This is a genomic window from Candidatus Pelagibacter sp. PS_43, assembly GCF_059417795.1.
On record NZ_CM182066.1, the window covers coordinates 1,036,714 to 1,247,057 of the forward strand.

The 210,344-nt window shown below is 29.6% G+C and carries 224 protein-coding genes, 1 tRNA gene and 1 pseudogene (1 of these 226 running past the window's edge); 94 read left to right on the top strand and 132 right to left on the bottom strand.

All coding sequences use genetic code 11. The annotated features are described in order from the left end of the window. Positions 1 to 1,095, top strand: the 3' portion of a protein-coding gene (locus AC5SLL_RS05660) for an NCS2 family permease (RefSeq protein WP_494572973.1). The gene continues 216 nt to the left of window position 1, outside the view; 1,095 of the gene's 1,311 nt are visible here — the last part of the coding sequence; its start codon lies off the left edge, out of view; its stop codon occupies positions 1,093 to 1,095. A gap of 33 nt (positions 1,096 to 1,128) precedes the next feature. On the opposite strand, the gene AC5SLL_RS05665 is transcribed toward AC5SLL_RS05660, so the two are convergent. Continuing rightward, positions 1,129 to 1,665 (bottom strand): phosphoribosyltransferase, encoded by a 537-nt coding sequence (locus AC5SLL_RS05665; protein ID WP_494586412.1) that lies wholly within the window; start codon positions 1,663 to 1,665, stop codon positions 1,129 to 1,131. 29 nt (positions 1,666 to 1,694) lie between these two features. On the opposite strand from AC5SLL_RS05665, the gene AC5SLL_RS05670 reads away from it, so the two are divergent. Next, complete coding sequence (locus AC5SLL_RS05670; protein WP_494586413.1) at positions 1,695 to 2,585, top strand: glycosyltransferase family 17 protein; 891 nt, start codon at positions 1,695 to 1,697, stop codon at positions 2,583 to 2,585. 5 nt (positions 2,586 to 2,590) lie between these two features. Then, entirely contained in the window at positions 2,591 to 2,887 is a 297-nt protein-coding gene (locus AC5SLL_RS05675; protein ID WP_494587076.1) for a DUF1330 domain-containing protein, read from the top strand. On the opposite strand, the gene AC5SLL_RS05680 is transcribed toward AC5SLL_RS05675, so the two are convergent. Both AC5SLL_RS05680 and AC5SLL_RS05685 read right to left on the bottom strand, forming a co-directional pair. Further along, positions 2,874 to 3,509, bottom strand: coding sequence for a DNA-3-methyladenine glycosylase family protein (locus tag AC5SLL_RS05680; protein ID WP_494586414.1), 636 nt, complete (start codon positions 3,507 to 3,509; stop codon positions 2,874 to 2,876). The two genes, AC5SLL_RS05675 and AC5SLL_RS05680, sit on opposite strands and share 14 nt — an antisense overlap. Then, the gene (locus tag AC5SLL_RS05685) at positions 3,502 to 4,386 is read right to left on the bottom strand and encodes a DMT family transporter (protein ID WP_494586415.1); all 885 of its coding nucleotides are present in this window, start codon (positions 4,384 to 4,386) and stop codon (positions 3,502 to 3,504) included. Before AC5SLL_RS05685 ends, AC5SLL_RS05680 begins: the two co-directional genes overlap by 8 nt. 35 nt (positions 4,387 to 4,421) lie before the next feature. On the opposite strand from AC5SLL_RS05685, the gene msrA reads away from it, so the two are divergent. From msrA to AC5SLL_RS05705, 4 genes are read left to right on the top strand one after another with little or no spacing between them, the layout of a single operon-like run. After that, the gene (msrA, locus tag AC5SLL_RS05690; protein WP_494586416.1) at positions 4,422 to 4,865 is read left to right on the top strand and encodes a peptide-methionine (S)-S-oxide reductase MsrA; all 444 of its coding nucleotides are present in this window, start codon (positions 4,422 to 4,424) and stop codon (positions 4,863 to 4,865) included. Between the two features lies 1 nt (position 4,866). Beyond that, positions 4,867 to 5,679, top strand: coding sequence for a rhodanese-like domain-containing protein (locus AC5SLL_RS05695; RefSeq protein WP_494586417.1), 813 nt, complete (start codon positions 4,867 to 4,869; stop codon positions 5,677 to 5,679). Positions 5,680 to 5,682: 3 nt separating this feature from the next. Then, on the top strand, positions 5,683 to 6,552 hold the full coding sequence (locus AC5SLL_RS05700) for an efflux RND transporter periplasmic adaptor subunit (RefSeq protein ID WP_494586418.1): 870 nt from the start codon (positions 5,683 to 5,685) through the stop codon (positions 6,550 to 6,552). Continuing rightward, the gene (locus AC5SLL_RS05705; protein ID WP_494586419.1) at positions 6,552 to 9,674 is read left to right on the top strand and encodes an efflux RND transporter permease subunit; all 3,123 of its coding nucleotides are present in this window, start codon (positions 6,552 to 6,554) and stop codon (positions 9,672 to 9,674) included. The genes AC5SLL_RS05700 and AC5SLL_RS05705 overlap by 1 nt, the downstream gene beginning before the upstream one ends. Here the strand turns inward: AC5SLL_RS05705 and AC5SLL_RS05710 are convergent. Next, complete coding sequence (locus tag AC5SLL_RS05710) at positions 9,671 to 10,270, bottom strand: transglycosylase SLT domain-containing protein (protein WP_494586420.1); 600 nt, start codon at positions 10,268 to 10,270, stop codon at positions 9,671 to 9,673. The two genes, AC5SLL_RS05705 and AC5SLL_RS05710, sit on opposite strands and share 4 nt — an antisense overlap. Next, complete coding sequence (locus AC5SLL_RS05715) at positions 10,263 to 10,646, bottom strand: VanZ family protein (protein ID WP_494586421.1); 384 nt, start codon at positions 10,644 to 10,646, stop codon at positions 10,263 to 10,265. The genes AC5SLL_RS05710 and AC5SLL_RS05715 overlap by 8 nt, the downstream gene beginning before the upstream one ends. Positions 10,647 to 10,695: 49 nt before the next feature. Between AC5SLL_RS05715 and AC5SLL_RS05720 the strand changes: the two genes are divergently transcribed. Further along, entirely contained in the window at positions 10,696 to 11,412 is a 717-nt protein-coding gene (locus AC5SLL_RS05720; RefSeq protein WP_494572985.1) for a 2,3-bisphosphoglycerate-dependent phosphoglycerate mutase, read from the top strand. Here the strand turns inward: AC5SLL_RS05720 and AC5SLL_RS05725 are convergent. Genes AC5SLL_RS05725 through polA form a run of 7 tightly spaced genes read right to left on the bottom strand, consistent with a single transcriptional unit; the run spans position 11,401 to position 19,893 of the window. After that, complete coding sequence (locus AC5SLL_RS05725; protein ID WP_494572986.1) at positions 11,401 to 12,090, bottom strand: sugar phosphate nucleotidyltransferase; 690 nt, start codon at positions 12,088 to 12,090, stop codon at positions 11,401 to 11,403. The genes AC5SLL_RS05720 and AC5SLL_RS05725 overlap by 12 nt on opposite strands. Continuing rightward, the gene (locus tag AC5SLL_RS05730; RefSeq protein WP_494586422.1) at positions 12,090 to 13,052 is read right to left on the bottom strand and encodes an aminoglycoside phosphotransferase family protein; all 963 of its coding nucleotides are present in this window, start codon (positions 13,050 to 13,052) and stop codon (positions 12,090 to 12,092) included. Before AC5SLL_RS05730 ends, AC5SLL_RS05725 begins: the two co-directional genes overlap by 1 nt. Beyond that, on the bottom strand, positions 13,053 to 13,508 hold the full coding sequence (tsaE, locus tag AC5SLL_RS05735; protein WP_271516227.1) for a tRNA (adenosine(37)-N6)-threonylcarbamoyltransferase complex ATPase subunit type 1 TsaE: 456 nt from the start codon (positions 13,506 to 13,508) through the stop codon (positions 13,053 to 13,055). It abuts the gene before it with no gap. Next, on the bottom strand, positions 13,492 to 14,778 hold the full coding sequence (gene ahcY / locus AC5SLL_RS05740; RefSeq protein ID WP_494572989.1) for an adenosylhomocysteinase: 1,287 nt from the start codon (positions 14,776 to 14,778) through the stop codon (positions 13,492 to 13,494). The genes tsaE and ahcY overlap by 17 nt, the downstream gene beginning before the upstream one ends. 44 nt (positions 14,779 to 14,822) lie before the next feature. After that, a complete protein-coding gene (locus tag AC5SLL_RS05745; protein WP_494586423.1) occupies positions 14,823 to 16,361 on the bottom strand; it encodes a sensor histidine kinase in 1,539 nt (512 codons plus the stop codon). Continuing rightward, complete coding sequence (locus tag AC5SLL_RS05750) at positions 16,361 to 17,068, bottom strand: response regulator transcription factor (protein ID WP_494572991.1); 708 nt, start codon at positions 17,066 to 17,068, stop codon at positions 16,361 to 16,363. The genes AC5SLL_RS05745 and AC5SLL_RS05750 overlap by 1 nt, the downstream gene beginning before the upstream one ends. Before the next feature lie 50 nt (positions 17,069 to 17,118). Then, positions 17,119 to 19,893, bottom strand: a complete 2,775-nt coding sequence (polA, locus tag AC5SLL_RS05755) for a DNA polymerase I (RefSeq protein ID WP_494586424.1) — start codon at positions 19,891 to 19,893, stop codon at positions 17,119 to 17,121. Between the two features lie 51 nt (positions 19,894 to 19,944). On the opposite strand from polA, the gene AC5SLL_RS05760 reads away from it, so the two are divergent. Then, on the top strand, positions 19,945 to 20,874 hold the full coding sequence (locus tag AC5SLL_RS05760; protein WP_494586425.1) for an ABC transporter ATP-binding protein: 930 nt from the start codon (positions 19,945 to 19,947) through the stop codon (positions 20,872 to 20,874). A 32-nt stretch (positions 20,875 to 20,906) separates the two neighbouring features. Then, positions 20,907 to 21,458, top strand: coding sequence for a biotin transporter BioY (locus tag AC5SLL_RS05765; RefSeq protein ID WP_494586426.1), 552 nt, complete (start codon positions 20,907 to 20,909; stop codon positions 21,456 to 21,458). On the opposite strand, the gene AC5SLL_RS05770 is transcribed toward AC5SLL_RS05765, so the two are convergent. After that, positions 21,451 to 22,014 (bottom strand): ActR/PrrA/RegA family redox response regulator transcription factor, encoded by a 564-nt coding sequence (locus tag AC5SLL_RS05770; RefSeq protein WP_494586427.1) that lies wholly within the window; start codon positions 22,012 to 22,014, stop codon positions 21,451 to 21,453. The genes AC5SLL_RS05765 and AC5SLL_RS05770 overlap by 8 nt on opposite strands. A gap of 150 nt (positions 22,015 to 22,164) precedes the next feature. Here AC5SLL_RS05770 and AC5SLL_RS05775 point away from each other — a divergent pair, with 150 nt between their 5' ends. The 3 genes from AC5SLL_RS05775 to speB are packed head-to-tail and all read left to right on the top strand — an operon-like array spanning position 22,165 to position 25,264. Next, a complete protein-coding gene (locus tag AC5SLL_RS05775) occupies positions 22,165 to 23,343 on the top strand; it encodes a type III PLP-dependent enzyme (protein WP_494586428.1) in 1,179 nt (392 codons plus the stop codon). Then, positions 23,343 to 24,386: a 1,9-bis(guanidino)-5-aza-nonane synthase gene (locus AC5SLL_RS05780; RefSeq protein ID WP_494586429.1), complete on the top strand. Its 1,044-nt coding sequence runs from the start codon at positions 23,343 to 23,345 to the stop codon at positions 24,384 to 24,386. The genes AC5SLL_RS05775 and AC5SLL_RS05780 overlap by 1 nt, the downstream gene beginning before the upstream one ends. Positions 24,387 to 24,388: 2 nt before the next feature. Beyond that, positions 24,389 to 25,264 (top strand): agmatinase, encoded by an 876-nt coding sequence (gene speB, locus AC5SLL_RS05785; protein WP_494572998.1) that lies wholly within the window; start codon positions 24,389 to 24,391, stop codon positions 25,262 to 25,264. On the opposite strand, the gene AC5SLL_RS05790 is transcribed toward speB, so the two are convergent. Genes AC5SLL_RS05790 through AC5SLL_RS05805 form a run of 4 tightly spaced genes read right to left on the bottom strand, consistent with a single transcriptional unit; the run spans position 25,261 to position 28,821 of the window. Beyond that, entirely contained in the window at positions 25,261 to 25,815 is a 555-nt protein-coding gene (locus AC5SLL_RS05790) for a queuosine precursor transporter (protein WP_271516214.1), read from the bottom strand. The genes speB and AC5SLL_RS05790 overlap by 4 nt on opposite strands. Next, positions 25,815 to 26,138 (bottom strand): 50S ribosomal protein L28, encoded by a 324-nt coding sequence (gene rpmB / locus AC5SLL_RS05795; RefSeq protein WP_494586430.1) that lies wholly within the window; start codon positions 26,136 to 26,138, stop codon positions 25,815 to 25,817. The genes AC5SLL_RS05790 and rpmB overlap by 1 nt, the downstream gene beginning before the upstream one ends. A 53-nt stretch (positions 26,139 to 26,191) precedes the next feature. Next, the gene (locus AC5SLL_RS05800) at positions 26,192 to 27,244 is read right to left on the bottom strand and encodes a quinone-dependent dihydroorotate dehydrogenase (RefSeq protein ID WP_494586431.1); all 1,053 of its coding nucleotides are present in this window, start codon (positions 27,242 to 27,244) and stop codon (positions 26,192 to 26,194) included. Further along, positions 27,244 to 28,821: a lysine--tRNA ligase gene (locus AC5SLL_RS05805; protein WP_494586432.1), complete on the bottom strand. Its 1,578-nt coding sequence runs from the start codon at positions 28,819 to 28,821 to the stop codon at positions 27,244 to 27,246. Before AC5SLL_RS05805 ends, AC5SLL_RS05800 begins: the two co-directional genes overlap by 1 nt. Before the next feature lie 75 nt (positions 28,822 to 28,896). On the opposite strand from AC5SLL_RS05805, the gene AC5SLL_RS05810 reads away from it, so the two are divergent. From AC5SLL_RS05810 to AC5SLL_RS05820, 3 genes are read left to right on the top strand one after another with little or no spacing between them, the layout of a single operon-like run. Next, positions 28,897 to 30,342: a TrkH family potassium uptake protein gene (locus tag AC5SLL_RS05810; protein ID WP_494586433.1), complete on the top strand. Its 1,446-nt coding sequence runs from the start codon at positions 28,897 to 28,899 to the stop codon at positions 30,340 to 30,342. A gap of 2 nt (positions 30,343 to 30,344) precedes the next feature. Then, on the top strand, positions 30,345 to 31,721 hold the full coding sequence (locus tag AC5SLL_RS05815) for an AmpG family muropeptide MFS transporter (protein WP_494586434.1): 1,377 nt from the start codon (positions 30,345 to 30,347) through the stop codon (positions 31,719 to 31,721). Beyond that, on the top strand, positions 31,711 to 32,472 hold the full coding sequence (locus AC5SLL_RS05820; RefSeq protein ID WP_494586435.1) for a C40 family peptidase: 762 nt from the start codon (positions 31,711 to 31,713) through the stop codon (positions 32,470 to 32,472). The genes AC5SLL_RS05815 and AC5SLL_RS05820 overlap by 11 nt, the downstream gene beginning before the upstream one ends. Here AC5SLL_RS05820 and AC5SLL_RS05825 read toward each other — a convergent pair. Together AC5SLL_RS05825 and hisC are read right to left on the bottom strand one after the other, a co-directional pair. Further along, a complete protein-coding gene (locus tag AC5SLL_RS05825) occupies positions 32,469 to 33,365 on the bottom strand; it encodes a prephenate dehydrogenase (RefSeq protein ID WP_494586436.1) in 897 nt (298 codons plus the stop codon). The two genes, AC5SLL_RS05820 and AC5SLL_RS05825, sit on opposite strands and share 4 nt — an antisense overlap. A gap of 2 nt (positions 33,366 to 33,367) precedes the next feature. Beyond that, positions 33,368 to 34,450 carry a histidinol-phosphate transaminase gene (hisC, locus tag AC5SLL_RS05830; RefSeq protein WP_494586437.1) on the bottom strand — a complete coding sequence of 361 codons (1,083 nt, stop codon included), beginning with the start codon at positions 34,448 to 34,450 and terminating at the stop codon, positions 33,368 to 33,370. Between the two features lie 189 nt (positions 34,451 to 34,639). Between hisC and metX the strand changes: the two genes are divergently transcribed. The 12 genes from metX (at position 34,640) to AC5SLL_RS05890 (ending at position 43,672) form a co-directional block, all read left to right on the top strand. Then, positions 34,640 to 35,758, top strand: coding sequence for a homoserine O-acetyltransferase MetX (gene metX, locus AC5SLL_RS05835; protein ID WP_494586438.1), 1,119 nt, complete (start codon positions 34,640 to 34,642; stop codon positions 35,756 to 35,758). 2 nt (positions 35,759 to 35,760) lie between these two features. Then, the gene (gene metW / locus AC5SLL_RS05840) at positions 35,761 to 36,357 is read left to right on the top strand and encodes a methionine biosynthesis protein MetW (RefSeq protein ID WP_494586439.1); all 597 of its coding nucleotides are present in this window, start codon (positions 35,761 to 35,763) and stop codon (positions 36,355 to 36,357) included. Then, positions 36,358 to 37,077 carry a hydroxyacylglutathione hydrolase gene (gloB, locus tag AC5SLL_RS05845; RefSeq protein ID WP_494586440.1) on the top strand — a complete coding sequence of 240 codons (720 nt, stop codon included), beginning with the start codon at positions 36,358 to 36,360 and terminating at the stop codon, positions 37,075 to 37,077. Between the two features lie 64 nt (positions 37,078 to 37,141). After that, on the top strand, positions 37,142 to 37,546 hold the full coding sequence (rplU, locus tag AC5SLL_RS05850; RefSeq protein WP_494586441.1) for a 50S ribosomal protein L21: 405 nt from the start codon (positions 37,142 to 37,144) through the stop codon (positions 37,544 to 37,546). 12 nt (positions 37,547 to 37,558) lie between these two features. Further along, positions 37,559 to 37,813 (top strand): 50S ribosomal protein L27, encoded by a 255-nt coding sequence (rpmA, locus tag AC5SLL_RS05855; RefSeq protein ID WP_006997689.1) that lies wholly within the window; start codon positions 37,559 to 37,561, stop codon positions 37,811 to 37,813. A 29-nt stretch (positions 37,814 to 37,842) separates the two neighbouring features. Further along, a complete protein-coding gene (gene cgtA / locus AC5SLL_RS05860) occupies positions 37,843 to 38,826 on the top strand; it encodes an Obg family GTPase CgtA (RefSeq protein WP_494586442.1) in 984 nt (327 codons plus the stop codon). Beyond that, the gene (gene proB / locus AC5SLL_RS05865; protein WP_494586443.1) at positions 38,816 to 39,922 is read left to right on the top strand and encodes a glutamate 5-kinase; all 1,107 of its coding nucleotides are present in this window, start codon (positions 38,816 to 38,818) and stop codon (positions 39,920 to 39,922) included. Before cgtA ends, proB begins: the two co-directional genes overlap by 11 nt. A 1-nt stretch (position 39,923) precedes the next feature. Further along, positions 39,924 to 41,174 (top strand): glutamate-5-semialdehyde dehydrogenase, encoded by a 1,251-nt coding sequence (locus tag AC5SLL_RS05870; protein ID WP_494586444.1) that lies wholly within the window; start codon positions 39,924 to 39,926, stop codon positions 41,172 to 41,174. Further along, the gene (gene nadD / locus AC5SLL_RS05875) at positions 41,155 to 41,688 is read left to right on the top strand and encodes a nicotinate (nicotinamide) nucleotide adenylyltransferase (protein WP_494586445.1); all 534 of its coding nucleotides are present in this window, start codon (positions 41,155 to 41,157) and stop codon (positions 41,686 to 41,688) included. The genes AC5SLL_RS05870 and nadD overlap by 20 nt, the downstream gene beginning before the upstream one ends. Before the next feature lie 17 nt (positions 41,689 to 41,705). Then, the gene (rsfS, locus tag AC5SLL_RS05880; RefSeq protein WP_494586446.1) at positions 41,706 to 42,056 is read left to right on the top strand and encodes a ribosome silencing factor; all 351 of its coding nucleotides are present in this window, start codon (positions 41,706 to 41,708) and stop codon (positions 42,054 to 42,056) included. Next, positions 42,053 to 43,192: a S41 family peptidase gene (locus tag AC5SLL_RS05885; protein ID WP_494573016.1), complete on the top strand. Its 1,140-nt coding sequence runs from the start codon at positions 42,053 to 42,055 to the stop codon at positions 43,190 to 43,192. The genes rsfS and AC5SLL_RS05885 overlap by 4 nt, the downstream gene beginning before the upstream one ends. Continuing rightward, positions 43,193 to 43,672: an RNA pyrophosphohydrolase gene (locus tag AC5SLL_RS05890; protein ID WP_494586447.1), complete on the top strand. Its 480-nt coding sequence runs from the start codon at positions 43,193 to 43,195 to the stop codon at positions 43,670 to 43,672. On the opposite strand, the gene atpC is transcribed toward AC5SLL_RS05890, so the two are convergent. The 29 genes from atpC to ffh all read right to left on the bottom strand — a co-directional run bounded on the left by atpC (position 43,662) and on the right by ffh (position 76,510). Continuing rightward, positions 43,662 to 44,054, bottom strand: coding sequence for an ATP synthase F1 subunit epsilon (atpC, locus tag AC5SLL_RS05895; RefSeq protein ID WP_271516187.1), 393 nt, complete (start codon positions 44,052 to 44,054; stop codon positions 43,662 to 43,664). The genes AC5SLL_RS05890 and atpC overlap by 11 nt on opposite strands. Then, a complete protein-coding gene (gene atpD / locus AC5SLL_RS05900) occupies positions 44,054 to 45,472 on the bottom strand; it encodes a F0F1 ATP synthase subunit beta (RefSeq protein ID WP_271516186.1) in 1,419 nt (472 codons plus the stop codon). Before atpD ends, atpC begins: the two co-directional genes overlap by 1 nt. Before the next feature lie 2 nt (positions 45,473 to 45,474). Then, the gene (locus tag AC5SLL_RS05905; RefSeq protein WP_494586448.1) at positions 45,475 to 46,350 is read right to left on the bottom strand and encodes a F0F1 ATP synthase subunit gamma; all 876 of its coding nucleotides are present in this window, start codon (positions 46,348 to 46,350) and stop codon (positions 45,475 to 45,477) included. Between the two features lie 3 nt (positions 46,351 to 46,353). After that, the gene (gene atpA, locus AC5SLL_RS05910) at positions 46,354 to 47,889 is read right to left on the bottom strand and encodes a F0F1 ATP synthase subunit alpha (protein ID WP_271520261.1); all 1,536 of its coding nucleotides are present in this window, start codon (positions 47,887 to 47,889) and stop codon (positions 46,354 to 46,356) included. Beyond that, positions 47,890 to 48,447 carry an ATP synthase F1 subunit delta gene (atpH, locus tag AC5SLL_RS05915; protein WP_494586449.1) on the bottom strand — a complete coding sequence of 186 codons (558 nt, stop codon included), beginning with the start codon at positions 48,445 to 48,447 and terminating at the stop codon, positions 47,890 to 47,892. It abuts the gene before it with no gap. A 110-nt stretch (positions 48,448 to 48,557) separates the two neighbouring features. Then, the gene (gene priA, locus AC5SLL_RS05920) at positions 48,558 to 50,513 is read right to left on the bottom strand and encodes a replication restart helicase PriA (protein WP_494586450.1); all 1,956 of its coding nucleotides are present in this window, start codon (positions 50,511 to 50,513) and stop codon (positions 48,558 to 48,560) included. 22 nt (positions 50,514 to 50,535) lie between these two features. After that, on the bottom strand, positions 50,536 to 51,936 hold the full coding sequence (gene lpdA / locus AC5SLL_RS05925) for a dihydrolipoyl dehydrogenase (RefSeq protein WP_494586451.1): 1,401 nt from the start codon (positions 51,934 to 51,936) through the stop codon (positions 50,536 to 50,538). Then, positions 51,937 to 53,214 (bottom strand): 2-oxoglutarate dehydrogenase complex dihydrolipoyllysine-residue succinyltransferase, encoded by a 1,278-nt coding sequence (gene odhB, locus AC5SLL_RS05930; protein ID WP_494586452.1) that lies wholly within the window; start codon positions 53,212 to 53,214, stop codon positions 51,937 to 51,939. Positions 53,215 to 53,216: 2 nt separating this feature from the next. Next, positions 53,217 to 56,123 carry a 2-oxoglutarate dehydrogenase E1 component gene (locus AC5SLL_RS05935; protein ID WP_494586453.1) on the bottom strand — a complete coding sequence of 969 codons (2,907 nt, stop codon included), beginning with the start codon at positions 56,121 to 56,123 and terminating at the stop codon, positions 53,217 to 53,219. Positions 56,124 to 56,157: 34 nt separating this feature from the next. Then, on the bottom strand, positions 56,158 to 57,033 hold the full coding sequence (sucD, locus tag AC5SLL_RS05940) for a succinate--CoA ligase subunit alpha (RefSeq protein WP_494586454.1): 876 nt from the start codon (positions 57,031 to 57,033) through the stop codon (positions 56,158 to 56,160). Between the two features lies 1 nt (position 57,034). Then, positions 57,035 to 58,195 (bottom strand): ADP-forming succinate--CoA ligase subunit beta, encoded by a 1,161-nt coding sequence (gene sucC / locus AC5SLL_RS05945; protein ID WP_494586455.1) that lies wholly within the window; start codon positions 58,193 to 58,195, stop codon positions 57,035 to 57,037. Continuing rightward, the gene (mdh, locus tag AC5SLL_RS05950; RefSeq protein ID WP_494586456.1) at positions 58,195 to 59,157 is read right to left on the bottom strand and encodes a malate dehydrogenase; all 963 of its coding nucleotides are present in this window, start codon (positions 59,155 to 59,157) and stop codon (positions 58,195 to 58,197) included. The genes sucC and mdh overlap by 1 nt, the downstream gene beginning before the upstream one ends. 8 nt (positions 59,158 to 59,165) lie before the next feature. Beyond that, the gene (locus tag AC5SLL_RS05955) at positions 59,166 to 60,659 is read right to left on the bottom strand and encodes a CoA-acylating methylmalonate-semialdehyde dehydrogenase (protein WP_494586457.1); all 1,494 of its coding nucleotides are present in this window, start codon (positions 60,657 to 60,659) and stop codon (positions 59,166 to 59,168) included. A 24-nt stretch (positions 60,660 to 60,683) separates the two neighbouring features. Further along, on the bottom strand, positions 60,684 to 61,457 hold the full coding sequence (locus tag AC5SLL_RS05960; RefSeq protein WP_494586458.1) for a succinate dehydrogenase iron-sulfur subunit: 774 nt from the start codon (positions 61,455 to 61,457) through the stop codon (positions 60,684 to 60,686). Next, complete coding sequence (sdhA, locus tag AC5SLL_RS05965; protein ID WP_494586459.1) at positions 61,457 to 63,232, bottom strand: succinate dehydrogenase flavoprotein subunit; 1,776 nt, start codon at positions 63,230 to 63,232, stop codon at positions 61,457 to 61,459. Before sdhA ends, AC5SLL_RS05960 begins: the two co-directional genes overlap by 1 nt. Further along, a complete protein-coding gene (gene sdhD / locus AC5SLL_RS05970) occupies positions 63,229 to 63,558 on the bottom strand; it encodes a succinate dehydrogenase, hydrophobic membrane anchor protein (protein WP_494586460.1) in 330 nt (109 codons plus the stop codon). The genes sdhA and sdhD overlap by 4 nt, the downstream gene beginning before the upstream one ends. A 5-nt stretch (positions 63,559 to 63,563) precedes the next feature. Then, positions 63,564 to 63,938 (bottom strand): succinate dehydrogenase, cytochrome b556 subunit, encoded by a 375-nt coding sequence (sdhC, locus tag AC5SLL_RS05975; protein ID WP_494586461.1) that lies wholly within the window; start codon positions 63,936 to 63,938, stop codon positions 63,564 to 63,566. Next, a complete protein-coding gene (locus AC5SLL_RS05980; RefSeq protein WP_494586462.1) occupies positions 63,928 to 64,935 on the bottom strand; it encodes an aspartate-semialdehyde dehydrogenase in 1,008 nt (335 codons plus the stop codon). The genes sdhC and AC5SLL_RS05980 overlap by 11 nt, the downstream gene beginning before the upstream one ends. 19 nt (positions 64,936 to 64,954) lie before the next feature. Beyond that, complete coding sequence (locus tag AC5SLL_RS05985) at positions 64,955 to 66,064, bottom strand: dimethylsulfoniopropionate demethylase (protein WP_494586463.1); 1,110 nt, start codon at positions 66,062 to 66,064, stop codon at positions 64,955 to 64,957. Next, positions 66,061 to 66,837 (bottom strand): alpha/beta fold hydrolase, encoded by a 777-nt coding sequence (locus tag AC5SLL_RS05990; protein ID WP_494586464.1) that lies wholly within the window; start codon positions 66,835 to 66,837, stop codon positions 66,061 to 66,063. The genes AC5SLL_RS05985 and AC5SLL_RS05990 overlap by 4 nt, the downstream gene beginning before the upstream one ends. A gap of 8 nt (positions 66,838 to 66,845) precedes the next feature. Further along, positions 66,846 to 68,462: an acyl-CoA synthetase gene (locus AC5SLL_RS05995; RefSeq protein WP_494586465.1), complete on the bottom strand. Its 1,617-nt coding sequence runs from the start codon at positions 68,460 to 68,462 to the stop codon at positions 66,846 to 66,848. Between the two features lies 1 nt (position 68,463). Continuing rightward, complete coding sequence (locus AC5SLL_RS06000) at positions 68,464 to 70,227, bottom strand: acyl-CoA dehydrogenase family protein (RefSeq protein WP_494586466.1); 1,764 nt, start codon at positions 70,225 to 70,227, stop codon at positions 68,464 to 68,466. Positions 70,228 to 70,253: 26 nt separating this feature from the next. Further along, entirely contained in the window at positions 70,254 to 71,360 is a 1,107-nt protein-coding gene (leuB, locus tag AC5SLL_RS06005; RefSeq protein WP_494586467.1) for a 3-isopropylmalate dehydrogenase, read from the bottom strand. After that, positions 71,353 to 71,958, bottom strand: coding sequence for a 3-isopropylmalate dehydratase small subunit (gene leuD / locus AC5SLL_RS06010; RefSeq protein ID WP_490039840.1), 606 nt, complete (start codon positions 71,956 to 71,958; stop codon positions 71,353 to 71,355). The genes leuB and leuD overlap by 8 nt, the downstream gene beginning before the upstream one ends. Positions 71,959 to 71,960: 2 nt before the next feature. After that, entirely contained in the window at positions 71,961 to 73,364 is a 1,404-nt protein-coding gene (gene leuC, locus AC5SLL_RS06015) for a 3-isopropylmalate dehydratase large subunit (protein WP_490039841.1), read from the bottom strand. Positions 73,365 to 73,374: 10 nt separating this feature from the next. Next, positions 73,375 to 73,878: a 50S ribosomal protein L19 gene (gene rplS / locus AC5SLL_RS06020; RefSeq protein ID WP_494586468.1), complete on the bottom strand. Its 504-nt coding sequence runs from the start codon at positions 73,876 to 73,878 to the stop codon at positions 73,375 to 73,377. Positions 73,879 to 73,894: 16 nt separating this feature from the next. Further along, positions 73,895 to 74,581 carry a tRNA (guanosine(37)-N1)-methyltransferase TrmD gene (gene trmD / locus AC5SLL_RS06025; protein ID WP_494573046.1) on the bottom strand — a complete coding sequence of 229 codons (687 nt, stop codon included), beginning with the start codon at positions 74,579 to 74,581 and terminating at the stop codon, positions 73,895 to 73,897. An 8-nt stretch (positions 74,582 to 74,589) separates the two neighbouring features. Next, on the bottom strand, positions 74,590 to 75,138 hold the full coding sequence (gene rpsP / locus AC5SLL_RS06030) for a 30S ribosomal protein S16 (protein WP_494586469.1): 549 nt from the start codon (positions 75,136 to 75,138) through the stop codon (positions 74,590 to 74,592). Positions 75,139 to 75,151: 13 nt separating this feature from the next. Beyond that, positions 75,152 to 76,510 (bottom strand): signal recognition particle protein, encoded by a 1,359-nt coding sequence (gene ffh, locus AC5SLL_RS06035; protein WP_494573048.1) that lies wholly within the window; start codon positions 76,508 to 76,510, stop codon positions 75,152 to 75,154. A 160-nt stretch (positions 76,511 to 76,670) separates the two neighbouring features. Here ffh and dapF point away from each other — a divergent pair, with 160 nt between their 5' ends. Both dapF and ftsY read left to right on the top strand, forming a co-directional pair. Continuing rightward, positions 76,671 to 77,501: a diaminopimelate epimerase gene (gene dapF / locus AC5SLL_RS06040; protein WP_494586470.1), complete on the top strand. Its 831-nt coding sequence runs from the start codon at positions 76,671 to 76,673 to the stop codon at positions 77,499 to 77,501. Beyond that, on the top strand, positions 77,501 to 78,418 hold the full coding sequence (ftsY, locus tag AC5SLL_RS06045) for a signal recognition particle-docking protein FtsY (RefSeq protein WP_494586471.1): 918 nt from the start codon (positions 77,501 to 77,503) through the stop codon (positions 78,416 to 78,418). The genes dapF and ftsY overlap by 1 nt, the downstream gene beginning before the upstream one ends. On the opposite strand, the gene AC5SLL_RS06050 is transcribed toward ftsY, so the two are convergent. The 22 genes from AC5SLL_RS06050 to hspQ form a co-directional block, all read right to left on the bottom strand. After that, positions 78,411 to 78,869: a hypothetical protein gene (locus tag AC5SLL_RS06050; protein WP_494586472.1), complete on the bottom strand. Its 459-nt coding sequence runs from the start codon at positions 78,867 to 78,869 to the stop codon at positions 78,411 to 78,413. The genes ftsY and AC5SLL_RS06050 overlap by 8 nt on opposite strands. 154 nt (positions 78,870 to 79,023) lie before the next feature. After that, positions 79,024 to 79,842 (bottom strand): alpha/beta hydrolase, encoded by an 819-nt coding sequence (locus AC5SLL_RS06055; protein ID WP_494586473.1) that lies wholly within the window; start codon positions 79,840 to 79,842, stop codon positions 79,024 to 79,026. Next, positions 79,826 to 80,737, bottom strand: coding sequence for a DMT family transporter (locus tag AC5SLL_RS06060; protein ID WP_494586474.1), 912 nt, complete (start codon positions 80,735 to 80,737; stop codon positions 79,826 to 79,828). The genes AC5SLL_RS06055 and AC5SLL_RS06060 overlap by 17 nt, the downstream gene beginning before the upstream one ends. Before the next feature lie 12 nt (positions 80,738 to 80,749). Next, the gene (locus AC5SLL_RS06065; RefSeq protein ID WP_494586475.1) at positions 80,750 to 80,929 is read right to left on the bottom strand and encodes a hypothetical protein; all 180 of its coding nucleotides are present in this window, start codon (positions 80,927 to 80,929) and stop codon (positions 80,750 to 80,752) included. Then, positions 80,919 to 82,256, bottom strand: a complete 1,338-nt coding sequence (locus AC5SLL_RS06070) for an amidase (RefSeq protein WP_494586476.1) — start codon at positions 82,254 to 82,256, stop codon at positions 80,919 to 80,921. The genes AC5SLL_RS06065 and AC5SLL_RS06070 overlap by 11 nt, the downstream gene beginning before the upstream one ends. Before the next feature lie 9 nt (positions 82,257 to 82,265). Further along, a complete protein-coding gene (locus AC5SLL_RS06075; protein ID WP_494579684.1) occupies positions 82,266 to 83,627 on the bottom strand; it encodes a TRAP transporter large permease in 1,362 nt (453 codons plus the stop codon). Continuing rightward, entirely contained in the window at positions 83,617 to 84,201 is a 585-nt protein-coding gene (locus AC5SLL_RS06080; RefSeq protein WP_011281580.1) for a TRAP transporter small permease subunit, read from the bottom strand. The genes AC5SLL_RS06075 and AC5SLL_RS06080 overlap by 11 nt, the downstream gene beginning before the upstream one ends. A gap of 91 nt (positions 84,202 to 84,292) precedes the next feature. After that, a complete protein-coding gene (locus AC5SLL_RS06085; protein ID WP_494579688.1) occupies positions 84,293 to 85,450 on the bottom strand; it encodes a TRAP transporter substrate-binding protein in 1,158 nt (385 codons plus the stop codon). Positions 85,451 to 85,630: 180 nt separating this feature from the next. Further along, positions 85,631 to 86,584, bottom strand: coding sequence for a 2-hydroxyacid dehydrogenase (locus tag AC5SLL_RS06090; protein ID WP_494586477.1), 954 nt, complete (start codon positions 86,582 to 86,584; stop codon positions 85,631 to 85,633). A gap of 2 nt (positions 86,585 to 86,586) precedes the next feature. After that, a complete protein-coding gene (gene glcF / locus AC5SLL_RS06095; RefSeq protein WP_494586478.1) occupies positions 86,587 to 87,882 on the bottom strand; it encodes a glycolate oxidase subunit GlcF in 1,296 nt (431 codons plus the stop codon). After that, on the bottom strand, positions 87,882 to 89,150 hold the full coding sequence (locus AC5SLL_RS06100; RefSeq protein WP_494586479.1) for an FAD-binding protein: 1,269 nt from the start codon (positions 89,148 to 89,150) through the stop codon (positions 87,882 to 87,884). The genes glcF and AC5SLL_RS06100 overlap by 1 nt, the downstream gene beginning before the upstream one ends. After that, the gene (locus AC5SLL_RS06105) at positions 89,116 to 90,612 is read right to left on the bottom strand and encodes an FAD-linked oxidase C-terminal domain-containing protein (RefSeq protein ID WP_494573060.1); all 1,497 of its coding nucleotides are present in this window, start codon (positions 90,610 to 90,612) and stop codon (positions 89,116 to 89,118) included. Before AC5SLL_RS06105 ends, AC5SLL_RS06100 begins: the two co-directional genes overlap by 35 nt. A 5-nt stretch (positions 90,613 to 90,617) precedes the next feature. Then, complete coding sequence (locus tag AC5SLL_RS06110) at positions 90,618 to 91,781, bottom strand: pyridoxal phosphate-dependent aminotransferase (protein ID WP_494586480.1); 1,164 nt, start codon at positions 91,779 to 91,781, stop codon at positions 90,618 to 90,620. 78 nt (positions 91,782 to 91,859) lie between these two features. Further along, positions 91,860 to 93,011 (bottom strand): alpha-hydroxy acid oxidase, encoded by a 1,152-nt coding sequence (locus tag AC5SLL_RS06115; protein ID WP_494586481.1) that lies wholly within the window; start codon positions 93,009 to 93,011, stop codon positions 91,860 to 91,862. Between the two features lie 10 nt (positions 93,012 to 93,021). Next, positions 93,022 to 93,537: an acyloxyacyl hydrolase gene (locus AC5SLL_RS06120; RefSeq protein ID WP_494586482.1), complete on the bottom strand. Its 516-nt coding sequence runs from the start codon at positions 93,535 to 93,537 to the stop codon at positions 93,022 to 93,024. Further along, positions 93,530 to 93,901: a cytochrome c-type biogenesis protein gene (locus AC5SLL_RS06125; RefSeq protein ID WP_494586483.1), complete on the bottom strand. Its 372-nt coding sequence runs from the start codon at positions 93,899 to 93,901 to the stop codon at positions 93,530 to 93,532. Before AC5SLL_RS06125 ends, AC5SLL_RS06120 begins: the two co-directional genes overlap by 8 nt. Beyond that, complete coding sequence (locus AC5SLL_RS06130) at positions 93,898 to 94,419, bottom strand: DsbE family thiol:disulfide interchange protein (protein WP_494586484.1); 522 nt, start codon at positions 94,417 to 94,419, stop codon at positions 93,898 to 93,900. The genes AC5SLL_RS06125 and AC5SLL_RS06130 overlap by 4 nt, the downstream gene beginning before the upstream one ends. After that, positions 94,416 to 96,293: a heme lyase CcmF/NrfE family subunit gene (locus AC5SLL_RS06135; protein WP_494586485.1), complete on the bottom strand. Its 1,878-nt coding sequence runs from the start codon at positions 96,291 to 96,293 to the stop codon at positions 94,416 to 94,418. Before AC5SLL_RS06135 ends, AC5SLL_RS06130 begins: the two co-directional genes overlap by 4 nt. 1 nt (position 96,294) lies before the next feature. Then, the gene (ccmE, locus tag AC5SLL_RS06140) at positions 96,295 to 96,714 is read right to left on the bottom strand and encodes a cytochrome c maturation protein CcmE (RefSeq protein ID WP_271516476.1); all 420 of its coding nucleotides are present in this window, start codon (positions 96,712 to 96,714) and stop codon (positions 96,295 to 96,297) included. Positions 96,715 to 96,724: 10 nt separating this feature from the next. After that, the gene (locus tag AC5SLL_RS06145) at positions 96,725 to 96,952 is read right to left on the bottom strand and encodes a hypothetical protein (RefSeq protein WP_271516472.1); all 228 of its coding nucleotides are present in this window, start codon (positions 96,950 to 96,952) and stop codon (positions 96,725 to 96,727) included. Continuing rightward, positions 96,949 to 97,659: a heme ABC transporter permease CcmC gene (gene ccmC / locus AC5SLL_RS06150; RefSeq protein WP_271516470.1), complete on the bottom strand. Its 711-nt coding sequence runs from the start codon at positions 97,657 to 97,659 to the stop codon at positions 96,949 to 96,951. The genes AC5SLL_RS06145 and ccmC overlap by 4 nt, the downstream gene beginning before the upstream one ends. Before the next feature lie 182 nt (positions 97,660 to 97,841). Further along, complete coding sequence (hspQ, locus tag AC5SLL_RS06155) at positions 97,842 to 98,162, bottom strand: heat shock protein HspQ (RefSeq protein ID WP_271516469.1); 321 nt, start codon at positions 98,160 to 98,162, stop codon at positions 97,842 to 97,844. A 79-nt stretch (positions 98,163 to 98,241) separates the two neighbouring features. Here hspQ and AC5SLL_RS06160 point away from each other — a divergent pair, with 79 nt between their 5' ends. Together AC5SLL_RS06160 and AC5SLL_RS06165 are read left to right on the top strand one after the other, a co-directional pair. Further along, a complete protein-coding gene (locus AC5SLL_RS06160) occupies positions 98,242 to 98,793 on the top strand; it encodes a septation protein A (protein WP_494586486.1) in 552 nt (183 codons plus the stop codon). Beyond that, on the top strand, positions 98,786 to 99,130 hold the full coding sequence (locus AC5SLL_RS06165; protein ID WP_494586487.1) for a DUF2794 domain-containing protein: 345 nt from the start codon (positions 98,786 to 98,788) through the stop codon (positions 99,128 to 99,130). Before AC5SLL_RS06160 ends, AC5SLL_RS06165 begins: the two co-directional genes overlap by 8 nt. Positions 99,131 to 99,133: 3 nt before the next feature. On the opposite strand, the gene AC5SLL_RS06170 is transcribed toward AC5SLL_RS06165, so the two are convergent. After that, the gene (locus AC5SLL_RS06170) at positions 99,134 to 99,895 is read right to left on the bottom strand and encodes a Bax inhibitor-1/YccA family protein (protein WP_271516464.1); all 762 of its coding nucleotides are present in this window, start codon (positions 99,893 to 99,895) and stop codon (positions 99,134 to 99,136) included. Positions 99,896 to 99,955: 60 nt separating this feature from the next. Between AC5SLL_RS06170 and AC5SLL_RS06175 the strand changes: the two genes are divergently transcribed. Genes AC5SLL_RS06175 through AC5SLL_RS06205 form a run of 7 tightly spaced genes read left to right on the top strand, consistent with a single transcriptional unit; the run spans position 99,956 to position 105,353 of the window. Continuing rightward, entirely contained in the window at positions 99,956 to 100,993 is a 1,038-nt protein-coding gene (locus AC5SLL_RS06175) for an aldo/keto reductase (RefSeq protein ID WP_494586488.1), read from the top strand. After that, complete coding sequence (locus AC5SLL_RS06180) at positions 100,984 to 101,496, top strand: invasion associated locus B family protein (RefSeq protein WP_494586489.1); 513 nt, start codon at positions 100,984 to 100,986, stop codon at positions 101,494 to 101,496. The genes AC5SLL_RS06175 and AC5SLL_RS06180 overlap by 10 nt, the downstream gene beginning before the upstream one ends. A gap of 21 nt (positions 101,497 to 101,517) precedes the next feature. After that, positions 101,518 to 102,687, top strand: coding sequence for an argininosuccinate synthase (locus AC5SLL_RS06185; RefSeq protein ID WP_494587077.1), 1,170 nt, complete (start codon positions 101,518 to 101,520; stop codon positions 102,685 to 102,687). A gap of 4 nt (positions 102,688 to 102,691) precedes the next feature. After that, positions 102,692 to 103,309: a DsbA family oxidoreductase gene (locus AC5SLL_RS06190; protein ID WP_494586490.1), complete on the top strand. Its 618-nt coding sequence runs from the start codon at positions 102,692 to 102,694 to the stop codon at positions 103,307 to 103,309. A 56-nt stretch (positions 103,310 to 103,365) separates the two neighbouring features. Further along, positions 103,366 to 103,824: a hypothetical protein gene (locus AC5SLL_RS06195; RefSeq protein WP_271516453.1), complete on the top strand. Its 459-nt coding sequence runs from the start codon at positions 103,366 to 103,368 to the stop codon at positions 103,822 to 103,824. Next, on the top strand, positions 103,824 to 104,204 hold the full coding sequence (locus AC5SLL_RS06200; RefSeq protein WP_494579718.1) for a phosphate-starvation-inducible PsiE family protein: 381 nt from the start codon (positions 103,824 to 103,826) through the stop codon (positions 104,202 to 104,204). The genes AC5SLL_RS06195 and AC5SLL_RS06200 overlap by 1 nt, the downstream gene beginning before the upstream one ends. A 6-nt stretch (positions 104,205 to 104,210) precedes the next feature. Next, positions 104,211 to 105,353 (top strand): FAD-binding domain-containing protein, encoded by a 1,143-nt coding sequence (locus tag AC5SLL_RS06205; protein WP_494586491.1) that lies wholly within the window; start codon positions 104,211 to 104,213, stop codon positions 105,351 to 105,353. Here the strand turns inward: AC5SLL_RS06205 and AC5SLL_RS06210 are convergent. From AC5SLL_RS06210 to AC5SLL_RS06235, 6 genes are read right to left on the bottom strand one after another with little or no spacing between them, the layout of a single operon-like run. Beyond that, complete coding sequence (locus tag AC5SLL_RS06210; protein ID WP_494586492.1) at positions 105,350 to 105,958, bottom strand: MarC family protein; 609 nt, start codon at positions 105,956 to 105,958, stop codon at positions 105,350 to 105,352. The genes AC5SLL_RS06205 and AC5SLL_RS06210 overlap by 4 nt on opposite strands. A gap of 40 nt (positions 105,959 to 105,998) precedes the next feature. Then, on the bottom strand, positions 105,999 to 106,220 hold the full coding sequence (locus AC5SLL_RS06215) for a hypothetical protein (RefSeq protein ID WP_006997612.1): 222 nt from the start codon (positions 106,218 to 106,220) through the stop codon (positions 105,999 to 106,001). A 5-nt stretch (positions 106,221 to 106,225) separates the two neighbouring features. After that, positions 106,226 to 106,945 carry a type 1 glutamine amidotransferase gene (locus AC5SLL_RS06220; protein ID WP_494586493.1) on the bottom strand — a complete coding sequence of 240 codons (720 nt, stop codon included), beginning with the start codon at positions 106,943 to 106,945 and terminating at the stop codon, positions 106,226 to 106,228. A gap of 3 nt (positions 106,946 to 106,948) precedes the next feature. Next, on the bottom strand, positions 106,949 to 107,365 hold the full coding sequence (locus tag AC5SLL_RS06225) for a YqaA family protein (protein ID WP_494586494.1): 417 nt from the start codon (positions 107,363 to 107,365) through the stop codon (positions 106,949 to 106,951). Beyond that, positions 107,362 to 107,484, bottom strand: a complete 123-nt coding sequence (locus AC5SLL_RS06230) for a DUF2256 domain-containing protein (protein ID WP_494586495.1) — start codon at positions 107,482 to 107,484, stop codon at positions 107,362 to 107,364. Before AC5SLL_RS06230 ends, AC5SLL_RS06225 begins: the two co-directional genes overlap by 4 nt. After that, positions 107,484 to 108,974, bottom strand: a complete 1,491-nt coding sequence (locus AC5SLL_RS06235) for a cryptochrome/photolyase family protein (protein WP_494586496.1) — start codon at positions 108,972 to 108,974, stop codon at positions 107,484 to 107,486. Before AC5SLL_RS06235 ends, AC5SLL_RS06230 begins: the two co-directional genes overlap by 1 nt. Before the next feature lie 27 nt (positions 108,975 to 109,001). Between AC5SLL_RS06235 and AC5SLL_RS06240 the strand changes: the two genes are divergently transcribed. Together AC5SLL_RS06240 and AC5SLL_RS06245 are read left to right on the top strand one after the other, a co-directional pair. Next, complete coding sequence (locus AC5SLL_RS06240) at positions 109,002 to 109,712, top strand: SDR family NAD(P)-dependent oxidoreductase (protein ID WP_494586497.1); 711 nt, start codon at positions 109,002 to 109,004, stop codon at positions 109,710 to 109,712. Continuing rightward, the gene (locus AC5SLL_RS06245; RefSeq protein ID WP_494586498.1) at positions 109,687 to 110,796 is read left to right on the top strand and encodes a PQQ-dependent sugar dehydrogenase; all 1,110 of its coding nucleotides are present in this window, start codon (positions 109,687 to 109,689) and stop codon (positions 110,794 to 110,796) included. Before AC5SLL_RS06240 ends, AC5SLL_RS06245 begins: the two co-directional genes overlap by 26 nt. A 52-nt stretch (positions 110,797 to 110,848) precedes the next feature. On the opposite strand, the gene AC5SLL_RS06250 is transcribed toward AC5SLL_RS06245, so the two are convergent. Genes AC5SLL_RS06250 through hemC form a run of 8 tightly spaced genes read right to left on the bottom strand, consistent with a single transcriptional unit; the run spans position 110,849 to position 118,157 of the window. After that, the gene (locus AC5SLL_RS06250) at positions 110,849 to 112,513 is read right to left on the bottom strand and encodes a tetratricopeptide repeat protein (protein WP_494577984.1); all 1,665 of its coding nucleotides are present in this window, start codon (positions 112,511 to 112,513) and stop codon (positions 110,849 to 110,851) included. Between the two features lie 44 nt (positions 112,514 to 112,557). Further along, on the bottom strand, positions 112,558 to 113,613 hold the full coding sequence (locus AC5SLL_RS06255) for an MBL fold metallo-hydrolase (RefSeq protein WP_494586499.1): 1,056 nt from the start codon (positions 113,611 to 113,613) through the stop codon (positions 112,558 to 112,560). 10 nt (positions 113,614 to 113,623) lie between these two features. Beyond that, the gene (locus tag AC5SLL_RS06260; protein WP_494586500.1) at positions 113,624 to 114,304 is read right to left on the bottom strand and encodes an FkbM family methyltransferase; all 681 of its coding nucleotides are present in this window, start codon (positions 114,302 to 114,304) and stop codon (positions 113,624 to 113,626) included. Next, positions 114,305 to 115,150, bottom strand: a complete 846-nt coding sequence (locus tag AC5SLL_RS06265) for a bifunctional 5,10-methylenetetrahydrofolate dehydrogenase/5,10-methenyltetrahydrofolate cyclohydrolase (RefSeq protein WP_494586501.1) — start codon at positions 115,148 to 115,150, stop codon at positions 114,305 to 114,307. It lies immediately after the preceding gene. Between the two features lie 8 nt (positions 115,151 to 115,158). After that, the gene (locus tag AC5SLL_RS06270) at positions 115,159 to 115,449 is read right to left on the bottom strand and encodes a YggT family protein (protein ID WP_494586502.1); all 291 of its coding nucleotides are present in this window, start codon (positions 115,447 to 115,449) and stop codon (positions 115,159 to 115,161) included. Next, complete coding sequence (locus AC5SLL_RS06275; RefSeq protein ID WP_494586503.1) at positions 115,446 to 116,531, bottom strand: mechanosensitive ion channel family protein; 1,086 nt, start codon at positions 116,529 to 116,531, stop codon at positions 115,446 to 115,448. Before AC5SLL_RS06275 ends, AC5SLL_RS06270 begins: the two co-directional genes overlap by 4 nt. Before the next feature lie 2 nt (positions 116,532 to 116,533). Continuing rightward, positions 116,534 to 117,232, bottom strand: coding sequence for a uroporphyrinogen-III synthase (locus AC5SLL_RS06280; protein ID WP_494586504.1), 699 nt, complete (start codon positions 117,230 to 117,232; stop codon positions 116,534 to 116,536). 1 nt (position 117,233) lies between these two features. Beyond that, entirely contained in the window at positions 117,234 to 118,157 is a 924-nt protein-coding gene (hemC, locus tag AC5SLL_RS06285; RefSeq protein WP_494586505.1) for a hydroxymethylbilane synthase, read from the bottom strand. Between the two features lie 59 nt (positions 118,158 to 118,216). Between hemC and tsaD the strand changes: the two genes are divergently transcribed. The 4 genes from tsaD (at position 118,217) to acs (ending at position 121,800) form a co-directional block, all read left to right on the top strand. Beyond that, positions 118,217 to 119,290 carry a tRNA (adenosine(37)-N6)-threonylcarbamoyltransferase complex transferase subunit TsaD gene (tsaD, locus tag AC5SLL_RS06290; protein WP_494586506.1) on the top strand — a complete coding sequence of 358 codons (1,074 nt, stop codon included), beginning with the start codon at positions 118,217 to 118,219 and terminating at the stop codon, positions 119,288 to 119,290. Continuing rightward, positions 119,290 to 119,703, top strand: coding sequence for an EVE domain-containing protein (locus AC5SLL_RS06295; protein WP_494586507.1), 414 nt, complete (start codon positions 119,290 to 119,292; stop codon positions 119,701 to 119,703). The genes tsaD and AC5SLL_RS06295 overlap by 1 nt, the downstream gene beginning before the upstream one ends. A gap of 10 nt (positions 119,704 to 119,713) precedes the next feature. Further along, positions 119,714 to 119,851, top strand: a complete 138-nt coding sequence (locus AC5SLL_RS06300) for a hypothetical protein (protein ID WP_494586508.1) — start codon at positions 119,714 to 119,716, stop codon at positions 119,849 to 119,851. Between the two features lie 62 nt (positions 119,852 to 119,913). Further along, a complete protein-coding gene (gene acs / locus AC5SLL_RS06305; protein ID WP_494587078.1) occupies positions 119,914 to 121,800 on the top strand; it encodes an acetate--CoA ligase in 1,887 nt (628 codons plus the stop codon). Here the strand turns inward: acs and AC5SLL_RS06310 are convergent. Continuing rightward, positions 121,797 to 122,420 carry an esterase gene (locus AC5SLL_RS06310; RefSeq protein WP_494586509.1) on the bottom strand — a complete coding sequence of 208 codons (624 nt, stop codon included), beginning with the start codon at positions 122,418 to 122,420 and terminating at the stop codon, positions 121,797 to 121,799. The genes acs and AC5SLL_RS06310 overlap by 4 nt on opposite strands. Positions 122,421 to 122,554: 134 nt before the next feature. On the opposite strand from AC5SLL_RS06310, the gene AC5SLL_RS06315 reads away from it, so the two are divergent. The 6 genes from AC5SLL_RS06315 (at position 122,555) to purH (ending at position 128,894) form a co-directional block, all read left to right on the top strand. Next, complete coding sequence (locus AC5SLL_RS06315) at positions 122,555 to 122,815, top strand: DUF4212 domain-containing protein (protein ID WP_018413666.1); 261 nt, start codon at positions 122,555 to 122,557, stop codon at positions 122,813 to 122,815. Further along, complete coding sequence (locus tag AC5SLL_RS06320; RefSeq protein WP_494586510.1) at positions 122,815 to 124,623, top strand: sodium:solute symporter family protein; 1,809 nt, start codon at positions 122,815 to 122,817, stop codon at positions 124,621 to 124,623. The genes AC5SLL_RS06315 and AC5SLL_RS06320 overlap by 1 nt, the downstream gene beginning before the upstream one ends. A gap of 78 nt (positions 124,624 to 124,701) precedes the next feature. Continuing rightward, positions 124,702 to 125,058 (top strand): hypothetical protein, encoded by a 357-nt coding sequence (locus AC5SLL_RS06325; RefSeq protein ID WP_494586511.1) that lies wholly within the window; start codon positions 124,702 to 124,704, stop codon positions 125,056 to 125,058. A 28-nt stretch (positions 125,059 to 125,086) separates the two neighbouring features. After that, on the top strand, positions 125,087 to 125,746 hold the full coding sequence (gene rpe / locus AC5SLL_RS06330; RefSeq protein WP_494579764.1) for a ribulose-phosphate 3-epimerase: 660 nt from the start codon (positions 125,087 to 125,089) through the stop codon (positions 125,744 to 125,746). Positions 125,747 to 126,012: 266 nt separating this feature from the next. After that, positions 126,013 to 127,359: a heparinase II/III family protein gene (locus AC5SLL_RS06335; RefSeq protein ID WP_494586512.1), complete on the top strand. Its 1,347-nt coding sequence runs from the start codon at positions 126,013 to 126,015 to the stop codon at positions 127,357 to 127,359. After that, the gene (gene purH, locus AC5SLL_RS06340) at positions 127,359 to 128,894 is read left to right on the top strand and encodes a bifunctional phosphoribosylaminoimidazolecarboxamide formyltransferase/IMP cyclohydrolase (RefSeq protein WP_494586513.1); all 1,536 of its coding nucleotides are present in this window, start codon (positions 127,359 to 127,361) and stop codon (positions 128,892 to 128,894) included. The genes AC5SLL_RS06335 and purH overlap by 1 nt, the downstream gene beginning before the upstream one ends. Here purH and AC5SLL_RS06345 read toward each other — a convergent pair. The 3 genes from AC5SLL_RS06345 to AC5SLL_RS06355 all read right to left on the bottom strand — a co-directional run bounded on the left by AC5SLL_RS06345 (position 128,884) and on the right by AC5SLL_RS06355 (position 130,220). Then, positions 128,884 to 129,228, bottom strand: coding sequence for a 4a-hydroxytetrahydrobiopterin dehydratase (locus tag AC5SLL_RS06345; RefSeq protein ID WP_494586514.1), 345 nt, complete (start codon positions 129,226 to 129,228; stop codon positions 128,884 to 128,886). The two genes, purH and AC5SLL_RS06345, sit on opposite strands and share 11 nt — an antisense overlap. Next, the gene (locus AC5SLL_RS06350; RefSeq protein WP_494586515.1) at positions 129,209 to 130,135 is read right to left on the bottom strand and encodes an FkbM family methyltransferase; all 927 of its coding nucleotides are present in this window, start codon (positions 130,133 to 130,135) and stop codon (positions 129,209 to 129,211) included. Before AC5SLL_RS06350 ends, AC5SLL_RS06345 begins: the two co-directional genes overlap by 20 nt. A 10-nt stretch (positions 130,136 to 130,145) precedes the next feature. Beyond that, positions 130,146 to 130,220 (bottom strand) — tRNA-Gly (locus AC5SLL_RS06355). 94 nt (positions 130,221 to 130,314) lie between these two features. Here AC5SLL_RS06355 and AC5SLL_RS06360 point away from each other — a divergent pair. Then, the gene (locus AC5SLL_RS06360) at positions 130,315 to 130,953 is read left to right on the top strand and encodes an LON peptidase substrate-binding domain-containing protein (RefSeq protein ID WP_494586516.1); all 639 of its coding nucleotides are present in this window, start codon (positions 130,315 to 130,317) and stop codon (positions 130,951 to 130,953) included. A gap of 1 nt (position 130,954) precedes the next feature. On the opposite strand, the gene AC5SLL_RS06365 is transcribed toward AC5SLL_RS06360, so the two are convergent. Continuing rightward, positions 130,955 to 132,049, bottom strand: a complete 1,095-nt coding sequence (locus AC5SLL_RS06365) for an FAD-dependent monooxygenase (protein WP_494586517.1) — start codon at positions 132,047 to 132,049, stop codon at positions 130,955 to 130,957. A 65-nt stretch (positions 132,050 to 132,114) separates the two neighbouring features. On the opposite strand from AC5SLL_RS06365, the gene AC5SLL_RS06370 reads away from it, so the two are divergent. Beyond that, on the top strand, positions 132,115 to 134,205 hold the full coding sequence (locus tag AC5SLL_RS06370; RefSeq protein ID WP_494586518.1) for a DNA translocase FtsK: 2,091 nt from the start codon (positions 132,115 to 132,117) through the stop codon (positions 134,203 to 134,205). Then, the gene (locus AC5SLL_RS06375; RefSeq protein WP_494586519.1) at positions 134,205 to 134,759 is read left to right on the top strand and encodes a LolA family protein; all 555 of its coding nucleotides are present in this window, start codon (positions 134,205 to 134,207) and stop codon (positions 134,757 to 134,759) included. The genes AC5SLL_RS06370 and AC5SLL_RS06375 overlap by 1 nt, the downstream gene beginning before the upstream one ends. A 4-nt stretch (positions 134,760 to 134,763) precedes the next feature. On the opposite strand, the gene AC5SLL_RS06380 is transcribed toward AC5SLL_RS06375, so the two are convergent. The 8 genes from AC5SLL_RS06380 to hisB are packed head-to-tail and all read right to left on the bottom strand — an operon-like array spanning position 134,764 to position 138,819. After that, the gene (locus AC5SLL_RS06380) at positions 134,764 to 135,267 is read right to left on the bottom strand and encodes a GNAT family N-acetyltransferase (RefSeq protein WP_271516994.1); all 504 of its coding nucleotides are present in this window, start codon (positions 135,265 to 135,267) and stop codon (positions 134,764 to 134,766) included. Then, entirely contained in the window at positions 135,264 to 135,629 is a 366-nt protein-coding gene (locus AC5SLL_RS06385) for an HIT domain-containing protein (RefSeq protein WP_494573104.1), read from the bottom strand. The genes AC5SLL_RS06380 and AC5SLL_RS06385 overlap by 4 nt, the downstream gene beginning before the upstream one ends. Next, a complete protein-coding gene (gene hisE, locus AC5SLL_RS06390) occupies positions 135,626 to 135,934 on the bottom strand; it encodes a phosphoribosyl-ATP diphosphatase (RefSeq protein WP_494586520.1) in 309 nt (102 codons plus the stop codon). The genes AC5SLL_RS06385 and hisE overlap by 4 nt, the downstream gene beginning before the upstream one ends. A 2-nt stretch (positions 135,935 to 135,936) precedes the next feature. Beyond that, entirely contained in the window at positions 135,937 to 136,692 is a 756-nt protein-coding gene (gene hisF, locus AC5SLL_RS06395; RefSeq protein WP_494586521.1) for an imidazole glycerol phosphate synthase subunit HisF, read from the bottom strand. Further along, positions 136,685 to 137,404, bottom strand: coding sequence for a 1-(5-phosphoribosyl)-5-[(5-phosphoribosylamino)methylideneamino]imidazole-4-carboxamide isomerase (gene hisA / locus AC5SLL_RS06400; protein ID WP_494586522.1), 720 nt, complete (start codon positions 137,402 to 137,404; stop codon positions 136,685 to 136,687). The genes hisF and hisA overlap by 8 nt, the downstream gene beginning before the upstream one ends. Further along, on the bottom strand, positions 137,401 to 137,595 hold the full coding sequence (locus tag AC5SLL_RS06405; protein ID WP_494586523.1) for a hypothetical protein: 195 nt from the start codon (positions 137,593 to 137,595) through the stop codon (positions 137,401 to 137,403). Before AC5SLL_RS06405 ends, hisA begins: the two co-directional genes overlap by 4 nt. A gap of 1 nt (position 137,596) precedes the next feature. Beyond that, positions 137,597 to 138,223 carry an imidazole glycerol phosphate synthase subunit HisH gene (gene hisH / locus AC5SLL_RS06410; RefSeq protein ID WP_494586524.1) on the bottom strand — a complete coding sequence of 209 codons (627 nt, stop codon included), beginning with the start codon at positions 138,221 to 138,223 and terminating at the stop codon, positions 137,597 to 137,599. A 5-nt stretch (positions 138,224 to 138,228) separates the two neighbouring features. Further along, on the bottom strand, positions 138,229 to 138,819 hold the full coding sequence (gene hisB, locus AC5SLL_RS06415) for an imidazoleglycerol-phosphate dehydratase HisB (RefSeq protein ID WP_271516978.1): 591 nt from the start codon (positions 138,817 to 138,819) through the stop codon (positions 138,229 to 138,231). 91 nt (positions 138,820 to 138,910) lie between these two features. Here hisB and hslV point away from each other — a divergent pair, with 91 nt between their 5' ends. Beyond that, the gene (gene hslV / locus AC5SLL_RS06420) at positions 138,911 to 139,426 is read left to right on the top strand and encodes an ATP-dependent protease subunit HslV (RefSeq protein WP_494573109.1); all 516 of its coding nucleotides are present in this window, start codon (positions 138,911 to 138,913) and stop codon (positions 139,424 to 139,426) included. Beyond that, positions 139,426 to 140,793 (top strand): ATP-dependent protease ATPase subunit HslU, encoded by a 1,368-nt coding sequence (hslU, locus tag AC5SLL_RS06425; protein WP_494586525.1) that lies wholly within the window; start codon positions 139,426 to 139,428, stop codon positions 140,791 to 140,793. Before hslV ends, hslU begins: the two co-directional genes overlap by 1 nt. A 3-nt stretch (positions 140,794 to 140,796) precedes the next feature. Here hslU and AC5SLL_RS06430 read toward each other — a convergent pair whose 3' ends face one another. Together AC5SLL_RS06430 and AC5SLL_RS06435 are read right to left on the bottom strand one after the other, a co-directional pair. Continuing rightward, entirely contained in the window at positions 140,797 to 141,222 is a 426-nt protein-coding gene (locus AC5SLL_RS06430; protein WP_494586526.1) for a Smr/MutS family protein, read from the bottom strand. Further along, positions 141,223 to 141,816: a Tim44/TimA family putative adaptor protein gene (locus AC5SLL_RS06435; protein WP_494586527.1), complete on the bottom strand. Its 594-nt coding sequence runs from the start codon at positions 141,814 to 141,816 to the stop codon at positions 141,223 to 141,225. A 58-nt stretch (positions 141,817 to 141,874) separates the two neighbouring features. Here AC5SLL_RS06435 and AC5SLL_RS06440 point away from each other — a divergent pair, with 58 nt between their 5' ends. Both AC5SLL_RS06440 and AC5SLL_RS06445 read left to right on the top strand, forming a co-directional pair. Next, the gene (locus tag AC5SLL_RS06440) at positions 141,875 to 142,297 is read left to right on the top strand and encodes an FxsA family protein (protein WP_494586528.1); all 423 of its coding nucleotides are present in this window, start codon (positions 141,875 to 141,877) and stop codon (positions 142,295 to 142,297) included. Further along, entirely contained in the window at positions 142,281 to 142,703 is a 423-nt protein-coding gene (locus AC5SLL_RS06445) for a protein-export chaperone SecB (RefSeq protein WP_494586529.1), read from the top strand. Before AC5SLL_RS06440 ends, AC5SLL_RS06445 begins: the two co-directional genes overlap by 17 nt. Here the strand turns inward: AC5SLL_RS06445 and dnaQ are convergent. The 5 genes from dnaQ to AC5SLL_RS06470 are packed head-to-tail and all read right to left on the bottom strand — an operon-like array spanning position 142,700 to position 146,134. Then, the gene (gene dnaQ, locus AC5SLL_RS06450) at positions 142,700 to 143,368 is read right to left on the bottom strand and encodes a DNA polymerase III subunit epsilon (protein ID WP_494586530.1); all 669 of its coding nucleotides are present in this window, start codon (positions 143,366 to 143,368) and stop codon (positions 142,700 to 142,702) included. The genes AC5SLL_RS06445 and dnaQ overlap by 4 nt on opposite strands. 1 nt (position 143,369) lies before the next feature. Then, positions 143,370 to 143,939, bottom strand: coding sequence for a dephospho-CoA kinase (gene coaE / locus AC5SLL_RS06455; RefSeq protein ID WP_494586531.1), 570 nt, complete (start codon positions 143,937 to 143,939; stop codon positions 143,370 to 143,372). Beyond that, positions 143,936 to 144,733, bottom strand: a complete 798-nt coding sequence (gene aroE / locus AC5SLL_RS06460) for a shikimate dehydrogenase (protein ID WP_494586532.1) — start codon at positions 144,731 to 144,733, stop codon at positions 143,936 to 143,938. The genes coaE and aroE overlap by 4 nt, the downstream gene beginning before the upstream one ends. Then, on the bottom strand, positions 144,733 to 145,317 hold the full coding sequence (locus AC5SLL_RS06465) for a Maf family protein (protein WP_494586533.1): 585 nt from the start codon (positions 145,315 to 145,317) through the stop codon (positions 144,733 to 144,735). Before AC5SLL_RS06465 ends, aroE begins: the two co-directional genes overlap by 1 nt. Continuing rightward, on the bottom strand, positions 145,307 to 146,134 hold the full coding sequence (locus tag AC5SLL_RS06470) for a pyruvate, water dikinase regulatory protein (protein ID WP_494586534.1): 828 nt from the start codon (positions 146,132 to 146,134) through the stop codon (positions 145,307 to 145,309). The genes AC5SLL_RS06465 and AC5SLL_RS06470 overlap by 11 nt, the downstream gene beginning before the upstream one ends. A 285-nt stretch (positions 146,135 to 146,419) precedes the next feature. Here AC5SLL_RS06470 and hemE point away from each other — a divergent pair, with 285 nt between their 5' ends. From hemE to rho, 4 genes are all read left to right on the top strand, one after another. Further along, positions 146,420 to 147,421: a uroporphyrinogen decarboxylase gene (gene hemE, locus AC5SLL_RS06475; protein ID WP_494586535.1), complete on the top strand. Its 1,002-nt coding sequence runs from the start codon at positions 146,420 to 146,422 to the stop codon at positions 147,419 to 147,421. Beyond that, positions 147,422 to 148,456 carry a ferrochelatase gene (hemH, locus tag AC5SLL_RS06480; protein WP_494586536.1) on the top strand — a complete coding sequence of 345 codons (1,035 nt, stop codon included), beginning with the start codon at positions 147,422 to 147,424 and terminating at the stop codon, positions 148,454 to 148,456. It begins immediately after the preceding gene. Then, positions 148,449 to 148,883: a protoporphyrinogen oxidase HemJ gene (gene hemJ, locus AC5SLL_RS06485; RefSeq protein WP_494586537.1), complete on the top strand. Its 435-nt coding sequence runs from the start codon at positions 148,449 to 148,451 to the stop codon at positions 148,881 to 148,883. The genes hemH and hemJ overlap by 8 nt, the downstream gene beginning before the upstream one ends. Positions 148,884 to 148,950: 67 nt before the next feature. After that, on the top strand, positions 148,951 to 150,219 hold the full coding sequence (gene rho / locus AC5SLL_RS06490) for a transcription termination factor Rho (RefSeq protein ID WP_494573123.1): 1,269 nt from the start codon (positions 148,951 to 148,953) through the stop codon (positions 150,217 to 150,219). Between the two features lie 4 nt (positions 150,220 to 150,223). Here rho and AC5SLL_RS06495 read toward each other — a convergent pair whose 3' ends face one another. After that, positions 150,224 to 151,057: a sulfotransferase domain-containing protein gene (locus AC5SLL_RS06495; protein WP_494586538.1), complete on the bottom strand. Its 834-nt coding sequence runs from the start codon at positions 151,055 to 151,057 to the stop codon at positions 150,224 to 150,226. Positions 151,058 to 151,147: 90 nt separating this feature from the next. Here AC5SLL_RS06495 and mnmE point away from each other — a divergent pair, with 90 nt between their 5' ends. The 5 genes and pseudogenes from mnmE (at position 151,148) to AC5SLL_RS06520 (ending at position 156,797) form a co-directional block, all read left to right on the top strand. Further along, positions 151,148 to 152,479, top strand: a complete 1,332-nt coding sequence (mnmE, locus tag AC5SLL_RS06500) for a tRNA uridine-5-carboxymethylaminomethyl(34) synthesis GTPase MnmE (RefSeq protein WP_494586539.1) — start codon at positions 151,148 to 151,150, stop codon at positions 152,477 to 152,479. 166 nt (positions 152,480 to 152,645) lie between these two features. Continuing rightward, a complete protein-coding gene (gene mnmG, locus AC5SLL_RS06505; protein ID WP_494586540.1) occupies positions 152,646 to 154,517 on the top strand; it encodes a tRNA uridine-5-carboxymethylaminomethyl(34) synthesis enzyme MnmG in 1,872 nt (623 codons plus the stop codon). Then, positions 154,517 to 155,154 (top strand): annotated as a pseudogene (locus tag AC5SLL_RS06510) (16S rRNA (guanine(527)-N(7))-methyltransferase RsmG). The gene mnmG and the pseudogene AC5SLL_RS06510 overlap by 1 nt, the downstream one beginning before the upstream one ends. Then, positions 155,155 to 155,949, top strand: a complete 795-nt coding sequence (locus tag AC5SLL_RS06515; RefSeq protein WP_494586541.1) for a ParA family protein — start codon at positions 155,155 to 155,157, stop codon at positions 155,947 to 155,949. After that, on the top strand, positions 155,949 to 156,797 hold the full coding sequence (locus AC5SLL_RS06520) for a ParB/RepB/Spo0J family partition protein (protein ID WP_494586542.1): 849 nt from the start codon (positions 155,949 to 155,951) through the stop codon (positions 156,795 to 156,797). The genes AC5SLL_RS06515 and AC5SLL_RS06520 overlap by 1 nt, the downstream gene beginning before the upstream one ends. On the opposite strand, the gene holA is transcribed toward AC5SLL_RS06520, so the two are convergent. From holA to AC5SLL_RS06540, 4 genes are read right to left on the bottom strand one after another with little or no spacing between them, the layout of a single operon-like run. Next, the gene (gene holA / locus AC5SLL_RS06525) at positions 156,787 to 157,782 is read right to left on the bottom strand and encodes a DNA polymerase III subunit delta (RefSeq protein WP_494586543.1); all 996 of its coding nucleotides are present in this window, start codon (positions 157,780 to 157,782) and stop codon (positions 156,787 to 156,789) included. The two genes, AC5SLL_RS06520 and holA, sit on opposite strands and share 11 nt — an antisense overlap. Positions 157,783 to 157,785: 3 nt before the next feature. Beyond that, on the bottom strand, positions 157,786 to 158,238 hold the full coding sequence (locus tag AC5SLL_RS06530; protein ID WP_494586544.1) for a hypothetical protein: 453 nt from the start codon (positions 158,236 to 158,238) through the stop codon (positions 157,786 to 157,788). Then, positions 158,238 to 160,784, bottom strand: a complete 2,547-nt coding sequence (gene leuS / locus AC5SLL_RS06535; protein ID WP_494586545.1) for a leucine--tRNA ligase — start codon at positions 160,782 to 160,784, stop codon at positions 158,238 to 158,240. The genes AC5SLL_RS06530 and leuS overlap by 1 nt, the downstream gene beginning before the upstream one ends. A 45-nt stretch (positions 160,785 to 160,829) precedes the next feature. Next, entirely contained in the window at positions 160,830 to 161,369 is a 540-nt protein-coding gene (locus AC5SLL_RS06540; protein ID WP_494586546.1) for a DUF3576 domain-containing protein, read from the bottom strand. A gap of 230 nt (positions 161,370 to 161,599) precedes the next feature. Between AC5SLL_RS06540 and AC5SLL_RS06545 the strand changes: the two genes are divergently transcribed. Next, positions 161,600 to 162,583 carry a porin gene (locus tag AC5SLL_RS06545; RefSeq protein ID WP_494586547.1) on the top strand — a complete coding sequence of 328 codons (984 nt, stop codon included), beginning with the start codon at positions 161,600 to 161,602 and terminating at the stop codon, positions 162,581 to 162,583. A gap of 52 nt (positions 162,584 to 162,635) precedes the next feature. Here AC5SLL_RS06545 and AC5SLL_RS06550 read toward each other — a convergent pair whose 3' ends face one another. Both AC5SLL_RS06550 and AC5SLL_RS06555 read right to left on the bottom strand, forming a co-directional pair. Further along, positions 162,636 to 164,210, bottom strand: coding sequence for a tetratricopeptide repeat-containing sulfotransferase family protein (locus AC5SLL_RS06550; protein ID WP_494586548.1), 1,575 nt, complete (start codon positions 164,208 to 164,210; stop codon positions 162,636 to 162,638). Continuing rightward, positions 164,207 to 164,755 carry a thiamine phosphate synthase gene (locus AC5SLL_RS06555; protein ID WP_494586549.1) on the bottom strand — a complete coding sequence of 183 codons (549 nt, stop codon included), beginning with the start codon at positions 164,753 to 164,755 and terminating at the stop codon, positions 164,207 to 164,209. Before AC5SLL_RS06555 ends, AC5SLL_RS06550 begins: the two co-directional genes overlap by 4 nt. Here AC5SLL_RS06555 and AC5SLL_RS06560 point away from each other — a divergent pair. Beyond that, positions 164,747 to 165,412, top strand: a complete 666-nt coding sequence (locus AC5SLL_RS06560; protein ID WP_494586550.1) for a YggS family pyridoxal phosphate-dependent enzyme — start codon at positions 164,747 to 164,749, stop codon at positions 165,410 to 165,412. The genes AC5SLL_RS06555 and AC5SLL_RS06560 overlap by 9 nt on opposite strands. On the opposite strand, the gene AC5SLL_RS06565 is transcribed toward AC5SLL_RS06560, so the two are convergent. Continuing rightward, entirely contained in the window at positions 165,409 to 165,897 is a 489-nt protein-coding gene (locus AC5SLL_RS06565) for a L,D-transpeptidase family protein (RefSeq protein ID WP_494586551.1), read from the bottom strand. The two genes, AC5SLL_RS06560 and AC5SLL_RS06565, sit on opposite strands and share 4 nt — an antisense overlap. Positions 165,898 to 165,917: 20 nt before the next feature. On the opposite strand from AC5SLL_RS06565, the gene AC5SLL_RS06570 reads away from it, so the two are divergent. Beyond that, positions 165,918 to 166,499, top strand: a complete 582-nt coding sequence (locus AC5SLL_RS06570; protein WP_494586552.1) for a winged helix-turn-helix domain-containing protein — start codon at positions 165,918 to 165,920, stop codon at positions 166,497 to 166,499. On the opposite strand, the gene AC5SLL_RS06575 is transcribed toward AC5SLL_RS06570, so the two are convergent. The 6 genes from AC5SLL_RS06575 to grpE all read right to left on the bottom strand — a co-directional run bounded on the left by AC5SLL_RS06575 (position 166,492) and on the right by grpE (position 172,715). Next, the gene (locus AC5SLL_RS06575; protein ID WP_494586553.1) at positions 166,492 to 167,433 is read right to left on the bottom strand and encodes an adenosine kinase; all 942 of its coding nucleotides are present in this window, start codon (positions 167,431 to 167,433) and stop codon (positions 166,492 to 166,494) included. The two genes, AC5SLL_RS06570 and AC5SLL_RS06575, sit on opposite strands and share 8 nt — an antisense overlap. A gap of 1 nt (position 167,434) precedes the next feature. Then, entirely contained in the window at positions 167,435 to 168,088 is a 654-nt protein-coding gene (nth, locus tag AC5SLL_RS06580; RefSeq protein ID WP_494586554.1) for an endonuclease III, read from the bottom strand. Next, positions 168,088 to 168,864 carry a 4-hydroxy-tetrahydrodipicolinate reductase gene (dapB, locus tag AC5SLL_RS06585; protein ID WP_494586555.1) on the bottom strand — a complete coding sequence of 259 codons (777 nt, stop codon included), beginning with the start codon at positions 168,862 to 168,864 and terminating at the stop codon, positions 168,088 to 168,090. The genes nth and dapB overlap by 1 nt, the downstream gene beginning before the upstream one ends. Positions 168,865 to 168,901: 37 nt before the next feature. Beyond that, entirely contained in the window at positions 168,902 to 170,032 is a 1,131-nt protein-coding gene (dnaJ, locus tag AC5SLL_RS06590; RefSeq protein ID WP_494586556.1) for a molecular chaperone DnaJ, read from the bottom strand. 32 nt (positions 170,033 to 170,064) lie between these two features. Further along, positions 170,065 to 172,005: a molecular chaperone DnaK gene (dnaK, locus tag AC5SLL_RS06595; RefSeq protein ID WP_494586557.1), complete on the bottom strand. Its 1,941-nt coding sequence runs from the start codon at positions 172,003 to 172,005 to the stop codon at positions 170,065 to 170,067. Positions 172,006 to 172,067: 62 nt separating this feature from the next. Next, positions 172,068 to 172,715, bottom strand: a complete 648-nt coding sequence (gene grpE, locus AC5SLL_RS06600; protein WP_494586558.1) for a nucleotide exchange factor GrpE — start codon at positions 172,713 to 172,715, stop codon at positions 172,068 to 172,070. A 36-nt stretch (positions 172,716 to 172,751) separates the two neighbouring features. Between grpE and rdgB the strand changes: the two genes are divergently transcribed. Beyond that, positions 172,752 to 173,354 carry an RdgB/HAM1 family non-canonical purine NTP pyrophosphatase gene (gene rdgB / locus AC5SLL_RS06605; RefSeq protein WP_494586559.1) on the top strand — a complete coding sequence of 201 codons (603 nt, stop codon included), beginning with the start codon at positions 172,752 to 172,754 and terminating at the stop codon, positions 173,352 to 173,354. On the opposite strand, the gene AC5SLL_RS06610 is transcribed toward rdgB, so the two are convergent. Next, positions 173,338 to 174,489, bottom strand: a complete 1,152-nt coding sequence (locus tag AC5SLL_RS06610) for an ABC transporter substrate-binding protein (protein WP_494586560.1) — start codon at positions 174,487 to 174,489, stop codon at positions 173,338 to 173,340. The two genes, rdgB and AC5SLL_RS06610, sit on opposite strands and share 17 nt — an antisense overlap. A gap of 32 nt (positions 174,490 to 174,521) precedes the next feature. On the opposite strand from AC5SLL_RS06610, the gene rsmI reads away from it, so the two are divergent. Together rsmI and AC5SLL_RS06620 are read left to right on the top strand one after the other, a co-directional pair. Beyond that, a complete protein-coding gene (gene rsmI, locus AC5SLL_RS06615; protein WP_494586561.1) occupies positions 174,522 to 175,385 on the top strand; it encodes a 16S rRNA (cytidine(1402)-2'-O)-methyltransferase in 864 nt (287 codons plus the stop codon). Further along, entirely contained in the window at positions 175,375 to 175,968 is a 594-nt protein-coding gene (locus tag AC5SLL_RS06620) for a BON domain-containing protein (RefSeq protein WP_494586562.1), read from the top strand. The genes rsmI and AC5SLL_RS06620 overlap by 11 nt, the downstream gene beginning before the upstream one ends. Here the strand turns inward: AC5SLL_RS06620 and AC5SLL_RS06625 are convergent. Continuing rightward, positions 175,965 to 178,253: an NADP-dependent malic enzyme gene (locus tag AC5SLL_RS06625; protein ID WP_494586563.1), complete on the bottom strand. Its 2,289-nt coding sequence runs from the start codon at positions 178,251 to 178,253 to the stop codon at positions 175,965 to 175,967. The two genes, AC5SLL_RS06620 and AC5SLL_RS06625, sit on opposite strands and share 4 nt — an antisense overlap. A gap of 50 nt (positions 178,254 to 178,303) precedes the next feature. On the opposite strand from AC5SLL_RS06625, the gene murJ reads away from it, so the two are divergent. From murJ to AC5SLL_RS06645, 4 genes are read left to right on the top strand one after another with little or no spacing between them, the layout of a single operon-like run. Beyond that, positions 178,304 to 179,830 carry a murein biosynthesis integral membrane protein MurJ gene (murJ, locus tag AC5SLL_RS06630; protein ID WP_494586564.1) on the top strand — a complete coding sequence of 509 codons (1,527 nt, stop codon included), beginning with the start codon at positions 178,304 to 178,306 and terminating at the stop codon, positions 179,828 to 179,830. A gap of 1 nt (position 179,831) precedes the next feature. After that, on the top strand, positions 179,832 to 180,833 hold the full coding sequence (gene trpS / locus AC5SLL_RS06635; protein ID WP_494586565.1) for a tryptophan--tRNA ligase: 1,002 nt from the start codon (positions 179,832 to 179,834) through the stop codon (positions 180,831 to 180,833). A gap of 52 nt (positions 180,834 to 180,885) precedes the next feature. Next, positions 180,886 to 181,428, top strand: a complete 543-nt coding sequence (locus AC5SLL_RS06640) for a NifU family protein (protein WP_271516760.1) — start codon at positions 180,886 to 180,888, stop codon at positions 181,426 to 181,428. 2 nt (positions 181,429 to 181,430) lie between these two features. Beyond that, positions 181,431 to 182,552 carry a glucosaminidase domain-containing protein gene (locus AC5SLL_RS06645; protein WP_494586566.1) on the top strand — a complete coding sequence of 374 codons (1,122 nt, stop codon included), beginning with the start codon at positions 181,431 to 181,433 and terminating at the stop codon, positions 182,550 to 182,552. Here the strand turns inward: AC5SLL_RS06645 and AC5SLL_RS06650 are convergent. Beyond that, positions 182,549 to 183,538 (bottom strand): polysaccharide deacetylase family protein, encoded by a 990-nt coding sequence (locus tag AC5SLL_RS06650; protein ID WP_494586567.1) that lies wholly within the window; start codon positions 183,536 to 183,538, stop codon positions 182,549 to 182,551. The two genes, AC5SLL_RS06645 and AC5SLL_RS06650, sit on opposite strands and share 4 nt — an antisense overlap. A 16-nt stretch (positions 183,539 to 183,554) precedes the next feature. Here AC5SLL_RS06650 and AC5SLL_RS06655 point away from each other — a divergent pair, with 16 nt between their 5' ends. From AC5SLL_RS06655 to pnp, 12 genes are all read left to right on the top strand, one after another. After that, positions 183,555 to 183,941, top strand: a complete 387-nt coding sequence (locus AC5SLL_RS06655; protein WP_271516754.1) for a peptidase M22 — start codon at positions 183,555 to 183,557, stop codon at positions 183,939 to 183,941. An 8-nt stretch (positions 183,942 to 183,949) separates the two neighbouring features. Then, a complete protein-coding gene (locus tag AC5SLL_RS06660; RefSeq protein WP_494586568.1) occupies positions 183,950 to 184,360 on the top strand; it encodes a Fur family transcriptional regulator in 411 nt (136 codons plus the stop codon). Positions 184,361 to 184,364: 4 nt separating this feature from the next. Beyond that, entirely contained in the window at positions 184,365 to 185,705 is a 1,341-nt protein-coding gene (miaB, locus tag AC5SLL_RS06665) for a tRNA (N6-isopentenyl adenosine(37)-C2)-methylthiotransferase MiaB (RefSeq protein ID WP_494586569.1), read from the top strand. Between the two features lie 2 nt (positions 185,706 to 185,707). Next, positions 185,708 to 186,709: a PhoH family protein gene (locus AC5SLL_RS06670; protein ID WP_494586570.1), complete on the top strand. Its 1,002-nt coding sequence runs from the start codon at positions 185,708 to 185,710 to the stop codon at positions 186,707 to 186,709. After that, positions 186,702 to 187,172, top strand: coding sequence for an rRNA maturation RNase YbeY (ybeY, locus tag AC5SLL_RS06675; protein ID WP_494573157.1), 471 nt, complete (start codon positions 186,702 to 186,704; stop codon positions 187,170 to 187,172). The genes AC5SLL_RS06670 and ybeY overlap by 8 nt, the downstream gene beginning before the upstream one ends. After that, on the top strand, positions 187,156 to 188,709 hold the full coding sequence (gene lnt, locus AC5SLL_RS06680; protein ID WP_494586571.1) for an apolipoprotein N-acyltransferase: 1,554 nt from the start codon (positions 187,156 to 187,158) through the stop codon (positions 188,707 to 188,709). Before ybeY ends, lnt begins: the two co-directional genes overlap by 17 nt. After that, a complete protein-coding gene (gene metK / locus AC5SLL_RS06685) occupies positions 188,702 to 189,871 on the top strand; it encodes a methionine adenosyltransferase (RefSeq protein WP_494586572.1) in 1,170 nt (389 codons plus the stop codon). Before lnt ends, metK begins: the two co-directional genes overlap by 8 nt. 97 nt (positions 189,872 to 189,968) lie before the next feature. Further along, positions 189,969 to 191,522 carry a transcription termination factor NusA gene (gene nusA / locus AC5SLL_RS06690; protein WP_494573160.1) on the top strand — a complete coding sequence of 518 codons (1,554 nt, stop codon included), beginning with the start codon at positions 189,969 to 189,971 and terminating at the stop codon, positions 191,520 to 191,522. A gap of 10 nt (positions 191,523 to 191,532) precedes the next feature. After that, positions 191,533 to 193,746 carry a translation initiation factor IF-2 gene (infB, locus tag AC5SLL_RS06695; protein ID WP_494586573.1) on the top strand — a complete coding sequence of 738 codons (2,214 nt, stop codon included), beginning with the start codon at positions 191,533 to 191,535 and terminating at the stop codon, positions 193,744 to 193,746. Then, positions 193,746 to 194,114, top strand: a complete 369-nt coding sequence (gene rbfA, locus AC5SLL_RS06700) for a 30S ribosome-binding factor RbfA (RefSeq protein WP_494573162.1) — start codon at positions 193,746 to 193,748, stop codon at positions 194,112 to 194,114. The genes infB and rbfA overlap by 1 nt, the downstream gene beginning before the upstream one ends. A gap of 13 nt (positions 194,115 to 194,127) precedes the next feature. After that, entirely contained in the window at positions 194,128 to 194,376 is a 249-nt protein-coding gene (rpsO, locus tag AC5SLL_RS06705; RefSeq protein WP_494573163.1) for a 30S ribosomal protein S15, read from the top strand. A gap of 18 nt (positions 194,377 to 194,394) precedes the next feature. Beyond that, positions 194,395 to 196,467, top strand: a complete 2,073-nt coding sequence (gene pnp / locus AC5SLL_RS06710; protein WP_494586574.1) for a polyribonucleotide nucleotidyltransferase — start codon at positions 194,395 to 194,397, stop codon at positions 196,465 to 196,467. Between the two features lie 159 nt (positions 196,468 to 196,626). Here the strand turns inward: pnp and AC5SLL_RS06715 are convergent, their stop codons facing one another. The 4 genes from AC5SLL_RS06715 to fabA all read right to left on the bottom strand — a co-directional run bounded on the left by AC5SLL_RS06715 (position 196,627) and on the right by fabA (position 200,226). Next, positions 196,627 to 197,559 (bottom strand): SHOCT domain-containing protein, encoded by a 933-nt coding sequence (locus AC5SLL_RS06715; RefSeq protein ID WP_494586575.1) that lies wholly within the window; start codon positions 197,557 to 197,559, stop codon positions 196,627 to 196,629. A 167-nt stretch (positions 197,560 to 197,726) separates the two neighbouring features. Continuing rightward, on the bottom strand, positions 197,727 to 198,512 hold the full coding sequence (locus tag AC5SLL_RS06720) for an SDR family oxidoreductase (RefSeq protein ID WP_271517036.1): 786 nt from the start codon (positions 198,510 to 198,512) through the stop codon (positions 197,727 to 197,729). 2 nt (positions 198,513 to 198,514) lie between these two features. Further along, positions 198,515 to 199,726 (bottom strand): beta-ketoacyl-ACP synthase I, encoded by a 1,212-nt coding sequence (gene fabB / locus AC5SLL_RS06725; RefSeq protein WP_271517033.1) that lies wholly within the window; start codon positions 199,724 to 199,726, stop codon positions 198,515 to 198,517. Next, on the bottom strand, positions 199,726 to 200,226 hold the full coding sequence (gene fabA / locus AC5SLL_RS06730; RefSeq protein ID WP_494586576.1) for a bifunctional 3-hydroxydecanoyl-ACP dehydratase/trans-2-decenoyl-ACP isomerase: 501 nt from the start codon (positions 200,224 to 200,226) through the stop codon (positions 199,726 to 199,728). The genes fabB and fabA overlap by 1 nt, the downstream gene beginning before the upstream one ends. 74 nt (positions 200,227 to 200,300) lie before the next feature. Here fabA and AC5SLL_RS06735 point away from each other — a divergent pair, with 74 nt between their 5' ends. The 3 genes from AC5SLL_RS06735 (at position 200,301) to AC5SLL_RS06745 (ending at position 203,613) form a co-directional block, all read left to right on the top strand. Further along, a complete protein-coding gene (locus tag AC5SLL_RS06735) occupies positions 200,301 to 200,708 on the top strand; it encodes a transcriptional repressor (RefSeq protein WP_271517027.1) in 408 nt (135 codons plus the stop codon). Positions 200,709 to 200,823: 115 nt separating this feature from the next. Beyond that, a complete protein-coding gene (gene katG / locus AC5SLL_RS06740; RefSeq protein ID WP_494586577.1) occupies positions 200,824 to 203,010 on the top strand; it encodes a catalase/peroxidase HPI in 2,187 nt (728 codons plus the stop codon). Positions 203,011 to 203,019: 9 nt separating this feature from the next. Beyond that, the gene (locus AC5SLL_RS06745) at positions 203,020 to 203,613 is read left to right on the top strand and encodes an aspartyl/asparaginyl beta-hydroxylase domain-containing protein (protein WP_494586578.1); all 594 of its coding nucleotides are present in this window, start codon (positions 203,020 to 203,022) and stop codon (positions 203,611 to 203,613) included. Here the strand turns inward: AC5SLL_RS06745 and AC5SLL_RS06750 are convergent. From AC5SLL_RS06750 to AC5SLL_RS06775, 6 genes are read right to left on the bottom strand one after another with little or no spacing between them, the layout of a single operon-like run. Continuing rightward, positions 203,606 to 204,055, bottom strand: a complete 450-nt coding sequence (locus AC5SLL_RS06750) for an SH3 domain-containing protein (protein WP_494573175.1) — start codon at positions 204,053 to 204,055, stop codon at positions 203,606 to 203,608. The two genes, AC5SLL_RS06745 and AC5SLL_RS06750, sit on opposite strands and share 8 nt — an antisense overlap. Beyond that, complete coding sequence (locus tag AC5SLL_RS06755) at positions 203,988 to 204,806, bottom strand: HesA/MoeB/ThiF family protein (RefSeq protein ID WP_494586579.1); 819 nt, start codon at positions 204,804 to 204,806, stop codon at positions 203,988 to 203,990. The genes AC5SLL_RS06750 and AC5SLL_RS06755 overlap by 68 nt, the downstream gene beginning before the upstream one ends. Then, complete coding sequence (gene dut / locus AC5SLL_RS06760) at positions 204,803 to 205,240, bottom strand: dUTP diphosphatase (RefSeq protein WP_494586580.1); 438 nt, start codon at positions 205,238 to 205,240, stop codon at positions 204,803 to 204,805. The genes AC5SLL_RS06755 and dut overlap by 4 nt, the downstream gene beginning before the upstream one ends. Before the next feature lie 6 nt (positions 205,241 to 205,246). Beyond that, positions 205,247 to 206,452 (bottom strand): bifunctional phosphopantothenoylcysteine decarboxylase/phosphopantothenate--cysteine ligase CoaBC, encoded by a 1,206-nt coding sequence (gene coaBC / locus AC5SLL_RS06765; RefSeq protein ID WP_494586581.1) that lies wholly within the window; start codon positions 206,450 to 206,452, stop codon positions 205,247 to 205,249. A gap of 7 nt (positions 206,453 to 206,459) precedes the next feature. Continuing rightward, a complete protein-coding gene (gene ubiB, locus AC5SLL_RS06770; RefSeq protein WP_494586582.1) occupies positions 206,460 to 208,028 on the bottom strand; it encodes a 2-polyprenylphenol 6-hydroxylase in 1,569 nt (522 codons plus the stop codon). Next, a complete protein-coding gene (locus AC5SLL_RS06775; protein ID WP_494586583.1) occupies positions 208,028 to 208,732 on the bottom strand; it encodes a class I SAM-dependent methyltransferase in 705 nt (234 codons plus the stop codon). The genes ubiB and AC5SLL_RS06775 overlap by 1 nt, the downstream gene beginning before the upstream one ends. 35 nt (positions 208,733 to 208,767) lie before the next feature. On the opposite strand from AC5SLL_RS06775, the gene mutM reads away from it, so the two are divergent. Together mutM and rpsT are read left to right on the top strand one after the other, a co-directional pair. After that, a complete protein-coding gene (gene mutM, locus AC5SLL_RS06780; RefSeq protein WP_494586584.1) occupies positions 208,768 to 209,631 on the top strand; it encodes a bifunctional DNA-formamidopyrimidine glycosylase/DNA-(apurinic or apyrimidinic site) lyase in 864 nt (287 codons plus the stop codon). Positions 209,632 to 209,681: 50 nt separating this feature from the next. Continuing rightward, on the top strand, positions 209,682 to 209,942 hold the full coding sequence (gene rpsT, locus AC5SLL_RS06785) for a 30S ribosomal protein S20 (protein ID WP_271517227.1): 261 nt from the start codon (positions 209,682 to 209,684) through the stop codon (positions 209,940 to 209,942). The last annotated feature ends 402 nt before the right edge of the window (positions 209,943 to 210,344 follow it).

The window sequence follows — 210,344 nt, forward strand, 5'->3', positions numbered from 1 at the left end:
GCATTTTATGGAAAAACATGGCCAATAGGTTTAGCACCTGGCATGGGAATCAATGCGTTTGTTGCATTTGGTGTTTGTGCTGGAATGGGCTATACGCCTCAAGAAGCTTTGGGTGCTGTGTTAGTTGCTGGAGTTTTATTCTTAATCATTTCGTTAACACCTATCAGAGCTTGGTTAATTAACTCAATTCCAAGAAGTTTAAAATTAGGAATTGGTGCTGGTATAGGACTATTTCTTGCTATAATTGGTCTTCAAATAATGGAAGTTGTTGTTGATAACCCAGTCACCTTAGTTCAGCTAGGTGACTTAGGTGATCCACTTGTTCTATTAGGTTGTGCTGCGTTTATCTTAATGGTTGTTCTTGAAAAAATGAAAGTTAAAGGAAACATTATAATTGGAATTTTATTATTCAGTATAATTGCATGGGCTACTGGACTTGCTAAATTTAATGGGATTGCAAGCTCACCACCTCCAATGACCTACCTATTTGATTTTGATTTATCAGCTGCATTAACAGCAGGTATGACAACTGTTGTATTTACTTTATTATTTGTTGATTTTTTTGATACCGCCGGAACATTGACTTCTGTAGCTAACGTTGCTGGTAAGGTTGATAAAAATGGAAAAGTTCAAGACATAGAAAAAGCAATGATGGCTGACAGTGTTGGAACCGTTGCTGGTGCAATGATGGGAACAACAACTGTTACAAGTTATGTTGAATCTGGAGCTGGTGTGAAAGCTGGTGGAAAAACAGGAATGACCTCTTTAGTAATTGGTCTATTATTTTTAGCCTGCATATTCTTTGCTCCTTTAGCAACAAGTTTGCCTAAGCAAATTGATGGTGCAGCTTTATTATTTGTTTCTGTTCTTTTTGTTAGAAACATAACTGATATTGAATGGGACGATATTGGTGAAGCAGCCCCTGCTATTCTTGCAATGATAGCTATGCCACTAACATATAGTATTAGCAATGGTATTGCTTTGGCTTTTGTATCTTATGCATTAATCAGATTATTTACTGGTAAGTTTTCTTCAACTTCTCCAGCAATATGGGTTATTGCAATACTAAGTTTTATTAGCTTTGTAGTTGCTTAAAATATAATTTTTAGGGCTGGATTAATTCCAGCCCTATTTATTTCTCTTAATTATTTCTTCCATAGATAATTCTTCGTAATGTTCAGTTGGCTGAACAATCCATGGATCTGAATCTAATTTAACTGAACAAAAATCAGGCTCAAATGTAGAAGATTTTTTCTTCCACAAGCAGGCGGTTTTAACTTCATTAATATAATTTTTTGTTGGCTCATATTTTTTCAACCATTCAATACTTTTGTTCAAGGTTAATCCAGTATCTGAAAGATCATCAACTAATAATACTTTATCAAAATCTTTATTCTCAGCCAAGGAACTGATCTCTCTTGCAAACATTAATTGACCTTGTTTATCCTCCATTCCTTTTCCTGAATAGCTTTGGATAACAATATAAGCGATTGGTAATTTTAAAATTCTAGAGAGAATGTCTAGTATGGGTGCTGCACCTCTCATAATACCAACTAATACTGTTGGCTTGTAATTGTTATGGATTTCTATTGCTAATTTTTCTACAATTTTTGTATACTGCTCAAAATTGATAATTAATTTATCTGCCATAAAATTTTTTATCATATAAATATAAATAGAAAAGAATAAAAAATATGAAAATTTATGATTGCTTTATGTATTTTGATGAAGATATAGTTTTAGATGTTAGGCTAAATGTTTTAGACAAATATGTAGATAAATTTGTAATCATTGAGTCAGAATTTAATCACAAAGGTGAAAAGAGGACCCCTTTATTTAATATAAATAAGTTTATAAAATTTAAGGATAAAATTGAATATATTCTAGTAGGAACTATGCCAAATGAAATTGAGATTATTAACGAAAAAGATAGTAAAAATGAAATATATAGAAAATCTATTTTTAATGCTTGGAAAAGAGAAAATTATCAAAGAAATCAAATAAAAAAAGGATTGGTTGGTGCCAGTAATGATGATTGGGTAATAATCTCTGACTTAGATGAAATACCAAACTTGGAAAAAATAAACATTAAAGAAATAAAAGAAGATCTAATATTTTTTAAGCAAGACATGATGTATTATAAATTTAACTTAAAATTAAAAGATTATGAGTGGGTTGGAAGCAAAGCATGTAAATTGAAAAATTTGATTTCACCACAATGGATTAGAGATATAAAAGGTAAAAAATATAACTGGTGGAGAATTGACACTTTTTTTTCAAAAAGAAAATATAAAAATATTTTTTTTGTAAAAGATGGTGGTTGGCATTTTTCTTATTTAAAGAATCCAAAAAATATTGAAAAAAAACTGAAGTCATATCTACACCATATTGACTATGATCTAAATCCTGTTGGTGAAAAAGGTATCAAGGAAATGATTTATAATAAAAGAGCAATTTATAATATAAAAACTGATCAAAAAAACATTAAATTTGGTGGAGAAAATATTTTATCTAAAATTGATATTAACTTACTTCCAAAATATATTTCAGATAATAAAGATAAACTTAAAAATTGGATAGAATAATAATTATGAAGGCTTACTGGATTGCTTTATATAAAAGTATAGATAACTTAGAAAATCTTAAAAAATATGCTGAAAAAGTTACTGCGATTTTAAAAAGTTATGGTGCAAAACCCATTGTAAGAGGTGGAAAATTTCAAACTTTAGAAGGTGAAAAATACCCAAGAACAGTAATTTGGGAATTTCCAAGCTATGAGCAGGCTATCAAATGCCATGACTCTAAAGAATATCAGGCAGGTTGGGCTTTAGCTAAAGACACAACTAAGAGAAATTTACAAATTGTAGAAGGCTTTAGTACTGAATAGGTTCTGGATCAATACTTCTCCACAAATACCAAGTTGCAACAGAGCAATAAGGTGTAAATCTTTTATTTAATAATTTTACATAAGATTCTGGTGGAAAGTATTTTTTCTTATAATTTTTTGAAATTGCTCTTAGAAGTCCAATATCTTGGATTGGCCAAATATTTGAACGATTATAAGTAAATAATAAAATCATTTCTGCTGACCATCTGCCTATTTGTCTTAAATTAGACAAGTAGATAATAGCTTCCTCATCAGACATTTTTGGAACTAATTTTGGATTAAATGATTTATCAAGAGTTTCTTTTGCTAAACTTTTAATTCCTTTAGCTTTTAATCTGCTCAACCCACAACTTTTGAGCTGTGCAATTGATAACTTGGAAATTGTTTTTGCATTAATCTTGTTCTTACATTTTTTTTTGAATTTTAAAAAAACTGAGTTTGCCGCCATAACACTTATCTGTTGTCCAATAATACTTTTACATAATGAAAAAAAAATATCTTTTCTGGAAGTGAGTATAGTTTCAGATGGGGAATTATATTTGGTTATTAACTTTCTCATAATTTTATCTTTTTTAGATAAATATTTTTTAGCGGTATTCCAATATATTGGTGTTTTAGTCATGTCTAATGTTTGAAGGTATTTTTTGTTTATAGTAAATTTCCCTTCTAAAAATCACAAGGGAAGATATTATCACTAGTGATGCACCAATTAATGTTTTAAAAGTTGGTATCTCATTCCAAATCATATAACCAAAAAATACAGCAAAAACTAATGACAAATATTTTAATGGAGCAACCAAAGATACTTCAGAAAGCTTGTAGGATTGGGTTAATAATAAATTTGCAGCACCTCCAGTAACTCCAATTAAAGCTAAAAGAATAAAATCTTTAAAATTAGGCATTATCCAACCTAAAGGAATTGTTGCTAAGCCTGCAATAGATATTGTAATTGTAAAAAAAATAGAAATAAGCCAAATTGGTTCTGTTGTAGATAATTTTCGAATTGTGATAGTTACAAATGCCATTCCAATGCAAAAAATTATTGGTAAAAAATAAAGAAAATTCATTTCTACAAATCCAGGTTCAGAAATTACAATCACTCCAATAAAACCTACAATAACTGCTGCCCATCTAAAAATACCAACTTTTTCACTTAATAAAAAAATTGATAAAATAGTGATAAAAAGTGGAGCCGCGTAAGAAAGGCTTACCACCACAGCAAGAGGCAGTTCTCTCAAAGCTATTACTATTGCAATTAGTGCAATTAAACCCATAACACATCTAAAAATATGTTCAGTAGGTCTTTTGGTTTTATAAAAAGTTCTTAATTGATCCTTTGGGATTAAAAAATAAGTTGGCAGAAGACCAAAAAAACCTCTAAAGAAAAGAACTTGTCCTGTAGGGTAATCCCCTGACCATTTTACAAGCAAATCCATTATAGAAAAAGTACAAACAGACAAAAACATGTACAATAAACCTAATTGATTTTTAGTTAACATAGGAATAATTTGTAGATTAAATTAAAGGATAATCAATGGAAATAGCTGTCTTAGGATTAGGATGTTTTTGGGGACCTGAAATAAAATTTAGTAAACTTGAAGGTGTTATAAAAACTGAAGTTGGTTATTGTGGCGGTGACATAAAGGAAACAAATTATAAAGAAGTTTGTGAAGGAACTACCAATCATGCTGAAGTTGTTAAATTAGATTTTAATCCAACCATTATTTCTTATAAAAAAATTTTAGAATATTTTTTTGAAATACATGATCCAACAACATTAAACTCACAAGGGCCTGATTTTGGTACTCAGTATAGAAGTGAAATCTTTTACCTTAATGATAAGCAAAAAGAAATTGCTAAACAGATGATTGATAAAGAAAATTCAAGGTTATCTGGAAAAGTAGTAACAAAGATTTCTTTAGTGAAAAATTATTGCCCAGCTGAAGAATATCATCAACGATATTTAGAAAAAAGATAAGATGTCATTAGTAAGTACTGATTGGTTGATGACAAATCTTAATAAAGTAAAAATTATTGATTGTTCATGGCACATGCCTCAAACCAAAAGAAATGGTTTTGAAGAATATAATAAACAACATATAAAAAATGCAATTTTTTTTGATTTAGATAAAAATTCAAAAAAAGATACTGACCTTCCCCATATGCTGATTGATAATAAATCATGGGAAAATATTGTTTCAAATATGGGCATTACAAATGATGATCGGATTATTGTTTATGATAACTCAGATGTTATTAGCTCATGTAGATGTTGGTATAATTTCATTTATTTTGGACACAATCCAAATTTGATAAAAGTATTAGATGGTGGTTTAAATAAATGGGTTAGTGAAAAAAAACCCACTACAAACGATATAGTAAATATTGAACCTTCTCATTATTCTGCTAATGAAAAAATAGAATTAGTAAAAAATAAAGCCCAAATTAATGAAAATATTTTAACAAAAGAATTTTTAGTTATTGATGCAAGAAGTAAAGAGAGATTTGAAGGTGTGGTGCCTGAGCCAAGAAAAGGCTTAAGAAGTGGTTCTATAAATAATTCTTATTGCCTTCCATTTTCTGAACTTATAAATGCTGATCATACTTTTATTGATAAAGAGAAAATTTTTCAAAAGTTTAGCTTAATAAAAAGTAGCCTAGACAAAAATATTGTGTTTACATGCGGATCTGGTGTTACTGCTGCAGTTTTGGCACTTGCTTATTCTTTAATAGATAATAAATATAATCCAGTAATCTATGATGGTTCATGGAGTGAATATGGAAAAAGCTAAAATATGAAAAGATCAACAAAAATTACTTCAGCAATCATTGCTTTCTTTTTAATTATTACAATTGTAATTGTTGGAAGAACAATGATTGGTAATCATTTTGCAAAAAAGTTTAGTAAAAGACCACCTCCAGGGATAATCGTTAAAGAAGTTTCATATAAAGATTTTTCTGAAAAAATTGAAAGTTATGGTACTGCAGTCTCAAAAAGAACTGAGTCTTTTAGAATTAAAAAAGATGATTTAACTAGAGAGTTAACCTTAAAAGATAATGTAAAAAAGGGAGATTTAATAGTTCAGCTTAAAGATAGAAAGATTGTTGCTCCATTTGATGGTGTGCTTGGATATAGAGGTATTACAGGAGATATTCTTGGCTCGGATAATTCAATTATTATAACATTAGATGATAATTCAATTTTATATTCTGATATTAAAATCCCTGAAACATTTGCTTCTTTTATCAAAAAAGATTTACCTGTTAAGGCAAAATTCTCAGGTATGAAAAATAAAGTATATCATGGAAAAATATATGCTGTTTCAAGTAGAATTAATGCAGAAACAAGAAGTTTATTAACAAGAGTTATAATTCAAAATGAAAATTCTGAATTAATTCCAGGGTCCCTTCTAGAAATTGATGTTAATTACAATGAAAGAAACTCTCTTGGGATTCCAGATACAAGCATGATGGTAGAGGGTAGCAAGTATTTTGTTTATAAAGTGTCTGAAGATAATATTGCAAATAAAACTGAAATAGAAATTGGAATTAGAAATAATGGATTTATTGAGATCGTATCAGGTCTTGATGAAGGAGAATTTGTTGTTGCTGAAGGGCTAAAGAAAGTTAGGCCTAGAGGTAAAATCAAACCAATTAAAAAATAATGTATATAACAGAAGTAAGTATAAGAAGACCAGTTGTTGCATGGGTAATGTCTCTTATATTAATTGTATTTGGTATTTTTGTTTTTTTTGAATTACCTGTTAGAGAAAATCCTGATGGCTTACAACCGCCTGTGGTACAGGTTAGAGTGGATTATAAATCAGCATCTGCATCAATCATTAATCAGGAAATTACTCAAGTAATCGAAGATATTATTGGAGGAGCTGAAGGAATAAAGAATATAGATTCTTCATCTGAAAATGGGAGTAGCTCTGTTAATATTGAATTTAATACTGATATAGATTTAGACGACGCTGCAAATGATATCAGAGAAAGAGTTGCAAGAGTTGTTGATAATCTTCCAAGTGAAGCAAATGCTCCTCAGATATTAAAACAATCTGCTGGGTTTACTACCACAATGTGGTTAGCAGTAACCTCAAATAATTGGAGTGATTTAGAGCTTGGAGATTACACAGAAAGATATTTGGTTGACCAGTTTTCAAGTGTTAAAAATGTTGGCAGAATTAGAACTGGAGGATTAAGAGAATTAAGTGTTCGAGTTTGGATAGATCCTATAAAACTAGCTGCAAACAATCTAACAATTCAAGAAGTTGAGAGAGCATTAAGGAATGAAAATGTAAGTTTGCCTGCTGGTACACTTGAGGCAAACAACATAGATCTAACTTTAAATTTAGATAAGTCTTATAATAATATTAATTCCATCAAAGAGTTACCAATTAAAATGTTAAAAGATAGCATTGTTAAACTTTCTGATATCGCAGTTGTGGAATTTGGACCAGTTTCTGAAAAAACATTATTTAAAGCTCAAACAAAAGAAGCTTTAAACTTAAAAACTGTAGGTATTGGTATTTATGCAAAAAGTGGTGCTTCAACAGTAGAGCTATCAAAAGCAATTAAAAAAAAAATAACTGAAATTAAAAAAACATTACCTGAAGGAGTTAACATTGAAGTTGCTTTTAATAGAGCTGACTATGTTGCTTCAGCTATTAATGAAGTTTACAAAACTCTTCTGGTAGCTTTTATTTTAGTTGTAATAATTATTTATTTATTTCTTGGAAATATAAAAGCGGTAATTGTTCCTGCAATTGCTCTACCTGTAAGTTTAATTGCTTCTTTTTTAGGACTCTATCTATTTGGGCTTTCAATAAATATTTTTGTCTTATTAAGTTTTATTTTAGCTATTGGAATTATTACTGATGACTCTGTAATAATGACTGATGCAATTTATTCTAGAATTGAAAAAGGAGAAAATCCACTAGTAGCTTCTTATAAGGGATCAAAACAAATAAGTTTTGCAATTATTGCTACAACATTAATCCTTGTAGCTGTTTTTCTACCATTAATATTTATTGATGGAATTGCTGGAACATTATTTAGAGAGACCGCAATAGCACTGTCTGTTTCTATAGTCGTATCATCATTCGTTGCTCTTACATTATCTCCTATGTTAGCAAGCAAATTTTTAATTAAACAACCGAAACAAAATAAAGTAGTGATTAAATTTGATGCTTTTTTTAAATCATTATCAAAATTTTATGAAGAAACTTTAAGTTATTGGCTTAATAAACAGAAAATTATAATTTCATTTATTATTTTAACTATCTTGGCTTCTGGTATTTTGTATACATTTACAAAAAAAGAATTGTTACCTTTAGAGGACAGGGGTGTATATCTTGTTCTTGGTTTTACTGATGAAGGAAGTTCATTTGAATATACGGAAAAAAGAGCTCAAGATGTTGAAGAAAGATTAATACCTCTCCTTCAGGCAAAGGATAGTCCGTATAAAAGATTTATTATGAGAGTTCCAGGTTTTGGAAGTAATAGAAATTCATTTAATAGTTTCATAATTATTGCTCTACTAGATGATTGGGCTGATAGAAAAAAAAGTTCACAAACTGTGATGAGAGAAGCTATTGGAAAAATCGTTACTGTTCCTGAAACTGTAGCTTTTCCAATATCGCCTCAATCAATTCGTGTTTCTAATTTTAATAAACCAGTTCAAATGGTTATATTGGGCTCAACTTACGAAGAATTAGAAGTAGTTCAAAATACGATAATATCAGAGCTTAGAAAAAATAAACAACTTTCAAGAATAGAGTCTGATTATTCCAGAGATAAGCCTGAGATTAAACTTATTATCAATAAAAATAAGGCTAAAGACTTAGGAATATCAACAGACTCAATTGGTAAAACGTTAGAGACACTTTATGGGGGCAAAACTGTTACAAAATTTGATCAACGGGGTAAAGAATACCCAATTATTTTGCAGCAGTACTTGGAGGATAGAAGATCCAAAGAGAGTTTAGCAAAAATATTTGTAAGATCTGATACAACTGGAAAATTAATTTCTCTTGCAAATTTAGTAGAGTTTAAAGAAGAAGGCTCTGCTAAAAAACTAGCAAGATATAATAGACAAAGTGCAGTAACTATATCTGCAAATATTTCAGAAAATTATACATTAAGTGAAGCTATATCTTATTTGGAACAAACAATCTCAAATCTTGGAGTAGAAAATCAAATTACTTGGAAAGGTAAATCAGAAGAATTAAAAGAAACTAGTAATGAATTATTTATTATTTTTGCTTTGGCTTTCTTAACGGCATATTTGGTAATGGCAGCAACTTTTAATTCATTCATTCACCCTTTCATAATTATGTTAACTGTACCGCTGGCTCTTTTTGGTGGATTAGTTTTTATTTTATTCTTAAATAGTTCCATAAATATTTTTTCACAAATCGCTCTTGTTATATTAATTGGAATATCTACCAAGAACAGTATACTTATAGTAGATTATGCAAACCAACTCCGAACAGCTGGTAAAAATATTGAAACATCGGTTAAAGAAGCTTGCCAATTAAGATTTAGACCAATAATGATGACTTCAATGAGCACGATGATAGCAATGTTACCACTTGTTATTGGAAACATTGGCCCTGGAGCTGGAGAAGCTTCACGATTAGCAGTAGGAGCAACTATCTTGGGAGGAATGATCATCTCAACATTGTTTACTCTTTATGTGACACCAACTATGTATTTGGTATTAGCAAAAAATACTAAACGAATAGATTCTGTTGACATTGAATTAAAAAAACAGCTTCGTTAAAAAATAATATATTTGTTTTTATTTAATCTTTTCTGACATTCTCTAAGTTGAGATTTATATTTATCAGATTGATTTTTAACTCTTTTTGCCAATCCTATAACTTTTTGATTATTTTTATAATTTTTATAACCACCCCAACCTTCGTGATATGCAATATATTGTCTAAACGCATCTTGTTTTGAAATTTTTAGGAGAGATTCTGTTTTATCTGTATACCAACCAATAAAATCAACACTATCCTTAAATCTTGCTCTTGTTGCTAATTTATTACCTGTCTCATTTTTATATTGCTCCCATGTTCCTTTGACTGCTTGAGAATAACCAAAAGAACTTGAGGGTCTTTTAAAAGGTATAATTTTAAATAGCTTTTGTCTTTCTGGTTTTGCTAACCAGTCAAAATCGGACTCCATTTTTATTATTGCCAGTTGAACATAAATTGGGGTACCCCATTTTTTTTCAGTACTTTTGGCGTGTTTATACCAAAGATATCTCTCATTAAAAATTGAACAACTATTTGATGTATTTTGTGGAATTGAAGAACAGCCTAAAATTAAAGTAAATATTGAAAAAAAAATAAAATTTTTAATTTTAAGCATATCTACTTATCACTTTATAAATAATAACTACAAATATAACACCTACTAAGTTTCCAAATAAATCACTAAATTCAAATCCTCTGTTAGGAATAATAAGATGAAAAAATTCTAGAATAATTGATAGAAATATTAAATATAAAGATAAAAAATTTAAATTTTTAGTTTTATGATAAGCAAAAAAACCAAAAAAAGAAAGTAAAGCAAAAGCATAAAAATGATTACTAGATATAATAAAATCTCTAGTTATTTGAGGTTGAATATTTAAGTCATTATAAAGAAAATACCCAAAAATACTGCCTGGAAACAAATAGAGTATAATTAATATTATGTTTAAAAAATAGAATATGAGTTTTAAAAATTTTATTAAATTATTCATAATAATTATATTCATTTTATAGGTTATATAAGTTATTAAAATATATCAAATGCCTCATTTAATTTTAGTTAGACATGGACAAAGTGAATGGAATCTAAAAAAAAGATTTACAGGCTGGGTGGACGTTGATCTCACAGAACAAGGAAAGCAAGAAGCACTTAAAGCGGGAGAAAGTATTAAAAAAATTAAAATAAATATCGATTATTTTTTTTCATCATTTCAATTAAGAGCCATTAACACACTAAAATTTATTCGAAATACACTGGGGAATGACAAACAATTCATTCGAGCCTGGCAATTAAATGAAAGACATTATGGCTCATTAACTGGATTAAATAAAGATGAGATGAAAGAAAAACTTGGAGAAAAAAAAATTCATGAATTCAGACGATCTTGGGATATTAGACCTGATCCATTAGACAGACAAAACCCTTATCATCCTTTAAATATTGAAGTGTATAAGGATATTCCAAAAGAAAATATTCCTGACACAGAATCTCTTAAAGATACTTATGAAAGAGTCATTCAATTTTACAAAAATGAAATACAAAATAAACTTTTGGATAATAAAAATATTTTAATTTCAGCACATGGAAATTCTATTAGAGCTTTATGTAAATACTTATTTAAATTAGATAAAGACAAAATATCATTATTAGAAATACCTACGGGCAATCCACTTTTAATCGATTTAGATATTTCACTTAATATTAAGGAGTGTTTTTATTTAGATAAAGAAAGAGCTAAAAATTTACTAGTTTTTTAATAAATTCTGGTAAACTTCGAGATTAGTTAAGTGATAAAAATTTTCTAAACTTTCAAAACCATAAAGACTATTATTTTCAATTAAATTATTCCAAATCTCTGATATTGAAAAATTATGAACTGAATAAGATTTAAATAAATCCTTATTTATAATTTGGCATCCTGTATAAATTAAATTATTTAATTTATCTTTTTTAATCACATTATTATTAAGGCTAAAATCACCTGACAAATTTTTATCAAAGCTAAAATTTTTATTTACTAATAAAAGTATATTCTTAACTTTATTTAAGAAGTATAGTTTTTCCATACCCTCTATATCTTTTTTATAATTTTCACCCCACACAGTATCTGGATTAAAAACTAAAAAATCCATGTCTTTTGAAGAATTTACCATATTTAAAACTCCTCCTCCTGTGTTTAAAATATTATTTCCATCTTTAATTATTTTAATTTCAATTTTAAATTTTTTTTCTTCTATAAAGTTTTTGATTTTTTCTTCTAAATAAAAAGTATTTACTAGAATTTTTTTTATGCCTAATGATACTATTAAGTTAATACAATTCTCTAATAATGTAATTTGATTAATTTTTAAGAGTGGTTTTGGTGTTGTTAGTGTTAATGGATTTAACCTCTTTCCATAACCGGCACACAAAATTAATGCGGTTTTAATTTTCATTAAATTTTTCTCATTTTATTTGAAAAATTATTATCTAATATTTTCTTTAAATCATTAAAAACTGGGTTTTTTTTAATTCTTAGTTCTATTAATCTCCAAGTATAAGGTATTAATTTTAAATATTTTAACTTCTTGTCTCTAATAGCCAGTCTTGTGAAAATTCCAATTATCTTCATATTTCGAAGAATTGATAAAATTTCGAAATCATTAACTAAATTATACTTATCAATTTTTTTTTTATTCAATTTTATATAATATCTAAATATATCTTCTTTTAACTTTTGACTGGTTTTAAATCTAACATCATCAATTAAAGATGCTAAATCATAAGCTCTATTTCCTATCAATGCATCTTGTGTATCTATCACTCCTAATTTTCCATTAAATTTCATTAAATTAGACACATGAAAATCTCGATGAACAAAAACATTATGTTTACATCTTAAATTTCTTGATAAAATTATTATTTGTTCATTAATTTCTCTTTTAAACTTTAAAAATTTATTTTTTTTTACAAATTTTTTAGCATACCATTTGGTAAATAAATTGGCTTCTTCGTGCAATATACTATTGCTATAACGGGGTATCTTATAAATTTTATTTTTAAAATTTATAACTTTATTTTTTTTAATTGTTTGAATTTTATGAAGAAGCTGAACTGATTTTTTAAATAAGTTTAATTGTTGATTATTATTTTTTTTTAATAGATTAAAAATTGTTTGATCACCAAAATCTTCAATTTCTATAAAATTTTGTTTATAATTTTCACTATAAAGTTTAGGGGCTAAAATTTTATTTTGAATTAACAATCTATTAATTGCATCATAAATTAATAAATTTTTTTCTTTTTCTTTAGATGCATGAACTATAACAGATTTTTTTGTTTCTTTAATTTGTCTATAAAAGGTTCTAAATGATGCGTCACCTTTTAATTTTTTTAATTTATAATTATTAGGCAGCATTTAGTTTTTTAAATTTTTGATAGTTAAAAATCTCTTACTTAAATCATCATTATATTCAAAAAATAATTCTATCTTATCTTCAATATTTTTTTCTATTTTTTCTGGCCATTCAATTAAGGTTAAAACTTCCTTTCTATTTTCTAATAGACCAATATTTTTTATCTCATCAATATTTTTTAGTCTATAAAGATCATAATGTTGAACGGTAAATTTTCCAACATCATACTCATTTACTAAATTAAATGTAGGGCTTGTAATTTCTGTTTGATTTATATTATTTAATTTTTGTAAATTATTAATTAGATGTTTTATAAAAGTTGTTTTACCAACACCTATTTCACCATGAAATAATACAACATCAGCTTTATTTAATGATATTGAGATTTTTTTAGCTAACTCTGAGGTTCTATCTTCTAATGAGATATCTAATTTTTCGCTATTAGTAGCGATAGGCATCTGGTTTAAATGGTCCTTCTGTCTCAACACTTATATAATCTGCTTGTTCTTTAGATAGTTTGGTTAGTTTTGCACCCACTTTTTTTAGGTGAAGCATTGCAACTTTTTCATCTAAATTTTTTGGTAATACATAAACTTTATTTTCATAATTTTTATGGTTATTCCATAATTCTATCTGAGCCATTACCTGATTTGTAAATGATGCACTCATTACAAAACTAGGATGTCCCGTTGCACAACCTAAATTCACTAGTCTACCTTTGGCTAATAAAATAATTCTCTTACCATCAACTAACTCGATCTCATCTACTTCTGGTTTAATTTCAGACCATTTATAGTTTTTTAAAGCATCAACTTGAATTTCATTATCAAAGTGTCCAATATTGCAAAGTATTGCTCGATCCTTCATTTTTCTCATGTGATCAGCTGTAACAATATCTTTATTCCCAGTTGCTGTTACAATGATATCAGCTTTATCAATAGCGTCATCCATTAACACAACCTCATATCCCTCCATTGCTGCTTGAAGCGCACAAATTGGATCTGCTTCAGTGACCATTACTCTAGCACCGCTATTTCTTAATGATGCAGCACTACCTTTACCAACATCACCAAAGCCTGCAACAATTGCAACCTTTCCTGACATCATAACATCCGTAGCTCTTCTAATACCGTCAACCAAGCTTTCTCTACAACCATATAAATTATCAAATTTTGATTTTGTAACTGAATCATTAACATTAATTGCAGGGATCATTAAAGAACCCTCTTTTTCCATTTTATTCAGTGCTTTAATTCCTGTAGTAGTTTCTTCTGAAACACCTTTTATTTCTTTTAATAAATCTTTGTATTCGTTATGCATAATTGCAGTTAAATCACCACCATCATCCAATAACATATTAGCTTTCCAATCTTTTTTTCCCTCAATAGTTTGTTTAATGCACCAAAGATATTCCTCTTCTGTCTCACCTTTCCACGCAAAAACTGGTATACCTGCTTTTGCTATGGCTGCCGCTGCATGATCTTGAGTTGAAAAAATATTACATGAAGACCATCTCACTTCAGCTCCAAGCTCAACTAGTGTCTCAATTAAAACAGCTGTTTGAATTGTCATGTGAAGACAACCAAGAATTTTTGCACCCTTTAAAGGAGTTTTTCCTTGATACTCCTCTCTTAAAGCCATTAGTCCTGGCATTTCACTTTCTGCAATAGAAATTTCTTTTCTACCAAATTCTGCTTGTGATATATCTTTTACTTTAAAATCATCCATCGAACGGTCTTCTAGCAATAAAAAATTGATTTATCAACTTATGTTTAGGCTTTGGGGAACATAATTTCAATATTTGCACCCTTTTGTACTGTATTGTTAGCTGCACTGATTGAAGCACCGTGTAGTTCAACTAAATTTTTCACTATGTTTAAACCTAAGCCTGAATGTTCACCAAAATTATCTGGTCTATTACTATAAAATCTATCAAATATTTTTTTTGTATTAGTTTCTTTAAATCCTTTACCTTCATCTATAACCTTTAAAATGATACCATTTTTATCGTCTTTAAAAATTTCAACTAAAATTCTTTTATTGTCCTCACTAAATGAAATTGAATTATCAAGCAAATTTGCAATAATTTGTTCAATTCTATTTTCTATTCCATTAATATAATATTCATCATGATTATTTAAATCATTTAGTATTATTTTTATGCCCCTTTTAGCCTCATAAATATTGTTGAAATCATCTACAACAGATTGTGCTATTGTTTTAAGATTAATTCGTTTCATCTTTTCTTTACTTAAAGCGACCTCGTCCTTCAACATTTGAGAATAATCAGTAATTAATCTCTCAATTCTTTGAACATCATGATTAAGAATGTCAATTAATTTACTTCTTTGAGATTGATCAACAGTTTCGTTTAGAATTTCAGATGCACTTTTTAATGACGTTAAGGGGTTTCTTATTTCATGAACAAGATCCGTTGAAAAGTTTTCTGCATGGGAGATTCTTTTTTGAAGCTCATTTGTCATATCATCTAAAGAATTTGATAAAGTTCCCAATTCATCATTTCGATTTTTCAGTTCGTTTATATTTGTTTTCTTCCTGCTCTTTTCTTTAATTATTTTTGTATAGGTTACTAAACTTTTTATTGGTTTTAAAAAATATCTATTTAATACAAAAGAAAAGATAAAAATAACAATAACAATAAAAATTACTGTTCTTAAAATAAAAGTTTTTCTCTCATCAATAGCTAACTTTACATCGTTGGCGTTTTCTGTAATTACTAAATAGCCAATATTTTTACCATCCAATATTACATTGTTTATTGTTGTCAGTAGGAACTGGTCATACCCTTCTTGTACAAAAGTATAAGGTTTTCCATAATCCTTAGACCATGAATAATTTGTTAAAATATCTTTTAAAGAAATGGTTTTTTCCTTATTTATATTTTTCGTTTCAACTATTTTATTGCTTTTTTCTTCATTTAAAGTTTCTAATTGAACAATGTCTAATCTATTAGAAAATGATCTTGGGTCTAAATCTAGAGTATCAGTATCTCCCACTAGATTAAATTGATTATCAAATAGAATAACTCTATCTAAATTTTGAAATAAAAATCTTGTTGAAAATAAAAATCTTCTAATATCTTCTTCTTCAAATTTTATATTTAATCGAAGTATATGTTCAATGGTATTATTGATTATTTTAATATGTTTGGTAGTCTTATTTTTAATTAAGATTGGTTTAACATTGCTAATATACAAAAATGCCAGACTACCAATTACTAAAAAAATTATTAAATTTATAAATAAAAATTTTTTTAAAATTGATAAGCTTTTTATGAAATTTGTGAACATCAACTAACGTTCCATCTGTATCCACTGCCATATCTTGTTTCAATTGCAGTAAAATCAGGATCAACTTTTTTAAATTTTTTTCTAATTCTTTTGACATGGCTATCTATAGTTCTATCTTCAATGTCAGTATCTTCTCTATAGGCTATGTCCATTAACTGTGCCCGTTCCTTGATTATGCCTGGTCTTTTGGCTAACTCTTTAACTATTAAGAATTCTGTTGTTGTAAGTTTATCTGGTAACTGTTTCCCATTCCATTCACATTCCAGTTGTGAAGGGTCAAGTTTAAGTCTTCCATGAGAAATTATACTCTTGGTCTCTTCAAGGTTAACATTTATATCTTTTTTTCTTAACTGAACTCTTATTCTTTCAATTAAAACTTTTATGGAAAATCCTCCAGATTTTTTTATAAAATCATCTGCTCCTAATTTTAACCCTAACAGTTCATCTATCTCATCTTCTTTCGATGTTAAAAAAATTACTGGCAGAGAAGTTTTTTTTCTTAATTTTTTTAATAGTTCTTCACCATCCATTTTTGGCATTTTAATATCAATTACTGCTAAATCTGGTGGTGTTCTGGTTAGTCCAATTAATGCGCTCTCGCCATCAATATAAGTTTGAACCTTGAAACCTTCTTTTTCAAGCGCAATACTTATACTTGTAAGTATATTTCGATCGTCATCTATTAAAGCGATTGTTTGTGTTTGCATAATCTACTTTAAAAATACTAAATTGTTCTAATTTAGGCAATGTTCATTAATTAATGAAGTACTCCCCAATTATCACCCGTATTTATATCCACTGTTAATGGGATTGAAAAAGCATGCAAATCACTATTCGTAACACTAGTCATCTCTTCTTTGATGATCTTTGTTATATTCTTTGCCTCTTTTTCTGGAACTTCAAAAATTAACTCATCGTGAATTTGTAGAAGTATCTTTGACTTATTATTTTTCATTTCTTTAAACTTTTGATCAATTCTAATCATTGCAAGTCTCATAATTTCAGATGCCGAACCTTGAATTGGTGCATTAATTGAGGCTCTCTCTTGAAAATTTCTAACATTAAAATTCTTATCATTAATTCCATTAAAGTGTGATCGTCTTCCAAAAACATTATTTACATACCCACTTTTTCTACAAAATTTAATAGTGTCATCCATATAAACTTTTATTTCTGGAAATTTAGCAAAGTATGCTTCTAAAAATTCATTAGCTTCATGATTTGAAACATTAATTTGTTTTGCAAGACCATATTGTGAAATTCCATAAATAATACCAAAATTTATTGCTTTTGCTTTTCGTCTCATATCTTGGTCTACTTTTTTAATATCAATATTAAAAACTTGGCTAGCTGTAAGAGTGTGAATGTCTTCATTATTTTTAAAAGCTTTTTTTAACTCCTTAACATCAGCTAAATCAGCTAAAATTCTCATTTCAATTTGATTATAATCGGCTGAGATCAATGTGAACCCTTTTTCGGATATAAAGGCTTTTCTTATATCTTTACCATCTTCTGATTTAATAGGAATATTTTGTAAATTTGGATCACTTGAAGCTAATCTTCCAGTTGTTGTTGCAGCTAATAAAAATGAAGTATGTACTCTTTTTGTGGAAGGATTTATATGTTCTGGTAATGCATCAGAATATGTATTTTTAAGTTTAGATACCTGTCTCCAATCTAAAACTAATTGTGGGAATTTATGTCCTTTAAATGCCAAATCTTCAAGTACACCTGCATTTGTTGCAAAACTTCCTTTTTTTGTTTTCTTAAGGGCAGCTATTTTTAATTCATTATAAATTATTTCACCTAATTGCTTTGGTGAGGCAATATTAAATTCTTTTTTTGAAATTTTAAAAACTTCTTTTTCTATTTTATTGATTTTTTTCTCGAATTTTTCGGATAGTACTTTCAAAAATCTATTATCAACTTTTATCCCTTCAATTTCCATAAAGGCTAGTATCTCAATTAAAGGTTTTTCAAAAATTTCATAAATATTAGTTAATTTCTCTAATTTAAGATTTTTATTAAAAATTTTATATAATCTGTAAGTAATATCCGCATCTTCAGCAGCATACTCCATTGCCTTATCAAGTTCGACATCGCTGAAATTGATTTCTTTTTTTCCAGTACCCACTATTTCCTTAAATGAAATTGTTTTATGCTGTAAGTGGATCTCAGATAATGTATCCATATTATGTCTGTTTTTTCCCGCATCAAGCACATAAGACATCAGCATTGTATCTTCCATTGAATTCATTTTTATTCCCTGCTTGTACAAAACAATAAAATCAAATTTAATATTTTGGCCTATTTTTTTTACACTCTTGTCCTCTAAAAGTGGCTTTAGTTTTTTAATTACAATATTTTTATCTAAGCATCCGTCAAATTTATGTGCTATTGGAATGTAACAAGCTTTTCCAATTTTTGTGCTTAGCGATATTCCAACAAGATCTGCTTGATGTGCATCCAGTGAACTTGTTTCAGTATCTATTACTAATTCACCAGCCTCCTCAGCTTCATTAATCCATTCTTCCATCTCTTCTTCGTTACTAATAAGATGGTAATTTTTCTTACTTATATTTTGTTGTTTTTCTTTTACTGAGCCTTCTGTTTTAGTGGTTACTAATTTAGGTTCACCATACGCAGAAATGACTGAGCTAAGAAGTCTATTAAATTCCATTTCTCTTAAAAATTTATATAGTTTCTGCTTATCTATTTCTTTTAATTGAAATTCCTCTATCTTTCTTTGAGCTGGAGCATCCTTCATAAGGGTTACTAGTTTTTTACTAATAATTGCCTTATCTTTATTTTCTATAAGAGTTTCTCTTCTTTTATTTTGTTTTATTTCATGAGCATTATCTAATAATTTTTCAAGAGTTCCGTATTGATTAATGAGTTCTGCAGCAGTTTTTACACCTATGCCTGGAACTCCAGGAATATTATCACTACTATCTCCAGCTAATGACTGAACATCAATTACTTTTTTTGGCTCTACACCAAATTTATTCATTATGTCTTCTGGGGTAATAAATTTATTCTTCATGGGATCAAATAAACGAACGTCTTTTCTATATAGTTGCATTAGATCTTTATCTGAAGAAACTATCGTAACCTTAGCTCCTTTTGCTAATATCTGTTCTGTATAAGTTGCTATCAAGTCATCAGCTTCATAATTTGGAAGATCAACTGATGGTAAATTAAATGCTAGGACTGATTTTCTTATATATTCAAATTGTGGTGCTAAGTCATCGGGTGCTTCTGATCTATTTGCTTTATAATCTGAATAAATTTCATTTCTAAAAGTTTTTCTAGCTGAATCAAAAATTACTGCAAAATGAGTTGGTTTTTGTAAATTTTCATTTGATTTTGAATCCTCTAATAATTTAAATAACATACTACAAAATCCGCTTACTGCTCCAACCGGCAGTCCATCACTTTTCCTGGTTAAGGGTGGAAGAGCGTAGTAAGCTCTAAAGATATAACCTGAACCATCAATTAAATAAAAATGATCTGTTTTTTTTATTTTATCCATTAAATTAATGTTATCTTAATTATTTTAGATATTATAAATGTATTAACGCACATGGACAAAAAAAATATACTTTCTGTTAAAAATCTAAAAAAAATTTATTCTAAACAACATAATGGAAAAACTTATGCTTTAAATGATTTAAACTTAGACGTGAAAGAAGGAGAAATATTTGGCCTTCTGGGTCCAAATGGTGCTGGTAAGACAACTTTTATAAATATTTTAGCTGGGACAGTCATAAAGACTGAGGGTGAGGTTAATGTATGTGGATTTGATCTAGATGAAAATCCCAGACAGGTTCGAGCTTCAGTTGGAGTAGTTCCTCAGGAGATAAATTTAGACCCATTTTTTAGTCCAAGAAAACTATTAGACCTTCAGGCAGGCTTATATGGTGTAAAAGAAAAAGATAGAATTACAGATACAATTTTAAATCTAGTGTCTTTAGAAAAAGAGGCCAATAGTTATGCCAGAAGTTTATCTGGTGGAATGAAAAGAAGATTATTAATGGCTAAAGCATTAGTTCATCAGCCTCCTCTTGTTTTTCTTGATGAGCCTACCGCTGGAGTTGATGTCGAATTGAGGCAAAATTTATGGAAAAATGTAAGAATGCTTAACAAACTTGGCGTTACTATTATTTTAACAACACATTATCTTGAGGAAGCAGAAGAAATGTGTGATCGAATAGCTATTCTCAACAAAGGAAATGTAGTAGCCCTAGATAGTACTAAAAATCTTTTAAATAGAATTCAAACAAAAAAAGTTACTTTTAAAACAGATAAAGAAATTAATATTCAAAAAAATGACCTTGAATCTCTTGAAATAATATCAAAAATAGGCAATGAAGTTTGTGTCTCTTACGAAAAGAGTAAAGTTAATATGGAAAAATTAATAAACTTAATAAAGAAAAACAACATCAAAATTGTTGATATATCAACTGATGATGGTGATTTAGAAGATGTATTTTTAAGACTAATAAAAAACTAGATTATTATAATAATAAATAGTAAATTTTATCTATGGATCTATTAAAAACAAACTCAATTCAAAAAGTTACAAAAACATTTATATTAATTTTTTTAGGAACTATTGCTCTAACTATTTCTGCTAAATTAAAAATACCTTTTTATCCAGTGCCAATGACGATGCAAACTTTTGTTGTACTCTTCATAGGTTTAGCATTTGGGTATAAAATTGGTCTTGCAACAGTAGCTGTTTATTTATTAGAAGGAATTATTGGAATACCTGTTTTTTCTAATTCCCCAGAAAAAGGTATTGGTTTAGTTTATTTTACCGGTCCAACAATGGGATACTTGATAGGCTTTTTATTTGCAGTATTTTTTGCAGGATATCTAGATATGAAAAATAATATTTTTTTAATTTTTGCTAAATTATTATTTTCAGTTTCAATAATTTATATATTTGGAACAATCTGGCTTGGGACTTTGATTGGGTGGGATAAACCAATACTTAGTTTAGGTGTAACACCTTTTTTATTAGCAGAATTATTTAAGATTTGTCTTTTAACTCTATTAGCAAAAAAAATAATTAAATTAAGAAAATTTATCTAGGAGATCTTTTAGATAATATTCTTTGTAGAGTTCTTCTGTGCATCTTAAGTCTTCTAGCAGTTTCTGATACATTTCGGTTACATAATTCAAAAACTCTATGAATATGTTCCCACTTAACTCTATCTGCTGACATCGGATTTTCTGGTGGTTCAGCTTTCTTTTCTGGATCTGCCAATAATGCTTTTTCAACATCATCAGCATCTGCAGGTTTTGCCAAATAATCAATGGCCCCTTCTTTAATGGCTGCTACCGCCGTAGGTATATTTCCATAACCAGTTAACATAATAATTCTACTTGTGGGATTTGAAATTTGTATTTCTTTAACAACTTCCAATCCATTTCCATCAGCCAACCTTAAATCAACAACAGCGAATCCTGGTTTATTTGTTTTAACAGTTTGAATACCTTTTTGCACACTCTCAGCTTGTAAAACTGTAAAGCCCTTTTTTTCCATAGCTCTTGCAAGTCTATCTCTAAAAGGGTTGTCATCATCAACAATTAATAGTGATTTATTGTCAAAATCACTTAGTTTTTTAAGATTGATTTGTTCAGGCATGCCTTAGATATGGTGTTTATTTTAAAAATTTCAACACCCATTATTTGCTTTACATTAATTAACTATTACCTTAATTGCATGATTTATATGAAAGTTTTTTAGTTTTTTAAGAAACTTTTTTTTATTAAATTTTTTTTGGAGGCATATAAAGTGCAAAAATTTAAAAGTGTTGATGAGCTTGTAAGTCAACTAAAACCTGAAAAACCAATTTATTGTATTAGAAAAAAATCTATACAGTTAGCCTCTACATATTTTAGAAATAAATTTCCTGGTAAAATTTTATACGCTGTTAAAACCAATCCACATCCAGAAGTATTAAAAACAATAGTTAAGAGTGGTATTGAAAACTTTGATGTTGCATCAATTCAAGAAATTAAAGATATAAGAGCAATAGATCCTAATGCTAAATGCTCATACATGCATACTGTAAAAAGTAGAGAAAGTATTAGAGATGCTTATTTTAATCATAATATTAAAACTTTTTCTTTAGATACAAAAGATGAGTTAATTAAAATAATTGAGTCAACAAATCGTGCTTCAGATCTTGAATTATTTATTAGAATTGCAGTTTCAAACGAACATGCAGAAATAGATTTATCTAAAAAATTTGGTGCTTTAGCCTCTGAGGCTTCTGGTTTGTTAAGATTAACAAAACAATATGCAAAAAAAATTGGCTTAAGTTTTCATGTTGGTTCTCAATGTATGCATCCTATTTCTTATGTAAAAGGAATTTTAGAAGTTGGAAATATAATAAAAAAAACAAAAATTATTCCTGACTATATTAATATTGGTGGTGGGTTTCCTGCAATCTACCCTGATCTTGTTCCTCAATCTTTAGATAATTATTTTGAAGAAATAAAAAAAGGATTAGAAAATTTAAAATTAGAAAAACTTCCAGAATTAATATGTGAGCCTGGTAGAGCACTAGTTGCTGAAAGTGGCTCTACAATTGTAAGAATAAATCTTAGAAAAAAACAAAAGCTTTATATTAATGATGGCACATATGGAACTCTTTTCGATGCTGGTACACCAAATATAGTTTACCCTTCTCGTATAATTAAAACAGGAAAAATAATTTCAAAAAAATTAACTGCTTTTGATTTTTATGGTCCTACTTGTGACAGTATGGATTATATGAAAGGACCATTTCTATTACCAAATAATATTAAAGAAAATGATTATATAGAATTGGGTCAACTTGGCGCTTATGGCCTTACTTTTAGAACTCAATTTAATGGTTTTTATTCTAACGAAATTTATGAAGTAGAAGATGATCCAATAATGACAATGTATGGTAAAAATAGCAATAAGGCTATATTAGTTGCCTAATGTCAGATAACAAAAACTTAACTCATAATAGTAAAAAAGATTTTCTAAAAAACCCTGTAGAACATATTGATATCACATCTTTTGATGCAAGAAAAATTATCTCATCAATGGAAAAAATGTCTTTTGTTTCTAGAGAAACAGCAAATGCAGCTGGTATTTTTAATGAAATGATACAAGACAAAGACTGTACTATTTTTTTAACTTTAGCTGGTTCAACATCTGCTGCTGGCTGTATGAATATTTATAAAGATTTAGTCAAATACAATATGGTTGATGCAATCATTGCGACTGGTGCCTCAATTGTTGATATGGATTTTTTTGAAGCCTTAGGTTTTAAGCATTATCAAGGATCACAATTTCAAAATGATATGGAATTGAGAAAAAACTACATTGATAGAATATATGACACTTATATTGATGAAGATGAATTACAAGAATGTGACAAAAGAATATGTGAAATTGCAGATGGATTAGAGCCAAGAAGTTATACTTCTAGAGAGTTTATTTATGCAATGGGTAAATACCTAAAAAAAAACTCAGTAAAAAAAAATTCTTTAATTGAAACAGCTTATGACAATAACGTTCCAATATTTTGTCCAGCTTTTACAGATTCAAGTGCTGGATTTGGGTTAGTTATTCATCAAGAAAATAATCCAAAAAATCATATGACTATAGACTCAATTAGAGAGTTTCGCGAATTAACAGAAATTAAAATTCAATCAAAAGGGTCTGGTTTATTTATGATTGGTGGAGGAGTTCCTAAAAACTTTATCCAAGATACAGTAATATGTGCTGAACTACTTGGCAAAGAAGTGGAAATGCATAAATATGCGGTTCAAATTACAGTAGCAGACTCTAGAGATGGAGCTTGTAGCAGCTCAACATTAAAAGAAGCAAGCTCTTGGGGTAAAGTAGATATTACAAAAGAACAAATGGTCTTTGCGGAAGCTACTAGTGTTTTACCTTTAATTGTAAGCGATGCTTATCATAAGGGTGATTGGAAAAATAGAACGAGAAAAAATTTCTCAAAAATATTTAAATAAAATTGAAATATCTATCTAATAAAAATGGATTTCTTGGGATTGATAACAATACCAATTTTAAAGAAAAGGTTGTCGTTATTCCATTTGGTTTAGAAAAAACTGTAAGTTATGGTGGGGGTACTAGAAATGGACCAAAAGAAATTATTAAAGCTTCTCATCAGGTCGAGTTATATGATGAAGAATTACATTGTGAACCTTACAAAAAAATTGGAATTAAAACTCTAAAGCCATTTAAGATTGATAAAGATATAAAGAAAGCCCTAAAAAAGATGTCTAATATAAATCAAGAAATATTAGATAAAAAACTTTTTCCAATAACATTTGGGGGTGAACATTCTATTACACCTGGCTGTATTGCTCCATTTGTGAAAAAACATAAAGATATTTGCTTATTACATTTTGATGCACATGCTGATTTGAGAGAAAGCTATAATGGTGAAAAATTTTCTCATGCATCAGCTATCAGAAGATGTTTGGACTATAAAAATGTGTCACTAATTTCGTTTGGAATTAGAAATATCTCAGAGAGCGAAATACCTTTTTTAAAAAAAAATTCATCTAGAATAGATATCTTTTGGGCAAAAGATAAGGCTAAGTGGGACTTAAAAAAATTCAAAAAATTAATAAAAAATAAAACTGTATATTTAACATTTGATGTTGACGGATTAGATTCTAGTATAATGCCTGCAACTGGCACGCCAGAACCAGGTGGCTTACTGTGGGATGAAACTTTAAATATTATAAGAATAGCAGCTAAAAACTCAAATATTGTGGGTGCAGATATAAATGAATTGTCACCTATTAAAGGGTTTAATTCCTACAATTTTCTAGTAGCTAAATTAGCTTATAAAATTTTATCTTATAAATTTTTGTATTAAGCTTTAGACTCTTTAACAGTTCCTAATAATAGCCTAAATGGAATTAGCATTATAAGTGCCACAAGTATTTTTACAGATAAGTCTCCTAATGATAAAGTGATCCAAGGAATTCCAGTTGCATAAAAAGATATTGAAAAAAATAAAAAAGTATCAATAGTTGAGCCAATCAATGATGAGGTAAGTGGAGCAACAAACCATTTTTTTTTTCTTAATTGATCAAAGATTTGAACATCAATTAACTGTGCAACCAAAAATGCTACTCCAGAGCCAATGGCTATTCTAATTGAAATTAAATCTTCAAAGTTTGTTGAAAAAAATAAGGTAAAAATTATTCCAATAACAAAACCTATATAAACAATTTTTCTAGCAATAAACTTACCGTAAGACCTATTGGCTAAATCAGTAATTAAAAAAGCAATTGGATAACTAAAGGCTCCATAAGTAAGTATTTCACCTAGTCCATAATAATTTATTGGAAATTGAACAAGATAATTGGATGCTAGCACTACAACTCCCATTATTAATGAAAGTAGTAAAAAGTATTTGTTCATTAAGCTGATTTACTGGGAGATGCTTTTGGTGCTTTTTTAATAAATGGAGATTTAATTAGAATACTCTTTTTTAGTTTTTTTAGTCTAGGTGAAATATTTTTATTTTTTGCACTTTTTAAAAATTGATCAAATGTACCTTTTTTATCGACAGATCTAACACCAGCATTACTTACTGTTAAAGTTAAATTTCTCTTTAAAAGTTCACTTGTAAATTTAGCTTTTTTTAAATTTGGTAAAAATCTTCTTTTGGTCTTATTGTTAGCGTGACTAACATTGTGACCTTTCATTGGAATTTTACCAGTTAATTCACATTTTTTAGACATAATATTTAGTGACTATATAGGATGTGTTAAAGAACTCGTCAAGTTTATTAGGCTTAATTAGCCAGCTTCTTTCCCACTATTTCTTTAAAATCCTTAACACCACCAGCAATTAATATTTCTTTAAGCTCTTTTTTAATTTTTCCTACTATGTTTGGTCCCTGAAAAACCATTCCAGTATATAGTTGTATATAACTTGCTCCTGACTGAAATTTTTTATAAGCACTCTCTCCTGAGTCTACACCTCCAACTCCTATAATCTCAATTTTTCCATTTAATATTTTATAGAATTTACTTATTAATTTATTCGCTTCTTCTTCCAGAGGTTTTCCTGATAGGCCGCCTTTTTGATGTTTTAGAATATCTTTTAATTTATCTCTATTTTTAGCACTAGTATTAGAAACAATTATTGCACTAACTTTATATTGTATTAAAGTTTTACAAATTATTTCAATTTGTTCTTCTAAAATATCTGGAGAAATTTTTACTATAATTGGTATTTTGGATTTTAGTCTAATTTTTTCTTTTTCTATCGAGTCCATTAGTTCGTCAAATTTAGACTTATCATGAAAATTTCTTAAGTTTTCTGTGTTAGGTGAAGATATATTGATAGTGATGTAATCAGCAATATTATGAAAAACCCTAAGTCCAATTAAATAATCATTTAGTCGATCTCCACTATCTTTGTTTGGACCAATATTAACACCCAGTAAACCTTTATTTGGATTTGACTTAATTCTTTTGCTAATATTTTCTGAGCCTAAGTTATTAAATCCCAATCTATTTATTAGAGCCTGATCATCTACTAGTCTAAAAACTCTTGGTTTTGGATTTCCATATTGTTCTAGTGGTGTAACGGTTCCTACTTCTACAAAGCCAAAGCCAAGTTTAAAAAGAGAATTATAAACTTCAGCATTTTTATCAAAACCAGCTGCTATTCCTATGGGATTATTAATTTCTTTTCCAAATAATTTAGTCTTAAATAATGAGTCATCTTTTTCTTGATTAGATAAATTTGGTAGTAAATTTAATTTTAAAGACTTAATTGCTAAATTATGAGCTGTTTCAGGATCAAACTTAAAGATTAGTGATCTAAATTTTGAAAACATTATTTTATTTTTTCTTTTATTAATTCTTTAGTTTCGTTCACTCCAAAAAAGCTTATAAAAAAACCCATCCTTGGACCATTTTCATCTCCAAAAACAACTTCATAAATTAGTTTAAACCAATCGCGTAAGTTTTCTGAATATCCATTATCTTTTCCTGTTGAATAAATTAATGTCTGGATATCTTCAGGTAACATTTTATCATTGCACTCATCTAAAGTCTTAATAAGTGCCTCTAAAGCTTTTTTTTCACTATCGTTTGCTTTTTTATATTTTTTTTGAATTTTGATTACATCGTTAAAATATTTAATAGCATAACCAATCAAGTTATCAAAAATAGGATGATCTTTTTCAGAAATATCCTTTTTGTATTTTTTTACAAATTTCCAAAGTAATTCTTTAGAGTCTGCATTGCTAGTCTCTACTAGATTTAAAAGCATTGAAAAGCTCATTATCGTATCTTCCTTAGGAATTTTTCCATTATGTACATGCCATACTGGATTCATCAATAACTGAAGTTCATTTTGTTTTTTTGCTTTTTCTATGAGTTCCAAATACTCATCTACTGTTTTGGGTACTATTTCTTTATATAGTTTTTTAGCTCTTTTAGGATTTTGATACATGTATAAGGAAAGACTCTCAGGAGATGCATACTCCAACCATTGATCAATTGTAATTCCATTACCTTTTGATTTCGATATTTTTTCACCTTTTTCATCCAAAAAAAGTTCATAGGCAAAACCAGAGGGGTTCGTTTTTCCAATTAACTTTACTATTCTCGATGACAATATCGCACTTTCAATCAAATCTTTTCCATACATTTCAAAGTCTATATCTAAAGCATACCACCTCATTGCCCAATCAACTTTCCATTGTAATTTACAATTTCCATCTAAAATACTAGTTTCAAGTTTTTCACCATTATTATCAAAAATAATTTTTGATTTATCTTTTAAAATTTCTAAAACTGGAATTTCTAAAACTTTGCCTGTATTTGGACAAATTGGTAAAAATGGACTGTAGGTTCTTTGTCTTTCCTTCCCTAATGTTGGAAGAATTATATCCATAATACCCTGGTAGTTTTCTAAAATTATTTGAAGAGTTGGATTAAAAAAGCCACTTTTATAAAGCACAGAGGAGCTTTTAAAATTATACTCAAAATTAAACTTATTCAAAAAATCTTGTAACATTTCATTGTTGTGTTCACCAAAGCTTGCAAATTTTTCAAATGGGTCTGGGACTTGTGTTAATGGTTTATGAAGATTATTGTTTAAAAGTTCTTGATTAGGAACATTCTCTGGAACTTTTCTAAGACCATCCATATCATCAGAGAACGTTATAATTTCAGTTGGAATATCAGTAAGTTGTTTCAAAGCATTAACCATCATCGATGTTCTGGCAACCTCACCAAATGTACCAATATGAGGAAGTCCACTTGGACCATAGCCTGTTTGTAAAATTATTTTACTTTTTTTATCTATAAATGATTTTCTTTCACGCAGCATCTTTTTAGCCTCAACAAAAGGCCATGCGTTGGTTTTATCTAAATTATCTTTTTCAATCACTTTGTTTAATAACAAATATCTTATATTTGGTGTTTTTATTAATTCTTATAGAGTTGAAATTTATTTACCATAAAATAATGTTCTTTCAAAATGTCTAATTATAAAACAGTTTTTTTCACCTTGGGTGTTTTGCAAATTATTCTTGGAATTTCCATGATGATACCAATTCTTGCTCAATTTATTTATTCAGAAATTGACTCCTCATTTATTGGGGGGTCTATAATTTCAATCATATTTGGTGTTTTATTTTTTTTATCTAACCTTAATCACGATAAAAAACTAAATCTACAACAAGCTTTTTTATTAACTGCTCTTTCTTGGTTGAGTATTGCAATATTTGGTTCTTTGCCTTTTATCTTTTCCTCTTTAGAGCTTTCAATAACAGACTCTTTTTTTGAAAGTATGTCTGGTATCACCACTACCGGATCAACAATTATATCTAATTTGGATGAAGCTCCTAAATCAATACTATTATGGAGAGCCATGCTTCAATGGCTTGGTGGAATTGGTATAATTGTAATGGCAATAACACTAATGCCAATAATGAACGTTGGAGGAATGCAATTATTTAAAATTTCTAGTAATGACTCATCAGAAAAAATTTTACCAAAATCAAAAGAAATTTCCCTAAGGTTAATTTATGTTTATTTAAGTTTAACTTTTCTTTGTGCTTTTGCTTATTCTATTTTTGGAATGAGTATTTTTGATAGCTTAACTCATTCAATGACTACAATAGCAACTGGTGGCTTTTCAAACTACAATAAGTCTATTGGACATTTTAATAGTTTATCAATCGAAATATCATCAATGATTTTTATAATTTTGGGTAGCTTACCTTTTATTGCCTATATAAAATTTTTAAATGGTGATAAAAAAATTTTTATTTCTGATGTGCAAATTAGATCATTTTTAAAGATAATTATTTTTTCAATTATTATACTTTTTATTTATTTACTTTTTCAAAATAATAATTTTTCTCTAACAAATTTAAGGGTAATCTTTTTTAATGTAATTTCGATTTTAAGTGGCACAGGTTATGTGACAGGAGAGTTTGATGGATGGGGTAATTTTCCACTAATTTTCTTTTTAACACTGATGTTTATTGGTGGATGTGCTGGTTCTACAGCATGTGGAGTTAAAATTTTTAGAATCCAAATTTTATATTTGTTCATAGTTAATCAACTAAAAAAAATTATTTATCCTAAGGGTGTTTTTATAATAAAATATGACAAAAATAATGTTGATGATAAATTTATGGCATCCATTATTTCTTTTATATTTCTTTATTTGGTTATATTTTTTTTAATTACAGCTTTTCTATCTTTAAGTGGTTTGGATTTTATTACCTCAATTTCAGGAGCTGCAACATCAATATCAAATGTTGGTCCTGGATTAGGCTCAATAATTGGCCCAAATGGTAATTTTTCAAGCCTACCTGAAATTTCTAAATGGATTTTAACACTTGGAATGATATTAGGTAGATTAGAACTTTTTGCTATACTGGTATTATTTCTACCTTCCTTTTGGAGAAATTAATTATGATTGAAATTAAAAAACAATCACTCTCAGAAACATTCTCTATCTATTTCGATAAAAGAATGCTCAGAATATTATTATTAGGTGCAATCTCTGGATTCCCGTGGGTATTAATTGGGAGTAGTTTAAGTCTGTGGCTTAAAGAAGATGGATTAAGTAGATCAACAATTGGATGGGCTGGTTTAATATTTGCAGTATATGCTTTTAACTATTTGTGGGCTCCTTTAATTGATAGATTTCAAATACCTATCCTTACAAAAAGAATAGGTCATAGAAGAGCTTGGATAGTCATTATGCAAATTATAATCCTAGCTTGTTTATGCACATGGAGTGTTTTAAACCCAACAGAAAATCTAACTCTATTAATTACTATTGGTTTAATTATTGCTACTGCATCTGCCACTCAAGACATAACTGTAGATGCTCTAAGAATAGAGCAAATAGGAAAAAATGAGGACAAATCAATGGCTGCGGGCGCTGCAGTCTCTGTTGTTGGTTGGTGGAGCGGTTATAAGTTAGGTGGCGTGGTTGCACTATTTACAGCTCAATTCTTTGAAAACATTGGTATTTCTAATTATTGGCAAATGACATTTTTAATTCTAGGTATGTTGATTATTCTAATGAACATTGGTTTAATGTTTGTACATGAGTCAATTTCAACAGAACGAAAATCTAAACAAAAGGAAATTGATTTATTAATACAAAATAAAATTGGTTCAAAAAATATCATTAGTAACTTTATTTCTTGGATAGGAAGCACAATGGCTGGTCCTATAATAAGTTTTTTTAAGAATAATGGATTTTCCATAGCAGTTGGTATTTTAAGCTTTGTATTTTTATTTAAGATTGGTGAAGCATTTTTGGGGCGAATGTCGATTGTTTTTTATAAAGAAATTGGTTTTTCAAAAGGAGACATTGCAATTTACTCAAAAACTCTTGGTTGGATTACTACTGTAGTCTTTACATTGTTGGGTGGTCTTTTTGTAATTCGGTCTGGAGTTCTTAAAGCAATGTTTTTAGCTGGAATTTTAATGGCATCAACGAACCTATTATTTACATTACTTGCTTGGAGTGAAAAATCAGAGTTACTCTTTGCTTTTGCAGTAATTTTTGATGATATAGCTGCAGCATTTGCAACAGTTGCCTTTGTTGCTTTTATTTCTTTATTAGTGGACAGAACCTATACGGCAACACAGTATGCATTGCTTGCCTCAATTGGTACCGCTGGTAGAACTACACTAGCCTCTTCTTCTGGTGCGTTAGTAGATTGGTTAAATGGAGACTGGGGTATCTTTTTTATATTAACTGCTCTTATGGTTATACCATCTTTAATTTGCTTATGGTTAATTAAGAGTAAACTTAAATTAAATGAAAAATAATAATCATTTTCTAACTAATTCTTTACTTAACATATATGAAAGGCCTTCAAAAAAATCATCTATAAGTTCACAAATAATTTTTGGAGAAAAATTTATAATTCTCTCAAAAAATAAAGGGTGGCTTAAAATAAAAACAGCATGTGATAATTATAAAGGTTATATCAGGAATCCTCAATTTATAAAAAAGTTTGAACCAACTCATAAAATATTTAAACTTAAAGCAAAAATTTATAAAAAGAATAAAAAAAATAAATTTAGTCCAACTAAAAATTATTTAACTTTCTCCTCTCAAATTAATATATCAAAAAAGGAAAAATCTTTTGGAGAATATAATAAAAATAAATGGATAAAATTAGCTGATACAAAAATTATATCCCATATAGAAAAAAGGTTTGTTAAAATATTTAAAATTTTTTTAAACACTAAATATATTTGGGGAGGAAAAAGCTATAAAGGTTTAGATTGCTCAGCCTTAGTACAGTTATTCTTTTTATATAATAGAAAATTTTACCCACGAGACACCAAAGATCAAATAAAGTATTCACCAAAAAAATCTAAAAATCAAAAGTTTAGTAAGGGTAATATTATTTTTTGGAAAGGTCATATCGCTGTATGTATTAGTAACAAAGAATTAATTCACGCTTATGGTCCTGAAAAAAAAGTAATAATCATGCCAATTAATAAAACAATTGAACGAATTAAAAGAACAGCAGGTCTTGAGGTTAAAAAATTATCCTCTATAAAAATCTAACTTCTTCCAAAATCAGGTTTATTGATATCTTGTTTTAATCTAATTATTTTTTTTCTAACCTTTTTTGTATCAACTAACTTTTTAATTATAGATTGATTATTTTTGGATTGAATATCTTTCTTAAAAGCCTTTAAATTTTTAATGAATAAATCAATAACTTTAGATATATTTTTTTGATTATTGAAAAAAATATCTCTCCACATAATTTCATTTGAGGCAGCAATTCTTGAAAAGTCCCTTAGACCACCTGCACTAAACTTGATTAATTCATACTTTTGTTTTTTTTCAAAGTCTGTTGCAGTCTTTACTAAATTATAAGCAATTAAGTGGGGTAAATGACTGGTCATTGAAAAGACAATATCATGTTTTTTTGAATTCATTACGGAAACCTTGGATCCAATTTTTGTCCAGAACTTTCTTAGTATTGAGAGATGTTTTTGATTGGTATTAATTTCTTTTATAAGAATACACCATTTGTTTAAAAATAAATCTTTTTTACCATGTTCTGGACCACTAACTTCTGAACCTGCTATTGGATGACTAGAGGTCCATGAAATTCCTCTCTTTAAATTTTCCTTAATTACATTATGAGATTTTTCCTTACTTGAACCAATATCTGTAATAATTGTTTTAGGTAGTAAATATTTATTCAATTTTAAAATGATTCTTTTATATTCACTAAGTGGTGTGCAAACTATTATCAAATCTATATTTGGTACTATTTTTTTGAAATCAGTTGTTGTAGTACAGGGTAATTTTAGTTTCTTAATTTTTGATAAATTAAATTTTGATTTTTCATACACAAAGATGTTCTTAGCAACTTTATAATGTGAAATAGCTCTTAATACAGATGAGCCAATTAAACCACAACCTATAATTAAAATATTTTTCATAATCAATTAAATATATCTATAATTGCTTTTATAAATTTTTCATTTTTTACTTTTGAACCAATAGTTAATCTTAATTTATTTTTTATATTATAGCCATCCTCAGTCGATCGTAATATAATTCCTTTTGATTGTAGTTTATTAAAAACAAAGTTTGCTGAATATTTACATTTATCAAAACTTAGTAATAAAAAGTTAGCTGTAACTTCATTGGAAAAAATCTTCCAATTTTCTAAAAATTTCTTAATCTTATTTGCATAGAAGATGTTGTGTTTAACAGATCGATTAATAAAACTATTATCTTTTAAAGCTTCTATTGCCGCATTCTGTGCAATTTGATTAACATTAAATGGAGGTCTTATTAAATTCATTGCACGAATTATTTTTTTATTTGCATGCCCCCAACCTACTCTCAATGAAGCTAATCCGTAAATTTTTGAAAATGTTCTTATAACAACAACATTGTTGGTATTCTTAAATAGGTCTAAGCTTGGTTTATAATCTTTATTTTTCATATATTCGAAATAAGCATCATCTAAAACTAGCAAAATATTCTTATTTAATTTTTTTCTTAATTCTATTAATTCTCTTTTACTTAAATAGGTTCCAGTTGGGTTATTTGGGTTTGCAATAAATACTAATTTAGTTTTTTTAGTTACTTTTTTAATTATTTCATCGACCGAAACTCTAAAATTTTTTTCTTTAGAAAAAACTACTTTTGCTCCTACGATTTGAGCATAAATTCTGTACATTAAAAAACTATATTGTGGAACAATCACCTCATCCAACGGTTTCAGATATAATTGACAAATCATTTGAATGATTTCATCTGAACCTGCGCCACATATTATTTGATCTAAATTGCACTTATATTTTTTTGCAATCTCCTTTCTTAAATTTGTAGCTTTACCATCTGGGTACTTCGAAATTAACAAGCTTTTATCTTTCAATATTTTTGATACTCTTGGGCTTACCCCGAGTGCAGACTCATTTGCTGATAGTTTTATTGGGTTTGAAATTTTACTTATATTTGACCTACCAGGCTTATAAGCTTCTATTTTAAATATTTTAAATTTTGGAATTGTCATTTTATAATTTTATTCACTTTATAAATAAAATACTAACTTTTCATATAGAATAAGTCATTTTTAAAAAAAATTGACATAAGAAATACTATCTAGTACAAAAAATATGCGCTGATTTAACTGAATTGCGAGCGCTTAAAAAAACCGCTAAATAAGTTTTTTTGTCTCCCAATTCAAATTTAGCTAATATTTATGATTAAAGATTTAGGTATAAAAAAACTTATAATTGATAAACCATTAAAATTGGACTGTGGTCAAACTATAAATAATTATTCTTTGGCCTATGAAACCTATGGTTCCTTAAATGAAAAAAAAGATAATGCTATACTTGTGTTTCACGCATTGACAGGTGATCAATTTGTAACAGGAATTAATCCAATTACAAAAAAAGAAGGTTGGTGGTCGTATGCTGTTGGCCCTGGTAAAGCTATTGATACGAATCAATTTTTTGTAATTTGTGCAAATGTTATTGGTGGCTGCATGGGCTCAATTGGTCCTAATGAAATTAATTCCAAAACAAATAAAAAATATGGAACTAGCTTTCCTGTTATAACTATTAACGACATGGTTAATGCACAATTTAACTTGTTAAATTTCTTTAATATTAAAAAATTATTTGCTGTTATTGGTGGATCTATGGGGGGAATGCAGACACTACAGTTCGTTAGTAATTTTCCTGAAAAAGCAAAAGTAGCAATACCAATTGCTTGTACTGCAAGTCATTCAGCACAAAACATAGCTTTCAATGAACTTGGTAGACAATCAATTATGGCAGACTCTAACTGGGACAATGGAGACTATTCTAATAAAGATAAAAGTCCTGATAAAGGATTGTCAGTAGCTCGAATGGCTGCACATATTACCTATCTATCAAAAAATGGGCTTCAAGAAAAATTTGGAAGAAAGCTCCAAGAAAGAGATGATTTAAAATTTGGTTTTGATGCTGATTTTCAAATTGAAAGTTATTTAAGATACCAAGGATCTGTATTCGTTGATAGATTTGATGCAAATAGCTATCTATATATAACAAGAGCAATGGACTATTTTGATCTTATCAAAGAGCATAATGGAAATTTATCTAAAGCATTTGAAAACACTAAAACAAAATTTCTTGTTATATCCTTCACTTCCGATTGGCTTTATCCCACTTCTGAAAATAAAGAAATTGTTATTGCATTGAATGCTATAGGTGCTGACGTTGGATTTGTTGAGATTGAGTCTGATAAAGGTCACGATTCATTTTTATTAAAAGTCCCTAAATTTTTAAATACCTTAGGTGATTATATTAAAACAGCTTATTCTAAGAGTTAAATATGAAACAAGAGTTTAAAATAATATCAAATCTAATTAATAAGAATACTAGAGTTCTGGATGTGGGATGTGGCGATGGTACGCTAATGGAATATCTGAAAAACAGTAGGAAAATAGATATTAGAGGAATAGAAATTTCAAAAAATAATGTTCAAAAATGTTTATCAAAAGGATTAACAGTTATAGAGGGAGACGCAGAGAAAGATCTCTTGCAATTTCCAGATGGTTCTTTTGATTTTGTTATTTTAAGTCAAACATTACAGGCATTTCTTACTCCTGAAATTGTTATAAAAGAATTATTACGTGTTGGGAAAAAAGCTGTTGTTACTATACCTAATTTTGGTTTTTGGAAAGTCAGACTTCACTTATTGCTTAAAGGAACAATGCCAATAACAAAAAACCTACCTGACGAATGGTATAATACTCCTAATTTACATATGTGCACATTGAAAGATTTTTATAATTTTTGTGAAAATCGAAATATAAAACTAGATCAATCAATAGCTTTAAAAAATGAAAAAATATCAAATATAAATAAATTAAATCTAAATATAAAAAACTTATCAGCAGAATTGGGTATTTTTTTAATTGAAAGATAAATGAAAATTCAAATAATACCCTGTTTACATGATAATTATTCTTATCTTGTTATTGATGAAAAAAATAACATAGCTTGTGCTATTGATCCCAGTGAAGCAAAACCTATAATTAAATACTTAGAGAAAAAAAATATTAATTTAAAATATATACTCAATACTCACCATCATTATGATCATGTGGGTGGCAATCAAGAGTTAAAAAAAAAATATAATGCTCGTGTTATTGGATACAGGGGAGATAAAGATAGAATTCCAGAAATAGATACTCTTGTTGATGATCAAGAAATATGGAAGCAGGAAAGTTTTGAGGCCAAAATAATTCATATACCAGGTCATACTCTTGGCCATGTATGTTTTTATTTTTTCAATGAGGAGGCTGCTTTTACTGGAGACACTCTTTTTTCTTTAGGGTGTGGAAAAATTTTTGAAGGAAGTTATGCACAAATGTTTAATTCTTTAATGAAAATTAAAGCACTTCCATTAAAAACTAAAATTTACTGTGGACATGAGTATACTAAACAAAATGCTAAATTTTGTATAACTCATGACAAAAATAATGAAAATCTTAAAAATAAAATAAAAATTATAGATAAAAAATTAGAAAATAATTTACCCACTATTCCATCTACAATTAAAGAAGAGCTAGATTGTAATATTTTTCTTAGATCTAATAAAGTTGAAACGTTCTCAAAATTGAGAGATTTAAAGGACAATTTCTAACTTATTCACGCTTGACTATGATTTGCGCGAGACTATATTGCTCATTATAAAAAAAGATAAAACAATGTCATACGCTATAATACAAACAGGTGGAAAACAGTACAAAGTTAAAGCTGGTGAGATACTTAAAATCGAAAGATTAGAGGACTCAAAGCCCGAGACTAAAATTGAATTTAAAGAAATCTTAGCTTACGGTGATGATAAAACTATTGAAGTTGGTTCTCCTGTAGTAAAAGGAGCAAAAGTTGAGGCTGACCTTGTTGAAAATGGTAAAAATAGAACTGTTTTAATCTTTAAGAAAAGAAGAAGACAAAATTCAAGAAGAAAAAATGGACATAGACAACAGTTTTCATTAATTAGAATTAGCAAAATTTTTTCAAAAGATGGTAAAGTTTTATCTGAAGCAGGAAAAATGATAAAACCAACTAAAAAAGTTGAAAAAGTAGAAGCAGAAGTAGCAAGTAAATAAATTAGGTAAATTATGGCAACAAAAAAAGCAGGTGGATCATCAAGAAACGGACGAGACAGTGCTGGTAGAAGACTGGGCGTTAAAAAATATGGTGGTGAAGTAGTAATACCTGGAAACATAATAGTAAGACAAAGAGGAACAAAAATTTTTCCTGGTGAAAATGTAGGTATGGGTAAAGATCATTCTATTTTTTCTGTTGTTGAAGGTAAAGTTGTTTTTAAAAAAGGTAAATCAGACAGAACATTCGTTTCAGTAAAACCCAATTAGTAGTACAACTAAAAACAGAGAGTTGTATTATGAAGTTTCTTGATCAAGTTAAAATTTATGTAAAAGCAGGCAATGGAGGACATGGCTCTCCAAGTTTTCGACGTGAAAAATTTATTGAATACGGCGGACCTGATGGTGGTGATGGTGGCAAAGGTGGCTCTATAATTTTAAGATCTGAAAGAAATTTAAACACACTTATTGATTACAGATTCCAACAACATCATAAAGCTGAACGTGGAGAAAATGGATCAGGACAAAACCGTACAGGTCGTGGCGGTGATGATTTATTTTTAAAAGTACCAATAGGAACACAAGTTTTTGAGGAAGATAATAAAACTTTAATTTTTGACTTTAAAAAAGAAGGTGAAGAATTTGTTGTTGCTAATGGTGGCAAGGGTGGACTTGGAAATACAAGATTTAAAAGTTCTACTAATAGAGCACCAAAAAAATTCACTAAGGGTGCAATAGGAGAAGAATATATAATTTGGTTACAATTAAAAACTATTGCAGATGTTGGGATAGTGGGATTACCTAATGCAGGTAAATCAAGTTTATTAGCTGCCATTACAAATGCAATGCCAAAAATAGCTAACTATAAATTTACGACATTAAACCCAAATTTAGGAGTTGCGAGTTATGATGATAAGGAAATTACATTAGCCGATATTCCAGGTTTAGTTGAGGGTGCACATGAAGGAGTGGGATTAGGCATTCAATTTTTAAAGCATATAGAAAGGTGTAAAACTTTAATGCACTTATTAGATATTACTAACCAGGATCTTGAAAATACCTACAAACAAGTTCGAACTGAACTTGGTAGCTATAGTAAAGATTTACTAAATAAAAAGGAATTAATTGTATTAAATAAAACTGACTTATTAGAAAAAAAAGAAGTAAGTCAAATTTTAAAAGAATTTTCTAAAAATAAAAACTCAGAAGTTGTTATACTTTCAACACTCGATAAAGAATCAATATCTCAAATAAAAGCTAAATTACTTTCATATGTATCTTGAAAATTCAAAAATTATTGTAGTTAAGATAGGCTCATCTTTACTGATAGATGATAATAAAAAAATAAGAAATAAATGGTTATCTGAATTTGCTAAAGATATTAAAGAACTAATAAAAAAAAATAGAAAAGTAATTATTGTAAGCTCTGGTGCAATTGCCATGGGTTGCAAAAAACTCAACATAAATAAAAAAAATCTTAAAATTGATAAAAGCCAGGCTGTTGCATCAATTGGTCAAATAGAGTTGATGAATTTATTTTCAGGAACTTTCTCAAAGTTAAAAATTAATATTTCTCAGATTCTTTTAACACTAGAGGATACTGAACAAAGAAGAAGGGCTTTAAACGCAAAAAGAACTTTTGATAATTTATTTGAGTTAGGCTTCATACCAATTGTAAATGAAAATGATACAACAGCAACAACTGAAATAAAATATGGTGACAATGATAGGTTGGCATCAAGGGTTGCTCAAATATCTAGAGCAGACACACTTATATTGCTTTCAGATGTTAATGGTCTTTACACTCAAAATCCAAAAATTTTTAAAAACGCTGAACTTATTAAAGAAATAAAAAATATTGATAAGAATGTTGAAAGAATAGCCACTAAAAGTATTGGTGATCTTGGTACAGGTGGAATGAAAACAAAAATTGATGCTGCTAAAATTTGTCAATTGTCAGGTTGTAAAATGGTAATCGCAAACGGTTTATTGAATAGACCTATAAAGAAAATAATTGAGGAAAATAATTGTACGTGGTTTCTACCTAAAGTTTCAAAATTAGATGCTAGAAAAAAATGGATCATTAGCTCTGTCTCACCAAAAGGAGCTCTTATTATTGATGATGGTGCAAGACAAGCACTCACAAATGGTAAAAGTTTATTGGCTGCTGGCGTAAAAAAAGTAACTGGTAATTTTAAAAAAGGTGATCATATAAAAGTTTTAGACAAAAATAACAATGAGTGTGCTAGAGGACTTAGTTCATTCTCGTCTGATGAAATAGAACGAATTAAAGGTTATCACTCAAGAGAAATAGAAAAAATATTAGGATATGTTGCAAAATCAGAAGTTATACATAAAGATGATATAGTGGAAATATAGAATGAACAAGATTATGAATTCACTTGGTCAAAATGCTAGAAAGGCCATCCTCAACAAAATTGATACACAAACTAAAAATAAAATTTTAAATAGATATGCTTTACTGCTTGATAAAGAAAAAAACTCTATAATCAGGGCTAACCAAAAAGATATCAAATTTGCTAAAAAAAAAGGCTTAAAGAATAATTTAATAGATAGGCTTACGATTGATCATAAAAAATTAGTTGGTATAAAAAAATCTATTGAAAAAATTGTAAAAATTAAAGATCCGGTTGATTATATATTAGAAAAATGGCGTAGACCAAACGGCTTAACAATAAGTAGGGTGTCTGTACCCATAGGTGTATTGGGTATAATTTATGAAAGCAGACCTAATGTTACATCTGATGTTGCAAGTTTATGTTTTAAATCTGGGAATGCAGTAATATTAAAAGGTGGCTCAGAAGCTATAAATACTAACAAAATTTTAGCAAACTTATTTAGAAAATCACTAAAAGAAAATAAAGTAGATCAAAATTTTATCCAATTTATAAACTCCAAAGATAGGAAAATAGTTGATTACATGCTTTCAAAAATGAAAGATTATATAGATGTGATTATTCCACGTGGAGGAAAAAATTTGGTTAAAAGAGTACAAGAGTCCTCAACTGTACCTATCATTGGACACTTAGAGGGTCTTTGTCATACATACATAGATAAAGATGCTGATCTTAAAATGGCAATAGACATTGTTTATAATGCAAAGTTAAGGAATACTAGCATTTGTGGTGCTACGGAAACAATTTTGATGCACCAAAAAATAATTAAAAAATTTTGTAACCCAATTTTAAAAAAATTAGAAGAAAACAACTGCAAAATTTTTGGAGATTACCTTATAAGAAAAAATTACAAAGGAAAAATATATCCTGCAAAAGATAAGGATTGGTCTACAGAGTATTTATCGGCAATTGTTTCAGTAAAAACTGTCAAAAATTATAAAGAAGCAATAAAGCATATTAATAAATATGGAACTATGCACACTGACTCTATTGTTACAAAAAATAAAAAAACAGCCAATCAATTTTTAAAAAATATTAAAAGTTCTATAGCTATGCATAATACTTCTACACAATTCGCTGACGGTGGTGAGTTTGGTTTTGGTGGTGAGGTTGGTATTTCTACAAACACTTTACCTCCAAGAGGTCCCGTTGGGCTTGGGCAGCTTGTTTCATATAAATACGAAATAGTTAGTAATGGTAAAATTAGAAAATAACAAAAAAATAAAAGTTGGAATATTAGGAGGTACATTTGATCCTGCTCACAAAGGGCACTTAGAAATTTCAAAACTGGCAAAAAAATTACTTAATCTAAAAAATGTCATTTGGGCGATTACTAAACAAAATCCATTCAAAGATATTAGTAAATCAAATTTAAAAAATAGAATCCAATTTGCAAAAAAACTAATTGCAAAAAATGATTTCATAAAAATAAGATTTTATGAAGAAAAGATATCCTCTAATAGAACTATTGACCTTATCAACTATCTGAAAAAAGATAAAAAATATGAGCTATATTTTATTATGGGTGCTGACAACCTTATTAACTTTCATAAATGGCACAAGTGGAAATCTATTGTGAAAAAATGCAATCTCTTAGTGTTCGATCGACAAGGATACAAGGCTAAATCTTTAAAGTCAGTCACTTATAATGGTGTGAATAAAAAAAGATTATCATTTATTAAATTTAAGAAGGTTAATATTTCATCTTCTCAATTAAGAAAAGTTTGATAAGGTAAAATATATTAATGGAAAAAAACTCAGATTTAAAAAACTTAATTTTAAAAACACTAGATTCCAATAAAGCCTTAGATATTGTTTCAATTGATCTTAAAAATAAAAGTTCAATGGCCGACTACTTAATCATAGCAAGTGGTACTTCATCTAGACACATTCAAGCTTTATCAGAAATGGTACTGGAAAAATTAAGATCTAATGGAGTTAAAAATTCTAAAATTGAAGGAAAAGAAAGTGGAGATTGGAAATTGGTCGATGGTATTGATTTAATTGTCCATATATTCCATCCTGATAAAAGAAAATTTTATGAACTTGAAAAAATTTGGTCCGAAGTAATTCCCAAAGAAAAAGTGATGATATGAGCCTAATCAAAAAGATACCTTTTTTTGTTTTAGTTTTCTTATTTATTTTTCAAAAAAGTTTTTCTGATAACTCCGAGATTTATAAAAAAATTGATTTATTTGGTGAAGTTCTTGAAAAAATAAATGATGAATACGTTGATGAAATTGATCAGTCACAAAGTATGGATGCTGCCATAAACGGTTTATTACAATCTTTAGACCCTTATTCCGCATATATGACGCCTGAAAGCTTTGAAAGTATGCAAACTGAAACAAGCGGAGAATTTGGTGGTTTAGGTATTGAAGTAGGTATGGAGGCAGGTGTTGTTAAAGTAATATCGCCAATAGATAATACTCCCGCTTCAAAAGCTGGCTTAAAAGCTGGTGACTATATTGTTAAAATTAACGATACTCAAGTTCAAGGAAAGTCTTTAACAGAAGCTGTTGAGTTAATGCGTGGACCTGTTGGTTCAAGTATAGAAATAACAGTTAGAAGAAGAGGAGAAAAAAAAGCATTAATTTTTAATATCACAAGAGAAATAATTGAAGTTCAATCTGTAAAATTTGAACTTTTAGAAAATAACATAGGTTATATAAGATTAACTTCTTTCAATGAAAATAGTAGCTCACAAGTGAAAGAAAAAATTGAAAAACTAAATAATAATAAAAAGCTTAAGGGATATATTTTAGATCTAAGAAATAACCCAGGTGGATTACTTTCTCAGGCAATTAAAATATCTGATTTTTTTTTAGAAAATGGTGAAATTGTATCAACGAAAAGTAGACAGCCATCTGAAAATCGAAAATGGTTTGCAAAAAAAGGCGATTTAACTGATGGAAAAACTGTATTAGTTCTCATTAATTATGGATCGGCTTCTGCGGCTGAAATAGTAGCTGGTGCATTAAAAGATCATAAAAGAGCAATTATTGTAGGTGAAAATAGTTACGGGAAAGGATCGGTGCAATCAATAATACCTCTTAAGAATAAAGGCGCCATAAGATTAACAATTGCAAAATATTATCTTCCATCTGGAAAATCTATTTCAGAAGTTGGCGTAACTCCTGACATTGAAGTTGTAGAAGGTTCTGATGATTTTAAGATCAATTCAGAAACTGATAACCAGTTAAATTTTGCTATAAAACTACTTAACGGATAAATGACAAGCGCTAATTTAGACCTCCCTTTACGAAGTGGAGTTGGCATTGTTGTATTAAACAAAGAAAATAAAGTTTTTGTTGCAAAAAGAATAGATAATCAAAAAAATTTTTGGCAAATGCCTCAGGGTGGAGTTAACAAGGGTGAAAATTATTTGGATGCTGCTTATAGAGAATTAGAAGAAGAAACTAGTATAAAAAATGTTGAACTAATTAAAGAGTGTGATGGATTAATCTCTTATGAATTACCAAAAAACTTACTTGGAATTATCTGGAAAGGAAAATATAGAGGCCAACAACAAAAATGGTTCATAATGAGATTTTTAGGTCAAGATAATCAAATAAATATTAAAACTGCACAACCTGAATTTTCTGAGTGGAAATGGATTGAGCTTGAAAAAATAACTGACTTAGTTGTAGATTTTAAAATGCATGTTTACAGAAATATCCAAGACCAAGTAAGAAAAATTATTAATTTATAGTTTTTAAAACTTCAATTTTTTGATCAACTAAGTATTTATTTTGATCCGTAATGTCACTATTTTTTGAATTTTCTTCTGCTTGAGTAAGTAGTTCACTAATTTTATTTTTATCAATATCTTTGATATTAAAAATTGAACTTGTTAGAACTGATAAATTATTATTCTTAAATTCAACAATTCCATCCTCAACATAGTAATTATCCTCTCCTGATTTAGAAAAGATTTTAATAATCCCTGGCTTTAAAAATGAAATAATTGAGATATGGTCCTTTAAAATCCCCATTTCTCCCTCAAAAGCAGGTACAACAACTTCTGTTACATCTTCTTTTGTAAGAAAAGATTTTTCTGGGTTTACAATTTCTATTTTGAACTCTTCACTCATTATGCGGCAGCATCTTTCGCCATTTTTTCTGCTTTTTCTACAGCTTCTTCAATTGTACCCACCATATAAAATGCTGCTTCTGGTAAATGATCATACTCACCATTACATATTGCAGCAAAACCTTTAATTGTAGATTCTAAATCTACTAATTTGCCTGGAGAACCAGTAAAGACTTCAGCAACAAAGAAAGGTTGTGATAAAAATCTTTGTATTTTACGTGCTCTAGCTACTGTTAATTTATCTTCTTCAGATAATTCATCCATTCCTAAAATCGCAATAATATCTTGTAGTGACTTATAAGTTTGAAGAACTTTTTGCACTTCTCTGGCAACTCTGTAATGCTCATCACCAACTATTCTAGGATCTAAAATTCTAGAAGTAGAATCTAGTGGATCAACTGCCGGATAAATTCCAATTTCAGCTATCTGCCTCGATAATACAGTTGTTGCATCTAAGTGAGCAAAAGATGTTGCAGGTGCGGGGTCAGTCAAGTCATCTGCTGGTACATAAATTGCTTGTACAGATGTAATAGAACCCTTGTTAGTAGTTGTAATTCTTTCTTGAAGGTTACCCATATCTGTTGCAAGTGTAGGCTGATATCCAACTGCTGAAGGAATTCTTCCTAATAGTGCAGAAACTTCTGAACCTGCTTGAGTGAATCTAAAGATATTATCAACGAAGAATAATACGTCTTGTCCTTCTTGGTCTCTAAAATATTCAGCTACAGTTAAACCTGTTAAGGCAACTCTTGCTCTAGCTCCTGGGGGTTCATTCATTTGACCATACACTAGTGCAGCTTTTGATCCTGGGCCTTCTGGCTTAATAACGCCTGAGTCTATCATTTCGTGATAAAGATCATTTCCTTCTCTAGTTCTTTCACCAACACCAGCAAACACAGAAAAACCACCATGGGCTTTTGCTACGTTGTTAATTAATTCCATAATAAGTACTGTTTTACCAACACCCGCACCTCCGAATAAACCAATTTTTCCTCCTTTGGCGTATGGTGCTAATAGATCAACTACTTTAATTCCTGTAACTAGAATTTCTGTCTCTGTTGACTGATCACTAAATTCAGGTGCAGCTCTATGGATCGGCCATTTCTCTTTTGTTTTTACTTCACCTTTTTCATCAATAGGTTCACCTATTACATTTATAATTCTTCCTAAGGTCTCTGGACCAACTGGAACTTGGATGGGAGCACCTGTTGCGGTTACTTCGTCTCCTCTTTTTAATCCTTCAGTAGCATCCATTGCAATAGTTCTTACGCTTGATTCACCAAGGTGCTGAGCAACTTCTAAAACTAATCTGTTGTCTCCATTTTTACATTCTAATGCTGATAAAATTTCTGGCAATTCTCCATTAAATTTTACGTCTACTACTGCTCCAATGATCTGTGTGATTTTTCCTTTGCTCATAATTATAAACTTTCCGCTCCTGATATAATTTCAATTAGTTCTTTTGTAATAGCTGCTTGACGACTTCTATTATACTCAATAGTTAGCTTGTCAACCATTTCACCTGCGTTACGGGTTGCATTATCCATTGCACTCATTCTTGAGCCCTGTTCGCTAGCTGAATTTTCTAACATCGCTTTAAAAATCTGAGTAGATATGTTTTTAGGCAATAAATTGCTTAAAATTTCATCTTCATCTGGTTCAAATTCATAATTATCCTCAGAAGAATTTTCTTCTGCTTCAGATGTTTTTAAAGGAATTATTTGTTGTTCTTGAGGTATTTGAGTAATTACATTTTTAAATTTATTATAAAAAATTGTACACACATCAAATTCTTCTTTTTCAAAGTTTTCAATTATCATTTTACCCACTTTTTCAGCATCTAGATAATTAATAGTTTTTGAATCTTTAAAAGATATTCTTTCTACGATATCATTTTTATAAACTCTTTTTAATTGATCATACCCTTTAGAGCCAACTGTTATAATCTTTAAAGTTTTTCCCTCATCAGATATTTTTTGAAAATATGCTTTGGCTTTTTTAATAATATTTGTATTAAAACCACCACATAGACCACGATCAGATGTTAACACAATACATAAATGCACTTTATCTTCACCTGTTCCAGAAAGAAGCTTAGGGGCATTTTCTTTATCAGAAATGCCACTAGATAAATTAAGAATAATGTTATTCATTTTTTCAGAATAAGGTCTTCCTTTTTCAGCATTTTCTTGTGCTCTTCTAAGTTTAGCTGCCGCAACCATTTTCATGGCTTTGGTAATTTTTTGTGTAGACTTTACACTCGCTATTCTTTTTTTTAAGTCGTCTAGTGTTGCCATATTTTAAGAATTAAAGTTCTTCTTAAGTTCAATGATAGTTTCAACTAATAATTTTTCAGTATCTTCTTCAAGTTTACCTGAACTTAAAACAGACTCTAAAATTTCTGGTTTTTCAGATTTACATTTTTCAATAATCTTAGACTCAAACTCAGCAATATCTTTAAGTTCAACATCATCCAAATAACCTTTAACTCCACAGAAAACTGAAATTACTTGCTCAGCAACTGTCATGGGAGAATATTGTTTTTGTTTTAAAAGTTCAGTTAGTTTTGAACCTCTATTTAAAAGTTTTTGTGTTGATGCATCTAAATCAGATCCAAATTGTGCAAAGGCAGCCATTTCTCTATATTGAGCAAGCTCTAACTTCATTGAACCAGAAACTTTTTTCATTGCTTTTGTTTGTGCTGCAGATCCAACTCTAGAAACTGATAGACCTACGTTGATCGCTGGTCTAATTCCTTGGTTAAATAATTCTGTTTCAAGAAATATTTGACCATCTGTAATTGATATAACGTTAGTTGGAATAAAAGCAGATACGTCTCCACCTTGCGTTTCAATTATTGGAAGAGCGGTTAATGAACCTCCGCCATGCTCATCACTAAGCTTGGCTGCTCTCTCAAGCAATCTGCTGTGTAAATAAAATACATCTCCTGGATAAGCTTCTCTTCCTGGAGGTCTTCTTAATAAAAGTGACATTTGTCTATAAGCTACAGCCTGTTTAGATAAATCGTCATAAATGATTAATGCATGCATACCATTATCTCTATAGTATTCACCCATAGTACAGCCTGTATATGGTGCTAAAAATTGAAGTGGTGCTGCATCTGAAGCAGTAGCAGCAACAATTGTTGTATATTCCATTGCACCTGCTTCTTCTAAAGTTTTTTGAATTTGTCTAACTGTAGATCTTTTTTGACCTATAGCGACATAGATACAGTAAAGTTTTTGCTTCTCATCACCAGATTCATTTATTTTTTTTTGGTTAATGATCGCATCGATAGCAACTGCAGTTTTTCCAGTTTGTCTATCCCCAATAATTAATTCACGCTGTCCTCTTCCAACTGGAACTAAACTGTCAATTGATTTTAAGCCTGTTTGCATAGGTTCACTAACAGATTGTCTTGGAATAATTCCAGGTGCTTTTACTTCAACTCTGCTTCTTTTAGTTGCTTTATCTAAAGCACCTTTGCCATCGATTGGATTTCCTAATCCATCAACAACTCTTCCTAATAATTCTTTTCCAACCGGTGTATCAACAATACTTCCTGTTCTTTTAACAACGTCGCCTTCTTTAATTTTTCTATCATCTCCAAAAATTACAACTCCAACATTTTCGCTTTCTAAGTTTAGAGCCATGCCTTTTGATCCATCGGAAAATTCTACCATTTCTCCCGCTTGAACATTGTCTAATCCGTACACTCTAGCAATACCATCTCCTACTGACAAAACTTGACCAACTTCAGTCACTTCTGCTTTATCCCCAAATTTTTTAATTTGCTCTTTTAATATCTTTGTTACTTCTGATGGGTTTATATCCATTTATGCCTCTATCATCCTATTTTCGATTTGTTGTAATTTATTTTTAATGGAAGTGTCCACCATTGTGCTTCCAACTTGCACAATCAAACCCCCAATTAAACTTGCATCATGTTTGTAGTTTAATTTTATTTTTGAACTAAAGTTTTTAGTCAATTCTTCTTTTATGTTGTTAATTTCCTCTTCAGTAAGATCTTTTGCAGAAGTTAATTCTGCTTTTAATTCACCTCTTTTAACTGAACATGTTTCAACAAAGCTTTTTAGAATTTTATCCACATAAAAGAATCTTCTTTTAGATATTAGAAAGTTTAAAAATTTTGTTAATAATTCATTTATTTTATATTGTTCTGAAATTTTACTTAGAGCATTCAATTGATCTTCTTTGCTATTTGTTGGATCCTTTATTAAAGATTTAAAATCTTCACTTGAAGCAATTAAATTAATAATTGAAGTAGAATGAACCTCGATCTCACTTAAATTATTAGCTTCTATTGCTAATTCATAAAGTGCAAGAGAATATCTATCAGCTGATGTTTCAGAAAAAACTTTATTTTTGCTCAATTTATTGTTCCTTATAAATATTAGAAGATTTATTAAAATTTTGTTTTAATTAACATATGACTCCTACCTCTTCAAGTCACACATTGTCTAAAAGTCTTGTTTTTTCAGTATTAATTGAAGTTTATTGGGTCAACATCAACCGTTAGTTTCATTCCAGCAGGAAATTTGAATTTTTCAATGACTTTTGAAAGTGAATTTTGAACTTTTAAAGATTTTCTACCCCTAATCAAAAGCCTTACTCTAAATCTTCTTTTTAATCTAAATATAGGAGCGTTTACAGGTCCAAGCACTCTACCATCAACAGCATTTTCTATAAAACTTTTAAACTTATAAGCTTCTTTTTCAAGTTCTCTTTCATTGTTACCAGTAATTATTAAGGCAATAAATCTTTGAAACGGCGGAAGGTTATTTTCTCTTCTAATTTCAAGTTCTTTATCTAAAAATATATCAGGATCTTTATTGGTAATATCAGTAATCATTTTGGTATTTAGATTGTAAGTTTGAAAATAAACAGTTGCTGCTTTTCCTGTTCTACCTGCTCTTCCTGAAAGTTGATGATATAACTGTAAGTTTTTTTCAGCACCTCTTAGGTCATGACCTTGTGATGATAAATCAATATCAACTACTACTATACAATTTAAGCTTGGAAAATGAAACCCTTTAGAAATTAATTGAGTCCCAATTAAAATTTGGATTTCATTATTTATAATTTTTTCTATAACATCCAAAGAACTTTTTTTATTCATTGTATCACTGGAAAATATAGTTGTCTTTTGAGTGGGAAAAATTTTTTTAACCTCTTCTGATATTCTTTCAACACCAGGACCACTAAAAATAAAATCACATTTACCCTCTTTAGAGCAATCTCTATTTAGTAAAGCTTTATAGCCACAGTAATGACATAACAAATTTTGTTTGTTTTTATGATATACCAAATTTATTGAGCAATTTGGACATGAATAGCTAGTAAAGCATTTTTTACATAAAACATGTGGGGAAAATCCTCTTCTATTTAAAAAAAATAAAACTTGGTCTTTTTTTTCAAGATGTAAATTTACTTTTTCAATTGTTTCTTTAGATATCCAGGATTGAGATTCAAGTTTAGAATTATTTAGATTAATTATTTCATATTTTGGCAAAGATGCATTTAAATACCTTTGATCAAGTTTTGATAAACTATATTTGCCTTTTTTAATATTGTCATAAGTTTCAATAGATGGAACTGCGGTTATTAAATTAATTGGAATATTTTCAAAAGATGCTCTTGAAATTGCCATGTCTCTAGCATTGTAAGTTACTCCCTCATCTTGTTTGTAAGATTGATCATGCTCTTCATCAACAATAATTAATCCTAGTTTTTTAAAAGGTAAAAATAATGAAGATCGAGCCCCAATTACAACTTTAATTTTATCATTTGCTATTCCGCTCCAAATAATTTCTTTATTTTTTTTGGTAATGCCTGAGTGCCATACAGCCGGCTTGAAACCAAAAAATTCTATAAATTTATTTTGAAACTGTCCTGTTAATCCGATTTCTGGTAATAGAATTAATCCTTGAAAACCCTTATTAATTATCTCTTTTAAAGCCTCAAAATAGACCATTGTTTTACCTGAGCCTGTAGTGCCTTGTAAAACATGAACTCTAAATTTTTGATTTAATACATTCATTTTTTTTAATGAATTTTTTTGTTCTTTGGAAAGTTTTATTTTATTTTCTTTGATATCTATTTTGAATGTTTCATATGCTTCAATTGGTAACTTTTCTATGGCGCCACTACTTAATAATAATAATTTTAATGCCATACCTTTAGGCGTCATATTGTATTCTGAAAACCAGTTTAGGAATTTAATTATATTTTTCTTTAAGGGTGGAACATCTAATTTCCTTAAAACTTTTTTAATTGCAAAATTTTTATTTGTTTTTTTTTCAAAGTCATCCCACACAACTCCAGTCACCTCTGACTTTCCAAAAGGTACCAGCACATAGTCTCCAACTTTTAAAGTTAAATCAGAATTGTAGGTAAAAGGATGATTAAAAATATTTGGTATAAGAATCGGTACTTTCATATCTTTATAATATGAAAATATTTTAAGAGTGTATTGCTCTTTTATCTACTGATAAAGCTGCTTCTTTTACTGCTTCTGAAAATGTTGGGTGTGCATGACATGTTCTTGCAATATCTTCAGCGCTAGCACCAAACTCCATTGCAACTCCAATTTCCCCAATTAATTCACCTGCATGAGGTCCAATAATATGTGCTCCTAAAACTCTATCTGTTTTTTCGTCAGCTAGGATTTTAACAAAACCTTCTGCTTCATCAATTGCTTTGGCTCTTGAATTTGCCATAAATGAAAATTTACCAATTTTATATTTAATATTTGCTTCTTTTAATTGTTCTTCTGTTTTCCCAATTGAAGCAACCTCTGGTGTTGTATAAACAACTCCAGGAATAATATCATAATTAACATGTCCTGATTGTCCTGCAATATTTTCTGCAACTGCAATACCTTCGTCTTCAGCTTTATGAGCAAGCATCGGTCCATCAATTACATCTCCAATAGCATATACATTCTTAATATTTGTTTGAAATGCTTTGTCAGTTTTAATTCTTTTCTTTTCATCTAATTCAACACCAATTGCTTCTAAATTTAAGTTAGTTGTATTAGGTTTTCTACCAACAGATATAAGAACCACATCACATTCAAAATCTGCTTTTTTTCCATCTTTATCAGATGTTGAAACTTTAGCACCATTAGCATTTTTTTTAATTCCTTCTACTTTCGTCTGCATATGAAAATTAATTCCTTGTTTCTTTAATATTTTCATAAACTCTGTAGATATTTCTCTATCCATACCAGGAGTAATATGCTCTAAAAATTCAACTACATGTACTTCTGCACCCAATCTAGACCAAACAGACCCCATCTCTAATCCTATATAACCACCACCAACTACAACCATTTTTTTTGGCACAGTTTCTAAAGTTAATGCTCCTGTTGAAGATACAATTATTTTTTCATCAAATTTAATACCTGGTAATGCAACTGGCACCGACCCTGTACTAATTACTGTTTTGTCTGTTTCAATTATGGTTTCTTTTTTTTGATCATCTAATATCGAGATTTTATTTGCTGATTTAAAGCTTCCAGTGCCTTTAAAATAAGTGACTTTATTTTTTTTAAATAAAAACTCTACGCCCTTAGTCAAAATTGTCACCGCTTTATCCTTATTTTGCATCATTTTTTGAAGATTAAGTTTTACCCCACTCACCTCAATGCCAAGTTTAGATAAATTTTGCGCCTTATGATAATTTTCAGAAATATTTAGTAAATTTTTAGAAGGTATACACCCAACATTTAAACAAGTTCCACCTAATGAGCCTCTTGATTCTATACATGCAGTTTTAATTCCCAATTGCGCTAATCTTATTGCACACACATAACCTCCCGGACCACCACCTATTACAACTGCTTGGAATTTATCTGACATTTAAATATTTAAAAACAACCTTCTTGGATCCTCTAAATTTTCTTTAACCATTTTTAAGAACGATACTGACTCTTTTCCATCTATAATTCTGTGATCATAAGACAAAGCAAGATACATAATGGGTCTAATTTTAATCTCACCATCAACTACCATTGGTCTTTCAACTATATTATGCATACCTAACACACCAGATTGAGGCAAGTTTAATATTGGAGTAGATAACATCGAACCATAAACTCCACCATTACTAATTGTAAAGGTTCCACCCTGAAGGTCCTCTATGGTTATTTTTCCATCTCTTGCTTTTTCAGAAATAGTTTTAATATTTTTTTCAATATCTGCAAATGATAACTGATCAGCATCTCTTAATACCGGTACCACTAATCCCTTTTCAGTTCCTACTGCAAAGCTCATATTGTAATAATTTTTATAAATAATTTCATCTCCATCAATTTCAGCATTAACTGATGGATACATTTTTAGTGCAGCAACACATGCTTTTACAAAAAATGACATAAACCCTAATTTAATTCCATACCTGCTTTGGAAATCTTCCTGGTTCTCTTTTCTCATTTCCATTATACCGGTCATATCAACTTCATTAAATGTTGTTAATAATGCTGCATTTTCTTGTGCTTGTTTTAATCTTTTTGCAATTGTCTGTCTAAGCCTAGACATTTTAATTCTCTCTTCTTGACCATATTTAATTTTTCTTTCTGATGGCTGAGGGTTTTCTCCCATCATGCTAATTAGATCACCTTTAAGAATTCTACCTTCTTTACCAGAGCCACTAACTTTTTTTAAATCGATTTTATTTTCAACTGCCATTTTTCTTACAGCTGGTGAAAGTACTTCATTATTTTTATTTGAAGAATCGGTTTTTTCTTCTTTAACTTCATTGGTTAATATTAAAGGTTCTTCCTCTTCAGGTTCTTCAAAAACTTTAAGAATTTCTTTTTTAATTTCTAAATTAACTACATTATTTTCAGTTTTTTTAGGTTCAATTTTTGTAATTATTTTTTTTTCAGATGGTTGAGTTCCATTTTGACTTATCGTACCAAGAAGAGCTCCCACTTCTACGGTTTCACCATCTTTTGAATTTATTTCAGATAAAACTCCATCTATTGGAGATGGAACTTCTAAATTAACTTTGTCAGTTTCTAACTCTACAATTGCTTCATCGGCTTCAACTGTGTCACCTTCATTTTTAAGCCATTTAGCAACTGTTGCCTCTGTTATGCTCTCACCCAAAACTGGTACTAAAATTTTTTCACTCATTTTTATTCAAAAACCTTGTTAATAATCTCTTGTTGTTGTGAAATGTGTCTTTTTGCATATCCTGTTGCTGGAGATGCATCTGGACTTCTTCCTATATAAGAAATTTTACTATTATTAGCGTTAATAGTTTCTAATGTCCATTGTATATAGTCTCTTACTGAGAACCATCCGCCCATATTTTTTGGTTCTTCCTGGCACCAATAAAACTTAGCATTTTTAGCGTAAGGTTTAAGTTCCTTTACAAGAGTTTTTGCAGGAAATGGATATAGTTGTTCAATTCTGAACAATATTACATCATCTATTTTAAGTTTTTCTCTAGCATCCAATAAATCAAAATAAACTTTACCTGAGCACATTATTACTTTTTTAATCTCTGAAGCTTTTCTTAATTTTATAAAACCATTAGTTTTTGGGTCCACAGCATGGTCCCATAATATTCTATGAAATGAATTTTCTTTATTAAAATCTTCTAAATTTGAAACACAATACTTGTTTCTTAATAAAGATTTTGGTGTCATCATAATTAATGGTTTTCTAAAATCTCTATGCATTTGTCTTCTTAGTGCATGAAAATAATTTGCAGGAGTAGTGCAATTCATTACTTGCATGTTGTCATTAGAACATAGTTGTAAAAATCTTTCTAAACGAGCTGATGAATGTTCTGGGCCTTGACCTTCATATCCATGTGGTAAAAGCATTACTAAACCTGATGCTCTTGTCCATTTTCTTTCTCCTGATGCAATAAATTGATCTATTACTACTTGTGCTCCATTAGCAAAATCTCCGAACTGAGCTTCCCATATTGTAAGTGTGTTAGGTTCAACAAGACTGTAACCATACTCAAAACCTAGAACTGCTAATTCAGATAAAAAGCTGTCGACTACTTCAAATTGCTTTTGATTTTTTGAAATATTATTTAAAGGGACATAACGACTATTATCTTTTTGATTTCTTAAAACAGAATGTCTCTGGCTAAAAGTTCCTCTACCAGAATCTTGGCCAACTAGCCTAACTGGATATCCTTCTTCTAATAAAGATCCAAATGCCAACGCTTCTGCAGTTGACCAGTCTATGTTTGATCCATTTTCGACTGCTTTTTTTCTTGAGTCTAGTATTTTGGTTATTGTTTTATGTAAATTTAATTTTTCAGAATAAGAATTTATTTTTTCTGAAATCTCTAAAAGTTTTTTAGTATCTGCACCTGTTACTCCTCTTTTATCTTTTCCTTTTTCAGGTTTATATGCTGACCATGTGCCTTCAAACCATTCTATTTGTGGTTTGTAATTTTTTGCATTTTTAAGTTGATCATCAAGTAAATTTTTAAATTCTTTTATTGAGTTTTCTAAAATATCATTAGTAATTGTATTCTCAGATATCAATTTATTCCCATAAACATTTACTACAGAGGGATGTGATCTAATTTTTTCATACATCAATGGCTGAGTAAATGAAGGCTCATCTCCTTCATTATGACCAAATCTTCTATAGCAAATCAAATCTATAACCACGTCTCTATTAAATTTTAATCTAAACTCTGTAGCTATTCTTGCCGCATAAACGACAGCTTCTGGGTCATCTCCATTAGCATGAATAATTGGAGCATCAACCATTTTTGCTACATCAGATGGATAAGGTGAAGATCGTGCAAATCTTGGACTTGTTGTAAAACCTATTTGGTTATTAACAATAATATGAATTGTTCCACCAGTGTTATGACCTGGTAATCCAGACATTGCAAAACATTCGGCTACCACACCTTGGCCTGCAAATGCAGCATCACCATGTATCAATATGGGTATTACTTTATTTCTCTCTTTATCTTTATGAAAAAATTGTTTTGCTCTTGTTTGCCCAAGCACTACTGGATTAACTGCCTCTAAGTGAGATGGGTTATCTGTTAAACTAACATGCACAGAGTTTCCATCAAACTCTCTATTTGAAGATGCACCTAAGTGATACTTAACATCTCCAGCTCCTTCTTCTGATGATGCATTAATTTCTCCAGCAAATTCATTAAATATTCTTTTATATGATTTTTGCAAAACATTCGCTAATACATTCAGTCTACCTCTATGTGACATTCCAATCTTAACCTCTTTGACTGCAGACTGGCCACTAATCTTAATTATTTGTTCCAAAGCAGGAATTAAACTTTCTGCACCATCTAGTCCAAATCTTTTTGTTCCTACATATTTTTTATGTAAAAATTTTTCAAAACCTTCCGCTTGTATTAATTTATTTAAAATTGCTTCTTTACCATTTTTTGTAAAATTTAAGTTGTCTTCTGACTTTTCAATCCGATCTCTAAACCATTTTCTTTCAGTTGGATTTGATATATGCATATATTCATATCCAATTGGCCCACAGTAAGTTTTTTTCAAAAATACTAATATTTCTTTTATATTCGATTGATCTTTATTTATAACACCACCTAAATAAATATTTTTTTCATAGTCACTTTTTTTAAAATCAAAAGACTCTGGATGCAGTTCATCTAGATAATCTGACTGTAATAATTGCAATGGATCTAATTTAGCTATGAGATGTCCTCTTTGTCTATATGATCTAATCATAGAGACCGCTTTAATTGAGTCTTCATTTGATTTAGATAAATTTATTTGACCTACATTAGCTTGCTGAGTATTGCCTGATGGACTTTCTTCTTCTTGTTCAATTTTTTTTTGAAGTTCATCTATATCAATTTTATTTTTTAAGCCCCAAGATGGTCCATTAATTTCCTTAGCAATCATACTTAAGTCTTCGCCTATACCTTCAAAGTAATGCTGCCAACTTTCTGGGAGATCTTTATCTTTATTGATAAATTTTAAATACATTTGTTCTATAAATGCACTATTTGATTTACTAAGAAATGACGTTTTTTCGAATTCGAGATTTTTTGATGATGACATCTATTTTATTGATATAATATCAGATAAATAATTTTCAATTAGATAATTTATTAAATAATGTTTTTCCTAGTTCAGATGGTGATTTTGCAATTGTAATTCCACATTCTTCCATTTTTTTAATCTTATCTTCTGCCCCACCCTTACCACCAGAGATAATAGCTCCAGCGTGCCCCATAGTTCTTCCTGGGGGTGCTGTTATTCCAGCAACAAACCCAACCATAGGTTTTTTTATTTTGTGGTTTTTAACAAATTCAGCTGCTTCTTCTTCTGCAGAGCCACCAATTTCTCCTATCATAAGAATAGATTCCGTCTCATCATCATTTAAAAATAAATCCAAACAATCAATAAAGTTTGTTCCATTTATTGGATCTCCACCAATTCCTATACAAGTAGATTGTCCTAATCCATTTTCAGTTGTTTGAGCAACTGCTTCATAAGTTAAAGTTCCAGATCTTGAAACAATTCCCACTGAGCCTTTTTTGTGAATATTTCCTGGCATAATCCCAATTTTACATTCATCAGGAGTAATTATTCCTGGACAGTTAGGTCCTATCAATCGACTTTTTGAACTATTTAGCTTTTGTTTAACACGAAGCATATCTTGAATTGGTATACCTTCAGTAATACAAACTATAAGCTCAATAGATGCATCAATAGCTTCTATTATTGCTGCTGCAGCAAATTTTGCTGGCACATAAATCATTGTGGCATCTGCTCCAACTTCTTGTTTCGCATCAGCTACTGTATTAAATACTGGACGATCAAGATGTTTTTGTCCTCCTTTTTTTGGAGTAACTCCACCAACGAGATTTGTTCCATATTTTATGGCTTGCTCTGAATGAAAAGTTCCATGAGCACCTGTAAAACCCTGGCATATAACTTTTGTATTTTTATTTATTAAAACTGACATATTATTTTATTGCCTTTACAATTTTTTGGGCTGCATCATCTAGGTTTTCTGCTGAAATCAATTTGAGCCCCGAATTATCTAAAATTTCTTTTCCTTCTTTAAAGTTAGTACCAGCAAGTCTTACAACTAATGGAACACTTATGTTTATTTCTTTAGCAGCATCCACAACACCTTGTGCAAGGACATCACATCTCATAATTCCCCCAAATATATTTATTAATATTCCTTTAACATTTTTATCTGAAAGAATAATCTTAAGGGCAGCTGAAACTTTTTCTTTTGAAGCTCCTCCACCAACATCTAAAAAGTTTGCTGGCTCTTCACCATATAATTTGATTATATCCATTGTTGCCATTGCAAGACCTGCTCCATTGACCATACAGCCAATGCTTCCATCTAGCTTTATGTAAGCAAGATCGTGTTTACTCGCATCTATTTCTGCAGGATCTTCTTCATTTAAATCTCTAAGCTCGATTATTTCAGGATGTCTAAATAAAGCATTAGAGTCAAAATTAACTTTTGCATCTAAACAAATTATTTTTTTTTCTTTAGTTAATATAAGTGGGTTAACTTCAACCATGTTGGCGTCTGTGCCTAAAAACATTTTATATACTGATTTTATCAGTGCTATTGCTTGTTTTTTTGCATCATCCGCTAAAGCATAAATTGCAATTATTTTTTCACAGTCAGCAACAGAAATTTCATCAGTAATATCTATTTTAGTTGTTATAATTTTTTCTGGAGTTTTTTCTGCAACTTCTTCAATGTCCATTCCACCTTGGTCGCTGGATATAAATACTATTTTTGAACTTGCTCTATCTACTAAACAAGATAAATAGAATTCTTTATCAATATTAGAGGACTCTTCTACATATAATCTTTTTACTTCTCTTCCTGCTGGGCCAGTTTGATGTGTTACGAGTGTTTTTCCAAGCAATTCTTTTGCAGCAGCACTTAATTCATCAATTGTGTTTAAAATTTTTACACCTCCAGCTTTGCCTCGTCCACCAGCATGAATTTGTGCTTTTAAAACAAATTTTTCTGTTTTTAAAGATTTTACTTTTTTAATTAAGTCTTCAACTGTAAACGCAAAAACTCCTTCAGGAACTACCGCTCCATATTTTTTTAGAATTTGCTTGGCCTGGTGTTCGTGAATATTCATTATTTAGAAAGATCTGGATCTATTTTAGATGCGGCTTCCCAAAGGGCTTTAACAGCATCAATAGAGTGCATAAATTCCTTTTTTTCTTTTTCATCTAGATCGATCTGTTCTATTTTTTCTACACCGTTTTTTCCAATGATTACAGGTACGCCAGCATAAACATTGCTTACCCCATACTCTCCATTTAATTGAATGGCACACGGTAATAACTTCTTTTCATCTTTTAAGTATGCTTCTGCCATCTGAACTCCTGATGCTGCGGGTGCGTAAAATGCTGATCCCTTTTCTAAATATTTTACAATCTCAGCACCACCATCCCTTGTTCTTTGATTTATTTCTTCTAATCTTTCTTGAGTAATTTTACCTTCTTTAACCAAGTCTAATAAAGGTTTTCCTGAAACTTTTGTAAATCTTGGTAATGGTACCATTGTGTCTCCATGACCTCCCATTACCATTGCGTCTATTTCTTTTACAGGAACATTAAGCTCTTCTGATAGAAATAATTTAAATCTTGAGCTATCTAAAATTCCTGCCATTCCAACTACTTTATTAGCTGGCATACTAGAAAATTTTTGAAATGCCATTACCATTACATCAAGTGGATTTGTGATACATATAACAAAGGCATTAGGTGCATTTTTTTTTATTCCTGCTGCTACTTGTTTAATAATCTTTAAATTAATCCCTAATAAATCATCTCTACTCATTCCTGGTTTTCTTGGAACTCCTGCAGTTATTATAATTACATCTGAGTCTTTAATGTCTTCATAATTATCTGTACCTGAAAATTTTACATTAAAACCATCAACAGATGATGATTGGGCAATATCTAAAGCTTTTCCTTTAGCTATACCGCTGGCAACATCAAAAAGGACAACTTCATTGGCTACTTCTTTAGTTCCAATTAAGTGTGCTAAAGTTCCACCAATTTGTCCCGCACCTATTAGAGATATTTTTTTCATATTTTTTCCTATTTCATTGTTGGCATGACGAATTCTGCATTTGATCTAATTCCAGAAGGCCATCTTGAAGTTACTGTTTTTAATTTTGTATAAAATTTAATTCCTTCAGCACCATGCATTGCGCTATCTCCAAATAATGATCTTTTCCAACCACCAAAACTATGAAATGCCATTGGCACAGGTATTGGTACATTAATTCCAACCATGCCAACTTGGATTTTGCTTGCAAAAGTTCTTCCAGCATCACCGTCTCTGGTATAAATGCTTACTCCATTTCCATACTCGTGATCATTAATCAATTTTGTTGCTTCTTCAAAAGTTTTTACTCTAATAACTGATAAAACAGGTCCAAATATTTCTTCTTTATAAATTCTCATATCTTTTTTTACATGATCAAATAAGCAGCCTCCTATAAAAAAACCATTTTCATAACCTTGAAGCTTAATATTTCTTCCATCAACAACTAATTTTGCACCTTCTTCAACTCCAAGATCGACATAGCTTTTTACTTTTTCTAAATGATCTCTAGTAACTAAAGGACCCATTTCAGATGTTTTATCCATGCCAGGACCAACTTTTAAAGCTTCTGCTTTTTTTGATAAACGAGCAACTAATTCATCTCCTATGTCTCCTACAGCAACTGCTACTGATTGAGCCATACATCTTTCACCTGCTGAGCCATATGCAGCACCCATTAGTCCATTTACTGCTCCATCAAGGTCACAATCAGGCATTACAACTAAATGATTTTTTGCACCACCTAAAGCCTGTACCCTTTTTTCATTTTTTGCAGAATTTTCATAAATATACTTAGCTATAGGAGTAGAGCCCACAAAGCTTACTGCTTTAACATCTTTATTAATTAAAATCGCATCAACAGCTTCTTTATCTCCATTAATAACATTAAAAACACCATCTGGAAGTCCAGCTTCTTTTAATAATTCTGCTAATCTTAATGGGCAAGACGGGTCTTTTTCTGATGGTTTTAAAATAAAGGTATTTCCACATGCTATTGCAATTGGAAACATCCACATCGGTACCATTGCTGGAAAATTAAAAGGTGTAATACCCGCAACCACTCCTAGTGGTTGACGCATTGACCAGCTATCTACATTTGTACCTACATTCTCTGAAAACTCTCCTTTAAGTAAATGTGGAATTCCACATGCAAATTCAACAACCTCCAATCCTCTTGTTAGAGACCCTTTTGCATCTTCATAAACTTTACCATGCTCTGAAACAATTAATTTTGTAAGTTCGTCTGAATTCTTTTCTATTAGTTCTTTAAATTTAAACATTATTCTTGCTCTTTGAAGAGATGGTTTTAATGACCATGTTTCAAAAGCCTTTTGAGCAACAGCTACTGCCTGATCAAGATCGAGCTTGCTTGCAAGCCTAACTTCTGACTCTTGTTCACCAGTTGCTGGGTTAAAAACTTTACTTTTTCTATCAGAAGAGCCCGAAATGAGCTTTCCTCCAACGAAATGTTCTATTAAATTCATGAATGCTGTTATTTAAAGCGGTAATTAGGCTGTTGCAAGCATTTTCTTTAATTCAGCTATAGCTTTTGCAGGATTTAGTCCTTTTGGACAGGCATTAGTACAATTCATAATAGTATGACACCTATAAAGCTTAAGCTCATCAGCTACTTTTTTTAATCTCTCTTTTCTTTCGTCATCTCTACTATCAACTATCCATCTGTACGCTTGTAGTAATACAGCAGGCCCTAAATATTTGTCACCATTCCACCAATAACTTGGGCAGGATGTTGAGCAGCATGCACACATAATGCACTCGTACGCTCCATCTAGTTTTTCTCTATCTTTTTTAGATTGAATAATTTCAGTTGTTTCAACTTTAGTATTAGTTTTTAACCAAGGCTCTATTGACTGGTACTGTTTATAAAGTCCATTTAAATCCCCAATCAAATCTCTTTTAACTTTTAAATGTGGAAGAGGATAAATATTTATATCACCTTCAATTTCAGAATGAGGCGTTGTACATGCAAGACCATTCTTACCATCCATATTCATAGCACAAGAACCACAAACACCATGAGCGCAAGATCTTCGATACGCTAGTGATGGGTCTATTTCACTTTTAATTTTATTTAATAAATCTAGAACTTTTGTAGGACAGTTGTCCATATCAACTTCATATGTGTCTATTCTTGGATTTTCTCCAGTTGATGGATCCCATCTATAAATATTAACTTTTCTGATATTTTTTGATCCAGTTGTATCTTTGTAATATTTACCTTTTTGAACTTTAGAATTTTCAGGTAAACTAATTTGAACCATTAATAAACTCTCTCTTGTGGCGGAAAATATTGGACCTCATTTGTTAATGTTGTTTTATGAACTGGTCTATAGTCAATTTTAGTATTTTTTCCATCACACCAAGCAATAGTATGTTGCATAAATTTTTCATCATCTCTCTTTGGAAAATCTTCTCTAGCATGAGCACCTCTACTCTCTTTTCTATTATAAGCAGAATCAACTGTGGTAATTGCTTGTCTAATCAAATTATCAAATTCCAATGTTTCAACTAAATCTGTATTAAAAACTAAAGATTTATCTTTGACTGAGATTGACTTCATCCCATCATAAACTTTTCTTATTTCATCAACTCCTTCTTTTAAAGTCTTATCTGTTCTAAAAACTGCACATTTTGATTGCATGATCTTTTGCATTGAAAGTCTAAGTTCTGCAGTGCTAGTTTCTCCATTAGCATTTCTAAGTTTATCAAATCTTTCTAAACATTTTTCAGTCTCAGTTTCACTTACTTCTTCATGAGGTGTGCCAGGCTTTACTAATTCTGCAGCTCTCATTGCTGCAGCCCTTCCAAACACAACTAAATCAATCAATGAATTTGAACCCAATCTATTTGCTCCATGAACAGAAACACATGCAGCCTCTCCGATTGCCATAAGACCTGGAACAGTTTTTTCAGAACCATTAACGGTTAAAACTTCTGCTTTATAATTAGTAGGAATACCTCCCATATTATAATGCACAGTAGGTACAACAGGTATTGGTTCTTTTGTTACATCAACGTTAGCAAATAATCTTGCTGCCTCTGTAATTCCTGGAAGTCTACTTTCTATAATATTTTTATCTAAATGACTTAAGTGTAAATGGACATGGTCTTTTTCTTTACCAACACCTCTTCCTTCATTTATCTCAATTGACATTGATCTACTCACTACATCTCTAGATGCTAAATCCTTTGCATTTGGCGCGTATCTCTCCATAAACCTCTCGCCCTTTGAATTAACCAAATATCCACCCTCCCCTCTAACACCCTCTGAAATTAAAGTTCCATGACCATAAATTCCTGTTGGATGAAATTGAACAAATTCCATATCTTGTAAAGGAAGACCTGCTCTAAGTACCATTGCATTACCATCACCTGTACATGTGTGAGCTGATGTTGCAGAATAATAAACTTTACCATAACCACCCGTTGCAATTATTGTTATATGGGCTCTAAATCTATGGATAGTTCCATCATTTAAATTCCAAGCTATAAGACCTTTGCATTCACCATCTTTCATTATTAAATCCAACGCAAAGTATTCAATAAAAAATTCAGTGTTGTGCTTTAATGCTTGTCCATAAAGGGTATGAAGTATTGCGTGCCCTGTTCTATCGGCAGCCGCGCATGTTCTTTGAACAATACCATTACCATAATTTTTAGTCATTCCACCAAATGGTCTTTGATAAATTTTTCCATCATCTGTTCTACTAAATGGAACTCCATACTTTTCTAATTCTATTACTGCCTTTGGTGCTTCCTTACAAAGATACTCAATACTATCCTGATCACCCAACCAATCTGCACCTTTAACCGTATCATACATGTGCCATCTCCAATCATCTTCTCCCATGTTTCCAAGGGCAGCAGAGATTCCACCTTGTGCAGCAGATGTGTGACTTCTTGTTGGAAATACTTTTGATATACAAGCGGTTTTTAATCCTGCTTCACTCAAACCAACTGCAGCTCTTAAACCTGAGCCACCAGCGCCAAGCACAATAACATCATATTCGTGATCTATAATTTTGTAAGCACTCATATATTTAAATTAAATACTATAATAATCGTAATTAGTGGAACTACTATAGCAAAAATTTGTAATGCTTTGTTTGCGGCATTTTTGTTTTTTTCATCATTAATATAATCTTCAAATACCTCACTAATACTTAAATTAGAGAAAAAAAATGCAAGTATCAAAAATAATGAAAATAATATTTTTGATGATTTTGTAGAAAAAAAACCCAGCACATCGGCATAATCTTTATCAAAAATACCTACAAAATTTATTATAAACCAGCACATTAAAGGAACTAAAATAGCTGAGCTTACTTTTAAAAGTACCCACTTTTTAGTTACATTATTCATAAAAATTATTTTCCTAAAAGGTAAATTAAAATTGTTAATAAAAATGAGCCGATAATCACAACTAAACCTGTAATTTTAGTAGTTTTTAATTCAAAACCGTATCCCATATCCATTATTAAATGTCTTATTTCGCTGAGGATTTGAAAACTAAATGACCATGTTAATCCTAAAATTATAAATTTTCCAAACATGGATTGTAAAAAAACTTTTGTAAATTCATAACTAGTCTCTCCTAATAATAAAGAGGCAACCCAAACACATATAGCTGTGATTGCAACTATATTTATTATTCCGGTAATTCTATGAGAAATCGAAACCAAAGATGAAATATGCCATCTATAAACTTGTATATGAGGGGATAAAGGATTGTTATTTTCCATCAATATTTTTTTTAATTAAAGTTTCAGCAATTTCAACTGCATTTAATGCAGCTCCTCTTAGTAAATTATCAGAAACAATCCATAAGTTTAACGAGTTTTTATTTGTTTTATCTTCTCTTATTCTAGATATATAAGTTTCATCACTACCTTCAGCTTCAAAAGGAGTAATGTAGCCCCCATCTTCTCTTAAATCATGTACTTTACATCCCTTAGCGTTACTTAAGGCATCTTGAACTTCTCCTAAAGAAAATGGTTTTTCAAATTGAATATTCACTGACTCTGAATGTGAAACCATAACTGGAATCCTTACGCAAGTTGCTGTTAGTTCAATTTGCTCATCAAGTATTTTTTTTGTTTCATTTGTCATTTTTAACTCTTCTTTAGTGTAGCCATCATCTGAAAAAAGATCGATATGAGGTATTGCATTAAAGGCTATTTGTTTAGTAAAATTTTTAGATGTAATTTTTTTATTGTTTAACGATAGTTTAGTTTGTTCAATTAATTCATCCATTGGACCTTTGCCACCTCCTGAAACAGACTGATAAGTTGAAACAACTATTCTTTGAATCTTAAATAAATCATGTAAAGGTTTTAATACAATGACTAATTGTGCAGTAGAACAATTTGGATTGGCTATAATATTTTTTTTCATATTTTTAATAGCATCTGCGTTCACCTGAGGAACAATTAAGGGCACATCTTGATCCATTCTATAAAAACTAGAGTTATCAATAACAACTGAATGTTTTGCTGCTAATGGTGCATACTTCTCAGAAATTTTTCCTCCAGCAGCAAAAAAGGTAATTTTAGTTTTTGAAAAATCAAAAGTTTCAAGATTAAAAACTTCATGATCCTTACCATTAAAAACTATTTTTTGACCAGCACTTTTAGATGAGGCTACCAAAAATAATTCATTTATTTTTAATTTTTTCCTCTCTAATACTTCGAGAATTTTTCTTCCTACATTGCCTGTGGCACCTACAATTGCTATATTCATGATACTACAAGATTTTATACTAGATGAAGGGTAAATCGCAAACTTTTCCATCAAAAGTTTTACCATTTATATCAATTTTAAAAGTCTGAGTGTTTTTCCAAAAAGGTTTTTTAATCATGGCTATTCCAATTACTTGCTTAAATAGAGGAGAATAAGTTGCTGACCTTAATTCACCAATAATAACATTGTTAACATCATAAATATTTTTTGAAGATGTAAGACTTATTTCTTGTAAATCAATCTTTACCCCTTTTAACTTTTTTAGAGCTCCTTCGGATTTTATCTTTTTTAAATTCTCTTTACCTAGAAATTCAACCTCACTATCCAAAGAAACATATTGGTCAAAACCACATTCAAAAGGATTATCATTATTGTCAAAATCGTTCCCATAGGATAGTAGTGCGCTTTCAATTCTTTCTATTAAATTTGGACACCCAGGCTTTACATTATACTGATTTCCAACTTCAAATAATTTATCATATAGCTTTTTTCCTATCTCAGGATTTTGAATGTAAGCTTCAAATCCCCCTTGTTTTGACCAGCCAGATCTTGCTATTAAATGTTGTTCACCTTCATAGTCAAAATAATCAAAACCAAAAAACTTTAGTTCAGTAATTTTTTTTCCAAAAATTTCTTCCATTAGCGCAAAAGATTTTGGGCCTTGTATTGCAATTATATCTACAGTTGGCTCTATGATGTTAACTTCAAATTTATATCCGGATGCTAATCCTTTTGCATAAAATAATACGTCAGAATCTGCAATTGATATCCACCATTTATCGTCTGCTATTTTTAAAATTACAGGATCATTAACTAAGTTTCCTAAATCATCTACTATCGGGCAGTAATAACATCTTCCTATTTTTGATTTTGATAAATCTCTACATGTCATTAACTGAACTAATTTTGCTGAATCTTTTCCAGATATTTCAACCTGTCTTTCGGCAGCAACATCCCATACTTGAACATATTTTTTTAAATGGTGATATCCATCTTCAATTGAACCAAAGGCCGCCGGTAACAACATGTGATTATAGACTGTATAAGCTGTTACACCTTGTTTTTCTATTCTTGAGGTATAAGGGGTGCTTCTTAATCTTCTAGATTTTGCTATTGAATAATTTTTCATTTATTTAAAAATTCCAAAATCTTTTCTCGCATTTCAAAAGCTTTTTCAATCATAATCATATGTCCAGATCCTTTAATTATATGGGTAGTTGAATTTTTGACTAAATTTGCAAATTTTTTTCCACTTTCTAAATTAGCCATCTTGTCTAGTTCTCCCAATATAAACATAGCTGGACAATTTATAGCTTTAGCAGCATCAGACCCATTTTGATAATTATTACAGGCAACAAGATCAACTGCTAAAATTTCTCTGATGTCTCTGGGTGATTGGATTATTCTTTCAACTGGATTTCCGCCAATAAATTTTTTTGAACCTTCATATCCCCACTTCATCATTAATTTTACAGCATTAGAGTCTCCGTTTGTTGCTAGATCAATGAGATCTTTATGAACAGGCATTCGATAAGAGCCCCCAACAAAAACTATCTTTTTTAATCTATCTTTGTATTTAAATGAATATTCTAAAGCTTCTAGACAACCTTGAGAATGACCTACAAGAATTATATTATCCAATTTTAATTCTATAAATACTTTTTCCAGCCACTCAGTAATTTTTTCAATAGTATCAATAGATGGACCGTCAGAATTTCCATGCCCTGGTAAATCAATTGATAAAACATTAAAATTTTTATTTGAAAAAAATTGTTCGGTTAGAGACCAAACAATGTGTGAAAGGCCACTTCCATGTAGAAATACTATTGTATCTTTAGAATTATCTATGCCTTGTCCTGCATCTGAAGCATGAACACTTTTATTTTCTATGGTTATTATCAATCAATTACCTAAAATTTTTTTCTTAGTTCAAATTTTTGAATTTTTCCCGTAGAAGTTTTTGGTAATTCACAGAAAACAACTTGTTTTGGAACCTTAAAACTAGCCAAAGTTTCTTTACAGAAGCTTATTAATTCTTTTTCAGTTGTAGGCTTGTCTTTTACCATTTCAATAAATGCACATGGTACCTCTCCCCATTTTTCATCAGGCTTAGCAACAACAGCAGCAATTGATACTGAAGGGTGTTTAGAAAGCGTATTTTCGATCTCAATTGAAGATATATTTTCTCCTCCAGAAATAATTATATCTTTAGATCTGTCTTGTATTTTAACATAACCGTCTGGGTGCATTACCGCTAAATCTCCAGAATGAAACCAGCCACCAGCCATAGCTTTATCAGTTGCTGCTTTGTCCTTAAAATAACCTTTCATGACCACGTTACCTCTAAGCATAATCTCACCAATTGTTTTTCCATCTCTTGGAACTTCTTGCATAGTTTCAGGGTCCATAATAGTTGCACCTTCAAGATTAGGATACCTCACACCTTGTCTTGCTTTAATTTCATTTTGTTTGTCTTCATCAAATTCATTCCAATCATTATTCCAAGCGCACTGGGTAACATGACCATAAGTTTCTGTTAAACCATAAACATGCATTACTTCAAAACCAAGTTCTTTCATTTTTTTGAAAATTATACTTGGTGGTGGAGCTCCTGCGGTAAGCACATGAACTTTGTGTTTTAATTTTTTTCGATCACTTTCTGGAGCACCCGTAATCATATTTAATACGATTGGTGCACCTCCAAAATGAGTAACATTGTATTTATCAATTAACTCAAAAATCTTTTTAACATCTATATTTCTTAAACAAATAGTCCTTCCATTTAACATTGGAACTGTCCAAGGATAGCACCAGCCATTACAATGAAACATTGGAACAATTGTTAAAAAATTTAATCTGTTAGGCATATTCCATGCAACTGCACTTCCTGTTGCCATTAAATATGATCCTCTATGATGATAGACAACTCCTTTAGGATTTCCTGTTGTTCCAGAGGTGTAGCTTAATGATATAGCTTGCCACTCATCTTCTGGTCTTTTCCAAATAAAACCATCATCACCTGTTTCTAAGAAGCTTTCATATTCTAGTTCGCCAATTTTTTCTAACTTTGACTGATCTGCAAACTTATCGTGTATGTCGATAATAGTTATTTTTTTATCCAATTTACTTAATGCTTTTTTTACTTCTATGTGAAGTTGTCTATCTACTACTAATACTTTTGCATCACTATGTTTTAAAATATAAGAGATAGTATTAGCATCTAGCCTAATATTTATTGTGTTTAACACAGCACCCATCATAGGAACTGAATAATGAGCCTCAAAAATTTCTGGTGTGTTAAAAGCTAAAAACGAAACGGTATCACCTTTACTAACACCAATTTTTTCGAGTGCACTAGCAAATTTAGTGGTTCTTTTATAAACTTCAGCCCAAGTATATTTTCGATCTTCGTAAACAATTGCTTCATAATTTGGGTAAACATCTTTTGCTCTTTCCAAAAAAGATATCGGTGTTAATGGAACATAGTTTGCTGCATTTTTGTCTAAATTAGTATCGTAATGACTCATTTTAATTAAATTTAAAATTCATTATATTTGAGCTTCCAGATATGGCTGATTTATAATGTTGCTCTGCTCTTGGTAAAACTTTATCAAAGTAAAATTTTGCCGTATTTATTTTATCATCATAAAAGTTTTTGTTCTCATCGTAATTTTTAAAACTTATATCTAAAACCTTTATCCAAGCATACGCAACAGACACAAACCCAAGTGTCTTTAAATAATCGTTTGCTGCTGCACTCACATCGTCTTTATCTGATTTTGTTTTTTCATTTATCCATTCACTAAACTTAGTTAAGATGCTTAAATAGTGAGCAAAATCCTTAGTAAATGGCTTAATTTTTTCGTTATCTATATCTGTTTCAGATTTTATTAGATCTAAAAATTTATTAATTATACTTCCATTTTTATTGGATAATTTTCTAAAAACTAAGTCTGCAGCTTGCACAGAATTTGTTCCCTCATATATTGGTGTTATTCTGTTGTCTCTAAATAATTGTTCTATCCCTTGGTCTTTGGTATAGCCATAACCTCCATGAATTTGCATTGCATCATTTGTAATTTCCATGCCTAGATCTGTAAATAATGACTTTACCACTGGAGTCATTAGCGAAACAAAATCAGAGGCCTCTTGGCGAATTTTTTCATCTGGATGATTCAGGCTAACTTCAGTTTGTTGCGATAACCAAAAACATAAGGCTCTTTCACCCTCTATTATTGATTTCATATTTAATAATGATCTTCTTATATCAGCATGCTCAATTATAAAATCTGCACCATTAGTAGATTTAGTATTATTAGTTTTACCTTGTTTTCTTTCTTTTGCGTAAGCAAGTGAATTTTGATAAGCAATTTCAGAAATTCCTAATCCTTGAATACCAACAACTATTCTTTCAAGATTCATCATTGTAAACATTGCATTTAGACCTTTGTCTTTTTTACCAATCATAAAACCTGTAGCTTGATCAAAATTTAACACACATGTAGCAGAACCTTTAATACCCATCTTGCTTTCAATGGATCCTGTTGATATTCCATTTCGTTGGCCAACAGTCCCATCCTCATTTACTTTAAATTTAGGAACTAAAAATAAGCTAATACCCTTAGTCCCAGCAGGAGAATCTGTTGCTCTAGCAATTACTAAATGAATAATATTTTCTGTCAAATCTTGGTCTCCCGAAGTAATAAATATTTTCTGACCAGTAATTTTATAAGTTCCGTCACTTTGTTTTTCTGCTTTTGTTTTTAAAAGTCCTAAATCAGTTCCACACACAGGTTCTGTTAAGCACATTGTGCCACTCCATTTACCTTCCACTATCTTGGGTAAATACCTATTTTTTATTTCATCTGAAGCATGATGATTAATACAGTTGTATGCTCCAATACTTAATTCACTATATAATTTAAATGATAGGCTTGCAGAAGAGAGCATTTCATCAAAAAATGCACTTACAGTTTTTGGCATTCCTTGGCCACCATATTTTGGATCACAAGATAAAGAAGTCCAACCATCTTCAATATATTTTTGGTACGCTTCTTTGTATCCTGGGGGTGTTCTTACTACTCCATTTTCTAAAACTGCAGGATTTTCATCTCCTATTTTTGCAAGTGGTAAAATTAAATTTTGATTTATTTTTGCTGCCTCATCTAATATATCCTTAACTAGTTCAGAGCTGACTTCTTTATATTTTTCTAATTCATTGTAATTTTTGTTGTCTCTCAATTTCTCAAAAAGAAACATCATGTCTTCTACTGGAGCAGAATAGGTTGGCATAAAAATAGTTTAGAATAATTAATAGATTATTGCAATTTTGAAATTATCGCATCACCCATTTGAGAAGTTGAAACCTCTTTTGTGCCTTCTGATAGAATATCTTTAGTTCTTAAGCCGTCATTTAGTACATCTTGAACCGCTTTCTCTAAAGCCTCCGCCTCTTTATCTAAATCCAAAGAATATTTTAAAGCCATTGCAAAACTTAAAATACTAGCGATTGGATTAGCAATTCCTTTGCCGGCTATATCAGGTGCCGATCCATGAATGGGTTCGTACATTGCTCTCATTTCTCCTTCTTTATTTTTAGCTCCTAATGATGCTGATGGCAGTAAACCTAACGAACCAGTTAACATTGAGGCTTGATCAGATAACATGTCTCCAAACAAATTATCCGTAACAATCACATCAAATTGTTTTGGATTTCTTAATAACTGCATAGCGCAGTTGTCTGCAAGCATATGACTTAGTTCTACATCCTTATATTCTTTGTCATGTAATTCTTGAACTTCTTCTTTCCACAATTGCCCAGCTTCCATCACGTTAGATTTTTCACACGAAGTAACTTTGTTGGATCTTTTTCTTGCTAAATCGAAGGCAACTTTAGCCACTCTAACTATCTCGCTAGTAGTATAAGTGTGAGTATTTATGCCTTTTCTTTCTCCATTTTCTATTGGTTTAATTCCTCTTGGTTCTCCAAAATAAATTCCACCTGTTAATTCTCTTACAATCATTATATCTAATCCGGATACAATCTCTGGCTTTAAAGTTGATGCATCAACTAATTGCTCAAAGCAAATTGCTGGTCTCAAATTTGCAAATAATTTTAATTCTTTTCTTAATTTCAATAATGCTCTTTCAGGTTTTTTAGAAAAATCTAAATTATCCCACTTTGGACCACCAACAGCTCCTAACATTACAACTTCACTTTCTAAAGCTTTATAAAAAACTTCATCTGTAATTGGAATTCCATGTTTATCGTAAGAACATCCTCCAGCTAAATCTTGATCAATCTCAAAGTCCAAAGATTTATTTGAATTTAACCATTGAATAATTTTTTTCACTTCCTGAATTACTTCAGGACCAATGCCATCCCCAGGTAAAAGTAAAATTTTTCTTTTTTTTACTTTAATCATTAAATATCCATGGCTTAGTATTTTTTAAATTTTCCTCAAATGTCATGATTTTATCTTTTTTTGCTAATGAAAGAGCAATATCATCTAATCCCTCTAATAGGCATTTTTTTTTAAAAGGATCAATATCAAACTTTATTTCATTATTTCCAAAAATTATTTTCTCTTCCATTAAATCAATTGCTATTTCCTCTTTTCTTTTTGAATATTCAGATAATTCTTTAATTTTATTTTCTTCCAAAGTAATTGGCAAAATTCCATTTTTAAAACAATTATTATAAAAAATATCTGCATAGCTTGAGCTTATCACACATGTTATACCAAAATCTAATAATGCCCAGGGCGCATGTTCTCTTGATGACCCACAGCCAAAATTTTTACCTGCAATTAATATTTTTGATTGAATGTAAGGCTCTTGATTTAAAACAAAATCTTTTAAACTATTACCGTTATCATCGTACCTCATTTCGAAGAATAAATTTTTACCAAGTCCAGTTCTCTTAATTGTTTTTAAGAACTGTTTAGGAATAATCATATCTGTATCAATATTAACTATTGGTAAATAAGCTGGAATGCTTTTAAGTGTATTAAATTTTTTCATTTCTAATTTTGATATTTTCTAACATCATCAAGATTTCCAGAAATGGCTGCAGCAGCTGCCATTCCAGGGCTTACTAAATGCGTACGCCCACCTCTTCCTTGTCGACCTTCAAAGTTTCTATTTGATGTTGATGCGCATCTTTCCTCTGGTTTTAATTTATCAGCATTCATAGCTAAACACATAGAGCAACCTGGCTCTCTCCATTCAAATCCTGACTCTATAAAGATTTTATCAAGCCCTTCTTGTTCTGCTTGTTCTTTAACTAACCCAGATCCTGGAACAACCATTGCATGAACATGTGCTGCTTTTTTTTTATCCTTTAATATTTTTGCAGCCTCTCTTAAATCCTCTATTCTACCATTTGTACAACTTCCAATAAAAACTTTATCAATTTTTATATCTGTAGCTAATGTATCGGCCTTTAAACCCATATATTTCAAAGATCTTTCTATAGAATTTTTCTTATCCTCATCTTTTTCATTTTGTGGATTTGGAACTTTGCCATCAATAGTGATGACGTCTTGAGGAGATGTTCCCCAAGTAATCATGGGAAGAATATCTTCTGCAACCAAGTTTATTTCTTTATCAAATTTAGCACCATCATCTGTTTTTAAACTCATCCAATATTTCATAGCTTTATCCCAATCTGTATTTTTTGGGGACATTGGCTTGCCTTTTAAATATTCAAAAATTTTTTCGTCTGGGGCTATTAATCCAGCTCTTGCTCCACCTTCAATTGTCATATTGCAAATTGTCATTCTTTGCTCAACACTTAAAGATGAAATTAGGCTACCTGAATATTCTATAACAGATCCTGTTCCACCTGCAGTACCAATAACACCTATAATTTGTAAAATTACATCTTTTGAAGTCACACCAATTGGAAGCTTTCCATTTACATTTATTCTAAAATTTTTTGCTTTTTTTTGCACTAAGGTTTGAGTTGCTAAAACATGTTCAACTTCAGATGTGCCTATACCAAAAGCTAGGGCTCCAAATGCTCCATGGGTTGCTGTATGACTGTCTCCACAAACAATTACTGTTCCTGGTTGTGTAAATCCTTGCTCTGGTCCAATAATATGAACTATACCTTGTCGTTTATCATTCATTCCTAAATATTGAATTCCAAACTCTTTACAATTGTTTTCCAAAGTATCTACTTGAATTTTTGACTCTGCATCAGCAATACCCTTAGATCTATCAGTAGTTGGAACATTATGATCTGCAACAGCTAGGGTAAGACTTGGTTGTCTTACTTTTCTATTTGCATTTCTTAATCCTTCAAATGCTTGGGGGCTTGTAACTTCATGGACTAAATGCCTATCAACAAAAAGTAGGGCTGTTCCATCTTCCTGCTGATCAACTAAATGATCGTTCCAAATTTTATCGTAAAGAGTTAAAGGCATTGAAAAAAAATTATTTTTTTTCTTCAGTTTTTTCTATTTTTGTTTCTACTTGAGCTTCTGGTTGTTTTTCAGTCTCAGCTTCTACAGCTTCTACTGGTGCTAAAGTTTCTTCTGTTACTGTTTCAGGCTTAACATCAACTTCTATACCTATTTTTTTTCTAATTTTTTCTGCAATTCTAGCTGATTTACCTGTTCTATCTCTTAAGTAATATAATTTAGCTCTTCTAACTTTTCCATGTCTTATTACAGTAATTGAGTCAATAACGGTTCCATATAAAGGAAACGTTCTTTCAACACCCTCACCAAATGAAATTTTTCTAACTGTAAATGATGAATTAAGATCTCTATTTTTTCTAGCAATACAAACACCTTCGAAATACTGAATTCTATCTTTTTTTCCTTCAGTAATTCTCACACCAACTTTAATAACATCGCCAGGAAAAAATTCTGGTATCTTTTTTTCTGCTAATATCTTTTTAACGTTAAATTGGTTTATTTCTTCAATCGTTTTCATAATGCTATATTTTTAATTAGTTTTTCTTATACTTTTCCCATAAATCTGGTCTTCGGACGCGTGTTATAGCCTCTGATTGTGATAAACGCCAGTCTTTAATTTTGTTATGATCTCCTGATAATAGCACATCTGGAACGCTTTTTTCCTCCCAAATTTGAGGTTTTGTATACTGGGGATACTCTAAAAGTCCATTCTCAAAGCTCTCATCACTTTTTGATTGTTCATTTCCTAAAACGCCAGGTAATAATCTTAGAATACTATCTAAAACAACAAATGAAGCCGTTTCTCCTCCTGACAAAATAAAATCACCAATGCTAAGTTCTTCAATATTTCTGGTCGACAATATTCTTTCATCAACACCCTCAAAGTGCCCACAAATTAAACTTACAGATTTTTCTCTTGATAATTCTAAAGCTAATTTTTGATCAAGTTTTTTTCCTTTAGGAGATAAATAAAAAATTCTTTCTCCTTCCTTTTTATTTTGATCAATAGATTTTGCTAATACATCAGCCTTTAGCAACATTCCAGAACCACCTCCAAATGGAGTGTCATCTACAGTTTTGTGTTTATCTTCTGCTGCATCTCTTATGTTTACAACTTTTAAATCCCAGATTTTATTTGCTAAAGCTTTCCCATAAAGCCCCTTGCTTAAAGGGCCAGGAAAAATATCTGGGTAAAGTGTAAAAATTTGAGCTTGCCACATAAGTCAAACTATTTTGCTTCTTCTTTAGGAGCATCTGCTTTAGGAGCTGCCTCTGCTTTTGGAGCTTCTTCTTTAGGAGCATCTGCTTTAGGAGCTGCCTCTGCTTTTGGAGCTTCTTCTTTAGGAGCATCTGCTTTAGGAGCTGCCTCTGCTTTTGGAGCTTCTTCTTTAGGAGCATCTGCTTTAGGAGCTGCCTCTGCTTTTGGAGCTTCTTCTTTAGGAGCATCTGCTTTAGGAGCTTCATCACCTTCTTTTTTTCTTTCTTTTTTTGGAACCGCTTTAAGAGGATTACTTCCATTTACTGGCATTGTGATTAAATTATTTTCACCTAATATTCTTGCAACTCTAGTAGTTGGTTGTGCACCTTCACCTAACCAATATTTAATTCTTTCAGCTTCTAATCCAACTCTTTCTTTTTTATCTTTTGGTAAAAGAGGATTAAAAAATCCTACCTTCTCAATAAATCTTCCATCTCTTGCACGTCGGCTATCAGCTACAACTACTTTGTAAACTGGTCTTTTTTTTGTTCCACCTCTTGATAGTCTTATTTTTAACATTTCTTCTCCTTTATTATTTAAGTTGATTTAGTAGCTCTGGAGGTATTCCTTTATCGGACATACCCTTCAGGTTTCCTTTTGACATCTTTTTCATCATTTCAGACATCATTTTAAATTGCTTAAGCAATTTATTGATAGTGGCCGCATCTGTTCCAGAGCCATTAGCAATTCTTTTTTTCCTAGAACCATCAATGATTTTAGGATTTCCTCTTTCTTTTTTCGTCATAGATAAAATTATTGCTTCATTTTGAGAAATAATTTTTTCATCAATTCCTGCAGTATCCATTTGTGCCTTCATCTTAGAAACACCTGGCATAAATGACATTATCCCCTCTATTCCACCCATTTTTTTCATTTGTCTTAGCTGAGTTAAATAGTCCTCCATCGAAAATTGACCTTTTTTTAAATTCTCTTCTGCTTTTTTTATGTTCTCTTCACCAAGATCTTCAGCTGCTTTCTCAACTAGAGAAACAATATCACCCATACCTAATATTCTATTTGCTATTCTATCTGGATGAAAAACTTCTAAATTTTCTGTTTTTTCACCTACCCCTAAAAATTTAATTGGAACTTGAGAGACATACTTCATACTAAGTGCGGCTCCACCTCTTGCATCACCATCGGCTCTAGTCAAAACAATACCGGTTAAATTCACGGTATTTTTAAACTCTTTAGCAACCTCTGCTGCTACTTGCCCTGTTAATGAATCTGCGACCAAAAAAGTTTCTGTTGGATTAATTATACTCTCTATTTGTTTAATCTCACTCATCATCTGAAGATCAATTTGAGTCCTTCCTGCTGTATCAAATAATATAATTTCTGCCCCATTTAAATTAGCAGCACTTACTGCTCTTCTACAAATATCTGCTGGCAATTGTCCTTCAATAATTGGTAAAGTTAAAATATTGTTTTGTTCACCTAAGGATTTAAGTTGCTCTTGTGCTGCTGGTCTGTAGACATCAAGGCTGACCATCATTAATTTCTTTTTTTTATTTTTTTCTAAGTATTTTGCTAATTTTGCAGTAGTTGTAGTTTTACCCGAACCTTGCAAGCCCACTAGCATCATCGAAACTGGTGGAACAGCATTTAAATTAATATCTGTGTTGCTTTCACCTAAAAAACTTACCAACTCATCGTGAACAATTTTAACAACCATGTCCCCCGGAGAGGTTGATCTAATTATTTCTTGTCCTAAAACTTTTGGCTTAACTCTTGTTATAAAATCTTTAGCTACATCAAGCGATACATCAGCTTCCAAGAGAGCTTGTCTAATAGCTCTTAAACCTTCATCAACTTGATTTTCATCAAGTGATGGTGCTTTTTTTAAAGAAGAAAAGATTTCTTCAAATTTATTTGTTAAGTTTTCAAACATTTTTTTTACACATAGCAGTACTGCACTAGTGGGCGAATCCTCGCTGACTAGTGTTGATCTCTTTGTTACCAAAGACACCACAAATTTATCGTTTTTGTGGGAACGGCAACAACCTATAATAGAGGTACAAAAAGTCAATAAATAAGTTAAATATCTATATATGGATATTAAAGCATTTAAAATGGATGGTTTAGGCAATGATTTCGTTATCATTGATTTAAGAAAAAAGGACTTAAATTTAAACAAAGATCAAATAATCAAAATATGTGATCGTAATTTCATTGGATGTGATCAGCTAATTTTGATTAAAAAAAATAAAATAAATGATGCTGACGCAGAACTAGTTTTTTATAATTCAGATGGCAGTATATCTGGAGCCTGCGGAAATGGTACTCGATGTGTTGCGGAGTTCCTATCAAGGGAAAATGGGCAAAAGGAAATAACAGTTTTGACAGAGTCGGGTTCACTAAAATCTAATATCATTGGAAATAAATTAGTAGAAACTGAGATAGGAATAGCAAAAACAGATTGGCAAGAAATTCCTTTAATTAGCGAAATGAATACAAAAAATTTGAAAATTGAGATTATAGATGACAATAATATTAAATTTATTGGGGGTACAGCCGTTAATGTTGGCAATCCACATATAATATTTTTTGTAGAAGAAATAGAAAAATTTGATTTGAAAAACCTTGGTCCAAAAATTGAACATCATGAATTTTTTCCAGAAAAATGCAATGTTACTCTTGCAAAAGTTATAAATAAAAATCTAATAAAAGTTAAAGTTTGGGAAAGAGGTGCTGGACTTACTAAGGCATGTGGTACTGCAGCTTGTGCAACTGCTGTTGCAGCAAATATAAATCAACTAGCTGATAAAACTTTAGACATTGAGTTTGCTCTAGGAAAACTAACAATTTTTATTGACGAAAGAAATAGTGTTTTTATGAAGGGACCAGTCTCTGATATTCAAGATATAGATATTAAATTATAATGGGAATTTTTGATAAATTTAAAATTGGTTTTAAAAAAAGTGCATCTACTTTCACCTCTGGTTTAAGAGATATAATTATCAAAAAAGAAATTGATGACAAAACATTAGATCAAATAGAGGAATACTTAATTCAGTCAGATGTTGGTCTTGTTGCAGCTGAAGAAATTAAAAAGATTATTTCTGAAGAAAAAATTAATCCTAAAAAAGATATTATGAATGAGGTTAATTTAATTCTTAAAAATTATATAATCACATTAATGAAACCATTAGAAAACCAAAATTTTTTTGATAAGAAAAAAACACTCAATGCAGTATTAATATCAGGAGTTAATGGAGTTGGTAAAACTACAAGCATAGGTAAAATAGGTAAAATTTTAAAATCTAATGGAAATAAAGTTATGTTTTCTGCGTGTGACACATTTAGAGCAGCAGCTATCGAGCAGTTAGAAAGCTGGGCGAATAAAATTGATATACAAATCACTAAATCATCACAGGGGTCTGATCCAGCCTCTGTTGCATACAAGGCTATAGAGGAAGCATTAAAAGAAGGTTTTAATCATGTGTTAATTGATACAGCTGGACGATTACAAAATAAAAAAAACTTAATGGAAGAATATAAAAAAATTGCTAATGTAACTAAAAAAATAGATCCTAATGCACCACATGATGTAATTTTGGTTTTAGATGCTACGTCAGGACAAAATGTAATTAACCAAGTGGAGGAATTTAATAAAATTATCCCTGTTACCGGTCTAATAATGACAAAATTAGATGGAACAGCAAAAGGGGGTATTTTATTAGCTCTTGCTAAAAAATATCAGCTACCAATAATTGCTTTAGGACTTGGGGAAAAGGAAGATGATTTACAAATCTTTAATGCAGAAAAGTTTGCAGAAGCTTTTATCAATATTAATTAATCAAGTTGTTAGAAATTAAAGGTTTGTAATAATTACATTTATAATTTTCTTGTAGATGTGAATGTCCACAATTTTTTGCAACTGATGAAATTATAAATTCTAGTTTCCCAGTAGAGGAATATTGATTTAATTTCTTATTCGCAATATCAAATTGAAAATTTGTTTTGATATTTTTAATTGCACTAATCATAATTAATGTATTGTTATCCCTTAGTAGGTAATACGCAAAATCCTCTGGAAAAACTGGAAAATCATACTCTTCTAAAAAAAATTTAGCTTGTGATGGAAACCATTCATAAGAGATTAGAGGGGATGAAGTTTTTGTTTTATAGTCATAAATATAAAGATCCTGGGGAAAATCAGTAACATAATTAAAATTTTCTCCTCTTGCTATAACAGATTTTTCTCTAGTTTTAAAATAAAGACTAAAATTTTTATCATAAGAATTCATTTGACCTACATGAAAAAGATTATCTGTATTATAATTTGTCTCATCGGAGTATGTAAAATTACTGAAAGAAATTATAATTAATAAAGATATAATAAATCTTAGCACTCTTAATATTTAAAAATAAAATCTGTAAATTATTTGGTCAGATTGTGGCTTAATTTAAACTCTTTAAATATTCCTTCAAAACTACTATCATTTTTTTGTTGTATTCCATCATGTGATTATCTTTTTCGGAAAAGTAAGAGTACTTTGGCTCATTTGCTAATTCATACATTTTTTTACCCATCCAAAATGGCACTATTTTATCTGCTTCTCCATGCATAATCAGAATTGGAGACTTAAAATTTTTAATTTTTTTGTCACTTTCGTATTTATCTTTAAGTAAAAATCTGATTGGAAAATATGGATACACATTTTTTGCTGCATCAACCATAGATGTAAATGGAGATTCTAGTATAATACCTGCAAATTTACGGTTTTGAGCAATATGAGTTACAATTCCAGTACCTAATGACTCACCATACAGAACAATGTCATTATCTTTAAGTCCTTTTTCTTTTAACCAATTAATTGCACTCTCACCATCTTCATATAATCCTTTTTCTGATGGTTTGCCTAAGTTGCCACTAAATCCTCTCCAGGAAATGATTAGAAAGTTTATATTCATTTCTTTGAAATGATTAATTTTATGTATTCTATTTTCTAATATTCCTGCATTGCCATGAAAGAAAACCAGAGTTTTAAAATTTATAAGATCTTTTTCATGAAACCATCCAAGTAATTCAATATTATCACCTGTCTCAATCTTTACTTTTTCTATTTTAACTTTTAATTCATCACCAGAATAGTTATTTTCGTTTGGATGATATAATAAATTTCGTTGAAATATAAATATAATAAAAAGTAAAGAAAAGTAAGCTATTGGTATAATTAAAATTAACTTCAATAAATACTCTTTAAGTTTTTTTTTCATATTTATTTTTTTTTTTAACTAAATAAACACCACCAAAAACTAAGGCTGTTCCTAGATAGTGATAATATTCAAGCTGTTCATTAAAAAATAAAACTCCATAAATGGCACTATAAACTGTAAAGATATAAAGTGTAAAACCTGTTATGGAGGCCCCAAGTTTTTTTTGTGCCATGGTATATAATGTAAAAGCTATTATTCCTGGGGAAATAGCAGCAAATAAAACCCAAATGAAAAAGTCTTCATTAAAAATTGTTTTAACAAAAAAAATTTCTTCAATCAAATAAAATGGAAATAAACTAACTACACCAAAAAATGCGATCAATGTAAATCTATCAAAAATTTTTAAATTTGTTTTCCAATAAAATAAATAAATTGAATAAAGGGCCCAACCTATTGCAGAAGCTAACATCCAGAGGTCACCAATTGTAAATTTTAAGCTAATTAATAAAGATAAGTCACCTTTAATAATAATAGCAAAAACCCCAACTAAACAAGAAACTAGACCTACAATTCTTAAAAAATTTATTTTCTCTTTAAAAAAAATGCTTGAAATTAAAATTATAAATATTGGTGATGAGGAATATATAATTCCCATGTTTGTAACAGTTGTTGTTTGGCCTGCTAAAAATGGAAAGGCGCCACAAACACCACACCCCATTGACCCAATAAAGAATATTCTTTTGTATTCTTGTTTTACAAATTTAAAGTTTTTTTTAAGAGAGCTATAGGTAAAAGGTAATAATATTAAGAATACAGCAGTCCACCGCCAAAATGCTAGAGAAATTGGAGGCACATATTCAACTCCACCTCTTGCAACGATTAGATTGCTTGCCATAAAAATAGGTTGAATGAAGAGTAATAAAAAAGGTAAATAATTATTCTTTGAATTATTCACTAAAAATTTGATTTACTTTTTATCGAAATAAGCTTCGTAAATCATCATTACAATTGCTAAAGCCATTAAGATATATACGGGTAACACGTCCCAAAAACCAATCATAGAAGATCTAGTTAAGGTTGTTGCAAGTCCAATAAGAAATATTGTTGCAAGACACGATCCTAAAAATGTTGATATTTTATTTAGCATATTTTTTACAATTTTTTTCTAACCAATTAGCTACACCAAGAAACCTTAGGTCATCTAACTTGTCTCCAACTAATTGAATTCCTAATGGTAAATTATTCGCACCGATAAGTAAAGGTAATGAGATAGACGGCAAACCCATATATGTCCAAATAGTTGAGAATTCTGGGCTACCTGTGCTCTTTAAACCCTTTGGAGCAACCCCAGACGATGACGGAGTTAATACTCCATGAAAATCTTCAAAAACCTCTTTATAAGACTCGTAGCTTCTTTTCATAAAGTCTATTGCTTCAGCATATTCTTTTGCTGAGTATTTTAGTCCTCTTTCAATTGCACTAACCATCTCTTTAGAAAGAAATTTTTTAGATTTTTTATAATAACCTTGAAAATTATTTGCCATATCAGTTTCATGAATTATTTTATGATATTTTGGAATGTCATCAAAATAAGATGGGGTATCAAAAACCTCAATATTTTTACTAAAAGTTTTTATAAAGAAATCAAAAGATTTTTGGGACTCTTTATCAATATTTTTCCAATTTTTAGTTTTGTAAAAAATAAACTTTGGCTCATATATTGGACCCTTTTTACAAACATTTAACATTTCATCTGCAGCATAATGAATAGTTGATGGATCATATAAATCTTTTTTAATTAATGATTTTGCAAACAAGGCAACATCTTCAACCGTTTTTCCAAAAACTCCGATGTGATCTAATTTATCAGACTGCCTCATAACTCCACTTCTTGAAATTAATCCATAAGAAGGCTTATAGCCTACAACCCCACAGTAAGAAGCGGGCCTAATAACTGAGCCGTTAGTTTGGGTTCCAATTGATAGGGGCGCCATATGTGCTGCAATGACAGCTGCTGAACCACTTGATGATCCCCCTGGCGTTCTTGTGTTGTCGTGTGGATTGGTAGTTTTTCCAGGATGGAAATATGCAAGTTCTGTGGTTACAGTTTTACCCATCACTATCGCTCCTTCAATCTTAAGTAAATTAACTATCTCTGAATCTTGTGAGCTAGGCATTTTTTTTCTTAAGGGAGAACCACATTCAGTAGGCATTTCAAATGTGCCAATTATATCTTTAACCGCAATTGGTAAGCCATGTAATGAGCCTAGTGGTTTACCTGATTTTCTATACTCATCTGCCTCTAAAGCTTTTTCTAAAAGTTTTTTTTTATCAAAATATTGCCATGCCTTTACATCTTTTTCAAATTTTTCAATTCTCTCAATATATTGTGTACAAACTTCAACTGAAGATAATTGACCTGATTTTAAATGTTCAGCCAATTTGTTGGCTGTGAGTGTAAAAATATTTAACATTTGGTTTGTCTAATTTGCAAATAACGTTTCTGGCAACCATAAGGCAATACCTGGAAACATATACATAAGAAACATAGCAAATATTACTATGCCCAAGAATGGCATAATGCCTGCAAATATTTCCATCAATTCAACATTTTTCTTTTGAACACCCTTTAAATAATAAGCTGACATTGCCATTGGAGGAGTTAAGAAAGATGTTTGTAAATTAAGAGCAATTAACATTGCAAAGAAATATGGATTAACATCAAATACTTCTAGAAGCGGTAAAAATATTGGAACAAATATAATTAAGATTTCAGTCCATTCTAACGGCCATCCTAAAAGAAAAATAATAATTTGTGTGATAATTAAAAATTGCCATGTATTTATATTTATTGATGTAAAGAAATGTTCAAATATTTCATGACCACCTAGATAAGAAAATACAGAAGAAAAAGTCCAAGAACCAATAAATAACCACATAATCATAGCTGTAGTTTTTGCAGTTAGAAAAACAGACTCTTTAAAACTTTGCCATTTAAGTGTTTTGTAAAACCAAGATAACAATATAGCACCAAATGCTCCTGCTGCTGCGGCCTCTGCTGGAGTTGCTATACCTGCTAAGATTGTTCCAAGAACCAACATAATTAATCCAAAAAGAGGGACGAAAGAAACTAATACTTCTTTTAAAATTTCAGCTCGTGGTGGAATATCTTCTGCTCTTGGCTTAGGTGCAATTGATGGTTGGAGCCAAGCTCTACCCACTGCGTAAGCTATATAAAGTCCCGCAAGTAAAAGTCCTGGAAAAATTGCTGCCGCAAATAATCTCAAAGGAGATAACTGGGCTATTACTGAATAAACAATTAACATAATACTAGGTGGTATTAAAATACCCAAACATCCACCCGCACAAATTACTCCTGAAGCAAATTTTTTATCATATCCTGCTTTAACCATCGCAGGCCAAGCAAGTAGACCCATTAAGGTTACAACTGCACCAATAATTCCTGTTGCTGTAGAAAACAAAGTACATGTTATTAGAGCAGCTACTGCCATTGAAGCTGGTAATCTATGAGCCGCAAGTCTTATTGCAAAAAATAATTTTGCTACAATGCCAGCTCTTTCAACTAAATATCCCATGAATAAAAACAGTGGTACAGCGGTGAGCACGTTATTATCCATAACGGTGTATGTGTTTTTTACAAATAAAGAAAATATCCTATTATCAAATACATGATCCATTAAAGCGGGATCGTAATAAGCATAATATCCAAAACCTATTCCCATAGCCATTAAAGTGAAGGCAATTGGAAAACCTAATAGCACCGCAAATAAAAATAACCCCATCATGAAGATGGCAACTTCTGGATTTGTTAAACTAAATAACATCTTTTTGATCCTCGTCTTGTGCTGTTCTCATTAAAATTTGCTCTGTCTCTTCAGCAACAACCATTCTTGCTGGCCAATGTCCAGTTTTAATACAAATAATTGCTCTAAATACTTCAGCTATTCCCTGAATAACCAAAAATACTCCCGCGGCAGGTATTAAAGATTTTACCATATAAATATTAATTTGCGCCGGGCTACTCCAACTAGTCTCTTTTATCTTCCAAGCAAGTGCAGCATATTCATAACCATAAAATGCTAAAGATACGACACCAGGAAAAAAGAAAATAAAATAAAGTACTAAATCAATATAGCCTTGTGTTCTTGGTTTAAATAATCTGTAAATTACGTCTCCTCTAACATGAGATTCAGTTGCTAAACAATAAGCACCTGACATCATTAATATTGCACCATACATCTGCATGCTAAAGTCAAAATTCCAAAGTGTTGGCTTATTAAATACATAGGCCATCATAACTTCATAACAAGTTCCACCCATCAAAATAACTATACACCAAGAAAAAGCCTTACCTATTGAGGTGCTTAACGTGTCAGCTAATTTTATGTAGGCTCTCATCATGATTTGGATAGGATACTCTAATTTTGTTAAAAACTGTACTATAAAAAAAGGGGGCCGAAACCCCCTTCTTAAATTATTAAAAAGTTAATTAGATTTTAACTTTTCCAATTGGTCCAAACTCATTTTCATAAGCTAGTTTGTAATTAGGCTGATTCATCAGCAAGTACTTCATTACTTTCTTGGCGTATGCTTTTTGAGAGTCTACCACTTTTTTGAAGAATGCATCTTTTCCAGAGAATTCTCCAACAACTTTATCCCAACCTTTTAACTGTTCAGCTAAAATGGCATCAGATGTTTGGTAAACGTTAACCTTATGTGTGTTCATCAAATCAGCTAAACTGTCAGAGTATCTAACAAGTGCTTTGAAGTAGTTATCTGAGTTAGCAGCATAAGCAGCGTTCTTCAAGATAGCTTGATGAGCAGGTGAAAGGCTTTTCAGTCTCTTAGTGTTCATAGGAATTTCAAACATCTCTTGCGATTGATGGAAACTTCCTAAGTGATAGTGTTTAGAGACATCTTGCATTCCAAACTGTGAGTCTGATGTTGGGTTGTTAAACTCAGCAGCATCAATCAAACCAGTTTTCATTGCTGGTTGGATCTCACCACCTGGTAATTGTCTTACGACCATTCCCATAGCAGTTAAAACGTTAGTCGCTAGACCAACTGTTCTATACTTCATACCTTTAACATCAGATACTTTAGTTACGTTCTTTTTGAACCAACCAAAAGGTTGTGCTGGCATAGGCATATGAAAGAATCCAGTGTAGTTATATCCAACACTAGCTACTGCTTCTTCATATAATTTTCTTCCTCCACCATACTCCATCCATCCCATAACTTCTTGAGATGACATTCCGTATGAAGGACCAGTTCCAAAAAGTGAAGCTGCAGCGTTTTTACCGTACCAATATGCAGTCACCCAGTGACCCATATCAACGATTCCATCGCTTACTGCCGCTCCGATTTCTGAAGTTTTAACAATTGCGTTTACAGGCTGAAGATCAATTTTAAGTGATCCACCTGACATATCGCTAACCATGTTACAGTAGTCTTGCGCCATTTCAAAAAAGATGTTCGCGCCTGAAGGCCAAGCAGCTTGCATTTTTAATGTAACGTGTCCGTCTGCAGTTGCAATATTAGGCATTGCAACAGCTGTTGCAGCTACAGCACCAGCTTTAGCAGCAGTCTTAAAGAACTTACGTCTTGAAGAATTTGAGCTCTTCAATGATTTTTTTTCTTTAATCATTATTTCTCCTTTGATTATTAGTTAATTAACTGTGAGCATCTTAATCACATTCGTAATCAGAGTCTAAAGAATAGTAGACTTTGAACGGCTTTATAAAATTATGTTTTTATGATGAAAAATCTTCTTGCGACAATAACAGTACAACTTAAAATTGTATTATATTAACTTGATAAACAAAAATTAATTTACTTTATTTTTACAGTTTCCTGTTTTGAAAAACTCATCAATATTGTCTATAGCTAGATTGGCCATAGCAATTCTTGTGTGCTTAGTAGCACTACCAAGGTGAGGCAAAATAAAAACACTTTTAATCTTCAGATAGCCTGGATTTAAATTTGGTTCACCCTTATAAACATCAAGTCCTGCTGCATAAATTTTTCTTCTATTTAATGCATCTATTAAAGCTTCATCTTCAACAATATCTCCACGGGCTACATTTGTTATAACTGCACCTGTTGGAAAATATTCTAATGTTTCTTTATTAATTAAATTTTCTGTTTCTTTTGTTGCGGGACAACAAATTGACAATACATCTGAAACTCCAAAAAGACTTTTAATGCTATCATGATAAATCGCACCCTGTTCTTTTTCGTCACTTAGTTTTGATCTGTTGTGATAATGAATAATCATTCCTAAAGATTTTGCAATTTTTGCAATCTTTTGACCTATTCTCCCCATTCCTAAAATTCCAAGCCTCGTACCAGTTAACTGTTTTCCTATCAAATAATCTGCTGACCATTTCCAGCTACTTTCTTTTGCAGCCTGAATGCCCTCTGGCACTCTTCTACATGCTCCAAGTATTAATAAAATTCCAATCTCAGCTGTGGCATCAGATAAAACCTCTGGTGTATTAGTTACAGCTATTCCTCTTTTTTTGGCTGCTTCTAAATCAATATTTCCAAAACCAACTGCAAAATTAGAAATTATCTTAATACTATCTGGCAGTTTGTTTATAGTTTCTTCATCCATCTTATCAGTTAAAGAAGTTAGGATTGCATCTTGTCCTTTACTCAACTCAATTAGTTTTGATTGAGAGTATAATTCATCATTGCTATTAAATTTTGCATCAAATATTTTTGATGCTTTATCTTCAGACTCTTTTAATAACCTTCTTGTAATTATAATTTTTTTCATAGTTAATTTTTTTGTAATATTTTTGGTTTTGGGCCGCCAGTATACCAATCTAATATCTCAATGGTATGTAAAATTGGAGTTTTCGTTCCATTAGAAATTTGAGTAATACAACCAATATTTCCAGTTGATATAAAATCAGGTTTTAAACTTTCAATATTTTTTACTTTTTTACTTAATAATTCTTTTGCAATTTCAGTCTGCAAAATATTATAAGTACCAGCAGATCCGCAACAGATGTGTCCTTCTGGAATTTCCATAATTTCATTATTTGTTTTTGAAAGTAATGATATGGGTTGACTGTGTACTTTTTGTCCATGTTGCATTGAACAAGCTGAATGATAAGCAATTTTATACTTCTTTTCTTTAGAGCTAAAATTTAATTTTAAATTTGTATTTAAATATTCAGTGACATCTTTGGTTAAATCAGAAATTACTTTAGCTTTTTTTTTCATATTTTCATCATCTCTAAAAATGAAACCATAGTCTTTCATGGTAGTTCCACATCCAGAAGTATTAGATAAAATAGCGTCTAAATTTCCTTTTTGATGTTCGTCATACCAAGTATTGATATTATTTATAAAATCCTGGTGAGCATCATCTTCTTTGCCTAAGTGGTGATTTAAAGATCCACAACATCTAATTTTTTTAGGAACAATTACTTCAACTCCATGTCTATTTAAGAGTCTAATCGTGGCCTCATTAATTTGAGGAGAAATTTCTTTCTGCACACAACCAGTTAAAAGCGCAACTCTTGCAACTTTCTTATTTTTAGCCACAGGATAAATTTCTTTTTGTTTTAAGGTTTTTTTGGGAAAACTTGTTGGCATCAAGTTCATCATATCTTTTATTTTTAATGGCATTAAAAATTGAAAAGGTTTAGCTAATTTAACCATATAACTTGCTAATCTAAAGTATCCAGTATTCGGTAACACTACTGATAAAAAGTTCCTAATTGTTCTATCAAAAAAAGATCTTTCATAGTTTTTTTCAATATATTTTTTTCCATGATCAATGATGTGCATATAATTTACTCCAGCGGGACAAGTGGTCATACAGCTATAGCAAGACAAACATCTATCTATGTGTTTTACCGTTTTTGCTGTTGGTTTTTTTTGATTTTCCAACATATCCTTAATTAAATAAATTCTTCCCCGAGGCCCATCTAATTCATCACCAAATATTTGATGAGTTGGACAAGTTGCATTACAAAAACCACAGTGAACACACTTTTTAAAAATTTTTTCTGTTGCCGTATTATCACTGTCTTTTAATTGTTTTTCAGTAAAGTTTGTTTGCATTAAATTCCTCTGTACATTTTTCCCGGATTAAAAATTCTTTTAGGATCAAAACTTTTTTTGATTTTTTCTGATATTAAAAGTCTTGTATCATCTACTGTAAAAATTGTTTCTTCGTAATCATGTTCTTCCGATGTTTTTATGATAGTTAAATAACCACCCAATTCCTTGGTTAATTTTTTAATATCACTTACCTTAGAGTTCTTCTTTGATTGAACCTCTATCCAATATAATGAGCCACACCAATCAATGTAATATTTATACTTATTGCCTAGAAATTGCATCAACTTAGGCCCTTTTGAAGGAGGCACTACTACTCTTAAGAGGTTATTTTTTGTTTGTTTAAATATCTCAAGATTGTTTATTTTTTTCCAAAATGGTATTGATTGATGAACATCCAAAATTACTGTATTCAAATTACTAAGTTCAAGTTCAATTGTTAACGCTTTTAATTTTTCTTCTATTGAGATTTTATCTCCTTCTATTCTTAATGCTAAAAATGACCCTTTATATTTTAAATCATTAAATTTAAAAACCATTTCTTTATTTTGGTCATAATTTTCGTCTTTGGGTTCTTCGGGAATATAAACAGCTCCTGAGACTTCGCTACTTGAGCCAGAAATTTTTTCGAATAAATCTTTAACTAATTTTTTATCATCAGTATAAATTGTAATTGTATTAGATAATTTTTTTTTAGGTAGAACCTTTAATGTTATTTCAGTTAATGCTACTAAAGTTCCAAAAGATCCTGTAACTAGCTTTGATAAATCATAACCAGTAACATTTTTTACAACTGTTCCGCCTGATTTAATTATATCTCCCTTACCATTCACGCCTCTAAAACCTAATATATGATCTCTTAAACTTCCGACTTTAAATCTTCGAGAGCCAGCAAAATTACAAGCTAAATGACCTGCTATAGTGCCCTTGTTTGATTTTCCATTGTCAATAAATCCAAAATCAATAGGCTCAAAAGCCAATTCTTGATTATTTTTTTCTAACTCCTTTTCAACTAACTCTAATGGCGTGTTAGCTTTAACTTTAATATAAAGTTCTTCAGGCAAATACTCAATTACACCTGACAATTTAGACATAGATAGTTTTTTTGCAGATTGTATTCTGTTGCCAATAAAATTTTTTGAGCCTGTGCCAATTATTTCTGTTGGTTGGTTTTTTTTATAAAGCTCCTGAACTAGATTTGAAACTTGCAGCTCATCTTCTGGATAATAGATGTTGTTAGAATCTTGGAAGATCTGGGAATTTTTCTTCATTTCTGTGGACATGTACCCTTCCTTCCTCTGCACATTTTCTTAATATTGGATAAACCTTTCCAGGATTTAACAAATTTTTTTCATCTAACGATTTTTTAATATCTAATTGTTGTTGAATATCTGTATTATTAAACATCTCACACATTAGTTCTCTTTTTTCAATTCCGACTCCATGTTCTCCAGTTATAACTCCTCCTAACCTTACACAGGCTTTTAGTATTTCAGCTCCAAATTCTTCAGTTTTTCTTAATTGTTCTTTATCACCCCCATCAAACATTATTAACGGGTGTAAATTTCCGTCTCCCGCATGAAAACAATTTGCTACTGGCAACTCATATTTTTCAGAAAGTTTTTTTATTTCAAGTAAAGCTTCTGCTAGTTTTCCTCTTGGTATGGATCCGTCCATACAGTAATAATCTGGTGCCATAGCTCCACATGCTGGAAATGCTGCTTTTCTACCTGCCCAAAATGATAGTCTTTCTTTTTCATTTTTGCTAAATTTTAAACTTGAGCAATTATTTTTTTCGCAAATAGTTCTTACTTGTTTTAATAATTCATCTACTTCAGACTCAGTTCCATCTAATTCTACAATTAATAAAAGCTCTGCATCTCGTGGGTAACCTGCTTTACTAAAATTATCTGTTGCCTCTATTAAAGCTTTATCCATTATTTCCATGCCCGCCGGAACAATTCCACTTGAAATTATTTCTGATGCTGCGTTTCCACCTTCTTCAATTGTTGGAAATCCTATTAACGCTGCTTTAACTACTTGAGGATTTTTTAAAATTTTAACTGTCACTTCAGTAATCACTCCTAATAATCCTTCTGAACCACAAATTAATCCCATCAAATCATATCCTTCTTGATCAAGAGTTTTTCCACCAACTCTACAAACAGTTCCATCCATCATTACCATTTCAACACCTAAAATATTATTAGTTGTTGTTCCATATTTTAAAGAGTGAACACCTCCTGAATTTTCAGCAACATTACCACCTATTGAACATGCAAGCTGACTTGATGGATCTGGTGCATAGTAAAAATTTTTATGTTGGACAGCATGAGTAATTCCTAGATTTGTTACACCAGGTTGGGTTACTACACATTTATTTTCAAAATCAATTTCTATAATTTTATTAAATTTTCCAAGACTTAATAAAATTGCATCATTTAAAGGTAGTGCACCACCTGAAAGGCCAGTGCCAGCTCCTCTTGGTACAACTTTAATATTTTCTTTGTAACAAAACTTTAAAATGTTACTTACTTCTTCAGTATTTTCTGGCATCACAACAGCAAGTGGTGTCTGCGTATAAGCTGCTAATGCATCAGTTTCATATGGCTTAACATCATCAGCATGACTTAAAACATTTTCTGGATTTATAATTTTTGCAAGATTTTTAAAGATATATTCTTTTTTATTTATCGTTGCTTTATCTATCTTTGGCAGAACTAATTCACTCATTAGTCTTAGCCTAGCATTTTTTTGATATTTTCCAATGCGTTAGATATGTTATCTTGTGAGGCTGCAAAGCTAAATCTTACGTAATCTTGGCAAGTTTTACCAAAAGCTGTTCCTGGAACTATTGCTACTCCCGCTTCATGCATACATTTTTTTGCAAATTCTGAACCATTCATTCCTGTTCCAATTACCTTTGGAAATGCATAAAAGGCTCCACCTGGAAGGCTACATTCTATACCTGGCAAACTATTTAAACCTTCATGAATTAGTTTTCTTCTCTGTGTAAACTTTACCATCATTTCATTAATTGAATCATCTGGACCATCCAATGCTGCAATTCCTGCAAATTGAGCTGCTGCATTTACACACGATACACTATTAATTAAAAGCTTATTAACATGTGGAATTAATTCCTTGGGCCAAAAACTCCATCCTAGTCTCCATCCCGTCATCGAATATGCTTTGCTCCAACCTTCTAATACAATCAGTCTTTCTCTTAACTCTGGATAATTAAAAAATGAAGGCATTTCTTTATTATCAAAAATCTGTCTACTGTAAATTTCATCACTTAATATAGTTACGTGTGGATGTTTTTTAAGACCTTCAGCCAATACATCAATATCCGCTTTTTCCACAAAGCTACCCGTTGGATTGTTTGGGTTAATTAATACTAACAATCTAGTTTTATCAGTGATTAGTGATAAAATTTTTTCTGGATTAAATTTAAGATCTTTATCTTCAGTTAAATCATAAGGTACAGATGTTGATCCAGTATAATTAATCATCGACTCATATATTGGAAAGGCAGGTGTAGGGTGAATTATTTCAGCACCTGGTTCTCCAAAACATTGAATGGCATAACTCATCGTAGGTTTTCCACCTGGCATGATTAAAATTCTTTCAAAATCTACATCAACACTATAACGTTTTTTAATCCATCTTGTTACAGCTTGTCTACATTCTGGAATACCGTTGGACATTACATATCCGTGGTGACCATCATCTAAAGCTTTTTTTGCAGCATCTACTACGTGTTGTGGTGTTTTAAAATCAGGCTGACCTAACCCTAAATGAATCATTGGATTTCCTTTAGCCTCTAAAGCCTTAGCTTCAGCCAAAACACTAAATGCAGTCTCAGTTCCTAATCTCTCTAAATTTTTTGCTAATTTCATAATAATTTAATTTAATTCTAATATTAATATTTTATAATTTAACTTATTTTTTTTATATATACTTTTGATAAGTAATAACTATTTTCTATAGATTAATTTTGACGCATCTAATTCTTTCAGAGTCTTACAGCCCATTAATACCATATTTCTATTAATTTCATCATGCATATTTTGCAACAGACGTTCTACACCTGCTTGACCTCCTGCACTTAATGCAAATAAAAACATTTTTCCAAAACTACAAGCTGTTGCACCAGCTGCTAAAGCTTTTAAAACATGAGTTCCACGTCTTACTCCACCATCTAATATGATCTCTAATTTATCTCCAACAGCCTCTCGAATTGCACTAACTTGGTCAAAAGGTGACCTTGAACCATCTAGTTGTCTACCGCCATGGTTTGAAATCATAATTGCTGAGCATCCTATATCTATAGCTTTTTTTGCATCCTCGACTGACATCACGCCCTTAAGTGCAAATGGACCATTCCATTTTTTCACACAATATTCAGCATCTTTCCAATTCATAGCTGGATCATATTGTTCATTAATATATTCAATTACAGACTTTGAAATATTGGTACCTTTGTCTGTTTTGTTTTTAACATTAGATAATTCAAATTTTTTATGAGTAAAATAATTAAATACCCACTCAGGCCTCATTGCAAAACTAATTAAACTTTGAAGGGTAAGTTTTGGAGGAGTGGTAAATCCAGTTCTATGATCTTTTTCTCTATTTCCAGCAACTAAAGTATCTACTGTTAAACACATGCCATCAAAGCCAGAGGTTTTACATCTATCAATTAAATCATTCGTTATTGATTGATCCTTATGAACATAAAGTTGGAACAATTTTGGACCATTTGAGATTTCTGCAATTTCTTCAATTGTATTATTTGCCATGGTGGACATACTATAAAAAGTACCAAATTTTTCAGCAGCTCTAGCAGATGCTTTGTCTCCATCATGATGATAAAGTCTTTGCATTGCAGTTGGGGAAAGAAAGATAGGCATATTAATTTTTTTACCAAAAACTGTAGCCGAAAGATCAGGCTTTCCGACGCTTGCAAGTATGTTAGGAATTAAATCACAATCATTAAATGACTCAGTGTTTCTTCGTAAAGTTTGTTCATCATCTGCTCCACCATCGATATAGTGAAAAATTGGTGAAGGTAATCTTTTTTTTGCTAATTTTCTAAAGTCACTAAAATTATGACAATTTTTTAAATTCATAAATGGAAATTTAAAAATTTTTTAGAAGATTAAACATATAGCTATTTGCGCCAGGATTTTTATCTCCTAAACTTGCATTTGATATATGATTATATGACATTCCTAAATTAGTACTATCTGAAAGGGTGTAAGATAGTTGCATTTCAGTTTTAAACTCTAAAGCATGTCCTAAGTCTTTTCCATCACCTTCATGATAAATTCCTGGGGCAAAACTTGGTGTAAATTTAATTTTGTTACCAATTGCATAGTTCCACTCTACACCTGTATATACATAAGCTGCTGAATTTTCAGTTATGAACCCTCCAGTTATAGGAGATGCATTCCCAAGAAAAGTATTTCTCTCTAAATTTTCATTTTGATGTTGGAATCCAAAGAGTATAGCTTTTTGCTTATTATCACTGAAATCAAAATTACCAGTATAAAAATTATATTGATGTTCACTAACATTTTCTTCTGCATTTATAGAAAAAGAAAATAGTACAAAAATTACTACTGAAAAAATTTTTATGTATATATTTTTATTCATTTTTTTTTTGAATTTTTTTAACTATTATCGCACCACCTAATAAAAATAACAACAAGGGTAATAACCACAATATATAAGTGTTTTTATTTAATTGTGGCTCATAAACTATCCAATCGCCATACTTTTCTATTAAAAAACTGTAAATAGAGTCTTCTTTTGCCCCTTCATTAATCTTTTTATCAACAATTAATTTTATACTAGATGCAAATTCTGACTCAGAGTCGTATACAGACTGACCCTGACAAATCAAACAACGGATATTTTTTAATATTTTATTTTTTAAGATATCGCTTTTTTCATCAGATTTTAACTCTGAAAAATTTGTAATTAATAAAAGTATTATAAATATCCTAAAAATTTTCATTTAATCATTAACTTAATTTTATTTACGGTTTCCTGGTCAATTGGGCCAATAAATTTCTTTATTATTTTTTTATTTCTATCTATTAAAAAGGTTTCCGGGACACCGAAAGCACCAAATTCAACACCTAAAGTACCATCTTTATCAATTAAAATTCTTGAATAGGGATTGCCAAATTCATCAATAAATTTTTTTGCATTATTAAAACTATCCCTATAATTTAAACCAATTAGTTTAACTGAATGATTTTCATTTAATTGCATTAACAGAGGGTGCTCTACTCTACAAGGCACACACCAAGATGCCCAAATATTTACAATATAATAAGTATTATCTTTAAAAATTTCATCTGAACTAACAGTTTTTTTTGAAAAGAAATCTACTGCATTAAAAATGGGAATATCTTTTTTAATGCTAGTTTTGGGTACATAGGTATTTGGATTATTCAATCCTTTGTATAAAATTATAAAACAAAAACTTAAAACTACACCTGTAATTAATATAGTTATATTTTTTTTCATATCCTAGTTTTAAATAAACCTATCGTTCCACCAAGACCTAATAAAAAAACAGAAATCCAAATCCATACCATAAATGGTTTTGATTGATATCTAACATTAAAATATTCATTACCTTTAACAAGATTCATTACTATAAATTTATCTTCCAATAATGTTGTTTTTATATCTGCCTCGCTAGTAACCATTAAAGGTTGATTATAAACTCTTATCTCTGGTTCTAATTCAACAACATTTCCTTCCAGATCTTTAATTTCAAAAAAAGCAACAATTGAATTAAAATTACTCTCTCTTCTTTCTTCAATCTTTTTAAAAAAAATTTCTTCTTTTCCAAATTTAAATTTTTCACCTATCTTCATATTAGTAATCACCTCTGATGATAAGATGCCATTAAATAAAATACTCAATATCAATAAACTAAAACCAAAGTGGGCAATTGTTTGTGAACTATTATTTAATTTTTTAGTCAAAAGTTCTTTAAGAGTTGTGAAGAAAAGAAAAAAAGCAGCTGATAACAAAAGAGTATAGAAAAGAATATTTGTTGTTAGATTTTTGATTATAAAAAATGTTAAAATTATTGAAATAATAAATATTATAAATATTGAATATTTTTTTTCAATTTTTGACTTGATCCATTTAAGTCTTGGGCCCAAGGCCATAAATAATAAAAAGGGTATTAAAAATGGAGCTATTAGTTTGTGATAAAATGGAGGTCCTACAGAAATTTTTTCTGATGAAATAACATCTAAAAAAATTGGATAAACTGTACCTATTAAAACAACAGACAAAAAGTACATCATAAACCAATTATTTATTAAAATGGATGTTTCTCTACTAAGCCAAAAAAAATTATTTTGATTACCATTATTATCTTTATGAAAAATAAAAAATACACCCAAAGATAAAATTATTAAAACAAACAAGAAGATTAATATAAAAATTCCCCTTGCTGGGTCGTTTGCAAAAGTATGCACAGAATTTAATAAGCCAGATCTGACTAAAAATGTTCCACACATACTTAAGGTGAATGTTGTAATAGATAACACAACTACCCATGATGTTAATGTGGCTCTTCTTTCTAATACCGCAATACAATGTAGAAGAGCTGTTAACGATAACCAGGGCATTAAAGAAACATTCTCAACAGGGTCCCAAAACCAAAAACCTCCCCAGCCTAATTCATAATAAGCCCAAATTGAACCTAACATAATTCCTAATGATAAAAAAATCCAAGATATTAAAACCCATTTTTTTATGTGCTGTGCCCATTCTTTAGAAATATAATTTTGAGCAACTGCTGCCAGTGAGGCTGAAAATATTATAGAGGCACCAACATATCCTAAGTATAAAATTGGAGGATGTATTGCTAATGCCGGATCTTGCAATATTGGATTAAGACCAAGGCCTTCTTTAGGAATTGGAAATAAATAATTAAACGGATTTGAGGTAGTTAATACAAATAAAAAAAATCCAATAATTATAATTTGCTGAAATAGTAAAGTTAATATTCTATATTTTTTTGGTTGTGAATTTGATTTTAGTAAAAATAAAAAAATAAATAAAGTTAAAACTAATAACCATAATAACAAACTACCTTCATGATTACCCCAGGTTCCAGAAATTTTATAAAATAATGGTTTGGTTGTATGTGAGTTATTAAAAACTGTCTCATTGCTAAAATCTGAATTTATAAAAGATAAAATTAAACTAAAAAAACTTACAATCACAAAAGTTAACTGAAGGAAAGTTAAGATTATTATGTTTGCATTAAGTTTTTTATTAACTTTATTAAAGTCTTGGATAGCTATTGTGCAGAGTAAAAATGAAAATAACAATCCAAGTATTAACGAATAATAACCTATTTGATTAGCAAGCAATTTATTTAACTCCTAAGGCTTCTTTGACTTCTGGTGGCATATAATTCTCATCATGTTTTGCCAAAATTTTTGTTGCAGAAAAATAATTTTTGTCTTTTAAAAAACCCTCAGCAACTACTCCTTTTCCTTCAGCAAATAAATTTGGTACGGCACCAGAATAAGTGACATTAATTTCATTTTTAAAATCAGTAATGATAAAATTAACTTCATTAGAATTGATAACTACAGATTTTTCTTTAACCATACCCCCTATTCTTATCTTTTTGCTCTCTATTTCTATTAGAGAATTTATTTCAGATGGAGACTGAAAATATATAACGTTCTCTTTTAATGATTGTAGAATTAGAAAAACAGTTAAAATTACAGTTGCTAGAAGCAATACTAAGAATAAAAATCGTAATTTAACCTTTTTACCATACATGGTTTATTAGTTAAATATTTGATATATTGGATAATATTTCGTTATTGATAGTTTGTTGTTTAGCAGCTTTAGCTTTTTCAATACTTAGGGAACCAAACTTATTTGCAAATCTTTTTTGTTCTTTTGAAAGTTGCAATTTGATCACAAAATATAAAGTTGTAAAACTAGTCAATGTAAATGCAAATGCTGACCATACATAAGCTCCGTACCCATTCATTGAAATTATTTCTATTATCATAATCTATCTAATCCTTTATTTTTAAGTTTTATCAGTTCCGTATTATATTTCATCAAAAAAATGAGTAATGAAAAAAGAGCAAATGCCGCAGTCATTAAGCCTAATGGTATTAGCATTGATGAGTGAATTGCTGTGTTAGTTGTTATGATATTTATTGATGCCGGTTGATGGAGTGTATTCCACCAATCAACTGAATATTTAATAACTGGAACATTAACTACTCCTATGATTGCAATTATAGAAGTTATTTTAACTACTTCTTCTTTGTCCTCATATATCCTCCATGCCAATAAATACATTCCATAAAATAAAGCTAACACTAGCATAGATGTTATTCTTGCATCCCATGCCCACCAAGTTCCCCATGTTGGTTTGCCCCAAATAGAACCAGTAACTAATGCTACAATATTAAAAACAAAGCCTGATGGTGCCAAGCTTTTTGCAATTAATGCAAAATTCTTATTTTTAAAAATAAAGCTTCCAATAGATAATAAAGTTAAACTTGAAAATATTCCAAGTGATATCCATGCTGCAGGGACATGTACATACATAATTCTTACAGAGTCACTTTGTTTATAATCTTCGGGTGAAAGAATGAGTGCTTCTATTAAGCCAATTGTTAAAACAACGATAAATAGAAATAGAACATATTTTGGTGCCTTCGAAGTTATTGCAAAAATCTTATTAGGTTCAAAATATCTAAACATTTTAAAATTATATATTAAAAGAAGTTAAATTAATTCTTATTTGGAAAAGTTAATCTGATCAAGAGTGATGAGGGAGATAATGATTACTAAGAGGTATTAGTATAACACTCTTGACCAGAATATAGTTTAATATAGGCTCAATCTGTGTCTGAGGTTTGAGTAAAATGTGTTAAAAAAAAGATTTAATTAGATGGCTTAAAGTAACTAGAGCCCTTTTTTCCTGAAAATATCTCTTCGATTAATGGATGTTTAATTGGATCCTCTGAATCATCCATAAGTAGATTTTGTTCTGATACATAGGCTTCGTAGGTAATCTCATCATTTTCAGCTAGTAAATGATAAAAGGGTTGATCTTTTCTTGGACGTACATTCTTAGGAATTGACTGATACCATTCTTCAGAGTTATTAAACTCAAAATCAACATCGTAAATTACACCTCTAAACTCAAAGTGTTTGTGTTTAACAATATCACCTATTGAAAATTTTGCTTTTTGAATTGCCATTATTATTAATATGGGGGTTTAAAAACAAAAATCAATAAAAAAAATATAATTGTTTTTTTATTATGTTAATATGTCTCAAGTGAATAAATCTTTTCTTAAATTTGCAACAGACTTTGGGCCTTTAGCTATATTTTTTTTCTATTATTATAATAATGATAAGAATTTATCAGTTGCCATACCACCACTTATAGTTGCAACTCTAGTTGCATTAGCAGTTGTTTGGGTTTTTGAAAAAAAAATACCCATGATGCCTTTGTTGAGTGGTATTTTAATTACATTCTTTGGTGGTCTTACCATTTATTTTAATGATCCAATTTTTGTTTACATAAAACCAACAATTATAAATATTTTATTTGCTCTTGGTTTGTTTTTTGGAAAATACTTTACAAAAGAACCTGTTCTTAAGAAAATTATGGGTAAATCAATTTCTTTAACTGATATTGGTTGGGAAATTTTAAACAAAAGATGGATGTATTTTTTCTTTGGTCTTGCATTGTTAAATGAATATATTTGGAGAACACAAACTGAAGAGTTTTGGGTTAATTTTAAGGTTTGGGGAATGCTACCAATAACTATTATTTTTACGGCCTTTCAAATATCTATAATTAATAAGTATAAGCTTGATGAATAGAAACTTAAAATTAGTCATCAACAATCCTCATAATCAGATTACAGAGAAACAATTTTTTGAAAAGAATGAGCTTAAAGTTATTTTAGATTTATATGCCAAAATGGTCTCGGAAGGAACTTGGAAAGATTATGGTTTAAGTATTTCAAGCAGACAGGTAGGTTTCAGTGTTTTTAAAAATGCTACCGAAAATGCTTTATACAAAATTTGTAAAAATTTTAAACCTAACAGTAAAAATCTGAAATATTTAATCACCGACTCTAGTGGGAAAATTTTAAAAAATTCCTTTGATCTAGAAATATTACTTAAAAATACTAATTGGAAAAATCTTAAAAAATAAAAACTATCTTCTTTGTCCAAATAATCTCAGTAACATTATAAATAAATTTATAAAGTCTAAGTATAGAGTTAAGGCACCCATCACAGCTTTTTTACCCATTAACTCTCCTGTATCACTTGAAACAAACATGTTTTTAATTTTTTGAGTATCATAAGCAGTAAGTCCCACAAAAATTAAAACACCTAAGATTGAAATAACAAAATCCATCATGGAAGATTTCATAAACATATTAACAACTGATGCCACAATAATACCAATTAATCCCATCATTAAAAATGATCCTAGTTTTGTAAGGTCTCTTTTAGTTGTGTAGCCGTAAATACTCATTGCTCCAAAAGTAATTGAAGTAATAAAGAAAACTCTAGTAATACTCGCTCCTGTATAAACTAGAAATATTGAAGATAAAGAAAGACCCATCAATGAGGCAAAAACCCAAAAGGTTGTTTGGGCACTTGCTGCCGACATTTTGTTAATTCTAGCACTCATGTAAAAAACAACTCCAAGAGGAGCTAACATTACAACCCATTTAAAACCTGATAAAAAAATTGTATTTCCCAAACTTGTTAAAGCAACAATTGATCCATTCGCATCTGTTACTACTGAAAGTTTAAAAAATATTAAAGAAACTAATCCAGTCAATAAAATACCAGATGCCATGTAGTTATAGACTTTTAACATGTAGGCTCTTAGGCCCTCATCCATTACTACTGTTGATTGTTGAGCTTCTTTAACTTTATTTAGTATATTTTGTTTATTGAATTCCATTCCATATATATAAAGGCTTTTACTATTATTTCAAGATACCTTATTAAGGATTAAATTAATATGAACTACAAAAAACTAGGAAATACCGATTTAAAGGTTAGCACAATTTGTCTAGGGACAATGACTTGGGGAGAGCAAAATACTCAGGCAGAAGGTTTTGAGCAGATGGATTATGCATTAGATCAAGGAGTAAATTTTTGGGATACGGCAGAGCTTTATTCGGTTCCACCAAAAGAAGAAACCTACGGTCATACAGAAATTATAATTGGTAACTGGTTTAAAAAAACAAACAAAAGAGACAAAGTCATTTTAGCAACTAAAGTTGCTGGTCCAATGCGAGCCTACTTAAGAGGAGGTGGTAATAATTATGGAATAAAAAAAATGACTGAAGCTGTTAACGATAGCTTAAAAAGATTGCAAACTGATTATATTGATCTCTATCAGCTACATTGGCCTGAGAGAAATACCAATATGTTTGGAAGATTGGGCTATGAACACAAAGATAATGGTGAATGGAATAAATTTGAAGATGTCTTGGGCAATTTACAAAAGTTTGTAGATGCGGGGAAAATTAGAGAAATTGGTTTATCTAATGAAACACCATGGGGTGTAACAAAATTTTTAGAGCTAGCAAAAGAAAAAGGTCTTCCAAGAATGATGTCTGTTCAAAACCCTTACAATTTATTAAATAGAACTTATGAGGTTGGACTTGCTGAGATTTCAATAAGAGATGACATTGGTCTATTAGCTTATTCTCCACTAGCAAGTGGATACTTAACTGGAAAATACAGAAACAACCAATTGCCAAAAAACTCCAGAATTGAAAGAGATGGTAATTTTTGGACTCGATATGAAAAGCCAAATACAAAAAAAGCAGTTGATGCATACTATGAAATTTCAAAAAAACATAACCTAGACTTAACTCAAATGTCACTTAAATTTTGTGAAATACAACCTTTTATGACAAGTGTTATTATTGGGGCAACAACCATGGAGCAGTTGAAAACTGATATAGAAAGTGTAAATATAAATTTAACTGATGATGCAATTAAAGAAATAAATGAAATACAAACTATTTACCCTAACCCATGTCCATAATTAAAAATTTTATAATCATAATTTTTTTTGCTACTTTTATCAGCCAAGTTAATGCTGAAGAAGTAAAAAAAATGGGTACACATAAAGATTGGGAAACATATGTAATAAACTCGGACACAGGTAAAGTGTGTTTTGCTCAATCTAAGCCGGTTCTCCAATCACCTAAGGCGAACCCTAGAGAAGCACGATTATTTATTAGCTTTAGACCCGGAGAAAAAATAACCAATGAGATAAGTGTTACTGGTGGCTATGAATTTAATAATAAAAATACGGTAACAGCAACTTCAGGAAAAAACATATATAAATTTGATCTTATTCAAGAAGGATTTGCTTGGATGTCAGACCAAGATAATAAATTAGAAAAAAAAATGATCAAAACAATGAAAAGAGGATCTAGGATAATGATTACAGGTTATACTCAGAATGGATCTTCAACTATTGATCATTATTCACTATTGGGTTTCACTAAGGCATACAATGCTACTATAGCAAATTGCAGCTAAGTAGATGAAACCTAAAAAAAAATTGTACTCGCATATTCTGGTGGGCTAGACACATCTATTATATTAAAATGGCTTCAAGAAAACTATGATGCAGAGGTTATTTGTTATACCGCAGATATTGGGCAAGAAATTGATAGAAAAAAAATTATAAAAAATGCCAAAAGACTAGGTGTTAGAAATATCATTATTGAAAATTTAAAAGATATTTTTGTAAAAGATTATGTTTTTCCAATGATAAGAGGACATGCAATTTATGAAGGTGTTTATTTGTTGGGTACATCAATTGCTCGACCTTTAATTGCAAAACGTCAAATTGCTGCTGCTAAAAAATTTGGAGCTTATGCTGTTTCACATGGATCAACTGGTAAAGGAAATGACCAAGTAAGATTTGAATTAGGTTACCATTACTTTGGTCCAAAAGTTACAATTATTGCACCGTGGAGAATTTGGAAATTAAATTCTAGAACAGATTTAATTAGATATGCAAAAAAAAATAATATTCCAATTCCAACAGATAAAAAAGGTGCTCCTCCTTTTTCTATTGATGATAATTTATATCACACATCAACTGAAGGTAAGGTTTTAGAAAACCCAAAAAATTCAGCTCCTGAATTCCTTTTTCAAAGAACAGTGTCTCCTGAAAAAGCACCTAATAAACCTTCTTTTGTAACCATAGGATTTAAAAATGGAGACCCTGCAACAATTAATGGTAAAAAATTATCACCTGGAAATTTGTTAAAAAAACTTAACGATGTTGCTGGCAAAAATGGAGTAGGTAGAGTTGATTTAGTTGAGAACAGATTTATTGGGATTAAATCTAGAGGTGTTTATGAAACGCCTGGTGGAACACTATTAATGTCAGCACATAGAGCAATTGAGTCTGTTACTTTAGATAAAGAAACTATGCATAAAAAAGATGAGATTATGCCTAAATATGCAGAACTTATTTACAATGGTTATTGGTACTCAAAAGCAAGATTTAAACTTCAAAAAATTGTCGACCTTAAAAAGAATAAAGTTAATGGCTCTGTTAAGCTTAAATTATACAAAGGTAATATCACTATAATGTCTAGACAGACAAAAAGTAATGCTTACTCAATGAAAAAAGTTTCTTTTGAAGAAAATAAAACCTTTAATAAATCAAACGTAGAAAGATTTATTAACTTTCATAAACAAAAACTTCGTTCATAAATTAATGAAAATAAAAGTATTTGCTGACACAATTTGTGGGTGGTGTTTTATTGGTCAGACAAGATTAAATAAAGCTTTAAACGCCTTTCCTGAAACTAAGTTTGAGATAGAGCATGTTCCATTTCAACTAAATACCGACATGCCTAAAGAAGGAATTGAAAGAAACAAGTACTTAGAAATAAAGTTTGGGGGAAAAGAGTTTGCTCAACCAATGTATGATCGAATGACAGAAGAGGCCAACAAAGAAAATCTTAATTTTAATCTAGATAAGATAAAGAAAACACCCAATACTGTATTTTCTCACTTATTAATCAAATTAGCTGAACAATCTAATGTACACAACGAAATTAAAGAAAAAATATATCAATCATACTTTATTGAAGGTCTTGATATTGGAGATAAAGAAATCTTAATTAATATTGGAAAAGAATTTAATATTAATGGAGAAGCAATTAATGATTTTTTTAACTTAAAAAATATTGAAGAAGTTAATTCATATATTTCGGTTGCTAGAGAGAAAGAAATTCATGGAGTGCCCTTCTTTGAAATAGGAAAAGATTTTATTTCAGGCGCCCAAAGCTCCACAAATTTAGAAAGTGTAATAAAGTCCAATTTAAGCTAAAAATTAAAGGACAATTTAACCTTTGTTTTTATCTAATAAAAATCTAATCTATGTTCATGGAATCATTAAAAAATTGGATGAAGGATGCTGCTAACATTTTATTTGATGATAGTAAAAATGATCTAAGGTCTTTACCAAGGTCTGTTAGATTACAAATTTTATTAGTTCTGAGCTTCGTTTGGACAACTGTTTTTAGTTTATATATATTTTCTTATACAACTTTTGCATTTGGTTGGGCTGGTTTATATGTTGCTCATATTGGATTGATATTTGCAGTCTACATGACATTCAAGCATTTTCATAAAGCAGAAGCACAATCTAGCAGTGTATTCAAAACTAAAAACTTTGATCCATTTAAAATTATGGTTATTGTTTTTGTCATTGTATTCATCTTCGTATTCTCTAAAGGAATAGAAGTTTTAACCAGTCCAAACCCTAGCTCTTACTCAATTCCATATGATGGTCCATCAAAATCAGTGTTTGAAAAGTGGCTACCATTTAGTAAAGATAAGTAATGGATAAAATAGCAAAAAATTTACAACTAGTATTAATGTGCATTATTTTAGTAAGCACTGTAATTGCTGTTGGTATGGAAATTAAAAATATGTTTCTAAATCAATCTGTAATGCTAGCAGATTTACTTTTGATGTTTCTTTATTTAGAAGTCTTAGCAATGGTTCGTGTTTTTTGGAACCAGCAATCAATAAGCATAACTTTACCTCTTTTAATTGCGATAACTGCCCTAGCTCGATTTATTATATTGCAAGGAAAAGAGATGGATCCATCAGCATTAGTTTATGAAGCTATAGCTATAGTTCTGATTGCATCTGCAATAGTTATTCTTAGATTGAGACATAGTGATAAATTGGGCCTAAAGAAAAGAAAATCTAAATAGTTTAAAATGATTTTTGAAGCTTCAAGGGCTAAAGCCGTTGATCAATTAAATAATTTTATTGAACAAAATCTTACAGACTATTCAAAACTAAGAAATTTTGATTTTGGACCTAGTAATAGATCTAATATTTCTTGTTTATCCCCCTATATAACACACGGAGTAATAAATGAATTAGAAGTAATTGATAAATCTCTTAAAAAGTTTTCATTTGCGAAAAATGAAAAATTTATTCAGGAAGTTCTTTGGCGTGTTTATTGGAAAGGTTGGTTAGAATTAAGACCTAATGTTTGGTCAGATTACTTAATAGAATTAGGTAAAGTTAAAGATCAATTTAAAAACGATCAAAATTATTTGGATGCAATTGAAGGAAAGACAAATATAGATTGTTTTAATGAATGGGTAATTGAGCTTAAAGAAAACAATTACCTTCATAACCACACAAGAATGTGGTTTGCAAGTATTTGGATTTTTACACTAGAATTACCATGGCAATTGGGTGCTGAGTTTTTTATGCAACACCTTTTTGATGGTGATGCAGCATCAAACACCCTTGGTTGGAGATGGGTAGCTGGAGTTCAAACTCAAGGCAAACATTACCTCGCAAGTGAATGGAATATAAATAAATTTACTAATAATAGATTTAAAAATATAAAACTTAATGAAAATGCCCCTTCAATATTCAGTGATAAAACTTACTCTATTAATAAAAAAAATTTTTTAAATCCTGAAATTTTAGAGAATAAAACTTTATTAATATTTGAAAATAATACGACTTTTGAGGTTTCTGATTTTAAAGAACAAAAATTTAAAAAAATTTTATTAGTCTCAAATAAAACAAATAGAGTAATCGAATTAAGTGAAAAAGTATTGAAATTTAAAGCTGATCTTTTAGAGGATCAAAAAATAAGATTAGGAGGAAAATCAATTAATTGTGAAACTATTAACATTAATGATTTAAAAAATATTACTGAAGAAGTTTATGCTTTATATCCAACCGTTGGTGAAAACTTAGATTTTATTCAAAATAATCAATTAAAAAATATAAAATTTTTATATAGAAAGTTGGATCAGTTTTCTTGGCAATATTGCAATAAAGGTTTTTTTAATTTTAAAAATTATATTCCAAAAATTATTGCTAAATTTAATTAAGCTAAAAAGGTTTTAATACCATCCAAAATATACTGCACACTTAATCCAACAAGAATAATCGCAACCACTCTTGATATAACTCCAATTATTTTTTTATTTATTATTTTAGAAAATTTTGAAGCTATAAAAAAAATTATAAAAGTTAAAAATAAAACAGATACTAATGAAATCATTCCTGCAGTTTGATTAGTGAAATTAGTTCCAATATCTGAAACAGAAACAATTACTGATGTGATTGCAGCTGGTCCTGCAATGATAGGTGTTGCTAAAGGAAAAACACTAACGTTATCTGAATTAAGATCTACGTCTTCTTCTTTTCTTTGTTGACGCTTGTCAAACAACATCTCAATTGCAATTATTAATAAAATTATTCCTCCACCAATTGTGAAAGCTGGATAAGAAATATTTAAATAACTTAGTAATGAGCTTCCAAGTAATGCAAAAAATAGTAATATTATTGAGGCTATTATTGTTGCACTTAATGCTATTCTTATCTTTTTGTTAGTATCCATATTTTGAGTAATACTTAAAAACAATGGAGTGTTTCCCAAAGGATCTATAACAATAAAATATAGAAAAAAAGTTTGGATAAAAATCTCTGACATCTGATTTATCTATCTCTTTAAAAAGTAATTACAATTTAAATTAAAACCAACGTATCATTCCAATAATACCTGCAGTCGCATAAAAAAATTGTAATACAAGTATGCCCTTATGGCCTCCTCTATACGCCCAAATACCAATTAAAATAGCTGATATAAGCAACAAACAAAATCCCAAAAACTCAATACCTATGTTTAAAGCTACAAATAAAGAATATAGAATTGCTGTAACAACCCCTGCCCATTCAAAAAATTTGTTGTTCATATTTTTTATAAAAGTTTTTTAAAATTATTATAAAGAGTTTTTGAATAATTATTCATATCAGACATATTATTTTTTGCAGCTTTATCAAATTTATCTAGGGCGCCTTCACCTAATTGATTCTCAAGAGCTTTTTTATACTCAGGCACACAACCCCACTCATTAACTGTTGTGTCTTTAATCTCAATATGAAATTGAATTGCATATGCATGATTTTGGTATTTAAAAATTTGATACTTGGTAACTGGAGATGATGCTAGCAATGTTACATCCTTATTATTTTCTATTCCCTGAACTTCATAAGAATGCCACTGTAAACTTTTAATTTGTTCTGGAAATTTTGAAAAAAGATTATCTTGATTTTTTTCATTGGTAAAATTTATATCCATAATCCCAATTTCAGCTGGACTTGATTTAACTACCTTACCACCAATTACTTCACCTAATAACTGGCAACCAAGACAAAAACCTAAATAAGGTTTTTTTAAATTTATAACAAATTCTTTAATTGCTTTTTTTTCTTCAATTAACCATGGGTATTCTTGCTCCATAAAAGTATCCATTGGGCCACCCATACAAAACATTCCATCAAATTTACTTAAATCACTTGGAATTTTTTCACCTTCGTCCAGCTCTATAGTGGTTAAATTAAAACCATCAGCTAGCATTAAATCTTTTATATAACCAGGGTCTTCAATTTTTATATGCTGTAAAACTATTATATTCATTACTTAGCCAATTAAATAAAAGACAATAAGGTACCTACTTACTTTTCCAATTGCCACTAAAATAATAAAATCTAAAAATCTAACTCTTAGTAAACCTGCAACTAAAGTCAGTGGATCACCTATTATTGGAACCCAAGCAAATAATAATGACCATTTACCAAATTTACTAAACCATTTTGATGATCTTTCTATTTGTGCTTCTTTAAATGGAAACCATTTTTTTATAGTAAGATTTCTTGAATAATATCCTAAAACCCAGTTAACAACAGATCCTAAAACATTTCCAAAGCTTGCAACAATTAACAATAATAAATTATCATAATTTGATGTTGCAATTAACCCTGCCAATGTGAGTTCAGATGAAAACGGTAAAATGGTTGCAGCTAAAAAAGATATAGCAAATAAAGATAAGTAAATCACTTCGAACACTTCTTAGAACAATACTTTACCTTATCCCAGTTTAATTTCCATTTCTTGCGCCAAACAAAAGGTCTTTTACAAACAGGACAAATTTTTGATGGTAGATGTTCTTTTTTCACTAAATTGTATTTTGTTTTATAAATTTGTCTGCTTCAGATAAAATCATTTTTTTTCTATCATTTTTCATTTTATCAAAAACATAAACCATCATTGATAGTCTGGGGTTTTTTAAAAAAAATTTTCTATTTCTATCTATAAATCTCCAGTACAAACCATCCATCGTATTGCACCAATCCCCTTTCTTAAAATCCATCATTTTCATAAAATAACTTGATCCGCAAATGTATGGTTTAGTTGCAAAAATACCTCCATCACTAAATAGGCCCATTCCATAAACATTGGGAACCATCACCCAGTCAGATGAATCGACAAACATTTCCATAAACCATTTATAAACAATTGTTGGTTTAACCTCACAAAGGTTCATTATATTTGATAAAATCATCAATCTTTCAATATGGTGAGACCAGCCATGATTAACAGCATTTTTAATTGCATGATCCAATGGAGGTAAACCAGTTGTGCCTTCATACCAAGACTTTTTCATTTTTCTTTCATGTTTGAAAAAATTTTTTGTTTCCATTTCATTAGAGTAACCTTGATAAATTCCACGCATAAACTCTCTCCAACCTATTATCTGACGAACATAACCTTCAAGCGAGTTCATTCTAATTTTATGTTTTTTATGAAATTCTAAAATTTTTTGAATGATAATCTCAGGAGTTATCAATCCTAAATTAATGTACGGACTTAATGCGCTATGAAATAAAATATTGTCTTTTTGATTAACAGCATCTTCATAGTCACCAAATAAATTTGATTTCTCTTTAATAAAAAAATCTAACAGTTTAACCACATCATTATATTCAGTTGCTAACCAAAAATTATATGTATTTCCAGGGTGATCTTTAAATAATTTTTCAATAATTGGTTTTAATTTTTTAGTGTGATTAGTTTCATTAATTTTTGGAAATTTTGGTATTAACACATCTTTTGGTAATTTATTTCTGTTATCCTCATCAAAACTCCATTTGCCCCCAATAGGGTTTCCATCTGCTCCCATTAATATTCCAGATTTTTTACGAACCTCTTTGTAAAATGTTGCCATAAAAGGTTTTTTTGATTTTGCTAAATAATTTTTAAACTCATCTCTTGAGTTTAAAAACATTGGAGTTTGAATAATATTCCAATTTATTTTTTCTTTTTTTAAAAATTGAGAAATTTTCTTTTCAAAAAATTTATCCTCAACCTCAAAACTTGAAATTTCAGTAATTTTTTTTTGATTAATGATAATTTTTAATTTTTTAAAGTAAGTGTCTTTAAAACCTTTGTCTTCAATTTTAGAATATTCGACTTTGTATTTATTCGCTTTAAGCGTATCCGCATAAGACCTCATAGAAGATAGAAATAGCAGTATCTTTTGCTTATGATGCTTTTCATAAGTACATAGCTCATAGTCTTCTGCCATGTAAAAAGAGTGGTCCTTTTTGAAGCGGTCTATGTATTTTAATGGAAATAATTGATTGCCAAGTATAAAAAACAATTTCATAATTAAATATAACTAATTAAAAATTATATGTCAGAAAAATATCTTATTTTTGGTGCGACAGGTTCTGTGGGCTCTAGCTTAGCTGAACAATTAAAAAATTCAGGTAATGATATACATCTTGTTGCAAGAAATGAAAGTGAAGTTAAAGCAATCGCAGAAAAATTGGGTTGCTCTTATACAGTTGCTGACGTTTTAGAAGATGGATTTATAGAAAAAGTAAAATCAGATATTAATGATATTAAAGGGGTCGCTTACTGTGTGGGCTCTATTGATTTGAAACCATTAAGAATGGTTACAGAGGCTGATATGAATAAATGTATGAAACTAAACCTTTATTCAGCCATTGAAGTTATAAAAGGATTTCAAGAAAGTTTAAAAAAAAACAAGGGTTCAGTCGTTTTATTTTCAACCGTTGCTGCTCAAAGAGGTTTTACTAATCACACAATTATTGCATCTGCTAAGGCTGCTGTTGAGGGATTAACTGTTACACTGGCTGCTGAGTTTGCTCCAAATATTAGAGTAAATTGTATTGCGCCTAGCTTATCGAAATCTAAAATCGCAGAACCAATGTTAAAAAATTCTACAATTGCAGAAGGAATTGCTAAAGCACATCCTCTGAAAAGATTGGGCGAAGGAAAAGATTCTGCAGCGCTTGCTAAATTTTTAATTACTGAAGAGAGTTCTTGGATTACTGGACAGATAATAGCTGTTGATGGTGGTAGATCAAAACTTTCTTAAAGTGAAAAAATATCTTTCATTAGTAATTTTTTTCCTTTTATTTGCTTCAAAAAGCTATTCTAATAATTATACATTCACTAAAATTATAGAGCTAGATGAACCTTGGGGATCATCCTTTATTAACAATGATGAAATCATTATTACTGAAAAAAGTGGAAAAATTAAAATTATTAACGTTATTTCAAAAAAAATTACAGAGGTTAAACATAATCTTAATTTTTTAGAAGTTGGCCAAGGTGGATTGTTAGATATTATTCACCAAGATAATATATTATGGATTTCTTATTCAGAAAATAGAGGGGATTCGAAAACAAGTACATCAATTGCAAAAGCACAATTAAACAAACAAGAATTAAATTTTAAAAATATTTTTCAAGCAAACCCTCCTATAGATTCTGGTTATCATTTTGGTTCAAGATTAGCGATTAAAGATGATTATATTTATGCATCAGCTGGTGAAAGAGGCCAAGGTATGATTGCTCAAGATCCCACAAAACATCCTGGTAGTATTATTAGAATTCATACTGATGGTCGTATTCCCAAAGATAACCCAAAGTTTATTGGTAAACCAGATTGGTTGCCTGAAATTTATCAAATAGGTGTTCGTAATCCACAAGGTTTAACACTTTCTGATTATGATGGAAAAATATATTTAAGTAATCATGGTGCAAGAGGTGGTGATTGGTTTGGAGAGGCAAAAAAAGGAGAAAATTATGGATGGAAAATTTTAGGCTGGGGTGGAAAAAATTATTCTGGAATTTCTATTGGTCCAAAATGGAAGCCAGGTTTTACTAAAGCAATTCAATATTGGGTACCTTCCATAGCTACAAGTGCTATTACAATTTACAGAGGAAATGAGTTTAAAGAGTGGAATGGGCATGCACTAGTTACTTCTTTAAAAGATAGATCTTTAAGAAAACTAATATTTAATGATCCAACTAATGTGAAAGAAGATGTTATATTTAAAGATAATGTTGGAAGAATAAGAGATATTCAAGTTCATCCGTCTAATGGTAAAATATTTTTCTTAAGTGAAAATGCTTTATGGTTAATGGAGATGAATCAACAAAATAAAGTCAAATAAAAAACATTAAAATGTGCAGTAAATAATTATTGCTGAATATGCTAATTATTAATTATAATAATTTAAGAAAGATTCTTTCTAAATCTTTAACAGCTTCATCATTTTCAAATAAAAATATTTTTGCATTCTCTGAATAATATCTTTTAGTTTCTAACATTTTTTTTTCATCTAAATTTGCAATTTCTACAGCCTTTTGTACGTAATCATCTATACAAGTTACTATGGGTGGATCATTAATTTTCATTTGTTTATATGCTCCTAATACGATTCTACTTTTAAGATTTTCAGATGGCATACTAACTGTAGGGGTTCCATACAGCATGGACTCATGAAAACTATTTCCTGCTCCAAAATATAATGTATCCAGCAATACTGAAGACCTTCCACACAATTTAATATAATTTTCAAGGCTCATTTTATTTAAAAAAGTAATTCTCTCATAATTTGATGGAATATTTTTTTTAAATCTATTAAATAGTTTTTTGCTTATTATCTCATCTGCATCTTTAATAAATATAACCTCTGCTTTTTTATCTTCTTTGAGTATTTTACTAATTACCTCATCAAAATGAGGGTGAACTTTTATTAAGTTTTGAGAACAAAAATATTTATTTTTTATGCTCAATTGCTTGTCTATTAGAGTTTTTGGGGATGTGGGTGTATAAAAATACATAGGTAAATAATCTGATAAAATCAATTGTTCTGAAAATCTTTTTTGAGCATTTTGAGTTTCCAATAGTTTGGATGATAAAAAATAATCTATCGAGTCATTGCCTGTTGTAATTGGATGTCCCCATGAAGTAAATTGTGCTTTTGCAAATCTAATATATGAAAGAAAATAAAACTCTGTGGACATTCCTATATCTGGAAAAAAAGCAATGTCTAATTTTTCTTTATTAATTATATCTATTTTTTCTTGAAATTTAGATGGCAAAATAATATTTTTTATATTAAGTGTGTTTTTGAAGTTGTCAAAAAGGATTGATTTCTTTGTGTTCTTTGAATGAAACACACTTACTTCAAATTTAGATTGATCTAACTTGAAAATAATTCCATGATATAATTTGCCAATTGTGTGATTGCTAAAAAATTCAGAAATAAACCCTATTTTTATTTTTTCATTATTATTTTTTTTTACAAAGCTTTGATTTAACTCCGGATATGTTTTTCTATATAAATCTACAATTTTTTTATTTAATTCTATATTTTCATATTGATCATAGGATAAATAGAAGATTGGTGGATTAATTGTATCTTTATCCAAAGTAAGCTTGATGTCACTTTCTTTTATTAATTCATTTAAAGAATTAGAAAACTCTTTTCTCGTTTTGTCTAAATCATTTTGATCTTGAAAAAAAAGGGGATAAAGAAAATCTTTAATAATTTTATATTTTGGTGACAAATTTTTAGAGTAAAAATTATCATTAATATATAATTTAAGTTCTTTTGTTTTATCTAATTTTTTTAAAGCTCTAAATTTTAAAATAAAAATCTGCTTAGAATCTTTTCCAAAATCAATTATTTTATTTAGTGTGTCTTCACATTTTAGATACTTATTATTTTCAAAATAAACTATTGCTAGGTTTTCTAAAATTGAAATTCTATTTGGACTAAGTTCTAGGGCTTTTTCAAATTTTTCTTCTGCTAAAAAAAAATCTTTTTCTTTGTAATGCTCTATGGCTTCTAAAAAAAATTTCTTTGCATCAGTTCCAGACATAAAAATTTATAATAATTTTATATATAATATTTGTATAGCTAATTTTATTGTTTAGATAGTAAGCTCTCTAAAGGTTGAATTTCTCCAACTTTAAAAATAATAGCATCATCTTTTTTAAAACCATACTTTTCTGCACTAGCTTTAAATCTTACTGGTGGTTCCATAATAGGTTCTAGTGATAAAACAAAAGTTCCCCAGTGTGTTCCCATAACCTTTTTACTTCTTAAATCTTTTGCTACATTTAAGGCTTCTTCTGGTGTTGTGTGATAAATTGATTTATCAAACATTGGCTTAAAGTCATAAGCTCCAATATTAATCATTGTTAAATCAATTGGACCATATTTTTCACCTAATTCTTTGTAAATATTTCCATAGCCAGTATCACAAGCAAATAGGATTTTTTTACCCTTATATTCAATTAAAAAATTACCCCAGAGTGTTTTATTCATATCCGTTAGACTTCTTTTAGACCAATGAACAGCTGGGAGTAATGTTACTTTTAAATCCTCATTAACTTTAATTTCTTCATACCAATCCATTTCATTTACATCTTTAAATTTATTTTTTGTAAAGTATTTTCCAAGATTTAGTGGTGCCAAAACTTTTGTATTTTTAAACGGATACTTTCTAATAGTTCCCATATCTTGATGATCATAATGATTATGTGTTAATAATAATAAATCAGTCTTTGGAATTTCATCTAAATTTAAGGCAGGCTCAGTGAATCTATCTGGACCAAAAATTAAAGGTCCCGCATTTTTAGAAAATACAGGATCTGTTATAATCGTTGTGTCTCCAAGTTTAATTAAGTAAGTAGCATGACCAATCCAAGCAATATAATCTTCATTTTTATACTTTTCTAAATCAGATAAAACTTTTTCTTTATCAACAACGTGTTCTTTAGGAACGGTCATGTCTATTTTCTTTTTCAATTTAATAAATTGCGTGTAAGAAAACTTGGCTTTACTAGTTCTAACGGGCGATCCTTCTGGGTTTCTAAAAGTTCCATCTGGTAAATGATGATAAGGTTTTTTATCCATAGCAAATGATGATGAGTTATAAATAAAAATCATAATTATAAAAGTTAAAAATTTTTTCATCTATCTTTTCTTAATTGTATAATCTTTTAAAAATATGACTAAAAACTCCTGACCATAATAATTCATAGTTTTTATCAGTTAAAAAATTATAGATATCACTTTTTTTTATTTCTTTTGCATGAATTTCAACACAAACTAACTCAGGTTTAAACCTATCAAAAGAAAGACCCTCCAAAACTTTGAGGTCAGCCCCTTCAACATCGATGTCTAAAAAATCAATTTTGGAATTTTTATATTTATCTCTATTTAAAATTTCATTTAAAGTAAAAGCTTCTACTTCTTTTTCTTTAATATTCCCTTGAAAAACAATTTCAGCTTGTTTTTTTTCTGTTGTACTTAATTGACTAAGCTCTTTCTGATAAAACAACTTTATAAATTCGTTCTTATTAGAAATTGCACAATTATAATTCAAATCTTTTGGTCTCATATAATTAAAAAGATCAATAGAAAATTGACTTGTATCTATATTGATACCATGCCAATTTTTTTTGTGTAATAGATATGTATTATTTATATGTATAGGATGATAACAGCCAACATCTACATAAAAACCATTTTTTCTATCTTTGAAATATTTTAAAATAACAGTATCCTCATTATCCATTGAATAAGATTTTTTTTTAATAAAAAACTTATGCTTAATATAAATACTGTGAAGTATATGTAGTTTTTTTAATATTTTTTTTAACACTTATTTTTGAGATCTTTTAAAACACTCAATTGTATTTTTTAACAGACAGGCAATAGTCATTGGTCCTACTCCGCCTGGAACAGGAGTTAAAGCTTTTGCAACTTTTGAAACTTCTTCAAATGCAACATCACCAACAATACCATTTTCAGTTTTATTGATCCCAACATCTATTACAATTGCATCTTTTTTAACCCAGTCCGCTTTTACAAGCTCTGGAATGCCGACTGCCGCAACAATAATATCTGCCTCCAAGCATTCTGCTTTTAAATCTTTAGTTTTTGAATGAGTAATTGTTACAGTGCAATTTTCTTTTAAAAGTAACTGTGCCATTGGCTTACCGTTTAGATTTGATCTACCAATCATAACCGCTTTTTTCCCACTCAAGTTTGGTTCAATTTTTTTAATCATTAGATAACACCCTAAAGGAGTACAAGGAACTGAACTTTCATAGCCTGAAGAAAGATTTCCAACATTCATTGGGTGAAACCCATCAACATCTTTTCCTGGTAAAATACTTTCAATTACTTTTTGCTTATCAATATGTTTTGGTAAAGGTAATTGTACTAAAATTCCTGAAATATTTTCATCTTTATTAAGTTCTTCAATTTTATCTAATACTGTTTTTTCTTCAACAGCCTCTGGGTATCTAATTACTTCTGATTTTAACCCTACTTCGTTCGCAGCTTTTTCTTTCATACGAACATAAATTTGACTAGGAGCCATATCACCTATTAAAATTACCGTAAGACCTGGAACTTTATTGTGTTTAGCTTTTAATTCTACAACTTCTTGTCTTAGTTCTTCTCTAAGTTCAGCTGCTATTTTTTTTCCATCAATTAAAATCATTTATTTCCTCAAAAAATCATTGGCGCAATGTACAACTTCATACACATTTCTATAAACCAAATCAATAAAAGTAATATAACTGGTGAAATATCTATTGAACCTAAATTGGGTAAAAAACTTCTAATTTTATTAAGCGCAGGACTTGTTAATCGATAAGTCACCTCTAAAATAGAATAAACAAATCTATTTTGAGTATTTAAAACATTAAATGCAACAAGCCAGCTGGTAATTACATTTGCAATTACCACATAAGAATAGAGTTTTAATATTTGAAGAACCAAATAAAAAATTGCTATCATTTTTTCTCGATATAAATTGACTGACTTGGGAAAGCAAAAGAAGCTTTATTGTCTTCTACTATTTCCTTTATTGCAATTGCTAATCTCTCTTTAACTAAAAGTGAATCAGTCCAACTATTACTGGCTGTAAAACATCTAACAAGAAGATCTATTGAGCTATCTGAAAATTTTTCAATTCTTACAGCAACACCTACACTTTGATTAAAATCATCACTTTTATTTATATAGTTTTCAATTTCTTCTCTTATTTTTTTTAATTGTTCAACAGTTGTATCGTACTGAAGAGTAATCGACCATCTTATTCTCCAATTGGTTGTTTCACTAATATTAACTACTGAATTTTCTGCAAATTGAAAATTTGGAATTATTGCTAAAGATTTATCAAACTTTCTAATCACCGTAGATCTAAAACCAATTTTTTCAACAACACCTTCGATTGTTCCTTCAACTAAAATCCAATCACCAATCTTAAATCTTTTTTCAACTAAAACTAAAATCCCAGATATTAAATTTTTAAATAAATCTTGAGCACCCAAAGCAACCGCAACACCAAATAAACCAAGTCCAGCAATAATTGGTCCAATTTTTATTCCCCAAAGTTCAAGGACAGCAGCTAAACCTAATATAAAAATTAAGATTTTTAACGATTTAATAATCCAACCAATCAACTCTTTAGTTAACATTTTGTCTAAACCACTTAAGATATAAGAAATGGGTTCAACAACCTGATGAATCAACCAAAAAATAAAAATAGTAATCAGTGTTCTATTTATTGTATCTATAGCTAACTTGCCCTCTTCTCCAAAAGACATGTAATAACTTGCAATAAAAAAACCTAGAACGATTGGTAAAAATCTTGCAGGCCCCACCATTGCATGAACAAATGTATCATCTAGTTTATTTGTAGTTCTTTTAGAAATTATTTCTAATTTTTTTATAATCAGTTTACTTATTAAACCTCTAAAAACTAAAAATATAAAAAATATTCCAATTCCAATTAAAATTTGAAAAATATCAATTCCATAAATTCCTCTTGACCAAACTGAAAAAAATAATTCACTGAAATTATTAAATATGTCCATAATCAAATTTTATATAGCAAAAATTCTTCTTCTCCAGGGTTAAAAAGAAAAATTTTTTTCCATTTTATTTCATTAAGTACCGCAGAGGTTTTCTCACTCACACACATCAAATTAGTATTCATCCACAACGTTTCTAGCTGATAATTTTTAATTACCTTTAAAAAATTAATCGCACTATTTTTTGAGTATATATATGTAATGTCCGGCATATTTAGCTTTAATTTTTCGATAAAATTTTCGTCATATTTCTTTATCTCATTAGCTTTGTAGTTAACTATTCTATCTACACTATAGCCGTCTAAAATTAATTCTTGATCTAAATTACTAGAGACAACCTCTCCACTAATATAAATCAATTTTCCTTCAGTTGGATTAAAATTTTGCAAAATCAATTCTTTGAGATTATTTACATTTCCTTCTGCAGCAAATACATTTTGAAAACCAGCATTTCTTGCTTTTTTTTCAGTGGCGCTTCCTACACAAAAACATTTTAAATTTTTATTAATATTTTTTATGTCCAAAAATTTGATAGCATTAGAGCTTGTAAAAATAATTCCCTTAAATTCTGAATAATCAACAGACTTGAAATTAATACCTTGAATACTAATTAATGGTAAATGAGATATTTCATTTCCTAATGATTTAAATCTTATCATCATTTCATGACAATCTTCCAATGGTCTTGTAAATAAAATATGCATATTATTTTTTATAAGAATTATTTGACTGTTTTTTAAGAGCACTACCTATCTCTATACCTAATTCCTCGGCCTCCTCAATTCCTTTAGAAGATTTTAAATAAAATCTATTTTTTCCATCTAAGGAAAAAAGCTCTACTTCTAAAGTGATTTTTCCTTCTTCAATGCTTGCAAAAGCACCTACAGCTGTTTCACAATCACCCTCTAAAATCTTTAAAACACTTCTTTCTGCTTTTATACAATCGTATGTTTTTTTATGATTTACTAATTCTAACAATTTAATCAATTCATTATCGTTGTCTCGACATTGTAAAGCTATAGCTCCTTGTCCTGCACAAGGAATAATTTCTGAAGTTGAAAAAGTTTGAGTTATGCTTTTATTTAAACCTAGAGAGTCAATTCCAGCATAGGATAAGATAATTGCATCATATAAGTTTTCATCGAGCTTTCTTAATCTAGTGTCTATGTTTCCTCTAATTAATTTACATTGAAAATCACTTCTTATTTTTTTAATTTGGAATTCTCTTCTAAATGATGAAGTTCCAATAACAGAGTTTAATTTTAGATCTTTTAAATTTTTATTATTTTTACTAATCAAAATCTCTCGTGGATCATTTCTTTTTAAAAAACAATTAGTTAACAACCCCTCAGTTTCTTCTGAGGGCATGTCTTTTAAAGCATGTACAGCTATATCAATTTTATTATTCAATAATTCTATTTCTATTGATTTTGAAAATAAACCTTTACCACCTACTTCGGATAATCTTTGGTCTTGAACTTGATCACCTTTGGTTACAATTTCTTTAATATCCACATCCTCAATTCCAAAATCTTTTGCATGTTTGAGAATATTTTCTCTAGCTTTTTCAGCATAGATCAGTGCTAATTTGCTTCCTCTTGAACCTATAATAATTTTTCTATTTTTCATTTATTTGCTTTATACTTCATACTTATATTGAGAATGTATTATTAATAAAAACTAATTTAATGATTAAAAAACCTATAATTTTAGGAATTGAATCGAGCTGTGATGAAACTGCTGCTTCTATTGTAACAGAAAATGAGCAAGGTATGCCAACAATTTTATCAAGTATTGTCTCAAGTCAGGTGGATGTTCATAAAGAATTTGGCGGTGTTGTGCCTGAACTTGCTGCAAGATCTCATATAGAAAAAATAGACTTAATTACAAAAAAAGCACTAAATGAAAGTGGACTAAAAATGGAACACCTAGATGCGATAGCAGCAACTGCAGGGCCTGGTCTTATAGTTTGCCTATCAGTGGGTTTAAGTTTTGGCAAAGCTGTAGCTTCATCACTCAATAAACCGTTTATAGCTGTTAATCATTTAGAAGGACATGCATTAAGTCCAAAATTAAATTCTGAATTAAACTATCCATACTTGTTGCTTTTAATTTCTGGGGGACATACTCAATTTTTAAGCGTGCAAGGATTAGGAAATTATAAAAGATTAGGAACAACTATTGATGATGCTGTTGGTGAAGCTTTTGATAAAACAGCAAAATTATTAGGTATAGAATTTCCAGGTGGGCCCCAAATAGAAGTGTATGCCAAAAAAGGTGATCCCAATAAATATGAGCTACCTAAACCAATTTTTTATAAAGGAGGATGTAATTTATCATTTGCGGGCTTAAAAACTGCTGTTTTAAAAATTTCAAAACAAATAAAAACTGACCAAGAAAAATATGATCTTGCAGCATCTTTTCAAAAAACAATTGAAAAAATACTATATAAAAAAAGTATGATTGCTTTTGAAGAATTTAAAAAAATGAACCCAGATAATAAAAATAAATTTGTAGTTGCAGGGGGTGTTGCAGCAAATAAAAAAATTAGAGAAATTCTAACCAACCTTTGTGTGGAAAAAGGTTTTGAGGCAATTTTTCCACCAATTGAATTGTGTGGTGATAATGCAGCAATGGTTGCAATGGTTGGATTAGAAAAATTTAAATTAAAACAATTTAGTGAGTTGGACAGTCCTGCAAAACCTAGGTGGCCATTAGATGAAGATGCTATTTTTTTAAAAGGTGCTGGAGTGAGATTATAATGCATTATTGGTTAATGAAATCAGAACCTGATGTTTGGTCAATTGATCAGCAAAAAAAAGCTGGCGCAAAAGGGGCTCCTTGGGATGGAGTTAGAAATTATCAAGCAGCAAAAAATTTAAAGGGAATGAAAAAAGGAGATTTATGTTTTTTTTATCATTCAAATATTGGCAAAGAAATTGTTGGTATTGTTGAGGTCATCAAAGAAGCCTTCTTAGATAAAACAGATAAAAAAGGTCGATTTGTTGCTGTCCAAGTTAAGTTTAAGGAAAAATTAGATAAAAGCGTAACTCTTGAAAATATTAAAAAAAACAAAGAACTTGGCCATTTATCGCTTATTAGACAAAGCAGACTTTCCGTTATGCCAATTGACTCTAAAAGCTGGAAAGTTTTATATAAGATGGGTAGTATTTAAAAATAAAATCATGCCAAAACGAAAAAAAACAAAATCTAAAGCTAAGAAAAAAAGCTCTATAAAGCCTAAGCTTAAAAAAAAAACGAAAGCTAAAAAAAAGAGTTATGTAAAATCCAAAATTAAAAAAAAAGTTTCAAAAAAAAAGTAAAAATACAAAAAGAAAAAGAGTTAGTTTTTAAAACTAGACCGGAATGGGTTAAAAGTGCTTTAATTAATAAGACTAAGTATCAAAAAAAATATTCTGACTCAATTAAAAACAATAATGAATTTTGGAAAAATGAGGGAAAAAGAATAACTTGGATTAAGCCGTACAAAAAAATTAAAAATGTTAAATATAGTAAGAAAGAAGTTAGAATTAAATGGTATGAAGATGGAACATTAAATGCTTCTGCTAATTGTATAGATCGTCATCTAAAAAATAAAAAAGATAAAACTGCAATTATCTGGGTTGGAGATAATCCAAAAGATACAAAAAAAATTTCATACAATCAATTACACAGAGAAGTATCAAAAACTGCAAATGGTTTAAGAAGATTGGGAATTAAAAAAGGTGACCGTGTTACAATTTATTTAACAATGATACCAGAGCTTGCGATTACAATGCTTGCTTGTGCTAGAATTGGTGCAGTTCATTCTATTATTTTTGGAGGATTTTCAGCAGACTCTATTTCTGGAAGAGTTAATGATTGTGAATCAGAATATATCATAACAGCTGATGAAGGAGTTAGAGGTGGAAAAACTATTCCATTAAAACAAATTACAGATGAGGCTTTAAGAAGCTGTGCTAATGTTAAAAAATGTATTGTAGTCAAGAGAACGGGAGGTCAAATTAGCTGGAATAATGATAGAGATATTTGGTACCATGATTTAATTGAAGGTGTTCCCAATCACTGTGAACCTGAAGAGATGAATGCTGAAGATCCATTGTTCATTCTTTATACCTCTGGTTCAACTGGCAAACCTAAAGGAGTTCTTCATACAACTGGTGGATATATGGTTTATGCCTCAATGACTCATCAATATATTTTTAATTATAAACCTAAAGATATCTATTGGTGTACTGCTGACATTGGATGGGTTACGGGTCATAGTTATATAATTTATGGTCCACTGGCTAATGGAGCCACAACTATAATGTTTGAAGGAATTCCAACATATCCTGACAGTTCAAGATGGTGGGAAATCATTGACAAGTACAAAGTAAATATTTTTTATACTGCTCCAACAGCCATTAGAGCTTTGATGCGTGAAGGTGATGGTCCTTTGAAAAAAACTTCAAGAAAATCCTTAAAATTACTAGGTACGGTAGGTGAACCAATAAATCCAGAGGCATGGATGTGGTATTACAAAGCTGTAGGAAATTCAAATTGTCCAATAGTTGATACTTGGTGGCAAACTGAGACAGGTGGAATATTAATTAGTCCTCAAACAGGAGCTATAAATTTAAAACCAGGTTCGGCCACAAAACCATTTTATGGTATCAAACCAGCAATTGTTGATAAAGAAGGAAATGAAATTAAGGGAGCTGGCGAAGGAAGGCTGTGTATTTCCCAATCTTGGCCTGGACAAATGAGAACAGTGTATGGTGACCATCAAAGATTTATTGATACTTATTTTTCTCAGTTTGATGGTAAATACTTTACAGGGGATGGTGCTAGAAGAGATGAAGACGGTTACTATTGGATAACAGGACGTGTTGATGATGTAATTATTGTCTCTGGTCATAACCTTGGAACTGCCGAAATAGAGAGTGCATTTGTTGCCCATCCAAAAGTTGCTGAAGCTGCAGTAGTTGGTTATCCTCATGATATCAAGGGTAACGGACTTTACTGCTATGTTACTTTAAATGTTGATGAGGTAGCTGACCTTGATCTAGAGAGAGATTTAAAACTTTGGGTACGTAAGCAGATAGGTGCTCTTGCAACACCAGACATCATTCATTTCTCACCTGGACTACCTAAAACGAGATCAGGAAAAATTATGAGAAGAATTTTAAGAAAAATTGCTGCTAATGAGCATGACCAATTAGGAGATACGACAACTTTAGCTGATCCAAGTGTTGTACAAAGTTTAGTTGATAATAGAAAAAATATTTAAAAATTTATTAACTCTTTAAATTCTTTTTCAACATTATCCCATTTTAAAATCATAGAGTTTAATACAATTTTTCTATCTAAAGTTTTTAATTCTTCAGCTATTGGGGCCCATTTATATAATGATAATGCGCTAGGATTAAATGGCAGATCTTTATAATAAGTTTCCCAGTTTATATTTTGAAGTCGCTCATTAAAAGTTTTTTTTGCCTCCTCAATAATATCCACTGGCATCTTATTTGAAGATTCACTATCTAAAATTTTAAAAAAAATTTCTTTAGACTGGTTGATGTTTTGATAATTAAAATTAACTTTTAAATATGAGAACGTAAATAATGTCAGATCCTGTAAAGCAACAGAATAAATATTCCATCTGGCAATATCAAGAGATGCCATGAATACGTCATTGTCAAAATGAAGAACGTACCTTGTGCCCATTCTAGTTTTTAAATAATTATATAAAGTAACTTGTGTTACCCAGGCAGATTTTGTTTGAATAAAATGTTCAAGGTCATTTAAATTTTTAATTTTTTTCTTTGGGATAAAAGCCTTAAACATCGCAAACAAGTAAACTTTAAAATCATTGAGTGATATATCTCTCCAGGAAAGTTTATATTTTTGCATAAAAGTTCAAATATGTGCTATTATAGCCTAAAAAATTAGCAAATAAGGACTTAATTTGAATAATTTTTGCCTTTTAAAAACCATCAGAATGGGTATGTTTTCGGTTAGTTATAACTAAAAATAGAGAGGTATAAATGTCAAACGCAACAAAACACTGGGAAAAAACTAGGTCATTGTTATTCGTAACATTGGCTATTTGGTTTGTTTTCTCAATCGGCATCTTCCTTTTCGCAGCTGAAATGAACGAGGTTACAGGACCTTTCGGTTATCCATGGACATACTGGTTTACATGTCAAGGATCTCTTGGAATTTTCGTAATTTTATGTTTCTGGTTTGCTAATAGGCAAGAAAAAATCGATGAAGAATTTGGCTTCAACGAAAAAGGAGATCAATAATGATAAAAGGTAAATTTATAGACAATTTGCCAAAAGTTTACGGAATCTATACGGGAGGTTTTATAGGTTTCATAATCTTAATGGCAATTGGTGAGCAGATGGGTATGACTGCTAAAGCAATAGGTGTTGCTTTTGTGGCCTTTACAATATTCATCTATGCATTGATCGGTTATCTATCAAGAACAGCTCAAGCAGATGCGTATTACGTAGCTGGAAGGCAAGTTCCAACTGTATTCAACGGTATGGCGACAGCAGCAGACTGGATGTCTGGTGCTTCATTCGTTGCAATGGCAGGTGGTATTTACTTTAAAGGTTACGGATATATGGCTCTACTTGTTGGTTGGACTGGTGGTTACATATTGGTCGCAACTTTATTGGCACCATACTTAAGAAAATTTGGCTGTTACACAGTTCCAGATTTTATAGGTACAAGATATGGTGGTAATTTAGCAAGGTTCTGTGCTGTAGTAGTTTTGACTGTAGCTTCATTCACTTATGTGACTGCTCAGATTAATGCTACAGGTACTATTGCATCTGTTGCTCTAGATATCGACTTTAAATACGCTGTATATATTGGGCTAATAAGTATTTTACTTTGTTCAATGTTAGGAGGTATGAGAGCGGTAACTTGGACACAGGTTGCACAATATATCGTGCTAATTATAGCTTACTTACTTCCAATTTTTTGGATCAGTAACAAATTAGGTGCGGGTTTCTTCCCTCACTTTATGTTGGCTGATGAAGTAGCTAGAATTGGTGAATTAGAGCAACAGTTTGGGTTTATTAAAAACTCTGCTGCTGATCTAGCAACTGTACCTAAAGGGTTAGCTGGAATAACTAAAGCACACTCTGCAGTAAACGCTACGCCTTGGGCATTTATTTCATTAGCACTAGCAATGATGATGGGAACAGCATCATTACCACACGTGATGATGAGATACTTTACTACTCCAAGTGTAAAAGCTGCAAGAAAATCAGTTGGTTGGTCGTTATTCTTTATCTTCCTTCTGTATTCTTCTGCGCCAATGTTAGCAACGCTATCAAAACTATCATTGATTGATCCAACTTTACCTACAGGTATTATTGGTAAATCATTTGCTGAAGTTCAAGCTTTGTCATGGTTCCAAAACTGGAATCAAGCAAACTTGATGTTCATCAGTGACTTTAACGGTAATGGAACTCTTGAATTAAACGAGTTTTTCATGGGCGGTAAAGCGGTTGTGTTAGCAACACCAGAAATAGCTGGATTACCATATGTAATCTCAGGACTGGTTGCTGCTGGAGGTATGGCTGCTGCCATGTCAACAGCTGATGGTTTGATCCTAGCAATTGCTAATGCGATCTCTCATGACGTATATTACAAAATGATTGATCCAAAAGCGGAGACTGCAAAAAGACTACTTGTTGCAAGGGTATTACTTGTAGTAATTGGTTTTGCTGGAGCAACTATTGCAGCAATGGAGATTCAAGGTATCTTAGGTTCAGTTATCTGGGCTTTTGACTTTGCGATGTCTGGATTGTTCTTCCCACTTGTACTTGGTGTATGGTGGAAGAGAGCTAACAGAGAAGGTGCTATTGCTGGTATGGTTTTAGGTCTTGTTTCTTCTATTATCTACCTAGTTTGGGTACGAAATGGTGGAAGTGGGTTCTTAGGACTTACTCAATTAACATTTGGTATCTTCGGAGCAGCTGTTAGTTTTGTTTCAATGGTTGTAGTGAGTTTAATGACTCAAGAACCAGATAAAGCAATTCAAAAAATGGTTGATGAAGTTCGTATACCAAGTGGCAGAACTGTTACTGGTAAGTAGAACTAATAAACTTTAATTCTAAGGGGCGATTAATTTCGCCCCTTTTAATTTAATCTCATTTCTAATATAAATCATTAAATGTCAGCAAATTTCCATCCATTAGTTTATTTTATAGATTACTTATTTGGTGTGATTATGTGGACTTTAATAGGACGAGTTGCGATGAATATTTTTCAAAAAGAAGATTCTGAATTCTTTTTTATGAAGATTTTTGTCAAATCTACCAATCCACTAATAAAAATTTTTAAACCAATAACCCCTTCTTTCATCATAGGACCTCTGGTTCCATTATATGTAGCATGGTTCTTTTTTATGATTAGATTTTACTTTATGCCCTGGGTCTTAGGATATTCTGTAATGGGAATGTTATCATTTCCTCTAGAAAGTGAAATTTCTAAACAAATTTATCAATTATTTAATTCAATTAAATTTTAAAAATTGATACTAGTAGAGCTGACAATCAATGAAAAAAATACAAATATCACCATCAATTTTATCAGCTGATTTTAGTCAATTAGGAAATGAAATTAAACGACTAGAAGAAGGTGGGGCTGATATGATCCATGTAGATGTGATGGATGGTCATTTTGTTCCTAATTTAACTATGGGGCCTCCAATTATTAAGGCTTTAAGAAAATATACAAAACTGCCATTTGATGTTCATTTAATGATTTCACCAGTACATAAATACATTCAAGATTATGCAGATGCTGGAGCAGATATTATAACTATACATCCTGAGGCAACTGAAGATTTAAAAAGTTCAATAGCACACATTAAAAGTTTAAATAAAAAAGTGGGTGTATCACTAAACCCTAAAACTGAAATTAATTTAGTAACAAATTTTCTAGAAGAGATAGATTTAATCTTAATCATGAGTGTCAATCCTGGATTTGGTGGTCAAAAATTTATGCCAGAAGTATTACAAAAAATTAAAGAGTTAAAAAAAATAAAAGATCAAAAAAATTTGAAATTTGATATTGAAATTGATGGGGGAATTAACTTTGATAATAATAAATTGGCTATTGAAGCTGGTGCTAATATTTTGGTCTCGGGCACAACTATATTTAAAAATAACAATGGAAATATAAAAAAAAATATAGAGCTTCTAAAATCAAGTTAATTAATGATTTTTAATAACTCATTTATTTTTTTTAAAAAAAAAATTCTTTCACTTTATTTAAATTCAAGTATTTATAATAAAAAAATTAATCCCACCATCATCAGTTCTTTAGAATATCAACCAAGTCCTAATCTTTTAGACTCTCTTATTAAATTTGAAAAAAAAAAATTAACATTGAAAACTATTCATTAGGTAACATCTGGAATGATAAAAATTTAAAAGATAAAGATTATAAAAATTTAAACAGTTTTTTTTGGTTATTTAGTTTGGATTTAAGATCCTCAAAAAAAGATACTCAAGAAATAATACAACAATGGATAAGTAAGAATTATCGTTATAATCATAAATGCTGGGAAATAGATATATTGGCAAAAAGAATAATAGCTTGGATTTCAAATACTAGATTAACTTATGAAGATGGCACTAGCTCTTATAAAGATAATTTCAACGGTGTTATAAAAAAACAAATTAACTATTTAATTGATCAAATTGAACGGTCTGAAAAAGTTGATGATAAAATGATAGGTTGTGCTGCTATAATTTTAGCCGGATTGTGTTACCGAGATGAAGATAAATACTTAGATAAAGGACTTAATTTGCTCAAAAAATTTGTTAAATTTTCTTTAGATAATGATGGTTTCCCAAAATCTAGAAACATAAGACAATTAAATTTTTATTTAAAATATTTTATTCTAATTCGAGAGTGGATCAAAGAATCTCAAAATGAAATACCAGATTATATCAATGAATATATTTATTATTTAGGACAAGGATATGCATTTACTTGGAAAAATAATAATGTCGACTTATTATTCAACGGTAATCATGAAACAAATAATGACAATTTTGATCATTATTTGAAAAAGTTTGATTATAACTTTAAATCTCAAAACAAAGAAATAGGAGGATATGTAATTCTTAATAATAAGAAATACTCTCTAATAATGGATATTGGAGATAGTCCTGATAAGAAATTTTCATCTGATTATCAGGCAGGTGCTTTATCTCTGGAGATATTAACAAATGGTAAAAAATTAATTTGTAACTCTGGATATTTTCAAGACTACAAACATAAATTAAATGATTTATCTAAATCAAGTGCAGTCCATAGCACATTAATTATAGATGACAGATCTTCATGTAAATTTACTAAAACTAAAAATAAGGGTTCCAAACTTTTGCAGGGTTTAAAAATATTAAAAAAAAATGTTATTTTTGAAAAAAATTATTGGAAAGTTCATGCCTCACACGATGGTTACCTAAAGCAATACGGTATTATTCATGAAAGAGAAGTTGAATTTTATCCAGAACAAATAAAATTTGTGGGTCATGATAAAATGATTTCAAAAAATGGTATTAAAAATCTAAAATTCGAAATTAGATTTCATTTAGAGCCAAATATTAAGGTAATGAAAACACAGGATAACAAGTCAATACTCATTGATCTTGATGGTGAAGGATGGAAATTTAACTCAGAAAACAATACTATCAATATTGATAACGGATTATATTTTGGTAAGAAAAATTCTTTTTCTGATAATCAAAATATATTTATTTCAGGAATGACTAATGATGAAAATCAAACTATAAAATGGGAAATTACTAAATTATAATGAATAAAATCAAAAAAGCATTAATTTCTGTATCTGATAAAAGTAATTTAAAAGAACTTTTAAAAATTTTAACTAAATATAAAGTTGAATTCATAAGCTCAGGTGGCACTTACAAAGAAATTAAGAAACTAAAATTTAGATGCTTAGAGGTTTCAGAATATACGGGATCTCCTGAAATACTCGGGGGAAGAGTTAAAACACTGCATCCAAAAATACATGCTGGGATATTAAGTAAAAGAGATAATAAAAAACATAAAAACGATTTAAAAAATAATAATTTTCATGAAATAGACCTTGTTATAGTTAATTTCTATCCTTTTGAAAAAACTTTAGAGCAAACAAATAATCATTTAAAAATAATAGAAAATATTGACGTTGGTGGACCAACTATGGTGAGGGCTGCAGCAAAAAATTATAAGGATGTAACTGTTATTACCTCCTCAAATCAATACTCTGAGCTTATAAATGAACTACAATTAAATAAAGGCTCAACATCTTTGGGGTTTAGAGAAAAAATGTCTTTAGAAGCTTTTTCTGAAACAGCTTATTATGATGCGGTAATTTCAAATTATTTTAACAACATTAAAGATAATAAATTTCCTAAAAAAAAAATTATTTATGGAAATTTAGTAGAGAATTTAAGATATGGAGAAAATCCACATCAGCAAGCTGCTGTTTATTCAAAAACTAATAGTTTAAATTTGGATCAAATTCATGGAAAGCAATTAAGCTATAACAATTATAATGATATATTTTCGGCTTTAACTATTTCAAAATCACTGCCCTCCAATACTGGAACAGTTATTATAAAACACGCTAACCCTTGTGGTGTATCTTCTCATAAAAACAATCTAAAAAGTTATAAATTAGCACTGGCTTGTGACCCTATTAGTGCTTTTGGTGGAATAATTGCATGCAACTATAAAATAAATAAAACTTTAGCAAAAGAATTAAAAAATATTTTTTTAGAGGTTATTATCGCTAATGGATTTGATAGAGAGGCCCTTAATATATTAAAAAATAAAAAAAATTTACGTCTAATAGACTCTTCAAATTTTAAAATAAAAGATTTAGTAAGATTTAATTCTGCTAATGAAGCAATTTTAACTCAGTCTGAAGATATAAATAAATTTAACATTAAAGATTTTAAGATAGTTTCAAAAAAAAAACCTACTAAATCACAATTAAAAAATTTAATTTTTGCTTTTAATGTTTGTAGATATGTCAAATCAAATGCAATAGTTTTGGCTGCTAATGAAGCAACAGTGGGTATTGGTTCTGGCCAGCCAAGTAGACTTGACAGTTGTCAAATTGCAATTGATAAAATGCATAAATTTGAAAATTTCAATGAAGAAGTAGTTGCTGCTTCAGATGCATTTTTTCCATTTGTGGACGGAATTGAAAAATTAATTCAAGCTGGAGTTTGTGCAGTAATACAACCCTCTGGTTCTATTAGAGACAAAGAAATAATAAAATTTGCAAATCAAACTAATACGATATTAGTTTTTTCTAAAACTAGACATTTTAGACATTAGCAATTTGATCAATTTTAGCTGCTAAAATAAAATCATTCTCAGAGAGACCTTCTATTGCGTGTGTGGTAATTATAATTTTTGCATAACCCCATCCAAAAGAGATATCAGGATGGTGGTTTTCACTTTCAGAAATTTCCCCAACTTTGTTTATGAAATTTTGACTATTAATAAAATTTTTGAAAATAAAATTTTTTTCTAAAAAAAAAATATCTTTATCATTTTTTTTTACATTCCACCCATCAACTTTTTTTTGATATTTGTGAATTTCACTTATATCAAATGGCAATATCCCACCTTCACATGGTTTACATTTTTTATCTAGAAGATTTGTCATTTTTAAATAGATCTTTTATATTTTTATCATTTTTAACTAAATAATAATTACCAATAGTTCTATGTTTAGAATCTAAATTATTTAATAATTTTATTATTTCATCGGGCATTACATTTTTTTTGTTTATATCATAAATACCATAATCAAATTTATCTAAAAATAATTTTAAAAAATTAAAATTATCATAATTATTTTCAAAAATATATTGTGATAGTTCTATAATAAAGATTGGATTATATTTTTGTACTATATTTATTGCACCTTTTATTGCTTGAAGTTCATTACCTTCAATGTCTAATTTTATAAATAAAAAATAATCCTCCAAATTTATATGACCAAGTAGCGTGTCTATTTTGGAAGTTTTTACTTTAGTTGATTTTAGATTTTCAAATTGCTTATGATTTAATGAACTTTCCCAATCATTTTTGCTTTCATTAAATACAACAGTTAAATCATCTGTATCTGATACGGCAAAATTTTTTATTGTCACATTATTAAAATTATTCAAGATTAAATTTTTTTTAAAATCCTCTACAATAGTTGGTGATGCATCTATAGAAACTATAGAATTTTGTTCTGATAACGATGCTGTAAAGAATGAATAAAATCCATAATTACAACCACAGTCTAGTAAAAAAATTTTTTTATTTCTTGAAATTTTTTTTATTAACATCAATTCATTTTGGTCATCAAAATTACATTTTTTCAATAGTGCATGGGACGTCTTGTTTTTTTGATTGCTTGCATAAATGTAAAAATTTTCTATTCTTATTTTGATATTTGAATTAAAAAATTTTCTAAATAATCTAAAAAAAATATAATAAAAAAAATTATTCTTAAATTCTCTGATGTCTTTATTTTTAACAATTAATTGTAAAAGTTTAGTGATTAAATTTGATTTTTTCATTTAGCATTTATGGAGCGGGTCAAGGGAATCGAACCCTCTACCTAATCGTTGGCAACGATTCGCTCTACCAATGAGCTAGACCCGCATATAAATATAATAAATAGACGGTTTTTTTAACGCAAGCAATAATAAAGTTTTTGATTAGTATATAGATTATCAAAAATTTGATAAAAGAAATTATGAAAAAACAAGATTTACCAAAAATTATACCCGTGTTTCCCTTAAGTAACTTTATTATTTTTCCAAATACAACTGTTCCCTTAAATATATTTGAACCAAGATATATAGAGATGATAAATGATAGTATGAAAACCAATAAATTAATTGGTTTAATTCAACCAAAACAAAAAAAACTAAGTAATATACCTGATTTATATGAGGTTGGATGTTTAGGCAAAATTTCAAATTTTGAAAAAGTTGATAGCAGATATTTAATTGAGCTAAATGGATTAACGCGATTTAAAGTAATTAAAGAAATTAAAGCTGATAAAGCTTACCGTCTATGTGAAGTAACTTTTGATGATTTTTCAGATGATTTAAACATTTCAAAAAAAGAATTAAAATTTTCAGATCTTGAGTTAATTTTTAAAGACTTAAAAACCTTGTTTGAAAAAAAAGGATACATAATCAATTGGAAATCTCTTGAGAAACAAGATTTAAATGAAACAATTAATGCTCTTGCAATGGCATCACCTTTTTCATTAGAAGAAAAACAAATATTATTGGAAAGCCAAGATTTAGAAATTAGAAAAGATAAAATTGCTGAAATTTTAAATACTTATAATTATGATAACTTTGATAATACAACCATTCAATAAATTACAGATTTATTCCCCTATCTGCAATTTTAATCAATAAATTATTAAAATTATTATTTTTACCAACTGCTTTAAGAATTTTGGTGAAATTTCTTATTTTCAATTTTTTTTCTAAATTAAAAAGTTCATAAATAAAATCTATTCCATTTGAAAACATAAAATTTTTATTTCTGGCTTGATTTTCAAAATCTTTTAAAATTGAAGAATCCAACTGTAAACCCAAATCAATTTTATTTTGAATAATTTCAGAGAAAATTTTTATATCTCTAATAGTCATATTAAAACCTTGTCCGGCCAAGGGATGAATTCTGTGCAATAAATCTCCAAAAGCTAAAATATTTTTTTGATAATATTTCCTTAAAACAGACGAATTTAAGTTAAAACTATTAATATCAAAAATATTTTTTATTAAATATTTAGGGTTATTTTTATTAATCAATTCTATTATTTCAGAGTTTGAGAATTTTTTACTTTTTGTATCCAGCGAACATACCACTGAGGTTTCATTTTTTGAAATAGGTAAGAATGCAACAGGACCAAACTCCGTAAATACCTGAACTGCAGTATTATTTTCTATTTTTTTATGTTTAAAAATTGCTGTGTAGGCTACATTAAAATAATTTTTTTCTATCTTTTTTGTAAAATATTTCTTTGCAATAAAATTATTTGGATCACTATTTATTATCAAATCGTAATTTTTTTTATTAAGATTTTTCTCATTTAATTTTTTATTGATTGCTATTCTTTTAATAAACTTACTTTTTAAAACTTCTTTTTTTAACAATTCATAAAGTCTCTCATTTTTAACCATATAAAATAAATCATTTTTTTCATTATTAAAATTAAAGATATTTTCATTTTTAATTTTTTGTAAATAAATTTCTATTTTTTTTATTTTCCAATAATTTATTTTAGTGATTTCAAAAATTTCTTTTTTAAAAAATTCTAAGTTATTTTTTGATATACCAATAGTTCTACTGGTTATTTTTTTTTGAATTTTAGTCTTATAATAAATATGAACATTTATTTTTTTATTTATAAGATTTTTAGCTAAAGCTAGACTGCTTAATCCTTCTCCTATAATGCATACATTCATAATATTTTTTAATTTTAACAATAAAAATTAGATGATACAAAGTGATTAATCTGATTAATTAATTTATGGAATTTAAAAAACTAGCAAACAATACAATTAACTTTGGAATAAATAGAGTAATTGAGATTTTGGGTTTGGGTATCATAGTTGCAGGTGTTTTTTTGTTAATTTCATTGGTTAGTTTTTCGCCTGATGATCCAAATTTTATTTTTCCAGATAACACGGTAATCAAAAATCTACTTGGTTTTGAAGGAAGTTTTACTTCTGATCTTTTTTTTCAATCTTTTGGGGTTATATCCTTATTAATTCCTTTTAGTCTTATAATTTGTGGAATTAATATTGTTTTAAATAAAAAAATTTTATTAATAATAGAAAGTATTTTCTACACTTTGATTTATTCTTTAATTGGATCTTTATTTTTTTCTTTTTTTTATCCTAGGGCATTTAATCTTTATATTAATGGTAATGGGGGTTTTATTGGTAAGTACCTTGAAACAACTTTCCTGGCATCAATGATCAATATCAATTCACAAATATTTTATTATTTATTAATTTTTTTAATTTTGACTATTTTTTTAATAAGTATTCAATTTAGAATTAATTTTTTTTATAATACTATAAAAAAATTATTCAAATTTCTGTTTTCTAAAAAAGAGAAAAATTACACCAATGAAAATGAAATAATAAGTGAATTTATACCACAAGATGAGATAAAAAGCTTAATTCAAGATGATCTTCCATTTATTAAAAGTGAAAATAAAGATACCAATAAAAAAATAAGATTTAAATTGCCTTCTGTAGATTTATTAAAAATTCCAACTGAAAAAGAAAGAGCTAAACTCCAAGATGAAGATTACATTGATAGTGAATTCTTAGAAAAAATTCTTTTAGACTTTGGAGTTAGTGGAAACATTAAAAAAGTTAGTCATGGGCCTGTTGTAACTCTTAATGAATTTGAACCAGCAGCAGGAGTTAAGGTTTCAAAAATTATAAACCTCTCAGATGATATCGCTAGAAACACTAGCTCTGAATCTGCAAGGATAGCAACTATACCTGGAAGAAGTACTATTGGTATAGAATTACCCAACTCTGCTAGAGAAAATGTTTTTCTTAGTGAAATTCTCTCACATGCTGACTTTAATAAAAAAGATGTAAGACTACCAATAGCACTTGGGAAAAATATTTCTGGAATACCTATTGTTGGTGATTTGGCATCTATGCCTCATTTATTAATAGCAGGCACAACTGGTTCTGGAAAATCTGTATGTATCAACACTATTATTCTTTCTCTTCTTTACAGGCACGCACCTGATAAATGTAAATTTATATTAATCGATCCTAAAATGTTAGAGCTGTCTACCTATGAGGGAATTCCTCATTTGTTATGTCCAGTTATTACAGAGGCAAAAAAAGCTGCTTCAGTTTTAGGTTGGGTTGTTAAAGAAATGGAGAATAGGTATAGACTTATGACAAAAGAAGGTGTCCGTAATATTGATGGATATAATGCAAAACATACTTTGTCTATGCCTTACATTGTTGTGGTTGTGGATGAAATGTCTGATTTGATGTTAGTAGCAGGAAAAGAAATAGAAAATTATATTCAAAAGCTCTCACAAATGGCCCGAGCCGCTGGTATTCACATTATAATGGCCACTCAAAGACCTAGTGTTGATGTAATTACAGGCACTATTAAAGCAAACTTTCCTACAAGAATTTCTTTTCAAGTAACTTCAAAAATTGATAGTAGAACAATTTTAGGAGAACAAGGAGCTGAACAATTACTTGGGAAAGGAGATATGCTTTATATGTCATCTGCTAATCGAATAGTGAGAATTCATGCACCCTTTGTTTCTGACAATGAAATTGAAAAGGTAAATAACTATTTAAGAGTCCAGGCAGAACCAGACTATATAGATGAAATCTTAAATTTTGTGGATGAAAAAGATAGTGGTGATACTGGATCTGACAATGGAGATAAAGATGAATTATATCAAGCAGCCTTAGATATAATTAGATCAGAAGGTAAAGCCTCAACTTCATTTTTACAAAGAAAATTGCAAATAGGATACAATAGGGCGGCTAGAATTATTGATATGATGGAGGCTGATGGAATTGTTAGCAAAGCAAACCATGTTGGTAAAAGAGATGTCCTATAATGCCTAGGATATTAATAATATTTATTTTGCTAAACTTTTATAATCCTGCATTACCATCTATGAAGGAAGATATAATTGCAAAAATGAAAAGCACTAATAATTTAAGTTTTAATTTTATTCAAACTGTTGATGATAAAAGAGAAAATGGAATATGTGTCTTGGAATATCCAAGAAAAATTTGGTGTGAGTATAGTGGAGCAAATAAAAAAACTCTTGTCTCTAATGGAAAATCTTTGGTTATTAAGACTAATAACAACAATAATTATTATATTTACCCGCTTGCTAAAACGCCGTTACAGTATTTGCTAGATAAAAAGTATCTAATTTCTAAAATACAAGAGTTAGAACCAAGGAATATAGATAATAAATATCTTAACTTTAAAATTTTTGAAAATAATAATGAAATAAATATTTTTTTTGACAAAAAAAATTTAAACTTAATTGGATGGCAAACAGAAGACATATATCAAAATTTGAATATTACATTTATTTCTTCAATTAAGATAAATCAAAAATTAGATTATAACAAATTCAAGTTACCAAAAAATAACTAAAATTCTACCTAATTAGAGTTTCTGTTTTAAAAACTTTCATTCCTCTTGCTAAATAATTTTTTAAGGCATTCTCATGGTCAAGTGAACAAGTGTGTACCCAAACTCTTTTTGCTCCCTGATTAAATGAATTTTTGATTGCCTCACTAAGTAAATATCCACCTAATTTTTTTCCAAAATATTCTTCTAAAATTCCAAAATAAGCAATTTCTGCCTCTTTATTATTTTCATAAAATAACAATTCGTAATAACCTGCAATCTCATTTTTTTCTTTTAAAACATAAGTAAAAAGTTTTTTATTAGATACATATTCAATCCAATTTAAATCTGTCCAAATCAATCTATCAATCCAACGATGGTTTTTCCCTACATTTTTATAGAAGAATTTATTTAATTGAAAGTCTTTAGGATTAAGTAATTCTACAAAACTATACTGCGAGGGTGCTTCTACTTCTTTAAAATCTTCTAGGGATTTAATTTCTAAATAATTTCTAAAAATTTTTTCTGTCACTCAACCATTTTTCCTATTTTTTCACCACCAAATAAATGAAAGTGTAAATGAGGAACTTCTTGTCCTCCATGCTCCCCCAAGTTAGTAAGCGCTCTATAACCCTTGCCTGTATCTGTTGATATATCTAATATTTTTGATACCTCTGTAATTGCTTTACTCAAAGCAACAATTTCTTCATCTGAAGCTTTTTGATTAAAATCATCTAGGTCAATATATTCACCTTTTGGTATTACCAGAGCATGAATTTTTTTTTGAGCGTTAATATCATAGAAGGATAAAACATGTTCATTCTCAAAAATTTTTTTACAAGGAATTTCTTTTCGTAAAATTTTCGCAAAAATATTATTCTTATCGTAAATCATTTTCTATTATTTTTTTCCTCAATTCCTGATTGGTTTTTCCTATTTTCTAGCTCTTGTAAAACATCCTCAAATTTAATATTGGCTGCTTCTAGTGTGACTAATATATGATAGATAGTATCTGCTGCTTCATGAACTTCATTTGACTTATCATTTAGAGCTTCTTTAAGTTCACCAAATTCTTCCTCCATTTTATCTATACATTTAGATAAACCACCAGATAACAATGATGATGTGTAAGATTTATCTTTGTCTTTATTTTTTCTTTCTCTAATTGTATTTACTAAATTTAATAGATTTTCTGACATCTTTAAATTCTAATGGGAATCCCTTTTGAATTCAAATATTGTTTGGCTTCCTTTATTGAATGGGTACCATAATGAAAAATGGATGCAGCTAGTACAGCACTAGCATTTCCTAATTTTATACCATCTACTAAATGGTCTAAATTTCCTACACCACCTGAGGCAATAACAGGTATATTAACTGTTGATGATATCTTAAACATTAAATCATTATCATAGCCAATTTGAGTACCGTCTCTATCCATCGAAGTGATCAATAGCTCTCCTGCTCCACTATCTTCCATTTTTTTTGCAAAATCTATTGCATCTATGCTCGTATTATTTCTTCCTCCATGAGTAAAAACCTCCCATTTATTGTCATTTTTTTTAGCGTCTATTGCAACAACAATGCACTGTGATCCAAATTTTTTTGAACTTTCAATTATTACTTCAGGGTTTTGAACTGCTGCAGTATTGATCGAAACTTTATCTGCTCCACAATTTAATAATTTACTAATATCATCAATGCTTCTAACCCCTCCACCAACTGTTAAGGGCACAAAACATTTTTTAGATGTTTTTTCAACTACCTCATAAATTATATCTCTGTTTTCATTAGAGGCCGTGATGTCTAAAAAACAAATTTCATCAGCACCACCATCACTATAAATTTTAGCCTGCTCAACCGGATCACCAGCATCTTTTAAATCTATAAAATTAATTCCTTTAACAACTCTTCCATTTTTTACATCTAGACAAGGAATAATTCTATTTTTAAGCATCAATTTCTTTTATTAATTCATCTAAGCTAATATCACCATCATAAATGGCTTTACCAACTATTATTCCTTCAATATTTTTTAAACCTTTTGCATTTTTAATGTCATCAATTGAGGACACGCCTCCTGAAATAATCACTGGACAGTTTGAAACATTAGCAACATTTATCGTTTCTTCATAATTAGGACTTTGCTTCATGCCATCTCTATTTATATCTGTATAAATTAATCTACTAACACCAAAGTCATTAACCTCTTTTAAAAAATCTAATGTTAATTGATTAGAGTTTTCCTTCCATCCTGAAACAGACAAATATCCATCTTTAGCATCTAAACCTAGTGCAATTTTATTTGGAAATTTTTGACATGCTTCTTTTAAAAAATTTTTATCTTTTATGGCTGCACTTCCTAAAATAACTTTTTCAACTCCTATATCTATATATTTTTGAATACTATCAATGGTTCTAATCCCCCCTCCTACTTCAATGTTTAAATCAAAATTATGAACTATTTGTTGAATAGTATCTAAATTAACTGTCTTTCCAGTTAAAGCACCATCTAAATCAACTATGTGTAAATTTTTAAAGCCATGCTCTTTATATTTTTTAGCTTGATCAACTGGCGATGTTTCATATTCAGTTTTATTATTAAAGTCCCCTTTGATTAATCTTACACATTTCTTATCTTTAATATCTATTGCTGGAAATATTTTCATTTATTGCTGTTTTTTCTCTTTTCTTTTCTCCAAAGAATAAAAAATAATAAAATTAAAGCTGGTTGAAGAACTACAAATATAACTATGTTTGCTAAATAATAACCAAATCCATATTCCCCTGGTGTACCACCTATAACTTGGAGAATATTAACACATAGCATAAAAAGATCTGTAATAATTTTTTCAAACATTTTATAGATTTATAAAGTTTCTTATTATTTGTAATCCAATTTTATCACTCTTTTCAGGGTGAAATTGGGTTCCAAAAATATTTTCTTTTTCAACAGAACAAACAATATTTGATGAGTATTCTGTTGTTGCTGAAATTGTACTTTTATCATCTGGAATAAATTCATAGCTATGTACAAAATACATGTGTGATTTATTTTTTATATCCTTAAAAATCTTGCTTTCTTTAATAATTTTTATTTCATTCCAACCAATGTGTGGAAGTTTGAATTTATTATTTTGATTATCAATCTTTGAAACTTTGCCTGAAATCCATCCCAGACCTTTTGTTTCGGTTTCTTCATAACCAAGATCTGCAAACATTTGTAAACCAACGCAAATCCCAAGAAGAGGTTTTTTATTTATTATTGCAAACTCATTGAGTGTTTCTATCAAACCATTTATGCCACTTAATGCATCAACACAGCTCTTAAAAGATCCCTGTCCTGGCAATACAAGTTTATCACTTGATTTTATTTTATTTAGATTGGAGGTTACTTCGATTTTAACTTTATCTTTTGCAGCTTCCTTAAAAGAATTTATTACAGAGCTTATGTTTCCTGAATTATAATCAACAATTGTGACATTCATTAAGCTTATAATGAGCCTTTAGTTGATGGTATGCTTTTTTTATTTCTAGGATCTATTTCTAAAGCAGTCCTCAGCGATCTTGCTAGAGCCTTAAAGCAAGACTCAATTATGTGATGACTATTGTCTCCATAGATGTTTTCCATATGGAGTGTTATGCCTGCTGATTGAGAAAATGCTTGAAACCATTCTTTAAAAAGTTCTGTATCCATTTCACCAAGTCTTTCTACTTTAAGCTTAACTTTCCATATTAAATATGGTCTGTTAGAGACATCAATTGCAACTCTTGTTAGGGTTTCATCCATTGGTATCATTGCATGGGCATATCTTTTTATCCCTGCATAGTCTTTCAATGCCTTCTTTAAAGCCTCACCAATAGCAATTCCGGTATCCTCTGTTGTGTGATGAAGATCAATGTGTGTGTCGCCTTTTGCCTTAAGATTAATATCAATTAGTGAATGTTTGGATAATTGCTCAAGCATATGATCTAAAAAACCTATGCCTGTATCAATATTATATTTACCTTTACCATCAATATTTAAATCAACACTAATGCTGGTCTCTTTCGTTTTTCTTGAAACTTTTCCTTTTCTGCTCATAATATTTAATAGGTATATAGAGATTAGCTAACTATATCAATATTAGTAATCGAGCACTTGAAGAATTAAAATTAATATCCATTTATAATCTATGACTACAATAGTACTTATTAGAAAAAACAACGAAGTTGTGGTTGCTGGAGACGGTCAAGTTAGTATGGGAAATACTGTGATCAAAAGCACAGCGGCAAAAGTTCGAAAAATTGATAAAAGAAATGTAATAGCAGGATTTGCAGGGTCTACTGCTGATGCTTTAACTTTGTTTGAAAGATTGGAAGCAAAACTTGAAAAGCATGCTGGAAACCTACCACGTGCTGCCGTTGAATTAGCTAAAGATTGGCGAACTGATAAATATTTAAGAAGATTAGAAGCTTTAATGGCAATTGGTGACAAAGAAAATAGTTATATAATTTCTGGCACAGGTGATGTTCTTGAGCCAGAAGGTGATGCAATTGGCATAGGTTCAGGTGGAAACTATGCATTAGCAGCAGCTAAAGTTTTATTAGAAACAGATTTAAGCGCAGAAGAGGTTGCAAGAAAAGCTATTAAGATTGCATCAGAAATTTGTGTTTTTACCAACGACAATATTAAGATAGAAAAAATTTAATGAAAGACACAAACGTTACTCCCTTTCCAAAAGAAAAGATTCGAAACGACGATGGATCGTTAGTTAGCTCTTTATCTCCGAGAGAAATAGTATCAGAATTAGATAGATATGTGGTTGGTCAAAACAAAGCCAAAAAGGCTGTTGCCATAGCTCTAAGGAATAGATGGCGAAGACAAGCCCTACAAGGTGAAATGAAAAATGAAGTTCTACCTAAAAATATTTTAATGATAGGACCAACGGGTGTTGGTAAAACTGAAATCTCTAGAAGACTTTCTAAATTGGCAGAAGCCCCTTTTGTGAAAGTAGAAGCAACTAGATTTACAGAAGTTGGCTATGTTGGAAGAGATGTTGAACAAATTATAAGAGATCTTCTTGAAATTGCTATTGCTATGGAAAAAGTAAAGAAAAGAAAAGAAGTGTATGCAAAAGCACAAAAGCTTGCTGAAGAAAAAGTTTTAGATGCTTTAGTGGGTGATAAAGCAAGCCTTGCAACAAGAGAAAGTTTTAGAAAAAGATTAAGAGACGGAGATTTAGATGATAATGAAATTGAAATCGCAGTTAATAATAGTGGTTCTCAAGCTTCATTTGAAATTCCTGGAATGCCTGGGGCTAATATTGGCATGATTAATATTGGCGAAATGATTGGTAAATCAGTTGGCAATAAACAAAAAAAGAAAAAGATGACTGTTAAAGAATCTCATGAAATTTTAATAAATGATGAGGCTGATAAGTTAATTGAGGAAGACAAGATTATTAAATCCGCAAAAAACTCAACTGAGAATAACGGAATAGTTTTTTTAGATGAAATTGATAAAATTTCAGGAAGAGCGGATAGAGTTGGAGGAGATGTGTCTAGAGAAGGTGTACAAAGAGACCTTCTTCCTTTGATTGAAGGAACAACTGTGAGTACAAAATATGGTCCAATTAAAACAGATCATATTTTATTTATTGCCTCTGGTGCATTTCAATTGGCAAAACCTTCAGATCTACTACCAGAATTACAAGGAAGGCTACCTATAAGAGTAGAACTTGAAGCTTTAAATAGTGATGATTTTAAAAGAATACTTAAAGAACCTGACTATAGTTTGATCAAGCAGTATGTTGCTCTGCTTAAAACAGAAAATGTTGAGCTAGAGTTTTCTGATGATGGAATTGATGCAATTGCTAATATAGCATCTGAAGTAAATTCTACTGTAGAAAATATTGGTGCAAGAAGACTTCATACAATTATTGAAAGAATTTTAGATGACATAAGTTTTACTGCAACAGATAGAGCCGGGGAAAAGATTATAATCAATTCTCAATATGTTAAACAAAACCTAGATGAGCTAGTTAAAGATACGGATCTCTCTAAATTTATTCTTTAACAATTACTTAAGTTTATTTTTATTCCTAAGAAAAATATAAAATGCTCCACTACCACCGTCTTCAATCTTAGCGTCGGTAATTTCTATAATCATTTTGATTAGATTATTATTTGACTCAATAAATTCAGGAACAGAATATTTTAATATGCTCAAATCTTTTGAGAGATAAGGGTTTTGAACATTTTTAGACCTTAAGCCTTTTCCAGTAATTACTATAATTTTAGTAACATCTTCATCAAAAGACTTTTTAATAAAATGTTCTATAGCCTTGTTTGCTTCTTGAAGTGTAAAACCATGAAGATCTATTTTTTTTATTTTTTCATGTCTTATTTTTTTATTAACAATGAAATCTTTATTGGGTATTTTTTCTTTGTTTTTTAAAAAATTTTCCCAGTCTTTTTTATCTTTATCTGAAATTTTTTTATTCAATTACGTAAGTGTATCAATTAGTAACCAATTTGGATTATTTGACTTAAGATCTCTTGAAAAAACCCATGTATCATAAACAGTTTTAATTTTTTCACTATCACCAGAAATTATTTTTTTTTCTTTATCTTTCACACAAGTAATTATTTCACTCACAAAATCCACAGTAACCTCTAAACTATTTTCTATTTTTTTATGAGACTTTACTAATGCTGACTTAATTCCTATAAACGTAATTTCTGCAAACTGACCCTTTCTCTCTCTTTCTTCAAGCGCTTCTTTAAACTGGTCATAAATTTTTTTACTTAAAAGAGATTTGCTAGCTATCAATTTATTATCACTATCACTAAAGTCAGTAATAATTGTTTCATAAGCTATTTTTGCACCTTTTAAAAATTCTTTTTGTGATTGTTCATCAAAATTTGTGCTTACTGGTTTTGGAGTTATGTTTGCTTTCTGGAATTCTTTATCAATTGGTGAAGGAATTTTCCCCTCAAAACCAGTTTTCTTTCCAAGTATTCCTCGTAAACGTAAAAATATGAAGCCCGCTATCATTGCCAAAAGAATAATATCGATGTATTCAAAACTATAATTCATAATTTAATAATATTTACTATGTTGATTAATTACAACTAGCAATTTAGACTAAGGACAAATGAACACATTTTTATTATTGCTTATAGGTATTCCGGTTATTGAGATTTATTTATTTATCAAATTAGGCTCTCAAATAGGTGCTTTTAATACAATTTTATTGATTTTTGTTACTGCGTTTTTTGGCATTGTTTATGCCCGATATGAAGGTTTTAATACGTTGCGATCTGGGATGTCTCAAATGGTAAAAAATGAACTCCCAGTTTACGAAATTATTTCTGGAGCAGCCTTAGCTTTTGCTGCACTACTTTTAATTTTACCTGGATTTGCTACTGATTTTATAGGAATACTAATAATATTTCCACCAACAAGAAAATTGATATTTAAAAAAGTATCAAATAAACAAAAGCCCATAAATAAAAAACAAGATTTTATTAATGGCGAATTTGAAGATATAGAGGATGAAAATGACAGAAAACTTTAAAATATTAGCTGAGTTTATAAAAGATATTTCAAGTGAAACAGCTGACATTGAAACTTATATTTTTGTTAAAGAACAAATTTCAAAATACCACCTCAACATTGAAATAAATTCCAAACCATTAAAAAATAAAATGATAGAAGTTAACACTACTTTAAAATTCAATGATAAAGAATTAAGTGAAAAAAAATCTTATTTCGAAATAATTTACACTTCTATCGTTAAAATTGATGATGCTATAAATGATAAAAAAGATTTAGAAAAAATTATATTATGCGATGTACAAAATAAAGTTTATCCAAACTTAGAAAAAGCATTTCTAAATTTAATTCACGCTTCTGGTTTTCCAGAGGTTAGTATAGATAAAAAGATTGATTTTGCAGAATTATACAAACAAAGAGCTAATTAAAAAAAATTTTTTTTTAAACTATTTTTTAAATACTCTTTATGCAACTCTAGCTCTTCATCACTAGGTTTTACAACTTTTTTATAATACTGGTTTGTATTATTTGCACTAATTATTTTTCTTTCATTATCTTCGTTTTTAAAATTAAGTGTGGGCTCTTTTTGATCTAATAAGTTAATATAAACTTTCGCTAATAAATCGCAGTCTATAAGGGCCGTGTGTTGTGTTCGTTTTGAATTGTCTACACGATATCTTTTACAAAGTGCGTCAAGACTTGTGGGTGAGCCAGGAAATTTATCTCTGGCTAAAGCAAGCGTATCAATAACATTTTTGCTCTCAATTTTTTCCCTACCTAATAATGCTAATTCGTTATTTAAATGTGATAAGTCAAATTCAGCATTATGAATTACCAATCTCTTATTTTCAATAAAACTTAAAAACTCTTCTACAATCTCTGAAAATTTTTTTTGTGTGGATAAAAATTCATCTGTATAGCCATGAACTTCTAGCGCTTTTTCAGAAACTTTTCTTTCAGGATTAAGGTAACAGTGAAACTTATTTTTTGTTGGCACTAAATTATCTAGCTCGATACAGCCAATTTCTACAATTCTATGTCCGTCTTTAACTGATAGTCCTGTTGTTTCTGTATCTAATACAACTTCTTTCATTTTATATAATTTTTTTTAGTATTCTTTCTATTCTTTGTCTAACAGGTTTTTTTGTAAAATTGTTTTTAATTATATAATTTGATTTATTTTTTTTAAAACTCAAAGGAAGTTGAATTTTTTTGAATTTTTTAAATAAATCAATATTAAAATTATCTCTCTTTTTTAATCTTTTAATGGTTTCTGATTTATTTGATTGAATAAAGATTAAAATATCACTTTTTTTATTTAGTTTGTTTTCAAGAAAAAGAGGGATATCTAAAACAACTACTTTATTTTTTTTATTATCTTTTAAAAATATATGCATTTTTTTTCTAATTTCAGGATGAATAATTTTTGTTATTTCTTTTAAATTTTTCTCATTATTTGTTATTGCTCTTATAATTTGATCTTTTTTTGCTGGGAATGACAAAAAATATTCTGGTAATTTTTTCTTTAGTTTCTTAAAACATTGTCTGTTGTTTTTATAAATTTTAGCAACCTCTAAATCTGCATTAAAAACTGGAAAATTAAAAAGTTTAGCTATGTACGTTTTTCCAGACCCTATACCTCCTAAAACAGCTATTCTAATCATAAATTAAGTAAATTAATGGCCTCTGTATCTATTTCTGGTAGAACGCCATGCCATATAAAAAAAGCTTTTTGAGCTTGATATAAAAACATTGTTTTTCCATTTTCAACTTTTCCGCCGAACTTCTTCGCCTCTTTTAAAAAATTTGTTTCGTTGGGGTTGTAAATTACATCATAGAAAAACTTATCTTTGCTAATTTTTTCATACTCTAATTTAATCATGTCTTCTTTGTTTAGCCCAAGACTAGTGGCATTTATAATAATATCAAAATCAATTATTTCTCCCCATCTTATTATTTCTACATCAGAAAAGGTCTTTTTAATTTCAGTTGCCTTTTTCTCTGTTCTGTTAGTGATAAAAATTTTATCTATTTTTAATTTTTTTAAAGCAATAATTATTGATGGAACTACTCCACCTGCCCCTAAAATAAGTGCCGTTTTATTTTCTAAGGTTTGTTTTGTCTTTTCCAAAGCAATTTTAAAACCTTCTATATCAGTATTGTCTCCTATAATTTTATTTTTCATTTTATAAATTGTGTTTACAGACTGCGATCTATCAGCTTCAGAAGTTAAAGAGTCCAACAAAGGTATAATTTTATTTTTAAATGGAACCGTTATATTTGCTCCATGAATGTTCTCTTCCATAATATCAGAAATTAATTTTTTTAATCCGTCTTCTTCTATTAGTTTTTTTTTATAGGATGCTCTTATCTTATTTTTTTTTATCCAATAATTGTGTAAATCTGGCGATAAAGAATGCTGTATTGGATTACCAATAACTAAAAATTTTTTAATCATTAAAATATATTTAAATATTCCTTTATTTGTTTGATGGGTAATCCCATAATGGTGTCCTCATCTCCATCAATTTTAGAAAATAAATTTCTCCCCTCTCCTTCAATTTGATAAACATTATAAGCATAAAGTGCTTCATCTGAAATTTTAGCCAAATAATCTTCTAACTCTAAAAAACTCATGTTTTTCATAGTTAATGAAGCTTTGTCTGTATGATTCCATATCATCGAACCTTCCTTTGAAATGCAGACAGAACTAACTAATTGATGGGTTTTGCCATTTAGTTTTTGAAGTATTTTAATGGCCTCAGTTCTATCATTCGGTTTTGATATTATTTGTCCCTCTAAATCGATAACACTGTCTGCTCCCAAAATTATTTCGTTGGTAAATTTTTGACTTATTTTATTTGCTTTTAGCTCTGCTAAATTCTTTGAAATAATTGTCGGTGTTGCATTTTGTTTTAACAGACTTTTTTTAAAACTATCTTCATCAATATTAGATGGTTCAACTCTGCAAGTAATTCCATTATCTTCCAAAATTTTTTTTCTTACTCCGCTTTTTGACGCAAGTATTATTTTATTGATCATTATTTTTAAATATTTCATGAATTTTAATTATCGAGGCTGCTGTCTCTTCAACTGATTTTCTTGTAACATCAATTATTGGCCATTTATATTTTACAAATGTCTTTTTTGCTTCAATAATTTCTTTTTCAATTTTTTTTATATCGGTATAGCTTGTGTTTTCTGTCTCTTTTAATGTATTCATTCTATTTTTTCTTATAGCAACCAATCTTTCGGGTTCGGTTGTTAGCCCAACAACACAAGATAATTTTGGATTTCTTTTTAATGTTTCTGGAATTGAGTTTTCGTTAACTAATGGAATATTTAGTGTTTTAAGTCCCCTATTTGCAAGATAGATAGAGGTTGGGGTTTTGCTGGTCCTGCTAACTCCCAATAATACTAAATCAGCCTTACCAATGTCTTGGACTAAGTTGCCATCATCATGAGCCATAGTAAATTGAATAGCCTCTATTCTTTCATAATACTCTTCATTGAGTTCGTGTTGTCCGCTAGGTTTGTGTGATGCTTTTTGGTTTAAAAGTTTAGAAAAATTTAGGATTAAATTTCCTAAAACACTAAAGCAAGGAATTTTTTTTTCATCACTTTTGTTGCCTAAAAATTTAGCGAGTGAGCTATCAACAATTGTGTATAAAATTATAGCATCTGGGTTTTTTTTTGCTTCTTCAATTATTTTAATCACCTGATTTTCTGTTCTTGTAAAAAAATAAGATTTAACGTTATATTCTATATTTTTAAATTGTGCTTTAATTGCTAAAAATACTCTATCCAGAGTTTCACCTGTGGAGTCAGAAACAAGATAAATTTGATATGTATTACTCATGAATAAAATGTTGATAATTAAGTATTATTTTTATCATTTTTTCCATTAATGAAGTTTATTATTTTTTATTGTAAAACAACATTTTTATTAACATTAATAAACATGTGAACTATTTATATACAACTTATCGAACAAGATTAAAAAATATATTAGTGATATTATTAAAAAAGAGATCTTGAATATTATTAATTGTTAATAAAAAGTGTATAAAGTTGGTAAAACAATTTATTACCATTATTCACATACTATATAACTAATACTATAATTAAATAATTACTTATTATTATGACTCCTATTCAAGAAACAATATTAAATAAAAGAACCACAAATACACCCATATGGTTAATGAGACAAGCAGGGAGATACTTACCAGAGTTTAGAGTAATTAGAAAAAATAATCCAGATTTTGTAAAATTATGTTTGAATGAAATATTATCATCTGAAATTACTTTGCAACCTTTAAAAAGATTCGAACTAGATGCTGCAATAATTTTTTCAGATATTTTAATGCTGCCTTATGGATTAAATCAAAAAGTAGAATTTAAAAAAGGCTTTGGCCCTCAGTTAGGAGATTTAAATTTAGAAGATTTAGCAAAAACAAATGAAACAGATTTTTTAAAAAAATTGGATCCAGTTTACAAGTCTATTAAGAAAGTAAGTGAACAAAATTTAATTAATAATAAAAATTTAATAGGTTTTGTTGGCGCACCCTGGACATTGTTGGTTTATATGATTAATAAACGTTCACCAAAAAAAGAATTACTAAAAAAAATTTTTGAAGATAAAATTTTAATAAAAAAAATTATATTAGTATTAGATAAATTTTTAAAAATACATATTGATCAACAAATAAAAAATGGAGCAAATGTAATACAAATTTTTGATAGTTGGGCTGGATTGTTGGATGAAGAAGATTTACATAATTACGTTTATACTCCAACATTAAGTTTGGTGAATTATGTTAAATCACTTAATGTTCCTGTGATCTGTTTTCCCAGGGGAATAAAAAATTATAAAAATTATTGTGATTTAGTTAATCCGGATGCAGTTAATATCGATTATGATGTAGACCCAATTTCAATATGTAAATCAATTAACATTCCTGTACAAGGAGGTCTGGATCCTAAAGTTTTACTAACAGATATAAGCAACCTTAAAAAACAAGCCTTAAAATATTTAGATATATTTAAAGACCATCCTTATATTTTTAATTTAGGTCACGGTGTCTTGCCAGAAACCAATCCAGAAATGGTTGATTATTTAGTTAAGATAGTAAAAGATTATTAAATGAAAAAAGCAATAATTTTATTTAATCTTGGGGGCCCAGATAAAATAGAAAATGTTGAGCCCTTTTTATTTAATTTGTTTAATGATCCGGCAATATTAAATTTACCAACTTTTTTAAGATATCCTCTCGCAAAATTAATTTCTAATAGAAGAGCTCCCGTTGCAAAAAAAATTTATGAAGAACTTGGTGGTGCATCACCAATATTAAAACTAACAAAAGAACAATCAGATGCCCTTGAAGAAAAAATTAATCAAGATCAAAAGATTGACGATTATAAATGTTTTATTGTTATGAGGTGTTGGCACCCAAGGGCGGAACAAGTGATTAAAGAAGTACAATTTTTTAATCCAGAGGAAGTTATTTTAATGCCCCTCTATCCCCAATACTCTGCAGCAACCTCTGGGTCTTCAATTAAAGAATGGAAAGATGTTTGTAAAAAAAATCAGTATAAGGTTAAAACAAGTACCATTTGTTGTTATCCAACAGATCAGAACTTTGTAAAAGCTCACACAAAAGAAATACTTAAAAAGATAAAAGATTTAAAAAATTTCAAATTAATATTTTCAGCACACGGTTTGCCAGAAAAAAATATTAAAAAAGGAGACCCTTATCAGTGGCAAGTAGAACAGTCAGTAAAAAAGATAGTGGAGGAATTAAATATTGAAAACTTAGATTGGATATTAAGTTACCAAAGTAGAGTTGGTCCACTTAAGTGGATTGGACCATCAACAGAAGATATCATTATAGAAAACTCTAAAATTGGAAAACATATAGTCCTGGTGCCTATTGCGTTTGTCTCTGAACACTCGGAAACTCTTGTTGAATTAGACATAGAATATAAAGAGCTTGCGGATGCAAATGGTTGTAAGAATTACACAAGAGTCCCTGCCCTTGGAACAAATGAAGATTTTATTAAAACAATGTCAGATTTAATAATTAAAAAAAATGAATATAAATTTAAGGATGGTCTTTATCCTCCAAAAATCCAATGTCCTTTAGAATTTAAAAAATGTCCTTGTTTAAATCATGAATAGTTATTTATTATTTAAAAGTCTACATTTGATAGCTGTAATTTCTTGGATGGCAGGACTTTTATATCTACCAAGAATTTTTGTATATCATGTTGAAAATTTAAAAGATCAAAATTCTTCTTCTATTTTTAAAACCATGGAAAGAAAGTTATTTTTTTACATTATGATGCCGGCCATGTTTTTAAGTTGGATTTTTGGATTTATTTTAATTCTTACTATAGGAACTGATGTTTTTTTTACACTTTGGGTAAAGTTAAAATTATTATTTGTTATCTTGTTAACAATTTATCATTTCTATTTATTTAAATTGCTCAAGGACTTTAGCCTGAACAGAAATACAAAATCATCAAAATTTTTTAGAATACTTAATGAAGTGCCAACAATATTGTTAATTTTGATTGTTTTTATTGTAATATTTAAACCTATTTAGACTTGTAATATTTTTCAGAGTATATATATTCAACTGATCCAACAAATCTCAAACACACCCCCACAACATGAATATTCAAGAACTTAAATTAAAATCATCTGAACAATTAATTACACAAGCAGAAGAGCTTGGAATTGAAAATGCGAGCACACTTAGAAAGCAAGAAATATTATTTGCCATACTAAAAAAAGTTGCAGAAAAAGAAGAAATAACTGGTGCTGGTGTTTTGCAATTATTACAAGACGGTTTTGGTTTTTTAAGAGCCATGGAATCAAATTATTTAGCTGGTCCCGATGATATATATGTTAGTCCAAGTCAAATAAGAAAGTTTGGTTTAAGAACAGGTGATACTGTTGAGGGCCCTGTTAGAGCACCAAAAGAAGGTGAAAGATATTTTGCATTATTGCAAGTTAGTAAAATAAATTTTGAGGAACCCGAAAAGGCTCGTCACAAAATAGCATTTGATAATCTAACACCTCTCTACCCAGACCAACAAATGGTCATGGAAATTGAAACAACCAAAATTGAAAAAAAACCAGACTTAACACCTAGATTGATTGATCTTGTAAGTCCAATAGGTAAGGGTCAAAGATCAATTATTATTTCACCTCCTAAGGCTGGTAAAACTATGATTTTACAAAGCATAGCAAATTCTATCGCAAAAAATTATCCAGAAAGTTATTTAATGGTTTTGTTAATTGATGAAAGACCTGAGGAAGTGACAGACATGCAAAGAACGGTTAAAGGTGAAGTGATTAGTTCAACATTTGATGAGCCTGCTTCCAGACATGTTGCTGTTGCTGAAATGGTTATCGAAAAAGCAAAAAGACTAACAGAACATAAAAAAGACGTGGTTATTTTGTTAGACTCAATTACTAGACTAGGTAGAGCCTATAACGCAGTAATTCCAAGCTCTGGAAAAGTTTTAACAGGTGGTGTTGATGCGAACGCGTTACAAAGACCAAAAAGATTTTTTGGTGCAGCTAGAAATATTGAAGAAGGTGGATCTTTAACAATTATCTCAACCGCTTTAATTGATACCGGTTCAAGAATGGACGAAGTAATTTTTGAAGAATTTAAAGGAACGGGAAATAGCGAAACAGTACTTGATAGAAAAATTGCTGACAAAAGAATTTATCCTGCAATCGATATAACTAAATCTGGAACAAGAAGAGAAGAATTACTTTTTAACAAAGATGATCTTTCAAAAATGAATGTTCTAAGAAGAATTATTGCTCCAATGGGAACTATGGATGCAATTGAATTTATTAATTCCAAACTTAAAGAAACCAAAAGTAATGCAGATTTCTTTAATTCAATGAACAAACCAGCTTAGTAAATTATATATAACCCAACTGAGTCATTTCTTTTTTGAATTCAGTTTCGATATTTTTAACTGTTACCTCATTTAGTCTGTCCTTCCAATTACCAACAAGACCCTTGTTAAAAAACAATATTCTCTTACCATCTTTAGTTTTGACACTTTCTTGAAAACCTTGTTGTTTTTCTACTGATGACATTCCTCTAAATGAAGTTGACTCTAAACAATTATTTAAACGATCTTCGCTAACGTTTAGTGGAAAAAAATTATTTAGAAAATTTATAATTTTTAAAGTAGTTTCTTTTTTTTTAAGGACTAAATCTTCGTATTTGACTAATAGAATATTTTTTTTTAAACTAATCCAACTGTTATAATTGTCCGACCAAGAACCCAAAAAGGTCGTTATTTCATTATCAATATTTTTTCTTGCAATTGTTTGAGCATACTTGTTAAATAAGATATCTTTAGTTTCCTCGATAGATAAATCAAAGTGTTTTGAGGCGCTACAAAGAACATCTCTAGGGTCTCTTACTATATAAATTGCACCAGCTGTAAGTTCTGTATTAGTAAACAAGTTATTATAAACACTACAATTTGCGTTATGAGTTTTGAGCAACTTAAATTTTCCATTTTTTAATAATCTTTTTTGAGCCCCTATCCAGTGTTTACTGACCTCTTTGACATCAATTCTTTCTGAAGTTAAATTCTCAAAAAATCTTTTTTGTGAAAAGTTTGGAATAAGACTAAGGTGTTTCATATCTAAAACTCCATTTTCAGAGGCTATAAGAGAACACAAAATTGATCGTAGCAATGTATTTCCACTTTTTGGATATGAAGCAATCCATATAATCATGATTTTAACTATTTATAGCAGTATTTTAAATTAAAAAAATTATAATTAAGATTTTTACACAAATTCAAAATTAAAGTTATAATAATTCATATGACAATTTATGCTTTATCAACCGGTCCAGGTATTTCAGGCATAGCCATAATTAGAGTTTCAGGCGAGGATACAAAAAAAATAATAAGGTTATTGACCAATGAGAATTTGCCAAAAGCAAGAGTGGCCACATTAAAAAAGATCAATAAAATTAACACTTCTGAGCTTATAGATGAGGGTATAATATTATGGTTTCCCGGCCCTGAGAGCTACACAGGTGAGGATATGGCAGAATTCCATGTACATGGTAGTAAAGCTGTAATTGACGCTCTACATTCATCTATTTCTCAAATTGAAAATTGCCGCTTAGCAGAACCTGGTGAGTTTACAAAACTTGCATTTCAAAATGGAAAAATAAATTTACTTAAAGCTGAAAGTATAGCAGATTTAATTTCAGCAGAGACTGAAATTCAAAGGCAGCAAGCGGTAAAAATAATGAATGGCAAATCATCAGAAATATTTAATGATCTTCGAGAAAAACTTTTAAAAATTTTATCAAATGTCGAAGCAAAAATAGATTTTCCTGATGAAGATTTACCAGTTGATGTTTTAAAAAATATTAAAAAAATTTCTAATGAAGTTATTTTAAGTATTAAAAAAATTTTAAACGATCAAAAAGTTGGAGAAAGAATTAGGGAAGGTTTTAAGATTGCAATTATAGGACCAACTAATGCTGGGAAATCTAGTTTACTAAACCATCTATCAAAAAGAGATGTTGCAATAGTATCCGAGATAGCGGGGACCACAAGAGACGTAATAGAAACCTACTTAAATATTGATGGATATCCAGTTGTGGTTTCTGACACTGCTGGAATTAGAGACTCTAAAAATGAAATAGAAAAAAAAGGAATAAAGTTAGCCCTTAATAAGGCGGAAAATGCAGACCTAAAATTGATTATTATAGACGCTAAAAGTATTGATTTTAAAGGGATTTTGAAGCAATTGATGGATGAAAATGCAATACTTGTAGTCAATAAATCTGATCTTTTAAAAAAAGATTTAAGCTCTGAAATAAAAAATTTTGAACATGTTTTAATTTCAGTAAAAAATAATCTCAACATAGAAAATTTAATCTTAAAAATTAAAAATAAATTAAAAAATAAATTTATCTCAAATGAAGATATTTTAATTACTCGCGAAAGGCACAGACAACATCTTGAACAAAGCTTAAATTATTTGAAAAACTTTGAAGAAAAAAATGAAGCAGAAGATTTTGATAAAGCTGCAGAGGATCTTCGTTTAGCAACTCGACATTTAGGAATGATAGTAGGAAAAGTAGATGTTGAAGAGATATTAGGCAGTATTTTCAACGATTTTTGTATCGGCAAATAAGCTATATTTTACTGGCTTTTTCAACATATTTTCTCTATTTTTGTTGATAAACATAACTAATTCGCTAATTTTTAATTATAAACACAGTCATAATTGTCTTAGATAAATATCTCTTAAAAAAATACTGCCTGCTTGTAAATATTTATATCAGTTATAAATTTAACTTATGAAAAATGATTTCTCTTTTGAAGTAGTAATTATTGGTGGAGGACATGCTGGTTGTGAGGCTGCCACAGCCTCAGCGCGTCTTGGAGTTAATACTGCATTATTCACTCATAAGATTGAAACGATAGGCGAGATGTCTTGTAATCCAGCGATAGGTGGTCTTGGTAAAGGTCATCTAGTTAGAGAGATAGATGCATTAGACGGTGTTATGGGAGAGGTTGCAGATAAATCAGGCATACAATTTAGATTGCTAAATAGAAGCAGAGGTCCAGCCGTTCAAGGCCCAAGAACTCAATCAGACCGATTTTTATATCGTAAATATATGCAAGAAAAACTATTAAACTATTGTAATTTAACGGTTTTTTCAGATCCTGTAACCAGATTTATTTTTCAAAAAAACACTATAACTGGATTTGAAACAAAATCTGGAAAAAATATTTTATGTAATAAACTAATACTAACAACGGGCACTTTTCTAAATGGGTTGATACATATTGGTGATGAAAGAACGCCAGCTGGAAGATATAATGAAAAACCTTCTACAGGATTAAGCGAGCAGTTGGAGAAATATAGATTTAAAATTGGAAGATTAAAGACAGGTACCCCTCCCCGATTAGACTCAAGAACAATTAATTATAAAAACTTAGAAGAACAGTTTGCAGATGAAGATCCTTATTTTTTTTCTTTTTTAACAAAAAAAAATATTAACAAACAAGTTTCATGCAGAATGACTTACACGAATGAGAATGTTCATAAGATTATTCAAAAAAATTTAAAACGAAGTGCCATGTATTCTGGTAGCATACAAGGAGTTGGACCAAGATATTGTCCATCAATAGAGGACAAGATAGTAAAGTTTGCCGATAAAGGTCGCCACCAGATTTATTTAGAGCCAGAGGGCCTGAATGATCACACAATATACCCTAATGGTATATCTACGTCCCTTCCCAAAGAGGTGCAACAAGAAATATGTAATAATATCAATGGTTTAGAAAATGTTAAGATAATTAGACCTGGATATGCTATAGAATATGATTATATTGATCCAAGAGAGCTTTTTTTAACGCTTGAAACAAAAAAAATACCAGGTTTATATCTCGCAGGACAAATTAATGGAACAACCGGTTATGAAGAAGCTGCAGCACAGGGGCTTATTGCAGGAATAAATGCTGCTCTGTCTTTTAAAAATAAGGAACCTTTTATTCTTGATAGATCTGATGCTTACATAGGCGTTATGATAGATGATCTTGTAACCAAAGGTGTAGCTGAACCATATAGAATGTTTACATCTAGAGCTGAATATAGACTAACGCTAAGAGCCGATAATGCCGATCAAAGATTAACGGAAAAAGGTATTTCAATTGGTTTAATAGGCGAAATAAGAAAAGATCTTTTTGAGGAAAAGTCAAAAAAATTAAAAATAATAGTACAAAAAATGTCAGAATTATCAATTTCACCAAACAAAGTTAAGAATTTTGGAATAAATATAGCTCAGGATGGAGTTTTAAGAAAATCAAATGAAATATTATCTCAGAAAGGAGTTAATATGCAAAGAATAAGAGAAATATGGCCATATATACCATTTTTTGATAAAAAAATAGATGAGCAAGTTGAAATTAATGCCCATTATATGGGGTATTTAAAAAAACAAAAATCAGATATTTTAGCTTTTAAAAGAGATGAAAATTTATCCATACCTGAAGAATTTAACTATGATAACCTCTCGGGTTTATCAAACGAGGTAAAATCTAAATTTAAATTGATCAGGCCAAAAACCTTGGGCCAAGCCTTGAGAATTGATGGAATAACTCCAGCAGCTGTATATATTTTGTTGTCACACGTTAAAAGAAAGTCTATTAAGCTTATAGCTTAATGGAAGAAATTTTAGATAAATATCCACTATTAAAATATCAAAATGTTTCACGTGAAACTTGTGTAGATTTTGAAAAATTTATTATTCAATTAAAAAAAAGAAATGAAGGAATTAACCTAATAAGCAAGGAAACCGCCAAAGATAATACAATAAGAGAAAGACATATTGTAGATTCAGCTCAAACTATTGATTTTATTGATTTTAATAGTAATATTATAACAGATATAGGCTCGGGAGGTGGATTTCCAGGTATAATAGTGTCAATTTTGATCAAAAACTTAAAAAAAAACATAAAAGTTAAATTATATGAAAAAAGTCATCATAAGAGCGTTTTTTTAAGAAAAATATCTAGAGAATTAAAATTAGAAACAGAGGTAATACAAAAAAACATTTTTGAGATAAAAAATATAAATTCAGGTACAATAATGGCAAGAGCATTTAAGCCCTTATCAATAGTTTTAGAATTAGTTTACAATAATTTTAATAATTATAAAAATTTAATTGTATTTATGGGTAAAAATGGTGAAAAAACTTTAGAGGACACATTAAAAATTTGGGATTTTGATTTTGAAAAAAAAAAAGTATCACAAGCCAAGATTCATTTTTATTAAACATAAAAAATATTAAAAAAAAATAGATGCAAATTATATCTGTAATAAATCAAAAGGGTGGGGTAGGAAAAACTACAACTGTAATTAATCTTGCCGCAGGATTGGCTCAAAAAGAAAAAAAAGTTTTAATTATTGATCTTGATCCACAAGGTAATGCTACAACAGGACTTGGTTTATCAAATTTAGAGAATTCTAACGAAACAATTTATGCTGTTCTCAATGGCTCTAAGTCAATTTCTAATGTAATTAAAAAAACAAACTATCAAAATTTAGATGTAGTAACTTCAAATGTTGATTTGTCTGGTTTAGAGGTTGAGACTGCAGGAGATAGTAGACGAGCCTTTATTTTGAAAGGCGAATTAACCGCTTATTTAAATGATTTTAGAGGACAGTATGATTATATTTTAATTGATTGTCCTCCGTCCCTAAGTTTGCTCACTGTCATGGCTTTAGTTTCATCTCACTCTTTAGTTGTTCCATTGCAGACTGAGTTTTTTGCACTAGAAGGATTAACACAGCTAATGAAAACGATAGAAAGGATAAAAACAAATTTAAATCCTGATTTAAGAATTAGAGGAATTCTTTTAACAATGTATGACAAAAGAAATAAATTATCTTCACAAGTTGAAAAGGAAGCTAGGGATTTTTTTAACGATAAAGTTTATCTAACAGTCATTCCACGAAATGTAAGACTATCAGAAGCTCCATCACATGGAATGCCAGTTTTAATTTATGATAAATTTTGTCCTGGAAGTAAGTCGTATTTTAGCTTTACGGATGAATTTATTAGTCAAGAAGAAACAATCGGGAGTGCTGCATAATGGATACAAATAAAATAAAGAAAGGTCTAGGTAGAGGATTATCTTCATTAATAGGAGAGACAAAGACAGAGGTAAATATTAACAAAATATCTATCAGTAATTTAGTGAGCAATAAGTTCCAACCTAGAAAAATTTTTGATGAAGAAAATTTACAGGACTTAACTAATTCAATAAAAAAAAGAGGAATTATACAGCCAATAATTGTAAGAAAATCATCTGATGATAGCTCCAAATATGAAATAATTGCAGGTGAGAGAAGATGGTTGGCAGCTCAAAAGGCAGGTCTTCATGATGTACCTGTAGTAATTACAGATGTCGATGACTTAAAATCATTAGAATTTGCAATAATCGAAAATGTCCAAAGGAACGATCTTAACGCATTAGAAGAAGCTCGCGGTTATCAAAGATTGATAAATGAATTTTCATACGATCAAGAAAAAGTAGCCGAATTTATTGGAAAAAGTAGAAGTCATATAACTAATTTTTTGCGACTGCTTACACTTCCAAATGGAGTTTTGAAATTAATTGAGACAAAAAAAATAACCCCTGGGCATGCAAAAATTTTAGTAGGTCTTGATAATTCAGAATTTGTTGCAAATAAAATAGTTGAGAAAAATCTCTCTGTTAGACAAGCAGAAAATTTTGTAAAAATTTTTAAGATAAAGAAACAATCTTTTAAAGGAAAACGTGATATTAATTTACAATCATTAGAAAACTCAGTTAGAGAAAAAATTGGTCTTAATGTTTTAATTAAGAATAAAAAAAATAACACCGGATCCCTTATTCTAGAATATAAAGATCTTGATCAATTAAATAAATTAATAGCTATAATAAAATCTAATTATTAATTTTTTTTGAATTATTAATAATAAAATCAGAAAGAATATTTTTACCAATAGTTGAATTTTTTTTTATCAATAATTCAATATCATTGCTTGTATAAATTAAATCCTTTAATTCCATTTTACCCCATGACTTCAATTGTTGTGTAACAACAGGCTTATCTTTCCAAAAAATTGGAGGCTTAAAAGAAGAAATTGCTTGATCAATATTTCTTTTTTCATCAATTAATTCATGAATTTTAAGCAGTCTTTTAAGTTTTGCCAATAATGTTCTTATAATTATTATATTGTCCTCATCTGAATAATTATTTTCATTGAAAATAGCGACTGTTTTTCTGGTGTTTTTAGCGAGCGAATGATCAATTAATTCTGATGCACTATAATTATCTGCAAGATTAGTAAGTTTAATTATCTCTTGCAGATTAATGGTTTTCTTATTTAAAGAATAATTTTCTATTTTTTGTAATTCATTATTAAGATTTTTTCTATCCCCTTTACTTCTTTCGGTTAAAACATTAATTAATTGCTGAGAGATAGGAATTTTTTTATTTCTAAAAAATTGGCTAACAATTGAGTTCAGTGTTTGATTATTATCATCATAAAATGGAACACATATAATTGACTTTTCTTTTTCAAAAAATTTTCTCAAAGTTGACTTTTTTTCAAGATTTTTTGAATTTAAAATAAACTGAATATCTTCTGTTTTTTTTTCAATAAGCTCTTCAACAATCACTCTAATTTTATCTGACACTCTATTAATTATAATGAGTTTTTTATTCTCAAAAAAAGATTTTGTTAATATACTATTATAAAAACTACCAACATTATCTAATACTTCTTTTTCGTCATATCTATAAACATTTCCTTGATATTGTTTTTCAAAAAAATTTTTAATTATTTCTTCTTTAAAACCCTCATTATCTCCATAAAAAAGATAGAAATTATAACTTTCTAATTTTATTTTATTTAGTTCAAATGATTTTAGAATCATTTATTAAGACCTTAAGTAAATAAAGATTTTTTCTGATATTTCATTGATTAAATTTAATTCAATATTTTTTTGGTATTGGGAAAGATTAAATTTATTGTCAGTATCATTATACGTAAAACTTGAAACAAATTCTTTTTGTTTAATAATTCTCTCTTTTTCAGTTAGTGAAATATCAACTATAATAGAAGTTTTATAGGCCAAGGGATTTCCACTTTTATCTTTTGAAATAATGTCTATTTTTTTTAAACTTTTTAAAATTAAACTGTACTCTGTTGGTAAATTTCTATCTTCTTTTATCCCTAAAGAATTTATAATTATTTTATTTATTTTTTGATCACCGTTTAAAGTAATAGTTTTTATTTTCTGTTCTGAATTAATTTTTTTTAGATAAATAGGCTGATAGCCACAACCCCAAATTAAGAAAATTACTAATAGTAGTGTTATTTTTTTTGTCATTATTTCAAAATTAAGTTTATTAACTTATCTTTTATAAAGATAGTTTTAATAATAGTTTTTTCTACTATAAATTTTTCAAATTCTTTTGTTTTTTTAATCTCATTAATTAATTCAGCCTCTTTAATATTTTTCTCTGTTAAAATTAAACCTCTTTTTTTTCCATTAATTTGCACAACAATATTTGATTGTTTATTTTGAAGATATTTATCCTCAACTTTAGGCCAAAAATAATTCTTATTAATTGCTATTTCATTCAAACACTCATTTGCAAGATGAGGTGTAATAGGGAGCATTATAGTTAAAATTTTAATATAATTGTTTGTAAGATTTTTAAAAAAAATTTTCTCTTCGATCATTTTATTAAAAAAAGCATAGATCTCGTGTAAATTTGCAATAATTACATTATAGCTAAACTTATTTAAGCTAAGGTTGATTTTATTAATCGTTTGGTTGGTGAACTCTTCTATTGGTTCACTAAAAATTTGAGTTTCTTTATTTAGCCGTTGTGATTTAAAAACTATTTTTTCATGCAGCATCCAGAATTTTTGTATAAATTTGTATGATGCAACCATTCCTTGATCAGACCATTGCACATCTCTCTCTGGTGGACTGTCAGATAAAATAAACAATCTCACCGCATCTGCACCATAATTTTGAATCATTTGTTCAGGATCGATAGTATTTTTTTTTGATTTAGACATGGATTCCGATGGACCTACTTTTATTTTTTCAGATGGATTTATCTTACTAAAGAATTCTTTTCCATTTTCAGAATAAACTTCATCAGGGCTTAACCATTTATTATTTTGATCTTTATAAGTTTCATGGCAAACCATACCCTGAGTAAATAATCCTTTGAAAGGTTCTTTAATCTTAATTTTATCAATTTTATAATCTAATGCTCTTGTAAAAAATCTTGAATATAAAAGGTGTAATATAGCGTGTTCAACTCCACCAATATATTGATCAACTGGCATCCAATAATTAATTTCATTTATATCGAAACCTAAATCTTTATTTTTTGATGAGCAAAATCTTAAAAAATACCATGAAGAATCTACAAAGGTGTCAAGTGTATCAGTCTCCAGCACACATTCTTCATCATCAATAATAATTTTTTTCCAATCCTGCTGGTGATCTAAAGGATTGCCATTTGTATTTAAATTTATTTTTTCAGGAAGTTTTATGGGTAGTTTCTCTATAGGAACCTTTACTATCTCATTATTTTTTTTATAGGCAATTGGAATAGGGCAGCCCCAATATCGTTGTCTAGAAACACCCCAGTCTTTTAATCTAAAATTAATTTTTTTCTTTCCTATTTTTCTTTCCTCTAATATTTTAATAGTTTCTAGAATTGATTGATCAGGAACTTTTAAGCCATCTAAAAATTTAGAGTTAAATATAACTCCAGGCCCTGTATAAGCTTCCTTTGAAACTTTAAAATTATTATCTTTATCAGATGGTTTAACCACAGAAATAACATCTAAATTATATTTTAATGCGAAATCTAAATCTCTTTGGTCATGTGCGGGACATCCAAATACTGCACCAAATCCATAATCCATTAAAACAAAATTTGCAAAATAAACGGGAACTTTTTTATTATCATCAAGAGGGTTTACAGCCATTAAATTTGTCTTAAATCCTATCTTTTCAGCTTGAGCAATAGATTCTTCAGTAGTTCCTGTTTTTGAGCATTCATCTTTAAAATCAATAAATTCTTTATTATTTTCATATAATTTTGAAATTGGATGATCAACAGATACAGCTAGGAATGAAAAACCAAATAAAGTATCTGGTCTCGTTGTAAAGCAGCTAATGCTTTTAACGTTTGGATTACCCTCAACTTTAAAATCTATTTCACAACCAAAAGATTTACCAATCCAATTCTTTTGCATAACTTTTACTTTATTAGGCCATTCATCGAGCTGATCGAGACCCTTAAGTAGATCATCTGAAAATTTTGATATATTGAAAAACCATTGACTAAGCTTTTTTCTTTCAACATTTGCTCCAGATCTCCAGCCCTTACCATCTATCACTTGTTCATTTGCAAGAACGGTTTCGTCAATGGGATCCCAATTAACATAATTTTCTTTTCTGTAAACTAAACCTTTATCGTAGAGCTCTAAGAAAAATCGTTGTTGATGTTTATAATAATCTGGGGAACAGGTAGATATTTCTCTATCCCAATCAATTGAAAGACCTAACTTTTTAAGTTGTTTTTTCATGGTAGAAATATTTTTTTCAGTCCAATCTTTGGGGTCTAAATTATTTTGTCGAGCCGCATTTTCAGCAGGCATACCAAATGAGTCCCAACCCATTGGATGAAGAACATTGAAACCCTGAAGGGATTTATATCGCGCCAGAACATCACCTATCGTATAATTTCTAACATGACCCATATGAATTTTTCCAGATGGGTAAGGAAACATTTCTAAGCAATAAAATTTTTTTTTATTAGGGTCTATTTTGGCCTTAAAGGATTTATTAAGATCCCAATAATCTTGCCATTTTTTTTCTGTAGTTTTAAAATTATATCTCATTTGTCAATCTTATCAGGGATTTTTTATGAGGATTGTAATATAAAATTAACCATCTTTTTTCTTAGCTACATTTTTTTTAATAGCTGCTGCTTTTTTAAGTATAGCAATTTTAATTTCTTGACTTGTACCAGTATCAGTTTTTAAAATTTTACAATTTTGACTGGTATCACAAATCTTTTTATAAACTTTAACAGATAGTCCATCTGGTCTTATTTCATTTGATAAAAATTGAACTGAAATTTTGACTGACTGATTTTGGGTCGTATCTTCAGAATACCAATCTGTAATTATAATTCCCCCACCATAATCAGCATTAACTAATGGAACAAAATCCAGTACTTCCATAGTTGCCCGCCACATTTCATTTGATGAAGCAAAATCAAAACTGCCAGATTTTTGACCTCCTAATTTAAAAGTAGCACCACGCCCCTCTTCAATGTTTTTTTTTACTTTATCTTTGACATTTATTGGATTCTTTCTTGCATCAGTTTTTTTAAAAGCTAAAGGACCACATGATGTAATGAAGAAAAATAAAATTAAAAAGGTGAAAAATTTATTGAAATGACTTTTGTTGAGGATTTTCATGCTATAAGTTAATGAAATAGCATAATTTTACTAAAAATATACATAAGAATCTCTAAAATATAGAAATATCAGTCAATAATATCAGTAAAATCAATGAAAAATTGATGTGTTGTATAAATATCACAAAATATAAAAAATTAGGGAAAAAAATTCATTTTAAAGAGAATTTTACAGCACACATTGTAAATAAGCTTATTGATTAATCAATAAATAACTAACAAAGGATAAATATGAATAACTTAAAAAAAATAGGTTTATCTGCATTAGCTGGATCGTTAGTAGCGATTTCTGCAAATGCTGCTGAACTATCTGTAAGTGGTTCAGTAGAAGTAACTTATACTGACACAGGCGGAAAAAAGGGAAATGAAGTAACTGGTAACTCATTTGGTGCTAAAAGTGATATGACTTTTACAGGATCTGGAGATGTTGGATTCGGTACTGTTACAATGAATAGAGCATTATCTGACGTTGGTGCAATTACTACTTCTTACCAAACATTAGATATGGGTGATATGGGTACATTTTCATTCGATTCTACTGCTGGTCAATTAGTAGGTATAGCTGCAAACGATGACGTAATGCCAACTGCATACGAAGAAGTATGGACTGGTGTTTCAGGTTCTGGTATTACTGGAGTTGGATCTACTAACGTAATTGGTTACACAAATACGTTTTCTGGCGTTAGCATATCAGCTGGTTACACACAAGGTGGTGCTCAAACAGGTGAAAGTGCTTCATCTGGTGCAGGTGCACACGGTTCAACAAGAGATATCTATCTTTCTATGAGCCCAATCGATGGTCTAAGTATCGGTGCAGGTCAATCTGTTAATTCATCAACTGACGTAAGCACAACTTCAACTGATACAGTTGAATCAGTAGCTAACATTAAATACACTATGGGACCAGTATCAGCTGGTTACAGAGTAGGTGAATCAGAAGATGGAACTGCAGGTGCTTCAAGCCACTCGATTACTGCTTGGTCTGTTGCGTTTAACGTAAATGAAAACTTTGCTATATCTTACGGTGAGCAAGAAAATGAGCAAAATGCTATTAGTGCAACTGCAGCTGTAGCTGAAGATGTTACTGGTATAAGCGCTGCTTACACAATGGGTGCTGCTTCAGTAAGATTTAATCACAGTGAATCATCAAACGATAACTTTGTTGCAGCTACTGATGATGAAACAACTGAAATTAGTTTAGCATTATCATTCTAATTTGAATTGCTAAGAATTATGAAACGGCCCCTATTTTTAGGGGCCGTTTTTTTTATGATGATAAAGAATCTAGTTTATCAAAAAAATCTATAAGAAAAGGTGCATAATTTGCATTAGAGGATATAGAAGTTTTATAAAGAGGCTTTCTTGCCTGAGCTACACTAACTGTCTTTATTGCTCTTTTTGACTTATAAAACTCTAAACATTGACTTTCCCACTTAATGCCACAAAACTCAATTAAGTTTTTTATTTCAATATCAGGATTAGTGATAATATTTTCGTAACTACAATTGTAAACGAAATTGGGAAGCTTCATTTTCCAAAAATCCATTAAGTTTTTGTAGTTCTTATAATAATTTAAAATGTCGGTTGTGTTGTAGGTCCAATTTTGATTTTCATCGAAAATATTTTTATATAATGACAAACAATTATCCTTAGCTTCCCTTTTACAATGAACAATTTTAGCATTAGGAAAAAATATTTTTATAAAACCAATCCATCTAAAATTTAATGGAGCCTTGTCAGTTACAATTTGTTCTTGAGTTTTAAATTCATTCACTAGCGCTAAATAATCTTTAGATATTTTTTGGAATAAATCCATATTGCTGGGGCTAGCCAAATTAGATAATTTAAATTTACCTTCAATATAAAAGCTTTTTCTTATTAGTTTTTCTAAGAAATCTAATTCTCCAGCACCATAAACCCTTGTATGTGAAGAAAGTATTTGTTCAATTAAGCTTGTGCCTGATCTAGGCAAGCCGACAATAAAAATGATTTGTTTCTCTTTGTTATTTTCTTCTTCAATTTTTTTAAAATTAAAATCTTTAAAAGTGTTTAAAATATTTGTGAATAATTGATCGTCAATACCAGTGTTGTATTTATGTATTTTATTTTTTAATTTATTGCCATTTTCAAGATAAAAAAAAGATTTTTTATAGTCTTTTAAATCTTCAAAAGCTTTTCCAAGAGCAAAATTTAAATTTATTTTGGACTCATCATTAAGATTAGGATCTTTAATTTTTTCTAACATATTTTTTAAATGAAGATTATTTTGATCGTATTTTATAAATCTGCTTATCATTCTATCAACAATATGCATATTAGGATCAATCCTTAAAACTTCTTCAAAAGCAGATTTAGCTTCACTAAAATTACCTATACTTTGATAGACTAAACCTAGATTGTATTGAATAATCAATGAGTTATTATTTAATTTTAAACCTCTTTTATATAATGCAATAGACTCATCAAATTGATTTAATTGAAATTTTAAACTTCCATAATTAACAATTGCATTAATATAATTTGAATTTTTATTTAAAATTTTTTCATATAAATTTTTAGCTTCTTCAAATCTTGAAAGATCTTTATAAACATTAGCTAAATTATTTATGCCAGCTAGATTATTTTCATCTAATTGAATAACATGTAAAAAAACTTTCACAGCAACATCTAAATTACCCATTTTATGATGTGATGAACCAAGTAAATTTAAGATAAATAGATTTTTTGGTTGCTTTTTTAAAAGTAAGTTAACTTGTTGTATTACAAAAGGATAGTTACCAGCATTATAATGATTAAATAACTGCTCTACTTTTTTTTTGAATTTTTCAAAGTTTTGATTCATTTTTTTATACTTGTTTTAATATAAGAAATTGATGCAAATCCAAAGCAATTTAAAATTTTGATTCTATTAATATTATTTTTTCTAATTCCACCTAGTGCTACAACATCGCCAGGAAATAATTTAGAATGAATATTGAATTTAATGATATCTAAGAATTTATTTGATTTTTTAACTTTAAAGAGGGGAGATAAAAAAATTATTTGTACACCCTGTTTTATCTTTTCATTAATTTCTTTTAAATTATGTGCAGAACCAAGAATTGGTATCCCTTTATTTCTTAATTTTTTGACCGATATATCTTTATTAAATGATGGTATATAAGCTCCATCAAGTCGTAATTTAATTGTTAGATTTACATTATTAGCTAAAAAAAATTTTTTACCTATTTTCTTACAAAATTTTTTTATTTCAAAGATTTTTTTTTCATTATTTTTTTCTTTATAATTTCTGTAGATAATAATAATATTAGAGTCTATTTTAATTAAATGATCCCTATTAAAATCATCTATAAAATAAAATTTCTGTAAAGCATTTATATGAATCATAGTTTAATTAACTTAAATAAAATACAGCAAGAAATATATTTAAAAATAAGTGAAACAAAAAATACAATTAAGATACCCAAAATAATTGCTGTAAGCAAAACTTTTTCAATAGATAAAATATTACCCATCATTAATAGTGGTCATATTGATTTTGGAGAAAATAAAGTTCAAGAAGCAGTTAATAAATGGGAAACAATAAAAAATAATCAAAATCAAATTAATCTTCACATGATCGGTAAGCTTCAAAAAAATAAAGCAAAATTTGCTGTAAAATTGTTTGATTATATTCATTCATTGGACAATATAAAGTTGGCAGAAGCGATTGCTAATGAAGAAATTAAACAAAATAAAAAGATGAAAATATTTATTCAGATTAATATTGGTAATGAAAACCAAAAAAATGGAATAATTATTGATGAATTAAATAGTTTCTATGATTTTTGTGTGAATAATTTAAAGCTTAATATAATAGGTTTTATGTGTATACCTCCGAGTGATAAAGATAGCTCGTATTATTTTAATGAAATGAAGATCATAACCAATACATTTAAAATGAAAGAGCTCAGCATGGGCATGTCAGGTGATTATCTAAAAGCATTAACATATGGGTCAACTTTTTTAAGAATAGGATCTAAAATTTTTGGAGAAAGAAATTAACCTATTTTAATTTTAGTATTTTTATCTATTAATTTTAATAATATTTCGAAATCTTTTTTTTTAAGGGCAACACATCCTGCAGTAGGTTTATAATTATTTGTTAGATGAAGAAATATAGCACTTCCTTTTCCTGAAATTTTTTTTTCATTATGACTAATTGAAATGACATAATCATATTTATGATCAATTCTATATAGGTGTTCTTTAAGATCTTTATTGTAAGTTTTAATTTCTTCATTATATTTTTTATGATTTGGATCATCACACCAAGCCATATTTATTTTTATATTTTTTTTATAGATTTTGCACTTCGGAATACCAACACGATCTTTTCTAAAATATAATTTTCTTAATTTAAATAACCCTTTAGGAGTTGTGTAATCACCTTCTTTTTTGTTGTAATTTATACCTTTTTTACCAACACAACACCTTAATTTAAAATCATCAATTATAAGAGTGTTTTTATTGGGGACATGAATTATCATAAAAAGTATTAGATATAATTATGCAAAAAATTTACATTGTAAAATTTAATTTATTATATGAAATCTTAGAAGAGATAAAAGAAAATTTTTCATTTAAAATTATAAAAGTTGAAAATGAACGAGATTTTTTAGAATATAATGATTTAGATAAAGAAAATTTTTTAATAATTTCCAAAAACAATTCTAAATTATTAAAAGATATTAAAGGATTAAATAAGAATTTTTTAAATTTTGATCATTTACCATTAACTTTAAAAAAAATATTTGAGATAATTAATATTAAACTGATTCAACTAAAATTTAATCATCAATCTAAAATTATTATTAAAGATTATGAATTAAATTTAAACTCTAAATTTATTACAAGAGACAACCTTAGTTTAAAACTAACTGAGAAAGAAGCAGAAATTATTTTGTATTTGAATCATAATAAGATCAAACATGATGTAACTGATTTACAAAAAAATATATGGGGATATGCAACAAATATAGAAACACATACTGTAGAAACACATATTTATAGGCTACGAAAAAAAATTAGTAATCTCTTTAAAGATGATAATTTTATATTAAGTGATAAAAATGGTTATTTTATTAGTTAACAACCCAATCAAGTCTAGCACCAACCATTTGGATTATTTTTGAGGACATTTCAGTTCCTTTTTCTAAAGCCTCTTTAGTAGGGGCATTGTTAATAAATCCATGGAGAAAACCAGCAGCAAAAAGATCTCCAGCTCCTGTTAAATCAACAATTTTTAAATTTGTTTTGCTTTTGCATTCTATAATCTCTTTGTTTTTAATAGCTATGCTTCCTTTTTCACCACGTGTGATAATTAAAATTTTTCCAATTTGTTTTCCAAACTCAACAACATCTTCAAAATTTTTTGCATCAATTAAAGATTTAATTTCTTGCTCATTAGCAAAAATAATATCAAGTTTGTTTTTTACTAAATCTAGGAAATCATTCTTATGTCTTTCCACACAAAATTGATCGGACAGAGACATAGCTTTAATACTAGAAAAAGACATTGCTTTGTCAAAGGCTGATTTTGGCTCTCCCTTATCCCATAAATACCCTTCTAGAAAAATCATTTCACTTTCTTTTATTGCTTCTTCGTTGATATCATTTTGATTTATTTTTCCTGCAATACCCAAAAAAGTAACCATGGTTCTTTCAGCATCAGGAGTGATTAAAATTAAACAAGTTCCAGTCGGCAAAATTTCTTGTTTTTTCTTATAAAAATATTCTACATTTTCTTTAGTTAGACCGTCTTGATATTTTTGCCCTAAATCGTCAGCATTAATTTTACCAATAAAACCAACGTTATTTCCTAACTGTGATAATCCAACAATAGAATTTGCAACTGATCCACCAGAAATAGTTTGTTCTATTTTAAGAGTAGATAATAGTTTTTTAAATTCAAGTTCATCAACTAATTTCATTGTGCTTTTTGTTAATTGATTATCAATTAAATATTGATCTTCAACTTTACATATAACATCTACAATAGCATTACCAATTCCTAGAATTTTCATATTAAGCTTTTTTTATTTTAACAGGTCTCTTTCGATTAGGATAACAAGTCATACAAATTTTACAAGTTAAACCATAACACTCTCTAGCTTTACAAAACTCTCTTCCATAATAAATTATTTGTAAATGTAACTTACTCCATTTTTTTTTTGGAAATATTCTTTTTAAATCTTTTTCTGTTTGAATTACATTCTTGCCATTAGTTAATCCCCATCGTTGGGCTAGTCTATGGATATGAGTATCAACAGCAAAAGCAGGAACTCCAAATCCTTGAGACATAACTACACTTGCTGTTTTATGGCCCACACCAGGCAGTTTTTCAAGTTCTTCAAAACTTTTTGGAACTTTACCCCTATGCTTTTCTATAAGTTGTTTTGACATTAGATAAACATTTTTTGCTTTAACACGAAAAAGACCAATACTTTTAATTAATCTTTCAATTTTTTTTCTACCTAATTTTACAAAATGTTCTGGTTTATTATATTTTGGGTAAATATTTTTTGTAACATTATTAACATTTAAATCTGTGCATTGTGCCGATAGAAGAACCGACATTAGTAGAGTAAAGACACTTGTGTGATTTAATGGGATAGGGGTGATTGGATAAATTTTATTTAAAATTTTAAGTATTTTTTTAGCCTTTTCCTTTTCATCCATTATTTGAAGTTTAATAAATCTCTCATTGAATAAAGTCCAGGCCTTTTATTGATAAGCCACTTTGCAGCAGTTAAGGCACCGTCTGAGTATAGTGCCCTATCAAATGCTTCATGATTTAATTTTATGATTTCCTTTCCACTTGAGAATGTAACCTCATGTTCTCCAATAATTTCTCCTTTTCTAATTGAATTAAAATTAATTTTTTTTCCATAAGGAAAAGTTTTTTTATTTAAAAATTTTTTACCTATTAAATTATAAAGATTTTTTTTCTTGCCATTAGCAATGCCTTTACCAAGCATTAGAGCTGTTCCTGATGGATAATCTTTTTTATGCTTATGATGCACTTCATACACTTTACTTAAATACTCATCATGCAATGATTTTGAGGCAATCTCTGTTAGATACATTAGTAAATTCACCCCCAAGCTCATATTACCCGCTTTTAATATGGGAATTTTTTTTGAGTAATTTTTTATCATATTTTCTTCTTTTTGATTAAATCCAGTTGTACCAATCACTACTCTTTTTTTTAATTTAGATGCAATTTTAAGGATATCAAAAGTACAATTAGGCACAGTAAAATCAATTATAACATCAGTATTTTTAAAAGCTTCATTTGTATTAAGAGTAAGTTTTATTCCTGCAATTTTTTTATTAAAGGTTTTATTTTCAGTTAGCGCTACTAATTTAAAATTTTTATTCGATCTTGAAGATTTAATGAGTTGTTGACCCATTCGACCAAGAGAACCAGATATTGCTAAATTAATTTTTTTCATTAAGGAAAATATTAACCTTTTTTAACTAATTAGTCTTTTAGTTTTTCCAAAAACTTTTTGCTTTTTGAAAGAATTTTTTGATACTTGGATTTGATTTTTCGTTTTCTATTTCTCTAAATTTTTCAAGCAACTCTTTTTGCTCTTTATTTAATGAGATAGGCACTTCAGTGTTTACTTGTACATAAAGATCACCATTGCCGCTTCCTCGCATATAAGGCATTCCTTTTCCTTTTAAACGAAATTGTTTACCATTTTGGGTTCCATCAGGTATTTTAATTTTTGCTTTACCCCCATCAATAGTTGGTATTTCAATTGTTGTGCCTAAAGCTGCATCCGCAATAGATATTGGAAACTCAAAGAATAAATTTTCATCAGATCTTTTAAATAAATCATGTGAGTGAACATTTATAAATAAATATAAATCACCATTTGCTCCACCTTTTGAACCAGCTTCACCTTTGCCCGCCAACCTTATTCTTGTTCCATCATCCACCCCTTTTGGAATTGTAACGGATATTTTTTTCGACGCTTGTTTATTACCTTGACCATTACAATCATTACATGGATTGGTAATTTCTTCTCCAGAACCTGCACATTGAGGACAAGTTTGTTGAACAGTAAAAAAACCTTGATTTGATCTTACTTTTCCATTTCCACCACAAACTGTGCATCTATCAGGTGAGTGCCCTGGTTTTGATCCATTACCCTTACAAGTGTTGCATTTTTCAGTAGTTGAAAATTTAATGTCCTGTTTTTTTCCTTCATAAGCTTCTTCAAGAGTTATTGATAAATCATACCTTAAATCTGAGCCTTTATTGCTAGTATTTCTTCTACCTCTTGATCGTCCACCACCTCCAAAATCACCAAAAAAGTCTTCAAAAATATCTGAAAAATCTGCTCCTCCAAAACCACCAAAGCCTCCACTTTGTCTACCACCACCGCCTTCAAAGGCAGCATGGCCAAAATTATCATAGTTTTGTTTTTTTTCTTGATCAGAAAGAATACCGTAAGCTTCACTGGCTTCTTTAAATTTATCCTCAGAAGCTTTGTCACCTGGGTTTTTATCTGGATGATATTTGACTGCAAGTTTTCTATAGGCTGATTTTAATTCTTCTGGGCTTGCATTTTTGCTAACTCCTAAGACGTCATAAAAATCTCTTTTAGCCATAAGTTACTCCAAGATGATTGTTGTTGTAAGACTTAGGCGCTTTTTTCTTTATCTTCGGTGCCTTCTTTGCCTTCTTCTTTTACTTCTTCAAAGTCAGCATCAACTACATTATCGTCTTTTTTTCCTTCATCATTTTTGTTACCTGCTTTAGATGAATTTTCTTTTTTTTCTTGAGACTTATAAATTGCCTCACCTAATTTCATAGAAGCTTGTACTAAAGTTTCAGTTTTTTTCTTAATATCATCGGTGTCAGTTCCTTTAATTGATTCTTTTAAAGCAGAGGACGCATCTTCAATAGCTTTTTTATCAGCATCAGAAACTTTGGCACCATGTTCTTTAAGATTTTTTTCTGTAGAGTGGAGAAGGGTATCTGCTTGGTTTCTAACATCAACAGACTCTCTTTTCTTTTTATCTTCTTCTTTATTTGCTTCAGCATCCTTGACCATTTTCTCTATTTCTTCATCACTTAAGCCACCTGAAGCTTGAATCTGGATTTTTTGTTCTTTACCAGTACCCTTATCTTTTGCAGAAACACTAACTATTCCGTTTGCATCAATATCAAATGTTACTTCAATTTGTGGAACCCCTCTTGGTGCTGGTGCAATACCCACCAACTCAAAGTTTCCTAACATTTTATTATCAGTTGCCATTTCTCTTTCTCCTTGAAGAACTCTGATTGATACAGCAGGCTGATTATCTTCTGCGGTAGAAAATACTTGGCTTTTTTTAGTTGGTATTGTTGTATTTTTTTCAATTAATTTTGTTGATACACCACCAAGTGTTTCAATTCCAAGTGATAATGGAGTTACGTCTAAAAGAAGAACATCCTTCACATCACCTTGAAGAACTCCAGCTTGAATTGCTGCACCCATTGCAACAACTTCATCAGGGTTAACACTTTTATTTGGCTCTTTACCAAAAAAGTTTTTAACTTCAGCTATAACTTTTGGCATTCTTGTCATTCCACCAACCATTATAATCTCATCAATTTCACTTGCTGCAAGACCGGCATCTTTAAGAGCAGTTTTACATGGAGGCAAGGTTCGTGAAATTAAATCTTCAACTAAAGCCTCTAACTTTGCTCTAGTCATTTTTAAATTAATATGTTTTGGACCTGTTTTGTCTGCAGTTATAAAGGGTAAATTAACATCAGTTTGTTCTGCTGAAGATAATTCAATTTTTGCTTTTTCAGCAGCTTCCTTAAGCCTTTGAAGAGCTAATTTGTCTGACTTTAAATCAATACCACTATCTTTTTTAAACTCACCAATTAAGTAGTCAACTATAGCATTATCAAAATCTTCACCCCCTAAGAACGTATCACCATTGGTTGATTTAACTTCAAATACACCATCTCCTAATTCAAGAATAGATACATCAAATGTTCCACCACCCAAATCATAAACGGCAATTTTTTTATTTTGTTTTTTGTCTAAACCATAAGCTAGAGAGGCGGCAGTAGGTTCGTTAATAATTCTTAAAACTTCAAGACCCGCTATCTTACCCGCATCTTTTGTTGCTTGTCTTTGGGCATCATTAAAGTAAGCAGGAACTGTAATAACCGCCTTGGTTACTTCTTGTCCTAAATATTTTTCAGCAGTTTCTTTCATTTTTTGAAGTATGAAAGCAGAGATTTGAGATGGAGAATATTTTTCTCCTCTTGCTTCAATCCAAGCATCACCTTTTTCAGAATTAACAATTTTGAAAGGAGCAGCAGCGATATCTTTTTTTACAGTAGGGTCTTCAAAATTTCTTCCAATTAATCTCTTTACAGCAAATATAGTATTTTCTGGATTTGTTACGGCCTGTCTTTTAGCTGGTTGGCCTACTAGTTTTTCACCATCTTCAGTAAATGCAACAACAGAAGGAGTTGTTCTTGCACCTTCAGCATTTTCCAAAACTTTCGCTTGGCTTCCTTCCATGATTGAAACACACGAATTTGTTGTTCCTAAATCTATTCCTATAATTTTGCTCATAATTTAATTCCTACCTTTCATATAATTGTTAATTTTAAATCTACAAGCTCTGACAAATACTATTAATTGTCTGAATTCTCTTTATTTTCCTCATTTTTTTCATCTTTTTCTGTTTTTGTTTTTTTTGACACCCCAACTAGAGCTGGTCTTAAAAGTCTGTCTTTCATCATAAATCCTTTTTGAATTTCTTGAACTATGGTGCCAGGTTCTTTTTGATCATCATCAATTTCCATCATTGCTTGATGTTGATTTGGATCTAATTTTTTACCAATAGAACTTATAGGAGTAATTCCATTTTTTGAAAAAATCGATACCATATCTTTACTAATAATTTCAAAATGTTCTAAAGTTTTTTTAAGTGCCTCTGTACCTTTTAATGCCTCATCACTTTCTAGAATTAGTTTTGATCTTTCTAAGTTATCAATTAGATTTAGAGCTTCTTTAGCAAAAGAAAATCCACCATAGTCAAATGCATCATCTTTTTCTTTTTCAAACCTTCTTCTTTGATTTTCCATTTCCGCAAATGTTCTTGCAACTTTATCCTCTAGTTCTACAATTCTTTCTTCTGGTGTTAGCTCTTTTATCTCTTTTTTATCATCCTTAGAATCTGTATTATTATTTGTTTGAGCATCATTATTTTGTTCCTCGTTTATCTTATCCTCAGCTTCTTTATTTTGCTTATCCGAGTTAGTGTTTTGCTCTTTTTCCATAGGGACTTATATGGTATGAAATTTAAAAATTGCTAGATGCCAAAGAAAAAAATTACCGAACTTATTGTTGGAACAAATAATAGGGGGAAATTAAAGGAAATTAAGGATTTATTACCCAATTATCTCAAAATATATTCACCTTTAGATTTCAAAATTAAAAGTCCAGCCGAGAATGGTAAAACATTTGCAGAAAACTCGTCAATAAAAGCAAGATATTTTTCAAAAAAATCTAAATTAATATGTTTATCCGATGACTCTGGTTTAGAGGTTGATCTTTTAAAGGGACAACCAGGAATTTATTCAGCTAGGTGGGGTGGAAAAAAAGGTGATTTTAAAAAAGCAATGAATAGAGTTTTTAGAGAATTAAATAAAAAAGATAAAAACTGGAAACAAAAAAAAATTAGAGCAAGGTTTGTTTGTGCATTAACTATATTTGGCCCAAATAGAAGATTAATAAGGTCTATTGGTAAAATTGAAGGTTCAATTTCACCTGCCATGAAAGGTAAAAATGGATTTGGATATGATCCAATTTTTATTCCAAAAGGAAAAAAAATTACTTTTGGAGAAATGAAAGCATCTGAAAAATATAAAATAGATCATAGATTTAAAGCTTTCAAAAAAATTAAAAAATTTTTTTAAATTTTTTATCCTCAACTTTATAAAAATTTAAAATATGATTTATTTTATTATCCTGGATTTCAAAAATTCCAACTTTCCCCTTGAATAAAGTTTTTTTGGCAAACATAGTTTGATCAATAATATTATCATTTTGCAGTATCAGGTAATAAACAAGACCAACCAAATCATAACTTAAAAAAGACAATTGATTTGGGTATAGATTATATTTTTCATAATACTCAGATGAAAATTCTTCATAATTATTTTTATTTACAGATGGAAAATAAAGCGGCTGTGAACTTGTTTCTTTAAGAAGTGACTCGTCAAACCATTGATTAAGAGTGATAAAATATTTTTCTTTTGGTGAGACATCGGTATACAATAAAGAAGTAGTTACACTTTTTAAGCTTTCATCAAAGTCTGAAATTACCACTGAATCAAAATTTACATTTCCAAGCGTGTCTCTCTTTTTTAATCTCTCAATTAACAATTCTTTATTACTTTCATCAGATTTTTCTAATCTTGTTATTTCATCTTGTAAATTTTGTTTTCTAATTTGATAACGAGTGATTTTTTCTATTTGCTCAGTGAGCTTAGTTGGATCAGTATTATAAACATAGTTTTTTTTTACTTTAATTTTAGATCTAGAAATAGCCACTTCAATTTCATTTTTGAAGTCCATATCAGGAGTTAAAAAAATAGTTTTTTTAATTTTTTCTAATTTTATAAATCTATCAATTGCTCTAAATTGGGATGTTGCATTTATTCCTGCATTAATAATATTTTTTGAAAAATTATTATTCTTATTTGTTAAAGCTAAAAAAGTTATTTCATTTACTTTATTAAGATAAGCTAAGCTTTTATTAAATACAGGGCCTATAATAATTTTGACACCTAAGTTTGACAATTCTATTGCAGCATCTAAGGCCATATCAGAATTTGATCCTGTATCTTTTGGAATAATTTCAATTGAAGAGTTGTTAATTTTGTTAATAGCAAGTCCTACAGAGTTAATTATAGACTCACCAATTTCTGAATTTTCACCTGTTAAAGGGATGAGCAAACCTATCTTTATTTTTTCGTTTGCTTTAATGCTCGTTAAACTCATTAAGAGTGTTAAGGTCAAAAACAATATAATTTTAATAATTTTTTTCATTTTAATGTTATTATTATAACGTTTAAAATTTAATGATTCTACATACTGACATTACAAATAATAAAGTTAAAAGTGGCCTTTATATAGTCTCCACACCAATTGGAAATTTGAGTGATATTACTTTGCGGGCATTAGAGGTGTTAAAAAAATCAGATTATATCTTGTGCGAGGACACTCGAACTTCAAAAAACCTATTAGATCGTTATGAAATCAAGTCCAAACTTATTTCAAACCACAAATTTAATGAAAAAAAAAACCTATCCAAAATTATTCAGATTTTGAAGTCGGATTGTGTTGTTTCTCTAATTTCTGATGCAGGAACACCCTCTGTTTCAGATCCTGGGGCAATATTAGTTAATGAGTGTATAATTAATAAAATTAATGTTTATCCTATTCCAGGAGCATCAGCAGTTTCATCTGCAGTATCAATTAGTGGTTTTAATGAGCAATATTTTTTTTATGGTTTTTTTCCAGAAAAAAAAAATAAACTCAAAGAAGATTTTGAAAAACTTAAAAAACAAGATGGCTGCATTGTTTTTTTTATTTCACCAAGAAAATTCAACAAATCAGTAAAACATATTAAAGAATATTTTATAGATAGAAAAATCTTAATTTGTAGAGAAATGACTAAGTATTATGAGGAATATATTAGAACTGATATTGATAAACTTGAACCTTTTAGATCTGACCCAAAAGGAGAATTAACAATTGTTATTTCTGAAAAATTAAAAGAAAAAAATTCTTCGATAAATTTAAAAGAATCAGATAAAATTAATATTCAAAAAATGATTAAGAAACTAAGTATAAAAGATATTACAGATTTAATTAGCCAAAACTCTAATGTGCCAAAAAAAGAAATTTATAATTATTGTCTAAAATTGAAAAATGAAAAATAGAACTATTTTAATAAGCTTAATTTGTTTGTTTTTAACTGGATGTGTAGGATTAAGTTCAAAGGGTGTTTTTGGAACAGGTGTAAGTGTTGCATTTGATCCAAGATCTTTAGGAACTCAAATAGATGATTCTGTGATGCAAAAAAATCTGACTGGTAGATTATTATTAAAAGATAAAAGTTACTTGATATCTGTAAACACTAAAGTTTTAGATGGAAGAATTTTTCTAACTGGTAAAGTAGACGATCCTGAAGAAAAACTTCAAATTACTAAATTAGCATGGGAAACAAAAGGTGTCAGATCTGTAAGAAATGATATCAAGATAAAAGAAGATTTTAATTTTAAACAATCTGCAAAAGATTTATTAATAACCTCTCAATTACGTTCAGCGATAATTTTTAATAAAAAAATAAATTCAACAAATTATCAAATAGATACTTATAAGAAAAAAATATTCATTTATGGAATTGCCTTAACAGATGAAGAAAAAAAAGAAGTGATAAAAGAAGCAAAAGAGATACTTGATGTTGAGGATGTTATAGCAAGTATTGTTTTGGTTGAAGATTTAAGAATTCAAAAAAATTAATTTTTTTTATAATCTATAACGTCAGCAGAGTAAGCAGCCACTGATGCTAGATTTATAATCTCAGATGTAGAAGATCTCAAAGGTGCTATTTCAATGGGTTGCCCTAATCCAATTAATAAAGGTCCAATTACTCTTGTGTCACCTAAACTTTTCATTAATTTATAAGAGATTGCAGCACTATGTTGTCCGGGCATTATTAAAATATTTGCATTTCCAACGATACTTGAAAAAGGATAAAGTTCTTTGTATTCTGAGTTAAGAGCAACATCTGGCTGCATATCTCCATCAAAATCAAAGTCGACATTTTTCTTCTCTAAAATTTCAACAGCTTTTTTAATATGCTTAGTTCTACTTGTGAGAGGTTGGCCAAAAGTAGAGTGAGAAACAAAAGCAACTTTTGGAACAAAGCCAAACATTTTTACTACACGAGCAGACGAAATTGCAATTTCAGCAAGCTCTTCTGAGCTTGGGTATTCATTTACACTAGTATCCCCAACAAAAATTGTTTTTCCTTTAGCAACGACCATGTTTAAACCAAACATTATTTCACCAGGTCTAGCATCTACTACTTGTGTAACTTTATCAAAAGATGATCCAAATCTCCGTGTGTTGCCAGTAACAGCACCATCAGCATCACCACAAGCAACCATGCAAGCTGCCCAAACTACTCTATCATTCCTAACCATCCTGTCACAATCTCTCTCTAGTAGACCTTGTTCTCTTTGAAGTTTGGCAAATAAAAATTTTACGTATTTTTCTCTTTTTTCATTATCTTGAGAATTTATTATTTCGATATCAAAGTTTTCATTGTATCCAATTTCTTTTATTCTTTCTTTAACTTTTGTTTTTTTACCAATTAAGATTGGTATCCCTAGCTTAGAGTTTTTAAAAGCTATAGCAGCCTTCAATGTATTTTCATCTTCTCCATCTGCAAAAACAATTCTCTTTGGATTTTTTTTAATATGAGAATTAATACCTTGCATAATGGTTACAGAGGGATCAAGTCTTTGTTTAAGTTGATCTTTATAAAACTCAAAATCTTTTATCGGTTTTTTTGCAACTCCACTGTCCATAGCAGCTTTAGCAACAGCTGCGGGGATAACACTAATTAACCTTGGATCAAAGGTAGATGGAATAATATAGTCTTTTCCATATCTAGGACGATCGCCACCCATTGCAGCAACTACTTCATCTGGAACATCTTCTCTTGCTAATTTAGCAATTGCGTTTGCAGCTGCAACCTTCATTTCCTCATTAATTGTTGTTGCCCTAACATCCAAAGCTCCTCTAAAAATATAAGGAAAGCCAATTAAATTATTAACTTGATTAGGATAATCTGATCTGCCAGTTGCAATAATAGCATCATCTCTTACTTCCATAATTTCTTCAGGAGTTATTTCGGGATCAGGGTTGGCACAAGCAAAAATTATTGGATTCTTTGCCATTTTTTTTACAAGCTCTTTTTTTAAAGCCCCTTTAGCAGATAGTCCCAAAAACACGTCTGCCCCGCTTATTGCATCTTCAAGTGTTCTATTTTTAGTTTCAATTGCATGAGCTGATTTCCACTGGTCCATACCCTCTGTTCTTCCTTTATAGATAACACCTTTTCGATCTAACATGGTTATGTTCTCATTTAAGACACCACTATTTTTAAATAAATTAGTACAAGCTATTGCAGAAGCACCGGCACCATTAACCACAACCTTAATATTTTTAATTGACTTGCCACTTATATCTAGAGCATTAATTAAAGCTGCCGTAGTTATTATTGCAGTTCCATGTTGATCATCATGAAATACAGGAATATCTAAAATTTCTTTTAATTTTTCCTCAATAATAAAACAGTCAGGTGCAGCTATGTCTTCTAAGTTAATCCCACCAAAACTACATGCAAAATTTTTAATGCTATTTATTATTTCATCAGAATCTTTACAGTCTATTTCTAAATCTATCGAGTCGATGTCTGCAAATCTTTTAAATAAAACTGCTTTACCTTCCATTACAGGCTTTGAAGCTAATGCTCCCAGATTTCCCATTCCTAAAATTGCAGATCCATTACTTATTACAGCCACCAAGTTACCTTTAGAGGTGTAATCATAGGCTGCTTCAGGATTGTCAGCAATTGCTTTTACTGGAACCGCTACACCTGGAGAGTAAGCAAGCGCTAAGTCTCTCTTTGTCGTCATTGGTTTTGAGGAATTAATCTCAATTTTTCCAGGTTTATTTAAACTATGAAATTCTAGAGCTTCTTTATCAGTGTAATGGTCTATTTTAGTTTTTTTCATTTTTGGTAATTAGGTATACAATTGAAGCGAATTTAAGACTAATATGATTTATGAATCTTCTCAAGTCAACAGGTACGTTTAGTTTTTTTACGATAATTAGTAGATTATTAGGTTATTTAAGAGATATTTTAATAGCAATTTTTCTTGGAACAGGATTGCTAGCTGATGCATTTTTTGTTGCATTTAGAATTCCAAATACTTTTAGAAGATTATTCTCTGAAGGAACATTTAATGCTGCGTTTGTCCCAAGCTATTCCTCTTTATTAAATAATAAAAAAAAATCACAAGCTTTTGCTAATAGTATTTTTAACTTGTTAATTTTAGGATTGTTTTTTTTAGTACTTCTTATTGAAATTTTAATGCCAGTATTCGTCTTTCTAATAGCACCTGGATTTGAGGGCGATCTTAAGAAAATGGAAATAGCCATAACTCTAACAAGAATTACATTTCCTTTTCTTTTATTTATTAGCTTAGCATCTTTTTTTTCTGCTATTTTAAACTCACATAATAAATTTGCTGTAGCATCAGCCGCACCAATTATTTTAAACATACTTTTAATTAGTGTTTTATTTTTGGGTAAAATTTTAGATGATCAATTGGTGTATTATTTATCTTATGCTGTGACAATCTCAGGTATTTTACAGCTTATTTTTTTATATTTTTATGTAAAAAAACATTTTTCACCTATAGTAAATTTTTCAATCAAGATTGATAAAAAAGTAAAAAATTTCTTTAAAAAATTATTACCAAGTATTTTTTCATCTGGTGTTACCCAAATAAATATTTTAGTTGGAACAATTATTGCCTCATTTCAAACTAGTGCAGTTTCTTATCTTTATTATGCAGATAGGGTTTATCAAATAAATTTAGCAATTGCTGGAATTGCAATTGGTACAGTTATTTTGCCCCAATTATCTAAGTATGTTCAAAATCAAAATAAAGATAAAATGAATTTAATTCAAAATAAAGCTTTAGAATTAAGTTTGTTTTTAAGTATCCCTGCTGCAATTGCATTGTTAATTGCTTCAGAAGAAATTATATCGTCATTATTTGGTTATGGATCTTTTGATGAATTAAGTGTTAAAAATTCAGCAAAGGCTCTATTTTATTTTGCTATTGGCTTACCCGCATTTTCATTGATAAAAGTTTTTTCTGCTTTTTTTTTCGCAAGACACAATACAAGATTACCTTTTTATATTTCTCTAATCTCAGTTTTATTAAATATATTTATAAGTGTTATTTTTTTTAAGGAAATAGGATTTATTATTTTACCTATAGCAACTACAATATCATCTTGGTTTAATGCAATTTATTTATTTGTTTTTTTAAAAAAAGATAATTTGTTTAAATTTAATCTAGTTTTCATTGATAGATTTATCAAAATTATAATAGCCTCTATTCTAATGGGCATTTTTTTTAATTTTTTGATTAATTTTTTTAATGAACAATTAATGTATTCCGAAAATTTTAAAGCAATATATTTAATCTCAACAGTAATTGTTGGATTTACATTCTATATTTTTATAGCACTCTTAATCAAAGCTTTTAAAAAAAGTGATATTAATCTAAACTATTAACATGAGTAAAAAAATTTTTTCAGGTGTTCAGCCTACAGGCAATCTTCATTTGGGAAACTATCTTGGCGCTATAAAAAATTTTGTAGAGCTTCAAAATGACAAGGGAAATCATTGCATTTTTTGTGTTGTAGATCTTCATGCAATCACAGTTAAGCAAGATCCCAAGGAATTAAAAAATAATATAAGAGAGACAGCTGCTACATTTATTGCAAGCGGTATCAATCCAGATAACAATATTATCTTTAACCAATCAATGGTGTCAGCACATTCAGAAGCTGCTTGGATTTTAAGTTGTGTTTCAAGGATTGGCTGGCTTAATAGAATGACTCAATTTAAAGAAAAAGCTGGAAAAGATAAAGAAAAAGCTAGTATTGGTCTTTATTCATATCCTGTTTTGATGGCTGCTGATATTTTGCTTTATGATGCAACACATGTGCCAGTAGGAGACGACCAAAAACAGCACCTAGAACTTTGCAGAGATATTGCGCAAAAATTTAATAATGATTTTAATGCACCTGAATTCTTAAGGGTGCCAGAGCCATTGATACAAAAACAATTTTCTAGAATAATGAGTTTAAAAGATGGATTAAAAAAAATGAGTAAATCAGATCCTTCAGATCTTAGTAGAATTAATCTTACTGACAGTAAAGATGAAATAGTTAATAAGATTAAAAAAGCAAAAACTGACCCATTGCCATTACCAAAAAATATTGATGAGTTGGTTGAGCGACCTGAAGCAGAAAATTTATTAGGTATTTACTCTAGCTTGAAAAATCAAAGTTTACAAAATTCAATAGATGAATTTTCAGGAAAAAATTTTTCTGAATTTAAGATAGAACTATCAGATGTTTTAGTTGAAAAAATTGAACCTATTTCAAAAAAAATAAAAGAATTACTAAATGATGAAAAATATTTAGATACAATTCTGTTAGAGGGGTCTAAAAAAGCAGATATAGTTGCATCTAAAAAAATTAAGGAAATAAAAGAATTAGTTGGTTTTTAAACAAATATATTAATTAGTTTAAATTTCATAATTTATCACTATATATATAATAATGTTTATCCAAACCGAAGCTACACCAAATCCAAATTCTTTAAAGTTTCTTCCTGGTAAAAGGGTATCCAATAATGGATCTTTTGAAGTTACTAAAAAAGAAGAGACTGATAACGAGTTAGTTCGAAACTTGCTATCTGTTAACGGCGTGACAGCTATTTTTTTAGGTGCAGATTTTCTGTCAATTAATAAGAAAGAAGAAATAAGTTGGGATGATATTAAACATATAGCAATTTCTTTGATTAATGATTTCTACTCTACGGGCAAAGAGTTTGTAGTTGCGAATGAATTATTCGGAGGGGAAAAAGAAAAACATAGTGAAATAGAAAAACAAATTATAAGTATTTTAGAGTCTAAAATTAGACCAGCTGTTGCTAAAGATGGTGGAGATATTAAATTTAAAGAATTTAAAGATGGTGTTGTCAAAGTAGAACTACAAGGTAGTTGCTCTGGATGCCCAAGCTCAACAATGACACTTAAGCAAGGAGTGCAAAATCTTTTGTGCCATTATCTCCCTGAGGTAAAAGAGGTGGTAGCTATATAGTTATGAGAAATAAAGAATTTTCACTGTTAGAGATAAAAAGATTTTTAAAAAAAAAGGGACTTATAATAAAAAAGAATATCTACAAAAAAAAATCTATTACCTTAAATACCCTATCAAAAACTTTTTTATCTAGTTTAATTATAATCTCTTTTTTCTATGTTTTGCCACTTGCCATTGATCTTACAAATAAAAAAATATTATTTTCTAAAAACTATGAGAACAGTTCCAAAAATAATTTGAATAAACTACTAGAAAACCAAGATCCAAAACTAGATGATGGCTTAGATAAAAAATCTTTATTTGAAGACATTTTCACATTTGATCAACAGCCAAGAGATAAAGATAGTGTGAGATTAAGTGCATCTACAATTGAAGAGTTATTTAAATCAACAAATTATAATTTAGAAGATGTAAGAAAAAATAAATTAGTAAAACCGATTTCTTTAACATTATTACCGGCAGAGATTACTAAAATAGAAAATGCTAAAAAAAGAAAAGAGTTATTTATCCAAATTATTTTACCATTAGTCATTGAAGAAAATAATAATATTAAATCTGATCGTAATAAACTTTTTACCATTCTAAATAAAAGTAAAAATACTAAAGCAGAACAAAATTGGCTGAACTCAAAATTTAAACAATATGGAGTTGTTAATAAAGATTTATCAACACTTAAAATAAGAATGGACGAAGTACCAGTTTCAATGGCAATCGCTCAAGCCGCAAAAGAAACTGGGTGGGGAACATCTAGATTTGCACAAGAAGGAAATGCATTATTTGGTCAGTGGACGTGGTCTGGTGATGGAATAAAACCCTCTGATGCTGATAATGATAGCACACACAAAGTTATGAGATTTAACGTGTTACAGGCATCAGTTAAAGCTTATCAAAGAAATTTAAATACCCATTCATCCTATAGAGATTTTAGAAGTGCTAGAGCAGAACTAAGAGATAATGGTGAGGAGCTAGATAGTATTATTCTTTCAGAACATCTTGATGAATATGCAGAGACTGGAAAAGAGTATGTAAAAATTTTACAACAAATTATTAGACAAAATAAATTAACAGATTTTGATGATGCAAAGTTAATGCCATCAAGTATTGAACTTAATAGTTTAATTTAATTTTGTTTAACTGAAAATTGAACTCCAAACCATCGCCATAATCCATCATCATTAAGAGAACAATTAATTCTTCCCCTTCTAAATAAAAATTTTTCCCTAAAATTTATTCGTAATTTATTTTCATTAAAATCTATATTGGACTGCTTCCATTCATTACCTTCATCAGAAAAACAATTAATATTATTTATATTTTTTTGTTCATCAAAAAATTCCACATAAAATTCAGGAGGATTATTATCTGTTATGTATTTATCTTCAGGATATAAATTTTTATATTGAAGTGGATAAAGATTTACTAAAAATTTAAATCGATCTAAATCACCATATTTTTCATTAATAGGAAATCGTGGAAGTTCAAAGGGGTCTTTATTGTAATCAATCACCCCTGAATGTTGTCCAAAAGCATATTTAAAATTTTTAGAAATATATTCTTTAATTTCTAGACTATATTCACCGAAGGGATAAGAAAAGAAAATAGGATTATATCCTAAATTTTTATTAAATATGGAAGTAGAAGAATTAATATCTTTCATAAAATCTTCTTTGTTAAAATCTACTAAGTAATCATGAGAATGGGCATGATTTCCAATATAGACAAAAGGCTCTTCTTCTAATTCTTTTATTTGTTCCCAAGTCATATAACCATATTTTCCAATCGATTGAGTTGATACAAATAATATGAATGGGATTTTTTCTTGCTTTAAATAAGGCCAAGCAACTTTGTAAAAAGAAGTGAAAGCATCATCAATGGTTAAAAGAATTTTTTTCTCTTTTTTAATTGTTGAAAAGTTATTTTCTAAATTTTTGGGATCATAGAATTTAAGGTTTGATTGTCTAATTATTGAAATATGCTCCTTAAATATATCCATTTGAATATTTGTAGATGGATATTTATTTTCATCAAATCGGTGATACATAAGAGAAAGTATACCCATGTCAGGAGAATAATATTTGATATTATTTTCATCTGCTTTACAACTAAACATTAATAACATTGTTATAATGAATAATTTGATTGTAGATGCTGCTAGAGATAAAATTTTTTTAACACTCATGGTTAGTAAAAATATTTATACTTGCAGTCATGAAAATAGTAAAATTAATTTTGAAAAATTAATGATTTTAATTAATGAATTTTTGAATAATAACAAAATCTCTCTAGATAAAGTAAGCACAATATACGTAAATAGAGGTCCAGGAAGTTTTGCAGGTATTAGAAACTCATTAGCAACAATTAAAGCTTTGCATTTAACTAAAAAAATTAACTATTATTGTTTTAGTTTTGAGGATTTTAAGGTTAAAGATGAAATTAGATATGAAGATGTTCCCAGTTTATGCGAACAATTTCAAATTAAAAAGAATTTGATTAATCCTATTTATTTAAGTTAAAATTAATAATGTCACAAAATATTGAGCAAAAATGCTTAGCAAAAGGTGTTAAGTTAACAGATCAAAGAAAGATAATTGCAAAAGTGATGTCAGAGGCAAAAGATCACCCTGATGTAGATGAGCTATATAATAGGGTTATGAAAATCGATGCAAAAATTAGTATTGCCACAGTTTATAGAACTGTAAAACTTTTTGAAGAGTCAGGAATATTAGCCAAACATGAGTTTAAGGGAGGAAAGGCAAGATACGAGGAATTAAATGAGGGACATCATGATCACTTAATTGATGTTAAATCTGGAGAGATTATAGAATTTGTGGACGAAGAAATTGAAAAACTACAAGAAAAAATTGCAGCCAAATATGGATATAAACTTGTGGATCATAAATTAGAATTATATGGGGTTAAAAAAAAATCCTAGTTAAATGTTGAAAAAAATTTTTATCAAAACTTTTGGCTGTCAAATGAATGAATACGATTCTAATCGTATTTTTGATACAGTCAAAGAAATTGGATTTGAAAAAACTGACAAGTATGAAGATGCAAATTGTTATTTATTAAATACTTGCCATATTAGAGATAAGGCTAAAGAAAAAGTTTATCATGAAATAGGTAGAGTTAAAAAAATTTTTAGATCAAAGCCAAAACCAATTGTTATTGTAGCAGGATGTGTTGCTCAGGCTGAAAATCAAGAAATGTTAAAAAGAGAGCCCTATATAGATATTGTTATAGGACCTCAATCATATCATAAAATTAATGAGGCTATATTAAAACATTCGAAGAATAAAAAGAAAGAGGAAGAAACCGAATTTGATACAATTTCAAAATTTAATTATTTAAGTAAAATTAAAAATAAAGATAGTAAAGTATCTTCATTTTTAACCATTCAAGAAGGCTGTGATAAATTCTGTCATTTTTGTGTAGTTCCTTATACGCGTGGCCCTGAATACTCTAGACCATTCAAACAAATTATCGATGAAGCAAAAGAATTAATTGAGTCAGGTGCAAAAGAAATTATTTTATTAGGTCAAAATGTTAATGCTTATAAATTTCAAGATAATGATAGAGAATATAAATTATCTGACTTATTGTTAGAGCTTAATGGTTTTGATCAAATTGAAAGGGTTAGATATACAACCTCTCATCCTAAAGATATGACAGAGGATTTAATTAATGTGTATAAAAAAAGCTCTAAATTAATGCCACTAGTTCACCTACCTGTACAAAGTGGATCTAATAAAATTTTAAAATCAATGAATAGAAAACATACTATTGAAGAGTATTTAAAAGTTTATGAAAGTTTAAAAGAGATAAATCCTAATGTGGAATTCTCAAGTGATTTCATCATTGGATATCCAGGGGAAGATGAAGATGATTTTAATAAAACTATGGAATTAATTGAAAAAATTGGCTTCATAAATTCATATTCTTTTATTTTTAGTGCTAGACCTGGAACAGTAGCTGCAGATCTTACCCAAGTTAATGCGGTAAAATCCAAAGAAAGATTAGAAATTATTCAAAAGAGGTTATTTGAAAATCAAATTAAAAAAAATAAATCTCTTGAAAATAAAATTTTAAATGTTCTAGTGGAAAATATAATGAAAGATGGAATTAAGCTATTTGGCAGAACGGAATATATGACATCAGTAATTTTTGATGGTGATATAGATAATATTGGAAAAATTGTACAAGTTGAAATAACAAGCAGTAATCAAAATAGTCTTTTTGGAAAATTAGTAGAAAGTTCTAAAAAAAAGGTAGCTTAAAATTGAATAATACAAATTCTAAAAAAATTAACTCAACATTAAAATTTGTATATTCAGACAACAATTCCTTAAGCGTTATATTTCATGATAATGATTTATTGATGGGTATAGTGGGAGAATTCAATGCAAATTTAAAGGAATTAGAAAAAATTACTAATACAAGTTTATACTCAAGAGGGAATTCAATTATTATTAAGTCTACTCCAGAACAAAATGAGATAACTAAAAACGCTATCCAATTTTTAGCAAATCAATTTATTAGCAATGGAAGTATTGAAAAAAAAGATATAATTTCATCCATAGATAAATTTATGATTGAAGAAAAAGTAAAAAACCAGAATGTTTCAGATATAATTAAGACACCTAAAAAATCAGTTATTCCAAGATCAGAAAGACAGAAAGAATATGTTAGAGCTTTAAGACAGAGCGACATTACCATTTCAGCAGGCCCAGCCGGAACAGGAAAAACATTTCTGGCAGTGGCGGTGGGTTTAACAATGTTGCTTGATAAAAAAATTGAGAGAATTATTTTATCAAGACCTGCGGTAGAGGCTGGAGAGCGCCTAGGATTTTTACCAGGTGACATGAAAGAAAAAGTAGATCCTTATTTACGACCTTTATATGACTCACTATATGACCTCTTTGATTTTGAAAAAATTCAAAGAATGATTGAAATTGGAGATATTGAAATTGCACCACTCGCATTCATGAGAGGAAGAACCTTAAAAAATTCTTTTGCAATTTTAGATGAAGCACAAAACGCAACAGATACTCAAATTAAAATGTTTTTAACTCGTATTGGAGAAAACTCTAAAATTGTTATTAATGGCGACCCTTCTCAGATTGATTTACCACATAAAAACATGTCTGGATTGAATAGGTCAAAAAAATTATTGGGACATATTAAGGAAATATCTGTTGTAGATTTTGATCATTCTGATGTGGTTAGGCATCCCCTTGTATCTAAGATTGTTAAGGCTTACTCAGACCAAGAAAATGATTAGTGTTGGTGTTGTTTCTGAGAACAATCTTTGGAATAAAAAGATAAAAAAAAAAGATATTTTTTTTAATACATTAGTTAAATTTTTTCCAAAAAAATATAGATTTATTGGAAAAAAGATAAGTCTGAGTATTCTTTTGTCAGACAATAAAAGAATTAAAAAGCTTAACAAAAGTTTCAGAAATAAAGATAAACCAACAGATGTTTTATCCTTTCCCTTTGAAAAAAAACTCAATTTAAAAAAGAATACTTATCTTGGAGACATAGTGATCAGTTATGAATTTATGAATAAACCAAAAAATTTAACTAGTCTGGATTTTAAAAATAAAGTTATAAAAATATTCATTCATGGGTTTCTTCATCTTTTGGGTCATGATCATGTAAAATTAAAAGATTTTAAAAAGATGAGCAAAGAAGAAGAAAAAATTTATAAATTAGTTAAAAGCAAAAATGAAAAATTTGCTTAAAAAAAATTTTTTAAATGCAATCTACATTGTCTTTTTAGGAGTTATCAGCTCTTATAGTTTACCACCTTATAATTATTTTTTAATTAACTTTTTTACTTTTTCTTTATTTTTTATTTTTCTTTACAATAAAAGAGAAAAAAATTTAGAGAATAAGTCTTTCTTTAAATATGGATGGTTTTTTGGATTTGGATATTTTTTATCAAGTTTGTACTGGATATCAATTTCATTAACTTTTGATGAAAGTTTTAAATTTCTAATTCCTCTAGCCATAATTTTATTACCAACTTTTTTAGCTATATTTTATGGAATAATTACTTATTTATTTTCAATTTTTTACTCAAAGAATTTAATTAGCTCTTTTCTTATTTTTTCAATTTTATTTGGCATTATAGAATTTATAAGGGGTTTGATATTTACTGGATTTCCCTGGAATTTAGTTTCGTATAGTTTTTCTGAAAATATTTATTTTATTCAAATAGTCTCTTTAATTGGCACTTATTCTTTTAATCTATTTTGCATCTCTCTTTTTTCTTTACCGGCTGTTTTGATATTAAGAAAAAATAGAAAACAGATTATATTTTGTTTTTTCTTTATCTTAATTTCATCTACTTTTTTAATTTTTGGTAATTTTAAAATTAATCAATTTAATTCACTTAAAAATATAAAAAATCCCTACGTGATTAGAGCTGTATCGCCCAACATTAGTTTAGGTAGATTTTATACAAATCAAGATGAGATAAAAATAATTAATGAATTAATAACCCTTAGTGCTCCCGAAAAAAAAATACCTACAATTTTTTTATGGCCAGAGGGAATTATTCCAGACAGCTATGTAAGCGAAATGGATATCTATCAGGACTTGTTTATAAATAATTTTTCATCAGATGATTTAATTATTATGGGATTGAATAGTATTGAGGACGCTAATGGTGAAAATTTATTTTTTAATTCAATGGCAGTATTTGATCATAAAATGCAATTACAGGAGAGCTATAACAAAGTTAATTTAGTTCCATTTGGTGAGTTTATTCCGTTTAAGAATATTTTAGGATTAATAGGCCTTAAAACAGTTACAAACAATTATCAATCTTTCTCAAGTGGTAAAAATAGAGCCCCTTTTAATATTGATAAAGATAAAATTAAAGTGAGTTTACTGCCACTCATTTGCTATGAAATAATTTATTCAGGCAAGATATCTAAAGAAAATAATTATAATTATATAATTAATATTTCAGAAGATGGGTGGTTTGGAAGATCCATAGGTCCTAAACAACATTTCTCACATAGTATCTTTAGATCAATTGAGAGCGGAAAATATATAATTAGATCTGCAAACAATGGTATCACTGCAATAGTTAATCCTATAGGAATTATTGAGCAAAAAGTAGAATTTGGGTCTACTGGATATGTTGATTTTACTGAAAGTAAAATTACCAGATCAACTCTATTTATGAAATATGGTAATAAAATATTTTTTATCATTATTTTAATATATATTTTTTTAATTTTTTCATTTAATAAACTTGAACATGAGTAATTTAAAAAACTTTTTATTTACCAGTGAATCTGTGTCAGAGGGTCATCCGGATAAAGTTTCAGATCGTATTTCAGATATGGTGGTGGACAGTTATCTTGCTGGTGATCCATTTTCTAGAGTAGCCTGTGAAACATTAACAACTACAAACAAAGTTGTGCTTGCAGGAGAAGTCCGAGGACCAGAGATAAAAAAAGAAGATCTTTATCAAAAAGTAAGAGATTGTATTAAAGATATTGGATACGACCAAGATGGTTTTACTTGGAGAGAAGCTACAAAAATCGAAAGCCATCTTCATTCTCAATCAGCTGATATTGCTATGGGTGTAGACTCTTCAGGAAATAAAGATGAGGGAGCTGGAGATCAAGGAATAATGTTTGGTTATGCTTGTAATGAAACTGAAGAACTGATGCCAGCACCAATTCATTATTCTCATAAAATCTTAAGACTTATGGCTGAAGATAGAAAATCTGGAAAACTAAAAAATATAGAACCAGATTCAAAAAGCCAAGTTACTTTTGAATACGTTGATGGAAGACCAACAAAAGTAAAATCGGTTGTAATTTCTACACAGCATTCTGCAGACGTAGATCAAGCTAAAGTTAAAGAATTATTAAGACCTTATTTATTAAAATCAATTCCAGAAAATTTTTTAAAAGATTTTAATGAAGAAGAGTTTTATGTAAATCCTACAGGAAATTTTGTAATTGGAGGACCAGATGGAGACTGTGGTTTAACAGGTAGAAAAATTATTGTGGACACTTATGGTGGGGCAGCGCCTCATGGGGGAGGAGCTTTTTCAGGAAAAGATCCAACTAAAGTAGATAGATCTGCTGCTTATGCTGCAAGATATATTGCTAAAAATATTGTTGCTTCAAAGATTTCAGAGAAATGTTTAATCCAATTAGCTTATGCAATTGGGGTTTCAAAACCGTTATCTATTTATGTCGATTTATTTGATAATGATTTAGAAAAAAATAAATTTGTAACAGAAGAGATTTCAAAGAATTTTGATTTGAGCCCGAGAGGAATAAGAGAGATGTTAAATTTGAATAAACCAATTTATGAAAAAACAGCAGCTTATGGTCATTTTGGCAGAGTGCCAGAGACAGACGGTTCATTTTCATGGGAAAAAACAGATAAAAAAAGTGTTTTTTCTAAATAGTTACTATTGAATTAAAAAAAATTCTTTATATATTGCTCTTACATTATTGAAATTACAGAATGGGCTTTAGCCCATTTTTTTTTGGAACTATTAAAATATGTTAAATAGAAGATCAGATAAATTAGAATTATTAAGAATAGCTGAAGCTGTTGCTTTAGAAAAATCTATCGATAAAGAGTTGATTATAGATTCTATGGAAACTGGAATTGCTAAAGCAGCCAAATCTAAATTTGGACAAGACAATGAAATCAAAGTTTTAATTGACAGAGAAAGTGGTGACATTGGTATATTTAGAAAATTAGTTATTGTTGAAAAACCAGAAAACACAAATACAGAAATTAATCTTCAAGACGCAATCATTTTAAATGAAGAAAACAAAGATAAAAAAGTTGGTGATGAAATTTTACAACCATTGCCCTCTTTTGACTTTGGAAGAATTGCAGCTCAGACAGCAAAACAAGTTATTAGCTTTAATGTAAGAGAAGCGGAGCGTGAAAGACAATACAATGACTTTATAGATAAAAAAGATACAATTTTGAGTGGAATTGTTAAACGTTTAGAATTTGGAAATGTAATAGTTGATTTGGGAAGAACTGAAGCAATTATTCAAAAAAATGAAATGATCCCAAGAGAAAACATTAAAGCAGGTGATAGAATTAAGGCTTACTGCTATGATGTAAAAAGAGAAACAAGAGGACAGCAAATATTTTTATCAAGAGCTCATCCTAAATTTATGGAAAAACTTTTTGTTCAAGAGGTTCCAGAAATCTATGACGGTTTAATTGAGATTAAGTCATCAGCAAGAGATCCAGGAAGTAGAGCAAAAATTTGTGTCAAAGCAGTTGATACTTCATTAGACCCAGTAGGAGCTTGTGTTGGAATGAGAGGATCAAGAGTTCAAGCAGTTGTTAATGAATTGCAAGGAGAAAAAATTGATATTGTGAATTGGTCTGAAGATCCAGCAATTATAGTTTCCAACGCTCTATCTCCTGCAGAAGTTCAAAGAGTTAACGTTGATAGTGTTGCAAAAAAATTAGATGTGATTTTAACTGAAGAAAATTTAAGTAAAGCAATTGGTCGTAGAGGTCAAAACGTGAGACTTGCTACTAAATTATTAAATTATGAAATTAACATAATGACTGATGCTGAAGACTCAGAAAGACGACAGTTAGAATTCAAAGAGAAAACTGAAAACTTTGTTAAAAACTTAGAACTAGATGAAACCCTAGGACAATTACTTGTCGCTGAAGGTTTTTCTTCAATTTCAGATATTAAAGATAGCACACCAGAAAGTTTAATAAAAATTGAGGGTATTGAAGAAGATACTGCTAAAGCTTTAATCGAAAGAGCTAAAGAGTTTTATCAAAAAGATCAGGAAGATATTACTAAAAGAATTAAAGATTTAGGATTGCAAGATGATCTTATAAATCACAAAGGTTTAACTCCTGGAATGTTAGTTACTTTAGGTGAGCAGAAAATTTTAAAATTAGAAGATTTTGCAGATCTAGCATCTGATGAATTAACAGGCGGTTATGATGTTGTTAAAGGTGAAAGAATAAAAATTCAAGGGTATCTTGAAGACTTTGCTTTATCAAAAGTAGAAGCTGATGAATTGATCATGTCTGCAAGAAATATAGTTTATAAAGATTGAGTAATGAAATATGGACAACAAAAAAACAAAATTAACACTTTCTGGCATAGCCAAGAAATCAATAAAAAATATAGAGTTAGCAAAAACTCAGAGTAAGAACTCTGTTGTAATTGAAAAAAAGCCAAGCAAATTTGCTCCAAAAGGTAGTTTCAGTAGACCAGCAAGTGTTAGATCAACGCCTGCTGCAAGTCCTAAAGGATCTTTTGTGCCAAGAAATACTTCGTCACCTAAACCATCTTCACCCATAACTAATGATTATGAAAAACGTAAATTAGCTGAACAAAGAGCAACTAGAAGACTCAAGGGAGAATCTGGAGAAAAAGGAAAGTCAGAGGGGAAAAAAAGAGAATTAAAATTAACTGTTTCAAGAGCACTAAGTGATCAAATTGAAGCTAGAACAAGAAGTTTAGCTTCCCTTAAAAGAGCAAAATTAAAAGAAAACAGAGAGCTTACTAAAGAAGAGATCCAAGAAAATTTAAAACCAGTTAAGAGAGATGTAAATATTCCGGAGGCAATTACAGTTAGAGAACTTGCAAATAGAATGGCAGAGCAATCAAGCAATGTAATTAAATTTTTATTTGGAATGGGAGTAACTGTTACGATCAACCAAACACTAGCAGCTGATACGGCAGAGTACTTGGTAAAAGAATTTGGCCATAACCCTATAAGAGAAACTAAAGCAGAAGAAATTATTCAAAAAATAAAAGAGTCTAGATCTGAAAATTTAAAAAATAGACCTCCGATTGTAACTGTGATGGGACATGTTGATCATGGTAAAACTTCTGTATTAGATGTTCTAAGAAGTGCGAACGTTGTATCAGGGGAATTTGGAGGGATAACGCAACATATTGGAGCTTATCAAATAGAGCATGAATCAAATAAAATAACTTTTATTGACACCCCAGGCCATGCTGCTTTTACAGAGATGAGGGCCAGAGGATCAAAATTAACAGATGTTGTGGTGTTGGTAGTTGCAGCAGATGATGGAGTTAAACCACAAACAATTGAATCAATTAAACACGCAAAAGCCGCCAAAGTTCCAATTGTTGTTGCAATAAATAAATGTGATTTACCAGATGCTGACCCACAAAAAATTAAAAATCAACTTTTAGAGTATGAGTTAATTGCAGAAGATTTATCTGGTGACACACTAATGGTCGAGATTTCTGCTAAAACTAAAAAGAACTTAGATAAGCTAGTAGAGTCAATAGTTCTTCAAGCTGAGATTTTAGATTTAAAAACAGATTATGAATCTAAAGCAACTGGTATTGTTTTAGAGTCAAAAATTGATACAGGGCGAGGAGCTGTAGCAACAGTAATCGTTACATCAGGTACAATTAAAAAAGGTGATTTTTTTGTTAGTGGATTAAAGTGGGGTAAAGTTAGGGCATTAATTAACGACAAAGGACAAAATATTGATGAAGCACCACCATCATCTCCAGTAGAGATTTTAGGAATTAATGGTGCAGCAAAATCAGGTGATGATTTTATTGTTCTTGATACAGAAAAAGAAGCAAAAACTTTAAGTGCCAATAGAGCAGAAGAAAATAAAACAGGAGGCAACCCTTTAACTTTTGCAACACAGGATTCTGCATTTGTAGATAAATCTGCAGCTGAATTAAATATTATTATCAAATCTGATGTTCATGGATCTTCTGAGGCAATAAAAAATGCAATCAGTCAAATTACTCATGAAGAAGTTAAGCCTAAAATAATTTTATCAGATATTGGAATGGTAACAGAAACTGATGTGACTTTAGCGAAAGCATCAAACGCAGTTTTAATTGCATTTAATGTTAAGCCAAGTAAGGAAGCAAAAAAATTAGCAGAGAATGAAAAAATAAAAATTTCTTCATACAATATTATTTATGAAGTTTTGGATTATATTAAATCAAGAATGTCGGGCTTACTTGCTCCAGATATTCAAGAAACAATTAGTGGTACAGCTCAAATTTTAGAAATCTTTAAAGTATCAGGAACAGGAAAAGTTGCTGGATCTAAAGTGACAGAGGGTGAGATCGCAAGTGGTGCTAATGCAAGAGTAATTAGAGATGGAGCAATTATCTATACTGGTAAAATAAGCACTATTTTTAGAGAAAAAGATCAGGCGAAACAGGTGAGCAATGGTCAGGAATGTGGAATTACTCTTAAAGACTTTATAGACTTTCAAAAAAACGATATAATTGAGGCTTATAGCACGACTTCAACGGAGAGAACGGTATAATGGCTGACAGAATAGGAAAACCGGTATCACAGAGACAATTACGTGTTGGAGAGATGATTAAGCAATCTTTAGGTATGATTTTTGCAAGAAATGAAGCTAAGGTGCCGAATTTAGAAACTAATACTGTAACCGTTACAGAAGTAAAAATGAGTCAAGATCTAAAAATTGCAAAAGCTTATGTTTTGCCTCTAGGGGGAAAAGATACAGAAAAAGTTATTAAAAAATTAAGAGAATATTCTTTTTTAATTAGAAAAGTTTTATCCCAAAAAGTTATTATGAAATACATACCAAAAATACTTTTTGCAAAGGATGACTCTTTTGAATACGCAGAAAAAATAGAAAACTTAATAAAACAAACAAACAAATAGGAAAATAAATAGTATGACGAAAAAAGCAGTAGAATTAAAAATGCATGAGAAGGACACCGGTTCTTCAGAGGTACAAATTGCATTATTAACAGGGAAAATTGAAACTCTTTCAGCCCACATAAAACAATTTAAGAAGGATAAGCATTCTTCAGTTGGATTGTTAAGAGCAGTAAATAGAAGAAAAAAATTGTTAGAATACTTAAAAAAAAATAAATTTGATTCTTACAAAAATGTATTAACGAAGCTGAATTTAAGAAAATAAAAAAGAAACGGAAATTGAATGTTCAAAGTATATAAGAAAGAAATTGAAGTAGCAGGTAAGAAAATAAGTTTAGAAACAGGTAAAGTAGCAAGACAAGCAGACGGAGCAATCATTGCTTCATGTGGTGAAACAGTTATTTTAGCAACAGTAGTAGGAGCAAAAAAAGTAAATCCAGATATGGATTATTTTCCTCTATCTGTAAACTATCAAGAAAAATATTATGCTGGTGGTAAAATTCCAGGTGGATTTTTTAAGAGAGAAGCAAGACCAACTGAAAGTGAACAATTAATATCAAGATTAATTGATAGACCGATCAGACCTCTATTCCCCAGCGAATTTAAAAATGAAGTTCAGTTGTTACCAACAGTAATTTCATATGATAAAGAAAACCAACCAGACATCCTCGCAATCACTGCTTCATCAGCAGCATTAGCTATTTCAGGAATGCCATTTATGGGACCTGTAGGAGCTTCAAGAGTTGGTTATGTTGATGGTAAGTACATTCTTAACCCATCAAAAGCTGAATTAGAAAACTCTACTTTAGATTTAGTAGTTGCTGGTACTAAAGATGCAGTACTTATGGTTGAGTCAGAAACATCAGGCTTATCAGAAGAAATAATGTTAGCTGCAGTCAAATTTGGTCATGAAGGCTTTGTTCCAGTAATCAAAATGATTGAGGAACTTGCAAAAGAATGCAGAAAACCAGAGTGGACTGTTGAGAAAAAAGATTTATCTGAAGTTAAACAAAAACTTGAGGAAACTTTTACAGCAGATTTAACGAAAGCTTTTGCTACTAGAGATAAGCAAGATAGATCAAATCAAATTTCAGAAATTTCTGAAAAAGCTAAGCAGCTTTTTGCAGACAATGAAAATTATTCTGATTTTAATGTTAACGATGAATTAAAAAATCTTGAAAAGAAAATTGTTAGAACTGATATTCTTAAGAATAAAAAAAGAATTGATGGCAGAGGTTTAGCTGATGTAAGAGCTATTGAGTGTGAAGTTGGTGTTTTACCAAGAACTCATGGTTCAGCATTATTTACTAGAGGTGAAACGCAAGCAATTGTAGTTACTACTTTAGGTACTTCTGATGATGAACAAAGAATAGAAAGTTTAGATGGTCAATCTAGAGAAAGATTTATGCTTCATTATAACTTCCCTCCTTTTTCAGTTGGTGAAACTGGAAGAATTGGAACAGGAAGACGTGAAGTTGGTCACGGAAAGTTAGCATGGAGAGCAATCAACTCTTCACTTCCTCCAAAAGAAGCATTTCCTTACACTTTTAGAGTAGTGTCAGAGATAACTGAATCTAATGGTTCTTCTTCAATGGCAACTGTTTGTGGTACATCTCTTGCATTAATGGATGCAGGTGTTCCAATTAAAGAACCAGTTGCAGGAATTGCAATGGGTTTAATTAAAGAGGGTGATGATTTTAGTGTCCTATCAGATATTTTAGGTGATGAAGATCATTTGGGAGATATGGACTTTAAAGTTGCTGGAACTAAAGATGGAATTACTTCACTTCAAATGGATATCAAAATTACTGGTATTACTTTTGAAATCATGGAGCAGGCTTTAAAGCAGGCGAAAGATGGAAGAATTCATATCTTAGGTGAAATGAATAAGGCTTTAAGTGAATCAAGAGCTGATGTTGGGCAACATACTCCAAAAATGGAACAAGTAACTGTTGATAAAAAAGATATCGCAGCTGTTATTGGAAAAGGTGGTGCAACAATCAGAGAGATCGTTGAAAAATCAGGTGCAAAAGTTGATGTGAATGACGAAGGAGTTGTAACTGTTGCTGCTCCAGATGAAGAGTCTAGAAACATTGCTATGCAAATGATTAAAGACATCACTGCAAAAGCTGAACTTAATAAAATTTACTCAGGTAAAGTAATGAAGATTATGGAGTTTGGGGCATTTGTTAACTTTTTAGGTAAGCAAGATGGCCTTGTTCATATCTCAGAACTTGCTTCTAAAAGAGTAGAAAAAGTTACTGATGTTGTTAAAGAAGGCGACGAAGTAAAAGTTAAAGTGATTGGTTTCGATAGAGGTAAAGTTAAACTTTCTATGAAACAAGCAGCTGAATAATATTTTAAATTAAATTTCTAAACCCCTGGAATGAAAGTTCCGGGGTTTTTTTATGGGGCACCAGGTAACAGAACACCTCTTTATACTCTTTTATTTCTCTTTATTTGTTAGTCCAGATTGATGTTGAGGTTGTTTTTGGCCAAATGAACAATGTAATTTTTAGTTTAAAATTTTTTTCTTAGCTTTTTCAAACTCTTCTTTTGTTAATACTCCAGCTTTGTATAGATCATTTAATTGTTTTATTTGAGTGATGACTTCACTAGATAATTTGTTTTTGTTATCCTTAGGCTTTATTTTTTCAGAATAATAATTACTTAAATCAAGTTTATTAGAATTTCTTGCATTTACGTTTTCTTCAAATCTTTTATGTCTTTCTGCTGAAATTGATAACCATTTTTGCATAGTTTTTTTATGTTCTGGAAATTTTTCAATATTATTTTTGTGATATTCTGAGCTTTCTTCAGTATAAAATGTATTTTTTGGAGCATCAAAAATTTTAGGATTTGCGCTATATCCAACCATAAACCATGTTCCGCCTGTCAGTCTTGAAAAATAACTATGATCACTATCTAAAGTAATCTTTGGTAATTTAATTGAATTATCTTTTATCCATTTTTTTAATAACCGATTACCACCTCTTGAAGCTGGATCATCAGGATTATTTAATTCTTTATCCACATCTCCATGCATAACCCAAAAACAATTGTGTGAGCTCCCTTTAGTATAAAATTCAAGTAAAAAATATTCAGGTCTTTCGTAACAACCATCATATTTATTTTTAAATAAAATTTCATAGAGCGCTGAATTTATTCTAGCCTCAACTATACCTGCTAATTGAAATTGGCCTACTCTAACACCTTCTAGAAATTCATTATTTTCTGTTTTAACCAAAATATATTCTTCAAGGTTTAGTCCATGATAGTTCCAAAGTTGTCGAACTGCTATAGTCCATTTGCCCTCTGGAAGATCTATCTTAACTTTTTTACTAAAAACTATTTGACCCTCAACTTCTTGACCCGTTTTATATGTTTCACCAAAAACAACACCACACCAAATCAAACTTAGAACTACGATACCTAAAATTTTTTTCATGAACCGATACCCTAGCACAAAATTCTACGACCGAACACAGTCTCTATTACATACAAATTTTTGCTATTACTAAAACCATTTTGTGGAAAATAAAGATGAGATAAAAATGGTCTAAGGCACTTGGTAACAGAACGCCCCTAATATTTTTAACTAAATTTAACTATATTTTAAGTAATATTCTTAGGATCTGGCATCCCAACCTTATTATATCCGGCATCTACGTAGTGAATTTCACCCGTTACACCGTTTGCAAGATCGCTTAATAGATATAATGCTGAATTTCCTACATCATGGATATCTACGTTTCTTTTAAGGAAAGAATGGTCTTCATTCCATTTATATAAGAATTTTGCATCTCCTATAGCAGAGGCTGCTAACGTTTTAATTGGTCCAGCACTTATTGCATTTACCCTCATGCCTTTAGCACCTAGGTCTCTTGCAAGATATTTAACACTTGCCTCTAACGCTGATTTACAAACACCCATTACATTATAATTTGGAATAGCTTTAGTAGATTCGTACGTTAGAGTTAACATACTGCCACCTTCTTTCATTATTTTTGAAGCTTCTTTTGCAACTTCAGTAAATGAAAAACATGAAATCAACATGCTTCTTAAAAAATTCTCTCTTGATGTATTTAAATATTCACCTGATAATTCTGATTTATCTGAGAATGCTACTGCGTGGACAACAAAATCAATTTGACCCCACTCTGATTTAATATCTTCAAATAATTTTATAACTTCTTCTTTGTTTTCAACGTCACAACTGAATGTTGTTTTTGAATTTAATTTTTCAGCTAAAGGAATTACTCTTTTCTTTAATGCATCACCTAAATAAGTGAACGCAAGTTCAGCTCCAGCTTCAGCAAGCTTTTGTGAAATGCCCCAAGCAATTGATCTTTCATTGGCAACGCCCATGATTAATCCCTTTTTACCCTTCATCAAACTCATGATTATATTTTCTCAAAAATTAAAGCAGCATTGGTTCCACCAAAACCAAAACTATTAGACATAACAGTATTTAAAGTTGCTCCAGTTTCTGTTTTTGCAACTATTGGAAATTTTTTAGCCTCTTCATCCATTTCACCAATATTTGCTGAACCAGCAATGAAATTATTTTTCATCATAATTAAACAATAGATAGCTTCATGGACTGATGCAGCTCCTAAAGGGTGACCCGATAAAGATTTGGTTGAACTAATTTTTGGAATTGTATCTCCAAAAACTCCTTTAACAGCATTTAATTCTGTAATATCACCAACTGGTGTTGATGTTCCGTGGGTATTTATATAATCAATTTTATTTTTAGCAGTTGCCATAGCCATTTGCATACATCTGATTGCTCCTTCTCCTGATGGGGCTACCATATCATATCCGTCTGATGTTGCTCCATAACCAGTTAATTCTGCGTATATTTTAGCTCCTCTTGCTTTAGCATGTTCGTATTCTTCAAGAACTAAAACTCCACCACCACCAGCGATTACGAAACCGTCTCTAGTTTTATCATAAGCTCTTGATGCAGTCTCAGGTGTATCATTGTATTTTGAAGATAACGCTGTCATTGCATCAAACATTGCTGTCATTGCCCAGTGAACTTCTTCACTTCCACCTGCAAAAACAACATCTTGTTTGCCCATTTGGATTAATTCCATTGAATTTCCAATGCAGTGTCCGCTAGTAGCACATGCAGAGCTCATTGTGTAGTTGGTTCCTTTAATTTTAAATGGCACTGCTAAAGTAGCTGAAGCTGTACTTGCCATTGTTCTTGGAACAATGAAAGGACCCATTAATTTTGGAGTTTTGGCTCTAGTTTTATCTGCTGCTAAAATTACATTTTCAATTGAAGGTCCTCCTGAACCCATAACAATACCAGTTTTAAAATTACTAACTTCACTTTCTTCTAATCCAGAGTCTTCAATCGCCTCTTTCATTGCAATATAATTATAGGCTGACCCTGAACCCATGAATCTAATTGTTTTTCTATCAATATGATCCTCAAGTTTTATATTTGGTTTGCCATGAACATGGCTTTTAAGATTATGTTCTTTATATTCCTCAGCATATGAAATTCCTGATTTAGAATTTAATAGTGACTGATGAACCTCTTCTTGATTGTTTCCCAAACAAGATACAATTCCTAAACCTGTGATAACTACTCTTCTCATTATTTAAATAATCCTACTTTCAAGCTTTCTGCTGAATATATTTTTTTGTCATCTGCAAATACTAAGCCATTTGCAAGACCAACTGTTGTTCCACCTGGAGCCATAATTTTTTTCATATCAATTTCATATCTTACATTTTTAACATTTTTTAAAACTTCACCAGTGAATTTTACTGTACTCACTCCTAAAGCTCTCCCTTTACCTGGGTTACCAAGCCACCCAAGATAAAAACCAACTAGTTGCCACATAGCATCTAAGCCAAGACAACCTGGCATAACAGGGTCTTCTTTAAAATGACACTCAAAGAACCAAAGATCATCTTTGATATCTAATTCAGCCTTTAAAGATCCTTTTTTAAAAGTACCACTATTATCGCTGATTTCAGTTATTCTATCAAACATGAGCATTGGCGGAAGAGGTAATTTTGCATTACCGGGGCCAAAAAGCTCTCCATTTCCACAATTAATTAGTTCATTATATGTGTATGAATTTTTTTTCATAAAAAATAAACTCCTTAATACTTGATTTAAAGAGATTATAATATAGTAATAGTTTAGAACAATTATAAACAATAATGAACAATTTAAATATATATAAAGAAAAGTTAAGAGAATCTGGTTTAAGACCAACTAGACAAAGATTAAAAATATGTGAGGCCTTATTTTCACCAAAGGAAACTTTTCATTTTACAATTAATGACCTTAGTAAAATAATTGAAGAAAAATTAGATGAAAAAATTTCTCTAGCAACAGTTTACAACACAGTGCATGCTTTTAAAAAAAATGGTTATTTAAAAGAAATTGTTATAGCAACTGATAAAAGCTATTTTGATACTAACACAGGTACCCATTCCCATTTTTTTGATATTAAAAATAAAGAATTGATTGATATTAACCAGGTTGATTTGAAAGATATACCAAATCCACCAACAGGAAAAAAAATTAAAAATATTGATGTCATAATCAATGTTGAAAGTGAATAAATTACTTTATAATTATTCTAAACTACTTGACACAAAAATTAAAATAGTTATATAGATTGAATAAAGAATTTTTAACAAGCGTAATAAAACTTAAACTAACAACAAAAGAGGTCAAATGAGTTCAGAGATTAGTAAAACTAGCAAAAATGGTTCAGGTTGCCCCGTAATGCACGGTGGAATGACAAAATCAAGTCAGACACCTACAGCTGAATGGTGGCCAAAAAATTTAAATTTAGATATTTTACATCAGCATGACACTAAAACCAATCCAATGGATGAAAAGTTTGACTACAAAGAAGAAGTCAAAAAATTAGATTTTAAAGCAGTAAAAAAAGATCTATTAAAACTTATGACAGACAGTCAAGACTGGTGGCCAGCAGACCTTGGGCACTATGGTGGACTATTTATCAGAATGGCTTGGCACTCAGCTGGAACTTACAGAATTGCAGATGGTAGAGGTGGAAGTGGAACAGGAAACCATAGATTTGCACCACTAAATTCTTGGCCAGATAATACCAACCTAGATAAGGCTAGAAGATTAATATGGCCTATTAAAAAAAAATATGGAAATAAAATTAGCTGGGCAGACTTGATGATTTTAGCTGGAAATATGGCATATGAGTCAATGGGTCTTAAAATGTATGGTTTCTCTTTTGGAAGAGAAGATATATGGCACCCAGAGAAAGATGTTTATTGGGGTTCTGAAAAAGAATGGTTAGAAAATAAAAGATACGACAATAACGATGACAGAACTTCACTTAAAAACCCTTTAGCAGCGGTTGTGATGGGGCTGATCTATGTTAATCCAGAAGGTGTGGGTGGAAAACCAGATCCATTAAAAACTGCTTATGATGTTAGAGAAACATTTGGCCGAATGGCAATGAATGATGAAGAAACTTGTGCTTTAACAGTAGGAGGTCACTCAGTTGGAAGAGCTCATGGTAATGGAGATGCTTCATTATTAGGTCCAGAACCTGAAGCTGCAGATGTACATGAACAAGGCTTTGGCTGGAATAGAAAAGGTGGTGGCGGTCTAGGTGTTAACCAGGTTACTAGTGGTATTGAAGGTGCTTGGACAACTCATCCAAACAAATGGGATCATAGTTATCTAAATCTTTTATTAAACTACGATTGGGAATTAAAGAAAAGTCCAGCTGGAGCAAACCAGTGGGAACCAATTAATATGAAAGATGAAGATAAGCCAGTAGACTTAGCTGATCCATCTGTAAAAAGAAATCCAATAATGACAGATGCTGATATGGCTATGAAAATGGATCCTATTTATAGAGAAATTGCAGAACGTTTTCATAAAGACCCTAAATATCTTGAAGAAACATTTGCAAAAGCTTGGTTTAAATTAACTCATAGAGATTTAGGTCCTAAAAAATATTATGTTGGTCCTGATGTTCCAAAAGAAGATTTAATTTGGCAAGATCCAGTCCCTGCAGGAAAAGATTTTGATGTTGAAAAAGCAAAAAAATTAATCGAAGCTACTGGTTTAAGTAGTTCTGAAATGATTGCTACAGCATGGGACAGTGCGAGAACTTATAGAAGAACCGATCACAGGGGTGGAGCGAATGGAGCTAGATTAAGATTGGCACCACAAAAGGATTGGGCAGGTAATGAGCCAAAAAGATTAAATAATGTTCTTGGTAAACTTGAGAAAGTTGCACAAGAAACAGGTGCAAGTGTTGCCGATATTATAATCTTGGCTGGAAATGTTGGATTAGAACAATCTATAAAAAAAGCTGGACTAAATGTCAAAGTTCCATTTGTTGCGGGTAGAGGTGATGCAACTCAAGAGCAAACGGATGTTGATTCTTTTAAAGTTTTAGAACCAGTTCATGATGCTTTTAGAAATTGGGCTAAAGAAGAATATTTAGTTACAACTGAAGAGATGATGCTTGATAGAAGTTCTTTAATGGGTCTATCAGCTAAAGAAATGACAGTTCTAGTTGGTGGAATGAGAGTTTTAGATACTAACCATGGTGGAACTAAACACGGTGTGTTTACTGATAATCCAGGAGCTCTTACCAATGATTTCTTTGTAAACTTAACTGATATGAAGTTTAAGTGGAAACCTGCAAGCAAAGACCTTTATGAAATAATAGATCGTGCAACTGATGTGACTAAGTTTACAGCTACAAGAGTAGATTTAGTTTTTGGCTCTAACTCTATATTAAGATCTTACGCAGAAGTTTATGCGCAAGATGATAATAAAGAAAAGTTTGTTAGAGACTTTGTTAATGCATGGACTAAAGTAATGAATGCTGACAGACAAGAACTAAAGAAAGCTCATTAGTCATCATTAATGAATAGCGTTCAATTTAAAGACTTTTATACGGTACCAGATCTTAACTTTGATATATCAAGGTTAAGATCTGATTTAGAGCTAGTCTTAAAAAAAAGAAATTTTAATTCTTTAGGAGTTGCTCATTTTGGCGCCATTCCAATAAATCAAATTCCTAATGATAGTAGTTCTATTGATGGACATAATTTAAGAGGCAAATATTGGACGATTGCTGACGAAACAGGAAAAGAAGTTTCTCGAGATATTGAAATAGATGAATCGAAATACACACAACTAGTTCCTGAATTTGAAAATACATATTTTAAAGAAGTCTATGACACCTTAAGCAAAAGATTTAAACTGGGTAGAGTGAGATTGCTATTAAAAGAGCCAAGATCAACATTAAGCTGGCATAAAGATCCTGAGCCAAGACTTCATGTGCCGATTATCACAAACTTAGGTTGTTCAATGGTTATCGAAAATGTAGCTAAACATCTGCCTGCAGATGGAAATGTTACTATTACAAATAATACAAAATATCATAATTTTTTTAATGGGGGCGAACAAGCTAGAATTCACATAGTTGCTTGTTTATTAGAGGATCCGTTTAATTAATAGATCCCCATACATTCTGGTTATTAACCCATCCTGAATAATCCCCAGTTTTTATATTACACCAAGTATTTTCACATTTTTTGATAATGAGTAATCTTCCTTTTTCTAAACGAGCGATAGGTTTAGAAAAATATGATGCTTTTTTAAATAAAATTTTGTCTTCCAAGATAATGATTGAATTAGATTTTTTAATTTGAGAAACATGAATCCATCCACTATTATTTTTTAGATCAACTATTCTTCTAAAGTTTTCTTTTTGGTCAATCTGTTTTACGGGTAGATTTATTTTCTCATAAATATATTTAATCTCAGACTCAAAGCTTGGTCCATATCTGACATTTACTTTATTCTTCTTTAAAGAGAGGAATTTTTCTTCAGCATTTAAAGATTGAATATTTGTAATTAATAAACATAAAAATAAAATAATTATTTTTTTTTTCATTTACAAAAACAAAATTTTTTTTTTTTAATTTAACTTTTCTAAAGTTTAGATTAAGTAAGTCCATGATTAAAATATAACCATCAAGGTTTTGCCCAATATTTAAAACTTTTTTTAAAACTTCGTTAGCTTGGATAGTTCCAACTATACCAGCAACAGTACCAAGTACACCTTCTGCCTCACAGTTTAATAAGTCATCTGAAATTTGGTCTTCTTGAAAAAAACACCTTAAACAAGGAATTTTTTTATTTTTAAAACCAAAAGTAAATACATGTCCATCAAATTTGCTAATTGCACCAGTGATAAGAGTTTTTTTAAATCTTAAGCAAAAATCATTTAATAAAAATTTAGTTGAAAAATTATCAGAACCATCAACAATATAATTGTAATCTTTAATAATTTTTATGAAATTTTTTTTATTTAATCTCATTTTATAAGTTTTTATTTTTGTATTTGGATTTATTTTCTTTATTTTATCTTTTGCTATTTGAACTTTAAATTTACCAATATCATTTGTGTTATAAAGGCTTTGTCTGTGTAAATTAGAGAGTGAAATTTTATCATGATCTATAATTCCAATTGTCCCAACACCAGCTCTAGATAAAAATTCAGCAACAGGACATCCAAGCCCTCCAGCTCCAACGATTAATACCTTTGCGTTTAAAATTTTTTTTTGTCCTAGAGCGCCAATATCTTTAAGAACAATTTGTCTAGAATATCGTTCAATAGAATGTTTATTTAACGGGTTGCTCATTTTCCTGTTGAGCCAAACCCACCTTCGCCACGAATTGAATCGGGTAAATTATCTGCTTCTTCTAATTCCATTTTAACAACTGGTGTTAAGATCATTTGTGCAATCCTATCTTTATTATTAATCAAAAAATCTTCTTTACCGTGATTAAAAAGAATAACCTTAATTTCCCCTCTATAATCGCTATCGATAGTTCCAGGTGTGTTTAAAACAGTTATGTGGTTCTTTGCGGCGAGACCTGAACGTGGACGTATCTGCACCTCATAATCCTTTGAAAATGCCATAGAAAGTCCTGTTGGGACCAAACAAGAGGTATTAGGAGGAATTTTAATTGGCTCCTTTATAAATGCCATGAGGTCCATACCCGATGCACCTGAGGTTTTATATGATGGTAATTCTACTTCAGGATTTAGTTTTTTAATTAATACTTTTGCCACTGAGTTTTAATTTAATTGCTGAATAACTCTATTAACTATTTCTTCAGAAATAGCAGACTTTTGTTTTAAGCTAAGTTTTTCGTCTTTGATTTCATCATCTTTGTAAAAAATCGAAACTTCATTAAAATCAGAGTCAAATCCAGTAGATTTATTCGACACATCATTTGCAACTACCCAATCACAATTTTTTTCAACTAATTTTTTTTTTGCATTTGTTTCAATTTCATTTGTTTCTGCTGCAAAACCAATAACTAGTTTTGGTCTTAAAGAATTGTGTTTTGAAACATAGTTTAGAATATCAATGTTTTTTTCAAGTTCTAAATTTAAATTTTCATTCTTTTTTATTTTTTCACTTTTTATTTCCTTCACTTTAAAATCAGCAACTGCTGCTGAAAAGATAGCAACATCAGCAGGTAAGTTTTTTTTTGTAGCTTGCAACATTTCTTGTGCTGTTTCTACTTTTATCAAATTTATATTTTCTCCAATAGGAAGGTTGGTTGGTCCAGAAATAAGCGTTGTCTGAAAACCTTTTTTTGCAAATGCATTAGCTAAAGCATAGCCCTGTTTGCCCGAAGATTTATTAGTAATAAATCTAACAGGATCGATATATTCATTTGTTGGTCCAGCAGTTATCAAGGCCTTAAATTTATTATTATTTGTTACGGAGTTAAAATAAATATTAATTTCTTCAATAATACTTTTTGGCTCAGTCATTTTACCTTCTCCAAACTCACCACAAGCCATATCACCAATTTCAGGACCAATTACTCTATAACCAAATGACCTTAATTTATTTAAATTTTCTCTAGTAGATGGATGTTCCCACATTCTAACATTCATAGCAGGAACTAGAAAAACATCTTTATCAGATGCTAGAATTACAGTTGAAGCTAGATCATCTGAAGATCCTACACTTAATTTTGATATAGTATTTGCTGTTGCTGGAGCCACAAGAATTAAATCAGCCCATCTAGACAATGATATATGGTCCATTTCAGCTTCATTTTCAGCATTAAATAGGTCGTCATAAACCTTTTCTTGAGTAAGTGAGGCTACTGATAAAGGAGTTACAAACTCTTTAGCACTTTTGGTAAGGATTGTTTTAATTTCTGAGCCTTGTTTTTTAAACAATCTAATCAGCTCCAAACTTTTATAGGCTGATATACCCCCACATATTATTAATAGTATTTTTTTACCTGTTAAATTTTTCATTGAAGAATTAAAATACTACTAGACCAAAAATTACAAGCAGTAATAAACCAATAATAGATTGATTTCTAAACGCTATCATTTCTGATTTTTTTTCATTTAAAGCTGTAAAGGAGTTAGAATTTGGAGGTATTTGACCACTTGCTAAAAATGTTAAAGCTTGATTTGCTTTATCCATTATTTCTGGAAAATCAGGCAATCTTTTAATTACTTCAGTGGTGCTTTTTAAACCTTCATTCAATGTATTTATTGGATCTTTTGTTTCTCTTAACCAACTTTCTAAAACTGGTTTTGATGTATCCCATATATTAGTATCTGGATTAAGTTTTCTTGCAACACCCTCAACAACCACCATTGTTTTCTGCAGCATTAGTAATTGAGGTTGTGTTTGCATATTAAATTTTTCAGTAACATCAAAAAGTTGTTTTAATAATTTTCCCCCTGAAATATCTTTGACAGATTGACCAAAAATGGGCTCACCAATTGATCTCAAAGCTTGAGCCAAATCATTAACTGGTACATCTTTTGGAACGAGGCCGGCAACTAAATGCACTTCAGCTACTTTTTTATAATCTCGCTGAATAAAACCAAAGAGAATTTCTGCCAAAAATCTTTTACTTAGATTGTCTAATCTTCCCATAATACCAAAATCAATAGGAACAATTTGACCATTATTATCAATGAATATATTGCCTTGATGCATATCTGCATGGAAGAAACCATCTCTAACAGCATGTCTTAAAAAATGCTGAATTATATCTGATGCGATTTGCTTGGTATCAATATTTCTTTTTTGTAAGTCTTCCGTTTCACGAATTGAAACACCATCGACCCAATCAAGTGTCATCACATTTTCACTTGTGAAGTTCCAATAAATTATTGGTACTCTAAAACCTGCATCATTCTTTGTATTTTCAGCATATTCATTTGCTGCCGCCGCTTCAAACCTCAAATCCATTTCTAGATTTGTTATCTCTTTAAGTAAAAATACAACTTCCATCAACTTAAGTCTTTTTGTTTTTTTAATGAAAGATTCAATAATGAAAGCAAAAAGCATTAATGCATCTATTTCATCATTAAAAGTTTTTTTAATATCTGGTCTTAAAATTTTGATAGCTACATCTTTTATAGTTCCATTGTCATCAATTTTAGCTTTATGTACTTGTGCAATTGATGCAGCAGCAACAGGTTCACTCAAGTCAATTATTGAGTTAAATGTTTCATCTCCCAAGTCTTTTTTAATTATTGCTTTTGCTTCTGTTAAAGAAAATGGAGGCAATCTATCTTGCAAGCCTTCTAATTGCTTGGCTAACTCTTCTCCAATAATATCAGGTCTAGTAACTAAAAATTGTCCAAGTTTAATAAAAGTAGTTCCCATTGATTGAAGAGATTTAGATAATTTTTCTCCTTCATTTTCATTTAAGTTATTTTTTCCAGAACTAGAAAAAGAGAAAGATAATATTTGAAATAAAATTGTAATTGCTAATGGTGGTTTTTTGAATTTTGAAACTATATTCAAAACATCTGATTTAGCTAATTTTCTTCCTAATTTGTAAAGAGTAAATAATTTTTTAATCATTATACCTTCCAACCAGAATGAATTGCAACAATGCCACCTGATAAATTTCTGTAACTACAATTTATGAAATTATTTCTTTTCATCAGATCAATTAGCTCTTCTTGATTAATAAATTCTTCAATACTTTTAACCAGGTATTCATAAGGTTCTTTTTTACCAATAACAGCCTTACCGACTAAAGGAATTAGTTTTGAATAATTCTTATAAATAAAATCTAAATTAGAATTTTGAATTTTTGAAAATTCTAGACATAAGAAGCGCCCACCAGGTTTTAATACTCGATGTGCTTCTGCAAGTGTTTTATGTAGATTTTTTGTATTTCTAAGTCCAAAACTGATTGTATAATAATCACAGGAGCTATCTTTAATTGGAAGCTTTTCTGCGGGAGCAATCAACCAATCAATATTTTTATAAGTTTTTAATTTTTCCTTACCTTTGCTTATCATTCCAGAATTGGGATCCACACAATAAATTTTACAATTTTCATCAGTTAGATCTAAAAAAAGTTTACCTAAGTCTCCAGTCCCACAAGCAACATCAACTAGAATTTTATCTTTTGATGGGTTCATCCAGCTCATCAAATTTCTTTTCCATATCCGATGAATGCCCAATGACATAAAATCATTCATTAAATCATATTTGTCATAAACATTGTCAAATACATTTTGAACCAATCCCTTTTTATTTTGGAGATATTGTTGCATATAAAATTTATTATTTACTGCTAATATAGTATCAAATGCCAGAATTACCAGAAGTAGAAATAGTCAAACAATCATTATCAAAAAAAATAGAACAAAAAAGAATAAAAAAAGTAATAATTAAAAACAGAAATTTAAGGTTTAAAATTCCATTAAAATTTGAAAAATTATTAGAACAAAAAAAGATTAAAAAGGTTACTAGGTTTTCAAAATATCTAATTCTTAATTTTAATGATAATTCTTTTTGTTTAATTCACTTAGGTATGTCAGGAACCATTCATCTAATTAACAAACATATTATAAATAAATTTACCAATACTAGTTTCTATAATTCACCGCAATTGCCAAAGAAACACAATCATGTTGAAATCCAATTTAATGATATGAGTGTTATTTATAATGATCCAAGAAGATTTGGATTTTTTAGGTTTATTGACAATCCCAAAGAATTAAAAAAAAGATTTAATCATTTGGGTCCAGAACCTTTTTTTTTAAGTTTTAATCTAAAATACCTTCTAAATTTTTTTATAAATAAAAAAAAAGATATAAAAAGTTTTCTATTGGATCAAAAATTTGTCTCTGGCATAGGTAACATTTATGCAAGCGAAATTTTATTTTTATGTAAAATAAATCCCAAGACATATGCGATGAAATTATCGAAAAATGATTGTAAAAAAATCATTTATTATTCAAAAAGTGTACTTAAAAAAGCTATTGAAAAAGGTGGATCAAGTATTCGAGATTTTAAAAATGCAGAAGGAAAAAATGGCAGTTTTCAAAAAGAGTTTAAAGTATATCAAAGAGAGAACCAGGGCTGCTCAAGAAAAAATTGTCATGGTAAAATTAAGAAAATATTTATATCGAATAGATCAACTTTCTTCTGCAATATTTGCCAAAAATAAGCAATTATTCTATTGACCAGTATAAATTCTCAAGCTATACCACTGCGCTTATGGCAAACACAAAATCAGCAATTAAAACAATTAGAAGAATTGCTAAACAAACATTGGTGAATAAGGCTCGTAAAAGCAAATACAGAAATGCTATAAAAAAAATGAGTTTACTTCTAGTAGAAAAGAAAAAAGATGAAGCTCTAAAATTCTTGCCAAAGTTGAACTCTGAATTAATGAAAGTTGCAAAAACTGGAATTATAAAGAAAGCAAATGCCTCAAGAAACATTTCAAGAATAACTAAGAAAATTTCAGCTTTATAGTCAATTATATACAGCGATTTTAAATTTCAACTAATAATACTTACATCATATAAGAAATCTTATTTTTAGATTAACTATATATAGATTTAGTAAAATAATACGAAACATAATTTATAAATCACACACTCATAGATTTTAAATTTGTAAAACTTAATCGTTCAATCAAACAGTGCTGTGGCAAAATAATTTCTAAAATTGAAAACAGACCACTTCTTGGTTGTAATTACATCAGCATTAGAAAGAATATTCCCGCTAGAAATGAATCACCTGTAGATTTTATTTATTTTTATTTTTACTAAATTATTTATTGCAAATATAAATTTTATTTATTTTTGCTTTTACAAAATTATTTATTGCAAAAAAACGATTTTGCTTCTAACTAACTTTATTCCTACAAATTTT

What these genes read in the sequence shown, in the direction of transcription:
- AC5SLL_RS05905 (WP_494586448.1), bottom strand. Translation starts at nt 46,350, where the DNA reads ATGGCAACACTAGACGACTTAAAAAAAAGAATAGCGAGTGTAAAGTCT.
- AC5SLL_RS05955 (WP_494586457.1), bottom strand. Translation starts at nt 60,659, where the DNA reads ATGAATTTAATAGAACATTTCGTTGGAGGAAAGCTCATTTCGGGCTCT.
- AC5SLL_RS06235 (WP_494586496.1), bottom strand. Translation starts at nt 108,974, where the DNA reads ATGAAATTGTTTTTTATACTTGGCAATCAATTATTTCCATTAAAATAC.
- hemE (WP_494586535.1), top strand. Translation starts at nt 146,420, where the DNA reads ATGACTCCTATTCAAGAAACAATATTAAATAAAAGAACCACAAATACA.
- tsaE (WP_271516227.1), bottom strand. Translation starts at nt 13,508, where the DNA reads ATGCCTATCGCTACTAATAGCGAAAAATTAGATATCTCATTAGAAGAT.
- AC5SLL_RS06055 (WP_494586473.1), bottom strand. Translation starts at nt 79,842, where the DNA reads ATGAAAAAAAAACTTAAAGAGTATTTATTGAAGTTAATTTTAATTATA.
- AC5SLL_RS06645 (WP_494586566.1), top strand. Translation starts at nt 181,431, where the DNA reads ATGAGAAATAAAGAATTTTCACTGTTAGAGATAAAAAGATTTTTAAAA.
- AC5SLL_RS06220 (WP_494586493.1), bottom strand. Translation starts at nt 106,945, where the DNA reads ATGAATATAATAGTTTTACAGCATATAAAAATTGAAGACCCTGGTTAT.
- AC5SLL_RS06495 (WP_494586538.1), bottom strand. Translation starts at nt 151,057, where the DNA reads ATGATTATATGGATTGCTTCATATCCAAAAAGTGGAAATACATTGCTA.
- msrA (WP_494586416.1), top strand. Translation starts at nt 4,422, where the DNA reads ATGGAAATAGCTGTCTTAGGATTAGGATGTTTTTGGGGACCTGAAATA.
- odhB (WP_494586452.1), bottom strand. Translation starts at nt 53,214, where the DNA reads ATGAGTGAAAAAATTTTAGTACCAGTTTTGGGTGAGAGCATAACAGAG.
- AC5SLL_RS05935 (WP_494586453.1), bottom strand. Translation starts at nt 56,123, where the DNA reads ATGTCATCATCAAAAAATCTCGAATTCGAAAAAACGTCATTTCTTAGT.
- leuC (WP_490039841.1), bottom strand. Translation starts at nt 73,364, where the DNA reads ATGCCTTTAACTCTTTACGATAAAATTTGGAACGATCATTTAGTTGAT.
- AC5SLL_RS05745 (WP_494586423.1), bottom strand. Translation starts at nt 16,361, where the DNA reads ATGTTCACAAATTTCATAAAAAGCTTATCAATTTTAAAAAAATTTTTA.
- leuS (WP_494586545.1), bottom strand. Translation starts at nt 160,784, where the DNA reads ATGAGATATAATTTTAAAACTACAGAAAAAAAATGGCAAGATTATTGG.
- mnmE (WP_494586539.1), top strand. Translation starts at nt 151,148, where the DNA reads ATGACAATTTATGCTTTATCAACCGGTCCAGGTATTTCAGGCATAGCC.
- leuD (WP_490039840.1), bottom strand. Translation starts at nt 71,958, where the DNA reads ATGAAAAAATTTAATACACTTAAAAGCATTCCAGCTTATTTACCAATA.
- hisA (WP_494586522.1), bottom strand. Translation starts at nt 137,404, where the DNA reads ATGAAAATATTTCCAGCAATAGATATTAAAGATAAGAAATGTGTAAGA.
- AC5SLL_RS05760 (WP_494586425.1), top strand. Translation starts at nt 19,945, where the DNA reads ATGGACAAAAAAAATATACTTTCTGTTAAAAATCTAAAAAAAATTTAT.
- AC5SLL_RS05665 (WP_494586412.1), bottom strand. Translation starts at nt 1,665, where the DNA reads ATGATAAAAAATTTTATGGCAGATAAATTAATTATCAATTTTGAGCAG.
- AC5SLL_RS05750 (WP_494572991.1), bottom strand. Translation starts at nt 17,068, where the DNA reads ATGCAAACACAAACAATCGCTTTAATAGATGACGATCGAAATATACTT.
- AC5SLL_RS06080 (WP_011281580.1), bottom strand. Translation starts at nt 84,201, where the DNA reads ATGAGAGCCTACATAAAATTAGCTGACACGTTAAGCACCTCAATAGGT.
- miaB (WP_494586569.1), top strand. Translation starts at nt 184,365, where the DNA reads ATGTTGAAAAAAATTTTTATCAAAACTTTTGGCTGTCAAATGAATGAA.
- AC5SLL_RS06660 (WP_494586568.1), top strand. Translation starts at nt 183,950, where the DNA reads ATGTCACAAAATATTGAGCAAAAATGCTTAGCAAAAGGTGTTAAGTTA.
- AC5SLL_RS06775 (WP_494586583.1), bottom strand. Translation starts at nt 208,732, where the DNA reads ATGCAACAATATCTCCAAAATAAAAAGGGATTGGTTCAAAATGTATTT.
- dnaK (WP_494586557.1), bottom strand. Translation starts at nt 172,005, where the DNA reads ATGAGCAAAATTATAGGAATAGATTTAGGAACAACAAATTCGTGTGTT.
- AC5SLL_RS05820 (WP_494586435.1), top strand. Translation starts at nt 31,711, where the DNA reads ATGAAAAATAATAATCATTTTCTAACTAATTCTTTACTTAACATATAT.
- AC5SLL_RS06320 (WP_494586510.1), top strand. Translation starts at nt 122,815, where the DNA reads ATGATAAAAGGTAAATTTATAGACAATTTGCCAAAAGTTTACGGAATC.
- hslV (WP_494573109.1), top strand. Translation starts at nt 138,911, where the DNA reads ATGACTACAATAGTACTTATTAGAAAAAACAACGAAGTTGTGGTTGCT.
- AC5SLL_RS06165 (WP_494586487.1), top strand. Translation starts at nt 98,786, where the DNA reads ATGAATAGAAACTTAAAATTAGTCATCAACAATCCTCATAATCAGATT.
- dnaJ (WP_494586556.1), bottom strand. Translation starts at nt 170,032, where the DNA reads ATGGCTAAAAGAGATTTTTATGACGTCTTAGGAGTTAGCAAAAATGCA.
- metX (WP_494586438.1), top strand. Translation starts at nt 34,640, where the DNA reads ATGATTAAAGATTTAGGTATAAAAAAACTTATAATTGATAAACCATTA.
- hisF (WP_494586521.1), bottom strand. Translation starts at nt 136,692, where the DNA reads ATGCTTAAAAATAGAATTATTCCTTGTCTAGATGTAAAAAATGGAAGA.
- aroE (WP_494586532.1), bottom strand. Translation starts at nt 144,733, where the DNA reads ATGATTAAAAAATTTTTAGTTATTGGTAATCCAATACAGCATTCTTTA.
- AC5SLL_RS06130 (WP_494586484.1), bottom strand. Translation starts at nt 94,419, where the DNA reads ATGAAAAAAAATATAACTATATTAATTACAGGTGTAGTTTTAAGTTTT.
- AC5SLL_RS06625 (WP_494586563.1), bottom strand. Translation starts at nt 178,253, where the DNA reads ATGAAAAAAACTAAAATAGACCATTACACTGATAAAGAAGCTCTAGAA.
- ccmE (WP_271516476.1), bottom strand. Translation starts at nt 96,714, where the DNA reads ATGTATGGTAAAAAGGTTAAATTACGATTTTTATTCTTAGTATTGCTT.
- ccmC (WP_271516470.1), bottom strand. Translation starts at nt 97,659, where the DNA reads ATGTTTAGATATTTTGAACCTAATAAGATTTTTGCAATAACTTCGAAG.
- hisE (WP_494586520.1), bottom strand. Translation starts at nt 135,934, where the DNA reads ATGTCAGAAAATCTATTAAATTTAGTAAATACAATTAGAGAAAGAAAA.
- AC5SLL_RS06550 (WP_494586548.1), bottom strand. Translation starts at nt 164,210, where the DNA reads ATGAATCAAAACTTTGAAAAATTCAAAAAAAAAGTAGAGCAGTTATTT.
- AC5SLL_RS06365 (WP_494586517.1), bottom strand. Translation starts at nt 132,049, where the DNA reads ATGAATGTATGCATTATAGGAGAAGGATTAAGCAGTCTAGCTTTAGCT.
- AC5SLL_RS06555 (WP_494586549.1), bottom strand. Translation starts at nt 164,755, where the DNA reads ATGATTCATATAAATGCTTTACAGAAATTTTATTTTATAGATGATTTT.
- fabB (WP_271517033.1), bottom strand. Translation starts at nt 199,726, where the DNA reads ATGAGAAGAGTAGTTATCACAGGTTTAGGAATTGTATCTTGTTTGGGA.
- AC5SLL_RS06265 (WP_494586501.1), bottom strand. Translation starts at nt 115,150, where the DNA reads ATGATTTTAATTGATGGAAAAAAAATAGCAGCTGAACTTAGAGAAGAA.
- AC5SLL_RS06565 (WP_494586551.1), bottom strand. Translation starts at nt 165,897, where the DNA reads ATGATAATTCATGTCCCCAATAAAAACACTCTTATAATTGATGATTTT.
- sdhD (WP_494586460.1), bottom strand. Translation starts at nt 63,558, where the DNA reads ATGAATAATGTAACTAAAAAGTGGGTACTTTTAAAAGTAAGCTCAGCT.
- hisH (WP_494586524.1), bottom strand. Translation starts at nt 138,223, where the DNA reads ATGAATGTCACAATTGTTGATTATAATTCAGGAAACATAAGCTCTGTA.
- ubiB (WP_494586582.1), bottom strand. Translation starts at nt 208,028, where the DNA reads ATGATTAAAAAATTATTTACTCTTTACAAATTAGGAAGAAAATTAGCT.
- rplU (WP_494586441.1), top strand. Translation starts at nt 37,142, where the DNA reads ATGTCATACGCTATAATACAAACAGGTGGAAAACAGTACAAAGTTAAA.
- AC5SLL_RS05960 (WP_494586458.1), bottom strand. Translation starts at nt 61,457, where the DNA reads ATGGTTCAAATTAGTTTACCTGAAAATTCTAAAGTTCAAAAAGGTAAA.
- AC5SLL_RS06125 (WP_494586483.1), bottom strand. Translation starts at nt 93,901, where the DNA reads ATGAAAATTTTTAGGATATTTATAATACTTTTATTAATTACAAATTTT.
- AC5SLL_RS06255 (WP_494586499.1), bottom strand. Translation starts at nt 113,613, where the DNA reads ATGAAAAAATTTTTAACTTTTATAATTATGATTTTTATTTATAACTCA.
- nadD (WP_494586445.1), top strand. Translation starts at nt 41,155, where the DNA reads ATGGTAAAATTAGAAAATAACAAAAAAATAAAAGTTGGAATATTAGGA.
- hisB (WP_271516978.1), bottom strand. Translation starts at nt 138,819, where the DNA reads ATGAGCAGAAAAGGAAAAGTTTCAAGAAAAACGAAAGAGACCAGCATT.
- AC5SLL_RS06310 (WP_494586509.1), bottom strand. Translation starts at nt 122,420, where the DNA reads ATGCAAAAATATAAACTTTCCTGGAGAGATATATCACTCAATGATTTT.
- proB (WP_494586443.1), top strand. Translation starts at nt 38,816, where the DNA reads ATGTATCTTGAAAATTCAAAAATTATTGTAGTTAAGATAGGCTCATCT.
- coaE (WP_494586531.1), bottom strand. Translation starts at nt 143,939, where the DNA reads ATGATTAGAATAGCTGTTTTAGGAGGTATAGGGTCTGGAAAAACGTAC.
- AC5SLL_RS06075 (WP_494579684.1), bottom strand. Translation starts at nt 83,627, where the DNA reads ATGTTATTTAGTTTAACAAATCCAGAAGTTGCCATCTTCATGATGGGG.
- nusA (WP_494573160.1), top strand. Translation starts at nt 189,969, where the DNA reads ATGTTAAATAGAAGATCAGATAAATTAGAATTATTAAGAATAGCTGAA.
- AC5SLL_RS06170 (WP_271516464.1), bottom strand. Translation starts at nt 99,895, where the DNA reads ATGGAATTCAATAAACAAAATATACTAAATAAAGTTAAAGAAGCTCAA.
- AC5SLL_RS06620 (WP_494586562.1), top strand. Translation starts at nt 175,375, where the DNA reads ATGAAAAATAGAACTATTTTAATAAGCTTAATTTGTTTGTTTTTAACT.
- AC5SLL_RS05995 (WP_494586465.1), bottom strand. Translation starts at nt 68,462, where the DNA reads ATGAGTCATTACGATACTAATTTAGACAAAAATGCAGCAAACTATGTT.
- sucD (WP_494586454.1), bottom strand. Translation starts at nt 57,033, where the DNA reads ATGTCAGTTTTAATAAATAAAAATACAAAAGTTATATGCCAGGGTTTT.
- AC5SLL_RS05885 (WP_494573016.1), top strand. Translation starts at nt 42,053, where the DNA reads ATGAGCCTAATCAAAAAGATACCTTTTTTTGTTTTAGTTTTCTTATTT.
- ybeY (WP_494573157.1), top strand. Translation starts at nt 186,702, where the DNA reads ATGATTAGTGTTGGTGTTGTTTCTGAGAACAATCTTTGGAATAAAAAG.
- hslU (WP_494586525.1), top strand. Translation starts at nt 139,426, where the DNA reads ATGAAAGACACAAACGTTACTCCCTTTCCAAAAGAAAAGATTCGAAAC.
- cgtA (WP_494586442.1), top strand. Translation starts at nt 37,843, where the DNA reads ATGAAGTTTCTTGATCAAGTTAAAATTTATGTAAAAGCAGGCAATGGA.
- AC5SLL_RS06180 (WP_494586489.1), top strand. Translation starts at nt 100,984, where the DNA reads ATGTCCATAATTAAAAATTTTATAATCATAATTTTTTTTGCTACTTTT.
- AC5SLL_RS06650 (WP_494586567.1), bottom strand. Translation starts at nt 183,538, where the DNA reads ATGTTTAGTTGTAAAGCAGATGAAAATAATATCAAATATTATTCTCCT.
- AC5SLL_RS06655 (WP_271516754.1), top strand. Translation starts at nt 183,555, where the DNA reads ATGAATAATTTGATTGTAGATGCTGCTAGAGATAAAATTTTTTTAACA.
- AC5SLL_RS06085 (WP_494579688.1), bottom strand. Translation starts at nt 85,450, where the DNA reads ATGATTAAAGAAAAAAAATCATTGAAGAGCTCAAATTCTTCAAGACGT.
- AC5SLL_RS06000 (WP_494586466.1), bottom strand. Translation starts at nt 70,227, where the DNA reads ATGCCAACCTATTCTGCTCCAGTAGAAGACATGATGTTTCTTTTTGAG.
- AC5SLL_RS06190 (WP_494586490.1), top strand. Translation starts at nt 102,692, where the DNA reads ATGAAAATAAAAGTATTTGCTGACACAATTTGTGGGTGGTGTTTTATT.
- AC5SLL_RS06315 (WP_018413666.1), top strand. Translation starts at nt 122,555, where the DNA reads ATGTCAAACGCAACAAAACACTGGGAAAAAACTAGGTCATTGTTATTC.
- hemJ (WP_494586537.1), top strand. Translation starts at nt 148,449, where the DNA reads ATGAATAGTTATTTATTATTTAAAAGTCTACATTTGATAGCTGTAATT.
- AC5SLL_RS05700 (WP_494586418.1), top strand. Translation starts at nt 5,683, where the DNA reads ATGAAAAGATCAACAAAAATTACTTCAGCAATCATTGCTTTCTTTTTA.
- AC5SLL_RS06050 (WP_494586472.1), bottom strand. Translation starts at nt 78,869, where the DNA reads ATGAATTCTTATGATAAAAATTTTAGTCTTTATTTTAAAACTAGAGAA.
- dapF (WP_494586470.1), top strand. Translation starts at nt 76,671, where the DNA reads ATGGATATTAAAGCATTTAAAATGGATGGTTTAGGCAATGATTTCGTT.
- coaBC (WP_494586581.1), bottom strand. Translation starts at nt 206,452, where the DNA reads ATGAAAAATTTAACAGGTAAAAAAATACTATTAATAATATGTGGGGGT.
- mdh (WP_494586456.1), bottom strand. Translation starts at nt 59,157, where the DNA reads ATGAAAAAAATATCTCTAATAGGTGCGGGACAAATTGGTGGAACTTTA.
- ffh (WP_494573048.1), bottom strand. Translation starts at nt 76,510, where the DNA reads ATGTTTGAAAACTTAACAAATAAATTTGAAGAAATCTTTTCTTCTTTA.
- sucC (WP_494586455.1), bottom strand. Translation starts at nt 58,195, where the DNA reads ATGAATATTCACGAACACCAGGCCAAGCAAATTCTAAAAAAATATGGA.
- rho (WP_494573123.1), top strand. Translation starts at nt 148,951, where the DNA reads ATGAATATTCAAGAACTTAAATTAAAATCATCTGAACAATTAATTACA.
- polA (WP_494586424.1), bottom strand. Translation starts at nt 19,893, where the DNA reads ATGGATAAAATAAAAAAAACAGATCATTTTTATTTAATTGATGGTTCA.
- AC5SLL_RS06545 (WP_494586547.1), top strand. Translation starts at nt 161,600, where the DNA reads ATGAATAACTTAAAAAAAATAGGTTTATCTGCATTAGCTGGATCGTTA.
- AC5SLL_RS06105 (WP_494573060.1), bottom strand. Translation starts at nt 90,612, where the DNA reads ATGAGTGAATTAGTTCTGCCAAAGATAGATAAAGCAACGATAAATAAA.
- AC5SLL_RS06115 (WP_494586481.1), bottom strand. Translation starts at nt 93,011, where the DNA reads ATGAATTTAAAAAATTGTCATAATTTTAGTGACTTTAGAAAATTAGCA.
- AC5SLL_RS05675 (WP_494587076.1), top strand. Translation starts at nt 2,591, where the DNA reads ATGAAGGCTTACTGGATTGCTTTATATAAAAGTATAGATAACTTAGAA.
- fabA (WP_494586576.1), bottom strand. Translation starts at nt 200,226, where the DNA reads ATGAAAAAAAATTCATACACATATAATGAACTAATTAATTGTGGAAAT.
- AC5SLL_RS06245 (WP_494586498.1), top strand. Translation starts at nt 109,687, where the DNA reads ATGGTGGTAGATCAAAACTTTCTTAAAGTGAAAAAATATCTTTCATTA.
- AC5SLL_RS06610 (WP_494586560.1), bottom strand. Translation starts at nt 174,489, where the DNA reads ATGAAAAAAATTATTAAAATTATATTGTTTTTGACCTTAACACTCTTA.
- trpS (WP_494586565.1), top strand. Translation starts at nt 179,832, where the DNA reads ATGAGTAAAAAAATTTTTTCAGGTGTTCAGCCTACAGGCAATCTTCAT.
- AC5SLL_RS06445 (WP_494586529.1), top strand. Translation starts at nt 142,281, where the DNA reads ATGACAGAAAACTTTAAAATATTAGCTGAGTTTATAAAAGATATTTCA.
- AC5SLL_RS05890 (WP_494586447.1), top strand. Translation starts at nt 43,193, where the DNA reads ATGACAAGCGCTAATTTAGACCTCCCTTTACGAAGTGGAGTTGGCATT.
- lnt (WP_494586571.1), top strand. Translation starts at nt 187,156, where the DNA reads ATGAAAAATTTGCTTAAAAAAAATTTTTTAAATGCAATCTACATTGTC.
- trmD (WP_494573046.1), bottom strand. Translation starts at nt 74,581, where the DNA reads ATGTGGCAAGCTCAAATTTTTACACTTTACCCAGATATTTTTCCTGGC.
- AC5SLL_RS06530 (WP_494586544.1), bottom strand. Translation starts at nt 158,238, where the DNA reads ATGACAAAAAAAATAACACTACTATTAGTAATTTTCTTAATTTGGGGT.
- AC5SLL_RS06750 (WP_494573175.1), bottom strand. Translation starts at nt 204,055, where the DNA reads ATGAAAAAAAAAATAATTATTTTATTTTTATGTTTATTAATTACAAAT.
- purH (WP_494586513.1), top strand. Translation starts at nt 127,359, where the DNA reads ATGAATAAAATCAAAAAAGCATTAATTTCTGTATCTGATAAAAGTAAT.
- metW (WP_494586439.1), top strand. Translation starts at nt 35,761, where the DNA reads ATGAAACAAGAGTTTAAAATAATATCAAATCTAATTAATAAGAATACT.
- atpD (WP_271516186.1), bottom strand. Translation starts at nt 45,472, where the DNA reads ATGAGCAAAGGAAAAATCACACAGATCATTGGAGCAGTAGTAGACGTA.
- AC5SLL_RS06120 (WP_494586482.1), bottom strand. Translation starts at nt 93,537, where the DNA reads ATGAATAAAAATATATACATAAAAATTTTTTCAGTAGTAATTTTTGTA.
- rpmB (WP_494586430.1), bottom strand. Translation starts at nt 26,138, where the DNA reads ATGTCTAAAAAATGTGAATTAACTGGTAAAATTCCAATGAAAGGTCAC.
- AC5SLL_RS05715 (WP_494586421.1), bottom strand. Translation starts at nt 10,646, where the DNA reads ATGAATAATTTAATAAAATTTTTAAAACTCATATTCTATTTTTTAAAC.
- AC5SLL_RS06575 (WP_494586553.1), bottom strand. Translation starts at nt 167,433, where the DNA reads ATGAAAATTCTAGGAATTGGTAATGCTATTGTAGATGTTATATGTAAA.
- AC5SLL_RS05710 (WP_494586420.1), bottom strand. Translation starts at nt 10,270, where the DNA reads ATGCTTAAAATTAAAAATTTTATTTTTTTTTCAATATTTACTTTAATT.
- AC5SLL_RS06300 (WP_494586508.1), top strand. Translation starts at nt 119,714, where the DNA reads ATGCCAAAACGAAAAAAAACAAAATCTAAAGCTAAGAAAAAAAGCTCT.
- AC5SLL_RS06360 (WP_494586516.1), top strand. Translation starts at nt 130,315, where the DNA reads ATGAAAAAACAAGATTTACCAAAAATTATACCCGTGTTTCCCTTAAGT.
- sdhC (WP_494586461.1), bottom strand. Translation starts at nt 63,938, where the DNA reads ATGGAAAATAACAATCCTTTATCCCCTCATATACAAGTTTATAGATGG.
- lpdA (WP_494586451.1), bottom strand. Translation starts at nt 51,936, where the DNA reads ATGTCAGATAAATTCCAAGCAGTTGTAATAGGTGGTGGTCCGGGAGGT.
- AC5SLL_RS06065 (WP_494586475.1), bottom strand. Translation starts at nt 80,929, where the DNA reads ATGCTAAATAAAATATCAACATTTTTAGGATCGTGTCTTGCAACAATA.
- hisC (WP_494586437.1), bottom strand. Translation starts at nt 34,450, where the DNA reads ATGACAATTCCAAAATTTAAAATATTTAAAATAGAAGCTTATAAGCCT.
- gloB (WP_494586440.1), top strand. Translation starts at nt 36,358, where the DNA reads ATGAAAATTCAAATAATACCCTGTTTACATGATAATTATTCTTATCTT.
- ftsY (WP_494586471.1), top strand. Translation starts at nt 77,501, where the DNA reads ATGGGAATTTTTGATAAATTTAAAATTGGTTTTAAAAAAAGTGCATCT.
- AC5SLL_RS06370 (WP_494586518.1), top strand. Translation starts at nt 132,115, where the DNA reads ATGGAATTTAAAAAACTAGCAAACAATACAATTAACTTTGGAATAAAT.
- AC5SLL_RS06520 (WP_494586542.1), top strand. Translation starts at nt 155,949, where the DNA reads ATGGATACAAATAAAATAAAGAAAGGTCTAGGTAGAGGATTATCTTCA.
- AC5SLL_RS06205 (WP_494586491.1), top strand. Translation starts at nt 104,211, where the DNA reads ATGATTTTTGAAGCTTCAAGGGCTAAAGCCGTTGATCAATTAAATAAT.
- AC5SLL_RS06745 (WP_494586578.1), top strand. Translation starts at nt 203,020, where the DNA reads ATGAATAGCGTTCAATTTAAAGACTTTTATACGGTACCAGATCTTAAC.
- dapB (WP_494586555.1), bottom strand. Translation starts at nt 168,864, where the DNA reads ATGAAAAAAATTAATTTAGCAATATCTGGTTCTCTTGGTCGAATGGGT.
- AC5SLL_RS06385 (WP_494573104.1), bottom strand. Translation starts at nt 135,629, where the DNA reads ATGATTTACGATAAGAATAATATTTTTGCGAAAATTTTACGAAAAGAA.
- AC5SLL_RS06175 (WP_494586488.1), top strand. Translation starts at nt 99,956, where the DNA reads ATGAACTACAAAAAACTAGGAAATACCGATTTAAAGGTTAGCACAATT.
- AC5SLL_RS06195 (WP_271516453.1), top strand. Translation starts at nt 103,366, where the DNA reads ATGGAATCATTAAAAAATTGGATGAAGGATGCTGCTAACATTTTATTT.
- rdgB (WP_494586559.1), top strand. Translation starts at nt 172,752, where the DNA reads ATGCCAAAGAAAAAAATTACCGAACTTATTGTTGGAACAAATAATAGG.
- rsfS (WP_494586446.1), top strand. Translation starts at nt 41,706, where the DNA reads ATGGAAAAAAACTCAGATTTAAAAAACTTAATTTTAAAAACACTAGAT.
- AC5SLL_RS06070 (WP_494586476.1), bottom strand. Translation starts at nt 82,256, where the DNA reads ATGTTAAATATTTTTACACTCACAGCCAACAAATTGGCTGAACATTTA.
- AC5SLL_RS05770 (WP_494586427.1), bottom strand. Translation starts at nt 22,014, where the DNA reads ATGCCTGAACAAATCAATCTTAAAAAACTAAGTGATTTTGACAATAAA.
- infB (WP_494586573.1), top strand. Translation starts at nt 191,533, where the DNA reads ATGGACAACAAAAAAACAAAATTAACACTTTCTGGCATAGCCAAGAAA.
- AC5SLL_RS06570 (WP_494586552.1), top strand. Translation starts at nt 165,918, where the DNA reads ATGCAAAAAATTTACATTGTAAAATTTAATTTATTATATGAAATCTTA.
- AC5SLL_RS06405 (WP_494586523.1), bottom strand. Translation starts at nt 137,595, where the DNA reads ATGTTTGAAAAAATTATTACAGATCTTTTTATGCTATGTGTTAATATT.
- priA (WP_494586450.1), bottom strand. Translation starts at nt 50,513, where the DNA reads ATGAAAGTACCGATTCTTATACCAAATATTTTTAATCATCCTTTTACC.
- rplS (WP_494586468.1), bottom strand. Translation starts at nt 73,878, where the DNA reads ATGAAAACGATTGAAGAAATAAACCAATTTAACGTTAAAAAGATATTA.
- rbfA (WP_494573162.1), top strand. Translation starts at nt 193,746, where the DNA reads ATGGCTGACAGAATAGGAAAACCGGTATCACAGAGACAATTACGTGTT.
- AC5SLL_RS06735 (WP_271517027.1), top strand. Translation starts at nt 200,301, where the DNA reads ATGAACAATTTAAATATATATAAAGAAAAGTTAAGAGAATCTGGTTTA.
- AC5SLL_RS05730 (WP_494586422.1), bottom strand. Translation starts at nt 13,052, where the DNA reads ATGCTGCCTAATAATTATAAATTAAAAAAATTAAAAGGTGACGCATCA.
- rpe (WP_494579764.1), top strand. Translation starts at nt 125,087, where the DNA reads ATGAAAAAAATACAAATATCACCATCAATTTTATCAGCTGATTTTAGT.
- nth (WP_494586554.1), bottom strand. Translation starts at nt 168,088, where the DNA reads ATGGATGAAAAGGAAAAGGCTAAAAAAATACTTAAAATTTTAAATAAA.
- AC5SLL_RS06440 (WP_494586528.1), top strand. Translation starts at nt 141,875, where the DNA reads ATGAACACATTTTTATTATTGCTTATAGGTATTCCGGTTATTGAGATT.
- AC5SLL_RS05800 (WP_494586431.1), bottom strand. Translation starts at nt 27,244, where the DNA reads ATGTTTTCAAAATTTAGATCACTAATCTTTAAGTTTGATCCTGAAACA.
- AC5SLL_RS06515 (WP_494586541.1), top strand. Translation starts at nt 155,155, where the DNA reads ATGCAAATTATATCTGTAATAAATCAAAAGGGTGGGGTAGGAAAAACT.
- glcF (WP_494586478.1), bottom strand. Translation starts at nt 87,882, where the DNA reads ATGCAAACAAACTTTACTGAAAAACAATTAAAAGACAGTGATAATACG.
- AC5SLL_RS06470 (WP_494586534.1), bottom strand. Translation starts at nt 146,134, where the DNA reads ATGAGTAATACATATCAAATTTATCTTGTTTCTGACTCCACAGGTGAA.
- AC5SLL_RS06350 (WP_494586515.1), bottom strand. Translation starts at nt 130,135, where the DNA reads ATGAAAAAATCAAATTTAATCACTAAACTTTTACAATTAATTGTTAAA.
- AC5SLL_RS05695 (WP_494586417.1), top strand. Translation starts at nt 4,867, where the DNA reads ATGTCATTAGTAAGTACTGATTGGTTGATGACAAATCTTAATAAAGTA.
- AC5SLL_RS05985 (WP_494586463.1), bottom strand. Translation starts at nt 66,064, where the DNA reads ATGAAAAATTATTCAATAGCAAAATCTAGAAGATTAAGAAGCACCCCT.
- AC5SLL_RS06325 (WP_494586511.1), top strand. Translation starts at nt 124,702, where the DNA reads ATGTCAGCAAATTTCCATCCATTAGTTTATTTTATAGATTACTTATTT.
- hspQ (WP_271516469.1), bottom strand. Translation starts at nt 98,162, where the DNA reads ATGGCAATTCAAAAAGCAAAATTTTCAATAGGTGATATTGTTAAACAC.
- sdhA (WP_494586459.1), bottom strand. Translation starts at nt 63,232, where the DNA reads ATGAGTGCTTACAAAATTATAGATCACGAATATGATGTTATTGTGCTT.
- AC5SLL_RS06090 (WP_494586477.1), bottom strand. Translation starts at nt 86,584, where the DNA reads ATGAAAAAAATTATAATTACAAGAAGGTTATTAAAAGAGTCTGAAGAT.
- AC5SLL_RS06715 (WP_494586575.1), bottom strand. Translation starts at nt 197,559, where the DNA reads ATGAAAAAAATTTTAGGTATCGTAGTTCTAAGTTTGATTTGGTGTGGT.
- pnp (WP_494586574.1), top strand. Translation starts at nt 194,395, where the DNA reads ATGTTCAAAGTATATAAGAAAGAAATTGAAGTAGCAGGTAAGAAAATA.
- mnmG (WP_494586540.1), top strand. Translation starts at nt 152,646, where the DNA reads ATGAAAAATGATTTCTCTTTTGAAGTAGTAATTATTGGTGGAGGACAT.
- AC5SLL_RS06295 (WP_494586507.1), top strand. Translation starts at nt 119,290, where the DNA reads ATGCATTATTGGTTAATGAAATCAGAACCTGATGTTTGGTCAATTGAT.
- AC5SLL_RS05870 (WP_494586444.1), top strand. Translation starts at nt 39,924, where the DNA reads ATGAACAAGATTATGAATTCACTTGGTCAAAATGCTAGAAAGGCCATC.
- AC5SLL_RS05815 (WP_494586434.1), top strand. Translation starts at nt 30,345, where the DNA reads ATGATTGAAATTAAAAAACAATCACTCTCAGAAACATTCTCTATCTAT.
- rpsO (WP_494573163.1), top strand. Translation starts at nt 194,128, where the DNA reads ATGACGAAAAAAGCAGTAGAATTAAAAATGCATGAGAAGGACACCGGT.
- murJ (WP_494586564.1), top strand. Translation starts at nt 178,304, where the DNA reads ATGAATCTTCTCAAGTCAACAGGTACGTTTAGTTTTTTTACGATAATT.
- leuB (WP_494586467.1), bottom strand. Translation starts at nt 71,360, where the DNA reads ATGATTAAAGTAAAAAAAAGAAAAATTTTACTTTTACCTGGGGATGGC.
- AC5SLL_RS06375 (WP_494586519.1), top strand. Translation starts at nt 134,205, where the DNA reads ATGCCTAGGATATTAATAATATTTATTTTGCTAAACTTTTATAATCCT.
- AC5SLL_RS05685 (WP_494586415.1), bottom strand. Translation starts at nt 4,386, where the DNA reads ATGTTAACTAAAAATCAATTAGGTTTATTGTACATGTTTTTGTCTGTT.
- AC5SLL_RS05790 (WP_271516214.1), bottom strand. Translation starts at nt 25,815, where the DNA reads ATGAACAAATACTTTTTACTACTTTCATTAATAATGGGAGTTGTAGTG.
- atpA (WP_271520261.1), bottom strand. Translation starts at nt 47,889, where the DNA reads ATGGATATAAACCCATCAGAAGTAACAAAGATATTAAAAGAGCAAATT.
- holA (WP_494586543.1), bottom strand. Translation starts at nt 157,782, where the DNA reads ATGATTCTAAAATCATTTGAACTAAATAAAATAAAATTAGAAAGTTAT.
- AC5SLL_RS05680 (WP_494586414.1), bottom strand. Translation starts at nt 3,509, where the DNA reads ATGACTAAAACACCAATATATTGGAATACCGCTAAAAAATATTTATCT.
- AC5SLL_RS05825 (WP_494586436.1), bottom strand. Translation starts at nt 33,365, where the DNA reads ATGAAAAATATTTTAATTATAGGTTGTGGTTTAATTGGCTCATCTGTA.
- AC5SLL_RS06250 (WP_494577984.1), bottom strand. Translation starts at nt 112,513, where the DNA reads ATGTCTGGAACTGATGCAAAGAAATTTTTTTTAGAAGCCATAGAGCAT.
- atpC (WP_271516187.1), bottom strand. Translation starts at nt 44,054, where the DNA reads ATGAGTGAAGAGTTCAAAATAGAAATTGTAAACCCAGAAAAATCTTTT.
- hemH (WP_494586536.1), top strand. Translation starts at nt 147,422, where the DNA reads ATGAAAAAAGCAATAATTTTATTTAATCTTGGGGGCCCAGATAAAATA.
- rpmA (WP_006997689.1), top strand. Translation starts at nt 37,559, where the DNA reads ATGGCAACAAAAAAAGCAGGTGGATCATCAAGAAACGGACGAGACAGT.
- rpsP (WP_494586469.1), bottom strand. Translation starts at nt 75,138, where the DNA reads ATGTTAAAAATAAGACTATCAAGAGGTGGAACAAAAAAAAGACCAGTT.
- AC5SLL_RS05705 (WP_494586419.1), top strand. Translation starts at nt 6,552, where the DNA reads ATGTATATAACAGAAGTAAGTATAAGAAGACCAGTTGTTGCATGGGTA.
- AC5SLL_RS06275 (WP_494586503.1), bottom strand. Translation starts at nt 116,531, where the DNA reads ATGGACATATTTAATAATTTCAGTGAATTATTTTTTTCAGTTTGGTCA.
- mutM (WP_494586584.1), top strand. Translation starts at nt 208,768, where the DNA reads ATGCCAGAATTACCAGAAGTAGAAATAGTCAAACAATCATTATCAAAA.
- AC5SLL_RS06560 (WP_494586550.1), top strand. Translation starts at nt 164,747, where the DNA reads ATGAATCATAGTTTAATTAACTTAAATAAAATACAGCAAGAAATATAT.
- AC5SLL_RS06110 (WP_494586480.1), bottom strand. Translation starts at nt 91,781, where the DNA reads ATGAAATTAGCAAAAAATTTAGAGAGATTAGGAACTGAGACTGCATTT.
- AC5SLL_RS06540 (WP_494586546.1), bottom strand. Translation starts at nt 161,369, where the DNA reads ATGAAAATCCTCAACAAAAGTCATTTCAATAAATTTTTCACCTTTTTA.
- AC5SLL_RS06240 (WP_494586497.1), top strand. Translation starts at nt 109,002, where the DNA reads ATGTCAGAAAAATATCTTATTTTTGGTGCGACAGGTTCTGTGGGCTCT.
- AC5SLL_RS05670 (WP_494586413.1), top strand. Translation starts at nt 1,695, where the DNA reads ATGAAAATTTATGATTGCTTTATGTATTTTGATGAAGATATAGTTTTA.
- katG (WP_494586577.1), top strand. Translation starts at nt 200,824, where the DNA reads ATGAGTTCAGAGATTAGTAAAACTAGCAAAAATGGTTCAGGTTGCCCC.
- AC5SLL_RS06345 (WP_494586514.1), bottom strand. Translation starts at nt 129,228, where the DNA reads ATGACAAATCTTCTAGATAAAAAATGTAAACCATGTGAAGGTGGGATA.
- AC5SLL_RS05780 (WP_494586429.1), top strand. Translation starts at nt 23,343, where the DNA reads ATGTCAGATAACAAAAACTTAACTCATAATAGTAAAAAAGATTTTCTA.
- AC5SLL_RS05765 (WP_494586426.1), top strand. Translation starts at nt 20,907, where the DNA reads ATGGATCTATTAAAAACAAACTCAATTCAAAAAGTTACAAAAACATTT.
- hemC (WP_494586505.1), bottom strand. Translation starts at nt 118,157, where the DNA reads ATGAAAAATAGAAAAATTATTATAGGTTCAAGAGGAAGCAAATTAGCA.
- AC5SLL_RS05720 (WP_494572985.1), top strand. Translation starts at nt 10,696, where the DNA reads ATGCCTCATTTAATTTTAGTTAGACATGGACAAAGTGAATGGAATCTA.
- AC5SLL_RS06210 (WP_494586492.1), bottom strand. Translation starts at nt 105,958, where the DNA reads ATGTCAGAGATTTTTATCCAAACTTTTTTTCTATATTTTATTGTTATA.
- AC5SLL_RS06465 (WP_494586533.1), bottom strand. Translation starts at nt 145,317, where the DNA reads ATGATCAATAAAATAATACTTGCGTCAAAAAGCGGAGTAAGAAAAAAA.
- AC5SLL_RS05810 (WP_494586433.1), top strand. Translation starts at nt 28,897, where the DNA reads ATGTCTAATTATAAAACAGTTTTTTTCACCTTGGGTGTTTTGCAAATT.
- AC5SLL_RS06720 (WP_271517036.1), bottom strand. Translation starts at nt 198,512, where the DNA reads ATGAGTTTGATGAAGGGTAAAAAGGGATTAATCATGGGCGTTGCCAAT.
- AC5SLL_RS05725 (WP_494572986.1), bottom strand. Translation starts at nt 12,090, where the DNA reads ATGAAAATTAAAACCGCATTAATTTTGTGTGCCGGTTATGGAAAGAGG.
- AC5SLL_RS06200 (WP_494579718.1), top strand. Translation starts at nt 103,824, where the DNA reads ATGGATAAAATAGCAAAAAATTTACAACTAGTATTAATGTGCATTATT.
- AC5SLL_RS06145 (WP_271516472.1), bottom strand. Translation starts at nt 96,952, where the DNA reads ATGATAATAGAAATAATTTCAATGAATGGGTACGGAGCTTATGTATGG.
- rpsT (WP_271517227.1), top strand. Translation starts at nt 209,682, where the DNA reads ATGGCAAACACAAAATCAGCAATTAAAACAATTAGAAGAATTGCTAAA.
- ahcY (WP_494572989.1), bottom strand. Translation starts at nt 14,778, where the DNA reads ATGGATGATTTTAAAGTAAAAGATATATCACAAGCAGAATTTGGTAGA.
- grpE (WP_494586558.1), bottom strand. Translation starts at nt 172,715, where the DNA reads ATGGAAAAAGAGCAAAACACTAACTCGGATAAGCAAAATAAAGAAGCT.
- metK (WP_494586572.1), top strand. Translation starts at nt 188,702, where the DNA reads ATGAGTAATTTAAAAAACTTTTTATTTACCAGTGAATCTGTGTCAGAG.
- AC5SLL_RS06755 (WP_494586579.1), bottom strand. Translation starts at nt 204,806, where the DNA reads ATGAGCAACCCGTTAAATAAACATTCTATTGAACGATATTCTAGACAA.
- AC5SLL_RS06435 (WP_494586527.1), bottom strand. Translation starts at nt 141,816, where the DNA reads ATGAATTATAGTTTTGAATACATCGATATTATTCTTTTGGCAATGATA.
- AC5SLL_RS06270 (WP_494586502.1), bottom strand. Translation starts at nt 115,449, where the DNA reads ATGATAGCAATTTTTTATTTGGTTCTTCAAATATTAAAACTCTATTCT.
- rsmI (WP_494586561.1), top strand. Translation starts at nt 174,522, where the DNA reads ATGATTCTACATACTGACATTACAAATAATAAAGTTAAAAGTGGCCTT.
- AC5SLL_RS06280 (WP_494586504.1), bottom strand. Translation starts at nt 117,232, where the DNA reads ATGCATATTTTATTTACAAGACCATTGGAAGATTGTCATGAAATGATG.
- AC5SLL_RS06100 (WP_494586479.1), bottom strand. Translation starts at nt 89,150, where the DNA reads ATGAAGAAAAATTCCCAGATCTTCCAAGATTCTAACAACATCTATTAT.
- dnaQ (WP_494586530.1), bottom strand. Translation starts at nt 143,368, where the DNA reads ATGAAAGAAGTTGTATTAGATACAGAAACAACAGGACTATCAGTTAAA.
- AC5SLL_RS06640 (WP_271516760.1), top strand. Translation starts at nt 180,886, where the DNA reads ATGTTTATCCAAACCGAAGCTACACCAAATCCAAATTCTTTAAAGTTT.
- AC5SLL_RS05980 (WP_494586462.1), bottom strand. Translation starts at nt 64,935, where the DNA reads ATGAATATAGCAATTGTAGGTGCCACAGGCAATGTAGGAAGAAAAATT.
- AC5SLL_RS06215 (WP_006997612.1), bottom strand. Translation starts at nt 106,220, where the DNA reads ATGAACAACAAATTTTTTGAATGGGCAGGGGTTGTTACAGCAATTCTA.
- tsaD (WP_494586506.1), top strand. Translation starts at nt 118,217, where the DNA reads ATGATTAAAAAACCTATAATTTTAGGAATTGAATCGAGCTGTGATGAA.